The 222,997-nt window shown below is 72.9% G+C and carries 222 protein-coding genes, 1 tRNA gene, 1 other RNA gene and 2 pseudogenes (2 of these 226 only partly in view); 101 read left to right on the top strand and 125 right to left on the bottom strand.

What is annotated here, in order from left to right; translation table 11 throughout:
• From BLT76_RS02780 to BLT76_RS02770, 3 genes are all read right to left on the bottom strand, one after another.
• Positions 1 to 885 carry the 5' portion of a PP2C family protein-serine/threonine phosphatase gene (locus BLT76_RS02780; RefSeq protein ID WP_170866909.1) on the bottom strand. 651 nt of this gene lie to the left of the window's left edge, so only the first 885 of its 1,536 coding nucleotides appear in the window; the start codon lies at positions 883 to 885; its stop codon lies off the left edge, out of view.
• A gap of 118 nt (positions 886 to 1,003) precedes the next feature.
• A complete protein-coding gene (locus BLT76_RS02775; RefSeq protein WP_179714407.1) occupies positions 1,004 to 5,167 on the bottom strand; it encodes an Ig-like domain-containing protein in 4,164 nt (1,387 codons plus the stop codon).
• 142 nt (positions 5,168 to 5,309) lie between these two features.
• On the bottom strand, positions 5,310 to 6,098 hold the full coding sequence (locus BLT76_RS02770) for an HAD-IIA family hydrolase (protein WP_090850486.1): 789 nt from the start codon (positions 6,096 to 6,098) through the stop codon (positions 5,310 to 5,312).
• Between the two features lie 28 nt (positions 6,099 to 6,126).
• Here BLT76_RS02770 and BLT76_RS02765 point away from each other — a divergent pair, with 28 nt between their 5' ends.
• A complete protein-coding gene (locus BLT76_RS02765) occupies positions 6,127 to 6,912 on the top strand; it encodes a spermidine synthase (protein WP_090850484.1) in 786 nt (261 codons plus the stop codon).
• Here the strand turns inward: BLT76_RS02765 and BLT76_RS02760 are convergent.
• Both BLT76_RS02760 and BLT76_RS02755 read right to left on the bottom strand, forming a co-directional pair.
• A complete protein-coding gene (locus BLT76_RS02760) occupies positions 6,895 to 8,799 on the bottom strand; it encodes a glycosyl hydrolase family 18 protein (protein ID WP_090850482.1) in 1,905 nt (634 codons plus the stop codon). The genes BLT76_RS02765 and BLT76_RS02760 overlap by 18 nt on opposite strands.
• Positions 8,800 to 8,943: 144 nt before the next feature.
• Entirely contained in the window at positions 8,944 to 9,819 is an 876-nt protein-coding gene (locus tag BLT76_RS02755; protein ID WP_090850480.1) for an oxygenase MpaB family protein, read from the bottom strand.
• 47 nt (positions 9,820 to 9,866) lie between these two features.
• Between BLT76_RS02755 and BLT76_RS02750 the strand changes: the two genes are divergently transcribed.
• Entirely contained in the window at positions 9,867 to 10,460 is a 594-nt protein-coding gene (locus BLT76_RS02750) for a TetR family transcriptional regulator (protein ID WP_139175384.1), read from the top strand.
• A 4-nt stretch (positions 10,461 to 10,464) separates the two neighbouring features.
• Here BLT76_RS02750 and BLT76_RS02745 read toward each other — a convergent pair whose 3' ends face one another.
• From BLT76_RS02745 to ligD (BLT76_RS02710), 8 genes are all read right to left on the bottom strand, one after another.
• A complete protein-coding gene (locus BLT76_RS02745; RefSeq protein WP_090850478.1) occupies positions 10,465 to 11,178 on the bottom strand; it encodes a hypothetical protein in 714 nt (237 codons plus the stop codon).
• 20 nt (positions 11,179 to 11,198) lie between these two features.
• On the bottom strand, positions 11,199 to 12,386 hold the full coding sequence (locus BLT76_RS02740) for a HAMP domain-containing protein (RefSeq protein WP_090850476.1): 1,188 nt from the start codon (positions 12,384 to 12,386) through the stop codon (positions 11,199 to 11,201).
• Entirely contained in the window at positions 12,379 to 13,074 is a 696-nt protein-coding gene (locus BLT76_RS02735; protein WP_090850474.1) for a response regulator transcription factor, read from the bottom strand. Before BLT76_RS02735 ends, BLT76_RS02740 begins: the two co-directional genes overlap by 8 nt.
• Positions 13,075 to 13,103: 29 nt before the next feature.
• Positions 13,104 to 13,658: a S24/S26 family peptidase gene (locus BLT76_RS02730; RefSeq protein WP_090850472.1), complete on the bottom strand. Its 555-nt coding sequence runs from the start codon at positions 13,656 to 13,658 to the stop codon at positions 13,104 to 13,106.
• 158 nt (positions 13,659 to 13,816) lie between these two features.
• Entirely contained in the window at positions 13,817 to 14,308 is a 492-nt protein-coding gene (locus BLT76_RS02725) for a COG1361 family protein (RefSeq protein WP_090850470.1), read from the bottom strand.
• Between the two features lie 104 nt (positions 14,309 to 14,412).
• A complete protein-coding gene (gene ligD, locus BLT76_RS02720; protein WP_090850468.1) occupies positions 14,413 to 15,309 on the bottom strand; it encodes a non-homologous end-joining DNA ligase in 897 nt (298 codons plus the stop codon).
• 5 nt (positions 15,310 to 15,314) lie between these two features.
• Positions 15,315 to 16,037, bottom strand: a complete 723-nt coding sequence (locus BLT76_RS02715; RefSeq protein ID WP_090850466.1) for a L,D-transpeptidase family protein — start codon at positions 16,035 to 16,037, stop codon at positions 15,315 to 15,317.
• Entirely contained in the window at positions 16,034 to 16,954 is a 921-nt protein-coding gene (gene ligD / locus BLT76_RS02710) for a non-homologous end-joining DNA ligase (protein WP_090850464.1), read from the bottom strand. Before ligD (BLT76_RS02710) ends, BLT76_RS02715 begins: the two co-directional genes overlap by 4 nt.
• A 283-nt stretch (positions 16,955 to 17,237) precedes the next feature.
• On the opposite strand from ligD (BLT76_RS02710), the gene BLT76_RS02705 reads away from it, so the two are divergent.
• From BLT76_RS02705 to ku, 4 genes are read left to right on the top strand one after another with little or no spacing between them, the layout of a single operon-like run.
• The gene (locus BLT76_RS02705) at positions 17,238 to 18,563 is read left to right on the top strand and encodes a flavin-containing monooxygenase (protein ID WP_211752682.1); all 1,326 of its coding nucleotides are present in this window, start codon (positions 17,238 to 17,240) and stop codon (positions 18,561 to 18,563) included.
• Positions 18,563 to 19,486 (top strand): bile acid:sodium symporter family protein, encoded by a 924-nt coding sequence (locus tag BLT76_RS02700; protein WP_090850459.1) that lies wholly within the window; start codon positions 18,563 to 18,565, stop codon positions 19,484 to 19,486. The genes BLT76_RS02705 and BLT76_RS02700 overlap by 1 nt, the downstream gene beginning before the upstream one ends.
• A complete protein-coding gene (locus BLT76_RS02695; RefSeq protein ID WP_090850457.1) occupies positions 19,483 to 20,400 on the top strand; it encodes an SDR family oxidoreductase in 918 nt (305 codons plus the stop codon). The genes BLT76_RS02700 and BLT76_RS02695 overlap by 4 nt, the downstream gene beginning before the upstream one ends.
• A 5-nt stretch (positions 20,401 to 20,405) precedes the next feature.
• Positions 20,406 to 21,329, top strand: coding sequence for a non-homologous end joining protein Ku (gene ku / locus BLT76_RS02690; RefSeq protein WP_090850455.1), 924 nt, complete (start codon positions 20,406 to 20,408; stop codon positions 21,327 to 21,329).
• Positions 21,330 to 21,380: 51 nt separating this feature from the next.
• Here the strand turns inward: ku and BLT76_RS02685 are convergent, their stop codons facing one another.
• Both BLT76_RS02685 and BLT76_RS02680 read right to left on the bottom strand, forming a co-directional pair.
• Positions 21,381 to 22,370: an epimerase gene (locus BLT76_RS02685; RefSeq protein WP_090850453.1), complete on the bottom strand. Its 990-nt coding sequence runs from the start codon at positions 22,368 to 22,370 to the stop codon at positions 21,381 to 21,383.
• 261 nt (positions 22,371 to 22,631) lie between these two features.
• A complete protein-coding gene (locus BLT76_RS02680) occupies positions 22,632 to 23,363 on the bottom strand; it encodes a MerR family transcriptional regulator (RefSeq protein ID WP_090850452.1) in 732 nt (243 codons plus the stop codon).
• 82 nt (positions 23,364 to 23,445) lie between these two features.
• Between BLT76_RS02680 and BLT76_RS02675 the strand changes: the two genes are divergently transcribed.
• A complete protein-coding gene (locus BLT76_RS02675; RefSeq protein ID WP_211752680.1) occupies positions 23,446 to 25,254 on the top strand; it encodes a hypothetical protein in 1,809 nt (602 codons plus the stop codon).
• A 1-nt stretch (position 25,255) separates the two neighbouring features.
• Positions 25,256 to 25,393: a hypothetical protein gene (locus BLT76_RS25550; RefSeq protein WP_170866908.1), complete on the top strand. Its 138-nt coding sequence runs from the start codon at positions 25,256 to 25,258 to the stop codon at positions 25,391 to 25,393.
• A gap of 36 nt (positions 25,394 to 25,429) precedes the next feature.
• Here the strand turns inward: BLT76_RS25550 and BLT76_RS26105 are convergent, their stop codons facing one another.
• Positions 25,430 to 26,857, bottom strand: a complete 1,428-nt coding sequence (locus tag BLT76_RS26105) for a carboxyl transferase domain-containing protein (RefSeq protein WP_090850449.1) — start codon at positions 26,855 to 26,857, stop codon at positions 25,430 to 25,432.
• A complete protein-coding gene (locus BLT76_RS26100) occupies positions 26,854 to 28,026 on the bottom strand; it encodes a CaiB/BaiF CoA transferase family protein (protein ID WP_090850447.1) in 1,173 nt (390 codons plus the stop codon). Before BLT76_RS26100 ends, BLT76_RS26105 begins: the two co-directional genes overlap by 4 nt.
• Positions 28,027 to 28,108: 82 nt before the next feature.
• Between BLT76_RS26100 and BLT76_RS02660 the strand changes: the two genes are divergently transcribed.
• Together BLT76_RS02660 and BLT76_RS02655 are read left to right on the top strand one after the other, a co-directional pair.
• Positions 28,109 to 28,804, top strand: coding sequence for a FadR/GntR family transcriptional regulator (locus BLT76_RS02660; protein ID WP_090850445.1), 696 nt, complete (start codon positions 28,109 to 28,111; stop codon positions 28,802 to 28,804).
• On the top strand, positions 28,801 to 29,559 hold the full coding sequence (locus BLT76_RS02655) for a sulfite exporter TauE/SafE family protein (RefSeq protein ID WP_090850443.1): 759 nt from the start codon (positions 28,801 to 28,803) through the stop codon (positions 29,557 to 29,559). Before BLT76_RS02660 ends, BLT76_RS02655 begins: the two co-directional genes overlap by 4 nt.
• Before the next feature lie 110 nt (positions 29,560 to 29,669).
• On the opposite strand, the gene BLT76_RS02650 is transcribed toward BLT76_RS02655, so the two are convergent.
• Genes BLT76_RS02650 through BLT76_RS02635 form a run of 4 tightly spaced genes read right to left on the bottom strand, consistent with a single transcriptional unit; the run spans position 29,670 to position 33,877 of the window.
• Positions 29,670 to 30,551 carry an SDR family NAD(P)-dependent oxidoreductase gene (locus BLT76_RS02650; RefSeq protein ID WP_090850441.1) on the bottom strand — a complete coding sequence of 294 codons (882 nt, stop codon included), beginning with the start codon at positions 30,549 to 30,551 and terminating at the stop codon, positions 29,670 to 29,672.
• Between the two features lie 2 nt (positions 30,552 to 30,553).
• Positions 30,554 to 31,633 (bottom strand): ABC transporter permease, encoded by a 1,080-nt coding sequence (locus BLT76_RS02645; protein WP_090850439.1) that lies wholly within the window; start codon positions 31,631 to 31,633, stop codon positions 30,554 to 30,556.
• Positions 31,630 to 32,463 (bottom strand): ABC transporter ATP-binding protein, encoded by an 834-nt coding sequence (locus BLT76_RS02640; protein ID WP_244509216.1) that lies wholly within the window; start codon positions 32,461 to 32,463, stop codon positions 31,630 to 31,632. The genes BLT76_RS02645 and BLT76_RS02640 overlap by 4 nt, the downstream gene beginning before the upstream one ends.
• A 10-nt stretch (positions 32,464 to 32,473) precedes the next feature.
• A complete protein-coding gene (locus BLT76_RS02635; RefSeq protein WP_090850437.1) occupies positions 32,474 to 33,877 on the bottom strand; it encodes an amidase in 1,404 nt (467 codons plus the stop codon).
• A gap of 221 nt (positions 33,878 to 34,098) precedes the next feature.
• Here BLT76_RS02635 and BLT76_RS02630 point away from each other — a divergent pair, with 221 nt between their 5' ends.
• Entirely contained in the window at positions 34,099 to 34,746 is a 648-nt protein-coding gene (locus tag BLT76_RS02630; protein WP_090850435.1) for a hypothetical protein, read from the top strand.
• Between the two features lie 61 nt (positions 34,747 to 34,807).
• Here the strand turns inward: BLT76_RS02630 and BLT76_RS02625 are convergent, their stop codons facing one another.
• Entirely contained in the window at positions 34,808 to 39,676 is a 4,869-nt protein-coding gene (locus BLT76_RS02625; RefSeq protein ID WP_090850433.1) for an NAD-glutamate dehydrogenase, read from the bottom strand.
• 72 nt (positions 39,677 to 39,748) lie between these two features.
• Between BLT76_RS02625 and BLT76_RS02620 the strand changes: the two genes are divergently transcribed.
• Positions 39,749 to 39,822 (top strand) — tRNA-Leu (locus tag BLT76_RS02620).
• A 1-nt stretch (position 39,823) separates the two neighbouring features.
• Here the strand turns inward: BLT76_RS02620 and BLT76_RS02615 are convergent.
• Complete coding sequence (locus tag BLT76_RS02615) at positions 39,824 to 40,411, bottom strand: lysophospholipid acyltransferase family protein (protein ID WP_090850852.1); 588 nt, start codon at positions 40,409 to 40,411, stop codon at positions 39,824 to 39,826.
• 66 nt (positions 40,412 to 40,477) lie between these two features.
• Between BLT76_RS02615 and BLT76_RS02610 the strand changes: the two genes are divergently transcribed.
• Complete coding sequence (locus BLT76_RS02610; protein WP_090850431.1) at positions 40,478 to 41,359, top strand: bile acid:sodium symporter family protein; 882 nt, start codon at positions 40,478 to 40,480, stop codon at positions 41,357 to 41,359.
• Here BLT76_RS02610 and BLT76_RS02605 read toward each other — a convergent pair.
• The 5 genes from BLT76_RS02605 to BLT76_RS02585 all read right to left on the bottom strand — a co-directional run bounded on the left by BLT76_RS02605 (position 41,310) and on the right by BLT76_RS02585 (position 45,326).
• Entirely contained in the window at positions 41,310 to 41,873 is a 564-nt protein-coding gene (locus BLT76_RS02605; protein ID WP_218856269.1) for a non-canonical purine NTP pyrophosphatase, read from the bottom strand. The two genes, BLT76_RS02610 and BLT76_RS02605, sit on opposite strands and share 50 nt — an antisense overlap.
• 150 nt (positions 41,874 to 42,023) lie before the next feature.
• Positions 42,024 to 42,755 carry a ribonuclease PH gene (rph, locus tag BLT76_RS02600; protein WP_090850847.1) on the bottom strand — a complete coding sequence of 244 codons (732 nt, stop codon included), beginning with the start codon at positions 42,753 to 42,755 and terminating at the stop codon, positions 42,024 to 42,026.
• Between the two features lie 10 nt (positions 42,756 to 42,765).
• Positions 42,766 to 43,551: an SGNH/GDSL hydrolase family protein gene (locus BLT76_RS02595; RefSeq protein WP_090850429.1), complete on the bottom strand. Its 786-nt coding sequence runs from the start codon at positions 43,549 to 43,551 to the stop codon at positions 42,766 to 42,768.
• A gap of 75 nt (positions 43,552 to 43,626) precedes the next feature.
• Entirely contained in the window at positions 43,627 to 44,415 is a 789-nt protein-coding gene (locus BLT76_RS02590; protein ID WP_090850427.1) for an ABC transporter permease subunit, read from the bottom strand.
• On the bottom strand, positions 44,412 to 45,326 hold the full coding sequence (locus BLT76_RS02585) for an ABC transporter ATP-binding protein (RefSeq protein ID WP_090850845.1): 915 nt from the start codon (positions 45,324 to 45,326) through the stop codon (positions 44,412 to 44,414). The genes BLT76_RS02590 and BLT76_RS02585 overlap by 4 nt, the downstream gene beginning before the upstream one ends.
• Positions 45,327 to 45,458: 132 nt before the next feature.
• Between BLT76_RS02585 and BLT76_RS02580 the strand changes: the two genes are divergently transcribed.
• From BLT76_RS02580 to BLT76_RS02570, 3 genes are all read left to right on the top strand, one after another.
• Positions 45,459 to 46,613, top strand: coding sequence for a sensor histidine kinase (locus BLT76_RS02580; protein ID WP_090850425.1), 1,155 nt, complete (start codon positions 45,459 to 45,461; stop codon positions 46,611 to 46,613).
• Complete coding sequence (locus BLT76_RS02575) at positions 46,610 to 47,275, top strand: response regulator (RefSeq protein ID WP_211752678.1); 666 nt, start codon at positions 46,610 to 46,612, stop codon at positions 47,273 to 47,275. The genes BLT76_RS02580 and BLT76_RS02575 overlap by 4 nt, the downstream gene beginning before the upstream one ends.
• Positions 47,276 to 47,411: 136 nt before the next feature.
• Positions 47,412 to 47,954: a hypothetical protein gene (locus tag BLT76_RS02570; protein WP_090850421.1), complete on the top strand. Its 543-nt coding sequence runs from the start codon at positions 47,412 to 47,414 to the stop codon at positions 47,952 to 47,954.
• Here the strand turns inward: BLT76_RS02570 and BLT76_RS02565 are convergent.
• From BLT76_RS02565 to BLT76_RS02550, 4 genes are all read right to left on the bottom strand, one after another.
• Positions 47,951 to 49,708 (bottom strand): ABC transporter ATP-binding protein, encoded by a 1,758-nt coding sequence (locus tag BLT76_RS02565; RefSeq protein WP_211752676.1) that lies wholly within the window; start codon positions 49,706 to 49,708, stop codon positions 47,951 to 47,953. The genes BLT76_RS02570 and BLT76_RS02565 overlap by 4 nt on opposite strands.
• Entirely contained in the window at positions 49,705 to 51,363 is a 1,659-nt protein-coding gene (locus BLT76_RS02560; protein ID WP_090850420.1) for an ABC transporter transmembrane domain-containing protein, read from the bottom strand. Before BLT76_RS02560 ends, BLT76_RS02565 begins: the two co-directional genes overlap by 4 nt.
• Positions 51,364 to 51,395: 32 nt before the next feature.
• Positions 51,396 to 52,169, bottom strand: a complete 774-nt coding sequence (locus BLT76_RS02555; protein WP_090850418.1) for an MBL fold metallo-hydrolase — start codon at positions 52,167 to 52,169, stop codon at positions 51,396 to 51,398.
• Between the two features lie 67 nt (positions 52,170 to 52,236).
• Positions 52,237 to 52,587, bottom strand: a complete 351-nt coding sequence (locus BLT76_RS02550) for a winged helix-turn-helix transcriptional regulator (protein WP_244509215.1) — start codon at positions 52,585 to 52,587, stop codon at positions 52,237 to 52,239.
• Between the two features lie 110 nt (positions 52,588 to 52,697).
• Here BLT76_RS02550 and BLT76_RS02545 point away from each other — a divergent pair, with 110 nt between their 5' ends.
• The 3 genes from BLT76_RS02545 (at position 52,698) to BLT76_RS02535 (ending at position 56,331) form a co-directional block, all read left to right on the top strand.
• Positions 52,698 to 53,555, top strand: coding sequence for an SDR family oxidoreductase (locus tag BLT76_RS02545; protein WP_090850416.1), 858 nt, complete (start codon positions 52,698 to 52,700; stop codon positions 53,553 to 53,555).
• Positions 53,556 to 53,583: 28 nt separating this feature from the next.
• Positions 53,584 to 54,618, top strand: a complete 1,035-nt coding sequence (locus BLT76_RS02540; RefSeq protein WP_090850414.1) for an alkaline phosphatase family protein — start codon at positions 53,584 to 53,586, stop codon at positions 54,616 to 54,618.
• Positions 54,619 to 54,693: 75 nt separating this feature from the next.
• Positions 54,694 to 56,331: a sensor histidine kinase gene (locus BLT76_RS02535; RefSeq protein WP_090850412.1), complete on the top strand. Its 1,638-nt coding sequence runs from the start codon at positions 54,694 to 54,696 to the stop codon at positions 56,329 to 56,331.
• On the opposite strand, the gene dtd is transcribed toward BLT76_RS02535, so the two are convergent.
• The 9 genes from dtd to clpS all read right to left on the bottom strand — a co-directional run bounded on the left by dtd (position 56,300) and on the right by clpS (position 61,787).
• Positions 56,300 to 56,734 (bottom strand): D-aminoacyl-tRNA deacylase, encoded by a 435-nt coding sequence (gene dtd, locus BLT76_RS02530; protein WP_090850410.1) that lies wholly within the window; start codon positions 56,732 to 56,734, stop codon positions 56,300 to 56,302. The genes BLT76_RS02535 and dtd overlap by 32 nt on opposite strands.
• Before the next feature lie 4 nt (positions 56,735 to 56,738).
• Positions 56,739 to 57,848: a DUF3152 domain-containing protein gene (locus tag BLT76_RS02525; RefSeq protein ID WP_139175383.1), complete on the bottom strand. Its 1,110-nt coding sequence runs from the start codon at positions 57,846 to 57,848 to the stop codon at positions 56,739 to 56,741.
• Positions 57,839 to 58,786, bottom strand: coding sequence for a PLP-dependent cysteine synthase family protein (locus BLT76_RS02520; protein WP_090850408.1), 948 nt, complete (start codon positions 58,784 to 58,786; stop codon positions 57,839 to 57,841). Before BLT76_RS02520 ends, BLT76_RS02525 begins: the two co-directional genes overlap by 10 nt.
• 106 nt (positions 58,787 to 58,892) lie before the next feature.
• Positions 58,893 to 59,453 (bottom strand): NYN domain-containing protein, encoded by a 561-nt coding sequence (locus BLT76_RS02515; RefSeq protein WP_090850406.1) that lies wholly within the window; start codon positions 59,451 to 59,453, stop codon positions 58,893 to 58,895.
• Positions 59,454 to 59,462: 9 nt separating this feature from the next.
• Entirely contained in the window at positions 59,463 to 59,741 is a 279-nt protein-coding gene (locus BLT76_RS02510; RefSeq protein WP_090850404.1) for a MoaD/ThiS family protein, read from the bottom strand.
• 25 nt (positions 59,742 to 59,766) lie between these two features.
• Complete coding sequence (locus BLT76_RS02505; protein ID WP_090850402.1) at positions 59,767 to 60,201, bottom strand: M67 family metallopeptidase; 435 nt, start codon at positions 60,199 to 60,201, stop codon at positions 59,767 to 59,769.
• Positions 60,202 to 60,244: 43 nt separating this feature from the next.
• Positions 60,245 to 60,712 carry an NUDIX hydrolase gene (locus tag BLT76_RS02500; RefSeq protein ID WP_090850400.1) on the bottom strand — a complete coding sequence of 156 codons (468 nt, stop codon included), beginning with the start codon at positions 60,710 to 60,712 and terminating at the stop codon, positions 60,245 to 60,247.
• Between the two features lie 186 nt (positions 60,713 to 60,898).
• On the bottom strand, positions 60,899 to 61,486 hold the full coding sequence (locus tag BLT76_RS02495; RefSeq protein WP_090850398.1) for a DUF2017 domain-containing protein: 588 nt from the start codon (positions 61,484 to 61,486) through the stop codon (positions 60,899 to 60,901).
• Positions 61,487 to 61,493: 7 nt separating this feature from the next.
• Complete coding sequence (clpS, locus tag BLT76_RS02490; RefSeq protein ID WP_090850396.1) at positions 61,494 to 61,787, bottom strand: ATP-dependent Clp protease adapter ClpS; 294 nt, start codon at positions 61,785 to 61,787, stop codon at positions 61,494 to 61,496.
• Positions 61,788 to 61,812: 25 nt separating this feature from the next.
• Between clpS and BLT76_RS02485 the strand changes: the two genes are divergently transcribed.
• The 5 genes from BLT76_RS02485 (at position 61,813) to BLT76_RS02465 (ending at position 66,992) form a co-directional block, all read left to right on the top strand.
• Positions 61,813 to 63,099, top strand: a complete 1,287-nt coding sequence (locus BLT76_RS02485) for a nicotinate phosphoribosyltransferase (protein ID WP_090850394.1) — start codon at positions 61,813 to 61,815, stop codon at positions 63,097 to 63,099.
• 38 nt (positions 63,100 to 63,137) lie between these two features.
• Positions 63,138 to 64,283, top strand: coding sequence for an AI-2E family transporter (locus BLT76_RS02480; RefSeq protein WP_090850392.1), 1,146 nt, complete (start codon positions 63,138 to 63,140; stop codon positions 64,281 to 64,283).
• On the top strand, positions 64,280 to 64,855 hold the full coding sequence (locus BLT76_RS02475) for an isochorismatase family protein (RefSeq protein WP_090850389.1): 576 nt from the start codon (positions 64,280 to 64,282) through the stop codon (positions 64,853 to 64,855). The genes BLT76_RS02480 and BLT76_RS02475 overlap by 4 nt, the downstream gene beginning before the upstream one ends.
• Entirely contained in the window at positions 64,848 to 65,609 is a 762-nt protein-coding gene (locus BLT76_RS02470) for an enoyl-CoA hydratase-related protein (RefSeq protein ID WP_090850387.1), read from the top strand. The genes BLT76_RS02475 and BLT76_RS02470 overlap by 8 nt, the downstream gene beginning before the upstream one ends.
• Positions 65,610 to 65,747: 138 nt before the next feature.
• Positions 65,748 to 66,992 (top strand): MFS transporter, encoded by a 1,245-nt coding sequence (locus BLT76_RS02465; RefSeq protein WP_090850385.1) that lies wholly within the window; start codon positions 65,748 to 65,750, stop codon positions 66,990 to 66,992.
• Here the strand turns inward: BLT76_RS02465 and BLT76_RS02460 are convergent.
• From BLT76_RS02460 to BLT76_RS02450, 3 genes are read right to left on the bottom strand one after another with little or no spacing between them, the layout of a single operon-like run.
• Positions 66,961 to 67,485 carry a DUF1697 domain-containing protein gene (locus tag BLT76_RS02460; RefSeq protein ID WP_090850383.1) on the bottom strand — a complete coding sequence of 175 codons (525 nt, stop codon included), beginning with the start codon at positions 67,483 to 67,485 and terminating at the stop codon, positions 66,961 to 66,963. The genes BLT76_RS02465 and BLT76_RS02460 overlap by 32 nt on opposite strands.
• A gap of 21 nt (positions 67,486 to 67,506) precedes the next feature.
• Entirely contained in the window at positions 67,507 to 68,340 is an 834-nt protein-coding gene (locus BLT76_RS02455; RefSeq protein ID WP_090850381.1) for a HoxN/HupN/NixA family nickel/cobalt transporter, read from the bottom strand.
• Positions 68,340 to 68,987 carry a hypothetical protein gene (locus tag BLT76_RS02450; RefSeq protein ID WP_090850379.1) on the bottom strand — a complete coding sequence of 216 codons (648 nt, stop codon included), beginning with the start codon at positions 68,985 to 68,987 and terminating at the stop codon, positions 68,340 to 68,342. The genes BLT76_RS02455 and BLT76_RS02450 overlap by 1 nt, the downstream gene beginning before the upstream one ends.
• 210 nt (positions 68,988 to 69,197) lie before the next feature.
• Between BLT76_RS02450 and BLT76_RS02445 the strand changes: the two genes are divergently transcribed.
• On the top strand, positions 69,198 to 70,949 hold the full coding sequence (locus tag BLT76_RS02445) for a fibronectin type III domain-containing protein (RefSeq protein ID WP_090850377.1): 1,752 nt from the start codon (positions 69,198 to 69,200) through the stop codon (positions 70,947 to 70,949).
• Between the two features lie 57 nt (positions 70,950 to 71,006).
• Here BLT76_RS02445 and BLT76_RS02440 read toward each other — a convergent pair whose 3' ends face one another.
• Positions 71,007 to 71,888 carry an AurF N-oxygenase family protein gene (locus tag BLT76_RS02440; RefSeq protein WP_090850374.1) on the bottom strand — a complete coding sequence of 294 codons (882 nt, stop codon included), beginning with the start codon at positions 71,886 to 71,888 and terminating at the stop codon, positions 71,007 to 71,009.
• A gap of 72 nt (positions 71,889 to 71,960) precedes the next feature.
• Between BLT76_RS02440 and BLT76_RS02435 the strand changes: the two genes are divergently transcribed.
• The 5 genes from BLT76_RS02435 to BLT76_RS02415 all read left to right on the top strand — a co-directional run bounded on the left by BLT76_RS02435 (position 71,961) and on the right by BLT76_RS02415 (position 75,404).
• Entirely contained in the window at positions 71,961 to 72,653 is a 693-nt protein-coding gene (locus BLT76_RS02435; protein ID WP_170866907.1) for a TetR/AcrR family transcriptional regulator, read from the top strand.
• Positions 72,653 to 72,928, top strand: coding sequence for a DUF4873 domain-containing protein (locus BLT76_RS02430; RefSeq protein ID WP_090850370.1), 276 nt, complete (start codon positions 72,653 to 72,655; stop codon positions 72,926 to 72,928). Before BLT76_RS02435 ends, BLT76_RS02430 begins: the two co-directional genes overlap by 1 nt.
• A gap of 133 nt (positions 72,929 to 73,061) precedes the next feature.
• The gene (locus tag BLT76_RS02425) at positions 73,062 to 73,493 is read left to right on the top strand and encodes a MarR family winged helix-turn-helix transcriptional regulator (protein ID WP_244509214.1); all 432 of its coding nucleotides are present in this window, start codon (positions 73,062 to 73,064) and stop codon (positions 73,491 to 73,493) included.
• Complete coding sequence (locus tag BLT76_RS02420; RefSeq protein WP_244509213.1) at positions 73,490 to 74,713, top strand: MFS transporter; 1,224 nt, start codon at positions 73,490 to 73,492, stop codon at positions 74,711 to 74,713. Before BLT76_RS02425 ends, BLT76_RS02420 begins: the two co-directional genes overlap by 4 nt.
• A gap of 22 nt (positions 74,714 to 74,735) precedes the next feature.
• Positions 74,736 to 75,404, top strand: a complete 669-nt coding sequence (locus BLT76_RS02415; RefSeq protein WP_090850366.1) for an SIMPL domain-containing protein — start codon at positions 74,736 to 74,738, stop codon at positions 75,402 to 75,404.
• Between the two features lie 9 nt (positions 75,405 to 75,413).
• On the opposite strand, the gene hppD is transcribed toward BLT76_RS02415, so the two are convergent.
• On the bottom strand, positions 75,414 to 76,607 hold the full coding sequence (hppD, locus tag BLT76_RS02410; protein WP_090850836.1) for a 4-hydroxyphenylpyruvate dioxygenase: 1,194 nt from the start codon (positions 76,605 to 76,607) through the stop codon (positions 75,414 to 75,416).
• Between the two features lie 94 nt (positions 76,608 to 76,701).
• Here hppD and BLT76_RS02405 point away from each other — a divergent pair, with 94 nt between their 5' ends.
• Positions 76,702 to 77,184, top strand: a complete 483-nt coding sequence (locus BLT76_RS02405; RefSeq protein ID WP_244509212.1) for an Lrp/AsnC family transcriptional regulator — start codon at positions 76,702 to 76,704, stop codon at positions 77,182 to 77,184.
• Here BLT76_RS02405 and BLT76_RS02400 read toward each other — a convergent pair.
• The 4 genes from BLT76_RS02400 to BLT76_RS02385 all read right to left on the bottom strand — a co-directional run bounded on the left by BLT76_RS02400 (position 77,156) and on the right by BLT76_RS02385 (position 80,311).
• Positions 77,156 to 77,821, bottom strand: a complete 666-nt coding sequence (locus BLT76_RS02400; protein ID WP_090850361.1) for an IclR family transcriptional regulator — start codon at positions 77,819 to 77,821, stop codon at positions 77,156 to 77,158. The two genes, BLT76_RS02405 and BLT76_RS02400, sit on opposite strands and share 29 nt — an antisense overlap.
• A 76-nt stretch (positions 77,822 to 77,897) precedes the next feature.
• Positions 77,898 to 79,712: a DEAD/DEAH box helicase gene (locus BLT76_RS02395; RefSeq protein WP_090850359.1), complete on the bottom strand. Its 1,815-nt coding sequence runs from the start codon at positions 79,710 to 79,712 to the stop codon at positions 77,898 to 77,900.
• Positions 79,709 to 79,987: a DUF3039 domain-containing protein gene (locus BLT76_RS02390; RefSeq protein ID WP_090850357.1), complete on the bottom strand. Its 279-nt coding sequence runs from the start codon at positions 79,985 to 79,987 to the stop codon at positions 79,709 to 79,711. Before BLT76_RS02390 ends, BLT76_RS02395 begins: the two co-directional genes overlap by 4 nt.
• A 51-nt stretch (positions 79,988 to 80,038) precedes the next feature.
• Complete coding sequence (locus tag BLT76_RS02385; RefSeq protein WP_090850355.1) at positions 80,039 to 80,311, bottom strand: helix-turn-helix domain-containing protein; 273 nt, start codon at positions 80,309 to 80,311, stop codon at positions 80,039 to 80,041.
• 81 nt (positions 80,312 to 80,392) lie between these two features.
• On the opposite strand from BLT76_RS02385, the gene map reads away from it, so the two are divergent.
• Positions 80,393 to 81,184, top strand: a complete 792-nt coding sequence (gene map, locus BLT76_RS02380) for a type I methionyl aminopeptidase (RefSeq protein ID WP_090850353.1) — start codon at positions 80,393 to 80,395, stop codon at positions 81,182 to 81,184.
• Here map and BLT76_RS02375 read toward each other — a convergent pair.
• Entirely contained in the window at positions 81,177 to 81,731 is a 555-nt protein-coding gene (locus BLT76_RS02375; protein ID WP_090850351.1) for a YqgE/AlgH family protein, read from the bottom strand. The genes map and BLT76_RS02375 overlap by 8 nt on opposite strands.
• A 40-nt stretch (positions 81,732 to 81,771) precedes the next feature.
• The gene (locus BLT76_RS02370) at positions 81,772 to 82,302 is read right to left on the bottom strand and encodes a hypothetical protein (protein ID WP_090850349.1); all 531 of its coding nucleotides are present in this window, start codon (positions 82,300 to 82,302) and stop codon (positions 81,772 to 81,774) included.
• Positions 82,303 to 82,434: 132 nt separating this feature from the next.
• Here BLT76_RS02370 and BLT76_RS02365 point away from each other — a divergent pair, with 132 nt between their 5' ends.
• Complete coding sequence (locus BLT76_RS02365; protein ID WP_090850347.1) at positions 82,435 to 83,133, top strand: TetR/AcrR family transcriptional regulator; 699 nt, start codon at positions 82,435 to 82,437, stop codon at positions 83,131 to 83,133.
• A 150-nt stretch (positions 83,134 to 83,283) separates the two neighbouring features.
• Here the strand turns inward: BLT76_RS02365 and BLT76_RS02360 are convergent, their stop codons facing one another.
• The 5 genes from BLT76_RS02360 to BLT76_RS02340 form a co-directional block, all read right to left on the bottom strand.
• A complete protein-coding gene (locus BLT76_RS02360; protein WP_090850345.1) occupies positions 83,284 to 84,303 on the bottom strand; it encodes a DUF3048 domain-containing protein in 1,020 nt (339 codons plus the stop codon).
• A gap of 138 nt (positions 84,304 to 84,441) precedes the next feature.
• The gene (locus BLT76_RS02355; RefSeq protein ID WP_090850343.1) at positions 84,442 to 85,197 is read right to left on the bottom strand and encodes an SDR family NAD(P)-dependent oxidoreductase; all 756 of its coding nucleotides are present in this window, start codon (positions 85,195 to 85,197) and stop codon (positions 84,442 to 84,444) included.
• 40 nt (positions 85,198 to 85,237) lie between these two features.
• Positions 85,238 to 85,660, bottom strand: coding sequence for an HIT family protein (locus BLT76_RS02350; protein ID WP_090850341.1), 423 nt, complete (start codon positions 85,658 to 85,660; stop codon positions 85,238 to 85,240).
• 10 nt (positions 85,661 to 85,670) lie between these two features.
• Positions 85,671 to 86,681 (bottom strand): carboxypeptidase-like regulatory domain-containing protein, encoded by a 1,011-nt coding sequence (locus BLT76_RS02345; RefSeq protein ID WP_090850340.1) that lies wholly within the window; start codon positions 86,679 to 86,681, stop codon positions 85,671 to 85,673.
• 18 nt (positions 86,682 to 86,699) lie between these two features.
• Positions 86,700 to 88,115, bottom strand: a complete 1,416-nt coding sequence (locus tag BLT76_RS02340; protein WP_170866906.1) for a M15 family metallopeptidase — start codon at positions 88,113 to 88,115, stop codon at positions 86,700 to 86,702.
• Positions 88,116 to 88,219: 104 nt separating this feature from the next.
• On the opposite strand from BLT76_RS02340, the gene BLT76_RS02335 reads away from it, so the two are divergent.
• Positions 88,220 to 89,077, top strand: a complete 858-nt coding sequence (locus BLT76_RS02335; RefSeq protein WP_090850336.1) for an alpha/beta fold hydrolase — start codon at positions 88,220 to 88,222, stop codon at positions 89,075 to 89,077.
• On the opposite strand, the gene BLT76_RS02330 is transcribed toward BLT76_RS02335, so the two are convergent.
• Positions 89,074 to 89,568 carry a MarR family winged helix-turn-helix transcriptional regulator gene (locus BLT76_RS02330; RefSeq protein WP_211752674.1) on the bottom strand — a complete coding sequence of 165 codons (495 nt, stop codon included), beginning with the start codon at positions 89,566 to 89,568 and terminating at the stop codon, positions 89,074 to 89,076. The two genes, BLT76_RS02335 and BLT76_RS02330, sit on opposite strands and share 4 nt — an antisense overlap.
• A gap of 92 nt (positions 89,569 to 89,660) precedes the next feature.
• On the opposite strand from BLT76_RS02330, the gene BLT76_RS02325 reads away from it, so the two are divergent.
• A complete protein-coding gene (locus BLT76_RS02325; RefSeq protein ID WP_090850334.1) occupies positions 89,661 to 90,302 on the top strand; it encodes an FMN-dependent NADH-azoreductase in 642 nt (213 codons plus the stop codon).
• 260 nt (positions 90,303 to 90,562) lie between these two features.
• Here the strand turns inward: BLT76_RS02325 and BLT76_RS02320 are convergent, their stop codons facing one another.
• The gene (locus tag BLT76_RS02320) at positions 90,563 to 90,919 is read right to left on the bottom strand and encodes a hypothetical protein (RefSeq protein WP_090850332.1); all 357 of its coding nucleotides are present in this window, start codon (positions 90,917 to 90,919) and stop codon (positions 90,563 to 90,565) included.
• A gap of 25 nt (positions 90,920 to 90,944) precedes the next feature.
• Here BLT76_RS02320 and BLT76_RS02315 point away from each other — a divergent pair, with 25 nt between their 5' ends.
• The 5 genes from BLT76_RS02315 to BLT76_RS02295 all read left to right on the top strand — a co-directional run bounded on the left by BLT76_RS02315 (position 90,945) and on the right by BLT76_RS02295 (position 96,784).
• Positions 90,945 to 91,283 carry a hypothetical protein gene (locus BLT76_RS02315; protein ID WP_090850330.1) on the top strand — a complete coding sequence of 113 codons (339 nt, stop codon included), beginning with the start codon at positions 90,945 to 90,947 and terminating at the stop codon, positions 91,281 to 91,283.
• 156 nt (positions 91,284 to 91,439) lie between these two features.
• Complete coding sequence (locus BLT76_RS02310) at positions 91,440 to 92,591, top strand: hypothetical protein (RefSeq protein WP_090850327.1); 1,152 nt, start codon at positions 91,440 to 91,442, stop codon at positions 92,589 to 92,591.
• A 137-nt stretch (positions 92,592 to 92,728) separates the two neighbouring features.
• Positions 92,729 to 94,840: a glycosyltransferase gene (locus tag BLT76_RS02305; RefSeq protein WP_211752671.1), complete on the top strand. Its 2,112-nt coding sequence runs from the start codon at positions 92,729 to 92,731 to the stop codon at positions 94,838 to 94,840.
• Between the two features lie 13 nt (positions 94,841 to 94,853).
• Complete coding sequence (locus tag BLT76_RS02300; RefSeq protein WP_090850323.1) at positions 94,854 to 96,140, top strand: glycosyltransferase; 1,287 nt, start codon at positions 94,854 to 94,856, stop codon at positions 96,138 to 96,140.
• A 41-nt stretch (positions 96,141 to 96,181) separates the two neighbouring features.
• Complete coding sequence (locus BLT76_RS02295) at positions 96,182 to 96,784, top strand: DNA topoisomerase subunit B (protein WP_090850321.1); 603 nt, start codon at positions 96,182 to 96,184, stop codon at positions 96,782 to 96,784.
• Positions 96,785 to 96,902: 118 nt separating this feature from the next.
• Here the strand turns inward: BLT76_RS02295 and ssrA are convergent.
• The 8 genes from ssrA to BLT76_RS02255 form a co-directional block, all read right to left on the bottom strand.
• Positions 96,903 to 97,273, bottom strand: a transfer-messenger RNA (tmRNA) gene (gene ssrA, locus BLT76_RS02290).
• 91 nt (positions 97,274 to 97,364) lie between these two features.
• On the bottom strand, positions 97,365 to 97,880 hold the full coding sequence (locus tag BLT76_RS02285) for a hypothetical protein (RefSeq protein ID WP_139175381.1): 516 nt from the start codon (positions 97,878 to 97,880) through the stop codon (positions 97,365 to 97,367).
• Entirely contained in the window at positions 97,877 to 98,755 is an 879-nt protein-coding gene (locus BLT76_RS02280; protein ID WP_090850317.1) for a hypothetical protein, read from the bottom strand. The genes BLT76_RS02285 and BLT76_RS02280 overlap by 4 nt, the downstream gene beginning before the upstream one ends.
• Positions 98,756 to 98,780: 25 nt before the next feature.
• Entirely contained in the window at positions 98,781 to 99,641 is an 861-nt protein-coding gene (locus tag BLT76_RS02275) for an amidohydrolase family protein (RefSeq protein ID WP_090850315.1), read from the bottom strand.
• On the bottom strand, positions 99,634 to 100,113 hold the full coding sequence (smpB, locus tag BLT76_RS02270) for an SsrA-binding protein SmpB (protein ID WP_090850313.1): 480 nt from the start codon (positions 100,111 to 100,113) through the stop codon (positions 99,634 to 99,636). Before smpB ends, BLT76_RS02275 begins: the two co-directional genes overlap by 8 nt.
• A 294-nt stretch (positions 100,114 to 100,407) precedes the next feature.
• On the bottom strand, positions 100,408 to 101,907 hold the full coding sequence (locus BLT76_RS02265) for an LCP family protein (protein ID WP_090850311.1): 1,500 nt from the start codon (positions 101,905 to 101,907) through the stop codon (positions 100,408 to 100,410).
• Positions 101,908 to 102,003: 96 nt separating this feature from the next.
• Positions 102,004 to 102,585 (bottom strand): GNAT family N-acetyltransferase, encoded by a 582-nt coding sequence (locus tag BLT76_RS02260; protein ID WP_090850309.1) that lies wholly within the window; start codon positions 102,583 to 102,585, stop codon positions 102,004 to 102,006.
• Between the two features lie 5 nt (positions 102,586 to 102,590).
• Entirely contained in the window at positions 102,591 to 103,100 is a 510-nt protein-coding gene (locus tag BLT76_RS02255) for an acyl-CoA thioesterase (RefSeq protein WP_090850307.1), read from the bottom strand.
• A 23-nt stretch (positions 103,101 to 103,123) separates the two neighbouring features.
• On the opposite strand from BLT76_RS02255, the gene BLT76_RS02250 reads away from it, so the two are divergent.
• Entirely contained in the window at positions 103,124 to 104,359 is a 1,236-nt protein-coding gene (locus BLT76_RS02250; protein WP_090850304.1) for an LCP family protein, read from the top strand.
• Positions 104,356 to 105,225, top strand: a complete 870-nt coding sequence (locus BLT76_RS02245; RefSeq protein ID WP_090850832.1) for a crotonase/enoyl-CoA hydratase family protein — start codon at positions 104,356 to 104,358, stop codon at positions 105,223 to 105,225. The genes BLT76_RS02250 and BLT76_RS02245 overlap by 4 nt, the downstream gene beginning before the upstream one ends.
• 153 nt (positions 105,226 to 105,378) lie before the next feature.
• Here the strand turns inward: BLT76_RS02245 and BLT76_RS02240 are convergent, their stop codons facing one another.
• Together BLT76_RS02240 and BLT76_RS02235 are read right to left on the bottom strand one after the other, a co-directional pair.
• Complete coding sequence (locus BLT76_RS02240) at positions 105,379 to 106,173, bottom strand: sigma-70 family RNA polymerase sigma factor (protein WP_244509211.1); 795 nt, start codon at positions 106,171 to 106,173, stop codon at positions 105,379 to 105,381.
• Between the two features lie 116 nt (positions 106,174 to 106,289).
• Positions 106,290 to 106,616, bottom strand: a complete 327-nt coding sequence (locus BLT76_RS02235; protein ID WP_090850303.1) for a plasmid stabilization protein — start codon at positions 106,614 to 106,616, stop codon at positions 106,290 to 106,292.
• 49 nt (positions 106,617 to 106,665) lie between these two features.
• Between BLT76_RS02235 and BLT76_RS02230 the strand changes: the two genes are divergently transcribed.
• The gene (locus tag BLT76_RS02230; RefSeq protein WP_090850302.1) at positions 106,666 to 107,346 is read left to right on the top strand and encodes an HAD family hydrolase; all 681 of its coding nucleotides are present in this window, start codon (positions 106,666 to 106,668) and stop codon (positions 107,344 to 107,346) included.
• A gap of 8 nt (positions 107,347 to 107,354) precedes the next feature.
• Here the strand turns inward: BLT76_RS02230 and BLT76_RS02225 are convergent, their stop codons facing one another.
• The 4 genes from BLT76_RS02225 to BLT76_RS02210 form a co-directional block, all read right to left on the bottom strand.
• Positions 107,355 to 107,915 (bottom strand): Dps family protein, encoded by a 561-nt coding sequence (locus tag BLT76_RS02225; RefSeq protein WP_090850300.1) that lies wholly within the window; start codon positions 107,913 to 107,915, stop codon positions 107,355 to 107,357.
• 143 nt (positions 107,916 to 108,058) lie between these two features.
• Positions 108,059 to 108,814 (bottom strand): dienelactone hydrolase family protein, encoded by a 756-nt coding sequence (locus BLT76_RS02220; protein WP_090850298.1) that lies wholly within the window; start codon positions 108,812 to 108,814, stop codon positions 108,059 to 108,061.
• A gap of 28 nt (positions 108,815 to 108,842) precedes the next feature.
• Positions 108,843 to 110,435 carry a GAF domain-containing protein gene (locus BLT76_RS02215; RefSeq protein ID WP_090850296.1) on the bottom strand — a complete coding sequence of 531 codons (1,593 nt, stop codon included), beginning with the start codon at positions 110,433 to 110,435 and terminating at the stop codon, positions 108,843 to 108,845.
• Positions 110,436 to 110,457: 22 nt separating this feature from the next.
• Positions 110,458 to 111,105: a response regulator gene (locus BLT76_RS02210; protein WP_090850294.1), complete on the bottom strand. Its 648-nt coding sequence runs from the start codon at positions 111,103 to 111,105 to the stop codon at positions 110,458 to 110,460.
• Positions 111,106 to 111,212: 107 nt separating this feature from the next.
• Between BLT76_RS02210 and BLT76_RS02205 the strand changes: the two genes are divergently transcribed.
• From BLT76_RS02205 to cydD, 4 genes are all read left to right on the top strand, one after another.
• Entirely contained in the window at positions 111,213 to 112,127 is a 915-nt protein-coding gene (locus BLT76_RS02205; RefSeq protein WP_139175380.1) for a nitroreductase family protein, read from the top strand.
• A 321-nt stretch (positions 112,128 to 112,448) separates the two neighbouring features.
• Complete coding sequence (locus BLT76_RS02200) at positions 112,449 to 113,903, top strand: cytochrome ubiquinol oxidase subunit I (RefSeq protein ID WP_090850289.1); 1,455 nt, start codon at positions 112,449 to 112,451, stop codon at positions 113,901 to 113,903.
• A 16-nt stretch (positions 113,904 to 113,919) separates the two neighbouring features.
• Complete coding sequence (gene cydB, locus BLT76_RS02195) at positions 113,920 to 114,939, top strand: cytochrome d ubiquinol oxidase subunit II (protein WP_090850287.1); 1,020 nt, start codon at positions 113,920 to 113,922, stop codon at positions 114,937 to 114,939.
• Positions 114,936 to 118,217 carry a thiol reductant ABC exporter subunit CydD gene (gene cydD / locus BLT76_RS02190; protein WP_090850285.1) on the top strand — a complete coding sequence of 1,094 codons (3,282 nt, stop codon included), beginning with the start codon at positions 114,936 to 114,938 and terminating at the stop codon, positions 118,215 to 118,217. The genes cydB and cydD overlap by 4 nt, the downstream gene beginning before the upstream one ends.
• Positions 118,218 to 118,226: 9 nt before the next feature.
• Here cydD and BLT76_RS02185 read toward each other — a convergent pair whose 3' ends face one another.
• From BLT76_RS02185 to BLT76_RS02170, 4 genes are all read right to left on the bottom strand, one after another.
• Positions 118,227 to 118,640 (bottom strand): hypothetical protein, encoded by a 414-nt coding sequence (locus BLT76_RS02185; RefSeq protein WP_090850283.1) that lies wholly within the window; start codon positions 118,638 to 118,640, stop codon positions 118,227 to 118,229.
• A 10-nt stretch (positions 118,641 to 118,650) separates the two neighbouring features.
• Entirely contained in the window at positions 118,651 to 119,124 is a 474-nt protein-coding gene (locus tag BLT76_RS02180; protein ID WP_090850281.1) for a GAF domain-containing protein, read from the bottom strand.
• Positions 119,125 to 119,230: 106 nt separating this feature from the next.
• Positions 119,231 to 119,707 carry a GAF domain-containing protein gene (locus BLT76_RS02175; RefSeq protein ID WP_090850280.1) on the bottom strand — a complete coding sequence of 159 codons (477 nt, stop codon included), beginning with the start codon at positions 119,705 to 119,707 and terminating at the stop codon, positions 119,231 to 119,233.
• A 45-nt stretch (positions 119,708 to 119,752) separates the two neighbouring features.
• The gene (locus BLT76_RS02170) at positions 119,753 to 121,093 is read right to left on the bottom strand and encodes an FAD-dependent oxidoreductase (RefSeq protein WP_090850278.1); all 1,341 of its coding nucleotides are present in this window, start codon (positions 121,091 to 121,093) and stop codon (positions 119,753 to 119,755) included.
• Between the two features lie 92 nt (positions 121,094 to 121,185).
• On the opposite strand from BLT76_RS02170, the gene BLT76_RS02165 reads away from it, so the two are divergent.
• Positions 121,186 to 122,076 (top strand): LysR family transcriptional regulator, encoded by an 891-nt coding sequence (locus tag BLT76_RS02165; RefSeq protein WP_090850276.1) that lies wholly within the window; start codon positions 121,186 to 121,188, stop codon positions 122,074 to 122,076.
• 17 nt (positions 122,077 to 122,093) lie between these two features.
• On the opposite strand, the gene BLT76_RS02160 is transcribed toward BLT76_RS02165, so the two are convergent.
• The 3 genes from BLT76_RS02160 to BLT76_RS02150 all read right to left on the bottom strand — a co-directional run bounded on the left by BLT76_RS02160 (position 122,094) and on the right by BLT76_RS02150 (position 124,580).
• Positions 122,094 to 122,978: an aldo/keto reductase gene (locus BLT76_RS02160; protein WP_090850274.1), complete on the bottom strand. Its 885-nt coding sequence runs from the start codon at positions 122,976 to 122,978 to the stop codon at positions 122,094 to 122,096.
• A gap of 118 nt (positions 122,979 to 123,096) precedes the next feature.
• Positions 123,097 to 123,654 carry a cysteine dioxygenase gene (locus tag BLT76_RS02155; RefSeq protein ID WP_090850272.1) on the bottom strand — a complete coding sequence of 186 codons (558 nt, stop codon included), beginning with the start codon at positions 123,652 to 123,654 and terminating at the stop codon, positions 123,097 to 123,099.
• A complete protein-coding gene (locus BLT76_RS02150) occupies positions 123,651 to 124,580 on the bottom strand; it encodes an amidohydrolase family protein (protein WP_244509210.1) in 930 nt (309 codons plus the stop codon). The genes BLT76_RS02155 and BLT76_RS02150 overlap by 4 nt, the downstream gene beginning before the upstream one ends.
• 121 nt (positions 124,581 to 124,701) lie before the next feature.
• On the opposite strand from BLT76_RS02150, the gene BLT76_RS02145 reads away from it, so the two are divergent.
• A complete protein-coding gene (locus BLT76_RS02145) occupies positions 124,702 to 125,088 on the top strand; it encodes a hypothetical protein (RefSeq protein ID WP_090850270.1) in 387 nt (128 codons plus the stop codon).
• 47 nt (positions 125,089 to 125,135) lie between these two features.
• Here the strand turns inward: BLT76_RS02145 and BLT76_RS02140 are convergent, their stop codons facing one another.
• The 5 genes from BLT76_RS02140 to BLT76_RS02120 form a co-directional block, all read right to left on the bottom strand.
• Positions 125,136 to 125,675 carry an RNA polymerase sigma factor gene (locus tag BLT76_RS02140; RefSeq protein ID WP_170866905.1) on the bottom strand — a complete coding sequence of 180 codons (540 nt, stop codon included), beginning with the start codon at positions 125,673 to 125,675 and terminating at the stop codon, positions 125,136 to 125,138.
• Complete coding sequence (locus tag BLT76_RS25545; RefSeq protein ID WP_170866904.1) at positions 125,668 to 126,306, bottom strand: hypothetical protein; 639 nt, start codon at positions 126,304 to 126,306, stop codon at positions 125,668 to 125,670. The genes BLT76_RS02140 and BLT76_RS25545 overlap by 8 nt, the downstream gene beginning before the upstream one ends.
• Before the next feature lie 80 nt (positions 126,307 to 126,386).
• On the bottom strand, positions 126,387 to 127,364 hold the full coding sequence (locus BLT76_RS02130; RefSeq protein ID WP_090850266.1) for a quinone oxidoreductase family protein: 978 nt from the start codon (positions 127,362 to 127,364) through the stop codon (positions 126,387 to 126,389).
• Complete coding sequence (locus BLT76_RS02125; RefSeq protein ID WP_090850264.1) at positions 127,364 to 128,158, bottom strand: citryl-CoA lyase; 795 nt, start codon at positions 128,156 to 128,158, stop codon at positions 127,364 to 127,366. Before BLT76_RS02125 ends, BLT76_RS02130 begins: the two co-directional genes overlap by 1 nt.
• Entirely contained in the window at positions 128,155 to 129,312 is a 1,158-nt protein-coding gene (locus BLT76_RS02120) for a CaiB/BaiF CoA transferase family protein (protein ID WP_244509209.1), read from the bottom strand. The genes BLT76_RS02125 and BLT76_RS02120 overlap by 4 nt, the downstream gene beginning before the upstream one ends.
• A 161-nt stretch (positions 129,313 to 129,473) precedes the next feature.
• On the opposite strand from BLT76_RS02120, the gene BLT76_RS02115 reads away from it, so the two are divergent.
• On the top strand, positions 129,474 to 130,919 hold the full coding sequence (locus tag BLT76_RS02115) for an amidohydrolase family protein (RefSeq protein WP_090850260.1): 1,446 nt from the start codon (positions 129,474 to 129,476) through the stop codon (positions 130,917 to 130,919).
• A gap of 15 nt (positions 130,920 to 130,934) precedes the next feature.
• Here BLT76_RS02115 and BLT76_RS02110 read toward each other — a convergent pair whose 3' ends face one another.
• Positions 130,935 to 131,726, bottom strand: a complete 792-nt coding sequence (locus BLT76_RS02110) for an IclR family transcriptional regulator domain-containing protein (RefSeq protein WP_090850259.1) — start codon at positions 131,724 to 131,726, stop codon at positions 130,935 to 130,937.
• Positions 131,727 to 131,833: 107 nt separating this feature from the next.
• On the opposite strand from BLT76_RS02110, the gene BLT76_RS02105 reads away from it, so the two are divergent.
• Positions 131,834 to 132,730, top strand: a complete 897-nt coding sequence (locus BLT76_RS02105; RefSeq protein WP_090850257.1) for a DODA-type extradiol aromatic ring-opening family dioxygenase — start codon at positions 131,834 to 131,836, stop codon at positions 132,728 to 132,730.
• A 55-nt stretch (positions 132,731 to 132,785) separates the two neighbouring features.
• The gene (locus tag BLT76_RS02100; protein WP_090850255.1) at positions 132,786 to 133,148 is read left to right on the top strand and encodes a hypothetical protein; all 363 of its coding nucleotides are present in this window, start codon (positions 132,786 to 132,788) and stop codon (positions 133,146 to 133,148) included.
• Positions 133,149 to 133,164: 16 nt separating this feature from the next.
• Here BLT76_RS02100 and ilvA read toward each other — a convergent pair whose 3' ends face one another.
• On the bottom strand, positions 133,165 to 134,412 hold the full coding sequence (ilvA, locus tag BLT76_RS02095; protein WP_090850826.1) for a threonine ammonia-lyase IlvA: 1,248 nt from the start codon (positions 134,410 to 134,412) through the stop codon (positions 133,165 to 133,167).
• A 34-nt stretch (positions 134,413 to 134,446) separates the two neighbouring features.
• Positions 134,447 to 135,688 carry a DUF3500 domain-containing protein gene (locus BLT76_RS02090; RefSeq protein WP_090850253.1) on the bottom strand — a complete coding sequence of 414 codons (1,242 nt, stop codon included), beginning with the start codon at positions 135,686 to 135,688 and terminating at the stop codon, positions 134,447 to 134,449.
• Between the two features lie 99 nt (positions 135,689 to 135,787).
• Between BLT76_RS02090 and BLT76_RS02085 the strand changes: the two genes are divergently transcribed.
• The 4 genes from BLT76_RS02085 to BLT76_RS02070 all read left to right on the top strand — a co-directional run bounded on the left by BLT76_RS02085 (position 135,788) and on the right by BLT76_RS02070 (position 138,674).
• Positions 135,788 to 136,699, top strand: a complete 912-nt coding sequence (locus BLT76_RS02085; protein ID WP_090850252.1) for an NAD-dependent epimerase/dehydratase family protein — start codon at positions 135,788 to 135,790, stop codon at positions 136,697 to 136,699.
• Positions 136,700 to 136,756: 57 nt separating this feature from the next.
• Positions 136,757 to 137,218, top strand: a complete 462-nt coding sequence (locus tag BLT76_RS02080) for a MerR family transcriptional regulator (RefSeq protein ID WP_090850251.1) — start codon at positions 136,757 to 136,759, stop codon at positions 137,216 to 137,218.
• A gap of 89 nt (positions 137,219 to 137,307) precedes the next feature.
• Positions 137,308 to 138,348 carry an NAD(P)-dependent alcohol dehydrogenase gene (locus BLT76_RS02075; RefSeq protein WP_090850249.1) on the top strand — a complete coding sequence of 347 codons (1,041 nt, stop codon included), beginning with the start codon at positions 137,308 to 137,310 and terminating at the stop codon, positions 138,346 to 138,348.
• Positions 138,349 to 138,404: 56 nt separating this feature from the next.
• The gene (locus BLT76_RS02070) at positions 138,405 to 138,674 is read left to right on the top strand and encodes a GlsB/YeaQ/YmgE family stress response membrane protein (RefSeq protein ID WP_218856833.1); all 270 of its coding nucleotides are present in this window, start codon (positions 138,405 to 138,407) and stop codon (positions 138,672 to 138,674) included.
• Positions 138,675 to 138,735: 61 nt separating this feature from the next.
• Here BLT76_RS02070 and BLT76_RS02065 read toward each other — a convergent pair whose 3' ends face one another.
• Positions 138,736 to 139,134 carry a nuclear transport factor 2 family protein gene (locus BLT76_RS02065; RefSeq protein ID WP_090850247.1) on the bottom strand — a complete coding sequence of 133 codons (399 nt, stop codon included), beginning with the start codon at positions 139,132 to 139,134 and terminating at the stop codon, positions 138,736 to 138,738.
• 17 nt (positions 139,135 to 139,151) lie between these two features.
• Between BLT76_RS02065 and BLT76_RS02060 the strand changes: the two genes are divergently transcribed.
• On the top strand, positions 139,152 to 139,751 hold the full coding sequence (locus tag BLT76_RS02060) for a GNAT family N-acetyltransferase (RefSeq protein ID WP_090850245.1): 600 nt from the start codon (positions 139,152 to 139,154) through the stop codon (positions 139,749 to 139,751).
• A gap of 11 nt (positions 139,752 to 139,762) precedes the next feature.
• Here the strand turns inward: BLT76_RS02060 and BLT76_RS26280 are convergent, their stop codons facing one another.
• The 3 genes from BLT76_RS26280 to BLT76_RS02045 form a co-directional block, all read right to left on the bottom strand.
• Entirely contained in the window at positions 139,763 to 140,563 is an 801-nt protein-coding gene (locus BLT76_RS26280; protein WP_139175379.1) for a resuscitation-promoting factor, read from the bottom strand.
• A gap of 276 nt (positions 140,564 to 140,839) precedes the next feature.
• Positions 140,840 to 142,012 (bottom strand): acyl-CoA dehydrogenase family protein, encoded by a 1,173-nt coding sequence (locus BLT76_RS02050; protein ID WP_090850241.1) that lies wholly within the window; start codon positions 142,010 to 142,012, stop codon positions 140,840 to 140,842.
• 16 nt (positions 142,013 to 142,028) lie between these two features.
• Positions 142,029 to 142,880 (bottom strand): 3-hydroxybutyryl-CoA dehydrogenase, encoded by an 852-nt coding sequence (locus BLT76_RS02045; protein ID WP_280139617.1) that lies wholly within the window; start codon positions 142,878 to 142,880, stop codon positions 142,029 to 142,031.
• 79 nt (positions 142,881 to 142,959) lie between these two features.
• On the opposite strand from BLT76_RS02045, the gene BLT76_RS02040 reads away from it, so the two are divergent.
• Together BLT76_RS02040 and BLT76_RS02035 are read left to right on the top strand one after the other, a co-directional pair.
• Positions 142,960 to 143,637, top strand: coding sequence for a TetR family transcriptional regulator (locus tag BLT76_RS02040; protein ID WP_090850237.1), 678 nt, complete (start codon positions 142,960 to 142,962; stop codon positions 143,635 to 143,637).
• Complete coding sequence (locus BLT76_RS02035; RefSeq protein ID WP_090850235.1) at positions 143,634 to 144,041, top strand: CoA-binding protein; 408 nt, start codon at positions 143,634 to 143,636, stop codon at positions 144,039 to 144,041. The genes BLT76_RS02040 and BLT76_RS02035 overlap by 4 nt, the downstream gene beginning before the upstream one ends.
• 51 nt (positions 144,042 to 144,092) lie before the next feature.
• Here BLT76_RS02035 and BLT76_RS02030 read toward each other — a convergent pair whose 3' ends face one another.
• The 7 genes from BLT76_RS02030 to BLT76_RS02000 all read right to left on the bottom strand — a co-directional run bounded on the left by BLT76_RS02030 (position 144,093) and on the right by BLT76_RS02000 (position 149,661).
• A complete protein-coding gene (locus BLT76_RS02030) occupies positions 144,093 to 145,211 on the bottom strand; it encodes a heparan-alpha-glucosaminide N-acetyltransferase domain-containing protein (RefSeq protein ID WP_090850233.1) in 1,119 nt (372 codons plus the stop codon).
• A 5-nt stretch (positions 145,212 to 145,216) separates the two neighbouring features.
• Complete coding sequence (gene purE, locus BLT76_RS02025; protein WP_090850231.1) at positions 145,217 to 145,738, bottom strand: 5-(carboxyamino)imidazole ribonucleotide mutase; 522 nt, start codon at positions 145,736 to 145,738, stop codon at positions 145,217 to 145,219.
• Between the two features lies 1 nt (position 145,739).
• Positions 145,740 to 146,900: a 5-(carboxyamino)imidazole ribonucleotide synthase gene (locus tag BLT76_RS02020; RefSeq protein ID WP_090850229.1), complete on the bottom strand. Its 1,161-nt coding sequence runs from the start codon at positions 146,898 to 146,900 to the stop codon at positions 145,740 to 145,742.
• 2 nt (positions 146,901 to 146,902) lie between these two features.
• Complete coding sequence (locus BLT76_RS02015) at positions 146,903 to 147,220, bottom strand: winged helix-turn-helix domain-containing protein (RefSeq protein ID WP_090850227.1); 318 nt, start codon at positions 147,218 to 147,220, stop codon at positions 146,903 to 146,905.
• A gap of 107 nt (positions 147,221 to 147,327) precedes the next feature.
• Entirely contained in the window at positions 147,328 to 148,323 is a 996-nt protein-coding gene (locus BLT76_RS02010; RefSeq protein WP_090850225.1) for an adenylate/guanylate cyclase domain-containing protein, read from the bottom strand.
• Positions 148,310 to 148,816, bottom strand: coding sequence for a PH domain-containing protein (locus BLT76_RS02005; protein WP_090850223.1), 507 nt, complete (start codon positions 148,814 to 148,816; stop codon positions 148,310 to 148,312). The genes BLT76_RS02010 and BLT76_RS02005 overlap by 14 nt, the downstream gene beginning before the upstream one ends.
• Before the next feature lie 38 nt (positions 148,817 to 148,854).
• Entirely contained in the window at positions 148,855 to 149,661 is an 807-nt protein-coding gene (locus BLT76_RS02000; RefSeq protein ID WP_090850221.1) for a biotin--[acetyl-CoA-carboxylase] ligase, read from the bottom strand.
• A 78-nt stretch (positions 149,662 to 149,739) separates the two neighbouring features.
• Here BLT76_RS02000 and BLT76_RS01995 point away from each other — a divergent pair, with 78 nt between their 5' ends.
• From BLT76_RS01995 to BLT76_RS01980, 4 genes are all read left to right on the top strand, one after another.
• Positions 149,740 to 151,359 (top strand): acyl-CoA carboxylase subunit beta, encoded by a 1,620-nt coding sequence (locus BLT76_RS01995; RefSeq protein WP_090850219.1) that lies wholly within the window; start codon positions 149,740 to 149,742, stop codon positions 151,357 to 151,359.
• Positions 151,359 to 151,574 (top strand): acyl-CoA carboxylase subunit epsilon, encoded by a 216-nt coding sequence (locus tag BLT76_RS01990; RefSeq protein WP_090850217.1) that lies wholly within the window; start codon positions 151,359 to 151,361, stop codon positions 151,572 to 151,574. Before BLT76_RS01995 ends, BLT76_RS01990 begins: the two co-directional genes overlap by 1 nt.
• An 86-nt stretch (positions 151,575 to 151,660) precedes the next feature.
• Positions 151,661 to 153,145 carry a glycosyltransferase family 2 protein gene (locus BLT76_RS01985; protein WP_090850215.1) on the top strand — a complete coding sequence of 495 codons (1,485 nt, stop codon included), beginning with the start codon at positions 151,661 to 151,663 and terminating at the stop codon, positions 153,143 to 153,145.
• 47 nt (positions 153,146 to 153,192) lie between these two features.
• Entirely contained in the window at positions 153,193 to 153,915 is a 723-nt protein-coding gene (locus tag BLT76_RS01980; protein WP_090850213.1) for a hypothetical protein, read from the top strand.
• Positions 153,916 to 154,025: 110 nt separating this feature from the next.
• On the opposite strand, the gene BLT76_RS01975 is transcribed toward BLT76_RS01980, so the two are convergent.
• From BLT76_RS01975 to BLT76_RS01960, 4 genes are all read right to left on the bottom strand, one after another.
• Entirely contained in the window at positions 154,026 to 154,979 is a 954-nt protein-coding gene (locus BLT76_RS01975) for a hypothetical protein (RefSeq protein WP_090850211.1), read from the bottom strand.
• 218 nt (positions 154,980 to 155,197) lie between these two features.
• Entirely contained in the window at positions 155,198 to 156,427 is a 1,230-nt protein-coding gene (locus BLT76_RS01970; RefSeq protein WP_090850209.1) for a winged helix-turn-helix transcriptional regulator, read from the bottom strand.
• Between the two features lie 49 nt (positions 156,428 to 156,476).
• The gene (locus BLT76_RS01965) at positions 156,477 to 157,496 is read right to left on the bottom strand and encodes a glycoside hydrolase family 6 protein (protein ID WP_170866903.1); all 1,020 of its coding nucleotides are present in this window, start codon (positions 157,494 to 157,496) and stop codon (positions 156,477 to 156,479) included.
• Between the two features lie 34 nt (positions 157,497 to 157,530).
• On the bottom strand, positions 157,531 to 158,955 hold the full coding sequence (locus tag BLT76_RS01960) for an MFS transporter (RefSeq protein WP_090850205.1): 1,425 nt from the start codon (positions 158,953 to 158,955) through the stop codon (positions 157,531 to 157,533).
• A gap of 81 nt (positions 158,956 to 159,036) precedes the next feature.
• Between BLT76_RS01960 and BLT76_RS01955 the strand changes: the two genes are divergently transcribed.
• On the top strand, positions 159,037 to 159,609 hold the full coding sequence (locus BLT76_RS01955; protein ID WP_244509208.1) for a TetR/AcrR family transcriptional regulator: 573 nt from the start codon (positions 159,037 to 159,039) through the stop codon (positions 159,607 to 159,609).
• Positions 159,610 to 159,638: 29 nt separating this feature from the next.
• Positions 159,639 to 160,244 carry a Maf family protein gene (locus BLT76_RS01950; RefSeq protein WP_090850204.1) on the top strand — a complete coding sequence of 202 codons (606 nt, stop codon included), beginning with the start codon at positions 159,639 to 159,641 and terminating at the stop codon, positions 160,242 to 160,244.
• Here the strand turns inward: BLT76_RS01950 and BLT76_RS01945 are convergent.
• Genes BLT76_RS01945 through BLT76_RS01925 form a run of 6 tightly spaced genes read right to left on the bottom strand, consistent with a single transcriptional unit; the run spans position 160,183 to position 165,432 of the window.
• Complete coding sequence (locus BLT76_RS01945; protein ID WP_244509207.1) at positions 160,183 to 160,776, bottom strand: GtrA family protein; 594 nt, start codon at positions 160,774 to 160,776, stop codon at positions 160,183 to 160,185. The genes BLT76_RS01950 and BLT76_RS01945 overlap by 62 nt on opposite strands.
• A gap of 37 nt (positions 160,777 to 160,813) precedes the next feature.
• Complete coding sequence (locus BLT76_RS26685; protein WP_425287096.1) at positions 160,814 to 160,915, bottom strand: MFS transporter small subunit; 102 nt, start codon at positions 160,913 to 160,915, stop codon at positions 160,814 to 160,816.
• Positions 160,912 to 162,306, bottom strand: coding sequence for an OFA family MFS transporter (locus BLT76_RS01940; RefSeq protein WP_090850200.1), 1,395 nt, complete (start codon positions 162,304 to 162,306; stop codon positions 160,912 to 160,914). Before BLT76_RS01940 ends, BLT76_RS26685 begins: the two co-directional genes overlap by 4 nt.
• 51 nt (positions 162,307 to 162,357) lie before the next feature.
• Entirely contained in the window at positions 162,358 to 163,590 is a 1,233-nt protein-coding gene (locus BLT76_RS01935) for a glucose-1-phosphate adenylyltransferase family protein (RefSeq protein ID WP_090850198.1), read from the bottom strand.
• 28 nt (positions 163,591 to 163,618) lie between these two features.
• Positions 163,619 to 164,794, bottom strand: a complete 1,176-nt coding sequence (locus BLT76_RS01930; protein ID WP_090850196.1) for an acyl-CoA dehydrogenase family protein — start codon at positions 164,792 to 164,794, stop codon at positions 163,619 to 163,621.
• A 32-nt stretch (positions 164,795 to 164,826) separates the two neighbouring features.
• A complete protein-coding gene (locus BLT76_RS01925; RefSeq protein WP_139175378.1) occupies positions 164,827 to 165,432 on the bottom strand; it encodes a TetR/AcrR family transcriptional regulator in 606 nt (201 codons plus the stop codon).
• Positions 165,433 to 165,490: 58 nt separating this feature from the next.
• Between BLT76_RS01925 and BLT76_RS01920 the strand changes: the two genes are divergently transcribed.
• Positions 165,491 to 166,669, top strand: a complete 1,179-nt coding sequence (locus BLT76_RS01920; protein ID WP_090850192.1) for an oxygenase MpaB family protein — start codon at positions 165,491 to 165,493, stop codon at positions 166,667 to 166,669.
• Positions 166,670 to 166,764: 95 nt separating this feature from the next.
• Here BLT76_RS01920 and BLT76_RS01915 read toward each other — a convergent pair whose 3' ends face one another.
• Genes BLT76_RS01915 through BLT76_RS01905 form a run of 3 tightly spaced genes read right to left on the bottom strand, consistent with a single transcriptional unit; the run spans position 166,765 to position 170,954 of the window.
• On the bottom strand, positions 166,765 to 167,655 hold the full coding sequence (locus BLT76_RS01915) for a GAF domain-containing protein (protein ID WP_090850190.1): 891 nt from the start codon (positions 167,653 to 167,655) through the stop codon (positions 166,765 to 166,767).
• Positions 167,652 to 169,205, bottom strand: a complete 1,554-nt coding sequence (locus BLT76_RS01910; protein ID WP_211752669.1) for a chemotaxis protein CheW — start codon at positions 169,203 to 169,205, stop codon at positions 167,652 to 167,654. Before BLT76_RS01910 ends, BLT76_RS01915 begins: the two co-directional genes overlap by 4 nt.
• A gap of 18 nt (positions 169,206 to 169,223) precedes the next feature.
• A complete protein-coding gene (locus BLT76_RS01905; RefSeq protein ID WP_139175377.1) occupies positions 169,224 to 170,954 on the bottom strand; it encodes a methyl-accepting chemotaxis protein in 1,731 nt (576 codons plus the stop codon).
• Between the two features lie 267 nt (positions 170,955 to 171,221).
• Here BLT76_RS01905 and BLT76_RS01900 point away from each other — a divergent pair, with 267 nt between their 5' ends.
• The 10 genes and pseudogenes from BLT76_RS01900 to BLT76_RS01855 all read left to right on the top strand — a co-directional run bounded on the left by BLT76_RS01900 (position 171,222) and on the right by BLT76_RS01855 (position 183,227).
• A complete protein-coding gene (locus BLT76_RS01900; RefSeq protein ID WP_090850186.1) occupies positions 171,222 to 173,003 on the top strand; it encodes an acetyl/propionyl/methylcrotonyl-CoA carboxylase subunit alpha in 1,782 nt (593 codons plus the stop codon).
• Positions 173,004 to 173,147: 144 nt separating this feature from the next.
• Positions 173,148 to 174,323, top strand: a complete 1,176-nt coding sequence (locus BLT76_RS01895) for a hypothetical protein (protein WP_090850184.1) — start codon at positions 173,148 to 173,150, stop codon at positions 174,321 to 174,323.
• Positions 174,320 to 174,976, top strand: a complete 657-nt coding sequence (locus BLT76_RS01890; protein ID WP_090850183.1) for a hypothetical protein — start codon at positions 174,320 to 174,322, stop codon at positions 174,974 to 174,976. The genes BLT76_RS01895 and BLT76_RS01890 overlap by 4 nt, the downstream gene beginning before the upstream one ends.
• Positions 174,967 to 175,290, top strand: coding sequence for a hypothetical protein (locus BLT76_RS01885; RefSeq protein WP_090850181.1), 324 nt, complete (start codon positions 174,967 to 174,969; stop codon positions 175,288 to 175,290). The genes BLT76_RS01890 and BLT76_RS01885 overlap by 10 nt, the downstream gene beginning before the upstream one ends.
• Positions 175,291 to 175,416: 126 nt before the next feature.
• Positions 175,417 to 176,127: a hypothetical protein gene (locus BLT76_RS01880; RefSeq protein ID WP_090850179.1), complete on the top strand. Its 711-nt coding sequence runs from the start codon at positions 175,417 to 175,419 to the stop codon at positions 176,125 to 176,127.
• Positions 176,128 to 176,168: 41 nt separating this feature from the next.
• Entirely contained in the window at positions 176,169 to 176,645 is a 477-nt protein-coding gene (locus BLT76_RS01875) for a PH domain-containing protein (RefSeq protein ID WP_090850177.1), read from the top strand.
• A complete protein-coding gene (locus BLT76_RS01870; protein WP_090850173.1) occupies positions 176,642 to 178,078 on the top strand; it encodes a PH domain-containing protein in 1,437 nt (478 codons plus the stop codon). Before BLT76_RS01875 ends, BLT76_RS01870 begins: the two co-directional genes overlap by 4 nt.
• A gap of 246 nt (positions 178,079 to 178,324) precedes the next feature.
• A complete protein-coding gene (locus BLT76_RS01865) occupies positions 178,325 to 181,717 on the top strand; it encodes a pyruvate carboxylase (protein ID WP_090850171.1) in 3,393 nt (1,130 codons plus the stop codon).
• A 210-nt stretch (positions 181,718 to 181,927) separates the two neighbouring features.
• Positions 181,928 to 182,098, top strand: a pseudogene (locus BLT76_RS26680) (recombinase family protein); the annotation flags it as partial.
• Positions 182,073 to 183,227 (top strand): recombinase family protein, encoded by a 1,155-nt coding sequence (locus BLT76_RS01855; RefSeq protein ID WP_257025144.1) that lies wholly within the window; start codon positions 182,073 to 182,075, stop codon positions 183,225 to 183,227. The pseudogene BLT76_RS26680 and the gene BLT76_RS01855, both read left to right, overlap by 26 nt.
• Before the next feature lie 8 nt (positions 183,228 to 183,235).
• Here BLT76_RS01855 and BLT76_RS01850 read toward each other — a convergent pair whose 3' ends face one another.
• A complete protein-coding gene (locus BLT76_RS01850; RefSeq protein WP_090850167.1) occupies positions 183,236 to 183,469 on the bottom strand; it encodes a hypothetical protein in 234 nt (77 codons plus the stop codon).
• Positions 183,470 to 183,676: 207 nt separating this feature from the next.
• On the opposite strand from BLT76_RS01850, the gene BLT76_RS01840 reads away from it, so the two are divergent.
• The 3 genes from BLT76_RS01840 (at position 183,677) to BLT76_RS01830 (ending at position 185,636) form a co-directional block, all read left to right on the top strand.
• Positions 183,677 to 183,904: a hypothetical protein gene (locus tag BLT76_RS01840; protein ID WP_090850163.1), complete on the top strand. Its 228-nt coding sequence runs from the start codon at positions 183,677 to 183,679 to the stop codon at positions 183,902 to 183,904.
• A 45-nt stretch (positions 183,905 to 183,949) separates the two neighbouring features.
• Positions 183,950 to 184,309, top strand: a complete 360-nt coding sequence (locus BLT76_RS01835; RefSeq protein WP_090850161.1) for a hypothetical protein — start codon at positions 183,950 to 183,952, stop codon at positions 184,307 to 184,309.
• A 241-nt stretch (positions 184,310 to 184,550) separates the two neighbouring features.
• Positions 184,551 to 185,636, top strand: a complete 1,086-nt coding sequence (locus BLT76_RS01830) for a DNA cytosine methyltransferase (RefSeq protein ID WP_170866902.1) — start codon at positions 184,551 to 184,553, stop codon at positions 185,634 to 185,636.
• A gap of 5 nt (positions 185,637 to 185,641) precedes the next feature.
• Here the strand turns inward: BLT76_RS01830 and BLT76_RS01825 are convergent, their stop codons facing one another.
• On the bottom strand, positions 185,642 to 186,487 hold the full coding sequence (locus tag BLT76_RS01825) for a PmeII family type II restriction endonuclease (protein WP_090850157.1): 846 nt from the start codon (positions 186,485 to 186,487) through the stop codon (positions 185,642 to 185,644).
• A 252-nt stretch (positions 186,488 to 186,739) separates the two neighbouring features.
• Here BLT76_RS01825 and BLT76_RS01820 point away from each other — a divergent pair.
• Positions 186,740 to 188,057 (top strand): annotated as a pseudogene (locus BLT76_RS01820) (IS3 family transposase).
• Between the two features lie 517 nt (positions 188,058 to 188,574).
• Here the strand turns inward: BLT76_RS01820 and BLT76_RS01815 are convergent.
• Both BLT76_RS01815 and BLT76_RS01810 read right to left on the bottom strand, forming a co-directional pair.
• Complete coding sequence (locus BLT76_RS01815; protein WP_139175375.1) at positions 188,575 to 192,243, bottom strand: family 78 glycoside hydrolase catalytic domain; 3,669 nt, start codon at positions 192,241 to 192,243, stop codon at positions 188,575 to 188,577.
• A 288-nt stretch (positions 192,244 to 192,531) separates the two neighbouring features.
• On the bottom strand, positions 192,532 to 193,170 hold the full coding sequence (locus BLT76_RS01810; RefSeq protein ID WP_090850153.1) for a potassium channel family protein: 639 nt from the start codon (positions 193,168 to 193,170) through the stop codon (positions 192,532 to 192,534).
• Between the two features lie 218 nt (positions 193,171 to 193,388).
• Between BLT76_RS01810 and BLT76_RS01805 the strand changes: the two genes are divergently transcribed.
• A complete protein-coding gene (locus BLT76_RS01805; protein ID WP_090850151.1) occupies positions 193,389 to 193,715 on the top strand; it encodes a hypothetical protein in 327 nt (108 codons plus the stop codon).
• Positions 193,716 to 193,766: 51 nt separating this feature from the next.
• Here BLT76_RS01805 and BLT76_RS01800 read toward each other — a convergent pair whose 3' ends face one another.
• The 3 genes from BLT76_RS01800 to BLT76_RS01790 all read right to left on the bottom strand — a co-directional run bounded on the left by BLT76_RS01800 (position 193,767) and on the right by BLT76_RS01790 (position 197,422).
• A complete protein-coding gene (locus BLT76_RS01800; protein ID WP_090850149.1) occupies positions 193,767 to 194,384 on the bottom strand; it encodes a hypothetical protein in 618 nt (205 codons plus the stop codon).
• A gap of 158 nt (positions 194,385 to 194,542) precedes the next feature.
• Complete coding sequence (locus tag BLT76_RS26505; protein WP_170866901.1) at positions 194,543 to 195,727, bottom strand: SpoIID/LytB domain-containing protein; 1,185 nt, start codon at positions 195,725 to 195,727, stop codon at positions 194,543 to 194,545.
• A 159-nt stretch (positions 195,728 to 195,886) separates the two neighbouring features.
• Positions 195,887 to 197,422 carry an LVIVD repeat-containing protein gene (locus tag BLT76_RS01790; RefSeq protein ID WP_090850145.1) on the bottom strand — a complete coding sequence of 512 codons (1,536 nt, stop codon included), beginning with the start codon at positions 197,420 to 197,422 and terminating at the stop codon, positions 195,887 to 195,889.
• 71 nt (positions 197,423 to 197,493) lie between these two features.
• Between BLT76_RS01790 and BLT76_RS01785 the strand changes: the two genes are divergently transcribed.
• Genes BLT76_RS01785 through BLT76_RS01775 form a run of 3 tightly spaced genes read left to right on the top strand, consistent with a single transcriptional unit; the run spans position 197,494 to position 199,412 of the window.
• Positions 197,494 to 198,240, top strand: coding sequence for a DUF305 domain-containing protein (locus BLT76_RS01785; protein ID WP_090850143.1), 747 nt, complete (start codon positions 197,494 to 197,496; stop codon positions 198,238 to 198,240).
• Positions 198,241 to 198,244: 4 nt separating this feature from the next.
• Positions 198,245 to 198,760, top strand: a complete 516-nt coding sequence (locus tag BLT76_RS01780; RefSeq protein WP_090850141.1) for a hypothetical protein — start codon at positions 198,245 to 198,247, stop codon at positions 198,758 to 198,760.
• A gap of 25 nt (positions 198,761 to 198,785) precedes the next feature.
• A complete protein-coding gene (locus BLT76_RS01775; protein WP_090850139.1) occupies positions 198,786 to 199,412 on the top strand; it encodes a hypothetical protein in 627 nt (208 codons plus the stop codon).
• On the opposite strand, the gene BLT76_RS01770 is transcribed toward BLT76_RS01775, so the two are convergent.
• Complete coding sequence (locus tag BLT76_RS01770) at positions 199,409 to 199,996, bottom strand: TetR/AcrR family transcriptional regulator (RefSeq protein ID WP_211752668.1); 588 nt, start codon at positions 199,994 to 199,996, stop codon at positions 199,409 to 199,411. The genes BLT76_RS01775 and BLT76_RS01770 overlap by 4 nt on opposite strands.
• 64 nt (positions 199,997 to 200,060) lie before the next feature.
• On the opposite strand from BLT76_RS01770, the gene BLT76_RS01765 reads away from it, so the two are divergent.
• A complete protein-coding gene (locus BLT76_RS01765; RefSeq protein WP_090850136.1) occupies positions 200,061 to 201,230 on the top strand; it encodes a macrolide family glycosyltransferase in 1,170 nt (389 codons plus the stop codon).
• 155 nt (positions 201,231 to 201,385) lie between these two features.
• Here the strand turns inward: BLT76_RS01765 and BLT76_RS01760 are convergent, their stop codons facing one another.
• Positions 201,386 to 202,780 carry an NAD(P)H-quinone dehydrogenase gene (locus BLT76_RS01760; RefSeq protein WP_090850134.1) on the bottom strand — a complete coding sequence of 465 codons (1,395 nt, stop codon included), beginning with the start codon at positions 202,778 to 202,780 and terminating at the stop codon, positions 201,386 to 201,388.
• A gap of 126 nt (positions 202,781 to 202,906) precedes the next feature.
• Positions 202,907 to 204,301 carry a dihydrolipoyl dehydrogenase gene (lpdA, locus tag BLT76_RS01755; protein WP_090850132.1) on the bottom strand — a complete coding sequence of 465 codons (1,395 nt, stop codon included), beginning with the start codon at positions 204,299 to 204,301 and terminating at the stop codon, positions 202,907 to 202,909.
• Between the two features lie 81 nt (positions 204,302 to 204,382).
• Between lpdA and BLT76_RS01750 the strand changes: the two genes are divergently transcribed.
• Positions 204,383 to 204,835, top strand: coding sequence for a gamma-glutamylcyclotransferase family protein (locus tag BLT76_RS01750; RefSeq protein ID WP_090850131.1), 453 nt, complete (start codon positions 204,383 to 204,385; stop codon positions 204,833 to 204,835).
• A 99-nt stretch (positions 204,836 to 204,934) separates the two neighbouring features.
• On the opposite strand, the gene BLT76_RS01745 is transcribed toward BLT76_RS01750, so the two are convergent.
• Complete coding sequence (locus BLT76_RS01745; protein WP_090850130.1) at positions 204,935 to 205,894, bottom strand: type IV toxin-antitoxin system AbiEi family antitoxin domain-containing protein; 960 nt, start codon at positions 205,892 to 205,894, stop codon at positions 204,935 to 204,937.
• A 286-nt stretch (positions 205,895 to 206,180) separates the two neighbouring features.
• Between BLT76_RS01745 and BLT76_RS01740 the strand changes: the two genes are divergently transcribed.
• The 14 genes from BLT76_RS01740 (at position 206,181) to BLT76_RS01680 (ending at position 220,882) form a co-directional block, all read left to right on the top strand.
• On the top strand, positions 206,181 to 206,984 hold the full coding sequence (locus tag BLT76_RS01740; protein ID WP_090850129.1) for a purine-nucleoside phosphorylase: 804 nt from the start codon (positions 206,181 to 206,183) through the stop codon (positions 206,982 to 206,984).
• Positions 206,985 to 206,998: 14 nt separating this feature from the next.
• Positions 206,999 to 207,625 carry a TetR/AcrR family transcriptional regulator gene (locus BLT76_RS01735; protein ID WP_090850127.1) on the top strand — a complete coding sequence of 209 codons (627 nt, stop codon included), beginning with the start codon at positions 206,999 to 207,001 and terminating at the stop codon, positions 207,623 to 207,625.
• 111 nt (positions 207,626 to 207,736) lie between these two features.
• Positions 207,737 to 208,852 (top strand): heme/hemin ABC transporter substrate-binding protein, encoded by a 1,116-nt coding sequence (locus BLT76_RS26090; RefSeq protein WP_211752666.1) that lies wholly within the window; start codon positions 207,737 to 207,739, stop codon positions 208,850 to 208,852.
• A complete protein-coding gene (locus BLT76_RS26085; RefSeq protein WP_211752664.1) occupies positions 208,849 to 209,946 on the top strand; it encodes a FecCD family ABC transporter permease in 1,098 nt (365 codons plus the stop codon). Before BLT76_RS26090 ends, BLT76_RS26085 begins: the two co-directional genes overlap by 4 nt.
• Positions 209,943 to 210,764, top strand: coding sequence for a heme ABC transporter ATP-binding protein (locus tag BLT76_RS01725; protein ID WP_090850125.1), 822 nt, complete (start codon positions 209,943 to 209,945; stop codon positions 210,762 to 210,764). The genes BLT76_RS26085 and BLT76_RS01725 overlap by 4 nt, the downstream gene beginning before the upstream one ends.
• Positions 210,761 to 211,930 carry a hypothetical protein gene (locus tag BLT76_RS01720; RefSeq protein WP_090850124.1) on the top strand — a complete coding sequence of 390 codons (1,170 nt, stop codon included), beginning with the start codon at positions 210,761 to 210,763 and terminating at the stop codon, positions 211,928 to 211,930. Before BLT76_RS01725 ends, BLT76_RS01720 begins: the two co-directional genes overlap by 4 nt.
• Complete coding sequence (locus tag BLT76_RS01715) at positions 211,927 to 213,372, top strand: hypothetical protein (protein ID WP_090850122.1); 1,446 nt, start codon at positions 211,927 to 211,929, stop codon at positions 213,370 to 213,372. Before BLT76_RS01720 ends, BLT76_RS01715 begins: the two co-directional genes overlap by 4 nt.
• 26 nt (positions 213,373 to 213,398) lie before the next feature.
• On the top strand, positions 213,399 to 216,332 hold the full coding sequence (locus tag BLT76_RS01710) for an Ig-like domain repeat protein (RefSeq protein WP_170866900.1): 2,934 nt from the start codon (positions 213,399 to 213,401) through the stop codon (positions 216,330 to 216,332).
• A 77-nt stretch (positions 216,333 to 216,409) separates the two neighbouring features.
• Entirely contained in the window at positions 216,410 to 216,997 is a 588-nt protein-coding gene (locus BLT76_RS01705) for a TetR/AcrR family transcriptional regulator (protein WP_090850118.1), read from the top strand.
• Positions 216,998 to 217,096: 99 nt separating this feature from the next.
• Positions 217,097 to 217,759, top strand: a complete 663-nt coding sequence (locus BLT76_RS01700) for a biliverdin-producing heme oxygenase (RefSeq protein ID WP_090850116.1) — start codon at positions 217,097 to 217,099, stop codon at positions 217,757 to 217,759.
• 18 nt (positions 217,760 to 217,777) lie between these two features.
• A complete protein-coding gene (locus tag BLT76_RS01695) occupies positions 217,778 to 218,578 on the top strand; it encodes an NAD-dependent epimerase/dehydratase family protein (protein ID WP_090850114.1) in 801 nt (266 codons plus the stop codon).
• A 40-nt stretch (positions 218,579 to 218,618) separates the two neighbouring features.
• On the top strand, positions 218,619 to 219,017 hold the full coding sequence (locus tag BLT76_RS01690; RefSeq protein ID WP_090850112.1) for a MerR family transcriptional regulator: 399 nt from the start codon (positions 218,619 to 218,621) through the stop codon (positions 219,015 to 219,017).
• A gap of 8 nt (positions 219,018 to 219,025) precedes the next feature.
• The gene (locus tag BLT76_RS01685) at positions 219,026 to 220,018 is read left to right on the top strand and encodes an aldo/keto reductase (RefSeq protein ID WP_090850111.1); all 993 of its coding nucleotides are present in this window, start codon (positions 219,026 to 219,028) and stop codon (positions 220,016 to 220,018) included.
• 117 nt (positions 220,019 to 220,135) lie between these two features.
• Complete coding sequence (locus tag BLT76_RS01680; protein WP_090850109.1) at positions 220,136 to 220,882, top strand: lysoplasmalogenase family protein; 747 nt, start codon at positions 220,136 to 220,138, stop codon at positions 220,880 to 220,882.
• On the opposite strand, the gene BLT76_RS01675 is transcribed toward BLT76_RS01680, so the two are convergent.
• Positions 220,829 to 221,194: an SRPBCC family protein gene (locus BLT76_RS01675; protein WP_179714453.1), complete on the bottom strand. Its 366-nt coding sequence runs from the start codon at positions 221,192 to 221,194 to the stop codon at positions 220,829 to 220,831. The genes BLT76_RS01680 and BLT76_RS01675 overlap by 54 nt on opposite strands.
• Positions 221,191 to 221,544 carry a HEAT repeat domain-containing protein gene (locus BLT76_RS01670; RefSeq protein WP_090850107.1) on the bottom strand — a complete coding sequence of 118 codons (354 nt, stop codon included), beginning with the start codon at positions 221,542 to 221,544 and terminating at the stop codon, positions 221,191 to 221,193. The genes BLT76_RS01675 and BLT76_RS01670 overlap by 4 nt, the downstream gene beginning before the upstream one ends.
• Positions 221,545 to 221,561: 17 nt before the next feature.
• Here BLT76_RS01670 and BLT76_RS01665 point away from each other — a divergent pair, with 17 nt between their 5' ends.
• Positions 221,562 to 222,997, top strand: partial view of a phospho-sugar mutase gene (locus tag BLT76_RS01665; RefSeq protein ID WP_090850105.1) — the 5' portion only. 217 nt of this gene lie beyond the right edge of the window; only the first 1,436 of its 1,653 coding nucleotides appear in the window; the start codon lies at positions 221,562 to 221,564; its stop codon lies off the right edge, out of view.

The raw sequence follows: 222,997 nt of genomic DNA, 5'->3' as shown, positions 1-222,997 counted from the left end.
GGGCCGGGCGCCGGCAGGGGCGTCGAGCGCGCGCTGCAGCGCGCCGACCGCCGGCTCCGCCAGCGCCAGCGCCTCACCGGCGCGGCGGGTCTCGTCGATCTCGTCGAGCAGGTGGACCCGCATGGTGTCGACGTCGGCGGCCAGGGTGGCCACCTCGCGCGGGCCCGCGGTCGTGACCGCGCGGTCCAGGCCGCCCCGCGCGACCTCGCGGCTGCGCCGACCGAGCTCGGCCAGCGGGCCCAGCACCGCGCGGGAGAACCCGACCGCGCCCAGCAGCGTCGTGGCCAGCAGGGACAGCACGGTGACGACGAGCAGCACGCTCAGCCGGTCGAGCAGCCGGTCGGCGCGCCGGGTCGCCTCCTCCTGGGCGACCGCGACCTCGGCGTCGGCCGTCGCCTGCTGCTGCCGGACCCGGTCGAAGAGGTCCTTGCCGTTCCCGCTGGCGACCAGCCGGGCCGCCTCGCGCCGGTCGCCGGCCATCGCCGCCGCGAGCTCCGGCTCGGCGGCGGTCCGCTGCCACGCGGCGTGGGCGGTCACCATCGCCTCGACCGCAGCCTCCAGCTCGGCGTCGTCGGCGACCTGCTCGCGCAGCAGCTTCAGGCTGCGGGCGATCTCCTTGGGCGCGTCGAGGTAGGGGGCGAGGAAGTCGTCGTCGCCGGTGAGGATGTAGCCGCGCTGGGCGGTCTCCTGGTCGACGTACCCGGCCAGCACCTTCGCGAGCGCCACCCGGGCCGGGTTCAGCTCCTCCTCGAGCTCGGCCTGGGCCCGCGAGACCTGGACCAGGGTCACGACCAGGAGGACGCCGACGACGGTGCTGAGGAGCACGACGAGGGCGGTGACGAGACGGACGACGGATCGCGCGGAGTACGTCCGTCGACCTGCCACGCGGACACCCGCCCTCCCCCGACCCACGCCGGTCGGCACATTCAACCATCGGGACGGGAGACGGGAAGGGTCCCCGGCAGAACTGCCGGGGACCCTTCCGTCGTGCCTCGTGCGGCGCTTACCGCTTCTTGCGGAGCGTCACCGTCCGCTTCGTGACGGCGGTGCCGCCCTTCGCGGTGACGGTGATCCGGACCGGGGCCGTGATGCGCCCCTTGCGGACCAGGATCTTGCGGAACTTGCCCTTGGCGGCCACGCGGATCTTGACCGTGCCCGCCTTGGTCGCCGTCGCGCTGGTCGAGACGACCCGGCCACCGGCCAGGCGCACCGTGCCGGCGGTGTTGACCTGGACGGTCAGCACCACGGTGCCCTTGTTCGGCTCACGCTTCACCGCGGTGACCTTGACCGTCGGCTTGACCGGCGTGGTCGGCGGCGTCGGCGGGGTCGGCGGCTCGACGACCGGCTCGTCCGAGACCGAGAAGGTCAGCGGCGCCGAGGTCGTCTCGTTGCCCGACGAGTCGGTGACGACCGTCGTGAGCGTGACGTCCTTGCCGGCGTAGGCCTTCGTCGCCGTCCAGCTGAAGAGGTACGGCGCCTTGTCGGACGTCGCGACCGGCTCCCCGTCGACCAGCAGCGTGGCCGAGGCCACCGCGAAGTCGTCGGAGGCCCGGACCAGCGGGGCCACGATCTCGCCCAGGTCCACCTCCGCGCCACCGAGCGGGTCGACGAGCGTCGCCGTCGGGGCCGCGTCCGCGACCACGCCGTACGACGTCGGGACCGTGCCCGGGGCCGTGGACACCCGGCCGGTGGTGACCACCGAGCTCGAGCCCGAGATCGCCTCCGCCCCGGTGTCCGGGTCGGCCGGCCCGCCGGCGACCGGCGCGGCCGGGCCGAAGTAGCTGGCCGAGATGGTGAACGCACCACCGGTGCGCACCGCGGTGTTGTCGGCGTTGGCGTTGTAGACCGCGAAGCCGTTGCCGGTCACGACGTTGCCGGAGCCGGTGAGGGCCCCCGCCGTCTCCGTGCGGGCGTCGGTCAGCAGGATGCCGTACGACTTGGACGGGTCCGGGCGGAAGTAGTTGCCGGTGATCCGGCTGGTCCGCACGAAGCCGTCGGCGCCGCTCGTGTACTTGATGCCGGTCTGCGGGAAGAGGCTGGACGCCTTGCCCTTGACGACCGTGCCGGTCACGTAGCCGTGGTTCTCGATGCCGGTCCGGACGATGTTGTTCGGACCGCCGTCGACGCCCTTGGCGCCGTCGATCAGGATGCCGCCGCTCTGGTAGCCGGTGACGACGCTGTCGGCGACGGTGACCTCGGACTCGACCGTGCCGGTGCCGGCACCCTGGATGACGCCGGTCTTCACGATGCCCCAGCCGTGCGGGTTCGCCGCCAGCTCGTCGGCCGTGGTCGCGACCTTCATCGGGCCGACCACGCTCTGCGAGACCCGGCCGGCCGCACCGAAGAAGGCGATGCCCGCCTCGGCGAAGGTGTCACCGGCGGTGACCGTCACGCCCGAGATGTCCACGAACATCTCGTTGGTGTCGGTCGAGCCGAGCGACTGCCGCGACACGGTGATGACGTTGCCGCCGCCGTCGCGCAGGTAGGGCTTGAGGCCCGCCAGCGTCTCCAGCGACTGGTCCGGCTTGATGGTGACCTTGTCGGCCCCCGCGCCCTTGATCTTTAGGGGCTTGGTGATCGTCAGGCCGTTGGTCGACGACGTCGAGACCGGGTTGCCCGGGCCCGAGATCGGCGTCGAGGACTCCTCGTAGACACCCTCGCAGACCACGATCGTGTCCCACGGGGACGCGAAGTCGACCGCCTGCTGGATCGAGGTGAAGTTCGCCGTCGGGCACTGCGCCTTGTCGTCGTCGACCACCCAGGAGGTGTTCGAGAACTCGTCGGCGACGTTGTCCTTCAGCTTCACGTTGCCGGCGGTGTTGTCGTACGCCGCCATCACGGCCGCCGGGTCGGGACCCGTGGCCGGGGCGCCGGAGCCGGCACCCTGGTCGATGGCCGTGCCGTCGGACAGGACGAGCGGCGCGTCGACGCCCTCCTGGAAGCGGACGTCCGCGACCTGGATCGAGCCCGAGGCCGGGGTGCCCTCGGCGCCGAAGCGCAGCTGCACCGAGTCCAGCTTGGTGAGGTCGACGCCCTGGGCGGCGAACTCGCTCAGCGGGACGCGGATCTGGTCGAGCACGATGTGCGTGTTCGGCGTGTTGGTGCCGGTGGACATGTGCAGGGCGTTGCCCCAGCGCTCGTCGCCCGCGTGGACGGTCGCCTCCTTGCCGGCGGTGTCCTTCAGGACGATGAGGAAGTCCTGCGTCGTCGACGTCGGGTCGTACGACGTGGGCTTCTCGTTCGTCCAGCACGGGAGGGCGGTGGTGCAGCCCTCGCCGGTCGTGACGCGCGTGTTGTCCCCGCGGTTGTCGGCGCCGGGGTTGCGGGTGTCGAAGAAGTTGACGTCCGCGCCCATGGTCAGCGCCTTCAGGCCGCTCAGGTCCTGCGAGGCCGCCGGGATGTCGGCGGTGAGCTCGGCGGTCGTGCCGGTCTCCCAGGCGAGCGCCAGCTGGCGACCGTAGGAGTGGTTGACCGGCGCGTTCTCGCGCATGCCGTTGCTCTGGCCACCGAGAGCGTTGGCCGCCGGGAGCGGGCAGGCCTTGGCGGCGGTGGGCAGGGTGCCCTTGCCGAGCTGGGCCGGGGCGAAGTCGTCCGGCTCCGGGTTGCACCAGTCGTAGCCGCCCGTGGTCTTCTTCGGCAGCGGGGTCACGCCGCCGCCGGCGACGTACGGGTTGGCGAAGCCGGAGCCGCTGAGGGTGCCGCCGAGGGCGTTCAGCCCGAGCGGGTTCTGGACCTCCGGACGGATCAGGTCGACCCGCTGGTCCGCGGCCGGGAAGTAGCTGGTGGAGACGTACTCCTCGCAGCCGATCCGGGTGCCCGAGGTGCTGGTCGGGCAGGCCGAGGCCGGGATCTGCAGGTGCGACTCGGTGTCGGAGAGCTCACCGGTCATGTAGGGCTCGAAGGCACCCTCGCCACCGACGTAGCGGCGGAAGAAGGCGGCCATCGTCGCGAGGCCGATCTTCTCCTGGTCGCCCATCCGCGCCGGGTCACCGGAGATCTTGGTGTTGACCAGCGGGTTGTAGGTGTCGGAGTTGTCGATCGCGTAGTTCAGCGCCGGGTTCGTCGGGTCGGCCGCGCCGCTGAGGCGGATGTTGTTCGGGTGCACGTTGTTCGTGGCGAACGGCGCCGAGTTGCCGCAGGCCGCGTCGTTGTTGCCCTGACCGTCCGCGCCGCCGTCGGCGTACCAGACGGTGTTGTACCAGTTGTGGATCGCGCCCAGCTGCGAGGACTGGATGCGCGGGAACGGGTCGGTGCCGTCGATGTACTGGCTGCGCTCGTAGAAGCGCGCACCCTGCAGGTTCGAGACGTCACCGTCACAGAACGGCAGGATCGACATGTACGGCGTGCCGTACGGCGCCTTCCGCTCGTAGTCCACCGGCGCCAGCGAGATGACGCCGCGCAGGGGGTAGCGGGGTCCGTCGGTGCGGATCCGGTTGTAGTCCATGAAGCTGGTGACCGCGTCGCCGCCGCGGGAGTGGCCCATCAGGCCGATCCGGGTCATGTCGAGGTGGCCGCCGAGGGTGGCGCTGATCCCCGGGGTGACGCTCGGGCCGTCGGCCAGGGTGCCGGCGTTGGCCGCGCTGAGCGCGTCGAGGGCCGCCGCGATGAGCAGGCGGCGCTGGTGCATGCCCTTGCCCTTCGGGTTGTCCTGTCGCTGCATCAGCTGGTCCTGGGACACCGAGAAGACGGTGTAGCCCCACGTCGCGAGGTTCTCACCGAGGTAGGCGTAGCCGGCCTCGTTGCGCTTGAAGACGGTGCAGCCGGCGGTCGCCGGAATGGTGTTGCCGTCGCACGAGCCGTGGTTGCCGTGCACGAGCACGATCAACGGGGAGGGCGTAGTGCGCTGGGTGAAGTCGGGGTAGTAGAGCGCGCCGCGGATCTCGAGGTTCTCGGGCGCGGAGACGGTGCCGGTGACCGGGGCATCTCCGTTGGAGTTGGGCTCCTGCAGGGCGGCGGTGCCCAGCTTGACCTCCTGGATCGTCTTCGGCGTGAGGTCGCCGCGGTCCATCGGGTCGGGGAGGACGAGCTCGTCGGCCGCGGCCGGGGCCGCCGCCTGGATCGGTGCTGCAGCTGCTGCGTGGGTCGATGCTGTCCCGGGAAGCACCAGTGCCGCCAAGAGCGGAGCCAGTGCCAGCGTGCGCCAGCGCGTGGAGGTAGGAACCCTCACGACTTCTCCTGTTCTGTTCCGACGACCGGAATTCGGCCATCGGACAGACGCTAAGGAGGACTGATCAACCTGCTGGGTCAGGCGTGTTAACGGAGATGACGCGATCTTTCCGAAACGTTTCAGGAAAGGACACGCCAGCCGGTCAGGCGCCGTCCTGCACGAGCTGGACGAGGTCCGCGACGGAGTCGAAGACCCGGGTCGGCCGGTAGGGGAAGGTCTCGACCTGGCTCGGCAGGGTCGAGCCGGTCGTCACCAGGAAGGTGCGCAGCCCGGCCTCCAGGCCGCTGATGATGTCGGTGTCCATCCGGTCGCCGATCATCACCGTGGTCTCGGAGTGGGCGTTCAGCCGGTTCAGCGCGCTGCGCATCATCAGCGGGTTCGGCTTGCCGATGTAGTACGGCGTCCGCCCGGTCGCCGTGCTGATCAGCGCCGCCACCGAGCCGGTCGCCGGCAGCTTGCCCTGCTGACTCGGGCCACTCGGGTCCGGGTTGGTCGCGATGAACCGCGCCCCGGCGTCGATCAGCCGGATCGCGCGGGTGATCGCCTCGAACGAGTAGGTGCGGGTCTCCCCCAGCACGACGTAGTCGGGGTCGCGGTCGGTCATCACGTAGCCGATGTCGTGCAGGGCGGTCGTCAGCCCGGCCTCGCCGACGACGTACGCCGTGCCCTGTGGCCGCTGGTCGGCGAGGAACTGGGCCGTCGCGAGCGCCGAGGTCCAGATCGCGCTCTCCGGGACGTCGATGCCGCTGCCGAGCAGCCGGGCGCGCAGGTCGCGCGGGGTGAAGATCGAGTTGTTCGTGAGCACCATGAACTGGCGGCCGGAGGCCTTCAGCGCTTCCACGAATTCGGTCGCACCGGGGATCGGGTCCTCCTCGTGGACCAGGACCCCGTCCATGTCGGTCAGCCAGGTCTCCACGGCGCGGTTCGTCATGGGGCCATTCTGGCGGAGGTGTCGGAGGATGGGCCTCGTGCCCGCCGAGATCCGCCCCGACGGTCGCGGCTTCGTGCTGCGGATGGACGACCGGGACCAGTCGTACGTCGACCTCGACGACCCCGGTCTGCTCGCCTTCGACTACGTACGACGCATCGGCGACGTGATCGACGCGTGGGGACCACCCGGGGACCCGGTGCGGGTCCTGCACGTCGGCGGGGCCGCGCTGACCCTCCCGCGCTACGTCGCCCACACCCGCCCGCGGTCCCCGCAGGTCGTCCTCGAGCCGGCCGCCGACGTCACCGAGCTGGTCCGCCGCGAGCTGCCGCTCCCCCGGCAGAGCGGGATCAAGGTCCGGGCCGTCGACGGGCGGACCGGGCTCGACGCGGTCCGCGACGGCTCGGTCGACCTGGTCGTGGTCGACGCGTTCGCGGCCGGGCGGGTGCCCGGGACGCTGGTGACGGCGGAGTGCGCGTCGTCGTACGCCCGGGTGCTCGCGGGTGACGGGCTGCTGCTGCTCAACCTCGCCGACCGGGCGCCGTTCGCGTGGACCCGGCGGGTCGTCGCCGCGGTGCGCGGCGAGCTGCCCGCGCTGATGCTCAGCGCCGAGCCGGCGACCCTGCGCGGCCGACGGCCCGGCAACCTGCTGCTGGTCGCCGCCCGCAGCGCCGTCCCCGTGGCGGCGCTGCGGGTCCGGGCGACCAGCGGCAGCGCGCCGTACCGGGTCCTCGACGGGGCGCAGGTCAGCGACACCGTCGGGGGCGGGCGGGCGTTCACCGACGCGGACACCGCGGACTCACCGCTGCAGGAATGACTCCTTGACCTGGTCGAGGAGCGGGTTGTCGCCGTTCGGGCGGGCGCCGTAGTTGAGGACCCAGATGATGGTGCCGCCGAGGCCGGTCTCGCGGGTGTACGCGCCCTTGGCGGCGATCGACCGCTCGTCCTCGTAGGAGAGGAAGCCCGCCGGGTTGCGGTTCGGGTCGCTCTCGGGGACGAACCCGGCCTCGCCGTACTCCTCGTCGTAGGTGCGGTACGTCGAGGACGCCTCCTCGTCCCACTGCAGCTCGCCGTGGGAGAGGTAGCCCATCTCCTCCAGCCGGGACCAGGCCAGGGCCGCGTCCTGGATCTCGTAGACGTCGTTGCCGCCGAGGTCCTGCCGTGGGCCGGTGATCGTGGGGCCGTAGTAGACGCCGTAGAAGCCGATGCCCATGCCGATCCGCTCGCGCGGAACGCCGGTCGCGACGTAGGCGTCGATGCTGCTGTCGATGCTGTAGGGGTGACCGGCGCGGTCCTCGCCGTCCAGCGCGCCGGAGAACCACGAGTCCCAGCCGGCACCGAACCAGGTGGTGCCGATGCCGTAGCTCATCAGGTTGTACTGGTCGACCAGCAGCGCCGTGTCGGCCCGCCACTGCTCGACCCGGTCGCCGGGCTCCAGCCACTTGGTGGCCTGCGCGTAGCCGGGGAAGGTGATCAGCCCGGGGTCGGTCGCGTAGCGCGGGCGGGTGGCCATCTCGGCGCGGATCTCCAGGATCAGCGCGAACAGCCGGCGGTGCGACTCGGCCGCCGTGATGTCCTCGCCGCACTCGTCCTCCGACCCGCCGAAGCAGTTCTCCCAGTCGAGGTCGACGCCGTCGTAGTCGTGGGCGACCAGGTAGTCCACGACGTTCTCCACGAACCGCGGGCGGACGGCGTCCGCCGTCGACAGCACGAACCCGCGCCCGTCCAGGCCGTCGCCGCCGAGCATCAGCAGCGCCTCGGTGCCGGCCGCGTGGGCCTCGTCGACCAGGTAGTCCTCCACCGAGCGACCGTCGTACGGCGCCCAGGACAGCGGGCCCTCCTGGGCGCTGACCGCGCCGAGCTCGACGTCGCCGGGCTCGCCGCCCAGCCCGCCGCCGCCGGGCGCGACCCGGCCGAAGACCAGGTGGGTCATCGCGGTCAGGTCGACGTCCTCGGGGTCGTACCAGCTGTTCCAGAACCAGCCGGCGTAGTAGCCGGTCACCCACGGCTCCGTGCGCGGGGCCCGGACGGTGATCGCGCGGGTCACCGACGTGGCCGCGACGGCGCCGTGCCACCCGGTCGTGACGGCGCGGTACGACGTGGTCGCGGCCGGCTCGACCACGACCACCGCACCGCCGCGCGCGTCCTGCCGTGCGGTCGCGACGGTGCGCCAGGCGCCGGAACCGACCCGCGCCTGCAGCTGGACGGGTCGGCCCGGACGAGCGGGGGTGAACGCGACGGTCGCCGGCAGCCGGGTGCGCGCCTGCGTGGCCGCCGGCACCGTCACCGTGCCGCGCTGCGGGGTCACCCGGACGACGCGCGGCTTCGAGACCCAGCGCTTCTTGCGGACCTTCTTCGCCGCCACCACGCGGTACGTCGTGGTCGCGGCCGGGGCGCCGAAGCGGAAGACGTAGCGCCTGCTGCGGTCGGTGCGCCGCTGCGCGACCTGGACCCACCGCTTCCCGGCCTGCCGCTGCAGCACCACCGTCCCGCGGTGGCGGGCCTTCCCCGACACCGCCGTCGGCTCGCCCGCCACCAGGCCGGTCACCGCCTTCGCGGCCGGGGCGGTCGTCGCCACGGTCGGTGCCGCGGTCGGTGCCGCAGCGACCCCGGTCGCGGCCGGGCTGGCGCCGGGGACGGTGGTCAGCAGGCCGGCGCCGAGGGCACCGGCAGCGAGCAGGGCAGGCAGGAAGGTCGATCTCACCCCGGGATGCTCGGCCGCCCGCCGACCCGGCCACCAGGGCCCGGTGTCCCGACCTTCCGGGCAGGTCCCCCGTGCGGAGGCCGAGTCAGCACCAGTGGTGCTGACTCGGCCCGCAACTTCTGCTGACTCGGCGGGGACGGGGGGTCAGTGGCGGACGGGGCAGCCGGCTGCGCCGGGGGTGGGGAAGGTGCCGAGGTTCTCGACGCGGTGGCCGTCGGGGTAGCTGCGGATCCAGGAGATGTCCTCGATCAGCTTCGGCTCCTTCCGCGCGGGGAACGCGCGCAGCAGGCGGCCGCGGGCGCGCAGGGCGGCGTGGCTGGCGCGCTGGACGAGCGGCGGCGGGGCGTCGTACCGGAAGGCCTCGCGGAGCGGGTCGTCCATGAGGGCGCGGGCGAAGAGGCCGGCGGGGCGCTGGACCGGCTTGGCGTAGAACGTCTGCATCAGCGCGAGGGTGGCGTCGGCGACCCGGCGGCTGCCGGCGTCGTAGGCGAAGTGCTCGGCCTCGTAGGTGTCCATCAGCTCGGCGAAGTCGGCGTAGGTCTCCGGGATGTCCGGGATGTTCATGTGCTGGCCGAGCCTGCGGTAGTAGTTGACCGAGGCGCGCTCCTCGACCGGCGTGAGCGGCCGCTTGCCGTAGTCGTCGAGCCAGCGCTTGGGAACGACGACGAACGTCGACAGCACGTAGCGGAACTCGTGGTCGGGGATGTCGTAGGCGCGGTGCATCTGGTTGATCCGCCGGATCGCGGCCTTCGCCTCGGGATGGTCGAACCCGTAGCGGCTGGGCGGCTCGAGGAGCAGCGCGGTGTCGTCGTAGCGCCGCTGGACGTTGGTGGTGAACTCACCGGTCGCGTCGAGGAGCCGGCCGATGCCCGGCACGGCGTAGGTGCGGAACAGCGCGAAGCTGAGCGCCTGGTTCATGTCCCACGGGAACTCGTGAGCCACGACGTTGCGGTAGATCTCGACGTACGTCGTCTCGGGGTCCAGCGCGTCGTTCACGCGCTTCCAGTGATCGCGCCTCATGCCGCCCCAAACTAGAGCACGCGCTCCACTATGGCTAGGGTCGAGGCGTGCGCACCCCCGTCCAGTCCCGTAGCGAGTCCTCGGCCGACCGGATGCTCGCGGCCACGCTCGACCTGCTCGCCGACGGCGGGCTCGCGGCCGTGACGGTCGCCGCGGTCGCGAAGGCGGCCGGGGCGTCCAACGGCTCGCTCTACCACCGCTTCGGCGACCGGACCGGGCTGCTGCTCGCCGCCCAGGGCCTCGCGCTGGGCCGGATCGAGGCGGCCACGGCCGCCGCCTTCGCGCGCGCCGACGCCGAGCCGGACGACGACCGCGCCCTGCGGCTGCTCGCGACGGCGGCGCTCGACATCTTCGCGACCCACCGCGGCGCGATGCGCGCCTACCTGGTCGAGGCCCAGGGCCAGGCCGCCTTCGACGACCGCAACGTGCGCAGCAGCCACCTGCTCGCGGCGACCGTGACCGGCTGGCTGCGCGACCGCTTCGCCGCGACCGGGCCGGACGCCGAGGCCGCCTGGCGGATCCTCTTCGCCCTCGGCGCCGCGCAGGCCCTCTTCGACGACGCGCAGGTCTCGCCGACCGCGCTCCCCCGCGCGGCGTTCGCCGACGCCGTCGCGCGGGCGGTCGGGGCGCTGGTGCGCTGAGCGGCTACCAGCCGAGGAGCGCCCGGAGGCCGATGGCCAGCAGGAAGGCCCAGCCACCGCTGAGCCACTGCGGGGCGGCGAGGCGCCGTCCCAGCCCGGGGAGCGGACCCGAGAGGAGCAGGTACGCCGCCAGCCCCAGCGGGCCGGAGCTCGCCAACCAGATCCATGCCCATCGGGTCGCGTGCCACGGCGGCGGCGACGCCAGCACCCACAACGCCGTCAGGACCACGAGGAGCACCGACGGCCAGGTGCTCCAGCCCGGCAGCGTCCAGCCGGCCGGGCCGTTCGTGGTCGACTCGTCGGCCTCGTGCACCTTGATGCCCGGGGCGAGCTCACGCAGGCGCTCACCGACCGTGCTGTCCAGCACGGCGGTGAACCCGGGAACCACGTCGTCGCGGCGCGCTGCCGCCAGCGGCCGCGCCTGCAGCACCTCGGTGGTGCGGGCGAACAGGCCCTCGCGCCAGGTGACGCGGACCGTCGCGAAGCCCTCGCCCTCCGTCTCCAGGCCGCCGTCGACCTGGACCTCGTCGACGTGACCCGCAACGACCGCGGACTCCAGGTCACCGAACGTGCTGGGCCGCGCGCCCACCACGGCGACGAGCACGGCGAAGGCGAGCCAGCAGCCGACGAGGGCGACCCGGATCCCTCGGGCGAGCGAGGTCCACCCGTCGGCGGTCGGCGGAGAGGCCCGCTCCACGGATGGTCGGTCGATGCTCACCCGCGGATCCTAAAGATCTTTCAACGCCGCGGCAGCAGGATCTCCAGACCGTCGCGCGGCTCGGAGCCCACCCAGCGCCCGCCGAGCGCGGCGCACCCCGAGCGGGCCGCCTCGAAGGGGTCGTCGGCGGCCCGGCCGGCCGACGACTGCTCGGTCGTGACCGAGATCCGCAGGTGGCCGTCGACGTCCCCCTCCAGGACCAGCCGTACGGCGCCGCTGCTCGTGCGCAGCACCGCGACCAGGACCAGGTCGAGCAGGTGCTCCACCGGCCCGGGCGTGTAGCGCTGGTCCAGCTCGCCCTCGACCGCCGCGGTGATCTCGCGGTCGACCAGGCCCAGCTCGTCGGCCCAGCGCTGGGCCACCTGGGTGGCCAGGTCGCGCAGCGGCACCTGGGCGCCCTCGACCAGGCTCCCGCGCTGCAGGGCGACGAGCTCGCCGGCGACCTCGTCGACGTGGGTGATCCCCGCGAGGGCGTGCCCGACGGTCGCGCGGACGTCGTCGGGGAGGTCGTCGCGCAGCAGCACCTCCTCCAGCTCCAGGCGCAGGCCGGTCAGTGGGGAGCGCAGGGCGTGCGAGGTGTGCGCGGCGAACTCCTGGTCGCGCCGCAGCCGCTCGCGCAGCTGGTCGGCACTGGTGCTGAGCGAGCGCGCGATGGCGACGGCCTCGGGGATCCGGGTCTCCGGCAGGTCGAGGTCGAAGCGACCCCGGCCGAGCGCGCCGGCCGCCTCGGCGAGCCGTCGGAACGGCGCCGAGAGGCGGCGGGCGACCAGCAGCCCCGCGGCGGCGGCGCCGGCCAGGGTGAGCCCCAGCAGCACGACCAGGGCCCACGGGTCGCCGACCAGCAGGTCCCGGACCAGGCCGTCGTCCTGGGCGACGGTGACCCGACCGCCGGCCGCCGGGACGCTGGCGTGCAGGTCCTCGCCGTCGTCGTACGACGGACCGCGGACCTCGACGTTCCCGCCCGCCGCCGGCTCCCAGCGCAGCCGGGCGTCGACGTCGGCGAGCGGCTGCAGGAAGGCCGCGTCGACGACGCCGCCGGACTCCAGCCGGGTCTCCACCAGGCGGCCGACGAGCACCGCCTCGTGCTGGAGGCGGGTGCCTTCGTGCTCACGGATCTCGTGGCCGAGGGTGTAGCTGCGGATCAGCGCTGCGACGGCCAGCAGCGCGACGGCGAGGAGGATGAAGGAGGCGGTGAGCCGCTCACGCATCGGGCGCGCCCTCGAGGCGGAATCCCACGCCCCGAACGGCTACGACCTTCTCGGACACCCCGACGCTCTCGAGCTTCTGCCGGAGGCGACCGATGGTCACGTCCAGCGTCTTGGTCGAGCCGTACCAGTTCTCGTCCCAGACGTCCGCCATCAGCCGACCGCGGGAGACCACCTTGTCGCGGTTGGAGGCGAGGATGCTGAGGACGTCGAACTCCTTGCCCGTCAGCGGCACCTCGTCGTCACCGGCGTAGACCCGGCGGGCGGCGACGTCGATGCGCAGCCCGCCCTCGGGGACGTCGTCCTGGCCGAACCCGCCGCCCGACGAGGTACGACGCAGCAGCGCCCGCACCCGCGCCTGCAGCTCGGCCAGGCCGAACGGCTTGGAGAGGTAGTCGTCGGCGCCGTAGTCGAGCCCGACGACCCGGTCGAGCTCGCCGGCCCGTGCGGTCACGATCATGATCGCGCCGCCGAACCCGGCCTCGCGGGCGCGCTTGCAGACCTCGAGACCGTCCATGTCGGGCAGGCCCAGGTCGAGGATCACGACGTCGGCGGGCGCCTTCTCGAGGTCGTCGAGGGCCTTCTGCCCGGAGTCGACCCAAACGACGGTGTAACCCTCCCGCTCCAGGGTGCGAACCAGGGGGAACGCGATGTCCTCCTCGTCCTCCACGACGAGCACTCTGGGAGCCATGCGTGCAGCATAGAGGTCTGGCTACGCGTTCAGGTGATGACCCGCGACACGCCCGTCGGGGACAGGGCTCCCGGCCGTCGACGAGCGAGCGCCGAGCGCCGGGCCCCGACCGCGAGGACCGCCCCGGCGCCGAGCCCGGCGACAGCCCAGGTCGTGCGCGCGACGGGCCCGGTGAACGGGTATCCGACCCACGGCACGGCCAGCACGACCTTGGACTGCACGGGCTGGTCCAGCGGCACCGTCCACGGGTCCGGCATCGGCCGCGCGTCGCCCTGGGTGCGGGCCTCGGCCGCGTCCAGCGCGACCACCCGCCGGGTCACGCGCGCACCGGGCGCCGAGCGCGGCGGGGTGAAGGTGATGACGTCGCCGACGGCCAGATCGCCGACCGGGACGGGGTGCGCGTAGACCAGCGCGCCGCGGCCCATCGAGCCGCCCATGGCGTCGCTGGTGACGACGTACCGGTCCAGGCCGAGCATCACCGGCAGCAGGGTGAGCAGCGTGAGCGGCGCCAGGAACGCCGCCACGACCACCAGCCGTCCGACCGCCGACAGCGGGCGAGGGCGCGGGACCGGCGCGATCTCCAACTCGGGTCCCTTGCGCGTGTGTGGTGGTGGTCGATGAGGTGGAGCATCGGGAGACGTCGGCCCGCCCGGCAGTCCCCCCAGACCCGCCGGACGGACCGTCGTCCCCCGATCAGCCGTTCCGCGCTCCCCCCGGGGCGGACCGGCCAGCTTGTGTGTGGCTACTGGCTCTCGGTGAGCCAGGCGTACGACGCCTCCGCCGTCTGGGTGCCCGCGGGCACGAACGGAGCGTCGTCGGGCAGCGAGACGGTGAACGCGAAGGTCGCGCTCTGGCCGGCCTCGAGGAAGCCCATGTCCTGCGTGTAGTCGCCCATCGCGCCGAAGACGCCGTCGTACAGCTCCTGGCCGTCGCGCTCGATGTGCACCTGCAGCTCGCCGTCCGCGAAGGTCGCCGGACCGCCCTGCTCGGTGAACGTCAGGCGCCCGGGAGCACCCGTGGTGTTCTCGATGGTGACCGTCCGGGTGGCCGAGTCGCCGGGCTCGAGGGCCGTGACGACCAGGGCCGCGCCGCCGGACTGGTCCGCGGTGAGCCGGACCCCGTCGGAGGCGGCGCTCGCGTCGCTGCTGAGCACGCCGGTCGCAACCGCCAGAGCGCCCGCACCCACGAGGGTGGCGAGAGGCAGGATCACCTTGCGCGGCAGCGGAATGTTCACGAGAAGAACGCTACGGACGTGCGCTTCACGGACCGTGCACGCTGCTCCCACGACGTCTCCACGGTTCGGTAACAGCATCGGGAGGCGAGGTCGCGGGCCGAACCTCAGGCGAACAGGTCGCCGTGCTCCTCGACCCGTTCGAGGACCTCGGGGAAGGTCAGCTGCTCCAGCCCGAGCGGGTCCTCGGCCCCCTCCGCGACCTCGTCCCAGGAGACCGGGGCGGCGACGTACGGCCGCTCGCGACCGCGCAGCGAGTACGGCGAGATCGTGGTCTTGGAGCCGGCGTTCTGCGACCAGTCGAGGAAGACCTTGCCGCCCCGCTTGGCCTTCGTCATGGTGGCGGTGACCTGGCTCGGGTGCGCCCGCTGCAGCTCCTCGGCCACCTCCTTGGCCAGGGCCGTCGACTCGTCGGAGGGCAGCCGCTTCGGCAGGTCGGCGTACAGGTGGAGGCCCTTGCTGCCGCTGAGGACCGGTCGGCAGTCGAGATCGCGCTCGGCGAGCCGGTCGCGGACCAGCAGCGCGACCTGGCAGCACTCGTGCAACCCGGCCGGCTCCCCCGGGTCGAGGTCGATCACCAGCCGGTCCGCGTGGCGGGGCCGACCGTTGCGGCCGACCGTCCACTGGTGGACGTGCAGCTCCAGGGCGGCCAGGTTGACCAGCCAGGTCAGCGTGGCCAGGTCGTCGACGATCGGGAACACGAGCTCGGTGTCGCCCTTGCCCGAGCGGCTGCCGGTGCTCGGGACCTTCACGGTCCGCACCCACGACGGCGTGCCCGAGGGGGCGTTCTTCTCGAAGAAGCTGCCGTCCTGGACGCCGTGCGGCCAGCGGATCCGGGTCACGGCCCGGTCGGCGAGGTGCGGCAGCAGGGTGGGGGCGATCTGCGCGTAGTAGTGCAGCACCTCGCCCTTGGTGGTGCCGGTGCGCGGGTAGAGCACCTTGTCGAGGTTGCTGATCTTGAGCGTGCGCCCGTCGACGTCGACGTGCAGCTCGGTGCCGGCCACGGGCCTCAGCGGCCGATCGCGATGACCGGGTCCCGGTCGGGGTCGAGCCGGTTCATCAGCTTGCGCAGCATCGACCGCGGGGCGCTGACGCAGCCGGCGGTCGCCCCCCGGCCGTTGACGTGCAGGAAGATCCCGGACCCGCGGCGTCGTACCTGGCTCCAGTTGTAGTCGAGGACGATCGAGTACTCGTACTGCCGGCCGTAGTCGGTCAGCCGCTCGGACGCGTCGTCGTGGCTGCTCGGCAGCCACCACCGGAAGCCGCCCTGGCGCTGGTTGCGGTAGCGGTTGTAGAAGTCCGACGCGTTGTCCTGCACCCAGAAGTCGCCCTTCCGGATCCTCCGGTAGGGCAGGTCCCAGGCGCTCGTCCGCCGGTGGGTGCCGAAGGCCGAGCGGAGGTCGTAGGTGCCGGTCGGGGTGGTGCCGGTGCCCTGCCTGCGCTTCGTGCCGGCGACCAGGCCGCCGTACCCGATCCGACCGTCGGTGGTCCGCAGACCGGCCACCCACCGGCCCTTCCGCAGCATCCACAGCACCACCCGCGCGCGGTGGCCGGAGGTGTGGTTGACGGTGACGACCTGGCGGGTGTTCCTCCGCAGCCGCACGCCGACGCCGTCGAGCGTCACCGTCCGGGCGCGGTACGACGGCGCCGCCTCGGCGGACGCGGTCGCCGCCGCGGGGGCGGCCGGCAGCAGCGCGGCCAGCAGCAGGAGCACGATCGCGGCTCTTCTCATCCGAGCAGGTCCTCCGGGGTCAGGTCGCTGCGGACGCCCTGGAAGGACGGCTGCCGCAGCCGGGAGTACCCACGACCGTGGGTGTCGATGTCCACGACCAGCTCGGGGGCCAGCCAGAACGTGCCGCGGGCGTCGACCGCGGGCACCTCGTCGGCGAACGGGCTCGCGGAGCGGCCGAGGCCGGCGACCAGCTCCGCCAGCGCCCGGCCCTGCCTCGGCCCGATCCCGCTGCCCACCCGGCCACGGTAGAGCAGCCCGTCGGCGGTCGGCTCCCCCACGAGCAGCGCCGCCAGCCGGTCGGTGGTGCCCTCCTGCGGCCGCCAGCCCCCGACGACGTACGACAGGCGGTGCCGGTGGGCCAGCTTCTGCCAGTGCGGGGTCCGCTCGCCGGGCCGGTAGCGCGACCCGCGGCGCTTGCTGACGATCCCCTCCAGGTCCTGGGCCAGGGTCGCGTCGAAGAGCATCGCGCCGTCGTCGTACGACGCTGGCACCTGCCAGCCGCTCATCCCGAGGCCGGTCAGCCGCTCGCGGCGCTCCTCCAGCGGCAGGCCGGTGAGGTCCGCGCCGTCGAGGCGCAGCAGGTCGAAGACCATGTACGTCGCCGGCACCGCCTCGGCCAGGCGTGCGGCGGTGGTCGCCTTCCGCACGTGCATCCGGTCCTGCAGGGTCCTGAAGTCCGGGAGCCCGCGCTCGTTGAGCGCGATGATCTCCCCGTCGACCACCAGGTCCCGCTCACCGAACGGGCTGGTCGCGAGATCGGGCCAGGCGATCGTGATGGCGTTCTCGTTGCGGCTGGTCATCCGCAGCACCCCGTCGCGCACCTCGGTGAGGGCCCGGACGCCGTCCCACTTCACCTCGTGCGTCCACTCCTCCCCCGTCGGCACGTGGCGGCCGGGGGTGGCCAGCATGGGGCGCATGCCGCCATCATGCCCGCCGCTCGCGTGGTCGGGGGCACGGTCGTCTGTCGGGTGCGGGGGTTTCGAGACGGTTGCTGCGCAACCTCCTCAACCACCGACGCCACCCACCACCGGAGGTTGAGGAGGGAGGAGGTCCCGTCCCGAAACCCCCGCAGCCAACCCGCCCACCCCGACCGAGGCCGACGCATGGCCCACCAGTTTCGAGACGGTCGCTGCACAACCTCCTCAACCACCGGGACAGAAGGGGTGGTCAGCGGGGCCGTGGGGCGACATCATGCGGACCGTGAACACCAGCGGGCCGGTCGACAATGAGCTGACGTACGCCGTCATCGGGGCCGGGCCGTCCGGCCTCGCCGCCGCGCGCAACCTGCAACGGGCCGGGCTGCCCTGGGAGGGCTACGAGCTCGGGGCGGGAGTGGGCGGACTCTGGGACGCGAGCGCGCCGCGCAGCACGGTCTACGACTCGGCCCACCTGATCTCGTCGCGAACCACCACGCAGTTCACCGAGTTCCCGATGCGCGACGACGTCGCCGACTACCCCTCGCACCGCGAGCTGCTCGGCTACTTCCGCGACTTCGCGACGGCGTACGACCTCACGCCGGGGTTCGAGTTCGGCTCCGAGGTGACGGCGGTCGTGCCGCACCCCGAGGGCGGCTTCACGGTGACCGCACGGTCCGCCGCCGGCACCCACGACACCCGGCACGCGGGCGTGCTGGTCGCCAACGGCACCCTCAGCGAGCCGAACGTCCCGACCTTCGCCGGCTCCTTCGACGGCGAGCTGCTGCACACCAGCGCCTACAAGTCCGCGACCCTCTTCGCCGGCAAGCGGGTGCTGATCGTCGGGGCCGGCAACTCCGGCTGCGACATCGCCGTCGACGCCGTGCACCACGCCGCCTCGGTCGACCTGTCGGTGCGCCGCGGCTACCACTTCGTGCCGAAGTACCTCTTCGGCAAGCCCGCCGACACCCTCAACCAGCGCAAGAAGCCGCTGCCACCGCGGGTCAAGCAGGCGATCGACTCGCGAGTGCTGCGGATGTTCACCGGCGACCCGACCCGCTTCGGGTTCCCCGAGCCGGACCACCGGCTCTACGAGTCGCACCCGATCGTGAACTCGCTGGTGCTCCACCACCTCGGTCACGGCGACATCACCGTGCGGGCCGACGTGGAGCGGCTGGACGGCGACGGGGTCGCGTTCCGCGACGGCTCGCGGTCGCCGTACGACGTGGTGGTGCTGGCGACCGGCTACCACCTGCACTACCCGTTCGTGGACCCCGCGCTGCTGCGCTGGGCCGGCCGCGGGTCGGCGCCGGACCTCTACCTCAACATCTTCAGCCCCGCCCACCGCGACCTCTTCGTGCTCGGCATGATCGAGGCGTCGGGGATCGGCTGGCAGGGGCGGTACGAGCAGGCCGAGCTGGTTGCGTCGTACCTCCGCGCGCGCCGCGACGCCCCCGCCGCCGCGGCCGCCTTCGACGCCCGGGTCGCCGGGCCGCGGCCGGACCTGTCCGGCGGCTACCGCTACCTCGGGATCGAGCGGATGTCCTACTACGTCAACAAGGACGCCTACCGCTCCGCGGTCCGCGCCGAGATCGAGGAGCTGACCCGCTGATGGACGTCGACAACGTCAGGATCGCCTTCGAGGAGTCGTCGCTGACGACGCTGAAGATCGTGATCGGGCTGATCCTGTTCGGGATCGCGCTGGACACCAAGCTGGAGTCCTTCGCGGCCGCCCTGCGCCGGCCGGGGGCGATCGCGATCGGCGTGGTGGCGCAGTTCCTGCTGCTCCCGGCGATCACCTTCGTGCTCACCCTGGTCCTCGACCTGCGCGGGTCGGTGGCGCTCGGGCTGATCCTGGTCGCCTGCTGCCCGCCGGGGAACGTCTCCAACATCCTGACCCACCGCTCCGGCGGCGACGTGGCGCTGTCGGTGTCGATGACCGCGGTCAGCAACGTGCTGGCGATCTTCCTGATGCCCCTGAACATGGCGTTCTGGGGCGGCCTGCACCCCAGCGGCAAGAAGCTGCTGGAGGACATCGACCTCAGCGCGGTCGACATGCTCCTCGAGATCGCCCTGGTCATCGGCGTCCCGTTCGCCGCCGGCATCACCATCGCCCGGCTCTGGCCGCGGGTGGCCTCGGTCGCCCACCGCGTCGTCGGGCCGATCTCGTACGTCGGCCTCGCCGCGATCATCGTCGTCGGCGTGGCCCGCAACTGGGACATCTTCGTCGACTACATCGGCATCGTGCTGCTGGCCGTCTTCCTCCACGACGCGCTGTCGCTCCTGCTCGGCTACGGGATCGGCCGGGCCACCCGACTGCCCGACGCGAGCGTCCGCGCGATGACGTTCGAGGTCGGGATCCGCAACGCCGGCCTCGGCCTGCTGCTGGTGTTCAGCTACTTCGACGGCCTCGGCGGCATGGCCCTGGTCGCGGCCTGGTGGGGCATCTGGGACATCATCGCCGGCCTGGCCGTGGCCATCACCTGGCGGCGGGTGCGCGGCTCCGCCGTGACGGCCCCGGCGGTGGCCGCATGAGGGTGCTGGTCACCGGGGGCAGCGGCTTCCTCGGCTCCTCGGTCGTCCGCGGGCTGATCGCCGCCGGGCACGAGGTCGTGAGCGCCGACCTGCGGCCGCCGGCCGTGGTCATGGACGTGACCTCGGCGTCGCAGGTGTCGGCGGTCGTCGGCAACGTGCGCCCGGAGGTCGTCGTCCACCTCGCCTCGATCGTCACGCCCGGTCCCGACTCGACCCGTGCCCTCGAGTACGCCGTCGACGTCGACGGCACCCGCCACGTCCTCGACGCCTGCGTCGAGCACGGCGTACGACGGGTGGTGGTGTCGTCCAGCGGCGCGGCGTACGGCTACCACCCGGACAACCCCGCCTGGATCACCGAGGACCAGCCGGTCCGCGGCAACGAGGAGTTCGCCTACAGCCACCACAAGCGGCTGGTGGAGGAGATGCTTGCGTCGTTCGCCGAGAGGCACGCCTCGCTGGAGCAGGTGATCCTGCGCATCGGCACCATCCTCGGCGAGTCCGTCGACAACCAGATCACCGCGCTCTTCGAACGACCCCGGCTGCTGCAGATCCGCGGCTCGGACTCGCCGTTCGTCTTCGTCTGGGACACCGACGTGGTCGCGGTCATCCAGCAGGCGGTGACCGGCTCGGTGACCGGCGTCTTCAACGTCGCCGGCGACGGCGCCCTGACGGTGCCGGAGATCGCCGCGCTGCTCGGCAAGCCGACCCTGGTGCTGCCCGAGCGGCTGCTGCGGGTCGCGCTCGCGGTCGGCAAGCGGCTGGGGCTGACGCCGTACGGACCGGAGCAGACGATGTTCCTGCGCTACCGCCCGGTGCTCGCGAACGACCGACTCAAGACGGTCTTCGGCTACACGCCGACGCGAACCTCTCGGCAGGCGTTCGATGAGTGGAGCCGCTCGCGCCGGTCATACTGACCACTATGCGTGCGATCTGGAAGGGCGCGGTCTCCTTCGGGCTGGTCAGCGTGCCCGTGAAGCTCTATGCGGCGACCGAGTCCCACGACGTGTCGTTCCGGCAGGTGCACGCGAAGGACGGCGGGCGGATCAAGTACCAGCGGATCTGCTCGATCGACGGCGAGGAGGTGCCGTACGCCGACATCGCCAAGGGCTACGAGACCGAGGACGGCGAGATGGTCATCCTCAGCGACGACGACCTGGCCGAGCTGCCGTCGGCCTCGTCGCGCGAGATCGCGGTCGAGAAGTTCGTCCCGAGCGACCAGATCGACCCGATGCTCTTCGAGAAGAGCTACTACCTCGAGCCCGAGAAGACCGGCGCCAAGCCGTACGCCCTGCTGCGCCAGGCGCTCCTCGACGCCGACCGGATGGCCGTGGTGACCGTCGCGATCCGCAACCGCACCTCGATCGCGGTGCTGCGGGTCAAGGACGACGTGATCGTGCTGCAGACGATGATGTGGCCCGACGAGATCCGCACGCCCGACTTCTCCGTCGAGACCGGCGAGGTCAAGCCCGCCGAGGTCAAGATGGCGACCATGCTCGTCGAGACGCTGGCCGGAGACTTCGACCCGGCCGAGTTCGAGGACGACTACGCCGGCGCCGTCGAGTCCCTCGTCAAGGCCAAGGTCGAGGGCGGCGAGGTCAAGCGCACCCCCACCTCCACCAAGTCCTCCGGCGAGGTCGTCGACCTGCTCGCCGCCCTGCAGCGCTCGGTCGACGCGGCCAAGACCGCGCGCGGGGAGTCGTCCTCGTCCGACGAGAAGCCGGCGAGGAAGGCCGCCGCCAAGAAGGCCCCGGCGAAGAAGACCGCCGCGAAGAAGGCGCCGGCCAAGAAGGCCGCGGCCAAGAAGAGCACGACGAAGAAGGCCGCGGCCAAGAAGGCGAGCTGAGGTCGTCGTACCCGGACGGACACAAGTCCGGTCCGGTCGGCCTCCGCGCGCTCAGCGGGTCGCTCCCAGACCGACTTGTGTCCGTCGGTGTACGGCGCGCCGCTCCGCCACCAGGTCGGCGGCCGCCTCCGGCCAGGTCGGGTGGTCGAAGGCGAACCCGGCCTCGAGCAGCCGGGTCGGCACCACCCGGCGGCTCTTGAGCAGTAGCTCGGTGTCGGTGCGCAGGACCAGGGCGCCGAGCTCGGCCATCGCCCGGGTGGCCGGCAGCCCGGGCCGACGGCCCCAGGCGCGGCGCAGGTCGCGCATCAGTTCGCGCTGCGGCAGCGGCTCGGGGGCGGCGAGGTTGACCGGCCCCTCGAGGTCGGTCCGCGTGATCAGCAGGTCGACCGCGCGGCAGAAGTCGTCAGCGTGGATCCACGACACGTACTGCCCACCGCCGGCCACCGGCCCGCCCAGCCCGAGCCGGGCCATCCAGAGCAGGTAGTCGAAGACCCCGCCGCGGTCCGGGCTCATCACCATCGCGGTGCGCAGCGCGACCCGGCGGGTGCCGGGCAGCGTCGCCTCCTGCTGGGCCTCCTCCCACCGCCGGGCGATCCGCACGCTCCGCTCCCAGTACGCCGGGACGCCCTGCTCCCCGCCGCCGATCACACCGGTGTGCTCGTCGTTCGGGGCGTCGCGCCGGTCCGCGTAGATCGTGGCGGTGCTCATCTGCAGCCAGACCGCCGGCGGCCGCGCGACCTGCTCCAGCGCCCGGCCGACCGCGCAGGTCGAGTCGACCCGGGAGTCCATCATCTGGCGCAGGTGCTCCTCGGTGTAGCGGCAGCTGACCGAGCGCCCGGCGAGGTTGACCACCGCGTCGGCGCCGTCGAGCTCCTCCGCCCAGTCGCCGACGGTCCGGCCGTCCCAGACCCGGTGCCGGACGCCCGGCTCGAGCTCCTCGGGTCGCCGGCTGAGCACGACCACGTCGTGGCCGGCCGCGGCGTACCACCGCCTCAGGATGCCGCCGACCTGACCTGTGCCTCCGGGGATCACGATGCGCATGACGACGATGCTAGTCCATTTTTGAACATGTTCAATCCGAGGGGTTGTGATTACTCGCGGGTTCGCCTGCGCGACACCCGTCGGTCGTCGTACCGTCACCCGCATGGGTGAGGACACGTCTTACTGCGAGCGATGCTGGTCGCTCGTCCCTCATGCGTTCGACACCCATCACGAGGCGTGGCACGCATCCGGGGGCCCGTGGCACCACCACTTCGACGAGCGCGAGCTCGAGCGCTGGTCCGCCGGGACCGAGGCCGCCTCCTAGGAGCCCTCGGCGAGCACCCGGCCCAGCGTCTCCTCGACGCGGTGGGCCATGGCGAGGTCGAAGGTCGCGTCGAGGGCGCTGGTCGCCAGCTCGCGCAGCGCGTCGAGAGAGCGCTGGACGTCGGTCCACCGCTCGGGCGGGCGTCCGGACGCGACGAACGGCTCCCAGATCCGCTCGACGAATAGCTCGACATAGATCCGGGCAACCCCGTCGGCGTGCCGGCGCAGCCGGGCCAGCAGGTCGAGGGCCTCGGTCGCGGTCAGGCCGAGCGACGCCATCGCCGCCTCCCCCGCCGCGAGCAGCCGTGGCGCCAGCTCCTCGATCTCGCCGTCCGGCGTCTCCCGCAGCAGCCCGAGGCGTACGGCGGCCTCGAGCACCGCGAGCGCCTCGTCCTCCTGGATGCGGAACCGCTCGACCAGGGCCTCGATGGTGGTCACCGCGGGCGGTCCGCCCGCGAACATGCCGCGGGCCTGCTGGGTGAACGCGAGCAGCTGCTCGTCGGCCTGGACGTCGTCGTCGAGCATCCGGGCGATGCCGTCGAGCTTGAGCCCGGCGGCGCGCAGGTCCTGGATCAGCCGGACCCGGGCGACGTGCTCGGGGCCGTAGTAGCCGGTGCGGCCGCGCACCTCGGGCGGCGGCAGCAGCCGGCGGGACTGGTAGGAGCGCAGCGACCGGACGGAGACGCTCGTGCGGCGGGAGAGCTCCTCGACGACGAACTCCTCGGTCACACCTTCACTCTATCTCTGGACAATGTTACATCTTTCGATGTTACATAAAGCGATGCAATCAATTTGGAGCCTGCCCGCCGTCGTGGAGGACCGTCCCGCCGGGGCGGCCTCCCTCGACCAGGTCGCCATCGCCTCCGGGCTCGCGCTGGTCCTCACCGTCGCCCTCCTGGCCGTCGTGTTGGCCCACCGCACCGGCCGGCTGAAGGCCCTGGACCGGCTGCTGCGGCGGATGGACGGCGCTCCCCTGTTCGGCGGCGTCGCGAGCTGGGCCAGCCTGCCGCTGATGGTCGCGATGGTCTCGCTGATCACCGCGCTGTTCGGGATGTATTGGGACATCTCCCTGCACATCGGCGTCGGGCGCGACGAGGGGCCGCTGGCCAACCCGGCGCACTACCCGATCCTGTTCGGGCTGTTCGGCATCTCCGCCGCGGGCGTGCTCGCCTGCGCGCTCCCCCGCGAGGATCAGGTGGGACCCTCCGGCGTCCAGCTGGCCCCGGGCTGGCGAGCCCCCGCCGGCGGCGTGCTGCTGACCGGCGCCGGCAGCTACGCGCTGCTCGGCTTCCCGCTCGACGACGTCTGGCACCGGATCTTCGGCCAGGACGTCACCCTCTGGGGACCGACCCACCTGATGCTCATCGGCGGCGCCGGGCTGTCCCTGGTCGCGATGGCGGTGCTGCTCGAGGAGGGCCGCGCGGCCGGCCGGCGGACCGACCGGGTGTCCGTGCGGGCGTCGTACGTCCTGGGGTGCTGCCTGGCCGGCGGGCTGCTGATCGGCATGAGCGTCTTCCAGGCGGAGTATGACTTCGGCGTCGAGCAGTTCCGCCTGGTCATGCAGCCGCTGATGATCGCGACCGCCGCGACCTTCAGCCTGGTCGTGGCCCGGCTCTGGGTCGGCCGCGGGGCCGCGGTCGCGGCCGTCGTGTTCTACCTCGTGGTACGGGGCGGCGTGAGCGTCGTCGTCGGGCCGGTGCTCGGGGAGCTGTGGGCATCGGTGCCGCTCTACCTGGCCGAGGCGCTGATCGTCGAGGCGGTCGCCGCCCGCTGGGCCGACCGGCCGCTGCGCGTCGGGGCGGTCTCCGGGGCACTCATCGGGACGGTCGGCTTCGCCGCCGAGTACGCCTGGACCCAGGTCGCGTTCACCCTCGCCTGGACGCCCGACATCCTGCTGGAGGGCGTGCTGCTCGCGACCCTGGGCGGCGTCGCCGCCGGACTGCTCGCCGGACTGCTCGTGCTCGGACTGCGGCGCGAGCTGCCCGTCGTCGTACGGCGGCCGCGGCTGGTCTTCGGCGGTGCCCTCGTCGTGCTGGCGGCGATCGTGACCAACGGCGTGCTCGCGATGGCGCCCAGCGGCCTCGAGGCCTCGACCACCGTCGTCGCGGACGAGCAGGGTCCGGACGGCCGCGAGATCCAGGCGGAGTTCCGGTTCAACGAGCCGCCGGTCGACGGCGCCGAGGCGTGGCTGACCGTCACCGCCTGGCAGGGCGGCCGCGACTCCGCCGGGCTGCACGTGCAGCCGCTGGAGGAGGTCTCGCCGACCCTGTGGCGGACCACGGAGCCGATCCCCGTCGACGGCACCTGGAAGACCATGGTCCGCGTCCACGACGGCCGCTCGCTGCGCGCGATGCCGATCTATCTGCCGGAGGACTCGGCCCTCGACGAGCCCGCCGTACCGGTCGCCGACGGGGAGGTCCGCGCCTTCGGCGAGGAGAAGCTGATCCTGCAGCGCGAGCTGAAGGACGACGTCCCGGGCTGGCTGTGGTCCGTCGCCGGGCTGGTCGTGCTGGCCTGCAGCCTGGTCCTCGTGCTCGGCCTCGGCTGGGGCGTGAGCCGCTACGCCCGGGCCCCCGAGCCCGGCGTCGCCGCGGAGCGCCGTACGCCGGTGGGGGTCTGAGATGACCGTGCTGCACCTGGGCGCCCTCCACGGCGCGGAGGGGTTCGCCGTCCTCGTCCTGGCCCTGGGGCCGATGCTCGTGGCCGTGCTGACCGTGGTCTACCTGCGGTGGCGCGGCGAGCACCCCGATAGTCGCTGACCTTCCGCAGGCAGGCGGCCTGCAGAAGGTCAGCGACTATCGGGCGGAGCGGAGCTGGTGGCCGATCTCGGCGGCCACGGCCCGGGCCAGGTCGGCCGCGGGCTCGCCGTCGACCTCGGGTACGACGTGGTGCACCGTGCCGGCCGCGAGCAGGTCGCGGGCGCGCACCTGCTGGGCGGCCGCCATCTCGGCCGCGTGCCCGGTGTCGCCGTGCACGATCACCGACGCGCCCTCGGGCGGCAGCGGCGAGAGCCAGCCGTGCTCGGCCGCGACCACCGTGGCCGCGGGCAGCAGCGCGAGCGCCCCTCCTCCGCATCCCTGGCCCAGGATGACCGACACGCTGGGGACCCGCAGGGTCGTCATGGTCGCGATGCACCGGGCGATCTCGCCGGCGATCGCACCCTCCTCGGCCCGCTGCGACAGCTCGGCGCCCGGGGTGTCGATGACCGTCACCAGCGGCAGCCCGAGCTCGTCGGCCAGGCGCATCCCGCGCCGGGCCTCGCGCAGCGCGGCCGGGCCCATCTCGTGCCCGGGTGCCTGCCGGCTGCGGTCCTGGCCGACCAGGACGCAGGGCTGCCCGTCGATGCGGGTCAGCGCCACCACGACCGTGGAGTCGCGCTCGCCCTCGTCGGTGCCGCGCAGCCGCAGGGTGCCCTCGGCGCCGTACCTCAGCAGCTCGCGCACGCCGGCCCGGTCCTTCGACCGGGTGTGCGCGATCGAGTCCCAGGCCGGCAGGTCCCTCGGCTCCCGCGCGGCCCGTCGCTCCAGGGTGGGCGCGGACGGCGGGTCGACCAGCACCGCCAGGGCGCCGTCGACCAGGGCCGGGATCTCCTCGGCCGTCACGACGCCGTCGATGACGCCCTTCGCGGCCAGGTTCTCCGCGGTCTGCACCCGCGGCGGGAACGGTCGCCCGTTCAGCGCCTCGAACACCTTCGGGCCCAAGAAGCCCACCAGCGCCTCCGGCTCCGCCACGGTCACGTGGCCCAGCGAGCCCCAGGAGGCGTAGACCCCGCCGGTCGTGGGGTGGCGCAGGTGCACGAGGTAGGGCAGTCCGGCCGCGCGGTGGTCCATCAGCGCCCGCGAGATCTCGACCATCTCCACGAAGGCGACCGTGCCCTCCTGCATCCGGGTCCCGCCCGACGCGGTCGTGGCGAGGACCGGCAGGCCCTCCGCCGTCGCCCGCCGTACGGCGGCCGCGATCCGGCGCGCCGACGCGACCCCGATCGAGCCCGCGAGGAACCGGAACTCGTTGGCCACCACCGCCACCGGCCGCCCCCGCACCCGTCCGCGGCCGGTCAGCACCGACTCGTCCGTGCCGGCCTTCTCGGCCGCCGCGGCCAGCGCCTCGCGGTACGCCGGGGGGTGGTGCTCGGTCGACACCGGCTCGTCCCAGGACTCGAACGAGCCCTCGTCCAGGACCAGGTCCAGGAGGTCCTGCGCACCCCAGCGCCGCTGCGGACTCACCCCTCCTGCTCCAGCCACGCGCGCACCGAGCCGCCGTGCTGGTCGAGCAGCGGGGGCGTCCCGTGCTCGCGCCGGGTGACCTCGTCGCCGTCGGCGCCGAAGAACCGCAGCGGCGGGCCCGGCAGGGTGACGCTGCCGAGCGTCGGGTGGTCGACGTCGAGCAGCAGGCCCTGGCTGGCGACCTGGTCCCAGCCGTAGACCTCGTCGAGGGTGCGGACCTTGCCGGCGGGGATGCCGATCTCGGCCAGCCGGGCCAGCAGCGGCTCGGCGTCCCAGTCGGCGAAGGCCGCCTCGACGACCTCGATCACCCGCTCGCGGACCGCCACCCGCTCGGGGTTGGTCGCGAGCCCCTCCGCGGCCGGGTCCAGCCCGAAGCCCGCGCAGAACTTCCGCCACAGCCCCTCGCTGCCCAGCGCGATCTGCACCGAGCCGTCGCGGCAGCGGAACAGCCCGTACGGCGCGATCGACGGGTGGTGGTTTCCCTGCGCGCGACCGACTTCGCCGGCGACCGTCCAGCGCGTGCCCTGGAACGCGTGCACGCCGACGACCGCGGCGAGCAGGCTGGTGCGGACCACCGTCCCGACGCCGCTGCGCTCGCGCTCGTGCAGGGCGGCGAGGACGCCGTACGCGCCGTACATGCCGGAGAGGAGGTCGGCGATCGGGGTGCCGACCCGCTGCGGGTCGTCCGGGCCGGAGCCGGTCAGGGACATCAGGCCGGCCTCGCCCTGGGCGATCTGGTCGTAGCCCGCGCGGCCGCCCTCGGGACCGTCGTGGCCGAAGCCGGTGATGGAGAGGACGACCAGGCGGGGGTTGCGCGCCTGCAGGTCGGCGATGCCGAGGCCGAGCCGCTCCAGGACGCCGGTGCGGAAGTTCTCGACCAGGACGTCGGCCCGGTCGACCAGCCGGAGCAGCAGGTCGCGGTCGTGCTCGTCCTTCAGGTCGAGCGCGACCGACTCCTTGTTGCGGTTGGCCGAGAGGAAGTACGTCGACTGCCGGTCGTCGTCGGGTCCCACGAACGGCGGCCCCCAGCTGCGGGTGTCGTCGCCCGAGCCGGGCGCCTCGACCTTGATCACGCGGGCGCCGAGGTCGCCCAGCATCATCGTCGCGTGCGGGCCCGCGAGAGCGCGGGAGAGGTCGACGACGAGCACGTCGTCCAGCGGTCCGGTCACGTCGGCTCCTGTACGTCGGTCCGTAGTGGATCAGTGGCCTAGCCAATAGCCCAATGGGCCAATCTGTCAATAACATGCCGCCATGTCCGAGCTCCCCCGTCTGCCCCGTACCCGCCTCTACGAGCAGGTCGCCGGCCAGATCACCGCCTGGGTCGAGGCCAGCGGGCTGCGGCCCGGCGACAAGCTGCCACCGGAGCGCGAGCTCGCGACCCGGCTCGGCGTCAGCCGGGCCACCCTCAGCCAGGCGCTCGTCGCGCTGGAGGTGATCGGCGTGGTCGTGGTCCGGCACGGCGACGGCACCGTGCTCACCGAGGCCTCGCCGGGCCAGCACCGGATCGTCGAGGCGATCCGCGCGCACGCCGACCGGCTGCCCGAGGTGATCGAGACCCGCGACGCCCTGGAGACGAAGATCGCGAGCCTGGCCGCGGTCCGTCGTACCGACGAGGACCTGGCGCGCATCGACGACGCCCTCGAGGCCATGGCGGCCGACATCGAGGCCGGCGGCCGGGGGGTCGAAGGCGACGAGCGCTTCCACGGCGCCGTCACGGCCGCCGCCCACTCCCTGCTGCTGGCCCGGTTGATGGGCGAGATCAGCGACCTGGTGAAGGAGACCCGGATCGAGTCGCTCTCCCAGCCCGGCCGGCCGCAGAACTCGCTCGCGGGCCACCGCGCCATCGCCGACGCGATCCGCGCGCAGGACCCGTCGGCCGCCGCGGCCGCGATGCACGCGCACGTCGAGATGGTCAGCGACGTGGCCGTGCTGCGCGAGGCCCCGTGAGCGGCCTGGAGCAGCTCGCCGTCCTCGCCGCCGGTCTGCTGGGCGGCGCCCTGACCTCCTCGGTCGGGGTCGCGTCCCTGGCCAGCTTCCCGGTGCTGATCACCCTCGGCGTACCGCCGGTCACGGCGAACGTGTCCAACACGATCGGCCTGACCCCCGCCGGGCTCAGCGGCTCGTTCGGCTTCCGCAGCGAGCTGCGCGAGCACCCCGGGGTGACCACGGTGATCCTCGTGACGGGGCTGGTCGGGTCGGTGCTCGGGGCGGTCCTCCTGCTGGCCCTCCCGGCCGGGGTCTTCGAGTCGGTCGTCCCCTACCTGATCCTGTTCACCTGCCTGCTCGTCGGCGCCCAGCCCACGATCAGCAAGGTGCTCCGCCGCGGGCAGGAGGACGCCGAGCCACGCACGCGACTGTCCCCCGTCACGACCTTCTTCGCGACCCTGGTCGGGATCTACGGCGGCTACTTCGGCGCCGGCGCGGGCGTGATGATGGTCGCCGTCCTCGGGTTCGGCACCGACCTCGAGCTGCGCATCGTCAACGCCCTGAAGACGCTGGCGATCCTCGCGGGCAAGATCGTCGCGGCGCTCATCTTCGCCGTCGTCGCCGACGTCGACTGGGCGATCGTGGCCCTCCTCGCCGTCGGCTCGGTCATCGGCGGGTACGCCGGCGCCCGGATCAGCCGGCACCTGCCGCCGCTGCTGCTGCGGTCGCTCATCGTAGTCGCCGGGGTGGTCGCTGCGGTGGCGATGCTGGGCTGAGGCGGGGCGGTGTCCTAGTTACCCGGATCCCCGGGTAACTAGGACGTTCCTGGGCGAAGCATCCCCCGGGAACGTCCGGGAAGGGCCGAGAGGGCCCCCGTGGCGGCCCCTCAGCGCAGCGGCGTCGGCGAGCCCGGTGCGGCGTCGGGCCGGGTCGGCTGGCTGGCCGCCCGCGAGTCCGGGAAGCGGCGGTCGAAGCGCGAGAACAGCGCGTCGCTGGCCCGCGGCGCGACCAGGTTGAGCACCTCGCCGACCCGCCCGGCCAGGGTGTCGACGGTGATCGGCCGGTCCTCCAGAGCCCGTACGACGCGGTCCGCGGCCTGCTCGGCGGTGGCCCCGCGGCCGGCGTACGCCTCGGTGGGCGCGGTCATCGCGGTCCGCACCAGCGCGAAGCGGAGGTTGGTGAAGGTGACGCCGTCGGAGTACGTCTCGCGGCCGGCGATCCGGCTCCAGGTGTCGAGGGCGGTCTTAGAGGCGATGTAGGCGGAGAACTTCGGTGCCTTCAGCTGCACGCCCCAGGTCACGACGTTGACCACGTGCCCGAAGCCCTGCGCCCGCATCGCCGGCAGCAGGCCCAGGGTCAGCCGGACCGGGGCGAGGAAGTTGATCGCGGTCGTGCGCTCGACGTCGTGGAAGCGGTCGTAGGACAGGTGCAGCGAGCGGCGGATGGAGCGGCCGGCGTTGTTGACGAGGTAGTCGACCGGGCCGACCTGCGCCACCAGCGCGTCGACGGCGGCGCCGTCGGTCAGGTCGCAGGCGTACGACGACGCCCGCCCGCCCGCCGCCTCGATCGCGGACCGCACCCGCTCCAGCTGATCGGCGCGCCGGGCGACCAGCAGCACCCGGGCGCCGCGCCGGGCGACGGCCAGCGCGGTCGCCTCGCCGATGCCGGAGCTGGCGCCGGTGACCAGGACGGTCCGGCCGGCGAGCGGGCTCGGGCGACCGAGGATCCGCCGTACCCGTGCCTGCGGGGTGACCCAGAGCAGTCCCATCGTCAGGTGGTCTCCCACCGGAACAGCCGCGCCGCGACGAGGGTCACGACGAGGGCGAAGCCGGCCAGCACGGCGATCGGCCACAGGGCCGCGGAGGGGCCCTCGCCGCGCACCATGACGTCGAGCATCCCCTCGTTGAGGTGCCGGAGCGGCAGCACCTGCGAGAAGGTCTGCAGCCACTGCGGGGCGGCGTCGAGGGGGAAGAACGAGCCGCTCAGGAAGGCCATCGGGAGCACCATGAAGTTGGCCGCGTTGACCGCGCCCTCCGTCGTGGTGGTGATCGCGCCGGCCAGCAGCCCGAGGGCCATGAAGCAGAGGGTGCCGACGACGAGCAGCGGGACCGACATCCACCACGAGCCGGTCAGGGTGAGGCCGAACGCGGCCGCGCCGAGGCCGATGAAGATGGCCGTCTGCACCAGCGCGATCAGCAGGGTGACGGTGACCCGGGCGCCGACGACGGTGCGGGTCGAGACCGGGGCGAGCTGCAGCCGGCGCAGCAGCTTGGACTGCCGCCAGCCCTGCAGGGTGGCCGCGGCCCCGAAGGCCGCGCTCATCGCCACCGCCCAGCCGAGCAGGCCGGGGGTCACGAACTGGATGGTGGACAGCGAGTCGTCCTCGACCCGCTCCGTCTCGAGCGAGAACCGCGGCGGCTGTCCGGACAGCGCGACGTTGGTGCCGTCGACGAACGCCTGTAGGGCGCCCTGGGTGACCGCGGCCTTCACCTGGTCGGTCTGCGTGTAGTGGGCGACGATCGTGTCGCCCCGCATCTCGATCGCCACGTCCGCGTCGCCCTTGCGGACCTTCTCGAGCGCGGCCGCCAGGTCGTCGGACTCCTCGACGTCGAAGGTCTCGTCGAACGCGCCGCGGGCACCGTCGGACATCTCGTCGAGGAGGGCGACCTGACCGACCTGGACCAGCTCGACCTTCGACTGGGTCTGGTCCCCGAAGAGCCCGCCGAAGAGGACCAGGAACATCAGCGGGAAGATCAGCGCGAAGAAGACCGACGCCTTGTCGCGCACGAAGCCCTTGACGATCGCCAGGGACAGGGCGAGGAACGGGCCTCTCGTGCGGGGTGACCTCATGCGCGGTACTCCCGCCCGGTCAGGTCGAGGAAGACGTCCTCGAGCGTGCCGGTCTGCACCCGGATCCCGTCGAGGCGGTGCTCGTCGGCGAGCCGGGCGATCTCCTGGGCCGGGTCGCGGGTCGTGAGCACCTCGCCGTCGGCGAGCAGGATCCGGGTCGGGGCGTCCAGGCCGCGGATCAGCGCGTCCGGGGTGTCGAAGCGCAGGATCGCGCCGGCGTCCATGATCGCCACCCGGTCGCAGAGCACCTCGGCCTCGTCCATGTAGTGCGTCGTCAGCACCACGGTGCGGCCGGAGTCGTTCAGGCCGGACAGCAGGTCCCAGAGGTTGCGGCGGGCCTGCGGGTCGAGTGCGGCCGTCGGCTCGTCGAGGAACACCAGCTCCGGGTCGTGCACCAGCGCGCAGGCGATCGACAGCCGCTGCGCCTGCCCGCCGGAGAGGTCCTCGACCCGGGTGTCGGCCTTCTCCACCAGCCCCACCCGCTCGAGCCAGTCGTCCGCCTCGCGCACGGGTACGGCGTACAGGGCCGCGAAGGTGTGCAGCTGCTCGCGCGCGGTCAGCCGCTCGAAGAAGGCGGACGCCTGCAGCTGGACGCCGATCCGCGGCAGCAGGCCCGCGTTGCGCGGCCAGACCGGCATCCCCAGCACCGTCGCCCTGCCCGAGTCGGGCTCGCGCAGCCCCTCGACCATCTCCAGCAGGGTGGTCTTGCCGGCGCCGTTGGGGCCGAGGATGCCGACGAACTCGCCCTCGGCGACCTCCAGGCTGACGGCGTCGACGGCCCGCAGGTCGCCGTACGTCATGGAGAGGTCGACGACCTCGATCGCTGCCACGCAGGCGACCCTACTCAGGAGCCACGAGCGGCCAGGGCCGCGCCGCCTCGACCTGGGCCGCCAGGCTCAGCAGCACCGGCTCGCCGTCGGTCGGGCCGACCAGCTGGACGGCCACCGGCAGCCCGTCGTCGGCCAGGCCGCACGGGAGGCTGGCGGCGGGGTTGCCGGCGACGTTCCAGAGCGCGGCGTAGGCGATCGCGGGCATCGAGGCCAGGCTGGACCGGACGGTGCCACGGCCGTCGAGGATCCCGACCGGCGGCGGCCGGTGGGCGATGGCGGGCGTGAGCAGCACGTCGGCGTCCTGGAAGACCCGGTCGGCCTTCGCGGACACCTTCTCGGTCTGGCGCAGCGCCCAGTCGCGCACCCGCGGGGTGACCCACGAGCCGAGCCGGTACGACTGCCGGGTACGGCGCTCCAGCCGCGCGAAGTGCTCCATCCCGTCGGCCTCGGTGCGGATGCCGGCGAAGAACTGCGGGATGAACGCGGTGGTCGGGTCGGGGTAGCGCGGGTCCACCTCGCGCACGTCGTGGCCCAGGTCGGTGAGCAGCCGGGCGGTGTCCCGGACGGCCCGCACGTGGACGGGGTCGGGCCTGACGCCGAGCGAGACGGCCTTCGTCGACCAGCCGATCCGCAGCCGGCCGGGCTCGCGGCGGGCCGCCTCGACGAAGCTGCCGGTCTCCCCCGCGGTGTAGAGGTCGCCGGGCACGTTGCCGCGGATCGCGTCGTAGACGAGCGCGCTGTCGAAGACCGTGCGCGTCAGCGGCCCGGCGGTGCCGAGCGCCCACCACAGGTGCGGGTGCGGGGCGGTCGTCACCCGGCCGCGCTGGGGCTTGAGGCCGAAGAGCCCGCAGCACGCGCTCGGGATCCGGATCGACCCGCCGCCGTCGCCGCCGATCCCGGCCGGGACCATCCCGGTGGCGACCGCGACCGCCGTACCGCCGCTGGAGCCGCCGGGGGTGCGGCTGCGGTCCCACGGATTGCGCGTGTAGCCGCGGCTCACCGACTCCGTGTAGGGGAACGCCCCGAACTCCGGCATCGTCGTCTTGCCGACCACGACCGCGCCGGCGGCCCGCAGCCGTCGTACCAGCTCGGCGTCGGCGGCCGCGGGCGTCGAGTTGGCGTCGCCGCCGAAGGTCGTCACCGCCCCCTCGACGTCGACCTCCTCCTTGATGACGAGGGGTACGCCGTGCAACGGCCCGGCCGGCTCGCCCGCCGTCCGCGCCGCGTCCAGCGCGTCCGCGTCGGCGCGCGCCCGCTCGGCCAGCACCACCGACATCGCGTTCAGGTCGGCGTCGAGGCGGGCGATCCGGGCCAGCGACTCGTCGACGGCAGCCCGGGCGGTGAGCGTCCCGGCGGTCGTGGCGGCCACGGTCTCGGCGACCGTCCTGACGAGGGGGCGCGCGGGGTCGGTCATGGCCGCAATGTAGTGGCTGCGCCGTGCCGACCGGCTGAGCGTCGGGAGCCGAGCGCCGAAAAGTCCCTGACGCTCTGCACCGCTCGCGCGTGCAGAACGTCGGGGACTATCGCCGCCGGCGACCCCCACCCCCAGGAATGAGGGATCACCCCTCATGCCCGGGGGACGTCCTCCGGCCGAGGGTGGGACCACCGAAGCCCACCACCCCGGAGGAACCCACCATGTCCCGCAGCACCACCTCGAAGAAGACCCGCTCCCTCGGCCCACTGGCCGTCCTGGCCGCCGCCGTGCTCCTGGTGGTCGCGATGGCTGGATCCGCGACCGCGGCCGCCCTGATCACCGGCAAGGACGTCAAGAACGGCAGCCTGACCGGCAAGGACGTCAAGGACCGCAGCCTCACGGGCAAGGACGTCAAGGACCGCAGCCTGACCGGCGCCGACGTGAAGGACCAGGGCCTCACCGGCGCGGACGTCAAGGACGGCAGCCTGAGCGGCAAGGACGTCCAGGACGGCACGGTCGCCGAGGGCGACCTCGGGGCCGGCGTGAAGGCCAAGCTGAACGCTCCGAACGTGGCCGGCTACGAGGTCGTCACCGAGACCGTCGAGCTGGAGTCCGACGGCGAGGGCGCCGTGTTCGTCGCCTGCTCCGCGGGCAAGGTCGCGGTCGGCGGCGGCGGCGCGTTCGCGGACGCCGCCACGACCACGACCAGCATCGAGGCCAGCCTCCCGCAGAAGGTGATCCGCGGCGACTCGCTCCTGTTCGCCGACCCGGAGCCGGGCTTCGCCGACGGCTGGCGGGTCGACGGCAAGCACAGCGGTCTCGACCCGCAGGACCTGACGGCGTACGTCGTCTGCGTCGACCCGAGCTGACTGCTCCCTCCCGAGCCCGTCGACCCCCGGACCGCACGCGCGGTCCGGGGGTCGAGGCGTCTCAGGTCGAGAGCAGCCCGCGCACGACCCGGAGTCCGACCGACATCCGGGCCAGGTCGGCCTGGTCGTCCGCGCAGATCTCCTCGAGCGTGCCCGTCGCCCGGGCCACCGTGACCGCGTCGCCGTCCTCCCAGGTCGCGATCCGCGACGGCGCGGCCTCGTCGCCGGGCGTCGCCCGGAGCACCTGGAGCGTGAGCTGCGAGTGCACGCCGTGCAGGTCGTCGCGGAGCGCCGCGCGGGCCATGGTCTGCCACCGGTCCTCGCGCGGCAGGGCCAGGATCCGCTGCACCAGGGCCGGCAACCCGAGCCGCTCCCCCAGCGCGAAGTGCACCCGGGCGACGTCGCGCGGGTCGAGGTCCTCGCGCTGGGCGTTCTCGACCACCCCGAGCAGCATGTACGACGGGGGCAGCACCGCGACCCGGCTCGCCAGGTCCTCGGGCACCTGCTGCTCGACCAGCCGATCGCGCCGGGCGAGGTAGGCGTCCAGCTCCCGCCCGGTCATCAGCTCGGGCAGCTCGGTCATCACCGTCTGCACGAGCCCGGCGAACTGGTCGACGGTGGCCTGGCTGTCCAGCGGCGGCCGTCGGTTGGTGACCAGCCAGCGCGAGGCCCGCTCGACCAGCGTGCGCATCTCCAACCGCATCCGGGTCTGCACGGCCGCGTCGAGCCGGTTGTCGTACGACGCCACCTCCTGACGCAGCGGCAGCGAGCCGAAGATCTCGCGGGCCACGAAGTTGGCGCGCGTCAGCTCGGCCCCGTCGGCGCCGGTCTCGCCGGAGAGCCGCGGCCAGAAGGTCATGCCGGCCCCGTTCACCAGGTCGTTGACGACCTGGGTCACGATGATCTCGCGGCGCAGCGGGTGGGCCTCGACCTGCGCCGGGAAGCCGTCGCGGACGGGCCCCGGGAAGTAGCCCTTCAGGTCCAGGTCGAGGTACGGGTCGTCGGGCAGGTCGGAGGCCAGCAGCTGGTCGGCGAGCACGATCTTGGTCCAGGCCAGCAGCACGGCCAGCTCGGGCGCGGTCAGGCCCTCGCCGCGGTCGAGGCGGCGTCGTACCTCGCGGCTGGGGGGCAGGCCCTCGACCTCGCGGTCGAGGATCCCGTCGTGCTCGAGGCGCTTCATGAACTCCTCGTGCACGTGCAGCAGCGACGGCGCGTGGTCGAGGGCGTTGGCGAGCGCCAGGTTCTGCTCGTAGTTGTCGGCCAGCACCAGGCCGGCCACCTCGTCGGTCATCTCCGCCAGCAGCGCATTGCGCTGCTTGGTGGTCAGGTCGCCGTCGCGGACCACCCGGTCGAGCAGGACCTTCAGGTTGACCTCGTGGTCGGAGGTGTCGACGCCGGCGGAGTTGTCGATGAAGTCGGTGTTGATCCGGCCACCCGCCCCGCCGCACCCCTGGCGGGCGTACTCGATCCGGCCGGCCTGGGTCAGACCGAGGTTGCCGCCCTCGCCGACGCAGGCCGCCCGCAGCTCGCCGCCGTCGACGCGGATCGGGTCGTTGGCCTTGTCGCCGGCGTCGGCGTGGGTCTCGTCGGCGCCCTTGACGTAGGTGCCGATGCCACCGTTCCAGAGCAGGTCGACCGGGGCCTTCAGGATCGCCCGCATCAGCTCGGCCGGGGTCAGCGACTCCACGTCGCCCTCGATCCCCAGCGCCTCGCGGACCTGCGCCGTCAGCGCGACCTTCTTCGCCGAGCGCGGGAAGACCCCGCCGCCCTCGGAGATCAGGGCCTGGTCGTAGTCCTGCCAGCTCGACCGGGGCAGCTCGAAGAGCCGCCGGCGCTCGGCGTACGACGTGGCCGCGTCGGGCGTCGGGTCGAGGAAGATGTCGCGGTGGTCGAAGGCCGCTACCAGCCGGGTGTGCTCGCTGCACAGCAGCCCGTTGCCGAAGACGTCGCCGGACATGTCGCCGATGCCGACCGCGGTGAAGTCCTCGGCCTGGCAGTCGATGCCGCGCTCGCGGAAGTGCCGCTGCACCGAGACCCAGGCGCCGCGGGCGGTGATGCCCATCGCCTTGTGGTCGTAGCCGACCGAGCCGCCGCTGGCGAACGCGTCACCGAGCCAGAAGCCGTAGTCCTGGGCCACCCCGTTGGCGATGTCGGAGAACGTCGCGGTGCCCTTGTCGGCGGCCACCACGAGGTAGGAGTCGTCCCCGTCGTGGCGTACGACGTCGGTCGGCGGCACCGTCTCGCCCTCGACCAGGTTGTCGGTGAGGTCGAGCAGGCCGGAGATGAACGTGCGGTAGCAGGCCACGCCCTCGGCCAGCCAGGCGTCGCGGTCGACCGAGGGATCCGGGAGGTTCTTGGCGTAGAAGCCGCCCTTCGCGCCGACCGGCACGATCACGGTGTTCTTCACCATCTGGGCCTTGACCAGGCCGAGCACCTCGGTGCGGAAGTCGTCGCGCCGGTCCGACCAGCGCAGTCCGCCGCGGGCGACCGAGCCGAAGCGCAGGTGCACGCCCTCGACGCGGGGGCTGTAGACGAAGATCTCGAACTTCGGCCGCGGGTGCGGCAGGTCGGGGATCTGGGACGGCTCCAGCTTGAAGGAGATGTACGACTTCGGCCGGCTCGCCCCGTCCGTGGAGACCCGCTGGAAGTAGTTGGTCCGCAGCGTGGCCCGCACGTGCACGAGGTAGGAGCGCAGGATGCGGTCGTGGTCGAGGCTGGCCACGTCGTCGAGGGCGGCGCCGATCCGGCGGACCAGGTCCTCCTGCGCCGCGTCCCGATCGTCGCCCGCCGCCGGGTCGAAGCGGGCCTCGAAGAGCCGCGCCAGCAGCCGGGTGATGTCGACGTTGGCCGCCAACGCGTCCTGGATCGAGTCCAGGGCGAACGGCGAGCCACCCTGGCGCATGTACTTGGCGTAGGCGCGCAGCACCGTCGCCTGGCGCCAGGTCAGCCCGGCGCCCAGCACCAGCGCGTTGAAGCCGTCGGTCTCGTTGAAGCCGTCCCACACCGCGTGCAGGGCGTCCTGGAACAGCCCGCGCGCCTCCTCGGGCAGCTGTCGGTCCGAGCGCAGGCCGAACTCGTAGACGAAGGAGCGGCGCCCACCCGGGTCGCCGGCCAGGTCGTACGGGCGCTCGTCGACGACCTCGACGCCCATCGACGACAGCATCGGCAGCACGGCCGACAGCGACAGCGGCTCGCCGACCCGGTAGACCTTCAGCCGCGCCTCGCCGCGCCCCGCGTCCAGCGGCTGGTAGAGCGACAGGTCGATGCCCTCGTCGCCCCGGATGCCTTCAAGGCGGCCCAGGTCGACCGACGCCGTACGCGGGGCGAAGTCCTCCTTGTAGGCCTCGGGCCACGCGTCGACGTAGCGGCGACCGAGGGCCGAGCCGGCCTCCTCGCCGTACTCGGCGATGACGGCGCCGAGGAAGTCGTCGCGCCAGGAGCGGGACGCCTCGGTCAGCCGCCGCTCGAGGTCGGCGGTGTCGACCTCGGGCATCTGGGCGCCGTGCGGCAGGTGGGCGACGAAGTGCACCCGGGCGGTCGTGGACTCGTTGATGCGGACGGTGAACTCCACCGACTCGGCGCCGAGTCGGTCCTGGAGGATCTGCGAGAACTTCTCCCGGACCCCCGTGTTGTAGCGGTCGCGCGGGAGGTAGACCAGCACCGAGACGTAGCGGCCGTAGGTGTCGCGCCGGATGATCGCGCGCACGGCGCGGCGCTCGCGGGCGTGCATGGCCGCCTCGGCCATCGGGGCGAGCTCCTCGACGCTCGTGTGGAACAGCTCGTCGCGGGGGTAGGTCTCGAGGGTGTCCATCAGCGCCCGGCCGGCGTAGCTGCGCGGGTCGAAGCCGCTGCGCTTCAGCACGTCGGCCGCGCGCTCGCGCAGCAGCGGGATCCGGGTCAGCGACTCGGCGTACGCGGTGCTCGAGAGCAGGCCGAGGAAGCGGCGCTCGCCGATCACGTTCCCGTCGGCGTCGAAGGTCTTCACGCCGACGTAGTCGAGGTACGCCGGGCGGTGCACGGTCGCCCGCGAGTTGGCCTTGGCCAGCACCAGCAGGCTCGGCTCGCGGGCCTTGTCGCGCACCTTCTCGGGCAGCTGGGTGCTCTGGGAGAGGTCGGGGTCGTCACGCAGGATGCCGAGCCCGGTGCCGGGCACGCCCTGCAGGTGGTCGTCGGCGGTGAGCTCGTACTCGCGGTAGCCCAGGAACGTGTAGTGCTCCTCGGTCAGCCAGGTCAGCAGCTCGCGCGCCTGCCGGACCTCCTCGGCACCGACGCCGGCGGGCGCGGCGTCGCCGAGCTCCTCGACGATCTCCAGCATCCGGGCCCGGGTGCGCGGCCAGTCCTCGGTCGCCTCCCGGACGTCGCGCAGCACCTGGTGGACGTGCTCGACCATCGCGTCGAGGTCCTCGCCCTCGGGCACCCGGCCGATCTCGACGTGCATCCAGGACTCGCGGATCGTGCCCTCGTGCGGCTCGAGCGAGCCGTCGTCGATCACGTGCACCGCCTGCAGCTCGCCGGTGATGTCGCGCTCGACGTCGAAGTGCGGGTGCACGACCACGTGCACGTCGCGCAGCTGCCGGGAGAGCTCCATGGTCAGCGAGTCGACGAGGAAGGGCATGTCGTCGACGACGACCTCGACCACCGAGTGGCCGCCGGCCGACCAGCCCTCCTCCCCCAGGGTCGGGGTGAGCACCCGCACCTGCGCGGTGCCCTGCGGCCGCTGGCCCGCGAGCCGGTGGTGGGAGGCGAAGGCGCCGTACACGTCGACGTCGGTGCGGTCGACGAGGTCCTCGGGCGCGACGTGCCGGTAGTAGGCCCGCAGCAGCTCCCCCACCCGGTCGTGGGGTGGGCCTCCCGACCCCGTCCCGGACCGCGCCAGCGCGGTCGCCTTCTCGAGGAGCTCGGACTTGTCCACCTGCGTCGCCGTTGACACGCTCCGACCGTAGACCCCGGTGGGCGGCGCACCAAGAGCCGGGGCGTCGACCCTAGACTTCACGCGTCTCAGGCGCCCGTAGCCCAATGGGTAGAGGCACCAGGTTTAGGTCCTGGCCAGTGAGAGTTCGAGTCTCTCCGGGCGCACTCAGTCGCTCGCGCGGTCCTCCTCGCGGAGCCGCGGGAGCGTCGTACCCTCCGGCTTGATGCCGGTCTTGTCGGCGTAGAACGCGCGGATGGTGTCCATGTCGGCGCGCACGTCGCCGGTCAGGTCGAAGGTCGGGCCCCACCCGACGGTCTTCGAGGGCGCGTCGAGGAAGGCCAGGGTGACCGGGATGCCGGTCTGCTGGGAGATCCGGTAGAAGCCGGACTTCCAGTACTCGCCCTTGCTGCGCGTGCCCTCCGCGGCGATGCCGAGCAGGAAGGTCTCGTCGGTCTCGGAGTCGGCGAGCAGGGCGCGGATCGTCGCGCCGGGATTCGTCCGATCCAGCTCGACGGCGCCGGTGGCCCGCATGAAGGGGCCGACCGGCCCCTTGAAGAAGGAGTCCTTGACCAACAGCCGGATCTGCACGCTGTTGTCCCAGGCCAGGAGCATCGTGAGCACCCAGTCCCAGTTCGAGGTGTGCGGGGCGCCGACGAGGATGCCCTTGCTCGGGACGGTGCCGACCGTCTTCCAGCCCGTGAGGCGCAGCGCCACCCGCGCGAAGGTACGACGGACCAGGAAGTGTCGGTTCACCCCGTGAACGTAGCGGTCCACGGGAAGTGGTGACGCCCGTCACGTCCGATCCACTACCGTCCCGCCATGGACTCCGCGCTCACCACGGTCGGGCTGCCCCTGGCGCTCGCGATCATCATGTTCGGACTCGGGCTCTCGCTCACCCCCGACGACTTCCGGCGCGTCGGGCGGCACCCGCGCGCGGTGGCCGTCGCGCTGGGCTGCCAGCTGCTGCTGCTGCCGGCGCTCTGCTTCGGGCTGGTCAAGCTGCTCGACCTGCCCCCGCTGCTGGCCATCGGCATGATGCTGCTCGCCGCCTCCCCGGGCGGGACCAGCGCCAACCTCTACAGCCACCTCTTCCGCGGCGACGTCGCGCTCAACGTCACGCTCACCGCGATCAACTCGGTGATCGCCATCGTGTCCCTGCCGATCATCACCAACCTGGCCATCGCCCACTACGACCAGGGCGAGACCGTCGACCTGCAGTTCGGCAAGGTGGTCGAGGTCTTCGCCGTGGTGCTGGTGCCGGTGGGCCTTGGCATGCTGGTCCGCGCCCGGAAGGCGGCCTTCGCCGAGCGGATGGACCGCCCGGTGCGCACCGGGTCCGCGGTCATCCTGGCCGTGTTGGTCCTCGGCATCCTGCTCGACCAGCGTGAGAACGTCGGCGACTACCTCGCCGACGTCGGCCTGGCCGCCGGCCTGTTCTGCGCCGCCAGCCTGGTGATCGGGTACGTCGTCCCGCGCGCGTTCGGCATCCGCGAGGAGCAGGCCATCGCCTCGTCGATGGAGATCGGCGTGCACAACGGCACGCTGGCGATCTACGTCGCGGTCGAGGTGCTGGACAACACCGAGATCTCGGTGCCGGCGGCGGTCTACTCGGTCTTCATGTTCGTGCTCGCCGCCGTCTGGGGGACGCTGATCAGCCGGCGGATCCGAGCTGCCGGGCCAGCAGAGGTGCCAGTTCCCTGAGCGCCTTGCCCCGGTGGGAGATGGCGTCCTTGTCCTCGCGGGACAGCTCCGCGGTCGTGAGGCCCGGGTGGTCGTCGGCCACGAACAGCACGTCGTAGCCGAACCCGCCGCTCCCCCGCACCTCGCGGACCACGGTGCCGTCCATCCGGCCGTGCACGACCAGCTCGCCGCCGGCGTGCACGAACGCGACCGCGCAGGTGAAGTACGCCGTACGGCGCTCGTCGGGCACGTCGGCGAGCTGGTCGAGCAGCAGCCGGTTGTTGCGCTCGTCGCTCTTGGGCGGGCCGGACCAGCGGGCGGAGAGCACGCCGGGCATGCCGTTGAGCGCGTCGACGCACAGGCCGCTGTCGTCGGCGACCGACGGCAGTCCGGTGGCCGCGAAGCCCGCGCGGGCCTTCAGCAGCGCGTTGCCCTCGAAGGTCGGCTCGTCCTCGACCGGCTCGTCGTACGCCGGGACGTCGTCGAGGCCGACGACGCTCGCGCCGGGCAGGTGCGTGGCGAGGATGCGCTCCATCTCGGCGAGCTTCTTGGCGTTGCGGGAGGCGAGGTGGATCCGGGTCTCGATACGTTCGCTGGCGCTCACTACTCGACCACCGACAGAGCCCGACGTTCGCTGGCGCTCACTACTCGACCACCGACAGAGCCCGACGTTCGCTGGCGCTCACTACTCGACCACCGAGACGCCCAGCGCGTTCTGCTGGAGGCGGGTGAGGTCGGCGCAGCCCTTCTCGCCGAGCGCGAGCAGCGCGTCGAGCTCGGCCCGGTCGAAGGCCGCGCCCTCGGCGGTGCCCTGCACCTCGATGAACTTGCCGTCGCCGGTCATCACGATGTTCATGTCGGTCTCGGCGCGCACGTCCTCCTCGTAGGGGAGGTCGAGGCGCGGGACGCCGTCGATGATGCCGACGCTGACGGCGGCGACCGAGCCGGTCAGCGGCTCGCCCTTGAGCGCGCCGGTCGAGCGGAGGTGGGCGACGGCGTCGGCGAGGGCGACGTACGCGCCGGTGATCGCGGCGGTGCGGGTGCCGCCGTCGGCCTGGAGGACGTCGCAGTCGAGCTGGATGGTGTTCTCGCCGAGCGCCTGGTAGTCGACGACCGCGCGCAGCGAGCGGCCGATCAGCCGGCTGATCTCGTGGGTGCGGCCGCCGATCCGACCCTTGACCGACTCGCGGTCGGAGCGGGTGTTGGTGGACGCAGGGAGCATGGCGTACTCCGCCGTCACCCAGCCCAGGCCCGAGCCCTTGCGCCAGCGCGGCACGCCCTCCGAGGCGGACGCGGCGCACAGGACGCGGGTGCGGCCGAACTCGACCAGCACCGAGCCGGCGGCGTGGTCGAGCCAGTTGCGGGTGATCGTGATCTGGCGGAGCTCGTCGTCGCTACGACCGTCGGCGCGTGTCATGACCAGCAGGCTAGTGGCCGGCGGGGACACGCCCTCGCACGCCCTCGGTCCAGGCCAGCCGGACCGCCCACGGAGCGAGGTCGCGCGCCCGGCGCCCCATCCAGGGCACGCCCTCGGCGGCCATCCAGGCCAGGTCCCGGCGCCAGCTCGGCTCGAAGCCGCCGGACGGCTCCGGCGAGGGCGACGCGAAGTCCAGGCCCTCGCGCTGCAGGAGCGATGCGAAGGCGCCGGCCAGCGCCCGGTGGCCGCGCTCCGAGGGATGCAGCCGGTCCACCGACCAGGACTCGCGCCGGAAGATCCCCGGCTGCGCGGCCAGGTCGACCCGGAGCCCGCCGTACGTCGCGTGCACCTCGTCGTAGACCGCGTTGACCCGCTCGATCCGGGCCAGCATCGGCCGGCGCAACACGCCCGGCAACCCGATCGCGGCGCCATGGTCGTGGAAGCGCGCGGTCAGCAGCAGCGCACCGGTCGACTGCAGCGCCTCGGCGCAGGTCATCAGGTCCTCGCGGACCCGCCGGGTGTCCCAGGTCGAGCGCATCGTGTCGTTGATGCCCACGACCAGGGACGCGACGTCGGGGCGGTGCGCGACCGCCTCCTCGAGCTGTCCGGTCCGCACGGTCGCCGCCGTGGCTCCCGAGACGGCCAGGTTGCAGAAGGAGACGTCGTACGACGTGCCGAGGGCGTCCGCGAGCAGCCGGGCCCACCCGCGCCAGCCGGTCGGGGACACGGCGTGCGGCACCGGGTCACCGATGCCGAAGGTCGAGCTGTCACCGAGGGAGGCCACCCGCAGGTACATGACGCCAGCGTGGCGGCAGGCACGGAGCGTGCCTGCCGCCACGAGGTGTCGTGTCGGACAACCCTCGGTGAAGGGTTACTTGAACTCGATCCGCAGCAGCCGGCGGATGCCGAACACCAGCGGGACGACCAGCCAGATGAAGCCACTGGTCGCGATCTGCGCCCACTCCTCGCCGGTCGGCGTGTAGTCGCCCTGGAACAGCGGCGTCTGCGCGGTGTTGAACTCGATCCACGGCGCCAGGTCGTTGAACCAGTCGCTGAGGGCGGAGAGGATCCCGACCGCGGTCGGGAGGATGAGCGTGTAGGCGAAGTAGCCGACGATCGCGGCCGGGGTGTTCATCAACAGGGTGGCGATGGCGAACCCGATCAGCACCGACACCACGGCGGAGAGGATGAAGCCGTTGAAGACGAGGTTGCCGTCGACGCCCCACTCGTCGCCACGTCCGATCAGCATGCCGACCGCGGCCATCACGGCCGACAGCACCATCACGGCGACCGCGAGCACCAGGCCCGCGAGGAACTTGGCCAGCACCACCCGCGGGCGCCGCGGCTCCAGCGTGAAGGTCACCAGCCCGTTGCGCTGGCTGGCCTCGCTGGTGACCAGCATGATGATGAGGATCGGCAGGAAGTAGCCGAGCACGGCGCCCGCGATGCCGAGGTGGTTCTCGAAGGTGCGGTCCTGGTCGGAGGCGGCGAACGCGAAGATGACCTCGACCGCGAGCACCAGGGCGACGATCGAGACGGCGAACCAGAAGCCGGCACGGGTGTCGAGCGCCTTGCGGACCTCGACCTTGACCAGCCGGCTGAGCGGCACCTTCTCGGTGCCGGCGAGGTCGATGTAGCCGGGCGCGGTGGTGGTGCTCATGCCGGGGCTCCTTCCGGAAGCGTCTCGCGCTGGGTGTCGGAGGTCAGCTGGAGGAACAGGTCCTCCAGGCCGCCGTCGCCCGAGCGGAGGTCGGTGAGGACGATCTGCTGCTCGGCGGCGACCCGGCCGACCTCGACCGGCGCGACCTCGACCTTGAGACCCTCGCCCGCCGGCGTCACCGCGAAGCCCTTGGCCTGCAGGGCCTGGGCCAGCTGGTCGTTGGTCAGCGAGGTGACCAGGGTGGAGGTGGTGGTGCTGCCGGCGAGCAGCTGCTGCTTGTTGCCCTGAGCCACGATCTTGCCGCGGCCGATGAGGATCATCTCGTCGGCGATGATTTCGACCTCGTGCAGCAGGTGGCTGGAGAGCAGCACCGTGCCGCCGCGGTCGGCGTACCCCTTCAGCAGGCCGCGCATCCAGCGGATGCCGGCCGGGTCGAGGCCGTTGGCGGGCTCGTCGAGGATGAGCACCGACGGGTCGCCGAGCAGGGCGTGGGCGATGCCGAGGCGCTGCTTCATGCCGAGCGAGTAGTTGCGCAGCCGGCGCTTGGCCTCGTTGTCGGACAGCGAGACCAGGGCGAGCATCTCGTCGACGCGCGACGCCGGCAGGCCCATCGTCTGGGCGCCGATGGTGAGGATCTCGCGGCCGGTGCGGCCGGCGTGCTGGGCCGAGGCGTCGAGCAGGACGCCGACGTGGCGTCCGGGGTTGGGGATGTCTGAGTAGAGGTGGCCACCGATGGTGACGCGACCTCGGGTCGGGGGCGTGAGCCCCACCATGACGCGCATGGTGGTCGTCTTGCCGGCACCGTTGGGACCGAGGAATCCGGTGACCCGTCCGGGCTGGCAGACGAAGCTCACGTCGTCGACGGCGGTGAACGCGCCGTACGTCCGGGTGAGTCCTTCGACGTTGATCATGACCCCACCCTGCCCGAGTCCGGACGCCGCACGCATCGGACGCGCGGCCATCCCGACCCCCTACCTAGGGAGGGGGCGTAAGACGACCGCGGGCGACTGCGTCCGCGAGTGCCCGGGGCCTAGCCTGAGCCGGTGGACCGGCCGACCCCTGAGGAGTACCAGCCGCCGCTGTCGGCGTGGGGACACACCTGGCGGCTGGTCGCGATGCTGGCCATCAGTGCCCTCATCTGGGCCACGGTCCTGGACGACCAGTCCGAGGCGCTCTGGGCCGTCGACGTGGCCCTGGGGATCGCGTCGTACGTGCTGGTGTTCTTCCGGCGCCGCTGGCCCGTCGCCGTCGCCTTCGGGACCAACCTGCTCGGCACCTTCTCCGCCATCGCCGCCGGACCCGCCTCGCTCGCGCTGGTGTCGCTGTCGACCCGACGGGTCTGGCGGCACATCATCCCGCTCGCGGTCGCCTCGTTCGCGTCCGCGCAGGTGTTCGCGGTCATCAACCCTCCGGAGGGCAGCGAACCGTGGTGGCTCACGGCGTCGACGAACCTGGTCTTCATCGCCGCCGTCACCGCCTGGGGCATGTACCTCGGCTCGCGCCGTGAGCTGATCTGGACCCTGCGCAACCGCGCCGAGCGCGCGGAGGCCGAGCAGGAGCTGCGCTCCACGCACGCCCGGGACAGCGAGCGGGCCCGGATCGCCCGCGAGATGCACGACGTGCTGGCCCACCGGATCTCGCAGATCTCGATGCACGCCGGCGCCCTGGCCTTCCGCGAGGACCTCGGCCCCGCGGAGATGCGCGCCAGCGCCGGCGTCATCCAGCAGACGGCCAACGAGGCGCTGACCGACCTGCGCGGCGTGCTCGGGGTGCTCCGCGACCGCGAGACCGGCGAACTCCTGCACACCCCGCAGCCGACGTACGCCGACCTCGCGGAGCTGGTCGAGGCGGCCCGGGCGACCGGCGCCCGGATCGAGTACGACGACCTAATCGCCTGCACCGAGGAGGTCCCCGACTCGGTCGGGCGGACCCTCTACCGGATCGTCCAGGAGGGCATCACCAACGCCGGCAAGCACGCGCCCGGAGCGCTGCTCACCATCCAGGTGAGCGGCTCGCCCGACGACGGCGTCGACATCATGCTCCGCAACCCGGTCGGCTTCGGCCCGACCCGTACGCCGGGGTCCGGGCTCGGGCTGGTCGGGCTGGCCGAGCGGGCCGAGCTGCGCGGCGGCCACCTCTCGCACGGCCGCGACGGGTCGACGTTCGTCCTGCACGCGTGGATACCGTGGGCGTCGTGAGCATCCGTGTCCTGGTCGTCGACGACGACCCGCTCGTCCGGTCCGCGCTCGGCCTGATGCTCGGTGGTCAGCCCGACGTCGAGGTGGTCGGCGAGGCGGCTAACGGCCGTGAGGGCCTGGCCCTGGCGGGGTCGCTGCGCCCCGACGTGGTGCTGATGGACATCCGGATGCCCGTCCTCGACGGACTGACGGCGACCCGAGAGCTGCACCGGATCCCCCAGCTCCAACCCCAGCCTCCGCACGTGATCGTGCTGACGACCTTCGACGCCGACGACCACGTGGTCGAGGCGCTGGGTGCCGGCGCGGACGGCTTCCTGCTCAAGGACACCCCGCCGGGCCAGATCCTCGACGCGATCCGCGCGGTCGCCGCGGGCGACCCGATGCTCTCCCCCTCGGTCACCCGCACCCTCATCGAGCGGCTGCGCAGCGGTCCCGACAGCGGCCGGGTCGCCGCGGCCGAGGGTCGGCTCGCGCTGCTCACCGACCGCGAGCGCGACGTCGCCCTCGCGGTCGGCCGGGGGCTCAGCAACGCCGAGATCGCCGGCGAGCTGCACCTGTCGGTGCCGACGGTGAAGGCGCACGTATCCCGGCTCTTCGACAAGCTGATGGTCACCAACCGGGTCCAGATCGCGATCTGCGTGCACGACGCCGGGCTGGTCTGACACCGGATCAGGGCACCTCGTGAGTAGTACGGGGAGGGGCACACGTGTGCCCCTCCCCGTACTACTCGCGAGGCCCCTCTCCACAGGGCGGGGCCGAGGGCCAGACGCCACCGGCGTGCGGCCCTACCGTGGCGCCATGCTGATGTCCGGGCGAGCCGCGACCCGTCGCCTCCAAGCGGCCGGTCTCACCGAGCGGTCCGCTCGCCGTGTCCTCGCGGCGGGCCTGGCCGGGGAGCCGCAGCGGATCACCGCCGCCCACCTCTACGACGAGGAGTCCGTCGAGCGCCTGGCGGAACGGAGCACGATCGCGTGGTCGCAGCTGCGCGAGGCCTGCCCCCACGGAGTGTTCGTCGCGCGCCGCCCGGGCCCGCCCGCGGACCTCGAAGACGGCTGGCCGATGTCGCTGGCGGCCCGGTTCTGGGTCGACCACGGGATCGCGCAGCACGGCTGCTTCCCCCTCGTCGCGACCGTCGCCGGCTTCGTGTCGACCGGCGCCGAGATCGTCGCGTCCCACGACGAGCCGGTCGCCGCACCCGCCCCGTCGCGCACGGGTCTCACCCTGCGCCCGCCCGGCGGCTGGTACGACGCCTTCCGCGACCGCCGGCTGTCCACCGGTCCCGGGCCCGCCTGGCTCCTGCTCAACGTCCCGGGCTGGATCTCGGCGTCGGGTGCCGCCTAGCCCGTCGGGCTCTCCCACGCCGCCCACAGCTCGGCGTACCGCCCCCCGGCGGCGACCAGCTCGTCGTGCGAGCCGGACTCGACGACCCGGCCGTGGTCGAGGACCAGGACCAGGTCCGAGCGCTGGGCCTGGCTGAGCCGGTGGGCGACGACGAGGGCGGCGCGACCGCGGGTGACGGCATCGGCGGCGGTGTCGAGCTCGCGGGCGCCGAGCGAGCCGGCCTCGGCGGTGGCCTCGTCGAGGACGACGACCGCCGGATCGACCAGGAGGACCCGGGCCAGGGCCAGCTGCTGGGCCTGGGCGGGGGTCAGGGTGCGGCCGTCCTCGCCGACCAGGGTGTCGAGGCCCTCGGGCAGCGCCGCGACCCAGCCCGCAGCGGCCACGGCGACCAGGGCCTCGTGCAGATCCTCGTCGGAGGGGTCGTCGACGGCGGCCAGGCGCAGGTTGTCGCGCAGGGTGCCGGCGAAGACGTGCACCTCCTGGCTGACCAGCCCGACCTGCCGCCGCAGCAGCGCCGGGTCGAGGGTGCCCAGGTCGACCGAGCCCAGGCGCACCGAGCCGCTCGTCGGCGGCAGCACCCCGGCGGCGACCGCGGCCAGGGTGGTCTTGCCGGCGCCGCTGGCGCCCACCAGGGCCACCCGCCGGCCGGGCTCGACCACCAGGTCGACCCCGTCGAGCATCGGGCGGTCGGGCAGGTAGCGGTGGCCGATCCCCCGCAGCGCCAGCGTGCCGCCGGCCGGCTCCGCCGGCACGTCGTACGACGGCGCGGGGAGGGCGGCCACCCCCACCAACCGGGTCAGGGACGCCGCGGTGACCTGCAGGTCGTCGAAGAGGAACAGGAGCACGCCGATCGGGTTGAACAGCCGGTGGAAGAAGAGCGCGGCGGTGGTCACCTCGCCGACGCTGACCGCACCGCTGTCCACGCCGAGGAAGCCGACCCCGAGGATCGCGATCAGCCCGACGCACTCGGTGCGGTTGGTGCGACCGCCGAAGCGACCGTAGAGGTGGAAGACGTCGAGCGAGATCCGCACGGTGTCCGCCGACCGCGCGTCGACCTCGGCCGCGGCCGGCTCCTCGATCCGGAACGAGCGCAGCGTCGGCAGCCCCCGCAGCGCGCTCACCAGGGCCTGGGCGCGCTCGCCGGTGGCGACCCGCTCCCGGGCGTAGTAGGGCGCGGAGCGCGGGAGGTACCAGCGCAGGGCGTGGACGTAGAACGGCAGGGTGACCAGCCCGGCCAGCCCGAGCCGCCAGTCCAGGGTGAAGAGGCCGCCGGCCGTCAGCACGATGGTGGTCAGCGAGGCCAGGACCATCGGCACGAACTGGCTCACGGCGCGCGCGACGACCCGGGCGTCGTCACCGACGCGGGAGAGCAGGTCGCCCGAGCCGGAGGCCTCGACCCGGGCCGCGTCGAGGGTCAGCGCCCGGGCGAGCACCTGCTGACGCAGCGTGGCCAGCGCCGGCTCGACGGCGCGGGCGAGCAGGTCGGCGGAGCCGGCGGCGAGCAGCCCGCCGAGCACGGCCGCGCCCGCGATCAGCCAGAAGGCCGAGGTCAACGCGTCGTCGACGCCGGGCCCACCGTCCAGGAGTCGGTCGACCAGCCGGCCGAGGACGTACGGCGCGAGCAGGCCGGTCGCCGAGGCGGCCAGGAACGCGGCGACGGCCGCGCCGAGCACGACCGGGCGGCGCAGCATCAGTCGCAGCAGGTGGCCCGCGGACTCGCGGGCGGTGGCGACGGGGAGCAGGTCGCGGCTCACCGCAGCACCGCCGTCCGGTACGCCGCGTCGTCGGCCAGCAGTCCGGCGTGCGTGCCGGTGACCGTCGTCCCGTCGGCGGCGACGTGCACGACCCGGTCGGCGGCGGCGAGCAGCGCGGGGCTGCTGGTCAGCACCACGGCGATGCCCTCGGCCGGCAGCGCGGCGCGCAGCCCGTGGGCGATGTCGTGCTCGGTCACCGCGTCGACGGCGGTGGTCGGGTCCTGCAGGACCAGCACCGGCGGCCGGGCGGCGAGCGCGCGGGCCAGGGCCAGCCGTTGACGCTGGCCGCCGGACAGCGAGGTGCCACCGGCGGCGACGGCGCGGTCCAGGCCGTCGGGGTCGAGGTCGACGACGTCGTCGAGCGCGGACGCGGTCAGCACCGTGGGCCAGTCCGGCTCGCCGTGGGTCAGCACGTTGGAGCGCAGGGTGCCCTCGAAGACGTCGACATGGTGGCGGACCACCAGCACGTGGGCGCGCCGGGCGTCGAGCCCGACCTCGTCGAGCTCGACCTCGCCGACCCGCACCCCGGGCGCCGGCAGCACCCCGGCCAGCTCGTCGAGCAGCCGGTCCCCGACCGCGGGGTCCTCCAGCAGGACGCCGACCAGCTCGCCGGGCGAGGCCCGCAGCAGCCCGGGCACGTCCAGCGCGCCGGCGGGCACCGAGGAGGCGCCGGTGTCGGCGACGGCGTACGGCTCGGCGAGCACCTCGACCACCCGGCGCCCGGAGGCCCAGCAGGTGGCGGTGTGGGCCGCGACCTCGCCGAGGGTGCTGAGCGGCTCGGCCAGGAACTGCGCGAGGCCGACCACGGCGATGAACTGGCCGATGGTGATGTCGCCGTCGAGCGCGCGGTGCCCGGCGAGCAGCGCCACCGCGGCCAGGAAGACGCCGCTGAGCGCGGTCGTCGTCCCGGACATCAGCCCGGTCGAGCGGGCGGCCAGGATGCCCGCGCCGACCGCGCGGTCGCTGGCCTCGTCGTAGGTCCGGGCGGCCGCGGCCTCGCCGCCGACCCCCTTCAACACGCGCAGGCCCGCGACCAGGTCGGCGGCCAGGCCGCTGGCCCGGGCGATCCGGCTCTGCTGCTCCCCGGCGTGCCGCGACAGCCGGGGCGCCAGCAGCTGCACGGCCCCCAGCACCAGCGGCACGCCCAGCAGCACGACGAGCCCGAGCAGCAGGTCGACGCGGAGCAGGTAGACCGCCGCGACGGCGATCGAGCCGACGGCCGCGCACGCGAAGCCGGCCATCCGGACCACCTCGGCGGCCAGCTCGGCGTCGGAGGTCGCCACCGAGAGGGTCTCCCCCGGCAGTCGCTTGCGGGTCGTGCCGCGCGGGTCGAGGACCCGTCGCACGACCTCGCCGCGCAGCAGGTGGCTCTCGTGCTGCACCGTCGCGAACCCGGCCCGCGACCCGTAGCGGTAGCCCGAGGACAGCACCAGGAACAGCCCGGCCAGCCCGGCGAACCACCACAGCAGGTGGCTCCCGTCCCCGGTCGCCACGGCGTCGTCGACGACCAGGCCGATGATCACCGGGACCAGCGCCTCGCAGATCTGCCAGGTGCACAGCAGCAGGATGCTGCGGCTCACCAGCCCGCGGTGGCGGCGGACCGTCCGGCGGTAGAGCGCGGCCGTGGAGCGGGGCACGACGGTCTCTCCAGGCACGACGGGTGAGGCTAACCTAACTACGGCGGCCCTCAGGCCTGCGGGGCGGCGTGCAGCTCGTACGACGCGCCCGCGCGGGCCAGCTCGGCCGGGCCGTCGTAGCGCCCCCGCGCCTCGTCCAGCGCGACCTGCGGGTCGTGCCACGGCGGGACGTGGGTCAGCACCAGCCGGCGCACGCCCTCGCGGGCGGCGAGGTCGCCCGCGTCGACCCCGGTGAGGTGCAGGTTCGGCGGGTTGTCGTCGCCCTCGCGGAAGGACGCCTCGGCGAGCATCAGGTCGGCGCCGGACGCGACCAGGTCGAGACCCGCGCACGGGCCGGTGTCGCCGCTGTAGCCGACGACGACGCCGTCGACGGCGACCCGCAGCGCGTACGCCGGCACCGGGTGGTCGACCGCGACCGGCTGCACCGAGAACGGGCCGATCTCGATCGGGCCGTCCCACTCGCGGAAGTCGAACTCCTCGTGCATGCCGGGGTCGAGCGGAAGGTCGTAGGCGCGGGCCATCCGGTCCGCCGTGCCGACCGGGCCCCAGACCGGGATCCGCGGCTGCGGGCCGGACGGGTGGTACTTGCGCAGCACGTAGTAGCCCGCCAGGTCGAGGCAGTGGTCGGCGTGCAGGTGGCTCAGCAGCACCGCGTCGATCGAGAGCGGGTCGGCGTACCGGTGCAGCGCGCCGAGGGCGCCGCTGCCGAGGTCGAGCAGGATCCGCCAGGTGCGCCCGTCGTGCTCGGCCTCCAGCAGGTAGCAGCTCGCGGGCGAGTCCGGTCCGGGATAGGAGCCGGAGCAGCCGACGACGGTGAGGCGCACGGAGCAACGTTAGGCGAACGCCGGTGTGCGCGCACGACGTCGCGATCTAGGTCACGCGTGCCGGTCGTCACTCGAGGATCTGGTCGGCGTGCTCGGCGATCCAGGTCATCAGCGGGACGAGCCGCTCGACCAGCCCCTGGCCGAGCGGCGTGAGCGAGTACTCCACGTGCGGGGGTACGACGGGCCGCGCGTGCCGCAGCACCAGCCCGTCCTGCTCGAGCATCCGCAGGGTCTGGGCGAGCATCTTCTCGCTGACCCCCTCGGCCCGGCGGCGCAGCTCGCTCCAGCGCAGCGGCTCGCCATCCGAGAGCGCGGCCAGCACCAGCGGCGACCACTTGCTCATCACGTGGTCGAGGACGACGCGGGTCGGGCAGCCCTGGGTGAAGGCCTGGTCGGGGAACGCGGACGCGATGCTCACCCGAGAGATAGTACCGCACTTCAAAGTGGGTACTAACTTTTCGGAAGTATCCGACGGCGCCGTCCGTTGGGCCGGGTGTTCGCACCTGATCCCACCGAAAGGCACGCACCATGACCGTCCTCGTCACCGGCACCTCCGGCCACCTCGGCCGCCTCACCGTCCTCGCGCTCCTCGAGCGCGGCGTCCCCGCCGGCGAGATCGTGGCCACCGCCCGCGACCTCGACAAGATCGCCGACCTGGCCGACCTCGGGGTGCAGACCCGCCGGGCCGACTACACCGACCCCGACTCGCTCGACGCGGCCTTCGCCGGCGTCGACCGTGCCGTCCTGGTCTCCTCCAACGCCGTCGGCTCCCGGGTCGACGACCACCGCAACGTGGTGGACGCGGCGGCGCGCGCCGGCGTGGGCCTGCTCGGCTACACCAGCATCCTGCGGGCCGACACCAGCGACCTGCTGCTGGCCGCCGACCACCGCGAGACCGAGGACCTGATCAAGGCCAGCGGCGTGCCGTTCACCTTCCTGCGCAACGGCTGGTACCTGGAGAACTACACCGAGAACACCGCTCCCGCGCTGGCCACCGGCCAGGTCGTCGGGTCGGCCGGCGACGGTCGGGTCAGCGCCGCCGCGCGCGCCGACTTCGCGGCCGCGGCGGCCGCCGTACTGGCCGGCGGAGAGCACGCCGGCGCGGTCTACGAGCTCGCCGGCGACGAGGCCTTCACGATGGCCGAGTACGCCGCCGCGCTGGGCTCCGCGACCGGCCAGGAGATCGGCTACACCGACCTGCCGGTCGACGAGTACGCCGGGATCCTCACCTCGGCCGGTGTGCCCGCGGGCTTCGCCCAGGTGCTCGCCGACTCCGACCGCGGCATCGCGGCCGGGGCGCTCGAGGACCGCAGCGGCGACCTGTCCCGGCTGATCGGCCGACCCACCACGCCGCTCGCGGACGCGCTGCGCGGCATCGGCTCCTGACCGGGACCCGCCCGCGTACGGTGGGCCGATGCGATCGCCCGCCGCACTCGTCCTGACCGCCGCCCTCGCCCTCACGGGCGGGGCGGCGGTCCCCGGCCCCGCCACCGCCGCCCCGGACCGCGCCGACGCCGGCCCGGCCCCGGCCGCCGCCGCACGGGTGGCGTCCGGCGCCCGGGTCCTGGCCGTGTCCGTCGACGGCCTGAACCCCGCGGCGCTGCGCCGGCTCGGGCCCGAGCGCACCCCGGCGCTGCATCGGCTGCTCGCCGAGGGGGCGGGCACCCTCAACGCTCGCTCGTCGCGGGAGCTGACGATCACCCTGCCGAACCACACCTCGATGGTCACGGGCCGGCGCATCGACCGGCGTACGGGTGGCCACGGCGTGACCTGGAACGACGACCTGCGAGGGCGCACCGTCCACGGCGCGGCCGGCGAGCGGGTCTCCTCGGTGTTCACCGTCGTCGCCCGAGCCGGCGGCGAGTCGGCCGTGCTGGCCGGCAAGACCAAGTTCAGCCTCTTCGACCGGTCCTGGCCGGCGGCCGTCGACCGGACCACGATCGACGCCGACCCGGTGAAGCTGCTCCGGGCCGCGCGGGCCGAGCTGGTCCGCGGCGACCGCGAGCTGGTCTTCCTGCACCTGGCCCTGCCCGACGTCGCCGGCCACGCCTCCGGGTTCATGGGCCGGCGCTACCTCGACGCGGTCGCCCGCACCGACCGGATCCTCGGCCGCCTGCTGCGCACGGTCGACGCCCGGCCCGAGCTCGCCGAGGACCTCAGCCTCGTGCTCACCGCCGACCACGGCGGCCGCGGGGCGAACCACTCGGACCGCACGCGGTTGGCCAACTATCGGGTCCCCTTCGTGGTCTGGGGACGCGGCGTGACGCACGGCGACCTCTACGCGATGAACCCGCAGCGCCAGAACCCCGGGACCGGGCGGCCGTCGTACGGCGCGGCCCGCCAGCCGGTCCGCAACGGCGACCTGGCCAACGTGGTGACCGGCCTGCTCGGCCTGCCGGCCGTGCCCGGCAGCGAGTTCGACGACGGCCACGACCTCGTGGTGCGGTGATCCGCACCCGTTGATCCCCGGAGCCTGGACGTCCTAGGGTCAGGACCGGAAGTCCTCCTCGGGAAGGCCAGCTCGATGGCGCTCACGCAGCAGCAACCGGAGTCCGTGCGGATCCGCCTGTCCGCCCAGCGGTTCTTCGCCGTCAGCTCCGTCGTCGTCGCCACCTGCGTCGTCGTGGGGGTGCCCGCCGCGCGGACCGCGCCGACCTTCTGGGCGGGCTGGGTGCTCGTCGTCCTGGCCACGGTGCTGCTGGAGGGTCTGCACCGGTTCCGCGCTCCCGATGGCTGGTCGGCACTGGTGCCCGTCCTCGACGTGCTGGCGGTCGCGCTGCTGCGTGCCGAGCTGATGCCGACGATGGCCGGCCTCGCCGTCCTGGTCGTCGTCCCCGCCCTGTGGCTCGGGGTCGCGCACGGTCGCGCCGGGATCGTCGTGGCCGGCCTGGGCGGCCTCGTCGTCTTCACCCTGCCGGTGCTGGCCTCGACCGAGGCCCTGAGCACCGCCGCGAACGTCGGCCGGTTCCTCCTCCAGCAGCTGCAGACCGCGGGCCTGGCGTTCTTCGGGCACCGGGCCGCCACCGAGCTCCGCCACCGCCGGCACCGGCTGGACGACGAGCTGCGCGCCGCGCGCCGGCGCGAGCTGATCGGCCGGGCGGTCCTGCAGGGGGTCGGCTCCGGCGTGATCGTGTACGACGCCGCCGGCCGGCTGCTGGCGGCCAACGAGCTGGCCCGCGCGATCAGTGAGAACGGGGGCTACGACCTGGCGCGACCCGATCTCCCGGGCCGTCGGGTGTGGCAGCAGGACGGCGTCGCTCCGGTGCCTCCCGACCGGCAGGTCCTCGGTCGCGCGACGAGCGAGGAGCACGTGCCGGACACCCTGGAGTGGCTCGGACCGCCGCACGACCTCACCCCCGTCGGGTGGAACGCCCGGCGGATGCATGACCAGGACGGCTCCGTCCTCGGCACCGTCGTCGTCTGCCACGACCTGACGACGTCGTTCCGGGCCCGCCGCAGCCAGGAGCAGTTCCTGGGCACCGTCACCCACGAGCTGCGCACCCCGCTCACCTCGATCGTCGGGTACGTCGACGTCGCCGAGTCCCTGATCCCGCCCGAGGACGCCCTGCTGCGTCGCTCGATGGCCGCGATCCGGCGCAACTCCGAGGAGCTGAGCGAGCGGGTCGCCCAGCTCCTGAGCACCGCCGACTCCCGACCCGAGCTCCGCGAGGAGGAGGTCGACCTCGGCGACCTCGTCGCCTCGCTGGCCGGTCGCTGGCAGCGACGCTGCGCGGACCTCGGCGTCCGCCTCCACTGCTCCTTCGACGACGACGTGCCGGCCGCGGTCGATCCCCACCAGGTGGCCCGCGTGGTCGACGCGCTGCTGTCCAACGCCGCCAAGTTCACCCCGCCCGGCGGCGACGTCCGGCTGCGGGTCGTCCAGGACGGACGGACCGCGGCCCTCGTCGTCTCCGACACCGGCATCGGCATGGCGCCGGCCGACCTGGACCGCGCGTTCGACCGGTTCCAGCGCGGCGACGCCGCCCGGGTCGGTGCCGTCCAGGGCCTCGGCCTCGGGCTCGGCCTCGTGAGGCGGATCGTCGAGGCGCACCGCGGCACCGTGACGATGCACAGCGAGGCCCGGGTCGGCACCACGGTGACGGCGCGCTTCCCGCTGGCGGTCGGGTCCCTCAGGCCGGAGGCGACTCCAGCACCAGCGTGACCGGACCGTCGTTGACCGACTCCACCTGCATGTCGGCGCCGAAGACGCCGCGCTCGACCCGGGCGCCGAGGCGCGCCAGCTCGGCGCAGAAGGCGTCGTACAGGGGCTCGCTGACGGGGCGCGGGGCGGCCCGCTGCCAGGTGGGCCGTCGGCCCTTGCGGGCGTCGGCGTAGAGCGTGAACTGGCTGACCGCCAGCACCGGGGCGCCCTCGTCGGAGGCGGACCGCTCGTCGCGGAGGATCCGCAGCTCCCAGGTCTTGCGGGCCAGCCAGGCCACCTGGGCGGGCCCGTCGTCGTGGGTCACGCCGACGTAGACCAGCAGCCCGGGCTCCTCGATCGCCCCGACCACCTCGCCGGCCACGAGCACGCGGGCGCTGCGCACCCGCTGGACCACCGCACGCACGACGTCAGCGGGCCCGGGCCAGCTCGGAGCCGGTCGGGAACGGGTTGAAGCGGCAGCCGCCGAGCCCCTTGGACTGCTGCATCATCACCGGCGCCGGCCGGCCGCGACCGGGGCAGCCCGCGTGGCCGAAGCCGAGCCAGTGCCCGGTCTCGTGGTTGACGACCATGTGGCGGTAGTCGCGCAACGACCCGCGGGCGTCGTTCCAGGCCGGCGAGGCGTGCTGCCACCGGGTCTGGTTGATGACGACGTAGCGGCCGACGCGGCAGCTCCACTGGACGCTGCAGACCGACGAGAAGGCGGGCACGCGGCTCGCCTCGGCGAGCACCACGGTGAAGCGGCCGCCGTCCTGGACGCGCCGGAACCGGACGCCGGCACCCCGCCAGCCGCGGGGGTCGTCGTACGTCTGCTGGACCAGGCGGCGGAACGTCCGCAGGCTCGCGGTGATCCGGCCCCGGGTCTCGACGTCGTAGGTCACCGTCCGGCGTACGTCGACCCGGTGGGCGACCCGACCGCGCGCGCGGGAGGTCGCCGTCGCCCAGTCGTGCCCGGGCGCCCGGACGGTGACGCGGACCCGCAGCCGGTGGCCGACGTCGCGCGGGGAGACGGCGTGCCGCCGCCGGGTCTCGCCCTTGATCGGGCGACCGTCGCGCAGCCACTGGTAGCGCACCCGCGTCGGGCGGACCGACCAGCGGCCGATGTCGGCGCGGACGGTGCGGCCGAAGCGGAGGGTCCCGACGACGGCGGGCCGCGTGCGATGGCGGATCGTCGCCCGGGCCACGGGCGACGTCGCGGCCGAGGTGGCGGCCGCACTGCCCGAGGCGTCGGTCGCCGTGACCGTGACGGCGACCCGCGTGCCGAGATCGTCCAGGCCGAGCCGGTAGCGGCGCTCGGTCGCGCCGGCGATCGGCGCCCCGTCGCGCCGCCACTGATAGGCGTACGCCGTCGGCGTCGGCGTCCACGAACCGACCCCGGCGACCAGGACCTCGTCGTACGTCGGGTCGCCGGTGACCACGGGCGGCGCGGTGGCGACCGGGACGGCCGCTGCGGGCGTGGCGGGGAGGACCGCCCCCGCCACGGCGAGGACGACGGCGAGCAGCAGGACCCTCAGGCCCACAGCTGCCCTTCGAGCCGGTCCTCGGCCTCGTCGACGGTGCCCTCGTAGGCGCCGGTGGAGAGGTACTTCCAACCGCCGTCGCAGACCACGAAGGCGATGTCGGCGCTCTCGCCGGCCTTCACGGCCTTGGCGGCCTGGCCCAGGGCGGCGTGCAGGATCGCGCCGGTCGACACCCCGGCGAAGATGCCCTCGAGCTCGAGCAGCTCGCGCACCCGTCGTACGGCGTCGCGGGGACCGACCGAGAAGCGGGCGTCGATCAGGTCGGCGTCGTACAGCTCGGGGACGAAGCCCTCGTCGAGGTTGCGCAGGCCGTAGACCAGCTCGCCGTACCGCGGCTCGGCGGCGACGATGCGCACCTCCGGCTTGGCCGCGCGGAAGAACCGGGACACGCCCATCAGGGTGCCGGTGGTGCCGAGGCCGGCGACGAAGTGGGTGATCGAGGGGAGGTCGGCGAGCAGCTCGGGGCCGGTGCCCTCCTCGTGGGCGAGGGCGTTGGCGGCGTTGCCGTACTGGTAGAGCATCACCCAGTCGGGGTGCTCCTCGGCGACCCGCTTGGCGACCCGGACGGCCTCGTTGGACCCGCCCGCGGCGGGCGAGGAGATGATCTCCGCGCCCCACATCCGCAGCAGCTGGCGACGCTCCTCGGAGGTGTTCTCCGGCATCACGCAGACGATCCGGTAGCCCTTCAGCTTGGCCGCCATGGCCAGCGAGATGCCGGTGTTGCCCGACGTCGGCTCCAGGATCGTGCACCCCGGCCGCAGGGTGCCGTCCTTCTCGGCCTCCTCGATCATCTTCAGGGCCGGGCGGTCCTTGATCGAGCCGGTCGGGTTGCGGTCCTCCAGCTTCGCCCACAGGCGTACGTCGGGGCTCGGGCTGAGCCTCGGCAGCCCGACCAGCGGCGTGCCGCCGACGGAGGCGAGCAGGTTGTCGAAGCGCATGGGTATCAGGATGCCATTCGTCGGTGGGCGGGCTACCGGTGGTCGAGCAGGGAAGGCGCGCAGCGCCTGAGCGCCCGTCGAGACCCCCGCACCCGAGAGGCAACCGTCACCGCAGGAACCGCTCCGGGTCGAACTCGGCGAGCGGGATGATCCGGACCCGCGGAAGCGGGTGGGTGAAGGCGTTGACGTCGTCCTCGAGGTCGTACATCGGGATGCCGAGGGCGGTGAGCTGGGTGCTCATGTACTCGCGCAGGCCGATCAGGCCGACCCGGCGGTGGCCGTCGATCAGCCCGGCGACCTGCTTGACGAAGTCGGCGTCGTGGCTGGCCAGCAGCACGTCGGCGTCGTCGTGGTCGACCAGCGCCTCCAGGGTGCGCTGGATGCCGACGTCGACGACCTTCTCGTCGGCCGAGCCGGCCAGCGGGATCGGCCGGTAGTCCATCGCCAGCAGGGCCTGCACGAACGAGTGCGGGAGGTTGCCGTGGGAGGCGTTGAGGAAGAAGAGCCCGGTGACGGGCTGCTGCAGCGCCTGGACGGCGAACTGCGTCACCCGCTCCCAGCGGGGCCGCTCGTCCGGCGTGGGTCGCCGGCCGAGCAGGGAGTTGCCGAGCGTCGCGTCGATGTTCTCGCCGTCGACGAGGACGAAGGTACGACGCTCGGCGCTCACGCGATCAGCTCAGACCGCGCCGCCGGCGACGGCCGGCAGGACGACGACCTGGTCGCCGTCCTTCAGCGTCGCCTCGAGGCCACCGATGAAGCGCACGTCCTCGTCGTTGATGTAGACGTTGACGAACCGGCGCAGGTCCCCGTTGTCGATGAGGCGGTCCTTGATGCCGGGGTGGCCGGCCTCGAGGTCGTCGATCAGGGCGCTGAGGCTGGCCCCGTCCGCGGTGACCGCCTTCTCGCCGCCGGTGTAGGTGCGCAGGATGGTGGGGATCCGGACCTCGATGGCCATGTCTGGTGCTCCTTGGTAGCTCTGCTCAGCGGGCGCTGAGCTCGGGGACGACGGTGACCTCTTCCTCGGTCACCTCGCCGTCGACGATTCTGTAGGACCTGAACTCCACGGGACCCTCGTTATTCCCGTGCTCCCGCGTGCTGACCAGCACGTAGTGGGCGTTCGGCTCGCTCGCCAAGCCGATGTCCGTGCGGCTCGGGTAGGCCTCGGTCGCGGTGTGGGAGTGGTAGACGACCACCGGCTCCTCGCCGTTCGCGTCCATCTCCTTGTAGAGCTGGAACAGGTCCGTGGAGTCGAACTCGTAGAACGTCGGGCTGCCGGCCGCGTTGACCATCTCGACGTACCGCTCGGGACGGTCGCTGCCCTCGGGGCCGGCGACGATGCCGCACGCCTCGTCGGGGTGGTCCCGCTTGGCGTGCGCGACGATGGCGTCGTAGGTCGCCTGGTCGAGGGTCAGCACCGCTCCAGACTAGGCGCAGTGCACGACCCGACGGGCACCGGTCTCAGACGGCGAAGCGAGGCGTGACCTCGCCCGAGAGCGCCGCCTCGATCCGAGCGCTCAGGAACTCGCTCATCGGCGGCAGGTCGTCGACCGGCCACCAGCGCACCTCGGTGTTCTCGTCGTCCGCGGCATGCGGCTCGCCGGAGAGCCACGAGCAGGCGAAGGTGACGTCGAGGTAGACGCCGAGGTCGCCGTTCGCGTGGGTGATCTGCGGGCTGGCGCTCACCGAGGCGAGCCGGTCGACGGAGATCTCGACGCCGGTCTCCTCCAGCGCCTCGCGCCGGGCGGCGACGCCGGGCTCCTCCCCCGGGTCGACGATGCCGGTGATCGGCGCCCACTGGCCGTTGTCGGCACGGAGCGTCAGCAGCACCCGGTCCTCGTGCACGACGACGGCGGTCACCGCGGGGAGCCAGAGCTCGTGGGTGCCGACCAGCTTGCGGAGCTCGACGACGAACGGCGGGATCGGCATGCGCCCACCCTAGGGACCCCCACCACCCGCCGCACCACCCCGCCGACCCGTCACTTGCTGCCCGCCCTTCACGGCGTGTCGGGCGCGGATCGACGGTTCGCTGAGCGGACGGCGTCGTACCGCTGATCGAGCCGTCAGTCGCTGCCGGACACGCCGGAGAATCAGGGCATTGAGTGACGGGTCGGCTCAGTCGCCCATCAGGGCCTGGACCAGGGTCTCCTGCAGCAGGCCGACCCACTCGTAGATGTCGTGGATCTGGGCGCGGGGGTCGTCGTCGGGCAGCGAGTACCAGAACTCCTCGTCGCCCTCCTCGATCTCCAGGCGGGTGGCCAGCGCGAGCCGCAGGTCGGTGAAGGAGCGCATCCAGGCCTCGGCCTCCGCCTCCTCCAGCTCGACGTCGATCACCAGCCCGTCCTCGCTGAGCTCCGGCGGCAGGCCGGCCTCCTCGAGCCCGTCGATGATCGCCACCGCCGCGGCCGCCTTGCCGTCGCGCAGCCCGCCCTCGGTGAAGCGCCGGAACTCCGAGGCGGCCTCCTCGTCGTGGGGGTACGCCGTCGGGAACAGCCGCGCGAGCACCGGGTCCTCCGGCTCGGTGGTCGGGCCGGAGAAGTCCATCAGCGCCTCGAACGGGTCGCGGTCGTCGTTCGGCACCGCCGCCTCGTTGCGCAGCAGCTCGACCAGCTGCGAGGCCAGCGTGCGCAGCAGGTCGGCCTCGAGACCCGAGAACGTCGCGATGATCCGCTGGCTGCGCAGGTGGCGGTGGAATCCGCTCACGGGTGCGTCACTCCTGCTTCTCCATCGTGGCCCAGAGGCCGTACTCGTGCATGGCCTGCACGTCGCGCTCCATCTCCTCGCGCGAGCCGGTGCTGACCACGGACTTGCCGTCCTCGTGGACCTCCATCATCAGCTTCTCGGCCTTCTTCTTGTCGTAGCCGAAGTACTTCTGGAAGACGTAGCTGACGTAGGACATCAGGTTGACCGGGTCGTTCCACACGATCGTCACCCACGGGTTGGCACGGAGGGTGATCTCGTCCGGGGTGAGGGTCGGCTCGACCTCGACGGGGGCAGAGGACACGCCACCATGTTGGCACACTGGGCACGTGTCGACCGCCAGCACCGCCCTCCTCACCGACCACTACGAGCTGACGATGCTCCAGGCCGCGCTCGGCTCGGGGACCGCCCACCGCCGCTCGGTCTTCGAGCTCTTTCCGCGCCGGCTCCCCGAGGGCCGGCGGTACGGCGTGGTCGCGGGCGTCGGACGTGCGCTCGACGCGATCGAGGCGTTCCGCTTCGACGCGGAGGTGCTGGAGGTGCTGACCGACGTCGTCGACGCGCCCACCCGCGAGTGGCTCGCGTCGTACCGGTTCTCGGGCGACGTGTGGGGCTACCCCGAGGGCGAGGTCTACCTGCCGCACTCCCCGCTGCTGGTCGTCGAGGCGAGCTTCGCCGAGGCGGTGCTGCTGGAGACCCTGCTGCTGTCGATCTACAACCACGACAGCGCGATCGCCTCGGCCGCCTCGCGGATGACCGCCGCCGCCGGGGAGCGGCCCTGCATCGAGATGGGCTCGCGTCGTACCCACGAGGAGGCGGCGGTCGCGGCGGCGCGGGCGGCGTACGTCGCCGGCTTCGCGACGTCGTCCAACCTCGCCGCCCGGCAGCGGTACGGCGTCCCCACCGCCGGCACCAGCGCGCACAGCTTCACCCTGCTCCACGACACCGAGGCCGACGCGTTCCGCGCGCAGGTCTCGTCGCTGGGCCGCGGCACCACGCTGCTCGTCGACACCTACGACATCCGCGAGGCGGTTCGCCTCGGCGTCGAGGTCGCGGGCCCGGAGCTGGGCGCGGTCCGGCTGGACTCCGGTGACCTGGCCGTGCTCGCCCACGAGGTGCGCGCCGAGCTCGACGCCCTGGGCGCGACCGGCACCCGGATCGTGGTGACAAGCGACCTCGACGAGCACGCCATCGCCGCGCTCGCCGCCGCCCCCGTCGACGGGTACGGCGTCGGCACCCAGCTGGTCACCGGCAGCGGGCACCCGACCTGCGGGTTCGTCTACAAGCTGGTCGCCCGCGAGGGGGCCGACGGCTCGCTGGTGCCGGTCGCCAAGAAGAGCGTCGACAAGACCTCCATCGGCGGGCGCAAGTGGGCGCTGCGGCGTCGTACGCCCGAGGGCGTGGCGGAGGCCGAGGTCGTCGGGATCGGCGCCCCGCCCGAGGACGACGGCGACGACCGCGCGCTGCTGGTGCCGCTGGTCCGCGACGGCGAGGTGGTCGGTCGCGAGTCCCTCGAGAAGGCCCGCAAGCGCCATCTCCTCTCCCGCGCCGAGCTGCCCGTCGCCGCCCAGCAGATGTCCAAGGGCGACCCGGTCATCCCGACTCTCTTCGCTTGAGGTCGCTCATCCAGACAGGTGACTGACAGGCTGGCCCGATGGACAGTCCCCAGCACCGGCCGGTCGACCTCGCGACCCCGACCCGCGGGGAGGTCCTCTCCCGCGGTCTCGTCACGGTCAGCACGTGGAGCGGCCGATGGATCCTGGTCTTCGTCGGTGCCGTCCTCGTCGGCCTGGTGGTCCGCGAGGTCTGGTCGATCCTGCTGCCGGTGCTGTTCGCGCTGATCGTCACCACCGTGCTCGAGCCGCCGGCCCGCGCGCTGGAGTCGCGCCTGCGCCTGCCCCCCGCGCTCGCGGCGGCCACGGTGCTGGTCGGGTCGCTGGCCGCGTTGATCGCGCTGGGGTTCGCGCTCGCGCCGCTGGTGGCCGGGCAGGCCGGCGACATCGTGGACGACGCCACCGCCGGGCTCCAGAAGCTGCAGGACTGGGTGCAGTCGAGCGACTTCGTGACGCGTGACCAGGTCGACGCGGGGATCCAGGCGCTCCAGGATCGGATCTCCAGCAGCGGCGACCAGATCGCGGGCGGGGTGCTCACCGGCGTCGGGGCGGCCACCAACGCCGTGGTCACCACCGTGGTCACCCTGGTGCTGACCTTCCTCTTCCTGAAGGACGGCCGGAAGTTCCTGCCCTGGACCTCCCGGCTCGCCGGTGAGCGGGCCGGCGGCCACCTCGAGGCGGTGCTGGGCCGGTCGTGGGGCACCCTCGGCGGCTACATCCGGACCCAGGCGCTGGTCAGCCTCATCGACGCGGTGCTCATCGGCGCCGGCCTGCTGATCGTGGGCGTGCCGCTCGCCGTACCGCTTGCGATCCTGACGTTCATCGGTGGCTTCATCCCGATCGTCGGCGCCTTCGTCGCCGGCGGCGTCGCGGTCCTGGTCGCCCTGGTCTCCGAGGGGCCGACTGGGGCGCTGATCGTGCTCGGCATCGTGCTGGCCGTCCAGCAGATCGAGGGCAACGTGCTCTCCCCGTGGCTGCAGTCCAAGAGCATGCAGCTGCACCCCGTGGTGGTGCTGCTCTCGGTGACCCTCGGGGGCACGCTGTTCGGCATCGTCGGCGCGTTCCTGGCCGTCCCGGCCGCGGCCGTCGCTGCGGTGGTGCTGCGCTACCTCGACGAGCAGGTCACGGCGGCCAGCACGCCGAGCGTCGAACCCGCGAGCGTCGAACCCCCTAGTCTCGAGCCATGACGCGTGCGTTGATCGTCGTCGACGTCCAGAACGACTTCTGCGAGGGCGGGTCGCTGCCCGTCGCGGGCGGGGCCCAGGTCGCCCACGACGTGAACCGGCTGGTCCACGAGTGGAAGGCGGGGCTGCCGGGCGCTCCCGACTACACGCACGTCGTCGCGACCAAGGACCACCACGTCGACCCGGGCGACCACTGGTCGACGGAGCCCGACTTCGTCGACTCCTGGCCGGTGCACTGCCGGGTCGGCACCGACGGCGAGGCGTTCCACCCCAACCTCGACCCGCAGCCGTTCGACGCGGTGTTCCTCAAGGGCGAGCACGCGGCGGCGTACTCCGGCTTCGAGGGCCGTACGACGGACGGCGTACCCCTGGCCGACTGGCTGCGGACCCACGGCATCAGCGACGTGGACGTGTGCGGCATCGCGACCGACCACTGCGTGCGGGCGACCGTCCTGGACGCGGTGCGCGAGGGGTTCGCCGTCCGGCTGCTGCCGGGTCTGTGCGCCGGCGTCGCGCCCGCGACCAGCGAGGCCGCGATGACCGAGATGATCGACGCCGGGGCCGGCGTTGCCTGACCTCGAGGTCGAGCTCGCCGACGGAGTCCTGCGGATGCGCCTGAACCGGCCGGAGGTGTTCAACGCCTTCTCGACCGAGATGGCCCTGGGCTTCGCCTCGGAGCTGGAGGCGGCCCACCACCGCGACGACGTGCGCGTGGTCGTGCTGAGCGGCGCCGGACCGGCGTTCTCGGCGGGGGCCGACATCTCCGGCGGCGGGGGCTTCGACGCCGACACCATGCCGACCGCCAACCGGATGGTCCGGGCCGTCGTGGCCTGCGACAAGCCGGTGCTGGCGGCGGTCGACGGCGTGGCCGCGGGCATCGGCTGCTCGCTCGCCCTGGCCGCCGACCTCCAGGTCGCCGGTCCGTCCGCGTCGTTCCTGCTGGCCTTCACCCGAGTCGGGCTGATGCCCGACGGCGGGTCGTCGGCGACCGTGGCCGCCGCGGTGGGCCGGGCCCGCGCGATGCGGATGGCCCTGCTGGCCGAGCCGCTCAGCGCCGCCGAGGCGTACGACGCCGGGCTGGTCTCCCACCTCGCCCCCGACGACGGCTTCGACGCCCTCGTCGACCGGGTCGCCGGCCGGCTCGCCGCCGGTCCCCCGCTGTCCTACGCCGCCACCAAGCGCGCCGTGAACGCCGCCACCCTGGCCGGCCTGGAGGCCGCCCTCGACCGGGAGCAGGCCGGGCAGGAGCTGCTGTTCCGCACCGCCGACGTCGCCGAGGGCGTCGCCGCGTTCATGGAGCGTCGCCGGCCGACCTTCCGGGGACGCTAGCCGAGGGGCACTCCCCGGGGGCGAACGGGACGTCGATCCCCCCGGAGGGCCGCCCCCACAACCTGTTCGCCCCCAGGGAGCGCCCGCTGCTCCGGAGCTCGCCCCCTAGACTCCCCGGGACTTCGGGGAGGCGACCGCGTGGGACGCGACGTGAGGGCGCTGGCGCCGCTGCGCGAGCACAACTTCCGGTGGTACTTCCTCTCCCGCCTGGTGAACCTGTGCGGGACGACGATGGCGCCGGTCGCGCTCGCCTTCGCGGTGCTCGAGATCAGCGACTCCCCCGGCGACCTGGGCCTGGTGCTGGCGGCGCACAGCATCCCGATGGTGGTCTTCGTGCTGGCCGGGGGCGTGATCGCCGACCGGCTCGGCCGCACGCTGGTCATCCAGGGCTCCAACGTGCTGTCGGCGCTGAGCCAGGGCGCGCTCGCCGTACTCCTGCTGAGCGGGCACGCGGAGCTGTGGCACTTCGTCGTCCTGTCGGCCTTCAACGGCACCGTCTCGGCGGCCAGCCTGCCCGCCCTCGCCGGGCTGCTGCCCCAGCTGGTGCCGCGCGAGCAGCTGCAGCCTGCCAACGTGCTGGCGTCGATGTCGCGCAACGCGCTGGCCATCCTCGGGCCGAGCGTCGCGGCCACCCTGGTCGTGACCGCCGGTCCCGGCTGGGCGCTCGCGGTCGACGCCGCTACCTGGGCCGCCTCGGCGGCCCTGCTCCTGCCGATCAGGATCCCGCCCCGGGCGGCCGCGGCCGAGCCGACGTCCGTGCTGGTCGAGCTGCGCGAGGGCTGGACCTACTTCCGCAGCACCACCTGGCTGTGGGTCGTGGTGCTGTCCTTCGGCTTCCTCAACGCCATCCACGCGGGCGGGCTGAACACGCTGGGGCCGGTGCTGGCCAAGGACTCGGAGATCGGCGAGCACGGTTGGGGTCTGATCATGTCGGCCGAGGCGGTCGGCCTGTTCGTGATGACCCTGCTGATGATGCGGTTCACCCTGCAGCGCCCGCTGCTGTGGGGGATGCTCGGCGTCGCCGTCTTCGGGCTGCCGATCGCCGTGCTCGGCGCCTACCCGCACACCGTCCCGGTGATGCTGGTGGCGGTGCTGGCCGGGATGGGCATCGAGCTGTTCGGACTCGGCTGGAACCTCGCGATGCAGGAGCACGTGCCGATCGACATGCTCTCGCGCGTCTACTCCTACGACATGCTCGGCTCGTTCGTGGCGATCCCGATCGGCCAGCTGGCCTTCGGCCCGCTCGCCGAGGCGCTCGGCATCCGCCGAGTGCTGCTCGTGGCCGGGATCGTCTACCTGGTGATCGCGCTGGCGACGCTGTTCTCGCGGTCGGTGCGCACCCTGCCCCGGGTCAGCACCACTTCTGCGCCAGCGTCCGGATGACGTTCAGGTTGCGGTTGGTGGCGACCCCGAGCCGCTTCTCCACGACCGCATTGGTCAGCCGCGCCTCGTGGTAGTTCTCCCCGAGCAGCAGGTGCACGGCCCGGCCACCGACCTTGGCCATCTCCTCGGCCGAGCTCGCCTCCTCCAGCGCCCGTACGGCGGCCGCGGACGGCGGCTCCTTCAGCAGTGACACGTAGTGCCTGCCGTCATGCCCGAAGGACTCCGCCTGCGCCGCGACCTCGCGCAGCTCGGCCTGGGTGAAGCAGATCGTCGGCACCTCGAAGCCGGCGCGTTCCCGGAACGCCTGCTCCAGCGCTGCCTCGATCCGCGCCCGCGAGCGCATCGTGGTGGCGAACCGGACGTTGCCGGTGTTGATGTAGGTCTCGACGTCGGTGAAGCCGGCGCCCTCGACCGCGGCCGCGATGTCGCCCTTCGCGAACTTGCGCTTCGCCCCCAGGTTGATCGCCCGCAGGAACCCGATCCACGTCGCCATGACCGGATCATGGCAGCGCGATCAGCGCAGGGCCAGGACCGCGAGGACGACGTACACGCCCCCCAGCGCGAGGACCGTCCACGCCGCCACCACCGGCAGCACGGCGTGGGCACGCTCCAGGGCGACCGAGGTCCGGGACACCCGACCCGCCAGCTGGACGCCGCGGATGGTCACCGCCCCGACCAGGGTCAGGGTGACGGCCATCCCGATCCCGAACAGCAGCACCAGGACGACCGCGAACGCCGTCCGGCCGGTCAGCAGGCCGGTGACCAGGATCAGGAAGACCGTCGGCGACGGCACCAGGCCGCCGGAGAGGCCCAGCGCGAGCATCCCCCGGCGGCTCCACGGCGACGGGCTTCCCTCCTGCTCGACGGCCTCGAGGACGCTCACCTGCCCGAGCTCGTGGCCGTGGCCGTGCCCGTGCCCGTGGCCGTGGCCGTGCCCGTGCCCGTGGCCGTGGCCGTGCCCGTGCCCGTGGCCGTGCCCGTCCCCGCTGCGCCGACGACGGACCAGACCGACGCCGACGCCGACGACCACCAGGCCGGCCACCAGCTGCAGCACGCCGGTGACGTTCTCGGCGCCCAGCCCGGCGAAGCCGTCGACGGCCACCCAGGCCGAGGCCAGGATCACCGCGGAGAAGCTGTGCATCGCGGCCACCACGAGGCCCAGCCCCGCGGCGTCGCGGTAGGTGCCGCGCGCGCCCACCAGGTAGGCCGCGGTGATGCTCTTCCCGTGCCCGGGCGCCACGGCGTGCAGCGCGCCCACACCGAGGGCCAGCAGCGCGGCGAGCAACTGGTAGCCGCCCGAGTCGAACATCCGGACCAAGGTGCCCTCGACTCCGCTGGCGCCGTCCATCAGGACCTCCTCCGGCGCAGCAGGAACCACCCGGCGCCGGCCGCGACCACGAGCGTCCCGCCCCCGAGTGCGACCGCCGCCGTCGCGACACCGCCCCCCGCGACGGAGACGGCCTGCGTCGGCTCGTCGCCCGTGAACAGGGTCTTGGTGTCCGAGCCCTCGACGGTCAGAACCGTGCGGTACGCCGGGTTGAGGTCGATCATCGGCTCCAGGGTGAGCTCGACCTGCTCGTCCTCCGACGGCGGCAGCGGACAGTCGAAGGTGATGGTCATGCCGTTCTCGACGACGTCGGCGCCCGGATCCGCGATGCTCCGGCAGTCCGCGTCGCCCTGGCGCAGCCGCACGCTCTCGGCCAGGTAGCCCCGCACGTCCGAGGAGTCGGTGAGCAGCTCGGCACCGGTCCGCTCGGCGTCCGGCTCGGCGAAGACGCCGAGCGCCTCGCCGAGGGCCACCCAGTCGTCCTCGGCACCGTGCCAGAGCAGCGTGGGACGCCGGTCGTCGGGCACCAGGTGCGCGGTCAACGGCGGACCGAACGGGTGGGCCGCGGCCGGGGGCGTCGCCAGCAGCGGGCCTCCCGCCGCGAGGGCCAGGAACTGGGCGGAGAGCAGGACGGCGCCGAGTGGGCGACGGGTTCGAGAGTCGAGCACCCCCGCATGACACGGGCCCGAGGGCCGTGTCATGCGAGCCATGGGCGACCGTCGGGCGACGTCGAGGTGAACACCTGGGGCGGCTCGATCCAGCGCCCGAAGTTCGGAATCTCTTTACCTGCTGGTGGCCGGACGGCCCCGACCATTCAGCCCGTCTCGACAGGTTGACACGGATCAACCCCCCTCTCGATCGGGAAGGAAACCCCCTTCATGAAGCTCCCTCGACCGCAGCCCGGCAAGCGGCTCGCGGCCCAGGTCACCGCCGCCGTCGTGGGCGTCGGCGCCCTCAGCGTCGGCCTCGCCACCCAGGCGACCAGCGACGGCCCCGTGCTCTACCCCGACGCCGAGCGGCACGCTCCGTCGGCTCTGCCCGACCGCGTCATCCTGACGCCCACGGCGACCCCCGCCACGTCGCAGTCCGTCACCTGGCGCACCAGCAGCGAGGTCTCGACGGCCCAGGCCCAGATCGCCCCGATGGCCCCCGGCCCCGACTTCGAGAGCGCGGCGCTGACCATCAACGCGCCCGCCGTCGAGGCCATCCAGGCCGACCTCGGCTTCCCGGTGAAGTTCCACAGCGTCACCTTCGCGGACCTCGCGCCCGACACCGAGTACCTCTACCGCGTCGGCGACGGCGTCAACTGGAGTGCCTGGTACGAGTTCGAGACGGCCTCCGACAAGGCCGACCCGTTCTCGTTCATCTACTACGGCGACGCGCAGAACTACGTCCACGAGCACGTCTCGCGCGTCTTCCGGCGCGCCTTCTCCGACCGCCCGCAGGCCGATCTGATCGTGCACGCCGGTGACCTGGTCGACGTCGCGAACCGCGACAACGAGTGGGGCGAGTGGTTCGACGCCGCCGGCTGGATCAACGGCGGCGTGAACAGCATCGCGGTGCCCGGCAACCACGAGTACCAGAGCGGCGCGCTGGCGAAGTACTGGGACAAGCAGTTCGAGTTCCCGAAGAACGGCCCCACGGCCCTCGACGCGGCCCACCCGGAGACGGCGTACTACACCGACTACCAGGGCGTGCGCTTCGTGGCCCTGAACTCCAACCCCAGCGGCGACACCGCGGCCATGCAGGCGCAGGCCGCGTTCCTCGACGCCGCCCTGGAGGAGAACCCGGGCAAGTGGAGCGTCGTCACGTTCCACCACCCGGTCTTCGCCATGACGAGCACCCGCGACAACCAGGTGGTCCGCAACCTCTGGAACCCGATCTTCGAGAAGCACGGGGTCGACCTGGTCCTCCAGGGCCACGACCACACCTACGGTCGCGGCAACATGACGAACGCCTCGTCCGGCGTCTCGGGCGTCCACCACGGCACCGTGTACGTCGTCTCGGTCTCCGGCCAGAAGATGTACGAGCTCAACGCCGGCGAGAACTGGACCGGCAACGGCGCCCAGCTCGAGAAGGCCTCCGAGTTCAACCAGCTCTACCAGCTGATCGACGTCGACGGCGACAAGATCCGCTACGAGGCCCGCACCGCCGACGGCAAGTTCCACGACGGCGTCGTCATCACCAAGAAGGCCGACGGCACCAAGACGGTCCGCACCACCGACGCCAGCGGTGCGCCGATCGTCCCGGAGCCGACCGACCCGACCACGGAGCCCACGCCGAACCCGACCCCCAACCCGACCCCGAACCCGACCCCGACGGTCCCCGCGACCAAGGCACCGGGCCGGGTCGGCGCGATCAAGGTCTCCGGGAGCCGCACCGCGGCCCGCCGTACCATCCGCTGGTCGGCCCCCCGGGTCACCGGCGGTGCGCCGGTCCGGGCCTACCGGATCGTGGTCAAGCGCGGCAACAAGGTGCTGGTCAACCGCACGGTCCGCGCCAACCAGCGCTCGCTCGCCGTGGCGCGCGCGAAGCTGCGCAACGGCCGCCACGTGGTGACCGTGACCGCGCAGAACTCCGCGGGCTGGTCGCCGGCCACGCGGCTGGCCTTCCAGGTCCGCCTGCGCTGACCGACTCCCCTCACGACGGGCCGGCACCTCGGGGTGCCGGCCCGTCGTGCGTCCCGATCAGCGCACCAGCAGGGACCGGCGCCACAGGCCGCGCTGGTGCCCCGGGACCAGACCCAGGTCGTCGAGGTAGCCGGTCACCTTCTCGCCCATCCAGGCCATCGTGTCCTGGTAGTGCGGGTTGGCCAGGGCGGTACGACGGGCGGCGCGCGGATCCAGCCCGACGGCGTCGTACACCTGCGGGTTGACCAGGGCGCGGGCCACCATGAACGCCGTCTGAGCGAGCATCGCCTGGTGCCAGGCCAGCTGGACCCGGTTGAGCCGGGGCAGCATCTGCTCGACCTCGTCGCGGGCGAAGGTCATGTGCCGCGCCTCCTCCAGCACGTGGATGCGCGAGACCATCCGCACCAGCGGCTGCACCCGCTCATCCCTCATCAGCTCGCGCTGCCAGCGGTCCAGGATCTCCTCGGCCACCAGGATCGAGGCGTACGCCGACACGCCCACCCCGACGGTCTTCATCAGCCGACCGAGCCGATGGATCCGCGGCGCCGGCCCGTAGGCCGGCACGCCCACCTTGTCGATCGCCTTGCCGAACATCGTCGAGTGCCGGCACTCGTCGGCCACCTCGGTCAGCGCGTAGTGCATCCGGCTGCTGGTCGGGTCGGCGTCGTACAGGTCGCGGACCATCATCTGCATCAGGATCAGCTCGAACCACAGCCCGACGCTGGAGATGCTGCCGACCTCGTGGCGGGAGAGCTCGATGCGCTGCTCCTCGCTCATCGCGTCCCACATCGGGGTGCCGTAGAGCGAGACCCGCTCGGGCTGCATGAACCAGAGCCCGTCGACCAGCGGCGCGTCCCAGTCCAGGTCGACCTCGGGGTCGTAGGACTGGCGGGCGCTGGACTTGAGCAGCCGGTCGGGGACGGCGTCGACGGTGGCCATGGGACTCCCTGGGGTCGGTGTTACCGCTCTTAACTGTTACTGGCGGTAACGGCTATGGCTAGACTGACCCACATGGCACGTGAAGGCAAGGCCCCCGACGGCCGCTCGTCGCGCTGGGACGCCCACCGGGAGGTACGGCGAGCCGAGCTGGTCGACGCCGCCGTCCGCGCGATCGACGCGCACGGACCCGACGTCGGCGTCGCGTCGATCGCGGCCGAGGCCGGGGTCAGCAAGCCGGTCCTCTACCGCTACTTCGCCGACAAGGACGAGCTCTACGCGGCCGTCGGCCAGTGGGGCGCCGACGAGGTGATGGACCGACTGCTGGCCGCGATCCTCACCGAGGCGTCGGTGCGCGACCGGGTCGAGCGCGGCGTCGACGCCTACCTCGGCGCGATCGAGGAGCACCCCAACGTGTTCCTGCTGCTGGTCCGCCACCGCACCGGACACGGCGACCCGCTCGCCGACGGCAAGGCCCGGATCGCCGCCACCTTCGCCCGAGTCCTGGGTGACACCCTGCGCGAGCTCGGCGTCGACGCCGCCGGCGCGGAGCCCTGGGCCGAGGGCCTGGTCGGCCTCGGCCTGGCCACCGGCGAGTGGTGGTTGTCGCGCCAGACGATGACCCGCACCGCCGTCGGGCGCTACCTCACCGCCTTCGTCTTCCACGCCCTCGAGGGCACCGCCGCCGAGCTGGGCGTCCCGCTGTCCGCCCTCGACGCACCGGGCCTGGTCCCGGACTCCGTCTCCCCGATCACCCGGAGGTCGTGATGCCCGACTCACCCCAGCACGAGCACGACGAGTACGACGGCGCCGTCACCCTGGTCGCCGGCGACCGCACGGTCGAGACCACCGCCGTCCTGCGCGGTTACTTCGAGCCCATCGACGGGCGGTTCCACTGGTGCGGCCGACTCGCGCCGGTCGACCTCTCTTCTGGCGCCGACGTCACCGTCACCACGCCCCACGGCAGCGCCGACGGGCGGCTCTCCGACGTCGATCCGTGGGGGCGATTGCGGGTCGCCGGGGTGGGGCGGCCGCCGTTCTGAGCGTGGTGTCCTACTTTCCCGGATCACCGGGGAAGTAGGACGTTCCCGGGCAACGCATCCCCCAGGAATGTCCTGGAAAGGCCGGGAAGCTCCTGCTTGGATTTACATAGGCTTCCTATGTAACCTGGTGGGCGTGAGCACCGACATCGATCTGGCCAGCGACCTGGTGACCTACGCGGCCCGCCTGGTCCGCGCCGTACGGCGGAGCGCGGAGCTGCCGGCCGGCCTGCGACTGCTGTCGATCCTCGACGAGCTGGGTCCGAGCACGGTGACCGCGCTCGCCGCGGCCGACCGGACCTCGCAGCCGACGACGACCGCCGCGGTGCGCGACCTGCTGGCGCGCGACCTCGTCGACAAGCAGCCGCACCCCGACGACGCGCGCAGCAGCCTGGTCGGACTCACCGACGCCGGTCGCACCGAGCTGGCCCGGGTCCGCCGCCGCAACGGCGAGGCAGTGGCCGCTCGGCTCGACGCGCTCGACCGACACTCCCCCGAGGACCTCGCCACGGCGGTCGCCGTGCTGCGCAGCGTCCTCGACCCCACCCCCGAGAGAGGACACCTGTGAGCGCCCCACTCCTCAAGCAGCCCCGCGCCGTCTGGGCGGTCGCCTTCGCCTGCGTCATCGCCTTCATGGGCATCGGGCTGGTCGACCCCATCCTGAAGGAGATCGCCGCCCAGCTGGAGGCGACGCCGAGCCAGGTGTCGCTGCTGTTCACCAGCTACATGGCCGTGATGGGCATCGCCATGCTCGTCACCGGCGTCGTGTCGAGCCGGATCGGCCCGAAGCGGACGATGCTCGCGGGTCTGGTCCTGATCATCGTCTTCGCCGGCCTGGCCGGCGCCTCGGGCAGCGTCGGCGCCGTGATCGGCTTCCGCGCCGGCTGGGGTCTGGGCAACGCGCTCTTCGTCGCGACCGCGCTGGCCACCATCGTCAGCGCGTCGAGCGGGTCGGTCGCCCAGGCGATCATCCTGTTCGAGGCCGCCCTCGGCCTCGGCATCGCGTCCGGCCCGCTGGTCGGCGGCCTGCTCGGCGAGCACTCCTGGCGGGCCCCGTTCTTCGGCGTGTCCGTGCTGATGACGCTGGCCCTGCTCGCGACCGCGTTCTTCCTGCCGAGCACCCCGCCGAGCGGACGCCGTACGTCGTTGGCCGATCCGTTCCGGGCGCTGAAGCACCGGGCGCTGCTGCTCCTGGCGCTGGTCGCCATCTTCTACAACCTGGGCTTCTTCACGCTGATGGCCGCCGGGCCGTTCGCGCTGCCCGACTTCGACATCATGCAGATCGGCTGGACGTTCTTCGGCTGGGGCATCCTGCTGGCCGTCTTCTCGGTCGCGGTGGCCCCGGTGCTGCAGCGCCGCTTCGGGACCCTGCCGTCGCTGACCGCCGTCCTGGCGCTCTTCGCGCTGGACCTCGCGGCGATGGCCGTGCTCGCCGAGCACCAGGCGGCCGTCGCGGTCGGCATCGTGGTGGCCGGGGCCTTCCTCGGGGTGACCAACACCCTGGTCACCGAGGCCGTCATGGGCGCAGCCCCGGTCGAGCGACCGGTCGCGTCCGCGGCGTACTCCTTCGTGCGGTTCACCGGCGGCGCCCTCGGCCCGTTCGTGGCGCTGAAGCTCGCCGAGCACGTCGACGTGCACGCGCCGTTCTGGTTCGGCGCGGCCGCGGTCGCCGTCGGCGTCGTGATCGTCGCGACCGGCTCGCGCACCATCGACCGGGCCCTGCACGGCGCGCCGGCCCCGCACTCCCCCGCCGAGGCCGACGCCGAGCTGGTCGGCGACCTGGCCTGACCGGTCCTGACAGACTGGCCGCATGTCGGAGACCGTGATCACCGTCCAGGGCAGCCACGACGCGTTCCACCCGGCCGAGCGGGCGACGGTGACCGTCTCGGTCGGCTTCGAGGGCCCCGAGCGGGCCGCCGTCGTCGCCCGCACGACCGACGGCACCAACAAGCTCGTCGCCGGCCTCCGGCTGCGGCACCACCCCGAGGCCGGTCCGGTCACCTGGCTCGCGACCGACCGGCTGCGGGTCTGGTCTCGCCGGCCGTTCAACGACAAGGGCGAGCAGAAGCCGCTCGTCCACCACGCGCAGACCACCACCCGGGCGAAGTTCCGCGACTTCGAGGAGCTCGCGCGCTGGGTCGAGGCGGCGGCGACGTACCCGGGGGTGGGCATCGACGGCCTCGAGTGGGCGCTGACCGAGCAGACCAAGCGGGGCGCCGTGCAGTCCGTGCGGGCCCGGGCCGTCGAGGACGCCCGCCGCAAGGCCCAGGAGTACGCCGACGCCCTCGACCTCGGTCCGGTCCGCTGCGTGGCCCTCGCCGACCCCGGGATGCTCGGCGACCACAGCAGCGCCCAGAGCGGCGCGACCGGGATCGCCTACTCGCGCGCCGCGAAGGCGGCCGAGCCCGACGGCCTGTCGTTCACGCCCGAGGACATCGCGGTCTCGGCCAGCGTCGACGCCCGGTTCGTCACGGGCTGAGCACCCGGCTCAGAGGTTCCCGCGCTTGTCCTGCTCCCGCTCGATGGCCTCGAAGAGCGCCTTGAAGTTGCCCTTGCCGAAGCCGAGCGACCCGTGCCGCTCGATCAGCTCGAAGAACACCGTGGGCCGGTCGCCCAGCGGCTTCGTGAAGATCTGCAGCAGGTAGCCGTCCTCGTCGCGGTCGACCAGGATCCCCCGCTTCTGCAGCTCCTCGATCGGCGCCCGGACCTCCCCGATCCGGGCGCGGAGCTCGGGGTCCTCGTAGTAGGAGTCCGGGGTGTTGAGGAACTCCACGCCGTTGGCGCGCAGCGCGTCGACCGAGGCCAGGATGTCGCCGGTGGCGACGGCGAGGTGCTGGGCGCCGGCACCGCGGTAGAACTCGAGGTACTCGTCGATCTGCGAGCGCTTCTTGGCGACCGCCGGCTCGTTCAGCGGGAACTTCACCCGGTGGTTGCCGTTCGCGACCACCTTGCTCATCAGCGCGGAGTAGTCGGTGGCGATGTCGTCGCCGACGAACTCGGCCATGTTCACGAAGCCCATCACCCGGTTGTAGAAGTCGACCCACTCGTCCATGTGGCCGAGCTCGACGTTGCCGACGACGTGGTCGAGCGCCTGGAAGATCCGGCGCGGCTGGCCATCGCGCGCGACCCAGCCCCCGCTGCGGGGCTCGTAACCGGGCAGGTACGGGCCGTCGTACCGACTCCGGTCGACGAGGGTGTGCACGGTCTCGCCGTACGTCGCGATCGCGGCCACGCGGACGGTCCCGTGCTCGTCGGTCACGTCCTCGGGCTCGCGGACCACGCGGGCGCCGACGGAGCGGGCGTGCGCGATGCAACGGTCGACGTCGGGCACCTCGAGGGCGATGTCCACGACGCCGTCGCCGTGCCGGCGGTGGTGGTCGGCCAGCGCGCTGTCGGGGTCGACCGCCCCGTTGAGGACGAAGGTGATCGAGCCCGACTTGAGCACGAACGACTTGTGGTCGCGCTGGCCGGTCTCGGGGCCGGCGTACGCGACCAGCTCCATGCCCCAGGCCGACTGGTAGTAGTGCGCGGCCTGGGTGGCGTTGCCGACCACGAAGACGATCGCGTCCCAGCCGGTCACCGGGAAGACGTCGCCCGCGGCGTCGTACTCCACGAGGCCGACCAGCTGGCGCAGCTGGTCGTGGGTGAGGTCGGCCCTGATCTCGTCCGGTGTCAGCGTCATGGGCGCAGCGTGGCCGCCGTCACGCACCCTGTGCAACAGTACGACGACCGGCTGGGCAATCTGTCCAGTCTGTGACGACCTAGGAGGTCGACCGGTGGACGATCTGGATGCTCGGCTGGTCGAGCTGTTCGCCGCCGAGCCGCGGGTCGGCGTGCTCGAGGCGTCCCGGCGGCTCGGCGTGGCCCGTGGGACCGTCCAGGCCCGCCTCGACCGGCTCGCGGCGACCGGCGTGGTCACCGGCTGGGGGCCGGACCTCTCCCCCGCGGCCCTGGGCTACCCGGTGACGGCGTTCCTGACCCTGGAGATCCGCCAGGACACCGCCGGCGGAGGCGGCCACGACGCCGTCGGCGCCCACCTGGCGCGGATCCCCGAGGTACTGGAGGCGCACACCATCACCGGGGCCGGCGACCTGTGGGTGCGCGTCGTGGCCCGCAGCAACACCGACCTGCAGCGGGTGATCGATCTGGTCCTCTCGGACGCGGCGATCACCCGCTCCTCGACGGTGATCGCGCTGGCCACCCAGGTGGGCTACCGCACGCTGCCGCTGGTCAGGCCGACGAGGCCAGCTGGTCGCTGAGCGCGGCCGCGGCGGAGAGCACGTGAGCTCCCACCGTCGCGGCGTCGAGATCGCCCAGGGTCACCACCCCGACGCTGGCTTCGAAGCCGTCCATGCCGCGGACCGGTGCCGCGATCCCGCGGGCGCCGGGCTGGAGCTCGCCGGTCGTCACGACGAAGCCCGCCTCGCGCTCCTCCGTGCTGACGACGCTCCCCTCGCGACCGGCCAGGATCGCCTTGCCCGCCGCACCCTGCACGAGCGGGTGCCGCGCACCGACGCGGTAGCTGACGTGGAAGTCGGTCCACGAGGGCTCGACGACCGCGAGCGCGAGCGCCTCCTCCCCGTCGGCGACGGTGAGGTGGGCCGTGCAACCGACCTCCTCGGCCAGCCGGCGCAGCACGGGTACGGCGACGTCGCGCAGGGCCGGCTGGACCGCCGAGGCGAGATGCAGGACGCCGAGCCCGACGTGCAGCCGACCCCGGGCGTCCTTGCGGACCAGGGCGTGCTGCTCGAGCGTGCTGACCAGTCGGTAGACGACCGTGCGGTTGACCTCGAGCCGCGCCGCCAGCTCGGTGACCGTCAAGCCGCCGGGCGACCCGGCCAGCACCGAGAGGACGCGCAGCCCGCGGTCGAGGGTCTGAGAGGTCTCGGCGGGCATGCGCACGAGTCTGACATACCGTCGGTATCCGCGACCGTGACACCCCCAGGGGCATCTCGACAGGTGAGAGCCGGGCCTAGGAGGTCTTCTTGATCGCCCACTCGCGGACCCGGTCGATCCGGGTGGCGAGCTGCTGGGCGTTGGCGACCGCCGCCGCGGGGCCGCCGCACTCCTTGCGCAGCCGGGCGTGGGTCATCCCGTGCGGCGTGCCGGTGCGGTGGTACCACGCGGCGACCAGCCCGTTCAGCTCGCGGCGCAGCACCGCCAACTGCTCATGGGTGGCCACCTCGGCGACCTCGTCCACCGCCTCCCTGGCGGCGTCCGCACGGGCCGACATCGCGGTCTTCTGCTTCTTGGCCCGGTCGGTCTGCCGCTGCTGGAGGACCTGGCGCATCTGGTCGGGCTCGAGCAGGCCGGGGATGCCGAGGAAGTCCATCTCCTCCTCGGAGCCGACGTGCACCTCGCCCGCGTGGCCGAACTCGCCGCCGTCGAAGAGGACCCGGTCGAAGCGCGCCTCGGACCCGAGCGCCTCGAAGGACTGGTTCAGCTCGTCGGAGGCCGACTCCCCCTGGTTGGCCTGCTCCAGGAGCCGGTCCTCGGCCGCGAAGATGTCGTCCTCGTCGCGCACCTTCTTGCCGAGCACGTGGTCGCGCTGGACCTCCATCTCCGAGGCGAACCCGAGCAGGCCCGGCACGCTCGGCAGGAAGACCGACGCGGTCTCGCCGCGCGAGCGCGAGCGCACGAAGCGACCGACGGCCTGGGCGAAGAACAGCGGCGTCGAGGTCGTCGTCGCATAGACCCCCACCGCCAGACGGGGTACGTCGACGCCCTCCGACACCATCCGGACCGCGACCATCCACCGCTTGTCGTTGCCGCTGAACTCGGCGATCCGCTTCGAGGCCAGCTTCTCGTCGGACAGCACGATGGTGGCCGACTCACCGGTGATCTGCTTCAGCGTGCCGGCGTACGCCCGGGCCGACTCCTGGTCGGTGGCGATGACCAGGCCGCCCGCGTCCGGGACGTGGCGGCGCACCTCGGTGAGCCGGCTGTCCGCGGCGGCCAGGACCGACGGGATCCAGGAGCCCTTGGGGTCCAGCGCGGTGCGCAGCGCCTGGTTGGTGAGGTCCTTGGTCAGGGGCTCGCCGAGCCGGGCGACGATCTCGTCGCCGGCGCGGGTGCGCCAGCTCATGTCGCCCGAGTAGGCCATGAACAGCACCGGCCGGACCACGTGGTCGGCCAGCGCGTCGGCGTACCCGTAGGAGTAGTCGGCGTCCGAGCGCGGGATCCCGTCGGGCCCCGGCACGTAGGTGACGAAGGGGATCGGGTTGATGTCGGAGCGGAACGGGGTGCCGGTCAGGCACAGCCGGCGGGTGGCAGGCTCGAAGGCCTCGCGGACGCCCTCGCCCCACGAGAGCGCGTCGCCGGCGTGGTGGACCTCGTCGAGGATGACCAGGGTCTTGAACCGCTCGGCGCGGATCCGCATCGCGAGCGGGTTCACCGCGACGCCGGCGTAGGTCACGGCGACGCCGACGTAGTCGGCCGAGGTCTTGCCCTTGCCGGCGGAGTACGTCGGGTCGATCGGGATGCCGGCGCGGGCGGCCGCCTCGGCCCACTGGGTCTTCAGGTGCTCGGTGGGCGCGACGATGATCAGCCGGTCGACGATCCGGCGCCCGAGCAGCTCGGCCGCGACCGAGAGCGCGAACGTCGTCTTGCCGGCGCCCGGCGTCGCGACCGCGAGGAAGTCGCGCGGCTGCTCGTCGAAGTACTTCTTCATCGCCGCTGCCTGCCAGGCGCGCAGCGAACCGGCCGTGCCCCACGCCGCACGCTCCGGCCAGGCCGGGGTCAGCGCGGTGGGCAGGGGGGCGTCGGCGTCCTCGTGACGCCCGGTCACTCGGCGGGACCCGAGCCGTCGTCGCCGTTCATCGACTCCCAGACTTCCTTGCAGTCCGGGCAGACGGGGTACTTCTCCGGGGCGCGGCTGGGCACCCAGACCTTGCCGCACAGCGCGACCACGGGCGTGCCCATGACCATCGCCTCGGTGAGCTTGTCCTTGTCGACGTAGTGCGAGAACCGCTCGTGGTCGCCGTCGTCCGTGGGGACGGTACGGCGGTCCTCGCGGACCCGCTCGTCGACGGCGGTGCCGGTCCCGAATCCGATGGTGCTCACGGCCCCAGGGTACGGCAGTCGGGGCCGTGGAACCGACCCCGCGTCCCAGCGCTACCCGGTCGCGGCAGCGTCCTGCGCGTCGTTCCGGTCGACCTCGGCCCACAGCGTGTCGAGCGACACGTCGAGCACCGCGGCGACGGCCGCGACGGTGGTGAAGGCCGGGGTGGCGACCCGACCCGACTCGATCTTGCGCAGCGTCTCCGGGGAGATCCGCGCGGCGAGCGCGGTCTGCAGCATCGACCGGTCCCCGCGGGCGCGGCGCAGGAGGGCGCCGAGGCGGCGTCCGCGCTCGACCTCGGCGGGAGTGAGGGGCAGGCGGACCATGGATCCGATAGTAGTACCGGGATATCTGTACTGGGATAACATGGCCGGGATAGTTATTGGACACACGCGAGAGGCGACCCCGTGATCGAGATCCTGAGCCCCGCGAAGGTGCAGCGCGCCCGCGCGACCGGCACCCTCGTCGCCGACGTCCTGCAGGACCTCCGGGCCCAGGCGACGGTCGGCACGAACCTGCTCGACCTCGACCGGTGGGCCGCGCGGCTGATCGACGAGGCGGGCGCCCAGTCCTGCTACGTCGACTACGCCCCCTCCTTCGGGCGCGGACCCTTCGGCCACCACGTCTGCACCGCCGTGAACGACGCCGTCCTGCACGGACGACCCCACGACCGCACCCTCGCCGACGGCGACCTGCTCACCCTCGACCTCGCGGTCGTCCTCGACGGGGTCGCCGCCGACGCCGCGATCAGCTTCGTGGTCGGCACCGCCCGGGCCGACGAGAGCCTGCGGCTCATCCGGACGACCGAGCGCGCCCTGGCCGCCGGCATCGCCGCCGCCGGTCCCGGGGCCCGCGTCGGCGACCTCTCCCACGCCATCGGCACGGTCCTCGCCGAGGCCGGCTACGCCGTCAACACCGAGTACGGCGGGCATGGCATCGGCTCGACCATGCACCAGGACCCGCACGTCGCCAACACCGGCCGCCCCGGACGCGGATTCCGGCTCCGCCCGGGCCTACTGCTGGCCCTGGAGCCCTGGGTGATGACCGACACCGACCAGCTGGTCACCGATCCAGACGGCTGGACGCTGCGCAGCGCGACCGGCTGCCGGACCGCGCACAGCGAGCACACCATCGCCATCACCGAGGACGGCGCCGAGATCCTGACCCTGCCAACCCGGGGCCTCTCGCCCCTCAGTTGAGGTCGGGGTCGCTCGGCCGGGTGGAGTGCATGGCCAGGTCGCCGGGCTGGCGGCGGAGCACGTCGCGCCAGAGGTCGACGGGGTCGTAGCGGAACACGTCGGGGGCCTCGGCGGCGACGACGTACCAACTGCCCTCGTCGATCTCGCCCTCGAGCTGGCCGGCACCCCAACCGGCGTACCCGGCGAAGATCCGGAGCTGCTCGACACCGGCCCCGAGCAGCTCGACCGGCGTGTCCAGGTCGAGCAGGCCGAGGCGACCCACGATGCTCCGGAAGCCGACCGGCGACTCGTCCGCACGCAGCAGGGCGAGGGCGAGGGCGCCGTCGGTGCCGACCGGGCCACCGAGGAAGAGCACCTCGGGCTCGCTCGCCACCTCGTCCCAGGGCATCAGCACCTCGGAGACCGGCACCGGCGACGGCCGGTTGAGGACGACGCCGAGCGCGCCCTCCTCGTCGGCGTCGAGGATCAGCACCACGGTGGCGGCGAAGTTGGGGTCCACCAGGGCGGGTGTCGCCACGAGCAGCATCCCCGCGCCCAGCTCGGTCATGGACCCATCCTCGCACCGCCGCGGAAGAGCGGCACCGGGATCAGGCGGCGAGGACCGAGCGCAGGCGGTCGAGGAAGGTCGCGCGTCGCCGGGGCGCACGCACCCGCTGCGGCACGACGTACGTCGCCCGCGCATCGGACTCGAGGCGGGCACCGATCCGCGCGGCGGCCGCGTCCTGCGGGCCGGCCAGGCCGGCGGCGACCGCGAGCATGGCGTGCTCCTTGGCCGTCGCCTTGGCGACGGCGGCGGCCATCGCCTCGTCGGTCGGGTGGTCGCGGTGCCGGTCGATGATCGCGCGGGTGCCGGGCAGGTCGGCCGCGGCCGCTCGCCACGCGGCGACCACCGCCGCCTCCAGGTCCATCGGCTGGTGGAGCAGCAGCTCGCGCTCGATCCGGCCGGAGAGGCGCGCGTGCCAGCGCAGCTGGAGCGCACCGAGCAGGGCCAGGTCGTCGGGGAAGGTGTCGGACACCCCCTCGACGTCGGTGGGCAGGACGCCGTCGAGGCGGCGGTCGGCCTCGGCGGTCACGGCGCGCAGGGTCTCACCGCGGTTCGGAAGGGACTTCCAGGTCATGGTCGGCTCCTCGGGAGGTGGCTCACATACCGTGAGTACGTACCCAGAGTACGGAGGCATACCGACGGTACGCAAACCCCGTTCGCGTGATGCCGAACACGCCGTACCGACGGTCGGTTCTATGCTGTCGGAATGCCGAAGTCGACCGTCTCCAAGCTGGTGCCGAAGGTCCCCGGCGTCTCGGTGCCCGGCGCGAGCCGCCGGCAGCAGTACTCCGCCTCCACCAAGCGGGCGCTGGTCGACGTGGCCGAGAGCCTGTTCACCGAGCACGGCTACGCCGCCACCTCGCTGGACGCGATCGTCGCCGGCGCCCGGGTGACCAAGGGCGCGCTATACCACCACTTCAGCGGCAAGCAGGCCCTCTTCGAGGCGGTCTTCGAGCGGGTCGAGACCGACGCGTCGAGGGCCATCCAGAAGGCGCTGCGCGGCAAGAAGGACCCGTGGGAGAAGGCCCTGGCCGGCCTGCGGGCGTTCCTGACCGTCGTCCAGGAGCCGCGCTACCGCCGGGTGGTGATCCAGGAGGGCCCGTCGGTCCTCGGCTACGAGCGCTACCGGGAGCAGGAGGAGCGCTCGACGTTCGCCAACGTCCTCGAGATCGTCCGCTCCGTCATCTCCGCCGGCACCTGGGAGCTCGACGAGGACATGCTGCAGACGTTCTCGCGGATCTTCTTCGGCGCGATGTCCTCGGCCGGCGAGACGGTCTCCAGCGCGGAGGACCCGATCGCCGCCGCCGAGCGCGTCGAGACCGCGATCACCTTCATCCTGCAGGGCTTCCAGGCCCTCGCCGACGCCGGCGTCGAGCTCCCCTCGGGCCGCTCCGAGTCCAGCTAGTCGGGGTCTCGATACGCTCGCTGGCGCTCGCGAGAGAGACCAACGAGCCCGGCGCGGGCCTTCGGTGGTCGAGTAGCCCGCGAGGAACGCAGACGGCGCGGGCCTTCGGTGGTCGAGTAGCCCGCGAGGAACGAGCGGGCGTATCGAGACCTACTGCCCGACGGTGACGTCGCCGTTGGCGGCGTCGACCGGGACCAGCTCGATCCAGGTCTTGCCGGCGGGGACGGTGAGCTCGCCGGCCTTGGTGGCCAGGGAGACGGTGTCGCCCACGCCCTTCTTGGTCCAGGTGCCGCGCACCAGGCGGCCGGCGTGGAAGAGCAGCGCCTGGCCCCGGCCCTCGAACTTGGTCTCGGGCACCGGGTTGCCGGCCGGGTCGGTGTAGCCGGCGTCGCCGACCTTGACCCGGAGCACCAGCACCGTGTCCGCCGGGAACTCGTCGCCCTCGGCGGCGAAGGTGTTCTCGTTGACGTACTTCTTGCCGTCGTAGGTCCAGTTGGTCGTGTGGCTGCCGAACGACGCGGCCAGGGTCTTCGCCGGCTGGCCCTGCGGCAGGTCGGCCGCCTCGCCCCAGGGGAGGTAGTCGTCGGGGCGGGCCGCCTCGTCGACCTCGGTCGCCTTGACGGTCTGCTTCAGGTTCGCGAAGAGGTTGTACGGCGCGCTGCGCGAGCTGTTGCGCGAGAAGCCCGGGCCGCCCTCCTGGATGAACTTGATGCCGGCCTTGTTGATCCGGCCGATGGTCACGCCGGCCGCACCGCTGGTGACGACGGTGGCGCCGGTGGGCTTCACGATGCCGATGTCGCTGGCCCGCATCGAGCGGACCGGACCGACCTCGCCGGGGATCTTCGAGTAGAACATCACCGCGAGCCGGGTGACCCCGCCCTCGACGAGCTCCTCGACGACCAGGTCGGCGCTGCCCAGGCCCTGCTGCGGCGAGCTCGACGCGGTGTTGTCGATCTTGGCCACGATGACCGGGTGCTCCTGCGCGGCGCTCTGCTCGCCCTTCACCGGGAGGCCGGTCAGCGGCCAGGTCGCGTCGAGCACGGAGCCGCCCGCGATCTCCTGGGCGCCGGGGCCCTTCTCGTCGTCGGACTTCTTGTCGTCGCCCCCGCACGCGGAGAGGACGAGGCTGGCGGCGACGACGGTCGAGGCGAGCACGCGGGCACGGCGCACGAGGGAGCTCCGTTTCGTTCGAGGGGGAAGGTGTACAGACGCGGTCGACTTCGAGTGTGCGGCGCGACCGGGCCGCGAGCGGGGAGGCGCGCCAGGGACGGACGCCCGGAGAGCGTCGACACGCGAGTCCCGTCCGGGCTAGCCCAGCGTGGCGCCGCCGTCGACGTACAGCGTCTGGCCGGTGATGTACGACGCTTCGTCGCTGGCCAGGAAGGTGACCGCGGCGGCGATGTCGGCGGGCTCGCCGACGCGCTTGACGGGGTTGTTCTCGGCATTGAGCCGGCGGAACTCGTCGACGTCCATCTTCAGCCGGGCGGCCGTGGCGTCGGTCATCTCGGTGGCGATGAAGCCCGGCGCGACGGCGTTGACGTTGATGCCGAACGGGCCGAGCTCGATGCCGAGGGTGCGGGTGAAGCCCTGCAGGCCCATCTTGGCCGCGGAGTAGTTGGCCTGGCCGCGGTTGCCGAGCGCGGAGGTGCTGGAGGTGTTGACGACCTTGCCGTAGCGCTGCTCGACAAAGTGCTTCTGAGCGGCCTGGGTCATCAGGAACGCGCCCTTGAGGTGCACGCCCATCACCAGGTCCCAGTCGACCTCGGTCATCTTGAACAGCAGGTTGTCGCGGGTGACGCCGGCGTTGTTGACCAGCACGTGGATCCCGCCGAGCTCCTCGACGACCCGCGCGATCGCGGCGTCGACGGAGGCCTTGTCGCTCACGTCGGCGCCGATGCCGACGGCCGTGCCGGGCAGCTTCCCCGCGGCCTCGGCCGCCGCCGACTCGTCGAGGTCGACGATCGCCACCGCCGCGCCCTCCTCGGAGAACCGCTGGGCGGTCCCGAAGCCGATGCCGCGCGCGGCTCCGGTGATGACTGCGACGCGTCCGTCGAAACGACCCATGGTGTGAGCTCCTCTGGCGGTGACTGGCCGGTAACGACCGTCACTCTAGGACGGCTCGCAGGCGCGCGGCGTACTCCCCCCGCTCGGCGAGATCGACGTACGACGTCCGCGGCCAGAAGAAGCCGCGGAGCCCGTCGCCCTTGGTGCGCGGGACGACGTGCAGGTGCAGGTGCGGGACCGACTGGCTGACGGTGTTGTTCATCGCCACGAAGCTGCCCTGCGCGCCGAGCCCGTCCACGACGGCGGTCGCGAGGCGCTGAGCGGCGGCCAGGAAGCCGTCGCGCAGACGCGCCGGGAGGTCGGGCAGCGTCACGACGTGCTCGCGCGGGACGAGCAGGACGTGGCCCTTGAAGACCGGCCGCTGGTCGAGGAAGGCGACCAGGTCCTCGGTCTCAAGGACCCGGTCGGCCTCGGTCTCCCCCGCCACGATCGCGCAGAAGACGCAGGATCTCGCCTCGCTCACGACGGCGACGCTAGCGCCGTCGTACCTTGATCGTCTTCGCGCTGGTCCGCGACGCGCTCGTGTACCCCGCCTTGCGGCCGGTGACCCGGACGCTGATCCTCTTGCCGACGTCCTTGCGGATCACGCGGTAGGTGGCCTTGGTGGCGCCCGGGATCCGCTTCGCGCCGCGGAACCAGGTGTAGGTCAGCCGGACCGGCGCCGGGCGCCAGGTCCCGGGACGTGCGCGGAGCGTGCGGCCCACGCGGGCCTTGCCCCGGACGACGGGCCGCGACGGGCTCAACGCCTTCCGGGGCGCCGGACCGAGCTGCACCGACAGGTCCCGGCGCAGGGCGACGCCGCTGGGGAAGGTCAGCGACCGCGCGGTGGCGAACGAGTAGGCGTTCTCCCACCACTCGGGGACCTCCGCACCCCGGTGGCCGGCGGGCAGCCCCACCTGGAAGCGGACCTCGTCGAAGCCGGCGGTGAACCGGTAGCGCCCGGTCGAGTCGGTGGTGTGCGGCCCCGACTGGATCGGCCCCCACTGCCCGCCGTTGAAATCGACGTCGCGCACCTGGATGGTCAGCGGCGCGTTGACGACTCGGCGACCCGCCGCGTCGCGGACGGTGAACACCGCGCTGGGCCGGACCGCGAGCGTCGCGTTGCGCTGGACCGCCTGCCCGGCGACCACGGTCACCTGGACCTGCTGCGACCAGTAGACCGGGTCGTCGAGGGTGTCGCCCCACTTGTCGAAGTCGATCAGGACGGGGCCGGGCTGCAGGTCGAGGAACTCGTCGTCCCGTGAGTCGTAGCGGCCGTCGGCGTCGGTCTGCACGGACCGACCCGGCTCGGTGCGGAAGTAGACGCTGACGCCCTCGATCGGCTTCCCGGCCGCGTCGGTGACCCGGCCGGTCACCGCCTCGGCGTCCGCGCGCGCCTCCACCGCCGGCGCCCCGTCGTACGACGCGGCCGAGGTCGGGGCGACGCCGAGGACCGGGACGGTCAGGGCGAGCGAGGTGGTCAGGACGAGGAGGGTGCGACGCATAGGCCCCACGATCCCCCTCTACTCGCAGACGAAACCGCCGCACTGCGGGTGCAGGGCCCGGGGGCTGAGGTTCGCGCGCGCGGCCACCCGGGACGAGCCGACGACGTCGAAGTGCTGGCTGTCGCTGGTGCCGTAGGTCCAGCGCAGGCCGTGCTTCGCCATGATCGTGACGACGACGTGGTTGCGCGAGCGCCAGGCGACGCGGGGATGCGACCGGCCGGCCCACCATCCATTCGGGACCACGCCCTTCGCGGAGCGGAAGGGGTTCTCCCAGGTGTTGACGTCCAGCGCGCGGCCGTAGGTGTGCGGCGAGCGCACGCCCGGCCGACCCACCACCCAGCGGCAGTTGAAGGCCGAGGTGTTGCCGGCGGCCATCGACTTGTAGTCGTCGGCGCCCTGCAGCTTGCCCGACCAGCCGAACCGGTCGACGCGGTACATCGAGCGGATCTGCAGCCCGCGGCGGTACATCTCCGCGAGCGCGCCGGCCATGTTGTCGGCCGCGCTGGTCGCGGCGACCAGCTCACCGCGGTAGCGGTAGCCGTCGAAGCCCCAGTAGTTGACCTTGACCAGGCGCAGCCCCCCGCGACCGACGGGGCAGCCGGCGTGCCACGAGCGGCCGGTCATGCTCGCCCAGACGCGGTCGGAGATCGGGGTGATCGAGACATTGGCGCCCCGGCCGACGGCCCGGGCCTGACGGGGCAGCTTCACGCGCGGACGCGGGGCACCCTTCGGCAGCCGGACCCGCTGGCCGGGCGGACGGTTGTCGACCCGGAGCTTGGCGCTCGTGTCGCCCTTCACCCAGTCGTTGGTCGCGGCCTTGGCCAGCCAGGCGGTGTCGACGCGCGGGCGCGAGCGGTAGGTCGCCCGGCCCTGGGCGTCGGTGGTCAGCGTGGTGACCCGGCGCCACCTCTTCGTGCCCGGCGCCCGGCGGAGCAGGGTGACCCGACCCGCGGCGACCGGGGTGCCGTCCGTGGCCAGCCACCGGGTCCGCACCGTCACGGTGCGACCGTCCTCCACCCGCTTCGGGCCGGCGAGGGTCACCCGGGTCGCACGCCGCGCGATCGCCGCGGCACCGACGCCCGTGGCGGCGTCGTACGTCGGGTCGCCGGCGTACGACGCCCGGAAGACGTTGTCGGCCGCCGTCCGGCTGACCCGGGCCGAGACCTGGGCGTGCCCGGCCCCGTCGGTGGTGAGCGTGCCGAGCTGCTGCCAGGCCCCCTTCACCTGACGCTCCAGGACGACCGGCGCTCCGACGACCGGCTGGCCGGCGGAGGTGCGCAGGTCCACTCCGACGACCGTGCTCGCGTCGGCCGCGGCGGCTGGCGCCGCAACGGTCAGCGTGGTCGGCGTGGCCGCGGACGCAGGGGCCGCCAGGACGCCGAGCGCGACCGCGAGGGAGAGGAGGACCAGGAACAGGTGACGCCCGAGATGCATGGCAGTCATAGTGCCCCGAGCGTCCTCGGCCCACTCCGCTCCCCCGCCGAGGCGAGACGCCTGCGCACCGATGACTCCGGCCTGCTGACGAGGTCGACCAGACCATGACGACGACCACCCACCACCTCGAGACACCCGCGGGCACCCTCGCCTACGACGTCCACGGGCCGCTGCCCACGACCGACGGGCGACCGCCGTTGTTCTGCGTCGGCGCCCCCATGGACGCGAGCGGCTTCGACAGCCTGGTCCCACTGCTCCCCGACCGGACGGTGGTGACCTACGACCCCCGCGGTCTCGGTCGCAGCGTCCGGACCGACGGCAGCCTGGTCAACACCGCCGAGCAGAACGCCGAGGACCAGCACGCGGTCATCGCGGCCCTCGGCGCCGGCCCGGTCGAGATGCTGGCCAGCAGCGGCGGCGCGGTCAGCGCGCTCGCGCTCGTCGCGGCCCACCCCCGCGACGTGACCGTGCTGGTCGCGCACGAGCCGCCGCTGCTCGCCGTACTCCCGGACGCGGAGCGGGCGTTCGCCGCCGAGGCTGCGGCGCACGCGGTCTACCACCAGCGCGGCTGGGGACACGGGCTGGCCGCGTTCATCGGGCTCACCTCGTGGAGCGGCCCGTTCACCGACGAGTACGACGCCCAGCCGGTCCCCGACCCGGTCGCGTTCGGTCTGCCGGACGGCGACGACGGCACCCGCACCGACCCGCTGATGTCGGGCGTCTCGGACGCGATCACGGCGTACCGTCCCGACGTCGCGGCACTCTCTGCCGCGCCCACCCGCCTCGTGGTGGCCGTGGGCGAGGAGTCCGCGGGCTACATCACGGGCCGGACCAGCGAGGCGCTGGCCGAGCTGCTGGGTCGGGAGGCGGTGGTCTTCCCGGGCGGACACGACGGCTTCTCCGACCGCGAGCCGCACGTCGAGGCGTTCGCCGACCGACTCCGCGAGGTACTCGCGGGCTAGAGGTGCTCGGTGCAGCGCGGCTCGGTCGCGTCGACGATCACCCGGGCCGCCTCACCGAGGGCGGCGAGCTGCTCGGGCGTGAGTCGCCCGACGACGAGGCGCTGCACCTCGCGGACGTGACCGGGTGCGGCGTCCTCCAGCTTGGCCATCCCCGCCTCGGTCAGGTGGGCCTTGACCCGGCGGCCGGCGCCCGGGCAGGCGCGTCGCGTCACCCAGCCGGCCTGCTCCAGGCGACCGACGGCGTGCGAGAGCCGCGAGAGCGACCCCTGGGCGACCACCGCGAGGTCGCTCATCGGCAGCCACCGCTCCGGCGACTCCGACAGAGCGACCAGTACGTGGTACTCGAACGTGTTGAGCCCGGACTCCCGCTTCAGCTGGGCGTCGATCGCCGGCGGCAGGGTCATCAGCAGGGCCATGAGGGACTTCCACTCCACGAGCTGGGCGTCGCTCAGCCAGGCGACGTCCTCGGCGGCCTCGGTGGGTGATGTCACAGGGCGATCCTACCGGGCGACTTGAACATTCAACTCGACCTGGTCTACCTTCGTATTGAACATTCAAGTCACAGCCTCCAGGAGACCCCGCCATGACCCTGCTCCGTGTCGACGCCAGCATCCAGGGAGACCGTTCCGCGAGCAGCGCGCTCGCCGACCAGGTCCTCGAGCACTTCGTCGCCGCTCGCCCCGACGTCCCCGTCGTCACCCGCCACCTCGGCTCCGAGCCGCTCCCGTCCGACGCCTGGGCGACCGCGATCGGCGGGAACTTCACCCCCGAGGCCGACCGCACCGACGCCCAGCGCGCCGCCGTCGCGCTGGCCCACGAGGTCGCGAACGAGCTCGGGTCGGCGGAGGCCGCCGTACTCGCGCTGCCGCTCTACAACTGGGGCGTCTCCCAGCACGTGAAGACCTGGATCGACCTGGCCATCGCCGGCGCCCCGCACGGCACCGAGCTGCTCGCCGGCAAGCCGGTCACGCTCATCGTCACCCGCGGCGGCGCCTACGGCCCCGGCACCCCGAAGGAGGGCTGGGACCACAGCGTCGACTACCTGCGCCGCGTGATCGAGGAGGTCTGGGGCGCCGACCTCACCCTCATCGAGCGCGAGCTGACCCTGGTCGGCGTCAACCCCGCCCTCGACGCGTTCGCCGACCTGGCCGCCGAGATGCGCTCGACCGCCGAGGAGCAGGCGAGCAAGTCGGGTGCGGACCTGGCCGCGCGGCACTCCGCCTGACGCAGGCGTTTCAGGGAGTGAGCAGTCGGGCACCGGGGTCGACAGCGGACATCCGGGCGACTCCCGTCGCACCATCCGGACGCGTCCGAGTCATCGACTGCAAGGAGTCACCCCCATGCTGTGGACCATCCTGATCATCCTCGCGATCGTTGCGCTCGTCCTGTTCATCCTCGGACGGGTCCGTGGCGGTCGTAAGATCTGAGCCGACCACCTGACGACGGCCGCCCCCTCTCGGGGGCGGCCGTCGTCGCGCTCAAGCCTCAGACGTCCCAGTCGTACGACGTGGGCCGCCGCCCGTGGCGGCGCTCGAACTCGGCGACCAGCCCGCGCTCGACGCCTCGCGCCCGCCAGCCGCGCGTCGTCGTCAACCGTTCGAGCCAGGGGCCCAGCCAGTCCGCCCCGGCCCGGGTGCGGTGCTCCGCCCACGACGGCGACAGCGCCTCGGCGAGACCCAGCACCGCCGCGTGGTTCTCCTTCGGAGCCGTCTGTGACACCGCGACGCGACTGTCCCGACCCGCGAAGGCGACGTCGACCCGGTAGGTCCACCGCCAGCCGGCCGCCTCCTCCTCGGCGGTCGGCGCGCCCCAGTCGCTGTCGGCGAGCACGACGAACTGCATGCCGACGAGCCTAGGATCCGAGGCGATGGCCGCCACGTCCCCCTGTCCCTGCTGCGAGACCGTCGCGGTCGGCGCGCCGGACGGCCACCTCGACCTCGCCGCGACGCAGGCGAACCTGGAGGGCCGCGTCGCGGACGGGCGGATGCGGGTCCTGGCGGCCGACGTACCACTCGAGGAGATGGTCGACCTGCTCGTCGCGGACACCAAGTACACGATCGTCACGTTCCTGGGCTGCCTGGTCTGCGGGCGCACGATCTTCTGGGGACTGTGCATCCGCGGCCGACCGGTCTACCGGCACGACTCCCCCGACGCGCCGTCGACGTACCGCTGGGAGCCGGGGTACCCGACGGTCGAGCCGGCCTGAGCGCACCCGGTCCGCGATACCCAAGACGGAGGTCGTTCGCCGACTTCTGGGCCTCGATCCCTCCGCACGCGCGACACTCCGGTCATCCGCCGGCGCCAGGGACGACTGGCACCGCTCGGACCGACTCCCGGATGGCCGGGCGAGGAGAGTGCCGCGATGCCCCCGACCGACATGAGCGACGCCGCACCGACCGCCGACGACCTGCCGGAGCGTCCGGTCCCCGCCGTCGCCCTCCGGACCTACCGCTTCCTGCGCCTGTCGGTGGTCGGCGTCATCGTGATGCTGCTGCTCTCGCTCCTGCTGGAGTCGCAGCGCACGGACTGGTGCCTCAAGGGCTCGATCAGCGCCTACTACTACTCCCCGGCGCGGACGGTCTTCGTCGGCTCGTTGTGCGCCATCGGACTGGTGCTCGTCGCGCTATGGGGCAAGACGGCCATCGAGGACACACTGTTCAACCTGGCGGGTCTCCTGGCACCCGTCGTCGCGTTCATCCCCGCCAAGAACGACCTGCTGTGCGTCACCGACCCGCCCGCGCAGCATCCCCTGAGCGACCAGCAGGCGGCCGAGGCGAGCGCCGCCGCGCGGGCGGCCACCAACGCCGCGATCACCAACAACATGCGGACCTATCTGGCCGTGGTCGGGCTGTTCCTCCTGGTCCTCGCGATCGCGGGTCTCCTGTCCCGCCGGCGTGCCCGACGGTCCGGCCGCGAGCAGGCGGGGTCACTCGTCGCCGCGAGCCCGCTCACCTACTGGCTGCCCCTCGGTCTGGCCTCCGTCCTCTGGCTGCTGGGGACCTGGCAGTTCTACGTGCGCGATCGCACCCCCGGGGGCGCGAGCTGGTTCTACGAGCACGTCCACTTCACGTCCGCCGTCGTCATGTTCGTGCTGATCACGCTCGGCATCCTGTGGGTCGGGATCACGCGGCACTGCGGCCGCACCCGGCGGGGTCCCGACGGTCGCGGACCGTTCCACCGGGTCCGCCTCCGGATCCTCAACGCATGCCTGGGCGATCCGGCGCTGTCGCCGACCGCCAGCCGGCCGTGGGCCAGGACGTACGTCGGACAGGCCGGCGCGATGCTGCTCGTCGCCGGGCTGCTGTTCCTCGCCAAGGCCTGCGACGCCGGCCCCTCGTGGTACCTCGATCACGCGGTCTTCTGGATCGAGCTCTGGATGATCGCCCACGTCGCGGCGTTCTGGGCGCTGCAGACGAAGGAGCGCTGGCACGAGGGAGCGCCGCCTCGGACCGAGGCCGAGCGGACGGCCGAGGTCGCGCGGCACGAGGCACTGACCGGCGGGGTCGGTCCGTAGGACCGACGCCCCCGCCCCTCGATCTCGTCGGACGGGACCGGAGGTGTCCCGGTCCGCGTGAGCCGACGGACCGGGCCGACTGGTCCAGACCAGTCGGTCCCCGGCATCCGATCGGGCACCGTCCTCGAATGCGAGATGTGGCCCTTTCTCTTCGGCGCGCCCTCGACGAGGTCCAGCAGGCACCGTTCGTGGTCGACGTGCTGCGCAGCGGTGACCGTCTCGCGACCGCCGCCGGCGGCGAGGGCGGACCGGAGTCCGTGCGGCTGCTCGCCGCGGTGATCCACGAGCGGGACGAGCTGACCGCGGTGGCGGCCGTCCACGCCCTGGCCCGGGTCTTCGACGACGGGGCCGACGCCGTGCTGACGGAACTGCTCTCCCACCCGCGGCCGTTCCTGCGCGAGCACGCGAGCTGGGCGCTGAAGGCCCGGCTGCCTCGCCTCGACGCGATCGGCCGCCTGGTCGGGGTGGTGGTGGGCGGTGGCTTCTCCGCCGTCCTCGCCCAGCGCACGCTCGCCCGGTGGGCCGCGTCCGCGCCGGAGCAGGTCGCGCTCGCCGTCGAGGGTGCTCTGGCCGGGCCGGCCGGGCCGGACGTCCGGAGCAGGTTGGTCGAGACCCTCGGCCTGGTGCCCGGCCCGATCGCCGGACGCGCGCTGCACGCGCTGGCCGTCGACCCCGGCGAGCACCTGAGCGTGCGGCTGACCGCCGTCGCCGCCCTCGGCGACCGCCCGGCGGACGCCGCCACGGTGGCGGCGGTCCGTGAGCTCAGCACGGCCACCGGCGACCTGGGGACCGTCGCCCGTCTCGCCGCGACCGATCTGGGCATCGGCGCCGTCGAGCGTGTCGGCGCGGCCCCGGGCCTGACCGTCGCCCAGCTCTTCCTGCACGCCGACATCGACCGCGACCTCAGCCGTGCGGGCGCCGGGGACAACGGGGGCGTCGCCACCCTGCTGGTGCGCCTGGGTGACGCCCTCGCGACCGAGCCCGGAATCGGCCGGGTCCTGACCCTCTCCCGCGGCACCGCCCAGGCCGCCCTGGACGCGCTGACCCCCGGCGAGGGGCACCTGCTCACCCCGGTGCCCCTGCTCACCGAGGCCGCCTCCGCCGCTCAGGCCTGGCCGTCGCGGGTCGCGGCCGAGCGCGGGATCCGTCGCCTGCTGCGGACGCACCACGTCGACGTGCTGCACCTGCGGATGGCCGAGGTGGGCAGCCTGGCCGCGGCCGAGGTGGCCCGGGAGCTGGGCATCCCGGTCGTGTTCACGCTCGCGCCCGACCCGCATGCCGTCATCCAGGCCCTGGACATGACCGGAGACCTGCACCGGGGCAACTTCGGGACCGAGGACGCACGGGAGCACTACTGGTTCCGCGCGCGCCTCGTGCAGCGACTGACCCAGGACGCGGCCCACCTCGTGCTCTTCCCCCGACCCCAGCTGCAGCACGACATGCGCGAGCTGCTCGGTCTCGACGTGGCGGACGAGCCCCACCGGTTCACCGTCGTTCCGGAGGGCGTCGACCTGAGGGTCAGCGCCGCGGCCGCGGCCGAGCTGGAGCGGCCCGGCGTACCCGGTCGAGCGCTGGCCGAGCTCGACGCGCTCGTCGCCACGCTGCCCGCGCACCGCAGGGGGCTGCCGCTGGTGGTCAGCGTGGGGCGCCTGCACCGGGTCAAGGGGATGGCGACCCTGGTCGAGGCGTGGGCCGGAGATGCCGAGCTGGTCGAGCGGAGCAACCTGCTGATCGTCGGCGGAGACCTCGACGATCCCTCCCCGGACGAACGCGAGCAGCTCGACCTGATCGCCGAGGTGCTGGGGCATTCCCCGGGGGCCGCGGCAGGTCTGCTGATGCCGGGGCATCGACCCAACGACGTGGTCGCGGTCTGGTTGGCGGCTGCCCGGGCCGGCCGGGCGGGCGGGAACGGCGCCGCCGGGGTGTACGTGTGCAGCAGCCTGAAGGAGGAGTTCGGGCTCGCGCTGGTCGAGGCCCTGGCCTCGGGGCTGGTGGTGGTCGGCCCGGCCGCCGGCGGACCCGCCACCTACCTCGAGGACGGGGTGACCGGCGTCCTCGTCGACACCCGCCGTCCGGACGAGGTCGCCCGCGCGATCCGGACCGCCTTCGACCTCGCTGCCGCACCCGGCCAGGAGGACCGGATCGACCGGGCCACGGAACGGGTCCGCGCCGACTTCACGGTGCAGACCATGGCCGCCCGGTTGAGCACGATCTACGCAGGCGCCGCTCGGACGGCCGGTCGCTCGTGACACGGTTCCCCGCATGAGCGTGCTGGTGATCAGTCCCGACTACGCCTCGCACCTGCTGCCCCTGGCGACCCTCGCGACAGCCTGGCAGGACGCCGGCGAGTCCGTCGTGGTGGCCACCGGCCCGGCGACCGCGGGCATCGTGGCCGAGTTCGGCTTCGAGCGCGCCGACCTGGCGCTGGGGCGAGGATCCAATCCCGGGGTCATCCGGGCCGAGGAGCAGCCGCCCGGCGAGGACGACGCGCTGCGGGGCTTCTTCGCCGCCACCCGACACGGCATGGTGCCGACGTTGCGCTACCAGGCCGAGGCCCGGCGTACCGACCTGCTGTGGGAGCCGGTGGACCGGGCGCGGGCCGTCCTGGACGTCATCGATCGAGTCCGGCCCGATCAGGTCATCGTCGACCACCTGGCGTTCAGCGCCCGGCTCGCTCTCGACGTCGCCGGCATCCCGTACGCCGATGTCGTGCTCGGCCACCCGACGGCGCTGCCGGTCGGGGACGAGGTGTACGGCTACCCGCCCGCCTGGCCGTCCGCCTTCACCCCTCCGGAGTCCGAGCTGGTCGATCTGCACCGGCTCTGCCTCGACATCCGGGACAGCTTCACCGCCGAGTGGAACGCCGCCCTGCGCGTCCTGGATCCCGACGCCACGCCCTCGGCGGACGCGTTCGCCGAGCACGGTGACCTGCTGCTGCTCAACTACCCGGCATCCCTGCACGACCCGGCCCGTACGGCGCTGCTGCCACCGCACGCGTTCCTCGGCTCCGCCGTACGGGCCGAGCCGGCGGACGACGACGTCCGCCGCTGGCTGGAGGCCGACGACCGCCCGGTGGTCTACGTCAGCTTCGGCAGCTTCCTCTCGGCGCGCGGCGACGTGCTGGCGACGGTGCTGGAGGCCCTGCGCCCCCTCGGGCTTCGGGTCGCCGTGGCGACCGGCTCGGCCACCGGACTGCCGGACGTCCCCGCGGACTGGCTGCTGCGCACCTACCTGCCTCAGGTCGCCCTGCTGCAGCGGGCGGCGGTGCTGGTCACCCACGGCGGCAACAACAGCGTGACCGAGGCCCTCACCGCGGGGGTCCCGATGGTCGTGCTGCCGTTCTCCACCGACCAGTTCGCGGGAGCGGCGGCGATCGAGGCGGCTGGCCTGGGGGCGGCGCTCGACCCCAACACGGTCACGGCCACGGACCTCGGTGTCGCCGTACGAGCCGTCCTCGACGGCACTCCCGCAGACGTGGCGCGGGCGATCGGCGAGGACCTGCGCCGGGCTCCGGGCCGTGACGTGGCCCGCGCGGCGCTGGTCGGCTGAACGCGCCGGCGACGGACCCGCCGGGAGGTGAGCACGACTCGATGTGGCAGAACACGACCCACGACTGGGCGGCGACGGTGGACCGCGCCCACCTCGCCCGGATCCGTGACCAGGCCGCGCTGTACGCCCCGAACGGGGTCCTCCACCTCGTCCTCGAGGTGATCTCGTACCCCGCCGACGAGGCACTCGACACCGGCTCCGGCCACTGCCTCGTCACGCTGCACGCCGACGGATCGGTGTCGGTGGTCGATGACGGCCGCGGCACCGACACCCGTCACGACGCGGACGGGGCGCCGGTGCGGAAGCCCGTCATGGCCACCCCGGACCTCCGCTTCTTCGACGTCCCTGACCCTCCGATGCTCGCGGACGGACATCCCCGACGCGGCATGTCCGTGGTGGCCGCCCTCAGCTCCTGGCTGGTCCACACCAACCGCCGTCACGACGGCTCCTGGACGCAGCGGTACGAGCACGGGCTCCCGACAACGGCCCTGGTCCCGATCGAGCCCGACGCGACGACCGGTACCGCCGTCCACTTCCTGCCGGACCCGGACCTGGTGACGGCGTCCTCGGTGTCCGCCCGGGCACTCAGAGCAGGGGCGCCTCCGCCGTTGACCCTCGAGGTCCGCGACGAGCGCTCGGGCTGAGGCAGGACCGGCCGTGCGAGGGCGCAGAGTGACCGAGAGCCGCTCCGACCGAGGTCGGAACGGCTCTCGTCCAAGAGGGCTGGCTCTCGATGGGGCGACCCATCGGGACCGATCATGGTGGTGGAGCTGCGGGGAATCGAACCCCGGTCCTCGAGCGTCGATCCAGGTCTTCTCCGGGTGCAGTCGGTGATGTCGCTTTTCTCGGCCCCGGCGCTCGCACAGACACGTCGCCGACAGGCCCAGTCAGGAAAAAGTCCCGGTCACCCCTCCTGACAGGGAGTGGCCGGCAAGTCTCCTAGATGACGCCAGGATCCGGGACGGAGACGGGTGCCCGGACTGACGCTTCGATCACTGCTCAGGCAGCGAGAGCGAAGGAACTGCGATTGGTGTTGGCAGTTATAGGTTTCCAGCGAACGTTTACGAGATGACGCTGGCTTCTCGACCCGCTTCCCCTGGAACTAACGTCCCAAGTCGAAACCGATCAGCCCCTCTTGAGTTGTCCTGCACACGGCGCGAGCCGCATCGTGCAGTCTACGGGGTCAACGACGCCGGGGCACGCCGGATTCCCGCGAGGGCGCGCTCAGACCGGCCGGGCCCCGTGGGCGTGCAGCGCCGCGACCAGCTGGTCGGCGTACCCGCTCTGACGGAAGTCCTTCAGCGAGTTCGTCGAGAAGCGGTTGATGTGCTCCTGACTGACGTTGAGCGGGACCTCCCCCATCGGTCCGAAGAGGCGTACGGCGGCCACCGTGAACGGTCCGATCCCCTGGCGGCGCACCCCGACCTCGCGGCAGTCGACGACCCAGTCCGGCTCGGCCTGTCCCGTCCGGGTGAACGAGAGGCGGCCGCCGTCGAGCACCAGCACGCCGTACGTCGACGCGAGCGGGCTGCCCACGCTCCCCAGGACGCCGTCGCCCACGAGCTCGGCCTGCCAGGTGCTGGGGGCCAGCACGGGGGCGCCGCCCGGACCGGGGGCCACGAGGGGCGGCGCCGGTCGCGCACGGGAGCGGGTGGCGACCAGCACGACGACGAGGACGACCACCGCGGCCGTCACGAGCGGCACCAGCACCGCCACGAGCAGGAAGACGGTCCTCATCATGACGACCCGCTCCCGCCGACCCGTTCCCCGAAGACCACGTCGACGGCCTGGTAGAGGTCGTCCGGGACCAGCGTCGCGATCCGCGCGTCGAACCGGGTGGCCCGCGCGTAGTCACGGGTGAAGGCACGATCGACGCGGCCCAGGGCCTTCATCGCGCCCGCCAGGTCGGTGTCACCGTCGCGGAGCCGCTCGATGGCGGCGTTGCGGTCGGCCACGAGGCGGCGGTAGAGCCGCGGCAGCCGGGCCACGTCGGTGTTGGTCGAGGACTTCAGCTTCGCGCTCAGCCGCAGGCAGGGGGCGGCCGCCTCCTCGTGCGCCTCCAGCCAGGCGGCGCCCGTCTCGGAGTACGACGCCCCCGCGGGCGGCTGGACCCCCACCAGGCTCTGGCAGGCGTCGCCGGCGGCGAGGAACACGGGGTAGGAGCCGTTGAAGCCGTCCTGGTAGGCGGAGACGGCGGCGTACCCCTCGACGAACGCGCGGTACGCCGTACCGAGCTCCTCGTCGCCGACGACCGCCGGCTGCTCGGCCAGCGCGGCGAGCGCGGCGTCGCGCCGGGCAGCGACCGCGGCCTGCTGCTTGACGGCTCGGACGACCTTCGGCCGCTTCCGGAACCCGTCAGGGTCGTTCTCCCAGGCGGTGCGGACCCGCGCCTGGTAGGCCACGGCCCTCGTGTTGGTCTCGTCGAGCACGCCGGCGAGGTCGTGGAAGAGGGTCTGCGCCTCGTCGTACTGCGCCGTGGTCGGGCCGCTCGGCGCCGCGTCGGGGCGCTCCCCCGGGTCGCCGTCCCCGTCGTCCCCGGTGCACGCGGTCAGCAGCAGGACCAGGGCGACCAGCACGCCCAGCGCGCGGGACAGGGGTCGGCGGGTCGCGGGCACGGGAGAACCGTTCCACCCGCCCCTCTCAGGCAAACAGCCGGGTTCCGTTCTCCCAGCAGACGGCGCGCAGCCAGTCGTCGCCGAGGTCGAGGCGGGCCAGGCCCTCCAGCTGGTGCGCGTAGGGGTAGGGGATGGTCGGGAAGTCGCTGCCGAGCAGCACCCGGTCCTGGAGGTCGAGCAGCCGCGGCACCAGCTCGGCGGGGTACGGCGGGAAGAAGTCGGTGAACACCATCGTGGTGTCGAGGTGGACCCGCTCGTGGGTCTCGGCGAGGGCCAGGAACTCCGCGCACTCGGGGGCACCCATGTGGGCCATCACCAGGGTCAGCCGCGGGAACCGGCCGAGCAGCCGGGCGGTCGACGCCGGTCCGGTGAAGTCGTTGGCGACCGGGCCGGACCCCGCGTGCACCACGATCGGCGTCCCGCTGTCCTCGAGCGTGCCCCAGACCTCGTCCAGCAGCGGGTCGTCGAGGTGGAACTCCCCCACCTGCAGGTGCACCTTGAAGACGTCGACGCCGTCCGCGACCAGGTCGCCGACGTACGACGCCGCCTCGGGCTCGGGGTAGAAGGTCGCCGACCACAGCGACTCCGGCACGTCGCGGGAGAAGTCGCGCGCCCACCCGTTGAGGTACGACGCGACGCCCGGCTTGTGCGCGTAGGGCAGCGTCGGGAACCGTCGTACGCCGAACTCGCGCAGCAGCTCGACCCGCTCCGCGTGCGACTGGCGGTAGCGGATCGGCCAGTCGCGGCCGATCTTGGGACCGGCCGCGTCGAAGACGGCGTACACGGCCCTCTGGATGTTCGGCGGCAGGAAGTGCACGTGCACGTCGAACAGGCCGGGCAGCCCGAGGCCCTCCCAGAACGAGCGGACCGCGGGGACGTCAGTCACGCATGCCCTTCAGGTGCCGACCCAGGGCCTGCTCCTTCTCGCGGTTGGCCGTGCGCTCGGCGATCGACTGGCGCTTGTCCCACGACTTCTTGCCCTTGGCGAGCGCGATCTCGACCTTGGCCCGGCCGTCCTTGAAGTAGAGCGACAGCGGGACGACGGTGAGCCCCTTCTCGTTGACCCGGCGCTCGATCTTGTCGATCTCGACCCGGTTGAGCAGCAGCTTGCGCTTGCGGCGAGCGGCGTGGTTGGTCCAGGTGCCCTGGGAGTACTCCGGGATGTGCACGGCGTGCAGCCAGGCCTCGCCGTGGTCGATGTCGACGAACCCGTCGACGAGCGACGCCCGACCCATCCGCAGCGACTTCACCTCGGTGCCCTGGAGCACCAGCCCGGCCTCGAAGGTGTCCTCGATGGCGTACTCGTGTCGCGCCTTCTTGTTCTGCGCGACCATCTTCTGCCCCTGCTCCTTCGCCATGCCCCCATTCTCCCAGAGAGCGCAACGGCATTGCCACGACGCCGACGCACGCTGGTTGAGGTGCGACACCCCCGACCTCGATCGAGGCCGTCTGACGGCAAGACGGGTTTCGAGGCTCGCTTCGCTCGCACCTCAACCACCGGCGGGGTGCCGTCAGCAGAAGGAAATGCCATTGCTCCGACGCCGACCCACGCTGGTTGAGGTGCGACACCCCCGACCTCGATCCAGGCCGTCTGACGGCAAGACGGGTTTCGAGGCTCGCTTCGCTCGCACCTCAACCACCGACGGGGCGGGTCAGCAGGCGGAGGCGAGGTCCTCGGCCTGGTTGGCGGCGTAGCCCTGCTTCAGGGAGCCGACCGAGCCACCGGTCACGGTGGTCGGGGCGTCGGCGTTCTTCGCCGGGACGTCGGCCTTTGCCGTCTCGGTCGGCTTCTTCTTCGGGGCGTCGCCCTCGGAGCGGTCGATCGCCTGGCGCACCTTGGCCCGGATCTTCTTGATCTCCGGGTGGGCGGTGTTGACCAGGGGCGGGACCAGCGACAGCGTGGCCATCTTCTGGCTCTTGGCCTTCAGCGCCAGCGAGGCGAAGGTGTCGATCTCGGAGGCCGGCAGGTCGGTCGAGATCATCGCCGAGGAGGCCTTCGCGATCTTCTCGAAGTTGCGTACGGCGACCTGCGGGCTGACCTGTCCGAGCATCGCGTTCATCACGCACTTCTGGCGCGCCATCCGCGAGTAGTCGTCGGAGCCCTCGCGGGCCCGGGCGTACCAGAGGGTCTCGTGGCCGTTCAGCTTGCGGTTGCCGGGCTCGATGTAGCCGGTGACGTCGCTGCCGAGGCCGCCGACCGGGATCGGCGAGCGGACGTTGAGCTTCACGCCGCCGACGGCGTCGACCAGGTCCTTGAAGCCGCGCAGGTTGACCATCGCCCAGTAGCTGATGTCCAGCCCGGTGATGCCCTCGATGGCCATGATCGTCGCGTCGACGCCCGGGTTGTCGGAGTCCGGGAAGAGCTCGGTGTTGTCGCCGGCCCAGGTGGAGACGCCGTTGAGGTAGCAGCCGTCGCAGTCGAAGCCGTCGGGGAACTGCTCGTGCATGACGCTCCCCTTCTTGAACGGGAAGTTCGCCATGTTGCGCGGCAGGCCGATCAGCACGGTCTTGCCGGTCTCGGCGTCGATCGAGGCGACGGTCATCGAGTCTGGGCGCAGGCCCCAGCGGTCGTCGCCGGAGTCTCCGCCGAGCAGCAGCACGTTGTAGCGGCCGTGACTGGCGTCGCTCGCGGCGCCGTCGCTGAAGGTGGCCAGGATGAAGTCGCGCTGAACGGCGACCACGTGGGCGCCGAAGAGCATCACGCCGGCGACGGTGAAGCACAGCAGGCCGTTGACGCCGACCACGGCGCGGCGGTGGCCGAGGCCGAGGGTCAGCGGCTGGCCGATCCGCCAGGCGTCGACGAAGAGGTAGGCCCACCCCACGGCGCCGACCATCAGGCCGAGGCGCAGCAGGAGCAGCAGGCTCGGCTTGGTCGCCAGCGAGACCGCGCTGGTGGGATGGATCAGCAGCGCGACCGCGGTGATCAGGCCGGTCACCAGGAGGGCCAGCCAGATGCCGATGGCGATCCGACCGACCTTCCGGTTGCCCGCCGCGAGCTGGGCCGAGCCGGGCGCGACGAGGGTCATCGCCATCAGGGACAGGGCGCGGCGGAACCGCACGCGGGCGGCGCGCTCGGCGACCGAGACACGCGCCGGGCCGCGCGCGGCTCCGTCGTGGTCCGACCCGGGGGAAGAAACGGGTGGGGTAGGCATCGAGATGCCTCTCTGTGCTGCGTACTGCTGGTGAGTACTGAAGGGGAAGGTCAGTGCTGCCCCGTCAGTATCACCAGCCACACCGGTCACATCGCGTCACGACGCGCCGGGCGGCTCGCAATGACGCGAGATCGCGTCCATCAGGTCGGTGTCGGGCTCGCGGTCGACGTACACCAGGCGGATCGCATCGCGGTCCGGGTTGCCGACGTCGTGACCGCGCCAGACCAGCCTCAGCCCGAGGCGCTCCGCCGTACGACGGGAGGCTTCGTTGTGCTCGAGGAGGTAGGCCAGCACGGCCCGCTCGGGGCCGATATCGTGGGCGGCCTCGATCGCCGCCTGCGCCATCTCGGTGGCGTAGCCGCGCCGGTGCACCGACGCCCCGAAGCGGTAGTAGAGGTTCCACCACGGCGACCCGTCCGGTACGGCGCAGCCGCCCCGGCCCACCACGTGCCCGCCGTCGGCGTCGCGCACCGACCAGTAGCCCAGGCCGTTCGTCGCCCACTGCCGGTCGCCGTTGACGACCATCTGCTCCGACATCAGCCGGTCCGCGTGCCGCCCCGCCGGGAAGTGCTCCCAGGACTGGGGGTCCGCGTGGATCTCGTGCAGGTCGGGGACGTCCGCCACCGTCGCCACGTCGAGCCAGAGCCGTTCGGTCCGCACGTGCCGCCAGTTCGTCACGCGGCTCAGGTACCCGCTCGCCCGGACTCGATCTCCTGGCGCTTGGCCAGCCGGTGGGCGCGACGGATCTCGGCCTCGCGCATCCGTCGTACCTCGTCGGGGGTCTCGGGGAGCAGCGGCGGGACGTCGCGCGCCCGCCCGTCGGCGTCGATGGCCACGAAGACGAAGTACGCCGACGCGACGTGCAGCAGCGCCGTGGACGGGTCGTTCCACGGCTGGGCCTCGACCCGGACGCCCACCTCCATCGACGAGCGACCGGCCCAGTTGACCTGGGCGAAGGTGTGCACGATGTCGCCGACGTGGACCGGGGCCAGGAAGGCCATCTCGTCGAGCGCCGCGGTGACCGCCGGTCCCCCGCTGTGCCGCTGCGCGACGGCACCCGCGGTGGAGTCGGCCAGCTTCACGATCTCGCCGCCGTGGATGTTGCCGAGCAGGTTCGCCTCGCGCCCGGAGGTGATCACGGCGAGCGACACGCGGGCGAAGGAGGGTGGCCTGCCGTACGGCTCCGAGCTCATGACCGCACGGTAGCGTCAGCGCCATGGCAGACCGTCCCCGGAACGACGGCTCCGGGGACGAGACCCCGGAGTTCGGCTGGCTCTACGGCCAGGGCTCGTCCGGCAGCACCCCCGACCCGACCCGTCCCGTCCCGCGCCAGTCGCGCGACGCCCGGCCCGACGAGACCCGCGTGATGCGGGTCCAGCCGGGGGGACCGGCGGGCTCCGAGCCACCCCCGCCGACGACGCCGCGCCCGACCCCCGGCCCGACCCCGCCCCCGCGCGAGGGTGGCGGAGGCAGTCGTGGCCTGCGCCGGCCGCGGTTCCGGCTGCGCTACGTCTTCCTGCTCTTCCTCGCCTGGGTGGTCTTCCTGGTCGCCGTGCCGATCTACGCCTGGACCAGCGTCGACAAGATCGAGTGGGAGCCGCGCGGCGGCAGCCGACCCGACGACCAGCCGGGGACGACGTACCTGCTCGTCGGCAGCGACTCGCGCGGCGACCTCACCGAGGAGGAGCGCAAGGAGCTCGGCACCGGCGGCGCCGAGGGCCAGCGCACCGACACGATCATGCTGCTGCACACCGGCTCCGGCCCCAACCTGCTGATGTCGATCCCCCGCGACTCCATCGTCGACATCCCCGGCCGCGGCACCTCCAAGATCAACGCCGCCTACGCGTACGGCGGGCCGCGACTGCTGACCCGCACCATCGAGGCGACCACCGGCATCCGCGTCGACCACTACGTCGAGATCGGCATGGGCGGCCTCGCCGGCGTCGTCGACGCCGTCGGCGGCATCGAGATCTGTCCCGAGCGGCGGATGAAGGACAAGCTGGCCAACCTGAACATCAAGAAGGGCTGCCAGGAGGCCGACGGCGTCACCGCGCTGGGCTACGCACGCTCGCGCCACAGCGACCCGCAGTACGGCGACATCACCCGGGTCAAGCACCAGCGCGAGGTGGTCTCGGCGGTCGGCAAGAAGGTGCTCTCGCCGTGGACCTTCGTCAACCCGGTCCGCTACTGGCAGCTCAACAACGCCGTCCCCGGCTTCTTCGGCTTCGGCGAGGGCACCGGTCCGGTCCGCGCCGGCATGTGGGCGCTGGCCATGACCCGGGTCAACGGTGACAAGGGGCTGACCTGCACGGTCCCGATCGCCGACCTCGCCGTGCACTGGGACGAGGAGCGCTCGGAGCAGATGTTCGCGGCGATGCGCAAGGACGAGGTGGGCGACATGGACAAGGGTCTGTGCACCCCGACCGGCCTGCCCAAGTCGGTGACCGGATGACGTCGTACGAGACCCTGTCCTTCGCGGTGGACGACGACGGCGTCGCCACCCTCACGCTCGACCGGCCCGACAGCCTCAACGCCTTCGACCTGACGATGGCCCGCGAGCTGGAGCAGGTGTTCCTCACCGACGCCCGCTCCGACGACGTGCGCGCGGTCGTGGTCACCGGCGCCGGCCGGGCCTTCTGCGCGGGGATGGACCTGTCGGCCGAGGGCAACGTGTTCGGGCTCGACGAGTCGCTGCGACCCACCCCCGAGGAGTTCCGGGCGTCGTACGATGCGGCGCCGTACGACGAGGGCGTGCGCGACACCGGCGGCAAGGTGACGCTGGCGATCCACGCGCTGCCGAAGCCGGTGATCGCCGCGATCAACGGTCCGGCGGTCGGGATCGGCGCCACCATGACCCTGGCCATGGACATCCGGCTGGCCTCGACCAAGGCCCGGATCGGGTTCGTGTTCGGGCGGCTCGGCATCGTGCCCGAGGCCTGCTCGTCGTGGTTCCTGCCGCGCATCGTCGGCATCCAGCAGGCCCTGGAGTGGGTTTACTCCGCCGACATCCTGACCGCCGAGCAGGCGCACGCCGGCCGGCTGGTCCGCTCGCTCCACGAGCCCGACGATCTGCTCCCCGCGGCCCTCGACCTGGCCCGCTCGTTCGTCGTCGGCCGCTCCCCCGTCGCCCTCGGCCTGGCCAAGCAGCTGCTCTACCGCAACGGCGCCGCCGCCGACCCGCTCGAGGCGCACCTGTCCGACTCGCTGGCGATGTACTACACCTCGATCGGCGACGGCAAGGAGGGCGTGGCCGCGTTCCTGGAGAAGCGGCCCGCGTCCTTCACCGGCCGCGCCGCCGACCTCCCCCGGATCCACTGACCCACCCCGCTGATCCGTCACTCGATGTCGTCTTTCGTCGGTGTGTCCGTCCGCGATCGACGGGTCGCCCAGCGGACGTCGTACTCCGCTCAGCGACCCGTCGATCGCTGAGCGACACACCGCAAGAAGCGGTCATTGAGTGACGGGTCGGCGTCAGGCGACGGCGAGGCGCTCGCGGAGGCGGGAGAGGATGCCGGCGATCAGGCGGGAGACCTGCTCCTGGCTGACCCCGACCTCGGCGCCGATCTCGGCCTGGGTGCGGTTGTCGAAGTAGCGCATCTCGATGATGGTGCGCTCGCGCTCGGAGAGGTCGCGGATCAGCGGCTGCAACGCGAGCCGGGCCTCGGCTGAGGCGAAGGCGGGGTCGAGCTCGCCGAGCAGGTCGGCGGGGCCGCGGCCCTCGTCGTCGTACGGGTGCGGGGCGTCGAGCGAGACCGGGGCGAAGCAGCCGGTGGCGTGCAGCGAGTCGAGGACCAGCACCAGCGGTACGTCGAGGTGGACGGCGATCTCGGACGGCCGGGGCGTGCGACCCAGGCGCTGGGAGAGCACGGCCTCGGCCCCGGCGATCCGCTCCTGGGTCTCCTGCACCGGGCGGGGCGGCCGGACCGTCCAGCCGGCGTCGCGGAAGTAGCGGCGGATCTCGCCACGCAGCGTGGGGACCGCGAAGCTCAGGAAGTCGTCTCCGCGGGTCGGGTCGAAGGCGCGCACGGCCTTGACCATCCCGAGGCAGGCGACCTGGTCGATGTCGTCGGCGGCGATGCCGCGTCCGTGGTAGCGCCGCGCGACGTCGGCGGCGACCCCGAGGTTGAGGCGGACGACGTCGTTCTCGTAGCGGGCGCGGTCCTCACCGCTCGAGGCGTGGGCCCGGGACAGGAGCCGGGCGGTCTCGGCCCGACGACGGGCGTCGGAGAGCCCCACCGCCTCCCGGGCGTACCGGTCCGAGCCCACGACGACACACCTTCCCCCGTTGATGCGCCCCGTGATCGGTCCTGAGAACGGACCTCGCGCGAGAATCGTCCCACGGTCCGCGACCGCTCGACAACCGCACCCGGAGCGCCGCGGGATCAGCGATCGACGGCCCGCTCCAGCTCGGCCTTGGTCATCGACGAGCGGCCCTTGACGTTCTTCTTGCGGGCCTCGGCGTACAGCTGCTCCTTGGTGCGACCACCCGCGCCGCGGTGCGACCGGAGCCCGCCGCGGCGCGACGACGACAGGTCCTCGGTGGAGGTGCGGCTGCTCTCCTTCGCCTCCCCAGCGCGCGCCCGCTCCTTGTTGACCGTGCGGGCGGCGATCTCCTCCGCCTGCTCCTCGCTGCGCCCCTGGTCCTCGAGGCCCTCCTTGATGTGGTCGTACTGACGCTCGCGCTTCTTGCTCCAGCCCTGCTGCGGCATGGGTCCGCTCCTCTCTCGTACGACGCCCGGTACCCGGGTAACGGACGGCATGAGCACCCCCTTCGAGACCGCGGTCGTCGACATCGACGGCACCCTCCTGGACTCCAACTACCACCACGCGCTGGCCTGGTCGCGGGCCTTCGCCCACGTCGGGCGCAGCGTCGCCCTGTGGCGGATCCACCGACACCTCGGGATGGGCGGCGACAAGCTCGTGGGCGCGGTGGCCGGCGACGAGGCCGAGGCCCAGGTCGGCGACGAGGTGCGCGACCGGTGGGAGAAGGAGTACGACGCGATCATCGAGGAGACGCGGCTGTTCGGCGGGGCGCGGGGCCTGCTCGACGCGCTGCGCGGCGCCGGCCTGAAAGTGGTGCTGGCCAGCTCGAGCATCCCCCGGCACGCCGACCACGCGCTGGAGCTGCTGGACGCCCGGTCCCGCACCGACGCGTGGACGACGGCCGACGACGCGTCGGAAACCAAGCCACACCCGGAACTGCTCGACGTGGCGCTCGAACGGGTGGGCGGCGGCCGGGCGGTGATGATCGGCGACTCGGTCTGGGACGTGGCCGCGGCGAACGAGCGGGCCGTCCCGACCCTGGCGCTGCGCAGCGGCGGCTTCGGGGCGGCCGAGCTGCTGGAGGCCGGCGCCGCCGCGACGTACGACGACCCGCGCGACCTGACCGAGCACCTGGACGAGGCGCTCGACCAGGCCGCGCGGGCCGGTCGATCGTGAGGTGAGGGTCAGCCCTCGCCCGCCGCCGCGGCGGCGTCCTTCTCGGAGCTGGCACCCGTGGTCGAGAGGTTGCCGCCCTTGTCCTCCAGGTGCGCCCGGATGAACCAATGGAAGAGCTCCAGCTGCTCGGTCTGGGCGATGAACATGTCCTGGGTGACCAGGTCGAGCTCGTCGAGCTCCTTGATGCCGTCGCGGTAGTCGGAGATCACGCCCTGGTAGACCAGGTCGAGGGCCCCGAGGTGCTCCTGGGTGGTGGCCCGCCCGAGGCTGTACTCCTCCCAAGTGCGCGCCTCGACCAGCTTGCCCGGCGTCCCGACCGGCGAGCCGCCGAGGGTGGCGATCCGCTCGGCGAGGTCGTCGGCGAACCCGCGTACGGCGTCGACCTGGGGGTCGAGCATCTCGTGGACGGAGATGAAGTGGGGGCCGACGACGTTCCAGTGCACGTGCTTGAGCGTGAGGTGGAGGTCGTTCGAGGCGTTGAGCCGGCTCTGGAGCAGGGTCACGACGCGCTCGGCGTCGGTGTCGCTCATGCCGGGAACCGTGTACTTCAGCTTGCTCGGAGTCGTCATGCCGATCCGGTAACCGCTCCCGCGGGCCCGGAAACGAGCCGGAGGGGGTGAGCGGGTCCGGAGACGATGAGGGGCCGGGACCGCCGAAGTGGGGGGTATTGGGCGGTCCCGGCCCGAGTCGTTCGTACCCCGGCCCGTATCGGCTATGCGCCGGTCTGGACCACCTGTCCGAGGGTGCGGTCCAGGAGGCCACGGAGCTCGGTGAAGTGCCGCTCCGCACCGGCCTCGTCGTACGACGAGGTGTCGGCCATCGTGAAGCCGTGCGGGGCGCCGGGGTAGATCGCCTCGGCGTGCACGAGCCCGGCCTCGTCGAGCGCGGCCGCCAGGGCGGCGACCTGCTCCGGTGGCATCGAGGCGTCCTGGTCGGCGTGGCCGAAGACGAGCTCGGCCCGGGCGCCGGCCGCCGAGAGATGGGGGCTGTCCGGGGCGTCGGTCACGAGGCGGCCGCCGTGGAAGCCGCCGACCGCGCGGACGACGTCGGGGCGCAGGCCGGCGGCACGCAGGGCCAGGCGGGCGCCCATGCAGTAGCCGGTCACGCCGATCGGCGCGGTCGCGTGCCGGAGCAGGGCGTCGACGTACGCCTCGGTGTCGGGGTTCGAGAGGTCCGGGGTCAGCCGGCCAACCCGGTCCATCACGCCGCCGGCGAAGAAGGCCTCCCGCGCCCCGGCGTCGCGCAGGTCGCCGGCCGGGGCCAGCTCGGCCGCCGACCCCTCGCGGTAGAAGACGTGCGGGGCGAGGACGACGTACCCCCACGACGCGATGCGGTCGGCCATCGCCTCGATCTGCGTGCGCAGCCCGATCGCGTCGACGAAGAGCAGCACGCCGGGCCCGGCGCCCGGCTCGGTGAGGTAGGCCTCGGCCGTGCCGTCGGCGGTGGTGATCTCGATGCGCTGACCCATGCCGCCGACAGTAGTCAGCCGGTCGTCGTCAGCCCGTCGGGACCGCCCAGACCACGGCGGTGCCGGAGCCGGGGACGGACTCGATCCGGCAGGTGCCGCCCAGCCGCTCGGCCCGGTCGCGCATGTTGCGCAGCCCGCTCTCGGCGACCTCACCGGCCATCCCGACGCCGTCGTCGCGGACCACCAGCTCGATCTCGTCGCCGACCGTGAGGCTGACGCTGACCGTGGCGGGACCGGCGTGCCGGACAGCGTTCGAGAGCGCCTCCCCCAGCACGGCCAGCAGGTGCGGGGCGACGCGCGGGGTGATCCGGGTGCGGACCGGCCCGCGGAAGGTCAGCGTCGGACGCTGCTCGAGGTTCGCGGCGGCCCGGTCGACGATCCGGGTCATCTCGGACTGCAGGTCGGTCGACTCGTCGGCGGAGCTGAGCGCGAAGATCGAGCGGCGGATGTCGCGGATCGTGGCGTCCAGGTCGTCGACGGCGGTGTCGAGCTTGGCGGCCACCTCCGGCTGGTCCACCCGGCGCCCGGCGCCCTGCAGGCCCAGCCCGATCGCGAAGAGTCGCTGGATGACCAGGTCGTGCAGGTCGCGGCCGATCCGGTCGCGGTCCTCCAGGACGGCCAGCTTCTGCTGGTCCTCCCGGTGCCGGGCGACCTGCAGCGCCAGCGCGGCCTGCTCGGCGAAGGCCGCCGGGAGCGCCGCGTCGACCGCGTGGAAGGCGTCGACGTTCGCCGGCTCCCACGCGATGGCCAGCACGCCCTCGATCCCCGCCGCGTTGCGCAGGGGTACGACGACCGCCGGGCCGAGCCGGTCCGCCTCGAGGGCGGGCAGGGAGGTGGGGACGCCGGTGCGGGCGACCTCCGCGGCGAGGGCGTCCTGGCGCGCCAGCACCTCCAGCAGCGCCGCGTCGACGCGGTGGCCGGACACCGCCTCGAGCGCCATCTCCGTGTCCGCGTCGCCGGCGAGGATCCAGGCGACGTCGGCCGCCGCGACCTCGCGGGCCCGGTCGGCGACCGCCTGCAGCGCGTCCGAACCGAGGGTGGTGCCGGACAGCAGCCGGGTGATCTCGGCCGTGGCCGAGAGCCACCGCTCGCGCCGGGCCGCCTCCTCGTAGAGGCGGGCGTTCTCGATCGCCACGCCCGCGGCGGCCGCGAGTGCGACCACGATGTCCTCGTCGGCCTGGGTGAAGTCGCCGCCGCCGGCCTTCTCGGTGAGGTAGAGGTTGCCGAAGACCTGGTCGCGGATCCGCACCGGAACGCCCAGGAACGAGCTCATCGGCGGATGTCCCGGCGGGAAGCCGTACGACGCCGGGTGCTCGGCGATGTCGTGCAGCCGCAGCGGCTCGGGGCGGTCGATGATCAGCCCGAGCAGACCGTGGCCGGTCGGCAGGTCGCCGATCCGCAGGACCGCGTCGTCGCCCATGCCGTGGTGGACGAAGGTGCGCAGCCGCTTCCCGGGCCCGGCGCCGAGGACCCCCAGCGCGGCGTACCGGGCGCCGACGAGCTCGCTGCCGACGCGGACGATCCGGGCCAGCACCCCGTCGAGCGACAGGTCGGCCCCGATGCCGACGACGGCTTCGAGGAGGAGCTTCCAGCGGGCGGTGTCCGGCACCTGCTCGGTCACCGGTCCCCGGTCGTCGGGCGGGTCACTGGTCGAGGTGCTTGGTCGCGAAGATCGCGGCCTGGGTGCGACTCTCCAGGCCGAGCTTGGCGAGCAGCGAGGAGACGTAGTTCTTGATGGTCTTCTCGGCGAGGAACATCGCCTCGGCGATCTGGCGGTTGGTCCGCCCCTGACCGATCTGCTCCAGGATCTTCAGCTCCTGGGCGGTCAGCTGGTCGAGCGCCGGGTCGGTCTTCGGCCCCTCGCGGAGCCGGTCGAGGACCTGCTGGGTGACGGCCGGGTCGAGCATCGACTGGCCGGCGGCGACCCGTCGTACGGTGTCGACGAAGTCGGTGCCGCGCACCTGCTTGAGCACGTAGCCCGCGGCGCCGGCCATGATCGCGGAGAACAGCGCGTCGTCGTCGTCGTACGACGTGAGGATCAGCGCCTTGATCTCGGGGTCGCGCGAGCGGATCTCGCGGCAGACGTCGATGCCGGACCCGTCGGGCAGCCGCCCGTCGAGGATCGCCACGTGCGGCCGCAGCGCGGGGATCCGCCGGGCGGCCTCCTCGGCCAGCCCGGACTCGCCGACGACGACGATGTCGCCCTCGCTCTCCAGGAGCTCGCGGATGCCGCGGCGGACCAGCTCGTGGTCGTCGAGGAGGAAGACCTTGATGGGCTCGCTCGTCGTCATGCCCCGAACCTACCGAGCCGGACCCGGGAGGTCGACGGGCCCCTGACCCGGTCACGGGGGACCTTGGTCCCTGGTCCGGCGGTCCCCGCTGCCGCACCGTTGAGCCCATGCCGTCCTCCCGCCCCTCCGCCGCGCGTGTGGTGGAGCTCGCCTGCCGGGCCCCCAGCGTGCACAACACCCAACCCTGGGCCTGGCGGATCGAGGAGCGGACCGACGCCGACCGGGTCGGGCTGTGGGCCGACCGCTCACGACAGCTGGAGGTGGCCGACCCGAGCGGACGGAACCTGGTGCTGAGCTGCGGAGCCGCGCTGCACCACGCACGGGTGGCCGCCACGTCGCTGGGCTACGACCCGATCGTCACCCGCCACCCCGATCCCGACCAGCCCGACCTGCTGGCGACGATCGACCTGGTCCGCTCGGAGCGCGAGCCGACCGTCAGCGGCGAGCTGCACGTCCTGCTCGCCCGTCGTACCGACCGGCGACGCTTCACGTCCTGGCCGGTCGAGGAGGAGCACCTGCAGGCCCTCACCCGCGGCGTCGGCGGCCACGGCGTCCAGGCCGTCCCGCTCACCGGCGTCGCCGAACGGGTGCGCAGCGGCGTGCTCGTCGACCGGGCCACCGCGCTGCAGGAGACCGACGAGCGGTACGCCGCCGAGGAGCGCCGCTGGAGCGAGCGCCCGCGGTCCCACGCGCTGGCCGCCTCCGACGCCGTGGTCGCGGTCTGCACCGTCGACGACGGTCCGGCGGCCTGGCTCGCCGCCGGCGAGGCGCTGAGCGAGCTGTGGCTGCGCGCCGCCCACGACGGACTCTCGGTCGTGCCGCTCAGCCGGGTGGTCGAGGTCGAGGAGACCCGGCGGGTCCTGCACCACGACGTCCTCGGCGGGCTGGTCGTCCCCCAGCTGCTGCTGCGGCTGGGCTGGCAGGAGATCAGCCGCAGCGACCTCCCCGCGACCCCGCGCCGCCCGCTCGCCGAGGTGCTGCTCGGTGGGGCTCCGGCCGAGAGCACCTCCCTGCCGGGCTGAGGCCGACTCCCGGCTCACCGGGTCTCGATACGCCGCCTCGTTCCTCGGCGGCTACTCGACCAGCGAGACTGACCGCCCACTCGACCACCCATCGTTGGTCTCTCTCGCGAGCGCCAGCGAGCGTATCGAGACCCGCCGCTCACTCAACCACCCCGTCGTTGGTCTCTCTCGCGAGCGCCAGCGAGCGTATCGAGACCCGGCACGGGTCCCGGACGGGTCGGGACGTTGGTCCCCGAGGCCGGGGCCGTCCGCCCGATCCCCCGGCCCTGCCGTGCTTCCTAGCGTGGTCGTACCAACAGGACCGACCGCTCAGGAGAGCTCGTGGACCCGCTCGACATCGCCCGGTGGCAGTTCGGCATCACCACCGTCTACCACTTCATGTTCGTCCCGATCAGCATCGGTCTCTCGGCGATGGTGGCGTACTACGAGACCCGCTGGCTGCGGTCCCGCGACACGGCGTACCTCCGCCTGACGCGCTTCTTCGGGAAGCTCTTCCTCATCAACTTCGCCATCGGCGTGGTCACCGGCATCGTCCAGGAGTTCCAGTTCGGGATGAACTGGAGCGACTACTCGCGCTTCGTCGGGGACGTCTTCGGCGCCCCGCTCGCCATCGAGGGCCTGCTGGCCTTCTTCCTCGAGTCGACCTTCCTCGGCCTGTGGATCTTCGGCTGGGACCGGCTCCCCGGGCGACTGCACGCCGGGTGCATGTGGCTGGTGCACCTCGGCACGCTGTTCTCGGCCTGGTTCATCCTGGCCGCGAACTCCTGGATGCAGCACCCGGTCGGCTTCGCCTTCAACCCCGACACCGGGCGCGCGGAGATGAACGACTTCGCGGCGGTGATGTTCAACAAGGTCCAGCTGGTGACGTTCCCGCACGTCGTGCTGGCGGCGTACATGACGGCGGCCGCCTTCGTGGTCGGCATCGCCTTCTGGCACCTCCGCCGCCAGAGCGACCCCGCGTCGGAGGACGCCGGGATGTGGCGCAAGGCGGTCCGCGGCGGTGCCGCCTTCGTGCTGGTCACCGGCCTCGGGGTGGTCGTCGTGGGTGACTTCCAGGGCAAGGTGATGACCGAGGTCCAGCCGATGAAGATGGCGGCCGCCGAGGCGCTCTACGAGACCGAGCAGCCCGCGCCGTTCTCGGTCTTCACGATCGGCACCCCGGACGGGAAGACCGAGAAGTTCTCGCTGACCGTGCCGAACCTGCTCTCCTTCCTCGCCACCGGCGACTTCGACGGCGAGGTGAAGGGCATCAACGAGCTGCGCGAGCAGTACCAGGAGACGTACGGCGAGGACCCGGGCGCGGCGTACTACTCGGCCGGCGACTACACGCCGTACGTGCCCGTCACCTACTGGAGCTTCCGCTTCATGATGGGTCTCGGCTTCGCCGCGATGGCGGTGGCGCTGTGGCTGCTGTGGGCGACCCGGCGCGGCCGGATCCCCGGCGGCCGGCTGCTCTACACCGCGGTCCTGCTGCTCCCCTTCATGCCGCTGCTGGCCAACTCGGCGGGCTGGATCTTCACCGAGATGGGCCGTCAGCCGTGGGCCGTCTTCGGGCTGATGACCACCGCCTCGGCCGTCTCGCCCGGGGTCAGCGCCACCGAGATGCTCATCTCCCTGATCACCCTCACGCTCCTGTACGGCGTGCTCGCGGTGATCGAGGTGCGGCTCCTGCTGACCGCCATCACCACGGGCGTCGAGCCGATCACCGGCGTCGACGACCTGCCCAAGGTCCGCACCGACGCGGACGACGACCAGCCCCTCGCGTTCGCGTACTGAGAAGGACTGACACGACATGGAACTCACCACCGTCTGGTTCGCGCTCATCGCGATCCTGTGGATGGGCTACTTCGCCCTCGAGGGCTTCGACTTCGGGGTCGGCATGCTGCTCCCCGTGCTCGGCCGCACCGACCGCGAGCGGCGGGTCCTGATCAACACCATCGGCCCGGTCTGGGACGGCAACGAGGTCTGGCTGCTGGTCGCCGGCGGCGCGACGTTCGCCGCCTTCCCGGAGTGGTACGCCACCCTGTTCAGCGGCTTCTACCTGCCCCTGCTGCTGATCCTGGTCGCGCTGATCGTGCGCGGGCTCGCCTTCGAGTACCGCCACAAGCGCGAGGACGCGCAGTGGAAGAGGCGCTGGGACGCCGTGCTGTTCTTCGGGTCCCTGGTGCCGGCGCTGCTGTGGGGCGTGGCCTTCGCCAACATCCTGCGGGGCGTGCCGATCGACGCCGACCTGGAGTACACCGGCGGCTTCTTCAACCTGCTCACGCCCTACGCCCTGCTCGGCGGGGCGATGACGCTGCTGCTGTTCCTCACCCACGGCGCCATGTTCATCGCCCTGAAGACCGACGGCTCGATCCGGTACGCCGCCCGCACGCTCGCGGTGAAGCTCGGCGTCGTGGCCGCCGTGGTGGCCGTCGCCTTCCTCGGGTGGACCCAGCTGAAGACCGGCGACGCCGCCTCGGCGCTGGCCTTCCTGGTCGCGGCGCTGGCCCTGGTCGGCGGGATCGCCGCCGCGGCGGCGGGCCGCGAGGGCTGGGCCTTCCTCGGCACCTTCGTGGCGATCGCGGTCGGCGTGGCCGGGCTGTTCCTGGCGCTCTTCCCGGACGTCATGCCCTCGACGCTGGCGGGCGGCACGTCGCTGACGACGACCAACGCCGCGGCGACGGCGTACACGCTGAAGATCATGACCGTGGTGGCGGCGATCTTCACCCCGCTGGTGCTGGCCTACCAGGCCTGGACCTACTGGGTCTTCCGCAAGCGGATCGCCGTGCACCACATCCCGGAGACGGTGCTGGCGGCCGGTCCCCGATGAGACCCACAGATCCGCGGCTGCGTCGCCAGCTCGCCCCGGCCGCCCGGCCACTGACCGGGATGCTGGTGGCGGGCGGGCTCGGGGCGGTGCTCGTCATCGTCCAGGCGTGGGCGGTCACGGGGCTGCTGGTCGCCGCCGTACGGCGCGAGGAGCTCGCGACCTGGGCCGTCACGGTGGCCGCCGTGTTCGCCGCCCGCGCGCTGACCGGCTGGGTCGGCGACCTGCTCGCCGCCCGGTCGACGGCGATCGTCGGGACCCACCTGCGCCGCCAGGTCGTCGCCGCGGTGCTCCGCCGCCGCGAGGTCCGCTCGGCCGACGCCGTGCTGCTGACCCGTGGCGTGGCGGCCGCGGAGCCGTATCTCACCCGCTACCTGCCCGCCGTCGTGCTCGCCGGCGCGCTCCCGCTGCTGACCCTCGGCGTGATCGCCTGGCTGGACCCGCTGAGCGGGCTGGTCGTCCTGCTGACCCTGCCGCTGGTGCCGGTCTTCGGCGCGCTGGTGGGCCTCGCGACCCGGGACCGGGCCGAGGAGCAGTGGCGGGCGATGGCGTCGTTGTCGGGCCACTTCCTCGACGTCGTACGAGGTCTGCCGACGCTGGTCGCCCACCGCCGGGCCCGGGCCCAGTCCGCGACCATCGGCCGGGTCACCGACCGCTACCGCCGGGCCAGCATGGCCACCCTGCGCGTCGCCTTCGCCTCCTCGGCCGTGCTCGAGCTGGTCGCGACCCTGTCGGTCGCGCTGGTGGCCGTCGTCGTCGGCACCCGGCTCGCCGGGGGCGGGCTCGACCTGCACACGGCCCTGCTCGTGCTGCTGCTCGCGCCTGAGGCGTACTGGCCGCTGCGCCGGGTCGGGGCGGAGTTCCACGCCGCGGCCGAGGGTGTGGCGACCTTCGAGCAGGTCGACGAGCTGCTGGCCGGCACCCCGGCCGAGAGCATCGGGACGCCGGCCGCGGCCGGCACCGCGCTGGTCGCGACCGGCCTCACCGTCCGGCACCCCGGCCGCACCGTGCCGGCCCTCGACGGCGTCGACGTCGTCGTCCCGGCGCGCGGCGTCACCGTCGTCACCGGCCCGTCGGGCTGCGGCAAGTCGACCCTGCTCGCCGCGCTGGTCGGCCTGGTCCCGCCCACCGACGGCCAGGTGCTGGTCGACGGCGTCCCCGTCGCCGGCGAGGCCTGGCGCTCGCAGGTCGCGTGGGTCTCGCAGCGGCCGGTGTTCGTCGCCGGCACCGTGGCCGACAACCTGCGCCTGGCCCGACCCGAGGCCACCGACGCCGACCTCTGGGCCGCCCTGCGCGCGGTCGCCCTCGAGGAGCGGGTCCGGGCGCTGCCCTGGGCGCTCCGGCAGCCGCTCGGCGAGGACGGCGTCTCGCTGTCGGCCGGCGAGCGGGCCCGGCTGGCCCTGGCCCGGGTGGTGCTGGCCCGGCGTCCGTGGGTCTTCCTGGACGAGCCGACCGCCCACCTGGACGCGCTGACCGAGCAGGTCATCGCCGACACCGTCGTCGAGCTCGGCCGCACCAGCGCGGTCGTGGTCGTGGCGCACCGGCCCGCGCTGGTCGCGCTGGCCGACCACGTGATCGAGCTGTCGGCGCCGACACCCCGCGCGGCGGTGAGCCACCCACCGGTCGTCGTACCGGAACGGTGGACTGCGCACCGCTCCCCCGAGCCCGCCGCCGACCGACCGCCGCGCGGGGGCCTGCTCGGCAGCACCGTCCTCGGCGCGCTGGCCTCGCTGTCGGGTGTCGCGCTCACCGCGACCGCCGGGTGGCTGATCGTCCAGGCGTCCACGCACCCGCCGGTGCTGACCCTGATGGTGGCCATCGTCGGCGTCCGCACCTTCGGACTGGCCCGCCCGGTGCTCCGCTACGTCGAGCGGCTCCGCTCCCACGACCTCGCCCTCCGACTGCTGGCCCGCCGCCGGGTCGAGGTGTACGACGCCCTGGTGCCGCTCGTCCCCGGCCGGCTCGGGCGCCGGCGGGGCGACCTGCTCGCCTCGGTCGTCGACGACGTGGACGGCGTGGTGGACGACGCGCTCCGGGTCCGGCTCCCGCTGATGGCGGGCGCAGTGGTCGTGGCCGGCGCGACGGTCGTCTCGACCGCCCTGCTGCCGGCCGCGGGTGCGGTCGTGGCCGCGGTCGGCCTCGTCGGGGGCGGGCTGGCCTTCGGCCTGGCCCGGCTCGGCGCCGGCACGGCCGAGCGCGCCGCGGTCGGCCTGCGGGCCGACCTCTCGGAGGCGGCCGTCGAGACCGCGCAGGTCGCCCCCGAGCTGGTCATGTGGCAGGCCGAGGCGACCGCCGTGTCGCGGGTCGCGGAGCTGAGCGACCGGCTCGGCCGGACCGCCGCCCGGGCGGTCGCCTGGTCGGGCGCGGCGCGGGCCGTCGTCCTCGTGGTCTGCGGCATCGGCGTCGCCGCCGTCGCCGCGGTCGCCACCGGTCAGGTCTCGGGCCCGGTCCTCGCGCTGCTGGCCCTGGTGCCGCTCGCGCTGGCCGACATCCTGACCACGTTCGCCGACGCCGGCGCGCTGTCGGTCCGCACCCGGGCCGCCGCCGCCCGTCTCCACGCCCTCGAACGCACCCGCCCGGCCGTCCGGGCCACCGTCGGCGACCCGCCGCCGGCCCGGCACGACCTGGTCCTCGACCGCGTCACCGCGGGCTGGACGCCGGACCGGATCGCGCTGCGCGACCTCTCGCTCGGCGTCGACCGCGGCGAGCGGGTCGTGGTCGTGGGGCCGTCGGGATCGGGCAAGTCGACGCTGGCCGCCCTGCTGCTGCGCTTCCTCGACCCGGTCGCGGGCGACGTTCGGCTCGGCGGGGTCGCGACCACCCGCCTGGACCCCGACGACGTACGACGGGTCGTGGGTCTGGTCGACGACGACCCGCACGTCTTCGCCTCGACCCTGGTCGAGAACGTCCGCCTGGCCCGGCCCGACGCGAGCGACGCAGACGTCGAGGCCGCCCTGCGGCGGGCCCGCCTCGGCACCTGGCTGGACGACCTCCCCGACGGGCTGCACACCTGGCTCGGCGACGGCCACGCCCAGGTCTCGGGTGGCGAGCGGGCCCGGATCGCCGTCGCCCGTTCGCTGCTCGCCGAGCAGCCGATCCTGGTCCTCGACGAGCCCACCGCCCACCTCGACCACGCCACCGCCGTGGAGCTCGCCCACGAGGTGCTCGACCCGCGCGGCGAGCGAGCCGTCGTCTGGATCAGCCACGACCACGTCGGGGTCGACCTCGCCGACGCCGTGGTCGACCTGGGGGCGGTCGGGGCGCGGGTGCCGCAGCGGTGACGCGGCGGGTCAGCCCTCGGCCGTCGTGCGCCGGGCGGCGCGGCACCGCTCGTCGGTGCCGCCGTCGGCCAGGCAGCCGCCGTCGTAGACCGTGCGGTCGCGCAGCCGTCGCCCCAGCCGGACGCCCTTCTCGACCTCGACGGGCTCGCCGGCGCACGTGTCCTCGCCGGTGAGGACCAGGGTCACCTCGACCCGGTCCGCCGTCTCGACGAGGTCGACGTCGGAGATCGTCTGGCAGGCCGAGAGGGTCGCGTGCACGACGACGCCGCGGCGGACGACGTCGTACTCGCTCCAGGTGATGCGGGCCAGGCTCTCGCCCTCGGCCCGCTCCTGCTGGAAGAGCGACATCCCGGCGACGGCCGTGCCGGCGAGCAGCACCACGGAGAAGAGCAGTACGGCGATCGCGCGCCCGCGTCCGACCATGCCGGCCTCCTCAGACCGCCGAGCCGCGCTCGGCCCGGGCCGCGAAGCCACGCACGATCGAACCGCAGTCGTGCGCCAGCTCCATCAGGGTCAGCAGCTCGCCGGAGCTCCAGGCGCGCGGGTGGTCGTCCATGGCGCAGAGCACCGCGACCGGACGGCCTGACTCGTCGGTGACGTGCCAGCCCGCGTAGGCCTCGATGCCGAGCTCGACGACGAGCGGGTGGGTGGCGATCCCGGTCTCGTCGCGCACGTCGTCGACGATCAGCTGGGCGCCGGTGTCCTTGACGTGCTTGCAGAAGCCCGCGACCAACGGGATCTCCCGGACGCCCTGGAGCTGCTCCGGCAGGCCGTCGGCACCGAGCAGGATCTGCCGGTCACCGACGAAGACCGAGAGCAGCGAGAGCCGCGATCCCAGGGCTTCGCGCAAGCGCCGGGTGTATCCGTCGCCGGCCTCGAAGGCGTCGTTCTCGCTGGTCGTGTCCACGCTGTCCCCTCATCGGGCGCTCCCACCCGGAAGAGCACCGAGGACGAGTGTGACTGATGGTGCCCGTCCCAGTCAGCAGAATCCGGAGCCTGGTCGCCCGCCGGCGTCAGCCGGCACGGTCCGAGCGGACCACCCCGGACGCGAGAGCGGCCGCCAGGGCCGGTCCGCACGCGTGCGCCCGCTCCATCAGGGTCGTCAGGTCGGCCGAGGACCAGACCCGCGGCCGGTCCGCCGTGGCGGCGAGGATGCCGATCGGGCGCCCGTCCCGGTCGGGCACGTGCCAGCCCGCGTAGGCGTGCACGTCGAGCTCGGCCAGGAGCGGGTGCGAGGCGAAGTCGCTCTCGGTCCGGACGTCGTCGACGATGAGCTGACCGCCGGAGGTCTCGAGGTGCTGGCAGAGCATCTCCATCTCGGGGATCTCCCACTGGCCCTGCAGGCGCGGAGGCAGCCCGGCGGAGCCGACGAAGAAGTGCCGGCCCTCCCCGGCGAAGACGGAAAGGACGACGACCCGGGCCCCGATCGCCTGCTGCAGCCCACGGGCGTGGTCGTCGGCAGCCAGCCGGAGCTCCTGCTCGGTGTCCATCGCGCCTCCCGGCGCCCGTCGAGCGGGGCGCCGGCCCAGTCTGCCTCAGCCGCGCGCGGCCCGCAGCATCTCGTCGCGGGGCACGACCTTGATCCGCTCGCGACCGGCGGCCTCGCCCAGGGCGACCTCGTGGGCGTCGAGCCGCTCCCAGCCGTCCCAGCCGATGACCTCCACGCCGCGCTCGGCGAGGTGTTCCAGGATGGCGGCCGGGTCGGTGGTCTCCGCGGTGCGGAGCGTGTCGAGGTCGGCCAGCAGGCTGGCGACGGTCTCGGCGGCGTCGGACTTGGTGTGCCCGATCAGGCCGACCGGCCCGCGCTTGACCCACCCGGTCACGTAGGTGCCCGGCAGGTGCTCGCCGTCGAGGTCCAGGACCCGCCCGGCCTCGTGCGGCAGCACGCCGTTGACGTGGTCGAACGGCAGGTCCGCGAGCTGGCTGGAGAAGTAGCCGACCGCGCGGTAGACCGCCTGGACGGGGGTGTCGACGTACTCGCCGGTGCCGCGGGCGGTGCCGTCGCCGACCAGCTCGGTGATCTCGGTGCGCAGGCCCTCGACCCGGCCGTCGCCGTAGATCTCGACCGGCGCCTGGCAGAGGTGGATGTGGATGCGGTGCGGGGCACCGGTGGGCTCGGCCTCGACGTACTTCAGCAGCGTGTCGACGACCAGGCGGGTGCCCTTGTTCGACGAGATCGCGGTCTGCGAGGCCTCGTCGATCTCGAAGCCCTCCGGGTGCACGATCACGTCCACGTTCGGGGAGTGGGAGAGCTCGCGCAGCTCCATCGGCGTGAACTTGATCTGCGCCGGCCCGCGGCGGGCGAAGACGTGCACGTCGGTGGCCTGGTTCAGCTTCAGGCCCTGGTAGACGTTGTCGGCGATCTCGGTCGTCAGCTGCTCGTCGGCCGGCTTGGCCAGCATCCGCGCGACGTCGAGGGCGACGTTGCCGGCCCCGATCACGGCGACCGAGCGGGCCTCCAGCGGCCACTCCGACGGCGCGTCGGGGTGGCCGGCGTACCAGCTCACGAACGACGAGGCGCCGTGGCTGCCGGGCAGGTCGACGCCGGGGATGTCGAGCTGGCGGTCGGCCATCGCACCCGTGGAGAAGATGACGGCGTCATAGAACCGCTCGAGGTCGTCGAGCTTGAGGTCGGTGCCGTACTCGACGTTGCCGAGGAACCGGATGTTGTCGCGCGAGAGCACCCGGCGCAGCGCCTTGACGATCTCCTTGATGCGCGGGTGGTCGGGCGCGACGCCGTACCGGACCAGGCCGTACGGCGCGGGCAGCCGCTCGATGACGTCGACGCTGGCCTCGGGGTGCTCCTTGGTCAGGATGTCGGCGGCGTAGATGCCGGCCGGTCCGGCACCGACCACGGCAACGCGAATGTTCCTCATGCGTCCAGCGTGACGGGCGTCGTCGAGGACCGGTAGGACCGCCGTCACTGTGAGCCCACAGGATCCTCCTGTGAGCGCGTTATCCTCGTCACGTGCTCCCCGATCTGCCGTCCCTGCGCCTGCTGGCCGACGTCGCGCGGCACGGCAGCATCGGGGCGGCGGGCCGGGTCGCGGGCATCTCGCAGCAGTCCGCCTCCGAGCGACTGCGGGCGATGGAGGCCCAGACCGGCCTGGTGCTGGTCCAGCGGGCGACGAGCGGCTCGAGCCTGACCCCGTCCGGCCGGCTGCTGGTCGAGTGGAGCACCCGACTGCTCGAGCAGGCCGACGAGGTGGAGGTCGCCCTGCGGACGCTGCGCCGCGAGCACACCGAGGAGCTGCGGGTCTTCGCGAGCATGACCACCGCCGAGTACCTCCTCCCCCGCTGGCTGGTCCGGCTGCGGCAGCAGCGCTCGGTGACCGTGAGCCTGCAGGCGACCAACTCCGAGGCGGTACTGGGGGCGGTCCGCTCCGGCGAGGCCGGGCTCGGCTTCGTCGAGGGGCCCGGCGACCTGGCTGGGCTCGCCTCCCGCAAGGTCGGCGACGACGAGCTGGTCCTGGTCGCCGCGCCCGACGATCCCTGGGCCCGGCGCCGGCGCCCGCTCGACCCGGCGGCCGTCGCGGGCCGGGCGCTGACCAGCCGCGAGCGCGGCTCCGGCACCCGCGGCGTGGTCGAGGACGCCCTGGCCCGCGCCGGGGTCACGCTCGCGCCGCCCGAGGCCGAGCTGACCACCAATGCGGCCGTCGTCGGCAGCGTCCGTGCCGGGAGTCCGCCCGCGTTCCTCAGCCGCCGCGCCGTCGAGCGCGACCTCGACTCCGGCCAGCTGGTCGCCGTACCCACGACGGGCCTCGACCTGCGCCGCCGCTTCACCGCCATCTGGGTCGGGGGTACGACGCCGCCCGCCGGCCCGGTCCGCGACCTCCTGGCCATCGCCGCCCGGGGTTGACGCGTCGAGAGACGGCCTCAGGCCTCCGGGATCTCGCGACCCCAGGCCTCGCGGGTGATGTCCTCCGGCTCGGGGCCGCCGCGCCTACCGGTGTCGAGCGCGTCGATCGCGGCCAACTGGTCGCCGCTCAGCTCGAAGCCGAACACGTCGAAGTTCTCGGCGATCCGCGACGGGGTGACCGACTTGGGGATGACCTGGCGGCCCTGCTGGAGGTGCCAGCGCAGCATCACCTGCGCCGGCGTACGCCCGTGCGCGGCGGCGATGTCGCCGATCACCGGGTCCTCGAGCGTGCTGCGGTGGCCGCTGTCGCGGTAGAAGGTGATGCCGCCGATCGGCGCCCAGGCCTGCGACACGATCCCGTGGGCCTCGTCGGCCTCCAGGACGGCGGACTGGCGGAAGTAGGGGTGCACCTCGATCTGGTTGATCGCCGGGACGATGTCGGTGCGCTCCAGCAGCTGCGCGAGGTGGTCGGGCATGAAGTTGCTGACGCCGATCGCGCGGACCCGGCCGTCGGTGACCAGGGTCTCCAGCGCGCGGTAGGCGTCCACGGTGAGGTCGAACTCGCCGGGCAGGGCCTGGTGCAGGATCAGCAGGTCGAGCTGCTCGAGGCCGAGCTTGCCGGCGCTCTTCTCGAACGCGTGCAGCGTCTCGTCGTACCCGTAGTCGCTGATCCAGACCTTGGTCTCGACGAAGACCTCGTCGCGGGCCAGGCCGGAGCGCCGCAGCGCCTCCCCGACGCCGCGCTCGTTGCCGTACGCCGCGGCGGTGTCGACGTGCCGGTAGCCGACCTCCAGCGCGGTCTCGACCGCGGCGGTGGTCTCGTCGGGCGGGGTCTGGAAGACGCCGAAGCCGAGGGCCGGCATCTCGACGCCGTTGTTCAGGGTGATGGTGGGAACGGTCATGTCCTCCACGCTAGGCACGGCCCCCTGAGCGAGGGAGGGTCTGCCAGGCCCCCTCGGTCTCCGAGCGTGTGAGTGAATCTCCCTGCGCGAGCAGGACGGGTCCGCTGGCGCGTCCCCGTCAATCGATCGGCCGCAGCTCCTCGGCGTACGACACCGACTGGCGGCGGAGCCGGCCGTCGGAGCCGACGGCGTACTGGCCCATCCGCCACAGCGGCGGGCTGTAGGCATGCACCGACACCGCCCCGTGCACGGCGCCGGTGAGTCGGTGGATGTGGTCGGGACCGAAGCTGAAGACCTGGCCGGCCCCGACCAGGGTCTCGATGGTCTCGATGCCGACCGCGAGGTTGTGCTCGAGGAGCGAGCCCTCGACGACGGCGACGGCGCCGGAGGACACGTCGTGGTCGTGGAAGCCGGTGTCGTTCTCGGGGGTCCAGCAGAGCAGCCAGACGTCGACGTGGGCGTCGCGGTGGAGCGAGACGTAGACCCGGTTGTCGGCGTCGAAGGCCAGGTGGTGGCGCCACTGCTCCGGGTGGAGGGCGAGGTACGACGCCAGCGAGCGCAGCTCGTCCTGGTCCAGGTCTCGGCCCGGCAGGGTCTCCAGGGAGAGGTCGCCCGCCAGGGGCGTCGCCGCCCGGGCGGGGATGTCGGTGCGGATCTCGTCCAGGGTCGCGGTCATGCCACTGCCTCCACTCGTGCATCGATGCTCCGCGCGCCCAGCACGCGGAGCGGGTTGTCGGTCCGGATGGCCCGGGTCGCGGCTTCGCCGAAGAGGGCGGGCAGCGGGTCGGCGTACGGGCGGTCGCTGCCGAGGGCGACCACGTCGATGCCCAGCACCCGGATGAGGGCGTCGACCCCCTGGGCGCCGTACGACGAGGTCTCGACGAAGACGTCGCGGTCGACGACCCCGGCGTCGCCGCCCCGGGCGGCCAGTCGCTCGTGCTGGAGCGGGGCCAGACCGGCGCCGGCGGCGAAGATCACCCGCAGCGCCGGGTGCTGCGCCCGGACGCCGGCGGCGTGCCAGCCCCACCACGCGGCCTGCAGCTGCGCGACGTAGCCGACCACCGGCGCCCACCAGGCCGGGGCCTCGTCGACCGCGGTCGGCCCGGGGTGCACGAAGACCGGCTTGCCGGCCGCCTCGGCGACCGCGAGCACGTCGCCGACCGCGCCCCAACCGGCGGGCGTGGCGACCTGGGTCGCGGCCAGCTGGACGCCGACGAACGGTCCGGCGAGCAGGGCGGCCAACGCGTCCAGGTCGGGCTGCTGCGTCGGCACCGACGCCCACGCCGCGAAGTGTCCGGGCAGCGCCGCCGCGCCCGCGTGCCAGGCGTCGAGCGCCGCACCGGCCTCCTCGCGCGGCAGCGACTCCAGCCCCAGCGGGGCGGAGAGGCTCACGCAGGCCAGGCCGGTTCCGGCGGCCCGGTCGAGGTCGATCCGGCGCTCGACGTCGTGGTCGGCCGGGCGGACGTCGTACGGCGCCTCGCCCTCGGTGTGCAGCGTCCAGCCCCGCAGGTACGGCGCCCGCGTGCGGCGGCGCAGCAGCTCCAGCAGCGGCTCGGGCCACAGGTGCTGGTGCAGGTCGATGGCGGACACGGTCTCCCTCACGTCTTAAGGCAACTAATTCAGCAGACTTTATATCATTAACTCGTGTGTAACGCGGCGGGGCGCGCGCGGCAGGTCCCGGGTGAACGCCCGCTCGCGGGACCACTCACCACCAGGAGCACCCATGCACGTCTCCACTCGGGTCGCCGGCGTCGTTGCCGGCGTGACGCTGACCCTCGGCTCGCTCGGCACGTTGACCACGGCCCCGGCGACCGCCGTCCAGAAGGCCCCCTGCGCCCAGCAGCAGAAGCAGGTCGACAAGGCCACCGCCGCTCTCGCGCGGGTCACCGCGGTGTTCGAGCGACAGCAGGACAAGGTCGCGAAGGCGCGTCACGAGGTCCGCGCCGCCGACACCGCGCGCGAGCGGCGGGCCGCCCGGGCCGAGCTCCGCGAGGCCAAGGAGGACCGCGGCGACGCCCGCGCCGCGAAGAAGGCCCAGCAGCAGCGCCTGGCCAAGGCCGAGGCGCGGCTCGACAGATGTGAGGCGCAGCAGCCCGTCCCCACGAGCTGACGCCTCGCCCCGTCGGCCCCCACCTCCCTCGGGGCCGACGGTGATCGCTACGGCACCTCGACCAGCCGGCTGCGTAGCCGGCGCAGGCCGCGGTGCCGGGCGACCCGGACCGCGACGGCGCTGATCCCCAGCGCCGTCGCGGCGCCGTGGTTGTCGAAGCCGAGTCCGTCCACGAGACCGATCACGTCGCGCTCTCTCGGGGGCAGCGACGCGATCGCGTGGCGGACCCAGTCCCGCTCCTCCAGGGACAGGGTGGGGTCGGGGACCGCCGGCAGGTGGTCCTCGACCTCGGCCGGATCGGTACGACGGCGGTCCGAGCGCCGCTTCGTGCCCCCGCTGATCTTGCGGGCGATGCCGAAGAGCCAGCCCGCGAAGTCGTCGGCCGACCCCGTGAAGTCGGCGACCTTCGTCGCCGCGACCAGCCAGGCGTCGCTCGCCACGTCCTCGGGCGCCACCATGCTGTCCCCGCTGGGCCGGGCCGACAGCCAGGCCACCAGCCGACCTGCGTGCGCCCGGTGCAGCTCCCGCCAGGCCTCGGGGTCGCCGGTCTTCGCCCGCGCGACGAGGTCGTCGTCGCGCTCAGCCATCCACGTCCGCATCCGTCGAGGTCGCCGACGGTTTGGTCGGCTTCGTCGGCTTCGTCGGCTTCGTCGGCTTGGTCGGCTGCGCGGGCGTGGCCGCCTGGGACGGACGCGGCTTCCTGGTCGGGTGCGGCTTCTTCGTCGGGTGTGGCTTCTTCGTCGACTGCGCCGTCGGCGACGGGTCTGCGGGCGTCGTGGTCGGGTCCGCCGCCTGCGACGGCAGCGGCGACGGACGCGGGTCGGAGCCCGTCGTACCTCCTGGGCCGGACGTGGGGTCCGAGAGCGGGCCCGGGAGCGGGGCGGACGTCTCCGGAGCGTCGAGGCCGGAGGACGGGACGACCGCCGTGGGCGAGGGCCTCGCGGGCGTGGGCTGAGGGGTCGGCGTCACGGGGACGGAGGGCGTCCCCTGCCGTGGCTGCGGGAGCCCGGGGATCGTGACGGCACCGGTGGCCCAGGCACCACCGACCGAGAGCCCGACCGCCCCGACCAGGCCCGCCACCACCGCCGCGGTGCGGCGACCGCGGACGCTCGCCGTCGGCGTGCTCTCCCGCGCGAGCGCGGCCAGCCGGTGCACCAGGTCGTCCGGCGGGTCGGTCGACGTCACGTCGAGGCGTAGGTCCTCGGGGGTGGGCTTCATGCGGGTCTGCCTTCTGGGTCGCTCGACCGTACCGGTCCGCCCCCTACCTGCCGCGACCCCGCGCGATCGTTACGCCGCGTTCAGCCCAGACGGACGACGGCCCGCCCCCGGACCTCGCCCCGCGCCTGCCGGGTCCAGGCCTCGGCGACGTCGGCGAGCGCGAAGACCTCGTGCGGGACGACGATCCGCCCCGCCTCCGCGTGCTCCTCGAGGGCGGCCAGGGCCGCGCGGCGCTGCTCGGCGGTCAGGTCGTTGTTGGTGTAGCCGCGGACCTCGCGCGACCCGCTGCGCAGGTGCGCGGAGGAGAAGGTCGCGGTCGCGCCGGCGCTGGAGCCGAGGTTCACGAGCCGACCGCGGGGCGCGAGACAGAGCGCGGCCGCCGAGGCGGGGACGCCGCAGAGCGGGTCGAGGACGACGTCGACCTCACCGACGACCTCTCGCAGGCGAGCCGCGAGCCCCTCCACGTCGTCGTCCCGCTCCAGCTGGACGAAGCCGTCGGCGCCGAGCTCGAGGGCACGCGCCCGCGCGGCCGGTTCCACGGCGGCGCCGTAGACCGCGGAGGCGCCCTGCAGCCGGGCGGCCTGCAGCGCGACGGTGCCGACGACGCCGCTGGAGCCGAGCACCAGCACCCGCTCCCCCGGCTGCAGGCCGCCGCGGAGCAGGAGCGCGGTCCAGGCGGCGATGGCCGACAGCCCGAGGGCCGCGAGCTGCTCGTCGGGCACCGCGCCACTCACCGGCACCAGGTCGCCGTCGGCGACGACGGCCAGCTCGGCCATCCCGCCGTCACCGGGCGCCATCCCGGCGGAGGTCGGGAACCAGACCCGCGTGCCCGCGGCCAGCCGGGCGGACGTCCGGACGACGCCGACCCCCTGCACGCCCGGGACGTACGGCGTCGCCGGCTCCCCGAAGTACGACGTCCCGCCGGCGCACAGCAGGTCCAGCGGCGTGATCGGCACGGCGGTCACCGCGACCAGCGCCTGGCCCTCGCCCGCGACAGGCTCGGCCGCCTCGACCGGCCGGGGCGGTTCACCGCACGTGTGGACGTGGGCGGCCCGCATCACGACTCCTGCGAGGGGTCGACGTAGACCGCGTTGCGGTCGACGCTCATGTAGACGTCGTTGGCCACCGGACGGCGGATCTCCTCGGCGATGTGCCCGAGCAGCCCGGCGCAGCGGGCGAGCAGCACCGTGCCACGCAGCAGCTCCTGGCGGATGCCGAGATCGGCGAGCGCGGCGCCACTGACGCCGGCGCCGTTGAGCGGCAGCCGCTTGCCGAGAACCCGCTCGTGGGTGCGGCCGATCGCCTCGAAGAGGGCGAGGTGGGCGCCGTACAGATCCTCCTCATGGGCGATCTGGATCAACCGCGGGGTGCGCGGGTCGCCGTCCTTGTGGACCGGGTGGCCGAGGCCCGGCACGAAGCGCCCCGCCTCCCGCTGCGCGCGTACGGCGGCCTCCGCGACCTCGTCCCAGCCCGCGTCGTCGGTGGGCGTCCGGTCGAGACCGGCGAGCACGTCGGCGAGGAACCGGCCGGTGTCCTCGGTGACGCCGAGGAATCGCGAGCCGCCACCGAGCAGGCCGGCCGCGAGCGCGCCCTGGATCGAGTCGGGCGCACTCAGGTAGGTCAGCCGGGCCGCGATCGCAGTCGGCGTGAAGCCGTGGTCGGCCAGGCCGAGCAGCACCGCCTCGAAGAGCCGCGCCTGCTGCGGGGTCGGACGCTCCAGCGTGATGAGCCAGTAGGCGAGCTCGCCGAACGACACCTGGCCCATCAGGTCGGTGGCGAGGTCCTGGCCGAGGAGCGTGATCGTGGTGCCCTCGGACGTGCCCAGCGAGGTGGGGAAGGACGGGGTACTCATGCGGTCTCCTGGGGGAAGCCGAGCCAGGCGCGGACCTCGGCGCCGTGCTCGTCGAGGGCGGGCGGGGGCAGGTCGTAGCGGGCGGGCGAGGCGCTGAGCCGGATGGGGTTGCGCACGGTCGGCACGTCGCCGATCGTCACGACGGGATCGAGCCCCAGCGACGCGGCCAGCTCGACGCCGCCGCGGACGTCGTTGATCGGCCCGCACGGGATGCCGGCGGCGCTCAGCTCCTCGAACCACTCCTGGGCCGTGCGCGTGGCGAGCCGCTCGAGCAGCAGCGGACGCAGCTCCTCGCGCCGGTCGTTGCGGTCGCCCACCGTCGCGAAGCGCGGGTCGTCGGCCAGCTCGGGCAGGCCCATCGCCTGCACCAGACGGCGGTACTGCCCGTCGTTGCCCGCGGCGATGACCAGATCGCCGTCGCCGGTGGCCAGCGGCTCGTAGGGGAAGAGGCTCAGGTGGGCGTTGCCCATCCGCTGCGGGACCACGCCGCCGGCGACGTACGCCGAGGTCTGGTTGACCAGCGAGGACATCGCGGTGGAGAGCAGGTTGGTCTCGACGTGCTGGCCGGCGCCGGTCTCGTCGCGATGCCGCAGCGCGGCCAGGATGCCGATGACGGAATGGAGGCCGGTCATCACGTCGAAGACCGAGATCCCCGCGCGGTACGGCGACCCCTCCGGGTCGCCGGTGAGGCTCATCAGGCCCGACATGGCCTGGACCAGCAGGTCGTAGCCGGGCAGGTGGGCGCCGCCGGTCGCGCCGAACCCGCTGATCGAGCAGTAGACGCTCCGCGGGTTGCGCGCCGCGACGTGGTCGTAGCCGAGCTCGAAGCGATCCATGCCGCCGGGCTTGAAGTTGTGGATGAAGACGTCGGCCCGGGCGGACAGCTCGTGGGCGACGGCGAGGTCGTCGGGGTCCTTGAGGTCGAGCACGATCGAGCGCTTGTTGCGGTTGATCGCCAGGTAGTAGGTGCCGGTGTCGCCGCGCCGCGGCGGGACCCAGTGCCGGGTGTCGTCGCCGGCGGGGCCCTCGACCTTGACGACCTCGGCCCCCAGGTCGGCGAGGAGCATCGTGGCGTAGGGGCCGGCGAGCACCCGGGAGAAGTCGGCGACCAGCACCCCCGACAGCGGTCCGGCGGTCACCTCGTCGGCGTTCACAGCGATCTCCCACTCTATTGCGGACATGTGTCCGCCACTGTCTCCGGCGCTCGCGTCAGGTGTCAAGCGGTCTGATCCGACCCTTGACACGTGACCGGCGTTACAGCACGCTGACACGAAAACGGACAGATGTCCGTCACGCCGTCCGGAGGTACGCCGAGATGCCCACGCCCGACCTGACCGCAGCGCCCGCGTACGTCTTCCGCGGAGGCACCGTGCTGACCATGGACGAGCGGCGCACGGTGCTCACCGACGCCGACGTGCTGGTCGTGGGCGACCGCATCGAGGCGGTCGGACCGGCCCTCGCGGCCCCCGAGGGCACCGCCGAGATCGACGCGACCGGCGGCATCGTGATGCCGGGCATGGTCGACACCCACCGCCACATGTGGCAGACCGCCGTGCGGGGGTACGGCGCGGACTGGACCCTCACGCAGTACTTCGTCTGGAACTACCTCGAGCACGGGCGCAAGTTCCGCCCCCAGGACATCTACGCCGGCAACCTGCTCAGTGGCCTCGAGGCCCTCGAGGCCGGGGTCACCACCACCGTCGACTGGTCGCACAACCTGCACACCGTCGACCACGCCGACGCCGCGGTCGACGCCCTCGAGGAGGTGCCGGGCCGCTTCGTGTTCGCCTACGGCAACATCCAGGCCGGCCCGTGGGAGTGGACGGCGACGCCGGAGTTCCGCGACTTCGTCCAGCGCCGCATGACCCGCTCCGACCGGCTCGGCTTCCAGCTGGCCTTCGACGTCACCGGCGACCCGGCGTTCCCCGAGAAGGCGGCCTTCGAGGTGGCCCGAGACCTCGGCGTCCCGGTGACGACGCACGCCGGCGTCTGGGGCGCGACCAACGACGACGGCATCCGGCTGATGCACGAGCACGGCTTCATGACCCCCGAGACGGTCTACGTCCACGCGGCGACGCTGAGCGACGACTCCTACCAGCGGATCGCGGCGACCGGCGGCTCCGCCTCGGTGGCCGCCGAGAGCGAGGCGAGCTGCGGGCAGGGCTACCCCTCGAGCTGGTCACTGCGCCGCCACGGCATCCCGATCTCGCTGTCGATGGACACCAGCGTGTGGATGAGCGCCGACATCTTCTCGGCCATGCGCGGCACCCTCAACGCCGACCGCACCCGCGAGCACCACGAGGCCCACGCCGACAACGAGACCGTCACGCACCTCGCCGTACGCTCCGCCGACGTCGTCGAGTGGGCCACCCGCGGCGGCGCCAGGGCGCTCGGCCTCGACGCGAAGATCGGCAGCCTCGAGCCGGGCAAGAAGGCCGACGTCGTGCTCATCAAGAACGACGCGTCGCCGGTGATGTTCCCGATCCTCAACCCCTACGGTCACGTGGTCCTGCAGGCGCAGCGCGGCGACGTCCACACCGTCCTGGTCGACGGCCGGGTCGTCAAGCACGAGCACCGGCTCGTCGGTGCCGACCTCACGAAGGCCCGGCGGGCGATCGAGGAGACCGTGTCCTACCTGCAGGACCAGCTCGGCGAGGCCGACTGGGCGGGCGGCATGAGCCCCGACATCCCCGAGTCCAAGGTGCTCGACAACCCGTACACCTACACGGAGTACGCCGACGCCTCGACCCACACCCGCTGAGCCGTGGCCCGTCGTTCAGCCGACCTGCGGTCGGCCCTGCCACAGCGACCAGTCGGCGGCGACCTCGCTGGCCGCGTGCAGCAGCATCGGGAGGTAGTCGCCGGTCAGCGTCTCCACGCTGGTCTCGGCCGCGTGCACGGTGACGTTCATGGCGGCGCGGACCACGCCGTCGCCGTCGCGCACCGGGACGGCGACCGAGCGGATGCCGCGGGCGAGCTCCTCGTCGGCCAGCGCCCAGCCGCGGGCCCGGACGGTGCGGAGCTCCTCGGCCAGCGCCGCGGCGTCGTACTCCGGGGCCGGGAGGCCGGACCGGGTCGGCTCGGCGAGGACGGCACCGCGCGCGTCGTCGTCGAGCGCCGCGAGCAGCACCTTGCCCTGCGACGTGGGGACGGCCGGGAAGCGGGTGCCGATGTCGACGCGCAGCGCGATGATCTTCGGCACGGCCACCCGGGCGACGTAGACGATGTCCGAGCCGTCGAGCTGGGTCATCGACGACGACTCGCCGGTGCGGGCGACCAGCGTCTCCAGGTGGGGGCGGGCCATCTCCCAGAGGCCGAGCGAGGCGGCGTACGCAGCCCCGAGGCGCAGCACCCGCGGCGTCAGCGCGAAGCGACCGTCGCCGGTGCGGACGTAGCCGAGCTCCTCGAGCGTCAGCAGCAGCCGGCGCGCCGTGGGCCGGGCCAGGCCCGTCGCGGTCGCGATCTCGGCCAGCGTCAGCTCGCGCCGGTGGGCGTCGAAGCAGGTGAGCACGTCCAGCCCGCGGGCGAGCGCCTCGACGAAGTCGGGTCCTGTTCCACGGCCGGCCATGGCGCGATGGTCGCACAGCGGACGCTCAGACGACAGACTTCCCGGCAGGTTCGCCGGGATGCGGACAGACGTACGACGTACTCCACGTCGATCGAGAGGACTGCCTGATGGCGAAGCTGGTGGCGATCCTCGCCACGACCCACCACCCGTTCTTCTACCGGACCAGCCAGCTGCCCCCCGAGGAGGCGCCGCCGTTCGCGGCCGAGTGGGTGCGCAAGGTCGAGGCCTACCGCGAGACCCTCACCCGGGCCCGGCCCGACGTGCTCGTCATGGTCGGCTCCGACCACTTCCACCAGCTGTGGCTCGACAACATGCCGCAGTTCCTGATCGGGAAGGCGCCGTTCTACGACGGCAACTGGGAGAACGAGATGCGGGAGTTCGGCCTCCCCAAGCTCCTCTTCAAGGGCGACGAGGAACTGTCGGCGTACATGCTGCGCGAGGGCATCGACAAGGGCTTCGACCTGGCCTTCTCCAACGAGCTGCGGGTCGACCACTCGATCACCTGCCCGATCTTCACGGTCCGCCCGCAGAACGACCTGCCGATCGTGCCGATCTACACGAACATCTTCGCGCCGCCCCTCCCCCGACCCGAGCGCTTCGTGCAGCTGGGCAGGACCATCCGCGAGATCATCGACGCCTGGCCCAGCCATCTGCGCGTCGCCGTGATCGGCACCGGCCACCTCTCGCTCGAGCTCGGCGGCCCGCGCCAGTTCGGCCCGCACGGTCCCGACCCGGAGTTCGACGCGAGGGCCGTGCGCTGGATCGCCGACGGCGACATCGACGGCTGCCTGTCCAGCGTGACCCTCGACAGCCTGCACGCGCCCGGCAACGCCACCCACGGCTTCATGGACTTCATGCTGATGATGGGCATCGCGGGCCACACGAAGGCCGACTACGCCGACAACCTCGACCTCTTCCACACCATGGAGGCCTACTTCGCCTGGTATCCCGAGCCGGACCTGCTCGTCGGACCGCCGCTGGCCTCGAAGGGGGCACTGCTGTGAGCTCACCCCACGCCATCGCTCCGCTGTCGCTCCACGATTCCGAGGGGACCCCGAGATGAGCAAGTACCTCGTCAACAAGTTCCTCTACACCGTCGACCGCGACACCGAGCTCACCGAGCGCTACCGCGAGGACCCGGCCGGCACCGTCTCGTGGTGGGAGGCGGAGGAGGCCAACCGGATCCTCAACTGCATCACCGCGGAGAAGACCACGTGGCTCGCGTTCACCGACGAGGAGCGCACCGCCCTCGCCACCCACGACCACGTCACGCTGTTCGGGCTGGGCGCCCACCCCTTCCTCACCCTGACGCTGTGGATCGCCATGTTCGAGCGCGACTTCGACGAGCCGCTGGGCATGCAGCTCGACTACGCCGCCCAGCTCGCCCACCTCGGCCTGCCGTACCCGGACATCGCGACCTGAGGGAGGCCGTCCACCCCTACTGCACGAAGCGGAAGAGGGGGCTGTCGGGCGAGACCGGCTCGACCCGCAGCGGCGAGGCGTCCATCCGGTCGAGCAGCGGACGGTAGTCGGCACGGTCCTGCAGCTCGACCCCGACCAGGGCGGGCCCGGTCTCGCGGTTGGAACGCTTGACGTACTCGAAGAGCACGATGTCGTCGTCGGGTCCGAGCACCTCGTCGAGGAAGCGCCGCAGGGCGCCGGGCTCCTGCGGGAACTCGACCAGGAAGTAGTGCTTGAGGCCCTCGTGCACGAGGGCCCGCTCCCACACCTCGGCGTACCGACTCACGTCGTTGTTGCCGCCGGAGAGCACGCAGACCACGGTCGAGCCGGGCGGCAGGTCGAGGCCCTGGCGCAGGGCCGCCGTCGCGAGGGCGCCGGCGGGCTCGGCGATGATCCCGTCGGACTGGTAGAGGTCGAGCATCTCCACGCAGACCATCCCCTCGGGGACGGTCGTGAGGTCCGGTCCGTGCCGACGGACGGCCTCGTAGGGGTGCTCGCCGATGCGTCGTACGGCGGCGCCGTCGACGAACGAGTCGACGCTCTCCAGCTCGACCGGCCCGCCCGCCACGACCGCGGCCGCCATCGACGCGGCCCCCGCCGGCTCGGCGCCGAGCACGCGCGCCGCAGACGCGCGCTCGGCCAGCACGACGAGCATCCCCGCGAGCAGCCCGCCGCCGCCGACGGGCACCACCACGGCGTCCGGGGCGGTGCCGAGCTGGTCGAGCACCTCGGTCGCGACGGTGCCCTGGCCGGCGATGGTCCGGGGGTCGTCGAACGCCGGGACCGGGGTGGCGCCGGATTCAGCGGCCCAGGTCGCGCTGGCGAGCGCGGCGTCGTCGTACGTGTCGCCGCCGATGACCACGTCGACCCAGTCGCCGCCGAGCGCGGCGATCCGCTGCCGCTTCTGCCGCGGCGTCGTGCGGGGCAGGAAGATCCGGGCCCGGACACCGGTGCGCGCACAGGCGAAGGCCACCCCCTGAGCGTGGTTGCCGGCGCTCGCGCAGGTGACCCCGCGCGCCCGCTCCTCGTCGGAGAGGGAGGCGATGAGCGTGTACGCGCCGCGCCCCTTGTAGGAGCGCACCTCGTTGAGGTCCTCGCGCTTGAGCCAGACCTCGAGGCCCGTCAGCGCCGACAGCCGCGCGCTGCGCTGCAGCGGGGTCGGCTCCGACACCTCCTCCAGGCGGGTCGCGGCCCGCTCCACGTCGTCCACGCCAGGCAGGTCCACGGCAGAACCGTACGGCGGGCGCCGCGCGGCGCCGCTACTGCCCGGCGTCGGCGGGCGGCGCACCCCCGCCACCGGGACCCCCGGCGCCACCGCCCATCCCCGCGGCCGCCTGCTGCGTGAGGCTGCCGGCGTAGTCGTTGGACGGGTCGCGGTAGATCGTGTGGACGTGGCCCCACCCGGAGGTGGTGACCCCCTCGACGTCCGCGCCGGCGGACCCCTGCTGGGCCTGGAAGGCGACGTAGACGTCCGGACCGGAGATCGAGAAGTTGATCCCGTCGCCGGTGGACATGTCGTAGGTGGTCTCCCCGGACCAGGCGATCACCGTGTCGTCGAGGGTGGCCTCGATCTCGGCCAGCGTGGTGTCGGTGGTCTGCTCGTCGGCCAGGCCGGCCCAGTTCGCGACGAGCTCCAGCAGCAGCTGTCGCTGCTCGTCGCTCAGGTCCGCGCCGGTGAGCCCGGAGCCGGTGGCGAAGTCGCACGTGTCCCCGGGCGCGCACGTGGTGACCTCGCCCGAGGTCAGCGTTGCCTGCTGCTCCGCGGTCAGGCTGTCGAAGAACGCGAAGGCGTCGGTGTAGATGCCGTCGAACGGCTGGACCTCCTCGCCGTCCTCGTTCGTGTAGACGGCCGGCTGGACCCCCAGGTGGGTCGGGGCGAAGGTGAGGGTGTCGGCCGTCCCGTCCATGGTGGCGTTGATGCCGAGGTGGTGGCCGCCGAACTGCACCTCCCAGGCGTCCGCCGTCGAGGGGTCGCCGAAGAGGGCGAGGTAGTACTGCCCCAGGGAGTCCTCGGTCGAGCTGCTGTTCTCGGCGAGGTACTCGTCGCCGCCGATGATGGCCGTCACCGTCGCGTAGCCCTCGTCGCTGAGCAGCGCCTCCAGGACCTCCATCGCCGCCGCCTGCTGCTCCTCGGTCAGATCGGCCAGGTTGAGTCCGGCTCGCTGCACGAAGGTGACGGGGAAGTTCGACCACGAGGTCGTCCGGGTCTCGTCGTCGTAGTCGTTGACCACGGCTTCCCGCTGCTCGTCGGACAGCGTGGCCAGGAAGGCCGCGGCGGCGGCCGCGGTGTCGGAGATCGTCCCGGCGGTCGTCGTCGCGTCGGCGGTGGTCGCGGCCGAGGCGGCCGCGTCGGAGATGGTCGTGGCCGCGCCCGTGGAGCTCGACGAGCCGGCGGCGGAGGAGGAACCGGTGGACTCCTCCGTGCTGCCGCAGCCGGCGAGGGTGAGGGCGCCGACGAGCGCCCAGGCGGACAGTGCGGTGAGGGACCTTCGCGTCTTCATGGGAGGAGGCTGGTCGCGCTTCCTGTGCGCTCCCGGTGAGGTCCCTGTGCCCGCTCGACGAGTCGTGGGAGCCCACCACGACCGTGCCAGGCTGGCCGCATGAGCCAGGAGAGCAGGACCCCGGTCGTCGTCGTCACCGGAGCGAACGGCCTGGTCGGGGCCCGGGTCTGCGTGGCCCTGGCCGCGCGCGGCGCCCGCGTCCGCGCCGTCGTACGACGGGCCGGGACGGCGCCCGCGCTGCCCGGGGTCGAGGAGCGGGTCGGCGAGTTCACCGACCCGGGCTTCGCGGCCGAGGTCGTCGCCGGCGCGGACGCCGCGGTCACCACGGTGCACCCGATGGGCAGCGACCTGGCGACCCAGCGTCGGATCGGCGTCGAGGGCACGACGACCTTCGCGCGAGCCGCCGCGGACGCCGGGGTCGCACGCCTGGTCCACGTCTCCACCGGGGCCGTCTACGACCGCTCCCCCGGCGTCGGCGACGTCGCCGAGGACGCCGCCCTGGTGGGTGACGACGCCGGCGACTACCCCGTGACCAAGCGGGACACCGACGCCGCCCTGGCCGCGGTCGACGGGCCGACGCGGGTGCTGCTGCGGCCGCCGGCGATCCTCGGAGCCGGCGAGAGCTCGGTCTGGAACACGCTGCGCCCGGCCGCCCTGCGCGACGACGAGGGCGCGCGGCACGCCGTACCCGAGCAGAGCTTCGCGTGGGTCCACGTCGACGACCTGGCCGCCTTCGCGGCCGACGTCGCGGCGGGCCGGGTCGCGCCGTCGCCCGACGGCAGCACCGGCCCGGTCGAGGGCGCGTGCACCGCGGTCAACGTGGCCGCCGGACCGGCCACCGCCCGCGACTACTACGAGGCCGTGGCCGGTGCCCTGGGGGTCACGATGGACTGGGACGACCGGCCCGCGTGGACCGGCCGGATCGTCGCCGACCGTGCGCACGCCTGGGGCTGGACCCCGCAGGTCGACCTGGCCTCGGCGCTCGACGAGATCGTCGCCGGGCTCCGCTGACCGTGTGACCCAGGAGACCTTTGACTTCGAGCGCTCGAAGTTCTTAGCGTCGATGACGTGACCTCATCGACGACCGAGCGCGGCTACACGATCAAGGAGGCCGCGGCCCTGACCGGGCTGCCGGCCAGCACGCTGCGCTACTACGAGCAGATCGGCGTGATCGCGCCGATCAGCCGCGGCGCGAGCAGCCGGCACCGCGTGTACGACGAGGCCGACCTCGACCAGCTGATGTGGATCGCCTGCCTGGCCGCCACCGGCATGTCGGTCGGCGACATGCGCCAGTACGTCGCCAACGGCAGCATCGGTCCCGCCGCGGCGGCCGAGCAGGTCGAGCTGCTGGAGGAGCAGCAGCGCCGACTGGCCCACGAGGCGCAGCAGGTCGCGCTGCGCCAGCGGTACGTCGCGATCAAGATCGACTACTGGCACGCCGTCGAGGCCGGCGACGTCGCCCGCGCGGAGCTGATCTCCGCCGAGGCCCGCGCCCTCGCCGACGAGCTCCGGGACACCCGGACCCCCTGACCACCACCTGATCCCCGGGCGACCTGCCGGCGGACCCTCGCGGTCCGCAGGCCGCTGCCGCCTGCCACCACCACCCCGAAGGAACCCTGATGCGCGTCCACGCCTACGCGGCCCCCGCCGCCGGCCAGCCCCTGGCCCCCACCACCATCGAGCGCCGCGAGGTCGGCGCGAACGACGTCCTCATCGAGATCCGGTACGCCGGCATCTGCCACTCCGACATCCACACCGTCAACGGCGACTGGGGCCCGCAGCCGTTCCCCGTCGTACCCGGGCACGAGATCGTCGGCGTCGTCGCCGAGGTCGGCTCCGCCGTCACCCGGCACGCCGTCGGCGACCGGGTCGGCGTCGGCTGCATGGTCAACTCCTGCGGCGAGTGCGTGAACTGCACCAACGGCGACGAGCAGTACTGCCTCGACGGCATGGTCGGCACCTACGCCGCCACCGACCGCGACGGCACCACCACCCAGGGCGGCTACTCGACCCACGTCGTGGTCGACGCCGACTACGTCCTGTCCGTCCCGGACGGCCTGGATCCGGCCGCCGCCGCGCCGCTGCTCTGCGCGGGCATCACGACGTACGCCCCGCTGCGGCACTGGAAGGCCGGGCCCGGCACGAAGGTGGCCGTCGTCGGCCTGGGCGGACTGGGCCACATGGCCGTCAAGATCGCCCACGCCCTCGGCGCCGAGGTCACCGTGCTGTCGCAGTCGCTGAAGAAGCAGGAGGACGGGCTGCGGCTGGGGGCGGACGACTACTTCGCCACCTCCGACCCGGCCACCTTCGACCAGCTCGCCGGCCGCTTCGACCTGATCGTCAACACGGTCAGCGCGAGCATCGACGTCAACGCCTACCTCCGCCTCCTCGCGGTCGACGGCACCCTGGTCAACGTCGGCGCCCCGGCTGAGCCGCTGCCGGTGCACGCGATGTCGCTGATCAGCGGTCGCCGGTCGTTCGCCGGCTCGATGATCGGCGGCATCGCGCTGACCCAGGAGATGCTCGACTTCTGCGCCGAGCACGGGCTCGGCGCCGAGGTCGAGGTGATCGCCGCCGACCAGGTCAACGAGGCCTACGAGCGGGTGCTGGCCTCGGATGTCCGCTACCGGTTCGTCATCGACACCGGCACCATCGCGTGACGACCGTCTCCTGACGCGGCCGAGGTCGAGACGGGCCGGGCGGGTACCGAACCGCTATGGGCATCATCGGTTTTCTCGTCTTCGGTCTCGTCGTCGGCGCGCTCGCGCGCCTCATCAAGCCGGGTCGGCAGTCCCTCGGCTGGCTCGGCACCCTGCTCCTCGGCGTCCTCGGCTCGCTGATCGGCGGTGTCGTCGCCTCCGCGCTCGGCACCGGTGACATCTGGGAGCTCAACATCGTGGGAGCGATCGTCGCGATCGTCGCCGCGGTCCTGCTCGTCGGCGTCGTCGAGGGCCTGATGGGCCGCAAGCAGCACGCGCACCGCTGACCTCCGTCCACCCGCACGGCCCCGCACCCTCGGTGCGGGGCCGTCGTCATTCCTCGGGTGCTCACCCCGCGTCGTACGACGCCGCGCGCTCCCGCACCAGGTCGAACCGCGCCCCCATCTGCTCCCCCAGCGCCACGGCGGCGCTCAACGGCCGCACCATGACCATCAGCTCGGCGATCCGGCCGTCGTCGTCCAGGCGCAGGAAGTCGCAGCCGGTCAGCTGCTTGCCGTCGACCGTCGCCTCGAAGACCAGGGCGTGGTCGACGCCCTCGCCCCCGATCTCGCGGACGTAGCGGAACCCCTCGAACACGTCGACGACCGTGCGCAGGATGGCCAGCGTCATCGCCTTGCCGGCGTACGACGTGAACGCCACCGGGCTGACGAACACCACGTCGTCGCAGAGGAGCGCCTCGATGGCGCCGAAGTCCCGGGTCTCGACCGCGTCTCGGAAGGCTCGCACGGGCTTACCGTAGCGGGGTGGACGGCACCCGCATCGTGGCCCTCGGCCCGGACACCTGGCCGCTCTTCGCCGACCTGAACGAGCGGCAGGGCGGCAGCCTGTTCAGCCGCTGCTGGTGCACCTGGTTCCACCCCGACTGCGCCGGACGCGAGCTCGACCCGGACCTGACCGGGCGCGAGGCCAAGGAACGGCTCGTCCGAGCCGGCGAGGCGCACGCCGCCCTCGTGGTGCAGGACGGGCTGGCGGTCGCATGGGCGACGTACGGCCCTCCGGAGGAGCTGCCGCGCCTGCACCACCGCAAGGAGTACGACGCCACCCACGTCGGCCCGCCCGCCGACTACCGGATCACCTGCATCCAGGTCGACCGCCAGCGCCGCAAGCAGGGCCTGGCCGAGGCCGCGCTGCGCGGCGCCGTCGAGCTGATCGCGGCCGCCGGGGGCGGGCTCGTCGAGGGCTACCCGCACGACCTGGCCGAGAAGAGGGCCGCCGGGAGGAAGACGTCCTCGTCGTTCCTATACAACGGCACCCGCACGATGTACGAGCGGGTCGGCTTCACCTACGACCGACCCAAGGGACTCGGCAACTGCGTGATGCGAAGGGTCGTCGCGCCGGAGTGAGGGGCCTGCCGTCAGAGCAGGCGGCCGCAGTTCGGCCACGGCGACCGGCCACGCTCGCGGTAGAGCAGCTGGGCGCGGTGGGTCTGCTCGGCGGAGGAGGCCTGGTCGGCCGTGCCGCTCCCCCCGACGCTGTGCCAGGTGCCGCGATCGAACTGGTAGAGGCCGGCGTAGCCCGCGGGGCTCACCGCCCGCGGGTTGCCCGAGGACTCGCAGTCCGCGAGGGCCCGCCAGTTCAGGTGCCCGGTGCCGGGCACGGTGCCGAAGCGGGCGCCGACGACGACGCGGCGCGGGGCCGGCGCCTTCAGGACCCGGCGCGCCACCACCTCGGTGTCGACCGGGCGGCCGTTGCGGGACCAGCGGACCACGCGGACCTTGCCGATCCCGTCCCGCCCGCGGGACACGACGCGGCGCTTGCCCGGCTTGAGCTCGCTGCTGGTCCGGACGACGCGGCCCTTGTCGATGCTCACCCGGCGGGTGCCGACCTCGCGCGAGACCCGGATGACCCGGACGACGTCGCCGCTGCGGACGGGGAGCTTGGCCTTGCCGCGCACGACCCGGCCGTCGCGGATCAGGCGCACCCGATCGTGCGGCGTCACCTTGACCCCGGCGGCGCGCAGCACCCCGACCGGTCGGGTGGCGGTGCTCGCGACCGTCCGGCGGGCCTGCAGGCCGTCCTTCACCTGGACCTGCTGGGCGGCACGCGGGGCGGCCGGTTCGGCGGCGTACGACGGGCCGACGCTCAGCGACGCCGCGGTGGCGGCAGCCGCGGCGAGGGCGACGGTGCGGGAAAGGGGGGCAGTACGGAATCGCAAGAGTGAGAACCTCGTGGTGGGGGAACCCGGAACCGGTCCGGGTATCGGTCCCGCGCTGCGAGCGCGGCTGCGCACCTGCTCGGCGCGCGTATGCCCGGCCGACGGCCTCGGCACACGGTCATCGACCGTAGAGGACCCACCCAAACCGACCCGGCGCGTCGACCCGGGCGGCGTCGTACCCGGACGGACACAAGTCCGCCCGATTGCCTCGCTCCACGCTCAGCGCCGAGGCTGCCGGGCGGACTTGTGTCCGTCGGTGTACGACGCGCCGCCACCTCAGAGCTCGCTCTGGACCCCCGCCAGCAGCTGCCGGGCCATCACGATCCGCTGCACCTGGTTGGTGCCCTCGTAGATCTGGGTGATCTTGGCGTCGCGCATCATCCGCTCGACCGGGTAGTCGCGGGTGAAGCCGTAGCCGCCGAGCACCTGGACCGCGTTGGTGGCGACCTCCATGGCGACGTCGGAGGCGAAGCACTTGGCAGCGGCACCGAAGAAGGTCAGGTCCTGGTCGCCACGCTCGGAGCGGCCGGCGGCGGCGTACGTCATCTGACGGGCCGCCTCGACCTTCATCCCCATGTCGGCGAGCAGGAACTGCAGGCCCTGGAAGTCGCTGATCGGCTTCCCGAACTGCTGGCGCTCCTTCGCGTAGTCGAGGGCGTAGTCGAGCGCGCCCTGGGCGACGCCGACCGCCTGGGCGGCGATGGTGACGCGGGTGTGGTCGAGGGTCTGCATGGCGTAGGCGAAGCCCTTGCCCTCCTCGCCGATGATCCGGTCGCCGGGGATGCGGACCTGGTCGAGGTAGACCTCGCGGGTCGGCGAGCCCTTGATGCCGAGCTTCTTCTCCGGGGCGCCGAACGAGACGCCCTCGTCGGACTTCTCGACGACGAACGCGCTGATGCCCTTGGTCCGGGCGTCCGGGTCCGTGACGGCCAGGACGGTGTAGTAGTCCGAGACGCCGGCGTTGGTGATCCAGCGCTTGGTGCCGTTGAGGACCCAGTCGTCGCCGTCGCGGACGGCACGGGTCTTCATGGACGCGGCATCCGAGCCGGCGTCGGGCTCGGAGAGGCAGTACGAGAAGAGCCCCTCGCCGGCGGCGAGCTTGGTGAGGTACTTCTGCTTCAGCTCCGGGGACCCGCCGATCATCACCGGCAGCGAGCCGAGCTTGTTGACCGCCGGGATCAGCGAGGCGGACACGTCGACGCGGGCCACCTCCTCGATCACCAGGCAGGTCGCGAGCGCGTCGGCTCCGGCGCCGCCGTACTCCTCGGGGACGTGGGGGGCGTGGAAGTCGACGGCGACCAGCGCGTCGGCGGCCTCCTGCGGGAAGCGGGCCTGCTCGTCGACGTCGGCGGCGTACGGCGCGATCTTGGCCTCGGCGACCGCGCGCACGGCCTCGCGGATCGCCTGGTGCTCCTCGGAGAGGCCGTAGAGGGGGAAGTCGTTGCTCATCTGGGTGGGTCCTCGATCAGTAGGTGTAGAAGCCGCGGCCGGTCTTGCGGCCCAGCAGGCCGGCGTCGACCATCCGGTTGAGGAGCGGCGGGGCGGCGTACAGCGGCTCCTTGAACTCCTCGTAGAGCGACTCGGCGACGGCCTTGGTGGTGTCGAGACCGATCAGGTCGGCGAGCGCGAGCGGGCCCTGGGGGTGCGCGGCACCGAGCACCAGGCCGCGGTCGATGTCCTCGGCGGAGGCGAAGCCGGACTCGTACATCCGGATCGCCGAGAGGATGAACGGCACCAGCAGCGCGTTGACCACGAAGCCCGCACGGTCCTGGCAGTCGATCGCCTGCTTGCCGAGGGTGCCCTCGACGAAGGAGCGGGCGCGCTCGGTGGTGTCGGCGCCGGTGAGCAGGCTGGGGACCAGCTCGACCAGCTGCAGCACCGGCACCGGGTTGAAGAAGTGGATGCCCATGACCTGCTGCGGGCGGGTGGTGACCACGCCCAGCTTCATGATCGGGATGGAGGAGGTGTTGGAGGCCAGGATGGCGTCCGGCGCGGCGACGATCCGGTCCAGCTTCTTGAAGAGCTCGACCTTGGCGGCCTCGTCCTCCACGATCGCCTCGACCACGAGGTCGCGGTCCACGAGCTCGCCGAGCGAGGTCGCGACCCGGATCCGGGCCAGGACGTCGGCCGCGCTCTCGCCGTTCGCGATCTTGCCCTTGGCCTCGGCGCGGGCCAGGGACTTCTCCAGCCGGGTGCGTCCGGCGCTCGCCGCGGCCTCGCTGGACTCGACCACGACGACGTCGAGCCCCGCCCGGGCGGACACCTCCGCGATGCCCGCTCCCATCAGGCCGCAGCCCACGACCCCGACGCGCTCCACCATGATCTGCTCCTCACCTCGGCCACTTGATACCGCAATCATGGTACTCAGTACCATCGGTCCCGACGGAGGAGGTCTCATGACGGTGCGCGAACGGCTCTCGCAGGCCGCGTTCGAGCTGTTCGACGAGCGCGGCTTCGACGAGACGACGGTCGACGACATCGCCGCGCGCGCCGGCACCGGACGGACGACGTTCTTCCGCGCCTTCGGCAGCAAGGAGGAGGTGGTCTTCCCCGACCACGACGGTCTCCTCGCCTCCGTGCAGGCCCGCCTCGACGCCGCCCGCCCCGGCTCCGAGCCGGCCGCCGTCGCCGAGGCGGCCCGCCTGGTGCTCCTGCACTACCTCGCCGAGGGCGACCTGGCGCGCACCCGCTACCGGCTGACCCGCCGGGTGCCCGCGCTGCGGGCGCGCGAGATCGCCGGTCAGCGGCAGTACCAGCGGGTCTTCCTCGGCTTCGTCCGCCCCTGGTTCCGCGAGGGGTACGGCGAGGGCGCGCGGGCCGACCTGCGGGCCGAGCTCCTCGCCGACGCGGTCGTCACCGGTCACAATCACGTGCTGCGCCAGTGGCTGCGTGGCCGGACCGAGACGCCCGAGGCCGACTTCGACGCCGCGATGACCGAGGTGCTGGGCCTCTTCGCACCCGCGTCGGGCGACCCGACCGCGGGCATCGTCGTACTCCGGACCGACCGGGACCTCGACGCCGTCCTGCCGCAGCTGCGACGGGTCCTTGCCCCCGGTGCTTCGATGGAGCCATGACCGACTGGCAGGACCCCGAGGCCGTCCGCTTCATGCTCGACGACTGCGAGACCTGGGCCGTGGTCGGCCTCTCCGGCGACCCGACCCGCACGGCGTACGGCATCGCCCAGCTGCTCCAGGACCGTGGCAAGCGGATCGTCCCCGTCCACCCGGACGCGCCGACGGTGCTGGGCGAGCAGGGCTACGCGAGCCTGGCCGAGATCCCGTTCCCGGTCGACGTGGTCGACGTGTTCCGCCGCTCCGAGGCGGCCGGCGAGTTCGCCGACCAGGCGGTGGCGATCGGGGCCAAGGGGGTCTGGCTGCAGCTCGGCGTCATCGACGAGGAGGCGTTCGACCGGACGACCGCGGCCGGAGTGCCGATGGTCATGGACACCTGCCCCGCGATCGAGTGGCGCCGGCGCTGACCCGTCGATCCGCGCCCGACACGCCGCAGGAACCGGACATCCAGTGACGGGTCAGCGGCGGAGGCGATCGGCGGCGGCCGTCGAGGCGAGACTCACGACGCGCTCGAGCGGACCGCGGCGGCGCAGGGCGGCGTACACCGCACCGATGCCGAGCAGCACCAGCACGTGCCAGACGTACGACGAGGGCTCCTCGCTCGGCCAGACCCGCTCGGTGCGCATGAGCACGTGCAGGCTGTAGAGGGTCAGCGTCATGGTGCCGGCCCCGAAGAGCACCCGCACCGCCTCGTGCGGCAGGGCCGGCAGCCGCTCCACGACGAGCAGCGCCACGCCGATCACGAACAGCGAGGACCCGATGGTCTGCGCCAGGTCGAACGGCGTCGAGCTGTGCGGGGCGACCACGAGGAGCCAGGACCAGGGGCCGTCGGCGGGCACGTTGCCGAACATGCCCGTCTCGACCAGCTCCGGCAGCCCGTCGGTCGCCGGCCAGCGGTCGGTGAGCAGGTGCGAGACCTGGGTCGCGACGACGGCCAGCACCAGGCCGCTCCCGGCCGCCCAGGCAGCCACCCGGGTCGAGCCGAGGTCGGCGCGCCCCAGCGCCATCCCGACGAGGAGGTAGGCCAGCCACGGCAGCACCGGGTAGTAGCCGGTCAGCAGCAGCTCCGACACCAGGTGCCCCGGGTGCGCGAGCTGCTCGAAGGCCGGGCTGTCGTAGCCGCGCTCGGGCAGGTGCGGGCGCACGGCACGCGAGAGGACCGGCACCACCACGACCCAGGCCGCGGCGAGCAGCAGCAGGGTCCGGGTCCGCAGCCCCACGAACAGCGCGCCGACGCAGAACAGCACGCCGTAGTAGGTCAGGATCACCGCCAGCCCGGAGTCGACCAGGGCGAGCCCCATCCCCAGCACCGCCACCAGCACCGCCCGTACGACGATCCCCGCCGTCCGCGCGGCCCGCTCGCGGCCGACGACCGGCGTCCGGCCGCCGGTGGTCAGGGCGAGCGTCACCCCGGCCAGCACCGCGAACAGCGCGGAGGCCCGCCCGCCGGCCAGCCACTGCCCGAAGGTCAGCCCGCCGTCGGCGCCGCGCTCGTCGAGGACGTGCGTGGCGGCCATGCCCAGCAGCGCCACGCAGCGCGCGACGTCGAGCCCGACGAGCCGAGCCGTCCGGGCCATTGGCGTCAGAAGCCCAGGCGGCGCGGCGCGACGTCGTTGCGCACGGCCGCGCCCCTCTCCTGCGCCTGCTGCTTCAACGAGGCCTGGAAGTCGACCATCCGCTGCTGCAGCGCCGGGTCGGTGGCGGCCAGGATCCGCACGGCCAGCAGGCCGGCGTTGCGCGCGCCGCCGACGGCGACGGTCGCGACCGGGACGCCGGCGGGCATCTGCACGATGGACAGCAGCGAGTCCATCCCGTCGAGATACTTCAGCGGCACCGGCACCCCGATCACCGGCAGCGGCGTGACCGCGGCGAGCATCCCGGGCAGGTGGGCCGCTCCCCCGGCGCCGGCGATGATCACCGACAGCCCGCGACCGGCGGCCTCCTTGCCGTAGGCCAGCATCTCCTCCGGCATCCGGTGCGCGGAGACGACGTCGGCCTCGTGGGCGACGTCGAACTCGCCCAGCGCCTCGGCGGCCAGCTTCATCACCGGCCAGTCGGAGTCGGAGCCCATCACGATGCCGACCCGGGGTGCAGCAGTGCTCATCTCATTCGCTTTCGTTGCCGAGGTCGCCGCGGAACCAGGCGGCGGCGTGCCGCGCCCGCTCCAGGCAGCCGTCGAGGTCGTCGCCGTAGGCGTTCACGTGGCCGACCTTGCGGCCCGGCCGCAGGTCCTTGCCGTAGAGGTGCACCCGCAGGTGCGGATCCCGGGCCATCGCGTGCGGGAACCCGTCGTACAGACGGCCGACCTCGGGGTGGTCGCCGCCCAGGATGTTCACCATCACCGTCCACCGCGCCCGCGGCGCCGGCGAGCCGAGCGGCAGGTCGAGGACGGCGCGGAGGTGGTTCTCGAACTGCGAGGTGACCGCGCCGTCCTGGCTCCAGTGGCCGGTGTTGTGGGGGCGCATCGCGAGCTCGTTGACGAGGATCCGGCCGTCGGCGGTCTCGAACAGCTCGACCGCGAGGATGCCGGTGACGTCGAGCGCGCCGGCGACCCGCAGCGCGATCTCCTGGGCCTGCCCGGCCAGCTCCGGGTCGAGGTCGGGCGCGGGGGCGACGACCTCGTGGCAGATGCCGTCGCGCTGCGTGCTCTGCACGACCGGGTACGCCGCCGCCTGCCCGCTGGGCGATCGCGCGACCAACGCGGAGAGCTCGCGGCGGAAGTCGACCAGCTCCTCGGCCAGCAGGCGTACGCCGGCCTCCGCGGCGATCCGGAGCGGCTCGGCGGCCTCGTCGGCGGACCGGACGACCCAGACGCCCTTGCCGTCGTACCCGCCGCGGGTGGTCTTGACGACGCACGGCAGGCCGAACTCCTCGACGTCGGCCACCGACGCGACGATCGCGTTGCGTGGGCAGGGCACGCCCAGCTCGGCCAGCCGCTCGCGCATCACGCCCTTGTCCTGGGCGTGGACCAGCGCGGCGGGCCCGGGCCGGACGGCGATCCCGTCGGCCTCGAGGGCGTGCAGGTGGTCGGTCGGGACGTGCTCGTGGTCGAAGGTGACCACGGCGCAGCCGGCGGTGACCGCGCGCAGGGTGGCCAGGTCGCGGTAGTCACCGACCTGCTGGTCGGGGATGACCTGGGCGGCGGAGACGCCCTCGGCCTCGGCGAGGAGGCGGAGCGGCAGACCCAGCGCGATCGCCGGCTGCGCCATCATCCGGGCCAGCTGGCCGCCGCCGATGACGGCGAGGGTGGGAGCGTGGTCGGGCACCCTCAGACTCTAGTGGCGGGGGCTTCCGTCTCGAACCGCAGGCCCTTGCCGCGGATGGTGGTGATCAGGTGCGGGTGCCGGCTGTCGTCGCCGAGCTTGCGGCGCACCCACCCCAGGTGGACGTCGATGGTCTTCGAGGACGTCCAGAACGTCGTGTGCCACACGTCGCGCATCAGCTCGTCGCGGGTGACGATCTCCCCGGCCCGGGCGACGAGGGCGTGCAGCAGGTCGAACTCCTTGCGCGACAGCGCGACCTCGTCGGCGCCCTTCCAGGCCCGGCGGGTCGCGGGGTCGATCCTGATGTCCTGCACCTCCAGCACGGCACCAAGGTAGGAGCATCAGGGGCCCGGTGAGACCGGATGGGACAAAATGACACTGTCCTCTTCGTGCCACTTCTCCCACCCGGTGGGGCGAGGAAGGAGGCCTCTCAGTGACGCCGTACGGCGAGCGGCTCCACCAGGCCGAACCCGCGGACCGGGCGGGCCGGCAGCCGGCGGGTCTCGAACTCGTCGTCCGGCAGCAGCTCGGCGGTGCGCGCGTCGATGATGATCCGGTTGCGGCGCGCGACGGCGGTGAGCCGTGCGGCCATGTTGACCGGGGGGCCGAACACGTCGCCGAGACGCATCACCACGGAGCCGGTCGCCAGCCCCAGGCGGACGTCGGGCATCCGCGGGTCGCGGCCGATGACGTTGATGATCCCCTCGGCGGTGTCGTAGGCCCGGATCGGGTCGTCGTTCACGAAGAGCACCGAGTCGCCGATGCTCTTGATCACCCGGCCGCGCTGGGCGGCGACGACGTCGGAGCACCGCGACTCGAAGAGCTCGACGAGGTCGCCGATCCGGTCCTCGCCGATCTGGTTCGACAGCGCGGTGAAGCTGACGATGTCGGCGAACCCGACGCTGAGCTGGGTGGTGTGCAGGTCCTCCTCGTTGGCGCCGAGCGCCTCGATCCGGGCGACGGAGGCAGCGAGGTGCCGGCGCCACACGTAGACCAGCAGCTTCTCGAACGGCGCCGAGAACTCCTCCAGCATCCGCATCGCCGACGTGACCCGGCCGCTGTGGCCGCCGTCGTCCTCCTCGGTCGACATCTCCTCGACGCGGTGCAGCAGCGCGGTGGTCTCCCAGTCCGCGAGCCGGGCCATCGTCTGACCGACCGCGCGGGTCAGGGTCACCGCGAGGTCGAAGTCGATCAGGCCGCTCTCGACCAGGCCGCTGACGATCCGGACGGCGTCGGTGTCGGCCTTGTTGAAGGCCGTCGCCGCCCCGTGCTCGGGGAAGCCCAGCGCCCGCCACAGGCGGCGGGCCTGGTCGACGGTGATGCCGGTCTCGGCCGCCACCTCGGCGGCGTTGAAGACGGGCTCCTCGCCCAGGATCGCGCGCTCGAGGCCCTCGACGCCGTCGGGGCCGGAGTCAGATTCCTTCATCGCGCGAGGAGGCCTCCGTGGCCTGGCCGTGGAGCAGCAGGTGCACCTTCCGCTTGGTCTCCTCGGCGTGCGGGATGTCCGGGAGGACCACCCGGCCGTGGGTGCTCGCGTCGCTGATGACCAGGGTGCCGCAGCCGAGCAGGCGGTCGATGATGTGCAGCTCGATCTCGATGTCGCTGACCCGGGAGAGCGGGATGTCGTGTCCGCGCCGGGTGAGGACGCCGGTGCGGGTGATCAGCCGCCGGTCGGTGAACGTGTAGTACGACGTCAGCCAGTCCAGGAACGGCCACACCGTGTAGCGCAGGATGCCGAGCCCGGCGACGATCCACCCGATGAGGGTCACGACCTCCTGGTCGATGAGCACCATGATCGCGACCCCGAGCGCCAGGAAGAGCACGAGCGCGAGGATCGGCAGCAGCAAGGCCTTGGGGTGCGTGCGCGTGCTGACGACGACGTTCTCGCCCTCGTTGAGCAGCTTCGGTGAGATGGGCACGGACGGATCATGTCACCAATGACCGGATGACACGACGCTCAAGCGACAGGTCGTACGTGGACGACGTCGCCCGCACCGACGGGCGTCTCCCCGTCGGGCCCGTCCACGACCAGCCGGCCGCCGGGATCGATCGAGGCGGCCCGGCCGACCAGGGCGTCGCCGCCCGGCAACTCCACCCGCACGTCGCGCCCGAGCGTCACGCAGGCCGCGGAGTAGGACTCCAGCAGCCGCATCCCGCCGAGGTCGCCGCCGGCCTGCCAGGCGTCGTACGCCTCGCGGAACGTGCTGAGCAGGTCGACCAGCAGGTCGCTGCGGTCGGGGGTCTCCTCCCCCTCCAGGACCAGGGACGTGGCGGTCGGCACCGGCAGCTCGTCGGCGTCGAGGAGCACGTTGAGGCCCACCCCGACCACGGCCGCCGGCCCGTCCGGGGTCTCGACCCGCTCGACGAGGATGCCGGCGACCTTCCTCTCGCCGATCAGCACGTCGTTGGGCCACTTCACGCCGGCGTCGTACCCCCGGGCCTTGAGGGCCTTGTCCACGGCGTACCCGGTCAGCAGCGGCAGCCAGGGCCACGACCGGGTGGGCGCGGTCGGGCGCAGCAGCACCGAGAAGAGCAGGGCGGAGCGCGGCGGCGTCTCCCACACCCGGTCCAGGCGGCCGCGGGCCGCGGTCTGGTGCTCGGCCACGACGACCAGCCCCTCCGGCGCCCCGGCCCGGGCCCGGGCCACCACCTCGGCGTTGGTCGACGTCAGCTCGTCGACGACCTCCACGCTGACCCCCGGCACCCGGTCGGGGGCGAGGGCGCCGAGCAGCGCGCGGTCGAGGGACGGTCGGTCGCGTGACATGTGCCACGTCGGGTCAGGGCTCACGGGCACTACATTGACCCACGGCCCTGCACGGACGCCAGCGAGGAGACACCACCAGTGAGCGCACAGCCAGGCGAAGGCACCGACGTCCCGAAGGACCTCGACCTCCACACGACGGCCGGCAAGCTGGCCGACCTCGACCGCCGTCTCGACGAGGCGGTGCACGCCGGCTCCGCGGCCGCGGTCGAGAAGCAGCACGCCAAGGGCCGCCAGACCGCCCGCGAGCGGATCGAGATGCTCTTCGACGAGGGCTCCTTCGTCGAGCTCGACGAGCTGGCCCGGCACCGGTCGGTGGCGTTCGGCCTCGAGAAGAACCGCCCGTACGGCGACGGCGTGATCACCGGCTACGGCACGATCGACGGCCGCCAGGTCTGCGTGTTCTCCCAGGACTTCACCGTCTTCGGCGGCTCGCTGGGTGAGGTCTACGGCGAGAAGATCACCAAGGTCATGGACCTGGCCATCAAGACCGGCTGCCCGATCATCGGCATCAACGAGGGCGCCGGCGCCCGCATCCAGGAGGGCGTCGTCTCGCTCGGCCTGTACGGCGAGATCTTCCGCCGCAACGTGCACGCCTCGGGCGTCATCCCGCAGATCAGCCTGATCATGGGCAACTGCGCCGGCGGGCACGTCTACTCCCCCGCGGTCACCGACTTCACGATCATGGTCGACCAGACCTCGGCGATGTTCATCACCGGTCCCGACGTCATCAAGACCGTCACCGGCGAGGACGTCTCGATGGAGGACCTCGGCGGCGCGCGGACCCACAACACCAAGTCCGGCAACGCCCACTACATGGCCTCCGACGAGGCCGACGCGCTCGAGTACGTCAAGGCGCTGCTGTCCTACCTGCCGCAGAACAACCTCGACGAGCTGCCGTCGTACGACGAGGTCGCGGACACGGACTTCTCGGACCTGGACCGGACCCTCGACACGATCATCCCGGACAGCCCGAACCAGCCCTACGACATCCGCGACGTCATCACCGTGGTCGTCGACGACGAGGACTTCCTGGAGGTCCAGGAGCTGTTCGCGCCCAACCTGGTGGTCGGCTTCGGCCGGGTCGAGGGCCACCCGGTCGGCGTGGTGGCCAACCAGCCGATGCAGTTCGCCGGCACCCTCGACATCGACGCCTCCGAGAAGGCCGCCCGGTTCGTCCGCTTCTGCGACGCCTTCAACATCCCGGTCCTGACGTTCGTCGACGTCCCCGGCTTCCTGCCCGGCACCGACCAGGAGTGGAACGGCATCATCCGCCGCGGCGCCAAGCTGATCTACGCGTACGCCGAGGCCACCGTCCCGCTGGTCACGATCATCACCCGCAAGGCCTACGGCGGCGCGTACGACGTGATGGGGTCCAAGCACCTCGGCGCCGACATCAACCTGGCCTGGCCCACCGCCCAGATCGCGGTCATGGGCGCCCAGGGCGCGGCCAACATCGTGCACCGCAAGACCCTGAAGGCGGTCGCCGACGAGGGCGGCGACGTCGAGGCGAAGCGGGCCGAGCTGATCGACGAGTACGAGACCACACTGGCCAACCCCTACATCGCGGCCGAGCGCGGCTACGTCGACGCGGTGATCACGCCCCACGAGACCCGGGTCGAGGTCGTCCGCGCGCTGCGGCTGCTGAAGACCAAGCGCGAGACCCTGCCCGCGAAGAAGCACGGGAACATCCCGCTCTGATGGGCCAGGACGAGAAGGCCCCGCTGCTCCGGGTCGTCAACGCCGACGCCACCCCCGAGGAGGTGGCCGCGATCGTCGCGGTCCTCTCGTCGCTCGGGGGCGCGGCGCCGGCGCCGCGCCGTCCGGTCCGCGCCTGGGCGAGCCCGGAGCGGCAGGTGCGCCGTACCCTCCCGCACGGGCGGGGCGGCTGGCGCTCCAGCGGGCTCCCGGGCTGACCACCGGGCTCATCCTCAAGGGCGTCTTGAGGAGAACTTCAGACAACGCCTGTCACTTCTTGATGGTCAGCCGTCAGGATTGACCCATGAACGCTCAGCACGGCGGGCCCGACGGGTACCAGGCCTCCGCCCCCTCGGATGTCGAGCAGCCCTACGTCCGCACCCAGGACCCGAACCTGGCGGCGTACGCCGACGAGTTCCTCGACGCCGTCGACGAGCTCCCGACGCTGCGGCCCACGGTCGGCTGCATCATCCCGGCGTACAACGAGGCCGAGACGATCGCCGGCGTGCTCGACTCGCTGCTGCAGCAGACCCGGCTCCCGGACGTCGTGCACCTGGTCATCAACAACACCAGCGACGACTCGGTCGAGATCGCGAGCCACTACGCCGGCCCGCACACCCGGATGACCCCGACGGGCGAGCAGAGCACCGTCATCTACGTCCACGACATCGGCAAGAACCCCGACAAGAAGGTCGGCGCGCTCAACTACGGCTACTCGCTGGTCGAGCACATGGACTTCCTGCTCGGCGTCGACGGCGACACCACGCCGGAGCCGGACGCGATCCAGCACCTGGTCGACGAGATCGCCAGCGACGACCGGATCGGCGGCATCTCGGCGGTCTACTCGATCGACGACAGCGCGGTGGACGGGATCGTCCCCAAGTTCCTCATCGCCGGCCAGCGCGCCCAGTTCTCCGCCTTCAACATGCAGAACCTGCTGAAGGGCCGCAACATGGCGGTCCTCGGCGGGCAGTTCTCCATCTTCTCCACCCAGGCGCTGCGCGACGTGATGCGCGACAGCCACCAGCGCACCCCGTGGGTCAGCGACTCCGAGGTCGAGGACTCCCTGCTCTCGCTGCAGATCAAGAGCGCCGGCTACCTCACCAAGATCTCCGCCCGGGCCCGCGCCCACGTCGGCGGCATGGACACCATGCGCTCGCTGGACGCCCAGCAGGTCAAGTGGAACTTCGGCGCGATCGACCTGATGTGGCCCGGCCAGCGCGGTGACACCAAGGGCCAGCCGTTCCACCCCAACCTGCGGCTGCGCTGGTTCGAGCACATGTCGATGGTGCAGAACATCATCACCCGCTTCGCGTTCGTGGTGCTGCTCGCCTGCTCGCTGTCGATCAGCGCGTTCGTGTTCTCGCCGTGGTGGGTGATCCCGCCACTGTGCGCGGTGTGGCTGAACTTCCGGGTCGCGCACTCGATGGAGTTCGCCAACCGGCGCGACTACCTGTTCGTGCTGCTGGTCTTCCCGGCGGAGCTCTACATGGTGATCCGGATGGGCCACTTCGCCCGTGCCTGGACCAAGTTCTTCAGCAACCAGCAGACCGACAACTGGGCCGCCCAGGCCAAGGCCGAGCGCGGCAAGGGCATCGCGTGGATGTACCCCTTCATCATCGCGACGTTCTTCTTCCTGGTGTTCATGGTCATCTGGTTCCAGCTGCCCATCGGCGCCAAGTCCGACGTCCTGGCCGCCTGCTGGCCGGTCCTCGGCGTGATCACCGTGCTGCAGACTGCCTGGATGATCATCAAGGCCAGCAAGCGCTACCGCGGCTACAAGGCCTGACCCTCCCCGCCCGCCCCCTCACCCCCCACTCGCACAGGAGACCCCCCATGCACCGCGCCCGCCGTACGCTGGTCGCCGTCGCTGCCGTCGCCCTCTCGGTCCTGCTCACGAGCTGCTCGGCCATCAGCGACCTCACCGGCGGCGGTGACGACCCCGTGCCCGCCGAGTCGCCGTCCGCCTCGGCGACCGAGGCGATCTTCGACTCCCAGTTCACCCGCGACGGCACCTACCAGTCGCACGTGGACGTCAACGGCATCGACTTCGTCTTCAACATCTACCCGACGAAGGCCACGCCCCGGACGAACGAGTGGTACCCGCGCGGCAACAAGTTCTTCTCGTTCACCTTCAGCGCCTACGACCTCGACCGCGAGCTCCGCGACCCGTTCAAGACCAAGCGGAAGGTCTACCTCGACCAGGTCCGGGTGACCTCGCGGACCATCCTCAAGGACGGCTCCGAGGGCACCGAGCGTCCCTACGAGCTGAAGTCGGCGGCCAAGAAGATCACCTTCGACCCCGAGCCCGTCTCGACCAAGTACGGCATGCTCATCACCTCGCCCAAGGGCGCCTTCGAGCTGCGCAACCAGAAGATCCGCGAGATGTCGCTCGACACCCGCGGCGTCGAGCTCACCTTCCGCGCCACGGTCTTCTACGAGACGAGCGCCGGCTCGAAGGAGTTCACCAAGACCACCATCGAGCAGAAGGTGCCGATCGCCATCTTCGCCTCCGACAAGGAGACCGCGGTCGCGGACATCCCGGTCAACGCGGGCTGATCCGAGCGGGCGTCGGGCGCTGATGTAACGCGATGTTCGCCGCACTAGGTACGCGCTGCAGCGCGTACGGAGTGCGGCGAACATCGCGTTACAGCTGGCCCCGGTCGGCCTCAGGCCGCGGGACGGCGGCGACGCTGGACGACGTACGGCGCCAGGTCGCTGCACACGTCCGACCAGGTCAGCCTGCTCATCCCGGTCCCGAAGCCGCCGAGCCAGTCCTGCCGCTTCTTCTCCTCCCACACCACGTCCTCCGGGAGGAGGCCGTCGGATAGGCCGCGGTGGTACTTCAGCCTCCCGTCGAACTCGATGAGGTGCCGTCCCAGCCGGAGGTCGACGAACGCTGTCCGACCGTCGCGCGAGAGCCCGAACTGGGTCTGCGGTCGGCCGCGCCCGAGCTGCTCGGCCAGCAGCCTCGACAACGTCTCACCTGACGACTCGGACCCCGGATCCGCAAGATCGACGGCCTGTCGGACCGTGCTCACGTGCGGCCAGCACACCATCCGCTCGGGTACGGCGGCCAGCTCGGCCGGAGTCACTCCGTCCCGCAGCGCGGCATCGGCCGCCACGACGCCCGGGACCAGTCCGTGCTCGCGGGCGATGTCGGCCGCGGTCCGGGCGCGTCCCAGGACGCGAACGCCGTCCACCGTCGCCGGCTGGTCGCGGTCGTCGTACGGCGCGAGGTGGTGCTTGGCGCCTGCTCGGTGACGGCTGCGCTGGGGCATGTGGGTGCCGCTGGACGGGAGCGGCACCGTGAGGTGGGTGGTCGGCGTGCTGTCGAGCAGCACGGCCATCCCCCACACGACGGCCGCGCTCTCGTGGCTGCGCACGTGGACGATCGAGGTCGCGAGCGCGGCAGCGTCGTCGTACAGGCGCTGCCGGTCGGCGCGATGGGCCAGCGACTGCACGTGCGTCCGCTCGGCGTACACGCCCCGGCGCACCGCGACCCACTCGCCCCGACGGACCAGGTCGTCGACCTGCCGAGGCGTCATCAGGCAGGCCAGCGCGAGCGAGCGGGTGACGAGGTGGGGGGCCGTCCGGAAGGCGGCAGCGATCCGCGGGTGCATGCCGCCACCCTCGAACGGCTTCGGCCGCCGGTGGAGCGGTCGTCCGCGCCCTGTGGACGACCGGCGCCTCGCGGCGGGTTGTGGACGCCTGGTGGCCCGCGCCGCTGCTGTAACGCGATGTTCGCCGCACTAGGTACGCGCTGCAGCGCGTACGGAGTGCGGCGAACATCGCGTTACAGCCCGGGCGGCCCGGGCGGACCCGGGCGGCCCCGCGGCGATCAGTGCGTCTCAGCCATCCGGAAGCCGACGCCCTTGACGGTCTCGACGAAGCGGGCGGTGGCGCCGTCGTCGCCGAGCTTGCGGCGGATGTTGGCGACGTGGACCTCGACCGATCGCTTGTCGGCCTCGTTGACGAAGTACGACGTGACGTACTGCTGGCCGCGCATGGTCAGCACGAGGTCGGCCTTGCTGCGCACGCGGCGACCGGTCTCCATCAGCGAGGCGAGCAGGTCGAACTCGGGGCGGGACAGGTCGACGGCGGCGCCGTTGACGGTCGCGATCCGGGTCTCCGGGTTGACCGCGAGGCCGTTGAAGCGCAGCCACCCTCCCCCGGACGCGGCCGGCTGGGCGGGCGCCGGGGCCTGGTAGGCGGGCGCGGCCGGCTGGACCGGCTGGACCGGCTGGGTCGGCGGCGGCTGGTAGGCGGGCTGCGCCGGCGCCGGCTGGTACGCCGGCTGGGCCGGCGGCGGCTCGTAGACCGGCTGCTGCGGCGGCGGCTGGTACGCCGGGGGCGGCGGCTCATAGACCGGCTGCTGCGGGGGCTGCTGGGCCGGCGGGTGCGGGGCCGGGGGCTGGGTCGCGGGCGGCGGCTCGTACGCCGGCTGCGGGGGCGCGGGCGGCTGGTAGGCCGGGGGCGGCGCAGCGGGGGCGGGCGGTGCGGCGGCCGGGGCCTCGGGCTCGGCAGCCCGACGCTTGCCGGCGCCGGAGTAGGTCCCGCCGGACCCGGAGGAGAGCGCGCGGGCGGCCGCGGCGGCCCAGGACTCCTCCTCGGGCTCCGGCTCGGGGGTGGGGGCCGGCGGCGGGGGCGGCGGTGCGGGCGCGTCGGCGGCGCCGTGCGGGACGTCCTCGCGCGAGCGCGGCCGGCGCAGCATGGAGTCGGCGCGGGCTCGGAGCTCGCGCGGGCGGAACGGCTTGACGAGGTAGTCGTCGGCCCCCGCCTCGAAGCCCTGGACGACGTCGATCTCGTCGCCGAGGGCGGTGATCATGATCAGGTAGGTGTTGCTGAACTCGCGCAGCCGCTTGGCGACCGCGAACCCGTCCATGCCGGGCATGTTGACGTCGAGGGTGGTGATGAGCGGGTTGTTCGCCCGCACCGCCTCCACGCCCAGGTGCCCGTTCTCGGCAACGACCGTCTTGAACCCGGACTGCGTGAGCACGATGTCGATCAGGTCACGGACGTCCGGATCGTCCTCGATGATTACCGCGGTCCACTCGTTGCCCGCTTCCATGGCTGGAGCCTAACAACGCGGGTCACGTCGTGCGCCCGTGTGGTCAGCCTCACCAGCCCGACGCGGCCGCCAGCTCCTGCACCCGCTGCGCCCAGAACCCACCGGCGGCCGGACCGCCGTTGCACTCGCCGTCGCTCTCGCCGGGCGGCTTCACCCACAGGTAGGCGTCCAGCCGGGTGCTGTCGTCGACGTACCCGGGCTGGTCGCCGAAGGCCCGGCCGGACGGGTTGCACCACTCGTCGGAGGCTCCGTTGCCGTTGCGACCCCGGTCGATGACGTAGTGGACGTCACCGCCCAGCAGCTCGACGAGCTCGTCGGCGAACGCGCGCTCGTCGGCGTCGGTCTGGAAGTTGGAGACGTTGGTCGCGAACCCGCGGACGGTGTCGACGCCGACCTCCTTCAGCAGCGGCGCCAGGTCCCCAGCGCGGATCCACGAGGAGTGGCCGCCGTCGACGTACGTCGTGACGCCGGCCTCGCGGAGGCTGTCGACCGCCGCCGCGATCAGGTCGACCCGCTCGGACCGGTTGTCGCAGTCGATCGCCGAGGCGAGCGCGTCGGGCTCCAGGACGACGACCGCCGCGTCTCCCCCACCCGCGGCCCTCGCGATCTCGTCGACCCACGGGCCGTAGTCCTCGTTGCTCAGGCCACCGGCAGAGAAGCCACCGGTGCAGTCGCGGTCGGGGATGCCGTAGACGACGAAGACCGGCAGGTCGCCCTCGTCGTCGGCCTTCTTCACGATCTCGGCCACGTGGTCGCCGACCTGGCCGCGCGGGAAGTCCTCCGGGGTCAGCCAGATGCCCTGCGGGACCTTCGCGAGCCGTTCGTAGATGGCGGCGTTCCCGTCGCCGTCGGCGGCCGCCTGGCGGGCGGCCTCGTCGGTGCTGCTGCCCGCCTCGACGTACTGCGGCCGGTCCAGGAACGGGTTGTCGAGCTGCGGGTCCAACGCGAAGGGTCCCCAGTGCTGGGAGCGGGCGGCGGTGACCAGGGCGACCCCGGCGACGAGCACGAGCACGACTGCCCCGGCGAGGAGTCGGGGCAGTCGGGAGGGTCGGCGGTCGGTCCGGTCCACCCCTCCATCATGCCGGGGTGGACCAGACCGTCCGTCAGGCCCGCGTCCGCCCGGGGGCGAACAGGGCGGCCACCAGCGCGACCGCGACCGCTCCCGCACCGGTGAGCAGGGCCGGACCGACGGCGCCGTCGTACCCCGTCGGGGAGATCTCGCCGCCGTACCCGAGGAAGACCGCGGTGAGCAGCGCGACGCCGAGCGCGACGCCGAACTCGCGGATCGTGGAGTTGGCCGAGCTGGCGATCGCGAAGTCGCCGTCGGGCAGGCCCTCGAGGACCGCGGTGGCGCTCGGCGCGAAGGTCAGGCCCATGCCGATCCCGGCCATGGCGAGCGGGACGACGAAGTCGGCGTAGGGCTGGCCGTTCTCGGTCAGCCAGGCGAACCAGACCAGCGAGGCCGTCTGCAGCGCCAGGCCGGTGACCAGCAGCGAGCGCAGGCCGGTCCGGGCCGAGATCGCGCCGGCGATGGGGGCGACGACCATCGGCGCCGCGGTCCAGGGCAGGGTCCGCAGGCCGGCCTCGAGCGGGCTGTAGCCCTCGACGACCTGGAGGTACTGCGAGAGCAGGAAGACCGCGCCGAACATGCCGATCGTGAAGGTCAGGCCGATGGCGTTGGCCACCGAGAACCCACGGCTCTCGAACAGTCGCAGCGGCAGCACGGCGTGCGCCCGCCCGCGGGCCCAGACGACGTACGACGGCACGAGCAGCGCCGCGACGACCAGCGGGCCGAGCACGGCCGGGTCGGACCAGCCGTCCTCGTTGCCGTGGACGATCCCCCAGATGCCGAGCAGGACCGCGCCGCCGAGCAGCAGCGTGCCGACCGGGTCGAGGCGCTGCCAGGCGCCGCGCGACTCCGGGACCGCCATCAGCAGCAGGGGTACGGCGACCACCGCGACCGGCACGTTCAGCCAGAAGATGGCCTGCCAGCTGACGCCCTCGACCACCGCTCCCCCGACGACCGGGCCGAGCGCGACCCCGAGGCCGGACACGCCGCCCCAGATGCCGATCGCGACCGCGCGCATCGCGGGCGGCACCGCCGAGGCGAGCAGGGTCAGGGACAGGGGCATGATCGCCGCGGCGCCGAGGCCCTGGACCGCGCGGGCGGCGATCAGCGCCTCGCTGCTGGTGCTGAGCGCGCTGGCCACCGAGGCGAGCGTGAAGACGGCGATGCCGGCGAGCATCACCCGGCGCCGGCCGAGCCGGTCGCCGAGGGTCGCGGCCGGGAGCATGAACGTCGCGAAGGTGAGCGTGTAGGCGTTCAGGAACCACGACAGCTGGCTCACGCTCGCGTCCAGGTCGGCGCGGACGACGGGCAGCGCGGTCGTCATCACCAGGTTGTCGAGGGTGGCCATGAACATCGGCAGCGAGGCCGCGACGACGGCGACCCAGACGGGGACCCGGCGGCGGGCGGGGGCGACCGGCCGGTCGGCCCCGCGGTCGGGGGCGGTGACGGTGGAGGTCATCGTGGGCTCCTCACCCTTGGAAGGCATTGAATGATTACTTACGCCGACGACGCTAAGTAATCGAGTGATAATCTGTCAACCATGAACACCCGGATGAGCGCCGACGACCGCCGCGAGCTCGTCCTGCAGGCGGCGACCCGGGCGTTCGCGCAGGGCGGGTACGCCGGCACCAGCACCGACAAGGTGGCCCGCGAGGCCGGCGTCTCGCAGCCGTACGTCGTCCGCATCTTCGGCACCAAGCTGGAGCTGTTCCTGGAGGTCTTCGAGCGCTCGACCCTCCGCATCCGCGACGCCTTCGCCGAGGTCGTCGACGACCCCACCTTCGACCCGACCGCCGAGGACGCGCGCGAGCAGCTCGGCCTCGCCTACACCGCGCTGCTCGCCGACCGGGACCTGCTCCAGGTGATGATGCACGGCTTCTCCGGTGGCGGGCACGAGGAGATCGCCCGCTCCGCCCGCGCCTGCATGGCCCGGATCTTCGAGACGGTCCGTCGTACGGGCTGGAGCGACGACGAGGTCCGCGACTTCGTCGCCCACGGCATGCTCATCAACGTCATGCTCGCGATGCGCGCCCCCGAGCACGTCGACGAGGACCCGCAGATCGCCGCCCTCGCGGCCTGCGCCTTCGGCGACGCTCTCGAGTTCCTGACTTGAGGGGCCAACACCCGCCGTACCCTCGGCCCGTGACCACGCTCGTGCTGGCCTCGGCCTCCCCCGCCCGTCTCGCCACGCTCCGCTCGGCCGGGGTCGAGCCGGTGGTGATCGTGTCCGGGGTGGACGAGTCGCAGCTGGTGGGACTGGCGCCAGGCGAGCTCGCGCTCGGGCTGGCCCGGCTCAAGTGCGACGCTGTCGTGGGACGCGACGACGTCCCGGCCGGGGCGCTGGTGCTGGGCTGCGACTCGGTGCTGGAGCTGGACGGCGAGGCACTGGGCAAGCCGGCCGACGCCGCCGAGGCGACCCGGCGATGGCGGGCGATGCGGGGCCGCAGCGGGGTGCTGCGCACCGGTCACTGCCTCACCGACACCGCGACCGGACGGACCGCCGCGGCGACCGCGTCGACCACCGTCCACTTCGCCGACGTCACCGACGCCGAGATCGAGGCGTACGTCGCCACCGGCGAGCCGTTGTGGGTGGCCGGAGCCTTCACGATCGACGGCCTCGCCGGGGCGTTCGTCACGGGGATCGAGGGCGACCACCACAACGTGGTCGGGGTCAGCCTGCCGCTGCTCAGGGAGCTGACGGCGGAGCTGGGACACCCCTGGACGAGTCTGTGGGCGTCGGCTCGCTGACCGGCCCGCCAGGCAGCACCCGACCCTCGCCGTCGACCGGCGGCTCGTGGCCGTCCGGCAGCGCGTCCGGCAGGTAGAGGTCGTTGAGGTTGATCGGCCGGCGGAAGACGAAGGTCCGGAAGAGGTAGAACCGTGCGGCCAAACCGAGCACAAGGCCGATCACGTTGGCCGCGATGTTGTCGGAGACCGGGTCGTCGAGACCGAGCACGTCGCGGCTGATCGTCAGGCAGGCGATCGGGAGCAGCATCGTGACCACGTTGATGAGCACGAAGGCGGTCAGGCCGCCGTCGGCGTGCGTCGACGGCCGGTCGCGGAACGCGTAGGTGCGACTGCCGTGGTAGCTGACGACCATGCCCACGCTGTTGGCCAGGACGTACGCCGGGATGGGCTGGTCGCCCAGCAACGCGGGGACGCCCGGGAAGAGCCCGTGGACCAGCACGTTGAACAGGAACAGCGCCACCAGCGTGGCCAGTCCGCCGACGGCGAGGAACCGGCCCGCTTCGGCGAGGAGGCGCTGCCACCGGCTGGACACGGGCAAATGCTAACCGTCGCGGTCCTGAGAGCCGTGCTCAGCCGGTGAACAGCGTGGCGGCCTTCCGCAGGGTCTCGACCACGCCGTACACGAGCGGGACCCCCACCAGGGCCCAGGCGACGACGATGCGGGCGGTCATGACGCGCTCCTCTCGAGGTCCCGATCGGCCGACGGTTCGTGGAACCGCTCGCTCACCGGTCGGACCAGCAGGTTGGCGACCGAGCCCACCGCGAGCAGCCCGACCATGACGAACAGGGCCGGCCGGTAGGCGTCGGCGGTGAGCTCCCCGGGCGTGCCCTGGGTGTCGAGGATCTGGTTAACGATGAGCGGTCCGGCCACGCCCGCCGCCGACCAGGCGGTCAGCAGCCGACCGTGGATGGCGCCCACCTGGAGGGTGCCGAACAGGTCGCGCAGGTACGCCGGGACGGTGGCGAACCCGCCGCCGTAGAAGGACAGGATGATCGCCGCGAAGAGCACGAACAGCACCGTCGAGCTCGCCCCGAGAGTCGCCAGGAGGACGTAGGCGACCAGCCCGGCGCCGAGGTAGAGGACGTAGATCGGCTTGCGGCCGACCACGTCGGAGGTCGAGGACCACACGAACCGGCCGGCCATGTTGGCGATCGACAGCAGCCCCACGAAGCCGCCGGCCGCGGCGGCGCTCACGCTCGACGTGCCGTCCTCACGGAAGAAGTCCTGGATCATCGGGGCGGCCTGCTCGAGGATGCCGATGCCGGCGGTGACGTTGCAGAACAGCACGACCCACAGCAGCCAGAACTGGGGCGTGCGGATCGCGTTGTTCGCGGTCACGCTGGCCGTGGTGACCAGGTCCTTCTGCGCCACCTGCGAGGGCTCCCAGCCGTCCGGCTTCCAGTCGTCGGCCGGCACCCGCACGGTGAACGCGCCGAACATCATGAAGACCAGGTAGACCGCGCCCAGGGTCAGGAAGAGCAGCATCACGGCGTGACCGTCGGCGACCGAGGTCGGGTCGGTCGAGTCGTAGGCGTCGTCGTAGAGCGAGAGCAGCCGGCCGCTCAGCGGGCTGGCGATCAGGGCGCCGCCGCCGAAGCCCATGATCGCCATGCCGGTCGCGAGGCCGGGCCGGTCGGGGAACCACTTGATCAGCGTCGAGACCGGCGAGATGTAGCCGATGCCGAGCCCGATGCCGCCGATCACGCCGTACCCGAGGTAGACCAGCCAGAGCTGCTCGGAGGCGATGCCGAGGGCCGCGACCAGGAAGCCGGTCACCCAGAAGCACGCGGAGACGAACATCGCCGCGCGCGGCCCGTTGCGGTCCACCCAGGTGCCGGCGACCGCCGCCGAGAGACCGAGCATCACGATGGCGATCGAGAAGACGACGCCGACCGCGGTCAGGGTGCTGTCGAAGTGCTTCACCAGGGCGGTCTTGTAGACGCTGGTGGCGTACACCTGGCCGATGCACAGGTGGACGGCCAGCGCGGCGGGCGGGATCAGCCACCGGCTGTAGCCGGGACCGGCGACGGTCCGCTCACGGGCGAGGAAGGACGGGACCACAGGGACACCTCCGAGTCGGGTCTTCGCCCCGTTAACCCGAGGTGACCCCGCTCACACGGTGCTGCCCGGTTCGAGCCGGCTCCCGGCCGCCAGGCGTACGCCGGCGCCGACCGTCGAGTCGCGTCCCAGGATCGTCACCGCGTCCGGGTCGTCCAGCGCGGGTACGGCGGGGTCGCCCACGACCGCGTCCACCTCGATCACGCAGCCGGTGTCGACGATCGCCCAGGCCACCGTCGCGCCCGCCCCCACGACGGTGTCGGCGGCGACCACGGAGTCCAGCACGGTCGCACCCTCCTCCACGACCACGCCGGGGCCGAGCACGCTGCGTCGTACCGTCCCGCCGACGGTGGCGCCGGGGCAGACCATCGCGTCGTCGACGACCGCGCCGCCGAGGACCCGGGCCGGGCTGCGCTGGGGCTGCCGGGTCAGGATCGGCCAGCCGGGCACGCCCAGCACGCCGTGGTCGTCGAGCAGCAGCTCACGGTGCGCCCGCAGGTAGAGGTGCGGCTGGCCGACGTCGCGCCAGTAGCCGTCGTACCGATGGGCGACCACGCGGCCGCGCTCCAGCAGCCGCGGCAGCAGGTGGTCGCCGAAGTCGCCGAGCCCGGTGTCGCCCGCGGGACTGTCCGCCGACAGCTCGACGTGCAGCGCGTCGAGCACCTCGACCAGCACCCGCGGGTCGTAGGCCATCACCTCGGCGGCGATCAGGTCGCCGTCCGGCTCGTCCGGCTTGTAGGCGAAGCCGGTCACCCGGCCGTCGTCGTCCACCTGGACGACGGCGTGGTCGGCGGGGTCGTCGCCCTCCGGGGTCCGGGTGGTCACGACCGTGCACTCGGCGCCCGCGGCGAGGTGCGTCGCCACCACGTCGTTGTAGTCGAGGCGGTAGACGTGGTCGGCGCTCATCACGAGCAGGACGTCCGGCGCCGCGGCCGCGATCTGGTCGCGGATCCGGTACAGCTCGTCGGCGTTGCCCTGCGCGAACCCGTCCTCGTCGAGGCTCCCGGAGCCCTGCTGCGGCATCAGCAACCGCAGCCCGCCGCGGTTGCGGTCCAGGTCCCAGGGCCGGCCGTTGGCGACCTGCTCCTCGAGCGTCGAGCCCTGGAACTGCAGGGAGAGCCAGACGTCGGTGACGCCGCTGTGGGCGAGGTTCGAGAGCGGGACGTCGACCAGCTGGAAGACGCCGGCGAGCGGCAGCGCCGGCTTGGCTCGCTCCCGGGTCAGCACGTCCATCCGGCCGCCGGCCCCTCCGGCCTGGATGAGGGCGAGCACGCGGTCACGGGGCATGGCCCTCAGTGCCCGCAGCGGCCCGTGCTCACTCGACGGGCAGGCCGAGGCCGCGCGCGATCAGCATCCGCTGCACCTCGGAGGTGCCCTCCCCGATCTCCAGGACCTTGGCGTCGCGGTAGAAGCGGGCGACGGCGTACTCCTCCATGAAGCCGTAGCCGCCGAAGACCTGGGTGGCGATCCGGGTGCCGCTGACCGCCGCCTCGGTGGCGTGCAGCTTGGCGATCGCGGCCGCCTGCTTGAACTGCTTCACGGGTGCCCCCGCGTCCTTCATCGCGGCCGCCTTGTAGGTGAGCAGCCGGCTCGTCTCGAGCATCACCTGCAGGTCGGCGACCTGGAAGGCCACGCCCTGCTTGCGACCGATCGGGCCGCCGAAGGTCTGCCGCTCGCCGGCGTACTGCAGGGTCAGGTCGAGGCAGGCCTGGAGGCAGCCGACGGCCAGCGCGGCGATCGCGACCCGCCCGTCGTCGAGGGTGGCCAGGAACTGGGCGTAGCCCCGGCCCCGCTCCCCGAGCAGGTTGGCCTCGGGCACGCGCACGCCCTCGAAGGACAGCGGGTGGGTGTCGGAGGCGTGCCAGCCGAGCTTGTCGTACGGCGGGCCCGCGGTGAAGCCGGGCGTCCCCGCGGGCACGATGATCGCGCTGATCTCGGCGCGGCCGTCCTCGCGCTCGCCGGTGCGGGCCGTGACGGTCACGAGCGAGGTGATGTCGGAGCCCGAGTTGGTGATGAACTGCTTGGCCCCGTCGACGACCCACTCCCCGTCGGCGAGCACCGCCTTCGTGCGGGTCGCGCCGGCGTCGGACCCCGCCCCCGGCTCGGTGAGCCCGAAGCCGGCGAGCCGCTCGCCCGCGACGAGGTCGGGCAGCCAGGTCGCCCGCTGCTCCTCGGTGCCGTACTCCAGCAGCGGGGTGATGCCGAGCCCGACCGCCGCCTCGAGGGTGATGCCCATCGACTGGTCGACCCGGCCGATCTCCTCGATCGCCACGCACAGGCTGGTGAAGTCACCGTCCTCGCCGGCGCCGCCGTACTCCTCGGGGGCGGTGAGCCCGAAGAGCCCGAGCTTGCCCATCTGGCGCACGACGTCGACCGGGAAGTGGTGGTCACGGTCCCACTGGGCGGCGTACGGCGCGATCTCGGCCTCGGCGAAGTCGCGCACGCTGCGGCGGAACTCCTCGTGCTCGCGGGACAGCTCGAAGGTCGTCATCCCGGCATGCTAGCCCGCGAGGTTAGCGTTTGTTAACCAACGGTCAGCCCGAGCGTGAGGAGCTCGGCCGTCAGGTCGACCAGCCGGTCCTCCGAGACGCCGGCCGGCGGGTCGAGCGCGATCCGCAGGCAGGTGGTGAGCGCGATGCCCATCGCCAGGTGGATGCGAGCCTCCGCCTCGACCCGGTCCAGGTCGGGCGCGTGGCTCGCGACGAACATCCGGGTGAAGTGCGCCAGCTGTCGCTCGACCTCCGGCAGCACGTTGCCGTGCGCGCCCAGCGGCACCTCGTGGAGCAGGGCACGGGTGACGGCCCGGTGCCGCTGCAGCGCGGCCACCAGCACCGCCAGCACGTGCCGGATCGCGTCGCGGGTCGGCATCGTGACCGCGTCGGCCATGCCCTGCGAGAGGTCGGCCATCACGTCGTCGGCGCTGCGGCGGCGCAGCTCCTCGACCAGGTCGTCCTTGTCGTGGAAGTAGCGGTAGAGCGAGCCCACACTGACGCCGGCCGCCGCGGCGACCCGGTTGGTGCTGAGGCCGGCGTACCCGCGCTCCTCGAGGACCCGGGCGGCGGCCGCGAGGACCCGCTCGACCATCTCGTGCGACCGCGCCTGCGACGGGGTACGACGGGCGCCCCTCACCGGGACGCCCCGGAACGCGAGTAGAACCTGAGCATTTGCTCACCTTATCGTCGGCCGCATGACCCAGACCCCCGCCCGGTTCGGCTCCGCCAAGCCCTGGTCGGAGCGCGCGGCCCGACCGCTCCGGCTGACCGCCGGACCCGGCGCCGCGCCGACCCCCGCCGAGGTCGCAGCCCTGCGGGCCGGGCTGCTGCGTTGCGACGAACCGGCCGCGGCCGTCGTACGGGCGGTGCGCGAGGAGCGCAGCCTGACCATGCGCGAGGTGCACGCGGCGCTCGTCACCGGCCACACCGACTCCCCCGGGCCGCTGCGCGACCTGCTCGAGCTGGCCCGTCGCCGGCCCGCCTGGGTGGACGACGACCTCCTGGCACGAGGGGCGCGCGCCTGCCGCACGTACGGCGCGGACGCCGGCCTGGTGCTCGCCTACGGATCGCTGCTCGGCGGCTACCGCACCTCGGCGGCCGTAGAGCCGCTGGTACGGACCGGCCGGCTGACCGGTGACGAGGCGCTGCGGCGGATCGGCGAGACCACCACCTGGTGGCGGGCCGTGACGGCGCCCGGCGGGCTGGAGCCCGGCGCCGAGGGCCACCGGCTGGCCCTGCACGTGCGGGTCATGCACGCGTTCGTGAACCAGCACCTCGCCCAGGACCCGACCTGGGACACCGCCTGGCACGGCGTCCCGATCAACCAGTACGACCAGGCGTCGACGCTCGGGGTCTTCTCGACGAGCTTCCTGCTGCACCTGCGGCTGCTCGGCGTCCGGGTCTCGCGCGCCGACGCCGCGGCGGTGATGCACCTGTGGTCGTACGTCGGGTGGCTGATGGGCGTCGACGAGGAGTGGCTCCCGCGGACCGAGCGGCAGGGCCGGCGACTGCTCTACCACTTCCTGTCCCACGACCCGGCGCCGAACGCGAGCAGCCGCGCGCTCGCCCACTCCCTCGTGCACATGGCCGACCAGGCGCCGGTGCCGCGGGCCCGGCGGATCTGGGAGCGCGAGCGGGCGCTGTCCGCCGGCACCTGGCTGCTGGGCCCGGCCGCGATGCGCGACCTCGGCCTCCCCCGGCGCCCGCCCTGGTACGGCGTGGGCCGGGTCGCGGCCAACCTGTTCTGGAGTCAGCTGGTCGGGCGGCTGCCCGGCGGCCGCGACGTGGTCGCCGCGCGCGGGGAGCGGGCCTTCCGGCGCCAGACCGAGCGCTGGTACGCCGGAGACTCCCCCACGGTGCCGGCCGCGGGGTAGCGGCTCGGACGGGCCCGACTAGCGGGTCACCGGGTTTCGAGACGGTTGCTGCGCAACCTCCTCAACCACCGAGGGGCGGTTGCTGCGCAACCTCCTCAACCACCGATCGCGGCTGAGCGGGCTTCCTTCTCGGCCCGGCGCCGCTCCAGCTCGGCCACCACGTTCGCGGCCTCCTCGACGAGCACGGCGACGTCCTCGTCGGTGAAGTTGCGCGGGCGGACGTCGAGCACGCAGCAGGCGCCGAGCACCTCGCCGGCCGAGGTGATCAGCGGGGCGCCGGCGTACGCCCGCACGCCGTCGTGGAGGACGGTCGGGTTGATCCGGTGCATGACGTCCGCGCCGAGGTCGTTGACGGCGTAGGGCTCGCGGGTGCGCACGGGGACCGAGCAGAACGACCACTCGATCGGCGCGCCGCCGGCGTCGTCCATCCAGGTGCCGGAGCTGCCGCTGCTGCCGACGACGCACTGCGCGTCGTCGAGGACGATCGTGATCCCTCCCATGACGCTGCCGAGGCGCCGCGCGACGCGGCTGGCCGCCTGGTCGAGGTGCGGGCGCACCTCCGGGGCGAACGGGTCGAGGGAGACCAGCTCCTGGATCCGCGCCTCCAGCGACACCCGCCCGCGGAGCAGGGTGTTCATGGCGACCCGGGCCCAGTCGAAGCGCGGGGCGGGGGCGTCGGCGCCGCGTAGCCCGAGCTCGCGGTAGACCGAGACCCGGACCCCCATCGCGCGCCCGATCAGGCCGACGCGCCCCTCCTCCAGGGAGAGCAGGGCGATGACCCGGTCCAGCTGGAGCGGGGAGAGCGGCTCGACGGCGGACACGCCCGCCTCGGCGCAGACCCGGGCCCACAGCCGCTCGGTGTCGATGGTGGTGTCGGTGCGCAGGGCGGCACGCACGTCGTCGGAGGTCGGCGCCTGGTAGGCGTGGCTGCGCAGCTTTCCCTGCGCAGCCGCGCTCGACTCCGAGCAGTCGAGGGGGGAAGTCATGCCGCGACCATCGGCTCCCGATCGGAACCGCTGAGCAGTTCGGGCGATCCTGACGAGGTTTCCCTCAACATCTCACCCTCCTGGGTGGATCCCCGGACCGACCGGGCGATGGCCGGGAGGTCGAGATCGGGGACCAGCTTGTCGGAGCCGGCCACCTGCACCAGCGGGGCGTCGTGGGCCGCGCGGGCGACGTCGACCAGCAGGGGGCGCTCGGTCGAGGCCGGGTCGGTCCAGGTCAGCGGCTCGATGCCACCGAGGGCATCGACGGCGAACGCGAGCGGCTCGTCGTCGACCTCGACGAGGAGCAGGCACGACGACGCGGCCCGCGACAGCGGCGGGTGGCCGAGCAGGGTGGACAGGCAGACCACCGGGACGACGCGACCGCGGTGCACGGTCAGGCCCAGCACCTGGTCGGCCGCCGTCGGGGTCAGCGCCTGCGGGAACGGCAGGATCTCGCTCACCTGCGTCAGCGGCGAGGCGAGGGAGATCCCCGCCGTGAAGGTGACGTACGACGGTCCGCGCCCCGATGCGACCTCGCCCGCGACCGCGGGCCCGGTCCCGACCGCACCCGCCGCCGGGTGCACGTCGGTGTTCACGGCGGCGAGCGACAGCAGCTGCGCGTCGGAGCGGAGCGCGGCACCATCGAGGACCAGGCAGGCCGCCTCGTCGAGCTCGACCATGCCGAGCAGCAGCTCGGGCCGCAGCGCGCCGTACGCCGGGACGGGGAGGATCCCGGCACCGGTGCCGCGCAGCTCGACGAGCTCGGAGACGGCCAGCACGACCAGCCCGCGGCCGATCTCGAGGACGACACCCGCGCCCAGGTCCTCCTCCGGCAGAGGCGGGAGGCCGAGCAGGGTGAGCGGGTCGACGACCGCGACCTCGCGGCCGGAGTAGACGGTCTGGCCGACGCAGGCGCCGCCGGTCAGCAGCGACGGATCGACCCCGGCCAACGGGATCGTGGTGTGGATGTCGCCCACCTCGAGGGCCAGCACCTGCGGGCCGCAGCGGACGAGGGTGATGCTGCGACTCCCAGCGAGGCCCGTGGCCGCCACGGTGTCGACGACCGGCTCCGACGCGACCTGCTCGGCCACGGTCGGGACGCCGGGCAGGCTGAGCAGCACCTCGGCGTCGAGGATGCTGATCGGCGTGGCGCCGTCCTCGTGCTGGAAGGCGTGGGTCACGAGCAGCCGGCCGTCCGCGGCGCTCAGGGGCAGCCGGTCGTCGTGCGGCACCCGGGTCACCCCGCGCACCTCGTCGGCGACCAGGCCGACCACGCGCCCGCCGTACGCGACGACCACGACCACCTGGTCGGGCAGCACGTCGTCGGGACGCTCGAGGAGCGGTCGGAGGTCGACCACCGGCAGCACCAGGGAGCGCAGCCCCATCGCCCCGACCAGGCCGGGCGCGACGACCGGCAGGTCGGTCAGGGTCGCCGGCCGCGGCACGACCTCGCGCAGCGCCGAGAGCGGCAGCGCGACGTCGATCCCGCCGAGCCGGAGCAGCCCGTAGACGTCCGCGTCGGACGCTGCGTCCGAGACCGTGTCAGACACCAGGTCAGGCACCGTCGGTCACCGGATGACCGGCGCGGCGTTCGCCGTGGCCGACGAGAGCTGGTCGATGAGGCTGTTGACGTGCTCCGAGGCCTCCTGCTGGACCCGGGTCGACGCGGAGATGGTGCGGATCGCCTCGTTGGTGCGCGACACGCTGGTGACGATCCGCTCGAAGGCGGCCTCGGCCCGCTTGGAGACCTCGGAGCCCTGGTTGACCCGGTCCGCCGACTCGTCGATGAGCCGGCCGATCTGCTGGGCGGCCTCGAAGGAGCGCTCGGCGAGCTTGCGGACCTCGCCGGCGACGATCGAGAACCCGACGCCGTGCTCGCCGGCCCGGGCGGCCTCGATCGAGGCGTTGAACGCGAGCAGGTTGGTCTGGCTGGCGATCTCGCCGATCACCTTCACGATGTCGCTGATCGACGTCGACGACTTCTGGATGAGCGAGATGGCCTCGATGGACGCGCGCAGCGCCTCGACGCCCTGCTCGGCGTTGCCGTGCGTCTCGGCCGCCAGCTCGGTCGCCGTGCGCGACTCGGAGGCGATCTCGACGATCGAGGTCGCGAGGTCGCGGACCGAGGAGGTCATCTCCTGGGTGCCGCTGTCGATGCGGTGCTCGCGCTCGACCTCCGCGGTGACGTCGTAGGCGTACTTGATGACCTTGACCGGCTTGCCGGACAGGTCCAGCACCGGGTTGTAGGTGGCCTGGATGTAGACGTCGCGGTCGTACTTGCCCTTGCGGTGGAACCGGCCGGCGATGACCTCGCCCTTGCCGAGCCGCAGCCAGAAGTCGCGGTACTCGGTGGAGCGGGTGTACTCGGCGTCGCAGAAGGTGCTGTGGTGCTGGCCGACGATCTCGCGCAGCGAGTAGCCGATGGTGCGCAGGAAGTTCTCGTTGGCGTCGAGGACCAGGCCGTCGAGGTCGAACTCGATGACGGCCTGGGCCCGGTCGACCGCGTTGACGCGGGCCCGGATCTCGGCGTTGGCGAGCTTGGAGGCGGTCACGTCGGTGGCGAACTTGACCACCTTCATGGGGGCGCCCTTGGCGTCCAGGATCGGGTTGTACGTCGCCTGCAGCCACACCTCGCGGCCGCCCTTGCCGAGCCGCCTGTACTCGCCGGCCTCGAACTGGCCGGCGCCGAGCCGCTCCCAGAACTCGGCGTACTCCTGACTGGCGGCGAGCTCGGCGTCGACGAACATCCGGTGGTGCTTGCCCTGGATGTCGGGCAGCGCGTAGCCGACGACGTCGAGGAAGTTGCGGTTGGCGTTGAGGATCGTGCCCTCGAGGTCGAACTCGATGACGGCCTGGGCGCGCTCGATGGCGTCGACCTTGCCGAGGAAGTCGGCGTTCTGGCGCTTGGCCTCGGTGATGTCCTGGGCGAACTTCACGACCTTCGTGGTCACCCCGTCCTCGTCGAGGATCGGGTTGTACGTCGCCTGCAGCCACACCTCGCGGCCACCCTTGGCGACCCGCAGGAACTCACCCGCCTCGAAGTGCCCGGCCCGGAGGCGGTCCCAGAAGTCGGCGTACTCGCTGCTCTCGGCGTAGTCGCCGGGGCAGAGCAGGCGGTGGTGCTGGCCCTGGATCTCGCGCAGCGTGTAGCCCACGATGTCGAGGAAGTTCTGGTTGGCGGTGATCACGGTGCCGTCGATGGCCAGCTCGATCACGGCGAGCGAGCGGTCGAGGGCGGTGACCAGCCCGGACTCCTCGGAGAACGGGCGGTCGGCGTCGGACGAAGCGGAAGCGGGCATCAGGGTGGTACTCCTCAGGGGTCTCCGGAAACGCGGGGAGGGATCGCGCGCACGCCGGAGCGGGCACATTCCGCCTCACCGTGCCCGGGGTACTTCGGCCCGCGGCGCCCCGGTCTGAGGAATTCGCCCAGGCCCGTGCACAGGTTCCGGGTCGCGATGTGTGAGATCCGTGACGGCGGCCACTCCCCAGACCGGGCTAGCCTCCGCTGTCGGGCGGAGTAGCCTGCCCGCGACTCGAAGTGCCGTACTCGAACCAGGAGTGTCACCGTGCCGGGAACCAAGCCTCTGCAGAAGGTCCTCATCGCCAACCGCGGCGAGATCGCGGTCCGCGTGATCCGGGCCTGCAAGGACGCCGGCATCGGCTCCGTCGCCGTGTACGCCGAGCCCGACCGCGACGCGCTCTTCGTGCGGCTGGCCGACGAGGCCCACTCGCTGGGCGGCGCGACGCCCGCGGAGTCCTACCTCGACATCGCCAAGATCATCGCCGTCGCCGAGAGGACGGGCGCCGACTCGGTGCACCCCGGCTACGGCTTCCTCGCCGAGAACGCCGACTTCGCCCAGGCCGTCCTCGACGCCGGGCTGACCTGGATCGGCCCGCCGCCCGCGGCCATCGAGGCGCTGGGCGACAAGGCCAAGGCCAAGCACATCGCCGACAAGGCGAACGCCCCGCTGGCCCCCGGCACCAAGGACCCGGTCAAGGACGCCGACGAGGTCGTCGAGTTCGCGAAGGCCAACGGGCTCCCCGTCGCGATCAAGGCCGTCTTCGGCGGCGGCGGCCGCGGCCTGAAGGTCGCCCGCACGCTCGAGGAGATCCCCGACGCCTACGAGTCGGCCGTCCGCGAGGCGGTCACCGCCTTCGGCCGCGGCGAGTGCCTGGTCGAGAAGTTCCTCGACAAGCCGCGCCACGTCGAGACCCAGTGCCTCGCCGACCAGCACGGCAACGTCGTCGTGGTCTCCACCCGCGACTGCTCGCTGCAGCGCCGCAACCAGAAGCTGGTCGAGGAGGCCCCCGCGCCGTTCCTCACCGACGCGCAGCTGACCGAGCTCTACGAGTCCTCCAAGCGGATCCTGAAGGAGGCCGGCTACTACGGCGCCGGCACCTGCGAGTTCCTGGTCGCCCAGGACGGCACCATCTCCTTCCTCGAGGTCAACACCCGCCTCCAGGTCGAGCACTGCGTCTCCGAGGAGGTGACCGGCATCGACCTGGTCCGGGAGATGTTCCGGATCGCCGCCGGCGAGGAGCTCGGGTACGACGACCCGGAGATCCGCGGCCACTCGATCGAGTTCCGCATCAACGCCGAGGACGGCGGCCGCAACTTCATGCCCGCCCCCGGCACCCTGTCCGCCTGGAGCCCGCCCAGCGGCCCGGGCGTCCGCCTCGACGGCGGCTACGAGAACGGCGAGACCATCCCCGGCTCGTTCGACTCCCTCATCGCCAAGCTCATCGTCACCGGCCGCGACCGCACCCAGGCGCTGGAGCGCAGCCGCCGCGCGCTCGACGAGTTCGTCGTCGACGGCATGCCCACGGTCATCCCGTTCCACCGCGCGGTCGTCACCGACCCGGCGTACGTCGGCGCCTCGACGCCGTCCGGCGAGGGCGAGTTCACCGTCTACACGCAGTGGATCGAGACCGACTTCGACAACCGGATCGAGCCGTTCTCCGGCGACGCGGCCGAGGCGGAGGAGGCCGGCGAGCGGCAGACGGTCGTCGTCGAGGTCGGCGGCAAGCGTCTCGAGGTCGTCATCCCCGCCGGGCTGGGCGGCCTCGCGGCCGGCCCCGCTGCCGGTCCCAAGAAGGCGAAGCGGAAGTCCGGGGGCAAGGCGGCCGCCGCCTCCGGCGACGCGGTCACCAGCCCGATGCAGGGCACGATCGTGAAGATCGCGGTCGAGGAGGGCCAGGAGGTCGCCGAGGGCGACGTCATCGTCGTCATGGAGGCCATGAAGATGGAGCAGCCGCTCAAGGCCCACAAGGCCGGCACGGTCACCGGGCTGCAGGCCGAGGTGGGCGCCACGGTCACCAACGGCGCCGTCATCTGTGAGATCAAATGACCCCGCGTCTGAGCCAGGACTGACCTCCCTCCCCGCCGAGTCAGCACCAGTTGCGGGCCGAGTCAGCACTACTGGTGCTGACTCGGCCGTCCTTGCTGCTGACTCAGCGGTGTGGACCCGGCATCTGTCGGGTAGGACGCAGGCGTGACAGACGCCGACACCGTCGAGTCGATCGCGGCGGCGCTGCGTGACGACCCGGTCCTGGTCCACGAACTGCTCGGCAACGGTCGCACCGACGAGGTCCACGACGCGCTGAGCGGGCTGGTCGAGGACCTGGCCGACCAGGGCGTGCCGGCGTACGTCGCCCTCGTCCAGACGCCCGACGCCGACCTCCCGTCCAGCGCCGACGACGCGGGCGACACCCTGCTCCGGCTGATCCACCAGGAGCTCGGCGAGCCGGGCCTCTACGTCGTCGCCACCCAGGACACGCTCACCGCGGTCGCGACATACGACGTGCCGCTGGACGCGACGAGCATCAGCCTCGGCCGGTACGACGCGGTGCAGGCGGCCCGCGACGACCTGCCGGAGGGCGAGTTCGTCCCCGCGGCCGGCGAGGCGGCGGTGCTGCTGAGCGTGGCGGCCGACGACGACCTTTCCCTCACTCCGGGCGAGGTCGACGACCTGATGGACAGCGGCCCGTGGGTCGCGGCGTACGGCGACGAGCCGATGTCGTACGAGCTCGACGACGCCCGCGGCGAGCCGGAGACGCCGCTGGTCTTCGCCGTCGCCTTCGCCCTGGTGGCGCTCGTCGTCGGCTGGCGGCTGCTGCGGGCCCGCACGGCCTGGGCGGGCGGGGCCACCTCCGAGCCCCGGACCCGACGGGCCCGCCCGGACGGCCCGCTCCCGCGGCCGCGGACCCCGCCCCAGCCCCGGATCGACACCACGCGCAAGCAGGCCCGCAAGCTGCTGGCCGCGCTGCGCCGCGAGGTCGACGGCAGCCTGCAACCGGTGACCGACGAGGTGCACGGCAGCCTGGAGGCGGCCGAGGACCTGGTCGACTCCGAATCGAGGATCGAGGTGGTGGCCGCGCTGGTGCTGGCCGAGCAGGGCGCGGGCCGGCTGCGGGGCGACGAGCTCCCGGTGCGCTGCTACTTCGACCCGCGGCACGGGCCGACCCAGCGGCGGGTGGTCGTCTCCGACGTCTCGCTGCCGGCCTGCGGCGCGTGCGCGGAGGCGGTCGCGGCCGACGTACCGCCGGCCTCGCTGACCACCGACGACGGCAAGCGGCCCTACTGGCGCGCCGACTCGATCTGGGCCGCGACCGGCCTCGGCTCGCTCGACCCCGACCTGTGGCGCCTGGTCGCGGAGCGTCAGCGGTGACCGGGCGGGTCCGCGACCTGGTCCTCGCGCTGCTGCTGGCCGCCCTGGCCGCCGCCGCCGGACTCGGCGCGCACGCCCTCCTCGTCGACGTCCGCACGCCGGAGCCGACCGTGATCGGCGACCGGGTCCAGCGGGCGGCCGACGCGTTCGCGGCCGGCGACCACGTCTACGTCGCCGCCGACGCCCACGACCTGCTCCCCCCGGACGCCGCGGCCCGGCTCGAGGAGCTGGCCGCCGGCTCCGAGGTCCCGGTCCGGGTCGCCGTCTGGGAGGACAGCACCGACGCCGGCTACCGCGGCATCTGGGACGCGGTCGGCCAGCTCCAGCGGGTGGCCGACGACGAGGGCGTCTTCGTCCTCTACACCGGTCCCGGCGACGGCGTCGTGGACGACAACCTGGAGGGCCCGCTGGAGGGCGACATCCCCTCCGACTTCAACGGCGACCCGGAGCGGCGGCTGAGCGAGATCGTCACCGCGGTCGCAGCGTCGAGCGAGGGGCCGGCGAGCGACTGGTCCTACTGGGGTGGGACCGGGGGCGCGATCGCCGCCGGCCTGCTCTACGGCGGGGTGGCCATTCCGGTCCTGCTCCTCGTGATCGGCCTGGTGCGGCTCGCGCTCGGCCGCCGGTTCCGGATGGTGGGGGGATGGACGTGAGCGAGGACCTGCTGGCCCAGATCTGGGCCTCCCTGGAGGAGACCGGGGTCTGGGTGGCCCCCGAGGCCGCGGCCGAGGTGTCGGCCGAGGAGCTGGCCGACCTGGAGTCGGCGGTCGCCGAGGTGCCGACCCCGACGTACGTCGTCGTGCAGCCCGACCTCGACGACTTCGCGGGCGAGCCGGCCGAGCTGCTGACCCAACTGCACGACCGGTACGACGGCGACGGGCTCTACCTCGCGCCACAGTTCTACGGCGGCCTCGACCGCCTCAACCTGACCGACCGCGCGTGGGGCACCGAGGTCGACCCCTGGTAGGCGCTCGCCGTCGCCCGTGCCCGGCACACCGACGACGACGGGCGGGTCGACGACCTCGGCGCCTACCTGGTCGAGGCGGCGGAGCTGCTCACCGACGACGCCCTTCCCCAGGCCTACGAGGACGAGGTGGCCTCCAGGTCCAGCACCTCCACCCCGTCGTCGGGCGACGGCCGGGGCGACGACCCGGTGGGGGGCACGCTCGTGGGCGTCGCGCTGGGGCTGGTGGTGGTGGCCGCGGTCGTGGGCGCCCTGCGCCGCCGGCGCCGCCCGCGGGCCTTCGCGCTCCCGAGCTCGGTGGTGGCACAGGTCCGCGAGGCGCAGGCCGACCGGCTGGAGCAGGAGGCCCGCTCCGGCCTGCTGGTCCTCGGCGACGCGATCCGCACCCACGACCTCGACCCCGGTGACGACAGCCAGGCCTGGCAGGCCGCGCTCGACCACTACGACGCCGCGGCCCGGGTGCTCGACACCGGCGGCAGCGACCTCGGCGTGCTCGACGCGGTCGGTGCGGTGGTCCTGGTCCGCCGCGGCCGTGCGGCCCTGGACGCGGCCACGGCCGGGAAGCCCTACCGTCCCGTCGCCGGCTGCTACCTCAACCCGCTGCACGGTCCCCCGACCCGCAAGCGCACCCGCCTGGTGCAGGACGGCCACACGGGCGACGTACCGCTCTGCCCGGCCTGCCGGGCCGACCTCAAGGCCGGGCGTGCTCCCGACGCGCTCCGGGTCGACCGCGGCGGCAAGGCGGTGCTCTACGTCGACTCCGGCGTCGAGCCCTGGGCGTCCACGGCGTACGGCGCCCTCGGCGGCGACCTGGTGGGCGCGCTGCACCGGCTCCGCTGAACCGGCTCCGCCGGCCTCCGGGCGACCCGTAGGGTCGTGCCGTGAACCTCCGTGAGCCCGCGCAGCAGGTGAGCGCGCGGGCCCGCTGGCTGTGGGCGGGCGGGGCCCTGGCGCAGGTGGTGGTCGCGGCCGGCGCGCTGGTGGTCGTCGAGTGGGTGTCGCCGCTGGACCTGCCCTGGTGGGCGTGGGTGCTGCTCGGCGTCGCGCTGGCGTCGTACGTCGTGGTGGTGCCGCAGTGGCGCTACCTCGTGCACCGCTGGGAGGTCACCGACACGGCCGTCTACACGCAGACCGGGTGGTGGGCGCGCGAGCGGCGGATCGCGCCGATGTCGCGGATCCAGACCGTCGACCACGCCGAGGGGGCGCTGGCCCGGCTGCTCGGGCTGGCGACCGTCACCGTCACCACCGCCTCGGCGGCCGGGGCCCTGGAGATCGCCGGCCTCGACGCCGTCCGGGCCCGGCAGCTGGTCGACGAGCTGACCCTGAAGGCGGACGCCGTCGAGGGGGACGCGACGTGAGCGACTGGCAGCGTCTGGACCGCCGGATGCTGCTGGTCCACCCGATCCGCGAGGTGGTGAAGTTCCTGCCGGCCCTGGTCGCCCTCTTCCTCGCCGGTACGGCGTCCGGCGGCGCGGCCTGGCACTACCTGCCCGTGCTGGTCCCGATCGCGCTCGGCCTGCTGCGCTACCTGACCACCAGCTTCCGCATCGACCAGGGCCGGGTCGAGCTGCGGCGCGGGCTGCTGAGCCGGCACGTCCTCTCGACGCCGGTCGACCGGGTCCGCACCGTCGACCTCACCTCGCCGCTGACCCACCGGCTGCTCGGGCTGACCACGGTGCGAATCGGCTCCGGGACCGGCGACGACGACGGCGCGCTCGACCTGGACGGGCTGCCGGTCGAGGTCGCCCGGCGGCTGCGAGCGGAGCTGCTGCGCGAGGCGCCGGCCGCTGCCGCGGACGACCCGGCGCCCGTCGTCGACACCCTTCGCCTCGACCCGCGCTGGGCGCGCTTCGCCCCGCTCACCAGCACCGGCCTGGTGCTCGGCGGCGGCATCGTCGGTCTCGCGGCCCAGGGCTGGAACACCGTCGGCGGTCCCCGGCTGGTCGACCTCGACGACCTCGCCGACGGGGCCGCGCGGGCCTCGGTCTGGATCGCCGTCCCGGTCGTGGCGGTCATCGTCCTGGTGGCCATGTCGTTGCTCGCGGTCGGCAGCTACCTGGTCAGCAACTGGGACCTCACCCTCCGCCACAGCCAGCGCTCCTGGCACCTCTCGCGCGGGCTGTTCACCACCCGCGAGACCACCCTCGACGACGTCCGGGTCGCCGGCGTCTCGCTCGGCGAGCCGATCGGCCTGCGGCTCGCCGGCGGCGCCCGGCTCGGCGCGATCGTCACCGGCGTCGACCGCAGCGAGCGGGGCAGCTCGGCCCTGGTCCCGCCCGCGCCGTACGACGTCGTCGCGGGGGTCGCCGCCCGCGTGCTGGGGTCCGCCGCCCCGCTCACCGGGCCGCTGGTCCCCCACGGTCCCCTCGCCGTACGACGGCGCTGGACCCGCGCGCTCGGTCCGGTGCTGGTCGTCCTGCTCCTCGCGGTGGTCGGGGTCGTCGCCGACGCGGCTCCGGCCTGGGTCCTGGTCCCGCCGCTGCTGGCACTGCCGGTCGCGATGCTGCTGGCGGCCGACCGCGCCCGCTCCCTCGGCCACGCGCTGAGCGACGGCCGCCTGGTCGCCCGCTCCGGCAGCCTGACCCGGCGCCGCGAGGTGCTCGGCACCGACCACGTCATCGGCTGGACCTTCCGCGACACCTGGTTCCAGCGCCGCGCCGGCCTGACCACCCTGGTGGCCACGACCGCCGGCGGGCGCCAGGCGGTCACGCTGCCCGACGTACCCCTGCCGGTCGCCGTGCGGCTCGCCGACGAGGCGATCCCCGGGCTGGTCGGGTCGTTCGCCGACTGAGGGCTCCGGTCCCCCGGGGCGGCGGTGAGCTGTCCACCGAATCGGCCCGTCGCATGGTGGATCCGCCACCGCCCGTACGGCGTTTCGCGCGGGCGCGCCGGGGCGGCGGTGAGCTGTTCACCGAACCTCGCGCGGAGACGGTGGACAGCTCACCGCCCCACCCCGCACCAGCCCCCGGCTGCACGGCACGTGAGACGGACCTCACGACCGGGCGGTAACCCCGTACGTCCGGATAGCGTGACGCCCATGTTCTCCAAGGTGCTGGTGGCGAACCGTGGCGAGATCGCGGTCCGGGCGTTCCGGGCGGCGTACGAGCTGGGCGCGCGGACGGTGGCGGTCTTCCCCTACGAGGACCGCTGGTCCGAGCACCGGCTGAAGGCCGACGAGGCCTACGAGATCGGCGAGCGCGGCCACCCGGTGCGCAACTACCTCGACGCCGAGTCGATCGTGGCGACCGCCGTACGGGCGGGCGCGGACGCGGTCTACCCGGGCTACGGCTTCCTGTCGGAGAACCCCGGTCTGGCCGAGGCGTGCGCCAACGCCGGCATCACCTTCGTCGGCCCGAGCGCCGAGGTGCTGGAGCTGACCGGCAACAAGGCCCGCGCGATCGCCGCGGCCAAGGCGGCCGGGGTCCCGACCCTGAAGTCGGTCGAGCCGGGCACCGACGTCGACGCGCTGGTCGCGGCGATCGAGGGCAGCGACATCCCCTACCCGCTCTTCGTGAAGGCGGTGGCCGGCGGCGGCGGGCGCGGCATGCGCCGCGTGGACGAGCCGAAGGCGCTGCGCGAGGCCATCGAGACCTGCATGCGCGAGGGCGAGGCCGCCTTCGGCGACCCGACCGTCTTCGTCGAGCAGGCCGTCGTCGACCCGCGCCACATCGAGGTGCAGATCCTGGCCGACGGCGCCGGCAACGTGATCCACCTCTACGAGCGCGACTGCTCGGTCCAGCGGCGGCACCAGAAGGTCGTCGAGATCGCCCCCGCGCCCAACCTCGACCCGGAGCTGCGCGACCGCATCTGCGCGGACGCCGTACGGTTCGCGCGCGAGATCGGCTACCGCAACGCGGGCACCGTCGAGTTCCTGCTCGACCCGGCCGGCAGCTACGTCTTCATCGAGATGAACCCCCGCATCCAGGTCGAGCACACGGTGACCGAGGAGGTCACCGACGTCGACCTCGTGCAGTCGCAGCTGCGGATCGCCGCCGGCGAGACCCTCGACGACCTGGGCCTCTCGCAGGACGGCATCGTGCTGCGCGGCGCCGCGCTGCAGTGCCGGATCACCACCGAGGACCCGGCCAACAACTTCCGCCCCGACACCGGCGTGATCACGACGTACCGCTCCCCCGGCGGCGGCGGGGTCCGCCTCGACGGCGGCACGGTCTACACCGGCGCCGAGGTCTCGGCCCACTTCGACTCGATGCTGGCCAAGCTGACCTGTCGCGGCCGCACGTTCGACAAGGCCGTCGAGAAGGCCCGCCGCGCGGTGGCCGAGTTCCGGATCCGCGGCGTCTCCACCAACATCCCGTTCCTGCAGGCCGTGCTCGACGACCCCGACTTCGCGTCCGGGAACGTGACGACCGCGTTCATCGAGACCCACCCGCAGCTGCTCCAGGCGCGCGGCTCGGGCGACCGCGGCAGCAAGCTGCTGACCTACCTCGCCGAGGTCACGGTCAACCAGCCGCACGGCCCGGCGCCGGTCAGCATCGACCCGACCTCGAAGCTGCCCGCCGTCTCGCTCGACGTCCCCGCGCCCGACGGCACCCGCCAGCTGCTGCTGGAGCTCGGTCCGGAGGAGTTCGCCCGCCGGCTGCGCGCGCAGAAGGACGTCGCGGTCACCGACACGACCTTCCGCGACGCCCACCAGTCGCTGCTGGCCACCCGGGTCCGCACCAAGGACCTGGTCGCGGTGGCGCCGTACGTCGCGCGCACGCTGCCGCAGCTGTGGTCGCTGGAGGCCTGGGGCGGGGCGACGTACGACGTCGCGCTGCGCTTCCTCTCCGAGGACCCGTGGGAGCGGCTGGCCGCGCTGCGCCAGGCGGTGCCCAACATCCAGCTGCAGATGCTGCTGCGCGGGCGCAACACGGTGGGCTACACGCCGTACCCGACGAAGGTCACCGACGCCTTCGTCGAGGAGGCCGCGGCCACCGGGCTCGACGTGTTCCGGATCTTCGACGCCCTCAACGACGTCGAGCAGATGCGCCCGGCGATCGAGGCGGTGCGCGCCACGAACACCACGCTGGCCGAGGTCGCGCTCTGCTACACCGGCGACCTGTCCGACCCGGGCGAGAAGCTCTACACGCTCGACTACTACCTGAAGCTGGCCGAGCGGATCGTCGAGGCCGGCGCCCACGTGCTGTGCATCAAGGACATGGCCGGCCTGCTCCGCGCGCCCGCCGCCCGCACCCTGGTCACCGCGCTGCGCTCCGAGTTCGACCTGCCGGTGCACCTGCACACCCACGACACCACCGGCGGCCAGCTGGCCACCCTCACCGCCGCCATCGAGGCCGGCGTCGACGCCGTCGACGCCGCCACCGCCTCCATGGCCGGTACGACGTCCCAGCCGCCGCTGTCGGCGCTCGTCTCGGCGACCGACCACGGCGACCGCGAGACCGGCCTCTCGCTCTCCGCGGTGAACGGCCTGGAGCCCTACTGGGAGGCCGTACGCCGCGTCTACGCGCCGTTCGAGTCCGGCCTGGCCTCCCCCACCGGCCGCGTCTACCGCCACGAGATCCCCGGCGGCCAGCTCTCCAACCTGCGCCAGCAGGCGATCGCCCTCGGCCTCGGGGAGAAGTTCGAGCAGATCGAGGACATGTACGCCGCCGCGAACGACATCCTCGGCAACGTCCCGAAGGTCACCCCGTCGTCCAAGGTCATCGGCGACCTGGCCCTCTCGCTGGTCGCCGCCGGCGCCGATCCGGCCGAGTTCGCCGAGAACCCCCAGGCCTACGACATCCCCGACTCCGTCATCGGCTTCCTCAACGGCGAGCTCGGCGACCCGCCCGGCGGCTGGCCCGAGCCGTTCCGCTCGAAGGCGCTCGAGGGCCGCATGTGGACGGCCCCCGCCGAGGAGCTCGCCCCCGAGGCGGCTGAGGGCCTGGCGGGCTCGTCCGACACGCGCCGCCGTACCCTCAACCAGCTGCTCTTCCCCGGCCCCACGAAGTCGTTCCTCGAGGCCCGCTCGGCGTACGGCGACGTCTCCGTCCTCCCGACCGTCGACTACCTCTACGGACTGCGCCGCGGCGACGAGCACGAGGTCGAGCTCGACGAGGGCAAGACCCTCCTCCTCGGCCTCCAGTCGATCAGCGAGCCCGACGAGCGCGGCTTCCGCACCGTCATGACCCTCCTCAACGGCCAGATGCGCCCCGTCAGCGTCCGCGACACCAACATCGCCGCCGAGGTCGCCGCCGCCGAGAAGGCCGACACGTCCAAGCCCGGGCATGTCGCTGCGCCGTTCCAGGGGGTCGTCACCATCGTGGTCGCCGAGGGCGACAAGGTCGCTGCCGGTGACACGGTGGCCACGATCGAGGCGATGAAGATGGAGGCTGCGATCACCGCGCCCGTTGAGGGTGTTGTGGAGCGGGTGGCGTTGTCTGGGACGCAGGCGGTTGATGGTGGGGATCTGGTGCTCGTCCTCGGCTAACTCTCAGTCATCGACTCGACGCCCCGATCCTATGATCGGGGCGTCGTTGCGTCTTGCCAGGGCACTGCTGCTCCTTGCGTCACCTCGCCCACCACGGGCTAACGAAGACTGCGATCTCGCGCCCAGGACGGTGCTGCCCGGCGATGCCGAGGAGCAAGGTCGTCTTCTCGGCTTGGGTGCAGGCAAGCAGATACACGGCACATTGAGCGGGTGAGCAAGCGAGTCGCCATCTACGCACGCCTGTCCGTCTCCAAGGAGGAGTCGGTCTCCATCGCCCGCCAGTTGGAGGCCGGCCGCAGGTACGCGGACGCCCGCGGGTGGTCGGTGGCGCTCGAGGCCGTCGACGACGGCGTCTCTGCGTCGGCCAACCGGCCCCAAGGACGGGCCGGGCTGGCGGTCGCTCCTGGCGTCGGCCGAGCCGTACGACGCGGTGGTGATCTGGAAGCTCGACCGCCTCGCGCGCAAGACGATCGACTTCCTCCACGCCGACGAGGCGCTCCAGGGCCGTGCCTCCCCCGCTGCCGTCGTGTCGGTCGAGGAGAGCATCGACATGACCACCTCAATCGGGCGCGTGGTGGCCACGATCCTCGCCGCCTTCGCCGAGCTGGAGGCGTCGTCAATCTCGGCCCAGGTGTCCGCCGCGAAGGCCTATCTCGCCGACGCCGGCCGCTGGTCGGGCGGCACCGTCCCCTTCGGCTGGGTCACCGAGCGGAGGGAGGGCCAGCCGGGCTGGTACCTGGCGCGGGATCCCGCGGCCTCGCCGTTCGTCGAAGGCGCCGCGCGCCTGGTGCTCGGCGGCGGGTCGGTCTACTCAGCGCTCCGCTGGCTGGAGTCCGAGGGCGCGCCGCTGCCGACGGCCTCGCAGGGCAGCCGGTCGAGGGCGGGCTGGAACTACCGGACCGTCGAGAGGATGCTCCGGTCGCCGCTTCTCGCAGGCATGACCCGGCGTGGCGACGACGTCGTGCGCGGCCCCGACGGGCTGCCCCGCCTCGAAGAGGCGCTGGCGGTGGTGACGCCAGCCGAGCGGCGTCAGTTCCTCGCCCTGCTCGACGACATGACCGACCCGAGGCGCAAGCCCCGGCCGTCCGCGGTGACGACGCCGCTCCTCGCGGGCTTGGCCGTGTGCGACGGTTGCGAGCGCACGATGACCCGGGGCACCACCTCGGGCCGCGCGTCGCTGTCGTGCCCGTCGTGCCACCAGACGGTGTCGCGGCCCCAGCTGGAGGAATTGCTGGTCGGGCGCCTGGCCGCGCTCAAGAGGGCGCGCGCGGACCTCAGGAAAGCACCCCCGGCCTCAGCGGACGCCTACGCCTGGACCTTCGCCGGCCTGACTGGTCCGGGAGGCCTGGGACGATGCCGGGGACGACCTGGAGCGGCGCACGGTCCTCGCCGGCCGCTGGAGGGCGGGGTCCTCCGGATCCGGCGCGGCAAGGGCGGGCGCTACCTCGACAGGTCGAGGGTGGCGATCGTGTGGGCGACCGGGTTTCCGACGATCGCCGGCACGTCATGACGGGCTCTTCAGTCGATCCAGAAGTGACTGGTGCCTAGGTAGACGTCGACATCCACCAGCCGCAGGTCCGTATCGTCCGTTGAGTCCCAGTCGAGGTCGAGCCCGAACGTGCCGGACAGGAAAGCCGCACCAGTCGTGCCCTGCAGTTGGCCGTTGACGTCGTCTCGCTGGAGCTCAGCGGTCAGATCCCCCTCGAACTCTCCGAAGAACTCGAACTCGAAAAGGGAGCCGCTCCGCGTCATGCGAATAGTCCCGACCTGTAGATCGAGGCGTCGAACTCGGCATCGCCGGGGTAGACCTGGCCGATGCTCCCCCGCCAACCCTCGAACCCGCCCTTCGCGTCAGCGACCAACTTCGCTTCGACTGCGCGGAGCGGGTCGGCGAGGGCAGCCTCGACCTTGACGCCGCAGACCTCCTCGAGAACTGTCAGCGCACGAGGAGGACGAGGGATGACGTTCATACGGAGGACGACGAAAGCGTGGATCGCGGCGGCGGTCGCGGGGCTGGGCTACCTCGTCCCCGTCATTGATGACGGGATGGCCGCGCCCGAGGCGCTCGGTGCGGTCCTTGCGGCGCTCGTCGCGTGGCAGGCGGTCTACTGGACACGAAAACTACGACGACTAGCGCTCGGGAGCGACGGCAGATGGAGGCTGGCGGAGGCTCACCATGGCTCTTGATGACCCGTGTAGGCTCTTGCCATTCAATGCCAAGGAGATGATCGCATGGAGAAAGAGGTGTACGCGGAGGTGCTCCGCATAATCGGACGGGCGGCACTCGAGCTCGCCGACGTCATCGAACCGGGGCCAGGGCAGGCGGCCCCTGCGGACACCGCTACGTCGTCCACAGTCCCGCCGGAGCTACCGGCGTACGAGGCGAAGCGGGTCAAGTACCTCCAGGCGTTCGTTGACGCGGGCGGGACGCTCACCCTGGCGCAGGTCCGCGTCGCGTCGAAGAAGGCCGGCATGGGGAACCCGGGGTCGGTGACGAGCCGGGGCTACGTCGAAAAGACAGGCCCGGACACCCGCGCGATCAGCAACAAGGGCAAGGCCTGGCTCGCGAAGCGCAACGGCACGGCCGCATAGGCCGGGCGAAGGACGTGAACGGGAGCGCTGCGTTGACTCCCGCCCTCGTTCTGATGGCCCGGAAGTACTCGACGGCGCCACGGCCCGCGATCGTCCGCTCGCGACCGAAGCACAGGCGGCGCACCCGGCGGCGTACCCCGGAGCGTCGGCGGCCCCGGCTAACCTCAGGAACGGCATGTTCCGGGTCGAACAAGTCGCAAGCCTGAAGGAGTAGATGAGAGTGGCGTTACAGTGCGTATCCGTGTTCTCCGGAGCGATGGGCCTCGACCTCGGCCTCGAGAGCGCCGGCTTCGACCTCCGGTTCGCGGCCGACAACATGCCGGCAGCGGTCAAGACGGCCCGCAAGAACCGGCCGGGCCTACCATTCTTCGCGGGGGACGTCGCGGAACTGGCCGCCGACGACATCTGCCGCGAGTCGGGTCTGGCCGCCGGCGAGGTGGACCTCCTCGCGGGGGGACCGCCCTGCCAGAGCTTCAGCACGGCCGGCCGGCGGCGCGGACTGGACGACGCCGACCGAGGCCCGCTGGTATTCGAGTTTGTGCGGCTCGTCGACGAGCTCAGACCGCGCGCCTTCCTGATGGAGAACGTCAAGGGCCTCCTATCTGCGTCCGAGCGCTGGCGCGAGCTCCCCTATAACAACAACGGCGTGAAGATCGATGACCTCCACGGCTCTCTGTTCCGGTCGCTCATGGCCGCGTTCAAGGCGCTGGGTTATACCGTCGACTTCCGCGAGTTCAACTCGGCCGACTTCGGCGTTCCGCAGACCAGACAGCGCGTCTTCGTTCTGGGCTACCGGGACGGCACCCCGGTGTCGTTCCCCGAGCCGACGCACGCCAAGGAGGCCGGCCTCTTCTCCGAGCCGTGGCGAACCCTCGGGGACGCGCTCGATGGGCTCACCGAGGACGATTCCCCCTGCGCAGTCTTTAGTGAGCGCAAGCTCAAGTACCTGAAGATGGTCCCCGAGGGCGGGAACTGGCGCGACCTGCCCGAGGAGGCGCAGCGCGAATCAATGGGTCGCGCCTTCTACGCGAAGGGCGGCCGCTCTGGGTACTGGCGCAGACTGTCCCGCACGCGCCCCTCTCCGACGATCCTGACCGAGCCGCAGAACGCCAGCACCTCACTGTGCCACCCCACAGAGGCCCGGCCGCTCACCGTCAGGGAGTGCGCCCGCGTCCAGACCTTCCCGGACGACTGGGAGTTCGTAGGCTCACGGGCGGACCAGTACCGGCTCGTCGGCAACGCGGTGCCGGTCGGTCTCGCGGCCGCCGTCGGCGCCCACGTGCGCGAGGAGCTGGACGGCGAACAGAACCTGGCCGCCGCGGGCTGAGTGAGCTACTTGTTAATGCGCCGGAACAGCCGGCTGTAATCGAGGTTGCCGTCGCGGTCACCGATGAGCGGCGTCGCGGCCCTCACCAGGCTCTTAACGAGCTGCGGCACGAGGGTCTCCAGCACCTCGGCTCGGAACTCCGAGCAGAGCAGCGCACAGACCTCCCCGACCTTGACGTCGAACCCGTCGTCACCGCCCCCGACGCGCTGCCAGAACTCGCGGCTAGCCATCGAGACGTACGCCTGGCCGGCGGGGCTGGTGGTCGTCGCCTTGCCGTAGCAAGGCGCGAAATAGCCGGTGAACGTCTTGCCCTGGTCGGAGTAGACGCGCTCGAGCTGCCTAATGGTGTTGGAGAGGTTCTTCCGCGAGCTCATCGGCATGCAGTCCCAGCTCATCTTGATCTGGTAGCCGTCAATATCGTCGGGCCCACCACCCGGCGTCTCCAGGTCGAAATCGTCGGTGTACGTGGGCTCGCGCCCGCCCGGGAAGCAGATCTTGGCGATCGCCTCCAGCAGGTGCCCGGTCGCCTCCTCCTCGGAGGAGTACAGGGCGCTCTGAACCTGGAGCGTCGCCCAGTCCTCGACGGTCCTTGCGCCCCGGATGCGAAGGAGGAACGGGTTCGTCCGCTTGAGCCTCTCGGCGACCCTAATGTCCGAGAAGCGCTCGCGCATGCGCTCGACGTACAGCCGCTCGGACTCGGTCACCAGGAATTCCGCCTTGCCGCGAGGCAGACCGAGCAGGCGCTCCACCTCCGCGACCAGGTCCAGGCCCTCGGCCGTCTCGGCAGGGACCTCCAACTCATCGAGGAGGAGGTCTGCGAGGTCGGGAGTCTCTTGCAAGGAATGCGGCACGGGGTCTGTCTACCACCCGCCCTGCGACGGCGTCCCCAGAAACGGAGAGGGCCCCAGCCTTCTTGGCTGGGGCCCGGACGGAGGTTCGGTCAGGCGTCGTGTCTCGCGCCCTCCCTCTGCTTCACGTGGGAGCGCTTGGAGCCTCCCTCGCGGCCACGCGCACCTTCGGGTCCTTCCGGCGCTCTGCTGCGTAGTGCGCGGTGAATCCCGCCGGCGAGTCCGGAGACTCCGTTGCTTGGGAAGGATGGAGTCATGTCAGGGAGTACATCGAAGAGGTACCCGGTCGAGCTGCGTGAGCGGGCGGTCCGGATGGTCGTTGAGCTCTGGCCCGACTATGAGTCGGACTGGGCCGCGATGACGCAGGTGGCCACGCTGCTGGGATTCGGGACGCCGGAGACGATCCGGAAGTGGTGCCGCCAGGCCGAAATCGACGCCGGTCGGCGGCCCGGGGTCACCACCGAAAGGTCCGCGGAACTGAAGCGATTGGAGCGAGAGAACGCCGAGCTGAAGCGGGCCAACGCGATCTTGAAGAGCGCCTCGGTTTTCTTCGCGGCCGAACTCGACCGGCCCCACCACCAACAGCGCTGATCGTGGCCTACATCGACGAGCACGTCGGTGTCCGCCACGACGATGCCGACGGGCCGGGTCTGCGATGGGGTGTCGAGTCGATCTGCGCCCAGCTCACCGAGCTGGGCGCGAAGATTGCCCCCGCGACCTACTACGAACACCGCGGCCGCAAGCCCACCGCCCGTGAGCAGCGCGACGAGGAGCTGAAGCGAAGATCGCCGCAGTCCACGCGTCGAACGACGGCGTCTATGGCGCCCGGAAGGTCTGGCTCGCCCTGAACCGAGAACGGCCGGCCGGGGCGCCGCCGATCGCGCGGTGCACCGTGGAACGGCTGATGAGCGAGCTCGGGCTGGCCGGTGCCGTGCGGGGCACGATCAAGCGGACCACGATCAGCGACCCGAAGGCGGCCAAGCCGCTCGACCTGGTTGACCGCAACTTCCGGCCCTTGGCGCCGGACCGGTTGTGGGTTGCGGACTTCACGTACGTCTCGACGTGGTCGGGTTGGTGTTACACCGCGTTCGTCATCGACGCCTACGCCCGGCGGATCCTGGGCTGGTCGGTCGCGACCACGATGACCAGGATGACCAGCCAGTTCGTCGTCGACGCCGTCGAGCAGGCCATCTGGACCCGTAGCCGTGAGGCCCGCGGCAACAAGGACCTGGCTGGTCTGATCGCGCACCACGACCACTGCGTGCAGTACCTGTCCGTGGCCTACTCCGAGCACCTTGACGCCGCCGGGATCAAGCCCTCGACCGGCGCGGTCGGCTCCTCGCACGACAACGCCCTCGCTGAATCCGTGATCGGGCTCTACAAGACCGAGCTGATCAAGCCGAGGAGGCCGTGGAAGGGGCTCGACGACCTCGATATCGCCACCGCCGAGTGGGTCGACTGGTTCAACCACCGTCGACCGTTCGAGTACTGCGACGACCTCACCCCGGTCGAGGCAGAGGCCGCTCACTACGCTCACCACCAGACCCCAGCAATCGCTGGAGTCTCAGACTAGAAAGTCTCCGGACTCGCCGGGGGGATTCAGACGCCATATCTGTCTGATCTGGAGCGGCGCTTCGATCAGGATGCCGGTCGTGCTTACGATCCGGTTGAACTGGTGCGATTCGCATTGACCTGCACGACGGATTGCTGGCCGGGCCTCGCACTGGCCTGGCTCCACCAAGGCGTCCCGGTGAACTACCTCGTCGAAGAGCTGGCTGCGTTAGAGAGCGAGCAAAGTCGGACTCAGTCTCAGCGCCACCACGCTCGGAGGCTGCGAGAGGGCGCTCAGGGCTGATGGCGTCCAGCGGTCTGGCTGTTGAGGGTGCCCACTTGCACCGCAGATATCGCTGAGCGTTCCGGTAGTGAGCGCGGCGCGTTCGTCCTCGATGACTGCACAGTGATCGCGACGAGCTGGCACCTGCCCCGACGAGAAGCGCGTCGGCTACTGCATAGGCGAGGAAGAAGCGACGGTGCGGCCGGCCCCGGCACCCCCACGGGCACCCGGACCGGCCGCTTTCACCAGATACGCCTCAGCGGCGTACCCGCACAATCACCCGCGCCGAGCGGGAGGGCTTGACCCCCTTCGTCCCCTTGAAGAGCGCACGCACGGCGATCCGTCCGGGTCGCACCTGACGCGGCACCCAGATCCCAGCGCGCCCCTGAGCATTGACCGTGCCGGCGCCGAGACGTCCCTCACCGGAGCGGAAGACGACCTTCCCGCCCTTGACCCGCGCCCCGTCCTCAGCACGGACGCGCGCGACCAGCAGGACCCGGTTCTTCCGACGCTCCGCCGTCAGCTTGGTCGCGGAGGAGACCCGGCCGGTCGAAGGCGGGTTCGGCGGGGTGGGCGGGGTGGCGCGGACGTTGGTGAACGTCCACGTGCCCGACCCGACGGCCCAGCGCTGCTGGCCGTCGACGGTCTCCAGCGGCGTCGCCGTGGCGCCCTTCGGGCCGCGGACGGCGTACGTCCGGCCTGCGACGGCCGGGAGGGAGACGACGCCCTCGACGTTGACCGGGAGGCCGGCGGTGAGGGTGACGTCGCTGCCCCGGCGGGTCCAGTCGGTGCTGACCGGGCCGCGCTGGGTGGGGCGGGTGCCCGCGGCGTGGGTGAGGCCGGTGTCGGGGATGCGGAGGGCAACGTCGCTGGCGCCGGCTCTGGTCAGGTCCACGCCGAGCACGTCCTGCTGGATGTCGACGATCGCCTGGGAGCCCCAGCCGTGCGACAGGCTGTTGGCCGAGCCCTCGGCGACCCACGCCTCGGGCGTGAACGTGCCGCCGTCCTTCAGGGTCTTGGCCCAGCCGAGGTCGTCGGCGTTGGTGAGCAGGCCGCGCAGCTCGCGCTCCGCTCCCCCGTCACCGAGGGCCTTCAGCAGCCAGTGCGACGTCATCGGGCCCTGCTTCATGCCCATCGCGCCGATCTGCTTGGCCAGCCCCGGCCGGTCGGCCTCGGGCGCGATGCCGAACGCAATGGCGTACGACGTCGCGTGCTGCCCGGCGTGCGGGCTCGGCGTACCGTCGGCGCGGATGCCGTCGTGGTAGCTGCCGTCGGGCTGGCGGAGCACCGCGTTCATCCGCTCGGCGATCGCGTCCGCGTCGGCGTCGTACGCCTCGGCCCCGGGCTCGCCGAGCTCCTTCGCCATCAGGGCGGCGGTGCGGAGCACGTTGACGCCGAGGGCGTTGACCGTCGTCCGGGCGGTGGCGGTCATGTCGTAGTCGAAGCGACCGGAGGCCGGCCAGTCGACGATGCCGTAGAGGTACTGGCCCGAGCCGCCGGTGAGCTCGGTGACCAGGCCCTGCGTCGCGCCGGTGGTCGCGACGTGGCGGCGGACGTAGCCGGCCGTCTCGGCCATGGCGGGGTACGCCTCGGCGAGCAGGTCACGGTCGCCGGTCTCCTGGTAGTAGCGCCAGACCCAGTCGGGCACCAGCGCGGTGAAGTCCGGGATGTCGCGCTTGCCGTCGCCGTTCGGGTAGACGGCGTTGTAGCGGCCCTTGTCGACCTCGGCGCCGCTCCAGTAGCGCTCCTGGCTGGCCAGGAACTCCCGCATCGCGACCCGGGTCGCGACCCGCTCGTTCTGGGTCGCCATCAGGCCGTAGGAGATGTTCGCCGTGTCGAGGAGGAACTGGCCCTGCTCACGCGTCGGGGTGTCGACGAAGGTGTCCTGGACCGAGTAGACCAGCGAGCGGTCCATCAGGTCCCACACCGCGTTCAGGGTGGGGTCGTCGCTCTCGAACGTCGCCGCCTCGCCCGGGAGCCGGGTGTGCAGCACGGTGGCGCTGACGTCGTCGACGGTGATGTCCTCGTCCGCCCCCGGGATCTCCAGGTAGCGGTAGGCGAGGTGGTCGAAGGCCTGGAAGTCCTGCTCGCCGTCGACCTGGGTGTAGAGGAAGCGCATGTCGGTGCCCTGCGTCGCGACGCCCGACGTCGAGACCCGGCCGTTCTCCTCCAGCAGGAAGCTGGCGCGGACCGGGATCGTGCGTCCGGCCAGGCCGTCCTCGAAGTGCACCGCCGGGCGGGCCGGGATGACCTTGCCGAAGTCGGCGACCGGGGTGCCGTCCTGGGCGATCAGGATCCGCTCCGGCCGTACGACGGTCTCGGTGACTCGGGTCTGGCGGCCCGAGAGGTGGTTGAACGTGTTCGCGACCGGGTGCTCCCCGATCACGATCGGCGCGCCCCACGTCGAGTCGTCGTACCCGGGGCGCTTCCAGGCGCCGGCGGCCACGGTGAGCCGCGCGTCCTGGTGGGTGATGTAGAGGCCCTCGCCGTTGCGGGTGCCGACCCCGACGAAGTCACCCGGGCGGGTGCGCCAGGTGCCGTCGGTGGTCACGACGTACTCGGAGCCGTCGGCGTACTCGACGACGACGCGGCCCAGCAGGCCCGGCGTACCGGCGGCGCGGCCCTGGCCGCTGCCCGACCAGCGGGAGACGACGCCGAAGACCGTCTGGCGGCCCGGGCGGAGCAGGCCGGTGAGGTCGGCGGTCTGGTAGTACTGCTCGGCCTGCAGCGTGGCGCTGCCCTGGTAGCCGAGGTTGCTGCCGCGGTCGGCGCGGGTGCCGTTGACCCACAGCTCGTAGGTGTCGTCGGCGGCGAACCAGCTCCGCGCCCGGGTGATCGTGCCGGCGGGCAGGGTCACCTGCTTGCGCGCGAAGGTGAACTCGTCGGGCTCCTGCCCCGCGCTGCGCTCCCACTTCGCGAGGTCGCCGGAGAAGTCCTCGGAGAACAGCGTCTCGTCGTCGGGACCGGTGACGACCAGGTTGTCGTAGTCGGCGGTCTCGCCGCTCGCCGTACGGAAGCCGACGGTGCCGGTGGCCCAGTTGGTCCGGGTGACCTGGCCGAGCTCCGTGCCGTCGAGGAGGTAGGTGATCGTGTCGCCGACGACCCGGACGGTCAGGTGGTACGTCGCGTCGACGGCGACCGTGGCCGGGAAGGTCACCCGGGCGCCGGAGGTGTTGGGCAGCGTGCCGCCCTGCAGCAGGTGGTGGCGTACGCCGGTGCCGGGCACCAGCGCGACCATGTAGCCGTTGGCGGCGTCGGGGGCGCGCAGCACGATGCCGGCGCTGTTGCGGCGCGGGGTGATGTCGACGTCGAGGGTGTAGTCGGTCCAGTCGCGGCCGGCCTTGGCGACCGTGATGCCCGCGCCGGTGTGGCGCCCCTGCCCGTCCTGCACCTGCAGCGCACCGGTGAGGGAGCCGGGCTGGCGGCGGATCCACTGCGCGCCGCCCCAGTCACCGTCCTCGAGGCCGCTCTCGAACGTCGCCTCCGGCGCCCAGGGCGAGACCTGGCCGCCGCGGTCCCAGGTGCGGACCGTCCAGTCGTACGCCGTACCGGGGTCCAGGTCGGCGCCGTCGTAGTCGACGTAGGCCTGCTGGCCGGAGTCGACCTTGCCGGAGTCCCAGACGACCTGGTCGTCGTCGCCGCGGACCTCGATCTCGTACGCCGTCTGCACCTCGTTGCCGTCGACGTCCTGCGGCAGCCACCCGAAGCGGGGTGTCCCGTCGACCTCGAGCGGGTGCGCCTGGTCCTCGACGGTGAGCCGGGTCGGCGCCGACGGCGCGGTCCCGTCCGCGGCGTGCGCGGGGGTCGCCGTCGCCGCTGCGCACAGCGTCACGCCGAGGGCCAGGGCCACCGACGACGCCGCGATCCGGCGGGCGGGATGGGAGTGGTGAGGCGGGGTCGCCGCCTGCGATGGGGGTTGAAGCACCGAGAGCTCCTCCGAGATTGAAAGGTTTCAGGGAGCGATCCTGTCATGGAGTGGTGGGCGTCACAAGGGGGCTGAGATACCTCCTTATGAGCGGTTGGGTGCCGTGTCGCCGGGGCACGTAGCTACTTCGCGCGTGGCATGACGCGCTTGCGGCGAGTCACCCAATCGCGGCGCTCGGGCTCACCAGTGGGCGCACTCCCCGCCTGACGAAGGGACCGTGGCCACCAGCAGGCAAGTCTCATCTGCCTCGGTCTCGTTGCGAGGCTCACGAGCGTCAGGAGCGCCGAACTATCGTAGTTCCTGGTCCTGGGCCCGGATGCTGGCGAGCATCCACGTGGCAATCGCTGCAGTTAGAGACGTCACCAGAGCGATCCCGACCAACATCAGTCCCAGTGCAGCGAACCGCCCCGTGTTCGTCACCGGGTAGTAGTCGCCGTAGCCAACGGTCGTCACTGTGGTCGCCGCCCACCACAAGGCATCTCCCGCGGACAGGATGTTCGCGCCGTCGGCGCCGCGCTCCGCGTCCAAGACGGCCAGCGCTCCGAGCCCCACAGCGGCGACCGCGCCTCCAGAGACGTAGATCGTGACTCGTCCGGCCAGGTTGCCGACGGCCGAACGGTTCAGCACTCGGGCAAAAGCGAGCAAGCGGAGCAGCCGGAGAGGTCGCAGCATCGGGACCAACATGAGGACCAGGTCGTACCAGTGCCGCATCGCGTATCGACCGCGCTGCTCAGCGAGGGCGAGACGAGCAAGCAAGTCGACGGCGAAGGCCAACCAGGTCGTCCACGACAGGAGACCGAGGAAGGAGGCCACCTCGCGATCGATCCTCGGATCGAGGATGGGCCAGGCGTAGGCCACCAGGAAGGCGACCGCCAGCAACAGCAGGGGAACCTCGGCTCGAGACTCCCACCGCTCGACACGACTCATGGCGAAGCACCTTAGGTGAGGATCTCGATCGTCAAGGGAGATCGACCGCGCGGGCCAACGGTTGAGCTGGAGAAAGTGACGCGTGGTGCGTGAATACAAGGCCGGCCAGACGACGTGGCCCGTCACCTTTTCCGGACGACGGCGCAGCCCCGATCGCGCACGGCCCGACCGGCCGGAACCGGTCTCCCCTGGCCCGGATCTCGACTACGGTGCGCCCCATGACGAGCGAGGGCCGCGAGGACGACTGGATGGCCGGCGTGGCGCCGTCCGTCCAGCGCACCCCGGCCGAGCAGGCCGAGCGGAACGTCGACCTGGTCTGGTGGGCCACCTGGCTCGGGTTGCTCCTGGCCGGCGTGGCGGCGATCGCGGGCGTGACGATGGCGGTGCAGCGGAAGGCCATCGAGTGCACAGACGACTACGAGTGCGTCGCGTATCCGATGGCCGCGCCGGGGGTCGCGATCGCGGCGCTGGCCGGCGTACTGGCGATCCTCGTGGTCTTCGCCGGCATCGCCGCGCGGGCGGCCCTGCGGACCACCGAGGAGTGACCCACCGCGACCGACGGTCTGAGCGCTACCTGCCGATCGAGCCGGGCAGCGTCAGCCGACCGCGACCCGCGGGCTCCAGCCCGGCAGGCGAGCCACCGAGTAGCCGCGATCGCGCAGCCCGTCGTCGACGTGGAACACGCGCGACCTCGCCCAGCTGCCCTCGAACGTCCCGTAGGCCACGCTGGCGCGGACCCACCGCGGGTCACCGAGGCAGGAGCGGGCGATCCGGACGACCATCAGGTTCCTCTTCGGGCGGAACCGGCCCGAGGCATCTGCACAGCCCGCCCACTCGTCCTCGCCCAAGGGAATCAGGAGGAACGTGGTGTCCCGCCCCTCGCGGGCAACCTCGGCCATGACCTCGACGCCGCCGGGCATCCTCAGGTGGAGGCGGCCGAACTGGCCATCACGCGTCATGTCGCGGACCCGGACGGCCACGCGGACCGTCCGCGACGTGTGGGCGATGTCCACCCGCCGTACGTCGGCGTTCCGGTCCTCCGGTGCCGCCGGCTCGGAGCTGTTCCCCGCGCCCTGGACCACCCGCACCACGTCGCCGGACGCGTCGCGGTGCGACCAGACCTCGGCCTGGGCTGCGGGGGTCGTCGTGGAGACGAGGGCGAGCGACGCGAGCAGCGTCGAGAGGGACAGCACGAGCCGGTGGGGGCGCATCATTCTCCGAACCTGGGGTGGGCGAGCGCCCATCCTCTCCGCCTGGTCGCACCGGCGCAGGCGATCGGCACGGAAAAACCGACGCCTTGGGTGCTTCCCCGCCCGGCGCGCCGAGCGCGCGGCGCGTCAGTTTTTCGGGCCCCGCGCGGACCCGACCGCCGTCAGGACACCTTGAACGTCAGGTACGTCGACCGCAGCCCCAACACGCTGCGGAACGTGTCGCCGCTGACCGTGACCGACCCGGCACTCCCGCCGAGGGTCAGCGACCGGACCCGCCCACCCCAGTCGCCGTTGCCGTCGCGCGCGGTGACCCGGATGGCCTGCAGCGTGCCGATCCGCGGCCAGGCCTTCTGGAGGCGGTCGGCGGGGAAGCGGACGTTCCAGGCGTGGACCGGGTTGCCGGACCAGCCGTCGTACGGGTCCTCGACGGCGGTCAGGTAGGGCACCGAGCCGGCGGAGGTCCAGCCGCCGCTGCTGGAGGAGAACTGGGTGAAGGCGGGCTTGCCCGCGTCGAGCAGCGCCTGGCCGCGGGTCGCGGCGATGGCCGCGTTGGAGGCGGGGTGCTCGGCGGCGTACCCGCCGTACACCTGGCAGGACGTGGTGTCGCAGATCTGGGCGTGCCGCGAGCGGGGGTGGGCGCGCTCGTAGGCGGCGTAGGTGCGGGCGGCAACCGCCTGGGCGCGGACGGCGGCCGGGCTCCAGGTCGCCGGCATCTCCAGAGGTACGACGCCCCGCAGGTAGCTCTCGAGCGACACGATGTTGACCGTCTCGTGGCCGCCGCCGGCCACCGAGGCGTGCCGCAGCCGGCCGCGGTAGGGGCGGTCGCCGGACGGGGTGACCAGGGTGACCGGGCGGCCGCCGGCGGCGATCTCGCCGTCCCCGCGGAGCGTGCGCCAGCGGACCCAGCGGGTGGTCTTGTAGGCGACCCGGGTGACCCCGGCCCGCGAGGTCGCGACGCGCCAGTAGCGGGCGCCGTTGGCCGGCAGCGTCCAGCTCCTCTTGGCGCGGAGGTCCTTGACCGTGAGACCCGAGCGGGCGCGGACCAGCAGGTCGTCGGTGGTGTCGGCGGAGATCTGCACGCTGACCCGGCCGCCGACGCGGCCCGGCTTCAGGCCCGGGTAGTAGAAGGCCAGGATCCGGTCGTGGGAGAGGCCACGCTTGGCGGCGCCCTGCGCGCCGTACTGCGACATGCCGTGGCCGTGGCCGTAGCCGTGGCCGGTGATCGTCACCGTGGCGTCGGCGGGCACGGCCCAGCGGTCGGTGGCGTGAGCCGGCGTCGGAGCGAGCAGCGAGGCCCCCAGGAGGGACGCCGCGAGGGCCGGGAGGACGGTCGGGCGCAGGCGCATGTGGGGGTGAGTTCTCCGCGAGAGATGGGGCGGGAGAGCACGCTTGGTGCCTCCGTGACAGATGTGAAAACCCATGGCATCACGCGTCCCACGCGACCCGCAACGCGGTCGGGCGAACTACAGATCTGTAGTTCGCCCGACCGTCGAGGACCGTCCGGATCAGCCCCGGTAGCGCGCCTGCGACTGCGCGTTCAGCCCGCGCATCCTGACCTTCAGCGCGCTGCGCGTCCGCGGGTCGTCGAGCCGGAAGACCTCGAGCCCGCGGGTGATGTCGTTCGAGTAGATCCGCCCGTTGTACCAGTACGTCGACCACGCGCCGCCGAGCGTCATCTCGGTCTCGGAGATCGCCCCGCGGTCGAAGTGCGCGATCTCGGTCGGCTTGGTCGAGTCGGTGAAGTCGAAGACGGAGAAGCCGCCCTGGTACCAGGCCTGGACCATCACGTCGCGGCCCTTCACCGGGATCAGCGAGCCGTTGTGGGCCACGCAGTTCTCGGTCGCGCCCTGGGTGCGCGGGATCTTGAAGTAGCTGCGGAAGACCAGCTTGCGGTTGACGATGTCGTAGATCCCGTCGGCACCGCGGGTCGGCCCGGTCAGCGGGTTGCAGGTCGGCAGCGAGCCGCCGCCGAGCTCGTCGGTGAAGACCACCTTGGTGCCGCGGTTGTTGAAGGTCGCCGAGTGCCAGAACGCGAAGTTGGCGTCGTCGGTGACCCGGTGGATCACCCGCGGCCGCGCGCGCTGCTTGATGTCGAGCAGGATCCCGTCGCCCATGCAGGCGCCAGCGGCCAGGTCCTTGGCCGGGTACGCCGTGATGTCGTGGCAGCCGCTGGTCTCGCTGACCCCCAGGAGCGGGACGCCGCTGCCCGGGTTGCCGCCGTCGGGGAAGAGCTTCGGCTTCGCGACGACGCGGGCCCGCTCCGGCTTCCGCACCGGGACCTTGACCACGCTGATCCGGTCGTGCGGCGGCTTGCAGTCGGGCAGGTCCGAGGCCGGGCCGTAGGACGACACGTAGACGAAGACCGACTTGCCGTTCTTGGCGGGCGCCAGCGTGTGGGTGTGCGAGCCGCAGTCGGTCTCGACCGCGGCGACGTAGCGCGGCTTGCGCGGGTTCGAGATGTCGAATACCCGGATCCCCTCCCACGACGACTTGATCGACGCGGACTGGGCCTCGCTGCGGCAGGAGTCGTCGCTGCGGCTGGAGTCGACGCTGAGCACCAGCAGGTTGCGGTGCACCGACACGTCGTTCTGACCGCCGGGGCAGACCACCTGCGCGACCCGGCGCGGCTTGGACGGCCGGCGGACGTCGTACACGGCGAAGCCCTGGTAGTTGCCACCGAAGGCGTAGCGGCCCTGGAACGCCAGGTCGGTGCCGAAGGCGTCCTCCGCGGCGAACGCGCCCTTCAGCGGCACCCGGGCGATCTGCCGGACGTTGGCCGAGCGGTCGACCTCGCCCTGGTCGGCGGCGGCCTCGACGCGCTCGAGGCCCGTCCAGTCCCGCCCGGGGAGCAGGCAGCGGCCGACGAAGTTGTCGCCGGCGGCGCGCAGCTCGGCCAGCTCGGCCTTGGTGCAGGGCCGGGCGGCACCGCTCGCGCCCTCCCCCGACGCACCGGGACCGGACAGCAGTCCGAAGCCCAGCGCGAGGGCCAGGGCGGCGGCCAGCAGGCCGAGGGACACACGGGTGCGGGACGAGGTCGTCACGGCGCGAGCCTTCCGAGAGCGCGAGTGGTGAGAGGAGCAGGGTACGACGGATTCCGTGATGTGCTGGGTGCGTGCACGCCGTCCGCCCGCTTCTCGCCGCCCTGCTCCTCGCGGGGTACGGCGCCGTCGCGGGCTGCTCGGACGCGACCACGACTCCCCCGGTCGGCCACGCCGAGCTGCCCGGTCAGGCCGGTCACACCCACGGCACCGCCCCGTCGCCCCGGCCCTCCGCGGAGGACCTCCCGTCCGCGGATGTCGACCAGGTCCAGCCCGGCGGACCCGGGGACCCGACGCAGACGCTCGCCCCCGACGAGGGGGTCGCGGGCTCGGAGTGGAACCACGACGACGTGTCCTACCTGCAGATGATGATCCCGCACCACGGCCAGGCGCTGGACATGGCCGAGCTGGCCGCGACCCGGGCCGCGGACCGGCAGGTCCGCGCGGTCGCGGACCGGATCGACGCGGCCCAGGGGCCGGAGATCTGGCTGATGGCGGGCTGGCTGTCCGAGCGCGGCATCGACGTACCGTCGCCGGAGGAGGACCCGCACGACTACGACCACGGCGATCACGGGCACAACCCCATGGTCGGGCTGCTGAGCGACGACGAGATGGCCGCGCTGGCCGACGCCGACGGGGCCGCCTTCGACCGGCTCTTCCTGGCGGGGATGGTCCGCCACCACGAGGGCGCGATCGCCATGGCCGAGGACGTGCTGGCCGGCGGCAGCGACCAGCGGGTCGCCGAGATCGCCGCCGACGTGGTCGCCGGGCAGGCGGCCGAGGTGGCGCGGATGCAGCGGATCCTCGCGGGCCTGGGCTGAGCCGGTGTACATCCCGGCCGGCGCCGTCGGCGCCTACCTCGACAGTCCCCGCGCCGCCTCGCGGCTGCTGCGCGTCCAGGTCTGGACCTACCTCGCCGCCCTGTTCCTCGCCCAGCTGCTGCTCACCGGGCGGGTCGACGACGAGTCCTCGGACGCCTGGCTGACCTTCGGTCAGTGGATGGTCGGCCACCTCGCCGCCGGCGCGCTCCTCGGCCTCGGGTACGCCGTCGCGTGGCTGCTCCTCGCCCAGCGCCAGGGCGGCGTCCGGCTGACCGCGCAGCCGGACGACGCGCGCCCGTCGTCCGGCATCCCCTGGTTCGTCTGGATGCCGCTGGCCCTGGTCGTGAGCCTGGTCGGCGTGGCTCTCGCCCCGCTCACCGGCGCCCCCGACGACGGTGATCTGTGGGGCAGCGTCCTGGTCGCGCCCGTCGCGGACCTGACCGGGTTCCTGCTCGGCACGATCGCCGGGCTGCTGACGCTGATGCCGATCGGGCTCGTCGTACGACTCCTGCGCCGCTGACCCCGCTGCCGTCGTAGGGTGCCGCATGCGCTGGCCCGGATCCGACCGACGTGGACGCCGCCTGCTCGCCGCCGAGGCGGTGCGGGTGCGGCGTCGGATGCTGCGCGAGGACGTCACCGTCTTCGGCGAGCAGCTCGGCGACCTGCACGTCGAGACTCTCACCACCGAGCTCGACGAGGACCTGCGCCGCGACTACCAGACCGCGCTCGACGACTACGAGCGCGCCAAGGCCCGGCTGGCCCAGGCCGAGGGCGAGGCCGACTTCGACGCCGTGGACACGATCCTCGACGACGGCCGGTACGCCGTGGCCCGCGTGCTGGCTCGTCGCGACGGCGTACCGCTGCCGGAGCGGCACGGCCCGTGCTTCTTCAACGCCCAGCACGGACCCGCGGTGGCCGAGGTGCCGTGGACGCCGCCGGGCGGCGTGGAGCGGCCGGTGCCGGTCTGCCGGGCCGACCGGCAGCGGCTGGCGGACGGCCACCTCCCGCAGCTGCGGATGGTGATGGTCGGCGGGCAGCTGGTGCCCTGGTGGCGGGCCGGGTCGGCGGTCTCGCAGGTCCACGACAGCGGCCACGCCGCCTCGTCCAACCAGCGCTTCGTCCACTTCCAGGCGCAGATGGACAACATCGGCGGCTCCGGACAGGGGTTCTAACCGGGCCTGAGCGCCCGCACCGCGCGGGCGGCGACACCGTCGGCGTAGGCGTGGGTGAGCGGGCCGGTCGCGCCCTGCCAACGATGGAAGACCGGCGCCACGAAGAGCTCGAAGGCCTCCAGCGTGCCGACGTCGTCGCGCAGCTGGCCGGCCGCGCGGGCGGCGGCGAACCGGCGCTCGACGTACTCGAGCTGGACGCCGAAGATCTGCTCGCGCACCTGGTCGCGCAGGGCCGGGTCCTGCAGGCTCTCGATGGACAGCGCGCGCATCAGGGCGTCGTACGACGGGTCGGCCATCTCGTCGACGATCGCCCGTAGCACCCCCGCCAGGTCGGCCTCGAGGTCGCCGGTGTCGGGCAGCACCAGGTGCTCCTCCGGCCGGTCCGCGCTCTGCTGGGCGAGCGCCTCGACGACCAGCGCGCCCTTGGCCGACCACCAGCGGTAGATCGTCGCCTTGCTGACCCCCGCGCGGGCCGCGATCGCGTCGACGGTGATCCGCGGGTAGGGCAGCTCGGTGACCAGCGCCAGGGCGGCGTCGAGCGCGGCGCGGCGTGACTGCTCGGAGCGACGGGTGGCGGACGGCACGCACCGGATGCTAGCGTCGGCCATGCGAAACGATCCGTTTCGTTTCACTTCGGAAGGAGCTGCGATGGCCCACGTCGCGATGGTGTCGATCCCCTATCCCGGCCACGTGCATCCGAGCCTGGAGCTGGTCCGCGGGCTGGTCGCACGCGGGCACCGAGTGACCTACGTGAGCGACCCGGCCCACGCCCACGGTCCTCGGCTGTGCGCGGCGATCGAGGCGACCGGCGCCGAGCTGCGGCCCTACTCCTCCACCCTCGACGCCTGGGAGGGCGACGTCGTCGACCACCTGACCCGCTTCCAGGCCGAGTACGAATCGATGCTGCCGCAGGTCCGCGCCCACTACGAGCACGACCGGCCCGACCTGTTCCTCTACGACATCGCCGGGATCACCGCGCGGATCCTGGCCGACGAGTGGGGCGTCCCGGCGCTGCAGCTCTCGCCGGCGTACGTCGGCTGGGACGGCTACGAGGACGACATGGCGGACTTCCTCTCCGGCATCGAGGCCGACCCGCGCGGCCGGGCGCTGCGCGAGCGCGAGCGCGCCTGGTTCGCGGCCCAGGGCGTCACGACCGACCCGCTGTCCTACCTGGGCCGCCCGGACCGGTCCGTCGTGCTGATCTCGCCGCTGATGCAGCCGCACCTCGACCGGGTCGACCGCGAGGTCCACACCTTCGTCGGCCCGCTCGTGCGGCCCGCCGTACCCAGTGGCGCCTGGACGCCGCCGGGCGACGACGTCCAGCTGCTGCTGGTCTCGCTCGGCTCGGCGTTCACCGACCGGCCCGACCTCTACCGCCGCTGCGTCCAGGCGTACGGCGACCGCCCCGGCTGGCACGTCGTGCTGCAGATCGGCTCGACCGTCGGTCCCGCCGACCTCGGCCCGCTCCCCGCCAACGTCGAGACCCACCCGTGGGTCCCCCAGCTGGAGGTCCTGGGCCGCGCCGACGCGTTCCTGACCCACGCCGGCATGGGCGGGTCGAGCGAGGGGCTGGTCACCGGCACGCCGATGATCGCGGCACCCCAGGACGCCGACCAGTTCGAGAACGCCGACCGGCTGGTGGCCGCCGGCGTCGCCGTCCGGATCGACAGCGAGGCGGTCACCGTCGAGGAGCTGCGCACCGCGCTCGACACGATCACGGCGCCCGCCGTACGGACGCGTTCGCGGGCGCTCGCCGCCGACATGCACAGAGCCGGCGGCCTGGACGCCGCCGTCGCCGTCGTGGAGTCCCGCCTCTGACGCCGACCCGTCACTCAATGTCGGGATTCTGCGGCGTGTCGGTCAGCGATCGACGGGTCGATCACGCCCCCGTCCACGGGTACGCCGCAGCGAGCCGTCGATCTGCGACCGACACGCCGCAGGAAAGTGGCATCCAGTGACGGGTCGGCGGAGGGTCAGAAGCGGTGCAGGCGGCGGGCCGCCTCGGCGACCGAGCCGCTCATCGACGGGTAGACCGTGAACGCCTGCGCCAGCTGGTCGGCGGTGAGCGACTCGGCGACCGCCAGCGAGAGCGGGTGGATCAGCTCGCTCGCCCGCGGGCCGACGACCACCCCACCGACGACGATGCCGGTGCCGGGTCGGCAGAAGAGCTTCACGAAGCCGTCGCGAACGCCCTGCATCTTGGCGCGCGGGTTGCCCGACAGCGGCAGCATGACCACCTCGGCCTGCATCTCGCCGGAGTCGACGGCCTGCTGCGACCAGCCGACGGTGGCGATCTCGGGGGCGGTGAAGACGTTGGAGGAGACCTTCTTCAGGTCCAGCGGGTGCACGGTGTCGCCGAGGAAGTGCCACATGGCGATCCGGCCCTGCATGGCGGCGACCGAGGCGAGCATCAGGACGCCCGTGCAGTCGCCGGCGGAGTAGACGCCGCGCGCCGACGTACGCGAGACGCGGTCGACGTTGACGAAGCCGCCGTCCTTCAGGATCACCCCCGCCTCCTCCAGGCCCATGTCGGCGGTGTTGGGCACCGACCCGAGCGCGAGGATGCAGTGGGAGCCCTCGACGGTGCGACCGTCGGTCAGGGTCACCGTCACGGTGCCGCCGGAGCGGGTGACCGACTCCATCCGCGACTTCGACAGCACGTTCATGCCGCGCCGCTTCAGGACCTCCTCGAGCACCCCGGCCGCGTCGGCGTCCTCGCCGGGCAGCACCCGGTCGCGGCTGGAGACGAGGGTGACGGGGATGCCGAGATTCATGTAGGCGCTGGCGAACTCGGCGCCGGTGACGCCCGAGCCGACCACGATCATCGACGTCGGCACCTCGGTCAGGTCGTAGACCTGCTCCCAGGTGAGGATCCGCTCGCCGTCCGGCTGCGCCGTCGGCAGGGTGCGCGGCGCGGCACCGGTGGCGACCAGGACGGCGTCCGCCTCGATCGTCTCCTCGCCGCCGTCGGCGAGCGTCGCCACGACCCGGCCGGTGCCGTCGAGCCGGCCCCGGCCGCTGACCAGGCGTACGCCGTCGCGCTCCAGCCGGCGCGCGATGTCGGAGGACTGGTCGGCCGCGAGCTGCTTGACCCGGGCGTTCACCCGGGCCAGGTCGACCTTGATCGAGTGCGCCGCGTCGCCCTCGTTGTCGAGGAAGCTGACCCCGAGCTCCGCGGAACCGGCGAGCTCGCTCATCACCTCGGCGGTGGCGATCAGCGTCTTGCTGGGCACGCAGTCGGTGAGCACGGCCGAGCCGCCGACCCCGTCGGAGTCGACGATGGTCACCTCGGCCCCGAGCTGGGCGGCCACGTGGGCGGCCTCGTAGCCGCCGGGGCCGCCGCCGATGATCACGACCTTGTCAGACATCCGAATCGTCTCTCTCCGGTATGGGGGTCTCGATACACCGCGTCGCGACTTCGTTCCTCAGTCGCGGCGGCACTCGACCTTCTCGGCCGACGCCGGCACCTCGCTGCGCTCGGTGCCGGCTGGCCTCTAAAGGTTGATCATGTGGCCGGCGATGCCATGGATGGCTTCCTTCACGGACTCGCCGAGCGTCGGGTGGGCGAAGACGTTGCGGGCGACCTCGTCGGCCGTCAGGTCCCACTTCTGGGCCAGCGTCAGGACCGGCAGCAGCTCGGTCACGTCGGGGCCGATCAGGTGGGCGCCGACGATCTCGTTGTGCTCGGCGTCGGCGACGATCTTGACGAAGCCGACGGCCTCGCCCAAACCCTGCGCCTTGCCGTTGGCCGAGAAGGGGAAGGTGGCCGTCTTGACGTCGTACCCCTTCTCCTCGGCCTGGGCCTCGGTGTAGCCGAAGGACGCGATCTGCGGCTGGCAGTACGTCGCGCGCGGGACGAAGTCGTACTCGACCGGCATGGTCTCGGCGCCGGCGAGGGTCTCGGCGGCGACGATGCCCATCGCCTCGGCGACGTGGGCCAGCATCAGCTTGCCGGTGACGTCGCCGATGGCGTAGACGCCGTCGACGTTGGTGCGGCCGAAGTCGTCGATGGCGATCGCGCCGCGCTCGGTCAGCTGGACGCCGGCCGCGTCGAGGCCGTAGCCCTCCACGCGCGGGGCGAAGCCGAAGGCGGCGAGCATCTTGTCAGCCTCGAGGACCTCCTCCTTGCCGTCCTTGCTGACGGTGACCCGGACCCCCGAGCCGGTGTCCTCGACGTTCTCGACCTTGGTCGAGAGGAGGACCTTCACGCCGAGCTTCTTGTAGTGCTTCAGCAGCTCCTTGGACACGGCGGCGTCCTCGGTCGGCACCATCCGGTCGAGGAACTCGACGATGGTCACGTCGACCCCGAAGTTCGCCATGACGTAGGCGAACTCGACGCCGATCGCGCCCGAGCCGCCGATGATGAGCGAGCCGGGGAGGTTCTCGTCGAGGATCTGCTCCTCGTAGGTCACCACGTTGGCGCTCTTCTTCATGCCCGGCAGCATCCGGACCTGGGCGCCGGTGGCGATGATCAGGTCGTCGAAGGTGTACGACGTCGTGCCGCCGTCCTTGTCCTTGACGTCGATCCCCTTCGGACCGGTGAGCGTGCCCCACCCGTCGATCTCGGTGACCTTGTTCTTCTTCATCAGGAAGTGGACGCCCTTGACGATCCCGGCGCTCACCTGGCGGGAGCGCGCGTGGGTCGGGCCGAAGGACATCGTCGCGTCGCCCTCGATGCCGTACTTGGCCTTCTCGTGGGTGAGCGTGTGCGCGAGCTCGGCGTTCTTCAGGAGCGCCTTGGAGGGGATGCAGCCGACGTTGAGGCAGACACCTCCCCAGTACTTGTCCTCGACAACCGCGACGGTCTTGCCGAGCTGGGAGGCGCGGATCGCGGCGACGTAACCGCCGGGACCGGCACCGAGGACGAGGACATCGAAGTGGGTGGTCACGGCCTCCAGAGTAGTGCTGTCGCGCAGGTCACCCCCAGTCGGGAGGCTCCTGGACGTGACAGCGCCAGTAGCCTCTCCCCCGTGACGCTCTACGCCGCCTACGGGACCAACCTGGACCCCGCTCGGATGGGCGAGCGCTGCCCGCACTCCCCGCTGCAGACGACGGGCTGGCTGGAGGGCTGGCGGCTGACCTTCGGCGGCGAGGAGCACGGCTGGGACGGCGCCCTCCCCACAATCGTCCAGGACCCCTTCGAACAGGTCTTCGTCGGCGTGTACGACGTCACCCGCGAGGACGAGACGCTCCTCGACGGCTGGGAGTCCGCCGACTCCGGCCTCTACCGCAAGACCAAGGTCCGGGTCGCCACGATGACCGGCGAGGTCGTCGCCTGGACCTACGTGCTCGACGCCTACGAGGGCGGCCTGCCCTCCGCCCTCCACCTCGGCGTGCTGGCCGACGCCGCCGAGGCCGCGGATGCGCCGGACGACTATGTCGCCGCGCTTCGTCGGCGGCCTTGTCGGTCGACGGGGCTGTAGGGGGCGGTCGTCCTAGTTACCCGGCGATCAGGGTAAGTAGGACGTTCCCGGCCGAACCTTCCCCCAGGAACGTCAGGGAAAGGCCGGGAAGCCCTCCGCTCAGGCGGCGACCTCGTCCGGGAACAGCTCGGCCCGGATGCGAGCCGCGGTGAGCTCGGGGTGGGCCAGGTCGGCCCAGGTGATGCGGATGCAACGCCAGCCCGTGGCGCGGCGGATGGCCTTCTCGCGCTCCTTCTCCTGCAGGACGACGTCGCTGGCCCGCTGGCCCGGCTTCAGCAGCTTCTCGTACTTCACCTGGCCGTCGAACTCCAGCCAGACGCCGAGCTCGGGCCACGCGAAGTCGACGCGGGCCACGAAGTCGCCCGCGGCGTCGGTGACGACGTACTGAGGCTGGGGACGGGGAAGACCCTGCCGGAAGATCAGATAGAAGGTCCGACTCTCCCCGGGCGTCTCGATCCGCGGGTCGGCCAGGCGCAGGACCAGGTCGGTGATGAGGGTCTTCGGCCACTGGGTCATCGACTCGTAGCGCGCTCTCAGCATCTCGGGGGTCGTCGCCTCGACATGGAGCAGGTGGTTGGCCACCACCAGACTGGCCTCCGCGTCCCCGAACGTCGTCACCTCGAGCACGAGGCGGGTCGCCGTCATGACCTGGACACCGTTGCGGGTGACGACGTCCTCCTTCTCGACCGTCCCGCAGTGCTGCTGCACGCCGGCCTCGTGCCGACCGGCCTTGCCGTCCGGCCGCGTCACGTGCACCTCGGACAGGTCGAGGCCCCAGGTGGGTGCGTCGTACTCCGGCAAGCCGGAGACGTGCGAGAGGACCACCTCCGTCTTGGCCTGCTGCTGGACCGCGCGCGCCCGCAGTCCGTGCCGGCCGGCGTCGTCGAGCTGCTTCCACTGCTCGGTGGGGATGAAGGCGCCGTTGCGAATCCGGGTCCACTGGCCGCTGTGGATCCGGCGGCGGATGGCCCGGTCGTTCCATCCGGCCTTGAGCAGCTGCTGGCGGAGGATCACCGGACCGTTCCGCGGGTCGTCGGGGTCACGCTTGGGGATCATCATGCGACCGCTCTGCCCGCGGCGCCGGGGGGCGACGCGGCCCGCCGTACGGCCTGTGGAAAGGTGGTTCCGCAGGCCGTCCTGTGCGCGACTCGTGGCCCGCTGTTCGTGCTCGGCGCGGCGATCGCGCCCGAGCTTCCCGGCCTTTCCCGGACGTTGCCGGGGAATGCATCGGCCGGGAACGTCCTACTTACCCGGGGATCCGGGTAAGTAGGACACCCCCCACGCCACGCCGCGTCCTGACCGCCTTGACGCGCTTCCAGGGCCCGACAGGACTAGAGTCCGGCGCGTGACGGACACGCCTGATCCCTATGCCCTGGCCGAGGAGGCCGCCGCGACCCTGGCGGAGCTCACGGGGGTGCCCAGCCACGACGTGGCGCTGGTCCTGGGGTCGGGCTGGCTGCCGGCGGTCGACGCCCTCGGGACGGCGACGGCCGAGATCGACACGACCGACCTGCCGGGGTTCTCGGCGGCGGCGGTGGCGGGCCACTCGGGCAAGATCCGGTCGATCACGGCGGGCGACAAGCAGCTGCTGGTCTTCCTGAGCCGCACCCACTACTACGAGGGCAAGGGCGTCGAGGCGGTCGTCCACGGCGTGCGTACGGCGGCCGCGGCCGGCTGCCGCAGCATCGTGCTGACCAACGGCTGCGGCGGACTGAAGGAGAGCTGGACGCCCGGCACCCCGGTGCTGATCAGCGACCACATCAACCTGACCGGCCGCTCGCCCATCGTGGGGGCCCGCTTCGTCGATCTCACCGACCTCTACTCCCCGCGCCTGCGCACCCTGTGCCGCGAGGTCGACCCCTCCCTCGACGAGGGCGTCTACGTGCAGTTCCCCGGGCCGCACTACGAGACCCCGGCCGAGGTTCGGATGGCCGGGATCATCGGTGGACACCTGGTCGGGATGAGCACGACCCTGGAGGCGATCGCTGCACGCGAGGCGGGCATGGAGGTGCTGGGCATCAGCCTGGTCACCAACCTGGCCGCCGGCATCAGCGATGCGCCCCTGGACCACACCGAGGTCCTCGAGGCGGGACGGGCGGCGGCATCGCGCATGGGCGACCTGCTGAGCCGGGTCGTCCCGGGGATCTGACAAAGGGGAACCAGATGACGGCCAGCGACACTCGGCAGCTCCTCATCGACGCGGCGACACGCGCGTTCGCCGAGCACGGCGTCCACAACGCCTCGCTCCTCGAGATCACGAGGCAGGCCGGTCAGCGCAACCGCGGTGCGGTGCACTATCACTTCGGCTCCCGCGAGGGGATGCTCGTCGCCGTGCTCGAGCGCGAGGCCGAGTTCCTCGGCCCCCGCGAGCGCGAGCTCCTCGCCGTCGCGCAGGGCACGCCCGACGACGACCTGGCCAGTGTCTTCGAGGCCGTCGTACGACCGTCGGTCGAGCTCGCTGAGACCGGGTGGCGGGGCCGCTGCTTCCTCCAGATCGTCGCGCAGCTGGTCGACGAGGAGGCCGGTGGCGCCGAGACCGCCGTCCAGGAGGCGCTCGGCCGGTCCGGCGGCTACGAGGTCTACGAGCTGCTCCACCAGCGGCTGCCGGAGATGTCGGAGCAGATCCGCGACGAGCGGATGGCGCTGGCGACCACGTTCCTGCTGCGCTCGATCGCCGACCGGGCCCGGGCCGGCGACCGCGAGGGCCCCGGGCGGACCCAGCTGTCGACCGAGGACTTCATCCGCAACCTGATCTCGATGGTCACCGCGATGGTCACCGCTCCGGCCTGAACCGGTCCAGGCCAGGTTAGGCAAACCTGGGGTAGGTAAGGCATACCTAATTAAGAGGGCGTATGCTGCTCCGGGCGACGATGGGCGTCGCCAGGTCAGGAGCTCGTGCACATGCGTCGCCCCCGTCGCGCGACCGGTCGTCCGGTCGTCGGTCTCGTCCTTGCTTGCCTCGTCCTGTCGGCCTGCGGTCCGGTGCTGTCCGCGGACGGCGACGGCGAGCAGGGGGACGACGCCACCACCGCCGTCCCGCAGCTCGCCGACGTCGACCCGGTCGCCGACCCGCGGTCGTGGAAGGGGGTCGTCGACATCGACCTCGGCGCCCCCGCGATCGACCCGGTCGACGACGCTCCGGAGCCCGCGCTGCCCACGACGGTCACCGACGCCCAGGGCACGAAGGTCGAGGTCACCGACGTCAGCCGGATCCTGGCGCTCGACATCTACGGCACCCTGGCGCACACCGTCTACGAGCTGGGCCTCGGCGACAACGTGGTCGGCCGCGACGTCTCGTCGTCCTTCCCCGAGATCGCCGACCGCCCGCTGGTCACCCAGAACGGCCACGAGCTCAACGCCGAGGCGATCCTGGCGCTCGACCCGACGGTGGTGCTGACCGACACCTCGCTCGGTCCGTGGGACGTCATCCTGCAGCTGCGCGACGCCGGCGTACCCGTCATCGTCACCGACGCCCACCGCAGCCTCGACAACCTCGAGTCGCTGACCCAGGAGGTGGCCGACGCCCTCGGCGTCCCGGCCCAGGGCAAGGAGCTCGGCGCCCGGATCGCGGCCGACGCCGCCGCCACCTCGGCGGAGATCGCGAAGGTCGCGCCCCAGAACGTCACCGGCAAGCTCCGCACGATCTTCCTCTACGCCCGCGGCCAGGCCGGCGTCTACTACATGTTCGGCGAGGACTCCGGCGCCGACTCCCTCATCGAGGCCGTCGGGGCGTACGACGTGTCGAAGGAGATCGGCTGGAAGGGCATGCGTCCGGTCAACGACGAGGGCCTGATCTCCGCCCAGCCCGACGCGATCCTGATGATGAGCAAGGGCCTGGACTCCGTCGGCGGCGTCGACGGGCTGCTGGAGCGGTTCCCGGCCCTGGCCGAGACCCCAGCGGGCGAGAACGAGCGGGTCATCGCGATGAACGACGACCAGATCCTCAGCTTCGGCCCGCGCACCTCCAACGTGCTCAACGCCCTGGCCGTCGCGTTCTACGCCCCGGACGCCCTGTGACGGTCTCCGCGCCCCCGCAGGCGGGAACCGCGACCGCGGTCCCCCGCCCGCCGCGGGCCCGGGTCGGACGGGCCACCGTCCTGTTCGTCTCCCTGGGCGTCGCGCTCGTCGTCGCGTCGCTGGCCGCGGCCGGCTCCGGCCAGCTGCAGATCCCGCTGGCCCAGGTGGCCGGCTCGTTCTTCCACCACTTCGGGCTCGACTGGGGCCCGATGCCCACCCACCCGCGCGGCGACGCGACGCTCTGGTCGGTGCGGTTCCCGCGGGTCGCCATGGCGATCGTGGTCGGTGCCGCGCTGGCCGTCGCGGGCGCCCTCATGCAGGGCATCTTCGGCAACCCGCTGGCCGAGCCGAGCGTCGTCGGGGTGTCCTCCGGCGCGGCGGTCGCCGCCGCGTGCGCCATCGTCTTCAGCCTGACCTTCGCCGGCGACTGGACCCTCGCCGTCTGCGCGTTCGTCGGCGGCCTGGTCACCACCCTGACCGTCTACGTCCTCGCCCGCGCCGACGGCCGCACCGAGGTCGTCACCCTGGTCCTCACCGGCATCGCGGTCAACGCCGTCGCCGGAGCGCTGCTCGCGCTGCTGATGTTCCTCGGCGACACCCAGGCCCGCGAGCAGATCGTCTTCTGGCAGCTCGGCAGCCTCAACGGCAGCCGCTGGCAGTACGTCGGCGTCGTCGCCCCGCTCGCCGCGGTCGGCATCGTGATCTCGCTGCTCTGCGCCCGCAACCTCGACCTGCTCGCGCTGGGCGAGCGCCCGGCCCGCCACCTCGGCGTCAACGTCGAGCGGTTCCGGGTCATGCTCATCGTCGTCGTCGCGCTGCTCACCGCCGCCGCCGTCAGCTTCTGCGGCATCGTCGCCTTCGTCGGGCTGGTGGTCCCCCACCTGATCCGGATGGTGACCGGCCCCGGCCACCGCGTCCTGCTGCCCGCCTCGATGCTGGCCGGGGCGCTGGTCCTGGTCGTCGCCGACCTCGGCGCCCGCACCCTCGTCGAGTACGCCGACCTGCCGATCGGCATGCTGACCTCGCTGGTCGGCGGGCCGTTCTTCTTCTGGCTGCTGCGCCGGACCCGTCGTACGGCGGGGGGCTGGGCATGACCTCCCCCGCCCTCGTCGGCCGCGGCATCACCGTCCGCTACGGCTCGAACCCGGTCCTCGACGGCGTCGACATCGACGTGCGTCACGGCGAGGTCGTGGCGCTCGCCGGGCCCAACGGCGCCGGCAAGTCGACCCTCCTCGCGGTCCTCGCGGGCGACCTCGACCCGACCGCCGGCAAGGTCGAGGTGCTCCGCCGACCGCTGGCCGACTGGCGGCTGCGCGACCTGGCCCGCGAGCGGGCCGTCCTCACCCAGGAGCACCGGATCTCCTTCCCGTTCCCGGTCGCGGAGGTGGTCCGGATGGGCCGCTCGCCGTGGCGGGGCCGCCCGGAGGAGGACCAGGACGACGCGATCGTGGCCGAGTCGATGGCCGCCACCGACACCACCGCCCTGGCCGACCGGTCCTTCGGGATCCTCTCGGGTGGCGAGAAGGGCCGGACGTCGTTCGCCCGGATCCTGGCCCAGCGCACCGGCGTGCTGATGCTCGACGAGCCGACCGCGGCCCTCGACATCGGCCACCAGGAAACCGTGCTGCAGCGGGCCCGGCGCGAGGCGGACGCCGGCGCCGCGGTGGTCGTCGTACTCCACGATCTGAGCCTGGCCGCGGCCTGGTCCGACCGACTGGTGCTGCTCGAGCGCGGCCGGGTCGCCGGCGAGGGCGCACCCGCCGACGTGCTCACCGGCCCGCTGCTGAGCAGCGTCTACGACTACCCGATCGAGGTCGTCCCGCACCCCGCCACCGGCGACCTGCTGGTGCTGGCCGACCGCCGGGCGACCCGCGAGAACACCCGCGACCACATCCGCGAGGAGGACGCATGACCCGCCGACCCCGCAGCCTGCTCGCCACGCTGCTCGCCGCCGCCCTGACGGCCGGCGCCCTGACCCTGGCTCTCGCCCCTGCACCCGCCGAGGCCGCGTCCCGGATCACCGTGGAGAACGACCGCGGTGGCGCGAACGCGGACTCGACGTACCAGACCAAGCTGACGATCACCGGCTCCGGCTTCCAGGTGGTCAAGGGCGGCTTCGGTGGCGTCTACCTGATGTTCGGGTGGGTCGAGGATCCGCGGAGCGGCTCGTGGAAGCCATCGAAGGGCGGGCTCACCGGCGAGGACTACCGCTACATCCCCGACGCCGAGAACGCCGCCGAGAACCAGGGCTACCTGAAGTTCGTCGCCTTCCCCGGCAGCTCCACCGCGGCCGAGGCGAACGCCGTCCTCAGCGCCCGCGGCGGGTTCAGCCTCGAGCTCACCGTGCCCGGCCCCGTGTTCACCAGCGTCGACCGCGACGGCAACGCCTCCGAGGTCGACTGCCGCGAGGTCACCTGCGGCGTGATCACCATCGGCGCCCACGGCGTGAAGAACCCCGCCAACGAGACCTTCACCCCCGTCCGCTTCGGCGACGTGTACGGCGGCGCCGCGCCCACCGAGTCCGCCTCCCCCACGGCCCGGCCCACCGCCCAGCCCACGGCCGGCAGCCCGACCACGGCGGTCCCGACCACCGCCGCCGACCCGACGACCGCCCCGACCCGGCGGGCCGCCGGGGCCCCCGCGGTGACCGCCGACCGGGCGACCGCCGTGGCCGGTCGCGCGCTGGCCTTCACCGGTCAGGGCTTCACGCCCGGCGAGCAGGTCCTGGCGATCCTCGACGACGGCGTGGTGGCTCTCGGGCCGATGGTCGCCGGGGCGTCCGGCGAGGTCGCCGGCCTGATGCAGCTGCCGCTCGATCTCGGCACCGGCACCCACGAGCTCCGGCTGGTCGGCGCCGCGTCCGGCGCGCAGCCCACCGAGATGTTCCCCGTGCAGGCCGGCGCGGCCGAGCCCGTCGCGGCCGCCACCGAGGACGACGACTCCGAGGTCGCCGCGCGGGTGTTCCTCGGCCTGGCCGTCCTCGTCTTCCTGGTCGCCCTCGCCGTGGCCCTGGTCCGGCTGCGCCGCCGCCGACCCGGCCCACGAGCCACCACCCCGGTCGCGGGAGCGACCCCGTGAGCCGCCGGCTGCGCCCCGCGCTGGCCGCGGCACTGCTGGCCGCCCTGGCCCTTCCCTCGGCCGTGCTGCTCGGCTCCGCGGGCGTCGGATCGGCGCCGGCCAGCGCTGCCGACCCGACCTCGACCGGGTCGCCCACCGGGACTCCGACCACCGGCGAGCCGACGCCGAGCGACGGGCCCACCGCGACCGCCACGGTGACGACCACGGTCACCGCCTCCCCGAGCACGACGCCTGACGGCCCCGTCGCCGTCGACGACGCCCAGCTGCGCTGGGGCATCAACAACGAGAGCAACAACGCCGCCTTCGCGCCCGGCACATTCAACTTCCTCTCGGCCGGCGAGCTCGCCAACCCCGGCGAGGGCGGCAAGACCCTCCGCAGCGCCGACGGCGGCGCGACGTGGAACAACGGCAAGCGCGCCGGCTGGTCGGCGAGGTCGGGGAAGGTCCGCCTCGAGAAGCGGCGGTCCGACGGCAGCTACACCGCCGCGACGTACGCCGGCACGTCGACCGACGCGGCCGGCAACCGGCTGACCACCAGCGGCAGGACGTTCTCCGATCACCAGGTCGTCATCGACGGCGGCACCGGCGAGGTCGACCCCGTCGCGGGGACCGCCACGGTGCGGTGGAAGGGCTCGTTCACCGTCCTCTACTACTCCGGCATGACGTTCTTCTACGTCGCCGACCCCGTCCTGTCGATCACGAAGGACAGGGCCCAGCTGCTCGGCACCGTCAGCGGCTACGCCACCGACATGGACGACATGACCAAATGGGTCAAGGTCGCCGGCCAGCAGGTCGTGCTGGCCGACCTGCCCACCGCCGGTCTCGTGCTCCCCGGCGAGGGCGGCTTCTCGATCACGCCGGCCTACCGCGGCGTCGCCTACAACGCCCCGGGCGACGGGGTGTCCCAGGTCCGTTCCGGCGACGACTGGGGAGCCTTCCCGGCGTCCTTCCTCGCGGCCATGCAGCGGCTGGGCTCCGCGGCGTACTGGTACTCCTCCGGCGGTAGCGCGGACGCCCACAAGGTGGCGCTCCCGCTGACGGTCAGCTACTCCGCCTCCGAGCCCGTCAAGCCCCCGGTCAAGCCGACGCCGACCGGGAGTGCCGACGACCCCGACGACGACCCGACCCAGTCGGTCGCGCCGACGCCGCCGACCAGCACGCCCACCCCGACCACCCCGGCGCAGCCGGCCGGTCCCGCGCTGCCCGTGCAGCCGGCCGCCGCCGCGCCACCCGCCGCCGCGGCCGTCGCCGCGGCGCCCCCGACCTTCGACCCCCGGCTCCCCGCGATCCCGGTGGTCACCGCCCAGACGGCCCCTGCGGCTGCCCGGGCGACCAGCTCCGGCCACCCATGGGAGTGGTGGACCGGCTCGCTGCTGCTGCTCGGAGCAGCCGCCATTTCCACCGTCAGCACCCTCAGCAGTCGTGTGAAAGGACAGTCATGACCACCAATGCCGCAGGGGGCACCCCTGTGCGTAGCCGAGCGAGGCGCGGACTGGCGGGTCTCCTCTCGACCGCCGTCGCCGCCTCCGGCCTGGTCGCCCTGGGCGTCGCGGGAGCACCCGCCGCCTCGGCCGCGCCGGCCCAGGTCACCAACGCCACCTTCACCTGGGACCTCAACAACGAGGTCAACGCGGGCGCCTTCGCCCCCGGCACCTGGAACCTGATGTCGGCCGGCAAGATCGGCAACCCCGGCGCCGGTGGCGCGACCCTGAAGTCCGCCGACAACGGCGCGACCTGGAACAACGGCACCGCCGCCGGGTGGAAGAACGCCGACGGCAACGTCACCATCGAGGACAAGGCGGCCGACGGGAGCTACGGCCCCACCACCTTCCAGGGCACCCGCACCAACAGCGCCGGCCAGACCACCTCTGGCGCGTCGCAGACGATCCTCGCGGAGACCCGTCTGGTCGTGAAGAACGGCGTCGGCACCCTCGACCCCGCCACCGACAACGCCACGATCACCTGGGACGGGGACGCGACCGTCCTCTTCTACTCGGGCATGACCTACTTCACCCTGTCCGACCCGAAGCTCACCCTCACCGGCGGTGCGGGCACCGTCACCGCGACGCTCGGCGGCTACGCGACGTCGATGGACGACCCCACGAAGTGGGAGGCGGTCCCCGAGGCGACGGTCGCCCTCGCCACGCTCAGCGGCGTCGACGTGACCGCGACCGGCCTGACCGCGACCCCGGCGTACCGCGAGGTCCCCTACACCGCACCCGCGAGCAGCAGTCCCCAGGTCACCTCGGGCGCGAACTGGGGCTCCTTCCCGCAGGCCTTCGTGGACTTCCAGCAGGTCCTCGGCCAGGGCCCCTACTGGTACTCCACCGGTGGCAGCGCCGACCCGCGCAAGGTCGCGAACCCGCTGAGCGTGGGCTTCAGCGAGTACAAGGCCTCGGTCCAGGTCAGCAAGACCACGCTGCTCCCGAGCGGCGCCCAGGAGGTGACCGTGACCGGTAGCGGCTTCACGCCGTCGCTGTCCACGGGCACCCGGCCGCCGCTGTCCGGCCGCCCGGCCGGCACGTACGTCGTCTTCGGCAAGTTCGCCGAGGTCTGGAAGCCGTCCCTCGGGACCGCGACCGCCCCGTCGGCCAACCGGGCCGTCGGCTCGCAGAAGTGGGCGGTCGCCGCGGCTGACATGGCGACCATCGGTGGCGCCAACAGCGGCGCGGTCGAGCTCAAGTCTGACGGCACGTTCACGACCACCCTGACGGTGAACAAGCCGGCGCTCGACGCCACCGCCACGGCCAGCCAGCTGGTCAACTACGGCATCTACACCTACGGCGGCAGCGGCGCGAGCGCCCCGGCCTTCGAGACCTACACCCCGGTCACCTTCGCCCAGGCCACCCCGACCGTCGCCGTCTCGGCGCCGTCGGTCGCCCAGGGCCTCCCGGCCGCGGCCACGGTCACCGTGTCGAGCACGACCGGCGTGGCCGCCACCGGCAACGTCACCCTGTCCCAGGGCGACACCGTGGTCGGCACCCAGGCGGTCGACAGCACCGGCAAGGCGACCTTCGACCTCGGCGCCAGCCGCCCGGTCGGCAGCTACCCCCTGTCCGCGTCGTACGCCGGGGACGCCAACTTCCTGACCGCCACCGGCACCGGCTCGCTGATCGTCGCCGCGCCGTCGGTGACCCTCTCCCGCTCGACGTTCGTGCCGAACGGCGCGCAGACGGTGACCGTCACCGGCACCGGGTTCAACCCGGCCGCCGCGACCGGCACCCGCCCGCCCCTGGCCGGCAAGCCCTCCGGCTCCTACGTCGTGTTCGGCAAGTTCGCCGAGAACTGGAAGCCGTCGGCCGGAGCCGCCACCGCCACCCGGGTCAACAGCTCACAGAAGTGGGCCGTCCTCGCCGAGGACATGGCCACCATCGGCGGCCCCGACGGCGGCGCCGTCGAGCTCAAGCCCGACGGCAGCTTCACCGCCACCCTCACCGTCGACAAGGCGGCCATCGACGCCGTCGCCACCGCCGCAACCCTGGTCAACTACGGCATCTACACCTACGGCGGCAGCGGCGGCACCGTCGCGGCCTACGAGACCTACACCCCCGTCACCTTCACCCAGGCCACCCCCACCGTCACCGTCACGGCGCCCTCGGTGTCGTTCGGCGCGGTCGCGACGGCCACGGTCGAGGTCACCGGTGACGGCGACAACACCGGTTCGGTCACCCTCGCCGAGGGCACGACCGAGCTCGGCACCGCGGTCCTGGAGGACGGCAAGGCCACCTTCGACCTCGGCACCGCGCTCGGGGCCGGGGACCACGAGCTGACCGCCACCTACACGGGCGACGCCAACACCACCGAGGGCACCGGCAGGACGACCCTGGTCGTCGCCCCAGGCACGGCCACCGTGACCCTCTCCGTGCCCGCGCGCACCTACGGCCAGGTGTCCACCGCGGTCGTGACCGTCGCGGGCACCGGCGCCACCGGCGCGGTCACGCTCTCGCGGGCCGGCCGCGTGGTCGGCAGGGCCGACCTGCAGTCCGGCCGGGCCACCTTCTCGCTGGGTGAGCTAGCGGCCGGACGGCACGCGCTGACCGCGTCGTACGCCGGGAACGGCAACGTCGCGGCCGCCACGGCGACCGGCAGCGCCACGGTCGCGAAGGCGACCAGCCGGGCCAAGCTCCAGGTGACCAAGAAGCCGACCCGCACGCGGGCCGGCAAGGTCCGGGCCACCATCACCACCACCCCGGCCGGCTCGGCCACGGGCAAGGTGAAGCTGGTCGTGCGCAACGCGAAGGGCAAGGCGGTCCGCACCGTGTCGGCCCGGCTGAACGCCCGGGGCGTCGCCACGGCCACCCTGCCGAAGCTGGCCAAGGGTCGCTACCGCGTGGTCCTCACCTACGCCGGCACGGCGAACGTGAAGGCCTCCACCAAGACGGTGGTCCTCCGGGTCTCCTGACCCGTCCGCACCACCACGCGGCGTCCCTCCCCTTCGTGGGAAGGGGCGCCGCGTGCGTTCCGCACTAGAGTGCGCAGGTGCCGAAGATCAACGCCGAGACCGTCGCGGAGCACCGGGACCGGGTGCGTCGGCGGGTCTACGACGCCTTCGCGACCCTGATGAGCGAGCGGAGCTTCGACGCCATCACGATGGCCCAGATCGCCGAGCGCGCCGAGCTGGGCCGGACCACGATCTACCACCACTTCCCCGACAAGGAGGCGGTGGTCGTCGCGTTCGCGACCCACGAGACCGAGCGCTACCTCGCCGAGCTCCGCACCGCGCTCGACACGGCCGACGACCCGGTCGAGCGACTCCGGGTCTACGTGCGTCACCAGCTGGCCGCCGGTCAGCAGTTCCACATGGGGCTCGGGATGCAGCTGGTCGGGATGCTCTCCCGCGAGTCGGTGCAGGCGATCCGCGAGCACGTGGTGGCGGTCGAGGACGTGCTGCGGGAGCTGCTGGCCGCCGGAGTGGCCGCCGGGGCCTTCGAGGTGCCCGACCCGACGAGCGCGATGTCGCTCGTGCACGCCTGCCTCGCGCCGCGGCACGTGCCTCCCGAGCAGGTGGAGCGGTTCATCGTGCGCGCACTGCTGACGGATGCCGGGCGGGCGTCGTACACTAGTTAGGCAAGCCTTACCTACAGCATCTTGTTGACAAGTGGTCAAGATCTTGTCGACAATGTGTCCGTAAGTCTCGGCGCTCCCGCCCGCCCGAAAGGCCGCTCCATGACCGTGCTCGACCACACCTCCGTCGACGACTCGCTCTCCACCGCCATGCGCGAGGGCTCGATGGCCGAGCACGAGGCCGCCGAGCACTCGTCGTTCATGACCGAGCTGATGGGCGGCAAGCTCGTCGAGCAGGCGTACGCCGACTACCTCCTCCGCTACCGCGGCGTGTACGACGCCCTCGAGACCGCGATCCGCTCGCGCCTCGACGACCCGGCCGTCGCCGCCGTCCACGACACCGCCCTCGAGCGCCTGGCCGCCATCGACGCCGACCTCGACCACTGGTCGCCCGGCGGCCCCCGCACCACCGACTCGGCCGCGACCACGGCGTACCGCGAGCGACTGGAGTCGGTCGCGGCCTGGGGTCCGGCCCTGGTCGCGCACCACTACACCCGCTACCTCGGCGACCTGTCGGGCGGTCAGGCCATCGGCCGGATCCTCGACCGCACCTACGAGCTCGGCGGCGTCGGCATCGCGTTCTACGACTTCGCCGAGATCCCCAAGCCCAAGCCCTACAAGGACGCCTACCGCGCCCGGCTCGACGGTCTGGTGCTGTCGGCCGAGGACAAGCTGCGGGTGGTCGACGAGGTGAAGGTAGCGTTCCGGCTGAACCAGGCCGTCTTCACCGAGTTGGGACAGAGCATCGATGGATACCGCCGCTGACCTGAGCGTCCCCCTCCCATGAGGGTGCTCGTCACGGGCGCCGCCGGCAGCATCGGCCGGGTCGTCACCGTCGCCCTCGCCGCCCGCGGGCACGAGGTCGTCTCGCTCGACCGGGTCCCCGAGCCCGACGGCAACGAGACCCGGTTCCACACGCTCGACTGCCGCGACCCGGAGGCGGTCGCGGCGGTCTTCGCCGAGGAGCACCCCGACGCCGTCGTCCACCTGGCCGGGCACCCCGACGAGAGCTCGCTGCCCGACGCGCTCGCGTCGCACGTGCTCACCACGGCGGCGATCCTGGACGCGATGGTCGAGCACGACGTACGACGCCTGGTCCTCGCCTCCTCCAACCACGCCGTCGGCCGCACGCCCCGGCGTGAGCTGCTGACCGTCGACGCCCGACCGCGCCCCGACACGTTCTACGGCGTCGGGAAGGTCGCGGCCGAGGCCCTGCTCAGCCTGTACGCCGACCGCCACGGCCTGGACGCGATCGCCTGCCGGATCGGCTCGTTCGGTCCCCGTCCCGAGACCGTCCGCCAGCTCTCCACCTGGCTCTCCCCCGAGGACTGCGTCCTGATGGTCGAGGCGGCGCTCACCGCGACCGCCCCCGGCTTCGCCGTCCTCTACGGCGTCTCCGCCAACAGCCGCGGCTGGTGGGACCTGGAGCCCGGCCGCGCCCTCGGCTACGAGCCGCAGGACGACGCCGAGGACTTCGCCCCCTTCGTCGCACCCTCCCCCGAGGACGACTGGGACAACGCCCACGTCGGCGGACCGTTCGCGACCTCGACGTACGACCGGCCGGCGTTCGACCGGCCGCGGTAGCGCTTGACCTGGAGCGCACTCCAGGCGCGACACTGGCCGGATGAGCCTGACCATCGCCGAGGCGGCCGAGCAGACCGGCCTGACGCCCGACACGCTGCGCTACTACGAGCGCGACGGGCTGATGGTGCGCGCCGTGGGCCGCTCGCCCTCCGGGCACCGGCAGTACGACGACGCCGCGCTGCGCTGGATCGAGATGATCACCCGCCTGCGGTCCACCGGGATGCCGATCCGCGACGTCCGGCGGTACGCCGACCTGGTGCGGGCCGGCGAGGGGAACGAGGCCGAGCGGCTGGAGCTGCTGCGCACCCACCGCCAGCAGGTCCTGCGCGACCTGGCCGAGGTCCAGCGCCACCTCGGCGCCATCGACATGAAGATCGGCATCTACGAGGACGGCCTCGCGCGGCGCGGGCTTGACCTGGAGCGCGCTCCAAGCGTTTGAGTGGAGCCATGAGCATCGACCAGCGCACCCTCGGAACCACCTCGCCCCTCACCGTCTCCGCCCTCGGGCTCGGCTGCATGGGCATGTCGGCCTTCTACGGCACGCCCGACGAGGAGGGCGGCCTGGCCACCATCCGCCGGGCCCTCGACCTCGGGGTGACCTTCCTCGACACCTCCGACATGTACGGACCGCACACCAACGAGCGGCTGGTCGGGCGGGCCATCGCCGGCCGTCGCGACGAGGTCCAGCTGGCCACCAAGTTCGGGATCGTCGCCGGGCCGGGCCGCGAGCGGGCCTACGACAGCAGCCCGGCGTACGTCCGCTCGGCCTGCGACGCCTCGCTGCAGCGGCTCGGGGTCGACCACGTCGACCTCTACTACCAGCACCGCGTCGACCCGAAGGTCCCGATCGAGGAGACCGTCGGCGCGATGGCCGAGCTCGTGACCGCCGGCAAGGTCCGCCACCTCGGGCTCTCCGAGGCGTCCGCGGCGACCATCCGTCGGGCCCACGCCGTGCACCCGATCACCGCGCTGCAGACGGAGTACTCGCTGTTCACCCGCGACCTCGAGGACGAGATCCTGCCGACGCTCCGCGAGCTCGGCATCGGCCTGGTCCCCTACTCGCCGCTCGGCCGCGGCATCCTGACCGGCGCCATCACGTCCGAGTCGACCCTCGAGGAGGGCGACTCGCGGCGCTCGGCGTACTTCCCCCGCCTCAACGGCGAGGGGCTGCAGGCCAACCTGCGCCTGGTGGACGCCGTCCGCGCGATCGCCGAGGAGAAGGGCTGCACGCCCGGCCAGCTCGCCCTCGCGTGGGTGCTCGCCCAGGGCGAGGACGTCGCGCCGATCCCCGGCACCAAGCGCGTGAGGTACCTGGAGGAGAACGCCGGCGCCGCCGATGTCGAGCTCTCCGCCGACGACCTCCAACGCCTCACCGACGCCGTCCCGCGCGACGCCGTCGTGGGCGAGCGCTACGGAGACATGTCGAGCATCGACGCGTAGGTCGCGCAGCGACCGGAGCGTCGAAACCGCCGAGTCGGCGTGAATCGAGGGGAGGAGCGCAGCGGGGGACCTCGATTCACGCCGACTCGGCGCACGCGGGCACTACGGTGCGGTGCCATGCAACGGCGAGCAGCAGCGGCCCTCACGGCGTACGGCGCCGTCGCCGTGGTCCACGTCGCGTGCCAGCTCGCGGAGGAGACGACCGCGGCCACCGCGACCCAGGTCGCCCTGATGCCCCTGCTGGCGGTCTCCCTGGCCCTGACCGGGGCCACCGACCGTCTCGTCCGCCTCACCCTGCTCGCCCTCGGCTTCTCCTGGCTCGGCGACACCGTGCCGCGGTTCCTGGACGGTGACCCCGCGTTCCTGGCCATGGTGGGGCTGTTCCTGGTCGCGCAGGTGGTCTACGTGGTGGCGTTCCGGCCCGACGCGGGCCGCAGCCTGCTGGCGCGCCGCCGCGGGTGGCTGGCGGCGTACCTGCTGCCCGTGGCTGCGCTGCTCGCGCTGACCCTGCCGAACGCGGGCGTGCTCGCGCCCGCCGTCGTCGGGTACGGCGGCTGCCTGCTCGCGATGGCTCTGCTGGCCACCGGGGTGCACCCGCTCGTGTGGGCGGGCGGCGCGGTGTTCGCGGTGTCCGACGGCCTGATCGCGCTCGGTGCCTTCGGCCCGTGGAACGTCCCGGAGGCGGCCGGGAGCGCGGCGGTGATGACGACCTACGTCCTGGCCCAGCTGCTCATCGTGCTGGGCGTGACGGCCCGAGCCGGCGCCGTAGGCCCACCACGCAGCCGCGCATCACCCGGTCGTGGTTCCACGTCAGCACCGGACGGACCATCGGGGACCGGGCCCCGAGCAGCCCGGACACGCTGACCTCCTGCTCGAGACGCAGCAGCGTCCCGACGTACGGCGGGCGAGGCGGAAGCGGACCGTCCCGCGCAGGTCGCCGGCGACCGCCACCTCGAGGACCGGCAGCTCGCGGCTGACCGCGCGCAGCACCAGGTCGAGCGTGTAGGGCAGCGTCGAGCGGCAGACCACCCAGGCCTCGTCCGGGCCGAGCGACGCGACCGCGCGGACCTGGGGCCACCACTCCGGATAGCGCTCCAGGTCGACCAGCACGTCCCGCACCGCCTCCGGCGCCGCGTCGAGGTGCCACGCGTCCGCGAAGGCGTACGACGCCCTCACCCGAGGTCCAGCCGTTCGCCCAGCCGGTCGAGCGCTCGACCCGCCGCCTGCCGCACCCCCGGGTCCGGGTCGCCGAGCCCGGCCAGCACCGCCGGGACGGCGTCGTCGGTCCACACGTGCAGCAGGCCGCGCGCTCCCCAGGCCCGGAACCAGAAGGCGTCGCGCTCGCCCGGACCGACCCGGAGCCCGCTGAGGTAGACCACCTCCCCGAGGTACGACGACGGGTCCGCGCCGCCCAGCAGGTCGACGCAGACCGCGACCGCGCCCGGCTCGCCCAGGTGGCCGGCGAGCTCGCGCACCAGGTGGCCGAGCGGCCGGTCGGTGTCTCGAGGCGGTGGCAGGGCGGACACCCTCGTATCGTGCCCCCATGACCACCGCCGTCACCCCCGACGACCTGCTCGCGTCCGCCCGCGCCTGGATCGCGGAGGACCCCGACGAGCAGACCCGCGCCGAGCTGGAGCAGGTCCTCGCCGCCGTCGAGGCCGGAGGCGACGACGCCGACCTGGCGGACCGCTTCGACGGCACCCTGGAGTTCGGGACGGCCGGCCTCCGCGGGGCGCTCGGCGCCGGGCCGAACCGGATGAATCGCGTCGTCGTGACCCGCGCGGCGGCCGGCCTGGCGGCGTACCTGAAGGACACCGGCGCCCGCGGCCCCGTCGTCATCGGGTACGACGCCCGCCACAACTCCGACGTCTTCGCCCGCGACACCGCGGAGGTGATGACCGGCGCCGGGATCCCCGCGCTGCTGATGCCGCGCCCGCTGCCGACGCCGCTGCTGGCCTTCGCGATCCGCGAGCTCGGCTGCGCGGCCGGCGTGATGGTCACCGCCAGCCACAACCCGCCGCAGGACAACGGCTACAAGGTCTACCTCGGCGACGGCAGCCAGATCGTGCCGCCGGCCGACTCGGGCATCGCCGAGCGGATCGCGGCGGTCGGCCCGCTGGCCGACGTGCCGCGCGGGACCGGCGGGAAGGTGCTCGACGAGACCATCGTCGACACCTACTACGACACCGTCGCCGGCCTCGCCGGTGACGGCCCGCGCGACCTGGACATCGTCTACACGCCGCTGCACGGCGTGGGCGGCACCTCCGTCGTCCAGGTCCTGGAGACCGCGGGCTTCTCCGCGCCGCGCGTCGTCGCCGAGCAGGAGCACCCCGACCCGGCGTTCCCGACGGTCGCGTTCCCCAACCCCGAGGAGCCGGGGGCGATGGACCTGGCCATGGCCCTCGCCGAGAAGCACGGCGCCGACCTGGTCGTCGCCAACGACCCCGACGCCGACCGCTGCGCCGCGGCGGTGCCCGGCCCGCACGGCTGGCGGATGCTCCGGGGCGACGAGGTCGGCGCGCTGCTGGCCCACGCGCTGCTCGAGGCCGGCACGGAGGGCACCTTCGCCACCACGATCGTCTCCTCCAGCCTGCTCGGCACCATGGCCCGCGCCGCCGGCCGTCCCTACGTCGAGACGCTGACCGGCTTCAAGTGGATCGGCCGGGTCGAGGGCCTGGCCTACGGCTACGAGGAGGCGCTCGGCTACTGCGTCGACCCCGAGCACGTGCGCGACAAGGACGGCGTCTCCGCGTTGCTGCTGCTCTGCGATCTGGCCGCCGCCGCGAAGGCCGAGGGCCGCACCCTCGTCGACGTGCTCGACGACCTCGCACTCGCGCACGGCCTGCACGCCACCGACCAGCTCTCGGTCCGGGTCACCGACCTCGCCGAGATCGGCGCGGCCATGGAGCGGCTGCGCGCCGCCCCGCCCGCGACGCTGGGCGGTCTCGCGGTCGAGCGGGTCGACGACCTGTCGCTCGG

The organism is Nocardioides lianchengensis (genome assembly GCF_900101465.1).
GTDB lineage: Bacteria > Actinomycetota > Actinomycetes > Propionibacteriales > Nocardioidaceae > Nocardioides > Nocardioides lianchengensis.
Note: the sequence above shows the minus strand (reverse complement) of the source record. Positions and strands in the feature narration are given on the sequence as shown.

Bases quoted from the DNA above. Each gene is read 5' to 3' on its own strand.
- BLT76_RS02770 (WP_090850486.1), bottom strand. From the start codon at position 6,098: ATGACGAACCGCGCCGTGGAGACCTGGCTGACCGACATGGACGGGGTC.
- BLT76_RS02765 (WP_090850484.1), top strand. From the start codon at position 6,127: ATGGGCCTCGTGCCCGCCGAGATCCGCCCCGACGGTCGCGGCTTCGTG.
- BLT76_RS02755 (WP_090850480.1), bottom strand. From the start codon at position 9,819: ATGAGGCGCGATCACTGGAAGCGCGTGAACGACGCGCTGGACCCCGAG.
- BLT76_RS02740 (WP_090850476.1), bottom strand. From the start codon at position 12,386: ATGCGTGAGCGGCTCACCGCCTCCTTCATCCTCCTCGCCGTCGCGCTG.
- BLT76_RS02735 (WP_090850474.1), bottom strand. From the start codon at position 13,074: ATGGCTCCCAGAGTGCTCGTCGTGGAGGACGAGGAGGACATCGCGTTC.
- BLT76_RS02715 (WP_090850466.1), bottom strand. From the start codon at position 16,037: ATGAGAAGAGCCGCGATCGTGCTCCTGCTGCTGGCCGCGCTGCTGCCG.
- ligD (WP_090850464.1), bottom strand. From the start codon at position 16,954: ATGCGCCCCATGCTGGCCACCCCCGGCCGCCACGTGCCGACGGGGGAG.
- BLT76_RS02700 (WP_090850459.1), top strand. From the start codon at position 18,563: ATGGACGTCGACAACGTCAGGATCGCCTTCGAGGAGTCGTCGCTGACG.
- BLT76_RS02695 (WP_090850457.1), top strand. From the start codon at position 19,483: ATGAGGGTGCTGGTCACCGGGGGCAGCGGCTTCCTCGGCTCCTCGGTC.
- ku (WP_090850455.1), top strand. From the start codon at position 20,406: ATGCGTGCGATCTGGAAGGGCGCGGTCTCCTTCGGGCTGGTCAGCGTG.
- BLT76_RS02685 (WP_090850453.1), bottom strand. From the start codon at position 22,370: ATGCGCATCGTGATCCCCGGAGGCACAGGTCAGGTCGGCGGCATCCTG.
- BLT76_RS25550 (WP_170866908.1), top strand. From the start codon at position 25,256: ATGACCGTGCTGCACCTGGGCGCCCTCCACGGCGCGGAGGGGTTCGCC.
- BLT76_RS02660 (WP_090850445.1), top strand. From the start codon at position 28,109: ATGTCCGAGCTCCCCCGTCTGCCCCGTACCCGCCTCTACGAGCAGGTC.
- BLT76_RS02650 (WP_090850441.1), bottom strand. From the start codon at position 30,551: ATGGGACTGCTCTGGGTCACCCCGCAGGCACGGGTACGGCGGATCCTC.
- BLT76_RS02645 (WP_090850439.1), bottom strand. From the start codon at position 31,633: ATGAGGTCACCCCGCACGAGAGGCCCGTTCCTCGCCCTGTCCCTGGCG.
- BLT76_RS02635 (WP_090850437.1), bottom strand. From the start codon at position 33,877: ATGACCGACCCCGCGCGCCCCCTCGTCAGGACGGTCGCCGAGACCGTG.
- BLT76_RS02630 (WP_090850435.1), top strand. From the start codon at position 34,099: ATGTCCCGCAGCACCACCTCGAAGAAGACCCGCTCCCTCGGCCCACTG.
- BLT76_RS02610 (WP_090850431.1), top strand. From the start codon at position 40,478: ATGGACTCCGCGCTCACCACGGTCGGGCTGCCCCTGGCGCTCGCGATC.
- BLT76_RS02605 (WP_218856269.1), bottom strand. From the start codon at position 41,873: ATGGAGCGCATCCTCGCCACGCACCTGCCCGGCGCGAGCGTCGTCGGC.
- rph (WP_090850847.1), bottom strand. From the start codon at position 42,755: ATGACACGCGCCGACGGTCGTAGCGACGACGAGCTCCGCCAGATCACG.
- BLT76_RS02595 (WP_090850429.1), bottom strand. From the start codon at position 43,551: ATGTACCTGCGGGTGGCCTCCCTCGGTGACAGCTCGACCTTCGGCATC.
- BLT76_RS02590 (WP_090850427.1), bottom strand. From the start codon at position 44,415: ATGAGCACCACCACCGCGCCCGGCTACATCGACCTCGCCGGCACCGAG.
- BLT76_RS02585 (WP_090850845.1), bottom strand. From the start codon at position 45,326: ATGATCAACGTCGAAGGACTCACCCGGACGTACGGCGCGTTCACCGCC.
- BLT76_RS02570 (WP_090850421.1), top strand. From the start codon at position 47,412: ATGCTGATGTCCGGGCGAGCCGCGACCCGTCGCCTCCAAGCGGCCGGT.
- BLT76_RS02545 (WP_090850416.1), top strand. From the start codon at position 52,698: ATGACCGTCCTCGTCACCGGCACCTCCGGCCACCTCGGCCGCCTCACC.
- BLT76_RS02540 (WP_090850414.1), top strand. From the start codon at position 53,584: ATGCGATCGCCCGCCGCACTCGTCCTGACCGCCGCCCTCGCCCTCACG.
- BLT76_RS02535 (WP_090850412.1), top strand. From the start codon at position 54,694: ATGGCGCTCACGCAGCAGCAACCGGAGTCCGTGCGGATCCGCCTGTCC.
- BLT76_RS02520 (WP_090850408.1), bottom strand. From the start codon at position 58,786: ATGCGCTTCGACAACCTGCTCGCCTCCGTCGGCGGCACGCCGCTGGTC.
- BLT76_RS02510 (WP_090850404.1), bottom strand. From the start codon at position 59,741: ATGGCCATCGAGGTCCGGATCCCCACCATCCTGCGCACCTACACCGGC.
- BLT76_RS02500 (WP_090850400.1), bottom strand. From the start codon at position 60,712: ATGCCGATCCCGCCGTTCGTCGTCGAGCTCCGCAAGCTGGTCGGCACC.
- BLT76_RS02480 (WP_090850392.1), top strand. From the start codon at position 63,138: ATGGACAGTCCCCAGCACCGGCCGGTCGACCTCGCGACCCCGACCCGC.
- BLT76_RS02475 (WP_090850389.1), top strand. From the start codon at position 64,280: ATGACGCGTGCGTTGATCGTCGTCGACGTCCAGAACGACTTCTGCGAG.
- BLT76_RS02460 (WP_090850383.1), bottom strand. From the start codon at position 67,485: ATGGCGACGTGGATCGGGTTCCTGCGGGCGATCAACCTGGGGGCGAAG.
- BLT76_RS02455 (WP_090850381.1), bottom strand. From the start codon at position 68,340: ATGGACGGCGCCAGCGGAGTCGAGGGCACCTTGGTCCGGATGTTCGAC.
- BLT76_RS02445 (WP_090850377.1), top strand. From the start codon at position 69,198: ATGAAGCTCCCTCGACCGCAGCCCGGCAAGCGGCTCGCGGCCCAGGTC.
- BLT76_RS02440 (WP_090850374.1), bottom strand. From the start codon at position 71,888: ATGGCCACCGTCGACGCCGTCCCCGACCGGCTGCTCAAGTCCAGCGCC.
- BLT76_RS02435 (WP_170866907.1), top strand. From the start codon at position 71,961: ATGGCACGTGAAGGCAAGGCCCCCGACGGCCGCTCGTCGCGCTGGGAC.
- BLT76_RS02430 (WP_090850370.1), top strand. From the start codon at position 72,653: ATGCCCGACTCACCCCAGCACGAGCACGACGAGTACGACGGCGCCGTC.
- BLT76_RS02415 (WP_090850366.1), top strand. From the start codon at position 74,736: ATGTCGGAGACCGTGATCACCGTCCAGGGCAGCCACGACGCGTTCCAC.
- hppD (WP_090850836.1), bottom strand. From the start codon at position 76,607: ATGACGCTGACACCGGACGAGATCAGGGCCGACCTCACCCACGACCAG.
- BLT76_RS02400 (WP_090850361.1), bottom strand. From the start codon at position 77,821: ATGCCCGCCGAGACCTCTCAGACCCTCGACCGCGGGCTGCGCGTCCTC.
- BLT76_RS02385 (WP_090850355.1), bottom strand. From the start codon at position 80,311: ATGGTCCGCCTGCCCCTCACTCCCGCCGAGGTCGAGCGCGGACGCCGC.
- BLT76_RS02375 (WP_090850351.1), bottom strand. From the start codon at position 81,731: ATGACCGAGCTGGGCGCGGGGATGCTGCTCGTGGCGACACCCGCCCTG.
- BLT76_RS02370 (WP_090850349.1), bottom strand. From the start codon at position 82,302: ATGACCTGGAAGTCCCTTCCGAACCGCGGTGAGACCCTGCGCGCCGTG.
- BLT76_RS02365 (WP_090850347.1), top strand. From the start codon at position 82,435: ATGCCGAAGTCGACCGTCTCCAAGCTGGTGCCGAAGGTCCCCGGCGTC.
- BLT76_RS02355 (WP_090850343.1), bottom strand. From the start codon at position 85,197: ATGGGTCGTTTCGACGGACGCGTCGCAGTCATCACCGGAGCCGCGCGC.
- BLT76_RS02345 (WP_090850340.1), bottom strand. From the start codon at position 86,681: ATGCGTCGCACCCTCCTCGTCCTGACCACCTCGCTCGCCCTGACCGTC.
- BLT76_RS02340 (WP_170866906.1), bottom strand. From the start codon at position 88,115: ATGCATCTCGGGCGTCACCTGTTCCTGGTCCTCCTCTCCCTCGCGGTC.
- BLT76_RS02335 (WP_090850336.1), top strand. From the start codon at position 88,220: ATGACGACGACCACCCACCACCTCGAGACACCCGCGGGCACCCTCGCC.
- BLT76_RS02325 (WP_090850334.1), top strand. From the start codon at position 89,661: ATGACCCTGCTCCGTGTCGACGCCAGCATCCAGGGAGACCGTTCCGCG.
- BLT76_RS02320 (WP_090850332.1), bottom strand. From the start codon at position 90,919: ATGCAGTTCGTCGTGCTCGCCGACAGCGACTGGGGCGCGCCGACCGCC.
- BLT76_RS02315 (WP_090850330.1), top strand. From the start codon at position 90,945: ATGGCCGCCACGTCCCCCTGTCCCTGCTGCGAGACCGTCGCGGTCGGC.
- BLT76_RS02310 (WP_090850327.1), top strand. From the start codon at position 91,440: ATGCCCCCGACCGACATGAGCGACGCCGCACCGACCGCCGACGACCTG.
- BLT76_RS02300 (WP_090850323.1), top strand. From the start codon at position 94,854: ATGAGCGTGCTGGTGATCAGTCCCGACTACGCCTCGCACCTGCTGCCC.
- BLT76_RS02295 (WP_090850321.1), top strand. From the start codon at position 96,182: ATGTGGCAGAACACGACCCACGACTGGGCGGCGACGGTGGACCGCGCC.
- BLT76_RS02285 (WP_139175381.1), bottom strand. From the start codon at position 97,880: ATGATGAGGACCGTCTTCCTGCTCGTGGCGGTGCTGGTGCCGCTCGTG.
- smpB (WP_090850313.1), bottom strand. From the start codon at position 100,113: ATGGCGAAGGAGCAGGGGCAGAAGATGGTCGCGCAGAACAAGAAGGCG.
- BLT76_RS02265 (WP_090850311.1), bottom strand. From the start codon at position 101,907: ATGCCTACCCCACCCGTTTCTTCCCCCGGGTCGGACCACGACGGAGCC.
- BLT76_RS02255 (WP_090850307.1), bottom strand. From the start codon at position 103,100: ATGAGCTCGGAGCCGTACGGCAGGCCACCCTCCTTCGCCCGCGTGTCG.
- BLT76_RS02250 (WP_090850304.1), top strand. From the start codon at position 103,124: ATGGCAGACCGTCCCCGGAACGACGGCTCCGGGGACGAGACCCCGGAG.
- BLT76_RS02245 (WP_090850832.1), top strand. From the start codon at position 104,356: ATGACGTCGTACGAGACCCTGTCCTTCGCGGTGGACGACGACGGCGTC.
- BLT76_RS02235 (WP_090850303.1), bottom strand. From the start codon at position 106,616: ATGCCGCAGCAGGGCTGGAGCAAGAAGCGCGAGCGTCAGTACGACCAC.
- BLT76_RS02230 (WP_090850302.1), top strand. From the start codon at position 106,666: ATGAGCACCCCCTTCGAGACCGCGGTCGTCGACATCGACGGCACCCTC.
- BLT76_RS02225 (WP_090850300.1), bottom strand. From the start codon at position 107,915: ATGACGACTCCGAGCAAGCTGAAGTACACGGTTCCCGGCATGAGCGAC.
- BLT76_RS02220 (WP_090850298.1), bottom strand. From the start codon at position 108,814: ATGGGTCAGCGCATCGAGATCACCACCGCCGACGGCACGGCCGAGGCC.
- BLT76_RS02210 (WP_090850294.1), bottom strand. From the start codon at position 111,105: ATGACGACGAGCGAGCCCATCAAGGTCTTCCTCCTCGACGACCACGAG.
- BLT76_RS02205 (WP_139175380.1), top strand. From the start codon at position 111,213: ATGCCGTCCTCCCGCCCCTCCGCCGCGCGTGTGGTGGAGCTCGCCTGC.
- cydB (WP_090850287.1), top strand. From the start codon at position 113,920: ATGGAACTCACCACCGTCTGGTTCGCGCTCATCGCGATCCTGTGGATG.
- cydD (WP_090850285.1), top strand. From the start codon at position 114,936: ATGAGACCCACAGATCCGCGGCTGCGTCGCCAGCTCGCCCCGGCCGCC.
- BLT76_RS02185 (WP_090850283.1), bottom strand. From the start codon at position 118,640: ATGGTCGGACGCGGGCGCGCGATCGCCGTACTGCTCTTCTCCGTGGTG.
- BLT76_RS02175 (WP_090850280.1), bottom strand. From the start codon at position 119,707: ATGGACACCGAGCAGGAGCTCCGGCTGGCTGCCGACGACCACGCCCGT.
- BLT76_RS02170 (WP_090850278.1), bottom strand. From the start codon at position 121,093: ATGAGGAACATTCGCGTTGCCGTGGTCGGTGCCGGACCGGCCGGCATC.
- BLT76_RS02160 (WP_090850274.1), bottom strand. From the start codon at position 122,978: ATGACCGTTCCCACCATCACCCTGAACAACGGCGTCGAGATGCCGGCC.
- BLT76_RS02155 (WP_090850272.1), bottom strand. From the start codon at position 123,654: ATGACCGCGACCCTGGACGAGATCCGCACCGACATCCCCGCCCGGGCG.
- BLT76_RS02145 (WP_090850270.1), top strand. From the start codon at position 124,702: ATGCACGTCTCCACTCGGGTCGCCGGCGTCGTTGCCGGCGTGACGCTG.
- BLT76_RS02140 (WP_170866905.1), bottom strand. From the start codon at position 125,675: ATGGCTGAGCGCGACGACGACCTCGTCGCGCGGGCGAAGACCGGCGAC.
- BLT76_RS25545 (WP_170866904.1), bottom strand. From the start codon at position 126,306: ATGAAGCCCACCCCCGAGGACCTACGCCTCGACGTGACGTCGACCGAC.
- BLT76_RS02130 (WP_090850266.1), bottom strand. From the start codon at position 127,364: ATGCGGGCCGCCCACGTCCACACGTGCGGTGAACCGCCCCGGCCGGTC.
- BLT76_RS02125 (WP_090850264.1), bottom strand. From the start codon at position 128,158: ATGAGTACCCCGTCCTTCCCCACCTCGCTGGGCACGTCCGAGGGCACC.
- BLT76_RS02115 (WP_090850260.1), top strand. From the start codon at position 129,474: ATGCCCACGCCCGACCTGACCGCAGCGCCCGCGTACGTCTTCCGCGGA.
- BLT76_RS02110 (WP_090850259.1), bottom strand. From the start codon at position 131,726: ATGGCCGGCCGTGGAACAGGACCCGACTTCGTCGAGGCGCTCGCCCGC.
- BLT76_RS02105 (WP_090850257.1), top strand. From the start codon at position 131,834: ATGGCGAAGCTGGTGGCGATCCTCGCCACGACCCACCACCCGTTCTTC.
- BLT76_RS02100 (WP_090850255.1), top strand. From the start codon at position 132,786: ATGAGCAAGTACCTCGTCAACAAGTTCCTCTACACCGTCGACCGCGAC.
- BLT76_RS02090 (WP_090850253.1), bottom strand. From the start codon at position 135,688: ATGAAGACGCGAAGGTCCCTCACCGCACTGTCCGCCTGGGCGCTCGTC.
- BLT76_RS02085 (WP_090850252.1), top strand. From the start codon at position 135,788: ATGAGCCAGGAGAGCAGGACCCCGGTCGTCGTCGTCACCGGAGCGAAC.
- BLT76_RS02075 (WP_090850249.1), top strand. From the start codon at position 137,308: ATGCGCGTCCACGCCTACGCGGCCCCCGCCGCCGGCCAGCCCCTGGCC.
- BLT76_RS02070 (WP_218856833.1), top strand. From the start codon at position 138,405: ATGGGCATCATCGGTTTTCTCGTCTTCGGTCTCGTCGTCGGCGCGCTC.
- BLT76_RS02050 (WP_090850241.1), bottom strand. From the start codon at position 142,012: ATGAGCAACGACTTCCCCCTCTACGGCCTCTCCGAGGAGCACCAGGCG.
- BLT76_RS02040 (WP_090850237.1), top strand. From the start codon at position 142,960: ATGACGGTGCGCGAACGGCTCTCGCAGGCCGCGTTCGAGCTGTTCGAC.
- BLT76_RS02035 (WP_090850235.1), top strand. From the start codon at position 143,634: ATGACCGACTGGCAGGACCCCGAGGCCGTCCGCTTCATGCTCGACGAC.
- BLT76_RS02030 (WP_090850233.1), bottom strand. From the start codon at position 145,211: ATGGCCCGGACGGCTCGGCTCGTCGGGCTCGACGTCGCGCGCTGCGTG.
- purE (WP_090850231.1), bottom strand. From the start codon at position 145,738: ATGAGCACTGCTGCACCCCGGGTCGGCATCGTGATGGGCTCCGACTCC.
- BLT76_RS02010 (WP_090850225.1), bottom strand. From the start codon at position 148,323: ATGAAGGAATCTGACTCCGGCCCCGACGGCGTCGAGGGCCTCGAGCGC.
- BLT76_RS02000 (WP_090850221.1), bottom strand. From the start codon at position 149,661: ATGTCACGCGACCGACCGTCCCTCGACCGCGCGCTGCTCGGCGCCCTC.
- BLT76_RS01990 (WP_090850217.1), top strand. From the start codon at position 151,359: ATGGGCCAGGACGAGAAGGCCCCGCTGCTCCGGGTCGTCAACGCCGAC.
- BLT76_RS01985 (WP_090850215.1), top strand. From the start codon at position 151,661: ATGAACGCTCAGCACGGCGGGCCCGACGGGTACCAGGCCTCCGCCCCC.
- BLT76_RS01980 (WP_090850213.1), top strand. From the start codon at position 153,193: ATGCACCGCGCCCGCCGTACGCTGGTCGCCGTCGCTGCCGTCGCCCTC.
- BLT76_RS01975 (WP_090850211.1), bottom strand. From the start codon at position 154,979: ATGCACCCGCGGATCGCTGCCGCCTTCCGGACGGCCCCCCACCTCGTC.
- BLT76_RS01970 (WP_090850209.1), bottom strand. From the start codon at position 156,427: ATGGAAGCGGGCAACGAGTGGACCGCGGTAATCATCGAGGACGATCCG.
- BLT76_RS01960 (WP_090850205.1), bottom strand. From the start codon at position 158,955: ATGACCTCCACCGTCACCGCCCCCGACCGCGGGGCCGACCGGCCGGTC.
- BLT76_RS01955 (WP_244509208.1), top strand. From the start codon at position 159,037: ATGAACACCCGGATGAGCGCCGACGACCGCCGCGAGCTCGTCCTGCAG.
- BLT76_RS26685 (WP_425287096.1), bottom strand. From the start codon at position 160,915: ATGACCGCCCGCATCGTCGTCGCCTGGGCCCTGGTGGGGGTCCCGCTC.
- BLT76_RS01935 (WP_090850198.1), bottom strand. From the start codon at position 163,590: ATGCCCCGTGACCGCGTGCTCGCCCTCATCCAGGCCGGAGGGGCCGGC.
- BLT76_RS01930 (WP_090850196.1), bottom strand. From the start codon at position 164,794: ATGACGACCTTCGAGCTGTCCCGCGAGCACGAGGAGTTCCGCCGCAGC.
- BLT76_RS01920 (WP_090850192.1), top strand. From the start codon at position 165,491: ATGACCCAGACCCCCGCCCGGTTCGGCTCCGCCAAGCCCTGGTCGGAG.
- BLT76_RS01915 (WP_090850190.1), bottom strand. From the start codon at position 167,655: ATGACTTCCCCCCTCGACTGCTCGGAGTCGAGCGCGGCTGCGCAGGGA.
- BLT76_RS01905 (WP_139175377.1), bottom strand. From the start codon at position 170,954: ATGCCCGCTTCCGCTTCGTCCGACGCCGACCGCCCGTTCTCCGAGGAG.
- BLT76_RS01885 (WP_090850181.1), top strand. From the start codon at position 174,967: ATGGACGTGAGCGAGGACCTGCTGGCCCAGATCTGGGCCTCCCTGGAG.
- BLT76_RS01865 (WP_090850171.1), top strand. From the start codon at position 178,325: ATGTTCTCCAAGGTGCTGGTGGCGAACCGTGGCGAGATCGCGGTCCGG.
- BLT76_RS01850 (WP_090850167.1), bottom strand. From the start codon at position 183,469: ATGACGCGGAGCGGCTCCCTTTTCGAGTTCGAGTTCTTCGGAGAGTTC.
- BLT76_RS01840 (WP_090850163.1), top strand. From the start codon at position 183,677: ATGACGTTCATACGGAGGACGACGAAAGCGTGGATCGCGGCGGCGGTC.
- BLT76_RS01835 (WP_090850161.1), top strand. From the start codon at position 183,950: ATGGAGAAAGAGGTGTACGCGGAGGTGCTCCGCATAATCGGACGGGCG.
- BLT76_RS01810 (WP_090850153.1), bottom strand. From the start codon at position 193,170: ATGAGTCGTGTCGAGCGGTGGGAGTCTCGAGCCGAGGTTCCCCTGCTG.
- BLT76_RS01805 (WP_090850151.1), top strand. From the start codon at position 193,389: ATGACGAGCGAGGGCCGCGAGGACGACTGGATGGCCGGCGTGGCGCCG.
- BLT76_RS01800 (WP_090850149.1), bottom strand. From the start codon at position 194,384: ATGATGCGCCCCCACCGGCTCGTGCTGTCCCTCTCGACGCTGCTCGCG.
- BLT76_RS26505 (WP_170866901.1), bottom strand. From the start codon at position 195,727: ATGCGCCTGCGCCCGACCGTCCTCCCGGCCCTCGCGGCGTCCCTCCTG.
- BLT76_RS01775 (WP_090850139.1), top strand. From the start codon at position 198,786: ATGCGCTGGCCCGGATCCGACCGACGTGGACGCCGCCTGCTCGCCGCC.
- BLT76_RS01765 (WP_090850136.1), top strand. From the start codon at position 200,061: ATGGCCCACGTCGCGATGGTGTCGATCCCCTATCCCGGCCACGTGCAT.
- BLT76_RS01760 (WP_090850134.1), bottom strand. From the start codon at position 202,780: ATGTCTGACAAGGTCGTGATCATCGGCGGCGGCCCCGGCGGCTACGAG.
- BLT76_RS01745 (WP_090850130.1), bottom strand. From the start codon at position 205,894: ATGATGATCCCCAAGCGTGACCCCGACGACCCGCGGAACGGTCCGGTG.
- BLT76_RS01735 (WP_090850127.1), top strand. From the start codon at position 206,999: ATGACGGCCAGCGACACTCGGCAGCTCCTCATCGACGCGGCGACACGC.
- BLT76_RS26090 (WP_211752666.1), top strand. From the start codon at position 207,737: ATGCGTCGCCCCCGTCGCGCGACCGGTCGTCCGGTCGTCGGTCTCGTC.
- BLT76_RS01725 (WP_090850125.1), top strand. From the start codon at position 209,943: ATGACCTCCCCCGCCCTCGTCGGCCGCGGCATCACCGTCCGCTACGGC.
- BLT76_RS01720 (WP_090850124.1), top strand. From the start codon at position 210,761: ATGACCCGCCGACCCCGCAGCCTGCTCGCCACGCTGCTCGCCGCCGCC.
- BLT76_RS01700 (WP_090850116.1), top strand. From the start codon at position 217,097: ATGACCGTGCTCGACCACACCTCCGTCGACGACTCGCTCTCCACCGCC.
- BLT76_RS01695 (WP_090850114.1), top strand. From the start codon at position 217,778: ATGAGGGTGCTCGTCACGGGCGCCGCCGGCAGCATCGGCCGGGTCGTC.
- BLT76_RS01690 (WP_090850112.1), top strand. From the start codon at position 218,619: ATGAGCCTGACCATCGCCGAGGCGGCCGAGCAGACCGGCCTGACGCCC.
- BLT76_RS01685 (WP_090850111.1), top strand. From the start codon at position 219,026: ATGAGCATCGACCAGCGCACCCTCGGAACCACCTCGCCCCTCACCGTC.
- BLT76_RS01680 (WP_090850109.1), top strand. From the start codon at position 220,136: ATGCAACGGCGAGCAGCAGCGGCCCTCACGGCGTACGGCGCCGTCGCC.